The sequence below is a fragment of the Streptomyces sp. CG 926 genome (genome assembly GCF_003148825.1).
Taxonomy (GTDB): domain Bacteria; phylum Actinomycetota; class Actinomycetes; order Streptomycetales; family Streptomycetaceae; genus Streptomyces.
The window spans coordinates 276,693-503,962 of sequence record NZ_QGGZ01000004.1; the positions used below are offsets into that span (position 1 = coordinate 276,693).

Here is a 227,270-nt window from a genome sequence, read left to right on the forward strand (position 1 = left end):
GCCGCTGGGGCTCGCCGGGCTCGTGGCATCGTCGGTCACCGCGCAGACCTTCGCCTTCGCCGAGGGGGACGTCCTGCTGCTCTACACGGACGGCGTCCTGGAGGCACGTGACCGGGCGGGCGCCTTCTACCCGCTGGCGCGGCGCGTGAGCGCGTGGCCGGGGCTACGCCCGCAAGCACTGCTGGACCGTGTCTGCGCGGACCTGCTGGCGCACGCGGCGGGCAACACCTTGGACGACGACGCGGCGATGGTCGCGATCGAACGGGCCGCGGCACCCTAGAGGGGGCCGGGGTTTGCCAGAATCGGATCATGCTGACCCTCGGAACGATCGTCATGGGAGCCGCGGACGTGCGGCGGGCCGCGGATTTCTGGAGCCGGGCGCTGGGGTACGTACCCCGCGACGGCTTGGTGGACGACGACTGGACCGTCCTGGTGCCGGCCGAGGGCGGCGGCCCGGGCCTGGCGCTCGGCCGTAGCGTCACGCCCGTACAGGAACGGCCGCGCGTCCACCTCGACCTGTACGCGGCGGACACGGCGGAGCAGACGGCCGAGGTGGCGCGGCTGGTCTCCCTCGGGGCGCGGCACGTCGACTGGGATTCCTACCCGCAGGACCCGGACTTCGTGGTGCTGGCCGACCCCGAGGGCAACCGCTTCTGCGTCATCGACGCCACGCACGGCTGACGCCACCGACCGGACCGACCGGGCCGACCGGTGCGAGCGGTACGACCGCCGACGGAACGCACCGCACTCAGGCGGGAGCCAGGACCTGACCTGGCGATCACTCGGGTCGGGTGCCTCGCTGCGACCGGGCGGACGCCGATCACAGCCTGGCAGGGTTCGCCGAGATGCCGGAGCCGGCGCGAGCCGAGGGCTCCGATCTCGACGGGATGCGGGGCTTCGGTGGAGAGCGCCCCTGGAGTGACGTATCCACCTCGCCCGAACCGCTCCTGGATCGCCCCGACGACGGTTGAGGCGAGCTCTCGCCCCCCGAATGCGCCGCACTCCTGCCCCGAATCGAGGGGATCGTCGACCGCCGGCAGAACGGCTCTGCGGGAGTAACCGGACAGCCTTGGGGCGAGGCCGCGGCCTGGCTCGTCGCCGGACGGTCTTCGGCATCACTGGATCGACGGGCCACCCCGTAGGGGCACCACGGCTGGCCGGACAGCTGTCGCGAGGTCGTCAGCCGGCTCTGCGGCGTCGCTCATGAGAGCGCCGAACATCGTCCGGAAAGGCAACGATGGCGCGTCGCCCTGCTTTCGACGATCCCCATTCATCGGATCCATGACGTCCGGGAATTGCGGACGGCGGCTGCGCCCTACAATCGGCCGCCGGTCATCCATATACGCGACATCGCATCGGCCAGGGCGGGATATCGGGCGGCCTCGCAGAGCATTTCCGAGAGCACGAGCAATCCGTGAGCGGTGCTCCGGGGATCCCGGTTCTGGTGCAATCGGACGACCGCGTCGCTCAAAGGCCGGCGCCCGAGCAGGATCCCCGAACGCCGGACGGCGGCGGCCGTCTCCAGTTCGGCCCGACCTCCGCCGAACGGCAGGGCTTGGGTTCGGCGCAGCCCCGGCGGCGCGGCCGAGTCCCGCACGTGGCGGACGTACGCTTCCGGCGGGGCCTGGCCGTTCTCGAAGATGTTCCGGAAGCCGACGATCCGAAGACTCGTATTGCGGGGGCGGAGCTCGATGTACAGCTCGACGAACAGACCACGCAGTTGGACGTGGAGGGGGAGGTAGGGCATTTCGCCCTCCTTGCGACCGGCTCCGCCGAAAAATCCCTGCGCGTCCTGCGCCTTGGAACGGATGGTCGACGTCAAGGATCGGTATTCGTCGGCCGAGGCGAGCGCCGGGGAGAACAGCATCGGTATCAGCATGACCGGCCTATCAGGAGAGAGGTCCACCACTCGGAATTCTCTTCAGCGATCCGACCGCGATCGCTCGGATCCAGCTGCGCTCACGCATGCACATCACACCTTCGCCATATTCCGCCGACGGGTTCATCACCCCTGCCGGCGCCGGGTTCGGTTTCCGATGCGCCCCTTTCTAGTCGGCCGGGTGGCGGCCGAGACAATTGTTGACCTCTGATGCTAAGAAATCAGCGCATGGTCCCCCGGAAGCCAGGACGACCCCACGTCGGGTCCAACGGGCCCTGGTGGAGCCCAGGTTGGCAGCGGCGGGCCCGTACGGAGAGGGGCCTGCTCCGCGATACTTCCGGCATGGACAGCTACGACTGCACGGCGACGCTCGAATGGTGGGCCAATCCATCGATGTGCCTGGGCAGCTTCCGCGTGACCCTCACCGTCTCGATGCTCAGCGACGGCCGGAGGCGCATCGCCGCGCCGCGCAGCCCCATGTCGGAGCCCGAGCGAGAACGCCTCGACCTCCTGCTGCGGCTCGACCCGGTCTGCTCGCTGCGCTTCGAGGACGACAGCACCGTCCTGGTCCACGTCAACGCCGAAGACGCGGACGGGCGTCTCGTCCTCAGCCCCTGCGAATCCGCCGCCCCTTAAAGGCGTCGGGGTCCGGCGCCGTCCTCGGCGAGTGCGTCGCCAGGGTTCAGCAGGGCGCAGGCCTTCATGGAGAGGCAGCCGCAGCCGATGCACCCCGTGAGTTCGGCCTCGAGTCGTTCGATGGTCTGCCGGCGCTCCTCCAGACGGCGCTTCCAGCCGCGCGAGGCGCGCTGCCACTCCTGGTGGCTCGGCGGTCGGTCGAGCGGTACGTCGACGAACGCCTCCCGGAGGTCCTGCAGCGGGATGCCGATCCGTTTCGCCACCGAGATCAGGGCGACCCGGCGCAGCATGTGCCGGGGGTAGCGGCGCTGGTTGCGCTCGTCGCGTTCGGACGCGATCAGGCCGAGTTCCTCGTAGAACCGCAGGGCGGACACCGCCGCCCCGGTCCGCGCGCTGACCTCGCCGATGCCCAGCCAGTCGTCGGGGGCGGCCTTGGCGCCGCCGGGCTGATGAGTCGTCATGCACCGCCTCCTGTTGACCTCAAGTCTACTTGAGCACCTACGGTCGGCTACGCCAGAGCGGCAAGCAGCACCGACCCGGAGAGGACGGCAGCCCGATGACGTTTGTGATCGCCCTGCCCTGCGTGGACGTCAAGGACAAGGCATGTGTGGACGACTGCCCCGTCGACTGCATCTACGAGGGGGAGCGGATGCTCTACATCCACCCCGACGAGTGCATCGACTGCGGCGCCTGCGAGCCGGTCTGCCCGGTCGAGGCGATCTACTTCGAGGACGACACCCCAGAGCCGTGGCAGCCGTTCAATGCGGCGAACGCCGAGTTCTTCACCGACCTCGGCACCCCCGGCGGCAGCGCGAAGCTCGGCCTGATCGAGAAGGACCATCCGATGGTGGCGGCGCTGCCGGTCCAGGACACCGTCTGACCCACCGGGGGCGCCAGGCCCTCTCTTGCGGGCCTTGCCGGACAGGCGCGCGTCGTCGGGTGCCCGGCGAGCCGGGTCCGCATACTCTCCGCTCCCCCGCCCGTCGCACGTGGCGCCGCCGGCCGGGCGGGCGGCAGTCCAGGGATGTCGGACGAGACCCGGATCATCGTGCATCCGGGAAGGATCGGGGAGCCGGTCGGGGAGCCACCGGCGGCGACACGAGCGGGATCACCCTGGATCACCATGGACCGTACGGAGCCAGCACCCTTGAGGTTCAAGGGGCCCTGCAATCCCCCTTCCTGATCCCCCGCTTTCCCCTGCCTTAAGTGGAACCTAAGACTCATCACGGCGGCACCGAAACGAACGAATGTCCGTTTCGGTGCGGCTAGCGTGCTGCCGAATCCCCAACTCCCCGGTAACACAGAGGCAGGCACGCGATGGGCAGCACAGTCGGGCACCGGCGCAGGACGAGTCGTACGGCGAAGGTCACGGGCGCGCTCGTGACGGCCGCGGTGATCGGTGGGGTGGCCTTCGCCTTCACCGGGACCGCGCAGGCGAGTTCGGTCGGAGCCGTCTACACGAAGTCCAGCTCCTGGAGCGGCGGTTACACCGGCCAGTACGTCATCACCAACAGCACCGGCGCGGCGCAGTCGGACTGGACCCTCCAGTTCGACCTGCCGGCGGGTACGAAGATCGACTCGCTCTGGAACGGTACCCACACGGTCTCCGGTCGCCGCGTCACCGTGAAGCCGGCTAGCTGGAACGGGCAGTTGGCGGCAGGGGCCTCCGTCACCGTCGGCTTCGTCGCGAGCGGAACCGGCACGCTCGGCGACCCCACCGGGTGTCTGATCAACGGGGTGAAGTGCTCCGTGGACCAAGGCGCCACGGCCCAGCCCAGCGGGCGCCCCACCGCCCGGCCCACGGTGACGGCGAGCCCGGCCCCGACCGCGCCCGCCACGTCCGCCGCGCCCACCGGGACCAGGTCGCCCTCCCCCACGGCGACCGCCCCGACCCCCACCCCCGCCCCCGGGGGCGGCGGCGCGCGCTTCGCCCCGTACGTGGACACCTCCCTCTACCCCGCGTACGACCTGCTCGACACCGCGACGAAGACCGGCGTGAAGGAGTTCCACCTCGCCTTCATCACCTCCGGCGGCGGCTGCGCTCCGCTGTGGGGCGGGGTCACGGATCTCGCGAACGACAAGGTCGCCGCCCAGATCGGCGCGCTGCGCGCCAAGGGCGGCGACGTCCGGGTGTCGTTCGGCGGGGCCGCCGGTCACGAACTGGCCCTGAACTGCGCCACCGTGGACGAGCTGGCCGCCGCGTACGGGAAGGTCGTCGACCAGTACCGGCTCACCAAGGTCGACTTCGACATCGAGGGCGCCGCTCTGCCGGACACCGCGGCGAACGCCCGCCGCGCCCAGGCCATCGCCCGGTTGCAGAAGTCCCACCCGGGCCTGGACGTCGCCTTCACCCTGCCCGTGATGCCCGAGGGCCTGACCCAGCCGGGCGTGGCACTGCTGGCCGACGCCAAGAAGAACGGTGTGCGGGTCGACGCCGTCAACATCATGGCGATGGACTACGGTCCGGCGTACAGCGGGGACATGGGGCAGTACGCGATCCAGGCCGCGACGGCCACGCAGGCGCAGATCAAGGGCGTACTCGGACTGTCCGACGCGGCGGCGTGGAAGGCTGTGGCCGTCACGCCGATGATCGGTGTGAACGATGTCGCGAGCGAGATCTTCACGGTGGAGGACGCGACGCAGCTCGTGCAGTTCGCCGCCTCGAAGGGGATCGGCCGGCTGGCCATGTGGTCCTCCACGCGGGACAAGCAGTGCGCGGCCGGAGCCGTCAACCACGCCGACGCGACGTGCAGCTCGATCCTTCAGCAGCCGCTGGCCTTCACCAAGGCGTTCGCCGGGCTCAAGTAGCGACCCGAGGACGAACCGGGAACGGCCGACGGGCCCGTCGCACGTGACGTGCGGCGGGCCCGTCGGCCGTGTCTCCGAACGGCTTGATCGGCCTGGCCGGCCTGGTCGGCCGGCCGATCGGCCTAGGAGAGGATGCCCCCGCGGGTGGCGAGGTCGAGTGCAGCGTCGAGGCGCGGCGCCGGGTGGCCCTCGGTATGGGCCGCCGCCAGCAGCGCCGCCACGGCGCCCGCGTCGGCCTTGCGTTCCCGTGCCAGTGCCGCGAACCGGGCGACGACATCGATCAGGCTCCGCCGGCGCGCCCAGGGGACGTCGAAGGAGGACACGGTGAGTTCGAGGAACTCCTCCTCGTCCGCGCCGACCCAGGGCGCGGCCCCGTCCAACCCGTCCTCCCGCACCTCGTCCGGGTACGGGATGCGGTGCCACGCGCCGTTCTCCCACCAGTAGACGAAGCCGAAGAGGTTCCCGGCGGCGTCGTCGCGCAGGAGGTCCCAGGGCAGCCAGTCGGGGCCGCCCGCGAGGAAGTCGATCTGCTCGCCGCCGACATGGGTGTGGCTGCCGTCGGGGTCCTGGCCGCAGAAGACCGCGTGTCCCTCGTCCACCACGGTCAGCCGCCACCAGCCGCCCGCGCCGGTGGAGTGGCACCACAGGCCGTCGTCGTCGAGGGCGAACTCGGTGCTGGTGGAACACGCGGTGTCGACCATGGCCATGGTCACCGCCCTGGCCCACAGCAGTTCGGGGTGTTCGAGGTCTTCCGGCCGGCTCGGCGTGTGCATCGTGTGGTCTCCTCCCGGGTGCGGGGCAAGCCTCGCACGTCGGGCCGGGCGGCGCGGCCCGGGGGCGCGGCGGACACCGCGTGACCCCACCGTTCGCCCGGCGCCCGCATGCTGAGAAGATCCCGGCCCCATCAAGCCTGCCCCCGCGCGGATCCCGCCATTGTGGGGGCCCGGCCAACTCCCGTACCAAAAAAGCGAGTTACGGTCCGGCCATGCCTTCGCACATACGTACCACCCTTGCTCCGCACAGCCGCCGCGCCCTGCTGCGCACCGCGGTGGCGGGCACGGCGGCGGCCGCCGGAGCGGGACTGACCCTCAGCGCGGCCTTTCCGGCCTTCGCCGGTTCGGGCGATCCGGAGAGCGCCGATCCCGTGACCACCCCCGCACAGGCCCTGCGTCGACTGGCGGCCGGCAACCAGCGGTGGCGGGCCCAGAACCAGGAGCACCCGCACGAGTCGGCGCCCCTGCGTCGCCGGCTCGCCCAGGGACAGCAGCCCTTCGCGATCGTGCTGGGCTGCGTCGATTCGCGCGTTCCGCCCGAGCTGGTCTTCGACCAAGGGCTGGGTGACCTGCTGACCGTGCGGTCGGCGGGCGAGGTGCTGGACGAGGCGGTTCTGGGAAGCATCGCGTACGGGGTTCTGGAGCTGCGCATACCGCTCGTGCTCGTCCTGGCCCATCAGTCGTGCGGAGCGGTCGCCGCCGCGGTCCGTGCCGACGAGTCGGGCGAGCCGCTCCCCGCTCATATCCAGTATCTGGCCGATCAGATACGGCCGTCCATCGATCGCAGTCAGCTGGGTGAGGCCCGCATCGACGCGACGGTCAATGCGCATGCGCGCAACGTCCGCAGACGGCTCGTGGCCGAACCCGACCTCGCAGGGAAGGTGGCGGCGGGCGAACTCGCCGTGCTCGCGGCCCGCTACGAGCTCCGCGACCAGCACGTACGCACCCTGGCCTGACGGCGGCGGCGCCGTCGCGTGCGGGCCCATCCCGGTCGAGCCTCCGACCGGGATGGGCCACGGTTCACGAGCCTCAGGCGTTGACGCAGACGTTGCCGGCGGCCGGGTTCAACGCGCCGATCACGTTGATGCTGTTGCCGCACAGGTTGATCGGAATGTGGATCGGGATCTGGATCACGTTGCCCGAAAGCACACCGGGCGAACCGATCGCGGCACCGTTCGCGGTGGAGTCCGCCGACGCCGAGGTGGCACCGCCGATGACCGCCAGGCCCAGCACCAGGGCCAGACCCGCACTCTTCAGAACACGCGACACGTGAATCTCCTTGTAACCGCACAGCGGTGCCGGAGCACCGCACGGCCCCGAGCGGGGTCGTCGCCCTCTACTTCGGCAGCTGACGGCCTCCGGGCCTGGGTCCGGGCGCCCGGTTCCCTCGAATAGGTGGACCCGCGCCTCCGTTCGGGGGTACGGGAGCGCCGTCGAGCCCCGGGGATCGAGACGGACGTGGCCGTCCGGCTCCGCCGGCGTTCCCCCGTCGCGCGAGCAGCCGCCCCCGCGCGCGCTTCGGCGGCATCTGCGGTTCGCTCAAGGGGTCCGGCACGGGGCCCACCGGCGGCTCCTTAGCCTGAACCGGTGACCGACTACTCAGACCTCTTGTCCCAGGCTCTGCGCGCTCCTTCCGATCCACCACTGCGTCCCCTTCCGTCACCGGTGGTGGAACTCCTTCGGTCGCTCGACGCACCGCCGCGACTGGCCGCCCACCTCCGTGCCGTCCACGACGTGGCGGTCCAACTGGTCGATTGGCTGGAGCGCCGCCACCCGCGGATCATCGTCGACCGTGCGGCCGTCGCCTTCGGGGCGGCAACCCACGACATCGGTAAGACGGTGCACCCGGCCGAACTGTCCGCGCCCGGCTCCTCGCACGAAGAGGCGGGCCGTAAACTGCTGTTGGCCCGCGGGTTCGGCCCGGACCTGGCCCGCTTCGCCGGAACCCACGCCTCGTGGGCCGCTCCTGGTACGACGCTCGAGGACCTGTTGGTGAGCACGGCCGACAAGGTCTGGAAGAACAAGCGCCTCCAGGAGCTCGAAGACCTCCTGATCGCCCGTCTCGTGCACGAGACCGGCGGGGAGCACTGGGAGGAGTACCTCGCGCTCGACGATCTGCTCACGCGCATCGGCGACGCGGCCGACGGCCGGCTCGCCTTCCAGGCCTCGTACCCGGTGCACGGCTGACGGCATTTCTTAGCATCAGAGGTCAACTATTCGTCCGGTCGCCGCCCGGACGACTAGAAAGGTCGAGACCGAGCCGGACCCGTCGGCGGGGATGATCCCACCCGTCGACGACCGGAATGATTTCTGAGGCGGTGGATGCACGTGAGTGGATGCGGCAGACTCGAATGGACAGCGGTCAGATTACTTCCGGAGAGACCGAGTTCAGACTCCGTCACCTGACGCGGTCGGCCCCACCGAAGCCCCTGTCCATGGGCGGTGCGGGGCTGACTCGGACGCAGGGAGGAGGGATTTCCCCGACCTCCTCCCTGCGTATGCGGCTGCGCGTTTGCACATCGAATTCCCAGCCGCTCGACACAGGCCCCACCGCGGCCTGTTCCAGGCCGCCGACGTGCGGCTTTCGGGGAACCCGCCTCGCGCCACATCCTGGCCGACGCGATGATCCGGCTGCCTCCCGAGCGCGTTTCGAGCCCGATCCGAGCGCGTTCCGACGTGCATCGCACGCGGAAATGCGCCGGTTTCGGAACGACTCTGCCGAACACGGCCGGAACCAGCCACCTGAGATTTTTTAAATGGGCACCCATCCGCAGGCGTTGGGGCAACGAAGGATCAGCGAGAGCCTCACCAGGGCCTCGCTCAAATCCCGTACGATCTGCGATTCCCTTCCTGGGGATCCACGGAACAGGAGCGAATGTGATAGTCAAGCGCGCCGGTCGCCACGTGGTTCTCGCCGCCATACCCGCCGCCGTGGTCCTGACCCTCGGCGTTTCCGGACCAGCTCTCGCCGAGGGCGGAAAGACGTACCAGATCGACCTTGCGCAGCTGAACTCATCAGGCTCCAGCGGTACGGTCATGCTCACCCTCAAGGGCAAGGACCTGACCGTTCAGATCGAGTCCAAGGGCATGGTGCCGGGCCAACCGTCGGCCCAGCATCTGCACGGTTCGACCAAGGGCCACGACTTCCACTGCCCGGACGCGAGCGACGACACCGACGGCGACGGGGTCCTCAGCAACACCGAGGCCACGCATGACTACGGCGACATCAACATCTCGCTCACCACAGGTGGGGACACCAAGGCCACCAGCGGCCTGGACGTGTTGCGCATGCCCGTCGCCGACGCGAAGGGCACGATCCGCTACAAGCGGACGATCCCCGTCGGTCAGGACGTGGTCGACCACATCAAGGACCTGCACGTCGTCCAGCACGGCATCGACCGCAACAAGAACAAGAAGTACGACTTCGAGGGCGCGGGCAAGAGCGAGCTCGACCCGAAGCTGCCCCAGGAGGCGACGGCCCCGACGAACTGCGGTGAGGTCAAGGGCGCTGCCGTGGGATCGGTTCCCGTGGGCGGCATCGAGACCGGTGGCGGTACGGCGGAGCACGCTGCGGCGCCGGTGACGGTGCGCGACGGTGTGGCGATGACCGTACTCGCCGTGGTGGCGGGTGCGGTGATCCTCGGGCGGAAGCGGGCCGGCATCGGCTCCGTCCGCAGGGAGTCCACCGGGGGCGGCGCGTGAAGGCGACCCTCGTGCGGTCCCGCCGCCGGACCCTGGGCCCGCTGGCGGCCGTAGCCCTCACGGGGCTCCTCCTCGCCGGGTGCGGCGGCCAGAACGCGGCGCAGCCCGCCGCCCCGGCGGGGCAGAACCTCCCGGGGGGAGCACCGGCCGCCGCCGATGCCGCTCCCCCCGGGAAGACACCCGCAGCCGGATCGCAGAGCGGTGGGAGCACGGGCGCGGGTGCCGGCTCGGGCGGCGTCCAACAGGCCCTGGCCCGGTCCGAGCCGCAGAAGATCTCGATCCCCTCGCTCAACCTGACCAGTTCCCTGGAGACCCTGCGGCAGAACCCCGACGGCACCATGCAGACCCCGAAGGACCCCGCGCTCGCGGGCTGGTACGAGCCGGGGCCGACCCCCGGCTCCCAAGGGCCGGCCGTGATCGCCGGGCATGTCACGTGGAACGGAGCATCCGCGGTGTTCGAGAAGCTGAAGACGATGAAGGGCGGAGACACCATCAAGGTCACCCGGCAGGACGGCAAGACGGTCACGTTCACGGTGGACCGCGTCGCCGAGTACCCGAAGGCCGAGTTCCCGACGCTCGAGGTCTACAAGAACATCGACCACGCGGGCCTGCGACTGGTCACCTGTGGCGGCACCTTCGACCCCAAGAAGCACTATTACGACAGCAATGTGGTGGTGTTCGCCCGCATGACGGGCGCCGCGTAGCCCGGACGACAGGGCGGGACCACACCCGTCGGCCGCAGGGCCCCACTGCGGCCGACGGCCGTGAGCGGCACCCGACCCGTTGCCGGATCGGGTGCCGCTCACGTCTCACGTCTCGCGTCACTCGGTGGCGTGCGTCCAACTCGTGCACAGGGCCCAGATGATGAACACGTCGATCGCGATGATGATGATCGACCACCACGGCTGGTACGGCAGCCACATGAAGTTGAGGATCAGGCTGATGCCGGCGAGTGCGATACCGGCGCCCCGCGCCAGGTTCGAGCCCGCGAACAGGCCCACCCCGGTGAGGATGACGATGATCCCGACGATCAGATGGATCCAACCCCATGCCGTGAGGTCGAATTCGAAGACGTAGCTTCCGATGCGCGCGTAGACATCGTCGTTGGCGATGGCCGCGATTCCCTGGAACACCGCGAGGCAACCGGTCACCAGGAGGAGGACGGCGGCGAACAACGTGCCCACGTTCCCCGCGCCCTGGCTGTCGCCGCTTGGATACATCGGTGTCGTACCCGGCGCAGGGCCGGTGTTCCAGTTTCCCCCGGTCGGTGTCGGCTGGCCCATGGAATTCACCTCACAGTTGGCTGTACAGCGCAGGACCGTCCTGCTCCGGCTCGTCGGTGACAGGCTTCGGTGCCCACATCGCAGTGTCGTCCGGCGGTCCGGTTCCTGTGATCACCCGAAGCGGGTGGTCTTCACCCGGGCGCACGGAGCGCACCGAGCGCACGGGGCGGCGGCGCACGCTCATGCGGGCAGCCGACGCATTTCGAGCACTCGCAGGCCCAGGGACTGGAAGCGGGTGAGGAGTCCGTACAGGTGGGCCTCGTCCGCCACGCTGCCGAACAGGAGCGTCTGCTCCGGTACGGGCGTCCGGGCGAGCTCGGGAAAGCTCGCGGCGAGCGTGTCCGGTACGACCCCCGAGATACGGAATTCGTAGCGCATGAGAGCACTCACTCCTCTCGGAACGAAGGCTTCGGGGCCCGGGCCGGTGCGAGGGCCCGGACCTCTGCCGGCCTTCACCGCCATCGTGGGCCCCCGGGCCGCGGCTCGGCATCGCCCGGTGCGGGCGAGAAGCGCGTCCCCGGCGCTCCCGGCGCCCCCGGGGACCCCCGTACGGCTCAGAGCATCCCGAGGTCCTGCGCCCGGTGGACCGCCTCGCTGCGCCGGGTGACGCCGAGCTTGCGGTAGACGCTCTTCAGGTGGGTCTTGACCGTGTTGGCCGACACGTACAACTCGGCACCGATCTCCTCGGTGGACAGCAGATCCGCGGCCTTGCGCAGCACCTCGGTCTCCCGCGCGCTCAGCGGCTCCACCACCGGCGGCTGCCCATAGGCCTGCGGCGCGGCCTGCGGCGCGCTCGCCGTACGGGCCCTACGGGCCGGTGCCGGCGGCGTCAGCCAGCCGTGCGACCGTGCCACTCGGGGGTCCTGGCGCAGGGTCCGAAGCACCCAGGGGCCGCAATCGACGAACACCCGGCGCAGTTCCTCGGGGCGGGCGAGGGCCAGCGCCTCATCGAGGCGTCGGTGTGCCTCCCGGGCGTCGCCGGCCGCCTCGGCGATCCGCGCGTGGAGCAGGCACGCGTGGGCCCGTACGGGCGTCGGGACTCGGTCGTCCGCCGGTACGGCCGCCAGTGCCCGCGCCGCGTCCGCGTCCCGGCTGGCGGCCAGCAGGGCCTTGGCCCGGGCGGCCGCGCGCTCCGGTCGGTCGCCGTCCGGGGCCTGCACCGCGTCCAGCACCCGCAGGGCCGCGGCCGCGTCGCCGCGGGCCAGGTGCACGGCCGATTCGGCCACCGCCAGCTCGTCCGCCGCCCAGGCGGGCAGCCCCGCCGGGTCCACCGCGCGCACGGCGGCGAGCGCGGCGTCCCCGTCGCCCTCGGCCGCCGTGATCCGGGCCTCGATGACGGCGGCCCGGACAGCGGTCGCGCGATCCGGGCGCGGCCCGGGCGCCGCGGTGGCCAGGTCCAGGTGGTGCCGGGCGGCCGGCAGGTCGTCCCGCTCGAAGGCCACGCCCGCCAGGACGAGGTGGTCGGTCCCCGCCCGGCGTTCGGCCGGCAGCGCGGACCGCTCGGCGACGGCGAGCGAGGCGCGGGCGTGCTCGGCCGCCTGCCGCAAGCGGCCGCGCAGCAGTTCGGTCAGGGCGAGTGAGCCGAGTGCGCCGCAGAGCGGGGATTCCGTTCCCGGGGGGCCGCATGCGGCGACGGCGGCCGCGAGGGTGGATTCGGCCCGGTCCAGGCGGCCGGCGCCCAGCTCGACGGCGCCCAGGTGCGCCAGCAGCAGGGCGCGGAGCTCGGGGCGCTCGGCGAGCAGGGGCGGCGGCAGCTCCCGCAGCAGCCGGTCGGCCTCGGCGGCCGCCCGTTCGGTGGCCGTCATGTCGTCGGCCGGCCGGCCGACGAGTACGCCGAGGAAGGCGCGGCCGAACCGTGCCGCCGGCCCGCAGGGGTCCGCCGACGGGTCGTCCGTAGGGGACGCGTCCGCGAGAACGTCGTCCGCCCGGCGCAGTCCGGCCTCGCATCCGGGCAGGTCCTGTGCGGCCAGCCGGGCGGCCGCGCCGACCAGTGCGGGCGCGAGTCCGGGTGTCCCGGTCGGCATCCCGGCGAAGGCCTGGCCCAGCTGATCCGCTTCCAGTCCCGTCAGGAGGCGACCGAGCGCCAGGTTGTCGACCAGCTGGGCCGCCGCGAACTGCCAGTCCCCGGCGGCGGCGCCTTGGAGCACCGCCTCGGTGAGCCGCCCGGTCCGGGCGAGCCAACGGGCCGCCCGTCCGTGCAGCCGGGGTTCGAGACCGGGGCGGCGTTGCCGCAGGTGTGCGCGCAGGACCTCGGCGAACAGCGGGTGCAGCCGGTACCAGGCCGAGGCGTCGATCTGTTCCAGGAACGCGTTCTCGCGGGCCAGCCCGGCCAGGGTCCGGGCGCCGTCGTCCCGGCCGGTCAGGGCGTCCGCGAGATCCGGGTGGACGCGGTCGGTGACGCAGACGCGCAGCAGCAGGTCCTGGGTGGAGGGCGGCTGTGCGTCGAGCACCTCGGTGAGGAGGTAGTCGGCGATCGTGGTGCGGTCGGCGGCGAACTGGCGCAGGAATGCCTCCGGGTCGGCGCCGCGCTGCATCGCCAGGGCGCACAGACGTACACCGGCCGCCCATCCCTCGGTTCGCTCCATGAGCAGGCGGATTCCGGCGGGTGAGACGGTCAGGTGGTGCTCGCTCAGCAGGGCTTCGGCGTCCGCGTCGGTGAATCTGAGGTCGGCGTGCCGGATCTCCGTGATCTCGCCGGCCGCCCGGTAGCGGTGCAGGGGCAGCAGGGAGTCCGAGCGGCTGGTGAGCACGATGCGCAGCCCGCCCGCCGCGTGCCGGAGTACGAAGTCCAGCCCCTCGCTCGTCGCGGGCGGCTGGGTGGTGTCGAACTGGTCGAGGACGAGGACCGCGGGCTGTGCGGAGGCGGCCAGCCCGTCCGCCAGCCGCACCAGGAACGACCGGGTCACGCCTTCGGCCCGGGTCGGCCTGCCCACCTCGGCGGGCAGTGCCGCCCCGCCCCGGTGGAGGGCCTCCAGCACGTACGCCCAGAAGGCGCCGGGGGCGTCGTCGGGTTCGACGGTGAGCCATATGGGGGGACGCGGCGCGCGTCCGTCGGCCGCCCAGTGGGCGGTGAGCACCGTCTTTCCCGATCCGGCCGGACCGTTGATGAGGGTGAGCGGCCCCTGCGCCCCGGCGGTCAGCCGTCCCAGCAGCTCGGGCCGGTGGACCAGCAGCTTCGGCACGGCCGGGGGCGCGAACCGGGCCGTGAGCATCGGGTCGCCGGTCGGTGCGCGGTGGCCCGTGGAGGTCACCGGGGGTCCCGCCGGGGTACGGACTGTGATCGGCCCACGCTCCCCACTGAACCGGCGATCGGTCGTGATCACCAGTTGTGTCACCTGGTCCGGGTGATGTCCGGGCGTGCGGCGGCCCGAAGCATGGTCCGGGGTCGTCCTCGCCTCGCGGACGGCCGTCCAGGAGGTCCGATGCATGCTCTCGCGGCGGCCGGATGGGGCGCACTCGCGGCGTTCTCCCTGGTCATCGGCGCTTGGCTGGCGCTGCGCCACGCTCCGTCGCCGAGGGTGACCGGTCTGATCCTGGGCTTCGGCGCGGGGGCGCTGATCGCGGCCGTGGCGTACGAGCTCGTGCCGAGGGAGCGCTTCGAGAGCGCGTGGGACTTCCTGGCCGTCGGCGTCGGCGCCCTGACCTTCTTCCTCCTCGACGGCGTGCTCGCGCAGAAGGCCACGGCGCAGCGTGCGACGGGGAGCGCGCACAACGCGAATCGCTCCATCGTGCTCGGCGCCCTGCTGGACGGCATTCCCGAGTCCCTGGTGCTGGGGATGGGTCTGGCCGCCGGCGGCCAGGTCAGCGTTCCGTTCCTGGCGGCGGTGTTCCTGTCGAACCTCCCCGAGAGCCTCGGCGCCACGGCCGGCATGCGTGAGGAGGGTCGGGAGCCGGGTGGGGTGTACCGCATCTGGTGGGGCATCACCGCGATCTCGGGGGCGTGCGCCGCGCTGGGGTACGGGCTGGTGGGGTTCGTCCCCGGCACGGAGGGTCGGCTGGTGCAGGCCTTCGCGGCGGGGGCGGTCCTGACGATGCTCGCGAACTCGATGATGCCGGAGGCCTTCGAGCTGGGCGGCAGGCTCACGGGCCTGTCGACCGTGCTCGGCTTCGCGGCCGCCGGTGCGCTCTCCCTGCTGGAGTGACACCGCACCGGCGGCCGCCCGCTCAGCCCTCCGGGGACAGACTGATCCGGCGCAGCTCCAGGTCCACGTCGAGCAGGGTGACGCGTACGTCGTCCCCGGTCGCACAGGTCCTGCCGGCGAGCTCGCTCTCGTGGAGGAGACCCTCGATGCCGGGTGCGAGCCGCACGAACACACCGAACGGAACGATCTTCGTGACGGTGCCTGCGAAGGTGTCGCCGACCCGGTGGGCCCCGGCGAAGGTGCGCCAGGGGTCCGGGTGCAGTGCTTTCACGGACAGGCTCACGCGCTCCCACTCCAGGTCGATCTGGAGGATCTCGGCGCGGATCCGACGGCCGATCGGGGCCACCTCGTCCAGGTCCTCGAAGTGCTCCCAGGACATCTCGGGGACGCGCAGGAAGCCCATGGAGCACCCCCGCTCGTGTTCCAGGTCCCGCTCCAGGTCCCGCTCCAGGTCCAGGTCCACGTGCACACCGACGTCGTCCAGGCCGCTCACCACGGTGCCGGTCACCACGTCCTCGGTCCGCAGCGAACGGAGCAGGGTCCGCCGTTCGTCGGCAGGGGTGCGGTTGCTGCGCCAACGGGCCCGTACGACGCCGTCGGCGTCCGGCAGCACTCCGGCGAGCAGCGGGCGGCGATCGGTCGGTGCCAGGGGTACCAGGCCGGCCCGGCGGCCCGGGCCGGTCGTGATCATCGGGTAGGCGTGATCGGTCCGGCCCATCCACGGCTCGGCGATGCGCGCCCGGAGGGTCCCGTCGGAATTCTGCTGGACCAGGAGTTCGAGCCGCTGCGAGCGCAGGACGGCGGCGCGGACGGCCTCGATGTCGTCGGTCAGGTCCGGCCACACGGCCGTCCGGGCCCGCGGGGTCAGCAGGGCCCGTACCCGGGTGACCTCGGCGGCGGTGGTCGGTCGGTGCCACCGGCGGTCGCCGCCGACGTGCTGTTCTTCGACGAGTACCCCGCCGTGCTCGGCGACCAGGCGGCGGACCTCCGTCCAGAAGGCACCGTCCGCGGGCGGGCGGCGGTCGATGTCGTCGAGGGCGGGGTCGTACGGGGAGCGTTCGACCGGTTCGACGGTCAGCCCCGATCGGCGGGCGTGCGCCGCGGCCTCCGCGTGCGGCGTCGCACCCCCGACGTAGAGGTCGTGCCGTTCGCCGACGTGGAGGAAGAACCCGCCCTCGGCGTGCAGCCGACACCAGGGGCCTTCGCGCAGCAGCATGGCCCGCAGGAGTTCCAGACCGACGTCGAGCGATACGCGGGCACCGTCGTGGTAGCCGGACGGTCCGGGCGGGCCGGGCGGGCCGGACGGGTCAGGCCGGTACGCGGGGAACAGCTCCGCCAACTCCGGTGCTCTCGGGGCTGAGCGGACCCGGAAGGAGAAGAATCCGCAGGCCATCGGGTTGTCGATCGTCAGCCGGTCGACGCCGGCCTGCTGAGCGAAGTGGCGCGCCGCGGCGACGAAGGCTTCGGCCACCTGTTCCCGGACGGCGAAGGGGACGGCGGCGGGGGTGAGCCGGTAGGTGAAGGGCGGCATATCAGCGGCCCCGGCGGCTCGAAGTCGCCCGGAGGGCCGGTCGCGGACGGACAGAAGAATGGATCATGAGGCCCAGCGTAAGGTACCGGGATGATCCAGACACCGGAGGCGTTCACGCGCAGCACGGTCGAGCGCGAGGGCGCTGCCGGAACCGCTTGGCTCGCCGAACTGCCGGGGATCGTCGACGAGTTACTGGAGCGCTGGGAGTGCGTACCGGACGGCGCGGTCATGCACGGAGGTGTCGGGATCATCGTTCCGGTGCTGCGGCGGGCCACGGAACCGGCCGTGGTGAAGGTGTCCTTCCCGCACCCCGGCAACGTCCATGAGCCGGACGCGTTCGAAGCGTGGGGCGGGAACGGTGCGGTCCTGTTGCACGAGCGCGACGACGCGCGCTTCGCGATGTTGCTGGAACGGGTTCGGACTTCGACGCTGGAGGAGGTCCAGGACGGCGACGAGGTGGTGACGGTGGCGGGGCGACTCAGCCGCCGACTGGCCGTCCCGGCGCCGGCCGGTCTGCCGCGGCTACGGGACCGGAGCGATTCCTGGGAGGAGCAACTCCGCCTGGACCAGGCAGAATTGATGCACACAATGCCGTCGTACGTGGTGGACGAGGCGGTGGCGACCGTCCACGAGCTGGGGCGCACCCAGCCGGACATCCTGATCCACGGCGACCTCCACGCCAGGAACATCCTGCGCGCGGACCGCGAGCCGTGGCTCGCCGTCGACCCCAAGGGCTATGCGGGAGACCCGGCCTACGACGGGGGCACCCTGCTCAAGACGCGCGCGTTGTCCCTCCTCGGAGCGGAGGACCTGGGCAAGGCGGTCCACCGCACCCTGGACGTCTTCGTCGAGGCCGCGGAGCTCGATCGCGAACGCGTCCGACGCTGGGCTCAACTGCACGCCGTTCAGACGGCGTTCTGGGGGCGTCGGCACGGCTTCCGGGTCGCCCGCAGCGGACCGGCACTCGCCTGGATCACGGAATTCGCCGATGACCTGGCGCAGTTGCTGGCGCGGCCCGCCTGATCTCGACCCACGAGGCCCTGGTCCCGTACGCGGCGCGGATGCGGGGCGGCGCGGATGCGGCGACACCGCTCGCCCCACCCGCGCCGTTCCCGTGCGTCTCCGGCGCACCCTCTGCCAAGTCCAGGCCCAGGCCCGCGCCGGGGTTGCTCGCCCCGAACACCGCGGAGATCCTGGACCGCCACGGCCTCGCCGAACTGGCCACCCGTATGCCCGCGGTCGCCTCGGTCCTGCTGGACCTGGGCCGGCGCGGTCAGTTGCCGGCCGCCGGTCCGGCGCGGTTCCGCGCCGTACCCGGCCTTCGGGCGACTCCGACAAGAGCTAACGGCGGCTGCGGACGAGCAGGTGGAGGAAGTACGGGGTGCCGATCACCGCGGTCATCAGGCCGGCGCCGAGCTGGGCCGGTGCGATCACGGTGCGGCCCACCAGGTCCGCCGTGCAGACGAGGACGGCGCCGAGGAGCACGGCGACCGGAACCACCCGGTCGTGCTGCCGGCCCACGAGTGCGCGGGCGGCGTGCGGTGCGACGAGTCCCACGAAGCCGATCGTGCCGGCGGCGGCCACTGCGGTGGCGCTGAGCAGGACGCCGAGCAGGAGGAAGCCGAAGCGGCTGCTGCCCAGGCTCAGTCCGAGCAGCCTCGGGGTGTCCTCGTCGAGCGACACGAGGTCGAGTTCGGTGCGCCGGGCGACCGAGACGACCAGGCCCACGACGAGGACGATCGCGAGCGGCACCACGTCGGGCAGGGTCCGGCCGTAGGTGGAGCCGGACAACCAGGTGAGCGCCTTCGTGGCGTTGAACGGGTCGGTGAGGATGATGAGGAGGCTGACGAGGGCGGCCGACGCGGTGGCGACGCCGAACCCGACGAGGACCAGCCGGTTCTGCTGGAACCCGCCGCGCGCGGCCAGCCCGAACACGATGACGGAGCTGAGGGCGGCGCCCGCGAACGCAGCGCCGGCCACGCTCCAGGATCCGGCCAGGGGCACGGTCGTCACGAGGAGCACGGCGCCCAGCGCCGCGCCGCCGGAGACGCCGAGGACGCCCGGTTCGGCGAGCGGGTTGCGGGTGACGGCCTGGACCAGGGTTCCGGCCAGGGCGAGCGCGGCGCCGGCGAGGAGGGCGGCGACGACACGGGGCACCCGGGTGTCCAGGACGAAGGTGGTCGTCCGGCCGGCCCGGCCCTGGGCCCAGTTCAGCACGTCGCCGAGCAGCAGTTTGCTGTCTCCCACCAGCACGGCGGTGACGATCACGCCGATGAGGACGGTCACCAAGGCCGCCGTGGTGACGAGGAAGACGGTCCGGCTCCTGATGCGCAACCGGTCGACGGCCCCGGCTCCGGCGGTGTCCTTGACCCGGATGGCCATGACGATCAGGAAGACGGCTCCGACCAGGCTGGTGACGACGCCGGTGGGCACGGCGACGGCCACGTCGGTCCGTACGACGGACCGCAGCAGGACGTCGGAGCCGAGCACCAGAGCCGCACCGGTGAGGCCCGCGACCGGCAGGCCCGCGCGGTTGCGGGTGAACCCGCGGAATCTGCGGGCGAGCGGGCGGACGAGGGCGGGGGCGCACATTCCGACGAAGCCGACGGGGCCGGCGAGCGTGACGGCGGCCGTGGAGAGCAGGGCGGCGAGCACGACGGCGGTGACCCGGGTGGACCGGACGGGGACGCCGAGGCCGCGGGCGGCGTCGTCGCCGAGTGCCAGGGCGTCGACGCGGCGGGCCAGGAGCAGCAGTCCGACGAGGCCGACGAGGCCGATCGGTGCCATCTGCAGGAGCCCGTCGAAGCCGTGTTGGGCGATGCTGCCCTGGTTCCACCGGAAGATGCCCGCGGTCTGCTGGGGGAACAGCAGGAGCAGGCCTTCGGTGACGGCGGACAGGCCGAGGGTGAGGGCGCTGCCCGCGAGGACGAGCCGGACGGTGCCGGCGCCGAGGCCGGACAGTCCGAGGACGACGGCCGACGCGGCGAGGCCGCCGACGAAGGCGACGCCGGAGGAGGCCAGCAGCGGGAGCGAGGCGCCGGAGACGGCGAGGAGGCCGAGGCCGAAGTAGGAGCCTGCGTTGACGGCGAGGGTGTCGGGCGAGGCGAGGACGTTGCGGCTGACCGCCTGGAGGGCGGCGCCCGCCATGCCGAGGACGGCGCCGACGAACAGCCCCGCGGCCATCCTCGGGAGCCGGGAGGCGATGACGACGGACGCGTCGCCCGGGTCGGCCCGGCCGGTGAGCGCCCGCCACACCTCGGACGCGCCGACGGAGGCCGTGCCCTGGGTGATGTCGACGGCCGCGAGGCCGGCGACGAGGAGGACCAGCGCGGCCGTCACCGCGGCCGCTCCCGTCCGGGAGGTGACCGACGACGGACGGGTGGCGGCAGTTGTTGCGGTGACGGCCATGGTGCTACTTCGTCAGTGCGGCGACGACGGAGTCGATGTACTTGTTCATCGACTCGGTACCGCCGAACATCCAGATGCCGTCGGGCAGTCGGTTGACGTTGCCCTTCTGCACGAACGGGAGCGAGGTCCACACCTTGTCCTGTGCGAGGGCACCGGCGAAGGGGTTGCTGTCCTTGTCGCCGTCGTTGCCGATGTAGGCGAACTCCACGTCACCGAGCTTGGTGAGGCCCTCGACGTCGCTGGTGGCCAGACCGTAGGCCTCGTCACCCTGGACCGTCCAGGCGTTCTTCAGGCCGAGCTTCTCGTTGACCCCGCCGATGAGCGAACCGCTGGTGTAGGGCCGGATCGAGACCTGGTTGGAGATGACGTACCCGTCGGCGAAGGCGTACGCGGCGCCGCCCTTGCCGGCGTCGGCGAGCGCCTTCTTGCCCTGGTCCAGCTTGGCCTGGAAGCCCTGCTTGAGCTTGTCGGACTGCGCCGTGGTGCCGGTGGCCTGGGCGATGAGGTCCAGGTTCTTGGTCATCTGGCCGATCGGGTCCTTGGCGTCGCCGGGGCGGACCTCCAGGACCGGGGCGACCTTGCGCAGCTGCTGCATGGCGGCCGGCGGCAGGTCGGAGGTGGCGATGACGAGGTCGGGCTTGAGCGAGGCGATGGTGTCCATGCTCGGCTCACCGCGCGTGCCGATGTCCTTGGGATCGTTCTTGAGCGGGACAGCGGTGTTCCACGTCTTGTAGCCGGTGACGTCGGCGACGCCGACCGGGTCGACACCCAGCGAGATCAGGCTCTCGACGACGTTCCACTCGGTGCCGACGACCTTCTTGGCGGGGCCGGCGAGCTCCACCTTCGCGCCCGAGGCGTCGGTGAGGGTGATCGGCTCGGCGGTCTTCTTCGCGTCGTCGGCGGCGGGCTCGGTGGTCCCGCAAGCGGTCAGGGTGAGGGCCGCGACGGTGGCGGCCGCCACGGTGAGGAGGAGTCGTCTCATGAGGTGGTACTGAGCCTTTCGGTACGCAAGTGGTGGCGGCCTATCGCGCGGGTGCGCAACTGGCCTGTCAGGGGGTCGGTCGCGACGTCGATGCGGATGCCGTAGGTGTCGGTCAGCCGCTCGGGGGTGAGGACGTCTTCGGGCCCGCCGTCGGCGATGACCCGTCCCGCGTGGAGCAGGACGATCCGGTCGGCCACGGCGGCGGCCTGGTCGAGGTCGTGCAGTACGGCGCCCACGGCGATCCCGTGGTCGTCCGCCAGATCGCGCATGAGGTCGAGGAGTTCGACCTGGTAGCGCAGGTCCAGGTAGGTCGTCGGTTCGTCGAGGAGGAGCACGCCCGTCTCCTGGGCGAGGCAGCCGGCCAGCCAGACGCGCTGGAGCTGTCCGCCGGAGAGGTGCTCGGCGCCGCGTTCGGCGAGTTCCCCGACGCCCGTGAGGGCGAGCGCGCGGTCGACCGCGGCCCGGCCGCCCGGATCGTCCCTGCCCCAGCGTCCGCGGTAGGGGTACCGGCCGAATTCGACCAGGTCCCGTACCGTCAGTCCGCTCGGCGTGGGGCGCCCCTGTGTCAGGAGGGCGACGCGGCGCGAGAACTCACGGGGGCTCAGGGCGAAGCCGTCGGCGTCCCCGTCGATGACGAGGGTGCCGGTCCGCGGCCGCTGCAGCCGGGCGATCGTGCGCAGCATCGTGGACTTGCCGCTGCCGTTCGGTCCCACCAGGACGGTCACTTCACCGGGTCGCAGCGTCATGGAGGCGTCGTGTACGACGTCGATGCCGTCGTACGCCACGGTGACGCCCTGGGCGGTGAGTTCATGACCCTGGGGACGCGTGGCGCCGGTGGTCTCTTCAGCTGCTTGCACGACAGTTAGGTTAGCCTAACCTCAGAATATGGCAAGCACTTCCATCCGAGTGACCGCAAGAGCGAGAATCGGCCACGTGTGCACTACGGACATATGCCCCACCAGGGGTGCGGCCGGCGCATTGTTCGGGGAATGTACGGATGACGGCGCGCCCACCGGAAGGGCTGGTCGGCGCGGTTAGCATCGATGCTGCCGACCGCGGTTGAAAGGCAGTGATGACGGAGTCCAGGGGCCTCGTGCTGATCGTCGAGGACGAGCGCCACATCTCCGACGTGCAACGCCTCTACCTGACCCGTGAGGGCTTCGGCGTCCACGTCGAGGCCGACGGGGCCGCCGGTCTCGCGGCCGCGAGGCGCATGCACCCGGTGGCGATCGTCCTGGACATCGGGCTGCCCGGCATGGACGGCATCGCCTTCTGCCGCGCCCTGCGGGACGCCGGCGACTGGACACCGGTCCTGCTGGTCACCGCCCGTGGTGAGGAGGCCGACCGGATCCTCGGCCTCGAACTCGGCGCGGACGACTATCTGACCAAGCCCTTCTCCCCGCGCGAGCTGGTCGCCCGGGTCAAGACCGTACTGCGCCGGGCGGCGGGCCCGCCCGTCCCGCCCGGTCCGCCGGCCGGGAGCACCGACGGCCGGCTCAGCGTGGACCCGGTCAGCCGCACCGTGCGCCGAGACGGCGAGCCCGTCGAGCTCACCGCCACCGAGTTCAACCTGCTCTCCCACCTCCTGCGGCACGCGGGCCAGGTCTTCACCCGTGAGCAACTGCTCGCCCAGGTCTGGGGGTACGCCGGCTACCGCGACACCCGCATGGTCGACGTCTTCGTCTCGCAGGTACGCGCCAAGCTCGGCGACGCGAGCCCGATCCGTACGGTCCGCGGCGTCGGGTACAGCGCGACGGCTCCCGGCCCGTGAACCGCCCCCGTCCGAGTTCCCTCGCCCGCAAGATCGTGGTGCTGACCACCGTCGTGGCGGCGCTCGCGGTGGCCCTCACCGGACTGATCGCCTGGCAGACCGCCGCGCACGGCGCCGAACAGCGCGAACGCGACCAGCTGACCCGCCAGGCGACGGTCCTCAGCCGGCTGCCGGCCGTGTCCGAGGCACTCTTCACCGGCGCCCAGGTACTGGCCGGACCGAACGAGGTCCAGCTCGCGGTCATCGCCCAGGACGGCACCGTGAGCGGAACCGCCGGCCCGGCCGTCGACAGGACGTCCAAATCCGCCCTGCTGAAGGGCGATCCCGTGTCCACCACCGGCATCCTCGGCGGCCAGGAGGTGCTGCTGGTCGGGCGGCCCGGCGTACGCGGCGGCGCGGTCGTGCTGACCGAGCCGTACGCGGTCGTCACCGAGAACACGAACCGGATCCGGCGCAATGTGATCGTGCCGCTGGTCCTCGGCATGCTCGGCGCCGCCCTGGCCGGAGCGCTCCTGGCCCGCCGGATCGCCCGTCCGCTCGTGACGGCCGCGCAGATCGCGCACCGGCTCGCCGACGGCGAACGCGGCGTACCGGCCCCCGTCGACGGCCCCCGGGAGACCGCGGACATCGGGCGCGCGCTCAATGTCCTGGACCGGGCGCTGGCCCACAGCGAGAACCGACAGCGGGAGTTCCTGCTCTCCGTCTCCCACGACCTGCGCACCCCGCTGACCGCGCTCCAAGGGTACGCCGAGGCACTCGCCGACGGTCTGATCGAGCCGGAGCGGGTGCCCGAGGTGGGCGGCATCCTCGCCGACGAGACCCGGCGGCTGGATCGGTTCCTGGGGGACCTGTTGGACCTGGCCCGGTTGGAGGCGGACGATTTCCGCCTGGACGTGGCGCCGGCGGACCTCGGCGCGCTGCTCAGCGAGGCCGCCGCGTTCTGGACCGGCCTGTGCGCGCGTCACGGCGTCGATCTGCGGCTCGAACGGCCGGACCTGCCCGTCGTCGTGGCGACGGACGCCTTCCGGGTCCGGCAACTGCTCGACGGTCTGGTGCAGAACGCGCTGCGCGTCACCCCCGAGGGCGCTCCCCTGGTCCTCGCCGTCCGCCGGGCCGCCACCGGCGGCGGGGCCGAACTGCAGGTCCGCGACGGCGGGCCCGGCCTCACCGACGACGACGTAAGCATCGCCTTCGACCACGGCGCCCTCCACGAGCGCTACCGCGACACCCGCCCGGTCGGCAGCGGCCTCGGGCTCGCCATCGCCCACCGCCTGACCGGCCGGCTCGGCGCCACCATCCGCGTCGAGGGGCACGGCCCGGAAGGCGGCGCCTGCTTCACCGTCACCCTCCCGTCGGAGCCCGCCCCCACCTAGGCCGTTTCCTTCGGATCACGGAGAATCGGCCTGTGCTGCGTGTTGTGAGGGCGTGCGCTGGAGTAGAGGGGCAGGAATGACGCTCGTAGTCGACCTGCGTCGAGGGGGCTGTGTGTCCCGGACCGGGCGAAAGCCCGGACCTCGGCCGTCAGTAGGGGTGCTGGAGCGGTTGGTCGACGACAACGATGAGTTCTGGACGGTCGTCGAACGGCTCGGCCGGCACCGGGTTCCCAGCCTGGCCCGCATCGATCCATACGGGGACACCACCCTGCGCGGTGAGGCGGTGGACCAAATGGTGCGGGAGTTGGGAGGTGTGGATCTCGCACGCCTCGGGAGTGGCGAGCACGAGGTGGTGACGACGCTGCTGGCCTGGGGCCTGCGGTGCCGTACCGACCGAGAGCTGCGGATTGCCTTCTCCGGTGACTAGATCGTCGCCTTTCGATCATCGGATCGTTGGTTGATGTGTGTCGCTGACTGACGCCCAGTGGGCCCGCACAGAGCCGTTGCTGCCGGACCGGACCGCTCGGCGGGGTGGACGGTGGCGGGATCACCGGCAGGTGATCGACGCGATCGCGTTCAAGTACCGCACCGGCGCACCGTGGACGGACCTGCCCGAACACTTCGGCTCGTGGAAGGGAGCCCACAACCGCCTGCGGATGTGGGCCGCCGACGGCACCTGGGAGAAGGTGTTCACCGCCCTGCTCGCTCACGCCGACGCCGAAGGCGACCTCGGCTGGGTCGTCGCCGTCGACTCCACGATCGTCCGCGCTCATCAGCACACCGCCGGGGCCCGTCAGAAGGGGCCCTGCGGCAAGCCGGCCGACCATGCCCTCGGCCGCTCCCGCGGTGGTCTGACCACCAGGATTCACCGCGCCGCGGACGGCCACTGCCGACAGCTGGCGTTCGTCATCACCCCTGGCCAAGCAGGCGACGCACCGGCGTTCCCACAGGTCATGGCCCGATTACGAGCGCCCCGACGAATCGGCCGCCCAAGGATCACGCCGGACGCGGTCCTGGCCGACAAGGCCTGTTCGTCCCGGACGATCCGCCGTCATCTGCAGCGGCGCGGGATCCGAGCGGTGATCCCGCAACCGACTGACCAGGCCGGCGGCCGCCCGCCCGCCTTCGACCGCGAGGCCTACAAACAGCGAAACACCGTCGAAGGCTGCATCAACAAGCTCAAGCAGTGGCGCGGCCTGGCCACTCGCTACGGCAAGACCGCCACCATTTACCTCGCCGGACTCCACCTCGCCGCCATCTTCATCTGGTCAGCAAGGTGATCCGAAGGAAACGGCCCAGGTGCGTTGTCCGGACAGGTTGGTGCCGCGGCTGGCGGGTGTTTGGCCGTGGATGCCGGTGTGGGGTGGGTGGTAGCTGTACCGGTGCAGCCAGTCGGTGAACGCTTTCATGCGTTCGTGGTCTCAGGTGTAGGGCCGGTGCTAGGCCCATTCCTCGAGCAGGGTGCGGTGGAAGCGTTCGACCTCGCCGTTGGTCTGGGGCCGCCAGGGCCGGGTCCAGCGTGGTTGGATGCCCAGGTCACGGCAGGTCTGGCGCCAGGTGTTCTTTCTATAGACCCAGGCGTTGTCGGTCAGGACGCGTTCGACGGTGATGCCCAGACTCGCGAACCAGGCGGTGGCCCGGGTCAGGAAGCCGGCGCAGGTCGGGGCGGTCTCGTCGGGGAGATCTTCGGTGTAGGCCAGGCGGGTGTGGTCGTCCAGGGCGGTGTGGAGGTAGACGTATCCGGCGCCGTTGCGGCGGTCCTTGTTCGGGCTGCCCGCGGCCCGGCCGAGGGTCTTGTGGCCGCCGCCGTCGGGGATCCGTCCGAGTTTCTTGACGTCGATGTGGACGAGTTCGCCGGGCCGTTGCCGTTCGTAGCGGCGGACGGGCTCGCCGGTGGCGCGGTCGAGTGCGGCCAGGGGCGGCCGGCCGTGGCGGATCAGGATGCGGTGGGCGGTGGAGGGTGCGATGCCGCAGCGGGCGGCCAGTCGCAGGGGGCCGATGGGGTGTTCGCGCCGTAGCCGGAGCACCTCCGCCTCGACCGCGGCCGCCGTCCGCAGAAGTTGGCGGTGGGGTCGGCTGGTGCGGTCACTCATTCCGGCGATGCCGAGTTGGCGGTAGCGGCCGGCCCAGCGGGCCGCGGTGGTGTGGCTGACCTGAAAACACTCCACCGCACGTCGGATCGGCCAGCCGTCGTCCACGACGCACCGGGCCAGGCGAAGACGTCCGGTCTCCGTCAGCGGGGCATTACGGTGAGGCACGAGGGCCTCCTGCCTTCGGTGGAGATGTCGCAATCCACACCGAACCCGGAGGCCCTCACCCATTTCAACAACCCAGCACGCATGTCACCAACGTCCCGGGACAACACACCTGGTCCCGGCCGGCACGAAGTGGCCGGCCAAGCCGGGCGGCTTCCAGGCGGTGATCCTGACCGGGCTGGGCCTGCTGGTGCTGGCCTGCGCGGCCCTTCCGCTGACTTTCGGCAACCGGGCAGACATCCTCTCCACTACACCCTGCTGGTCGTGGCATCCGGGGCCGTCGCGATCGCGGGGACCGCGATCGTCCACCGGGTCGGGCCCAGGCTCATCCAGGTCCCCGGCTTCAAGGCCGCGGCACCCGGCATCGCGCCGGACTCTTCGCGATCGTGGTCTGGCAGGGCCAAGGCCCCGTGGCCGATCACTTCTTCGCCGGCCCGCACGAGCGCTACGAACGCGAACTCGGCGACGGATGCCTGTCCGCCAGCCCCTACCGCAGCGGCGCGGTACAGACCCGCGTCGAGTACGGCGTCCTCCTCGTCACCCCCACCAGCCGCGGAACGACCCTGTGTCTGGGATCTGGCGAAGACGACAGCACCCACCCCCTTCGCCCGGTGGATGCCGCGGTGCGCAAGGTCCTCGACGACGTTCGGGGTGCTGACCGGACGCTCGGGGTCGGGCCGGGTATCAGAATCCGCTGCTCGAACTTTGGCGGGCGCCTCGGTCGATCCATTGGATCGGCGTGGTGGGGAGATTACTTGATGGCTCGTGCTGTATCTGTTCAGCATGACAGTCACGCCTGATCATGTCCGCGCTCTGGCCGATGCCTATCGGAAGACGTTGGACGCAGGGGACGCCATCTTCCAGGGTGACCCGCTCAGCCGGAAGACTCTCGTCGCAATCGTGGTGAAGTCGGCTACTACGCAATCTGACTGGCTAGAAACGCGTGTCCCCAATGGGGGAGAGTTGAAGGAAGACCTGGAAGGGCTCGTCTCAACTCTGGCTAAGTACGATGTCGTTGGGGCCAACCTCGCATCGACGAAGCAGTGGCTCAGGAAGCAGACAATCATTCTGATCGGCGCAGTGTGTGCGCTGGTAGCGTGGCCGGCGTGGGTCGGGATCGTCGTTGCCTGGGCAGGTGGCATCTTGCTGGGCGCTTACAGTCTGGGATACCGGCTAGGTCTTCTTCTGGGCAGCACCCTGCTTATGTGGCTCTGTATGGGTGTCTGGAAGGCTGCAACCAGCAAGGACTTTCGTCGATTCCTCGGAATGCCTAAAGCGATCGGCCTGCAGGAAAGCGAGCTGTTCCGCTCTCATGCTCTGCCTGCTCTCGAAGCAATGCGTGCCAGTCATGACGGTGCATCTGTGACAGGCCTTGACACTCCTGTCGTTCGTGAACTACGAGTATGGGCATACCTTCTGCTTGTGTTGTCAGTCGTCATCTTTGTCGTCGTCGCGACGCAGTTCGTTCTGGGGCTCCTCGCCGCCTTCAGCTGTAAAGCAAATGCGCCCGTCATCGACTATCCATGGACGCCCGAAGACGATACGAAGGTCTGCTCCTAAGGGCTGTCCCGTAAGTCAGGGCGCAGAGCTGGCCCCTGGGCCACCGATAGCCCATGCGGATGGCCTTGACGTCCCATGGGCCGGACAGACGACCAGCAGGGTATAGCAAACAGGGGCCGACCGCGCCGCCTCGTCGAGGACGGGCATGTGCCAAAAAAGTGGCGGAAGTAAACCCTCGTGACCGGAGATCTCGACCCCCTTCAGCCCCGAAGCCAGCAGGACCTCGGGCGCAGTGACCGGCAGCCAGCGGCGCGTAAGGCTGCGTCTCTCGACCTACGAGGAGCCCACGTCGGCGCAGTCATCGTGGCCGTCGCTGCGGTTCTCCTTGCCTGGAACGGCAAGCTGGTCGCTCTAGGCATCGTCGGTGGGATCTTCTCGCTCTTGTTCGCCGTAGGTCTAGAAGACTGTCCCGTACTCCAGTGGGTGGCTGGGGCGTCACCGGCGGACCAGTTCCGTCCCAGCTTGCAGCATTCAGCCGAGCGCCTCAACCAGACCCGGCAGCCCACTCCCAACGGCACAGGACCGCCTCAGGGGCTGTGACTTGCCACCCTGCCCTGTGGGGTCAGCCGTTGGCCTTGTCTACAGCGGGATTGACCTTGTTCGCCTGGTCAACCATGTCCTGCGTGATCGTCCCGCCCGGCCCGGCCTTGATGATGCGGTTGACAAGGCTGCCCGAACAGACTGCGGCTCGTTCTCGTCGAAGTTCATCTCATCCCCCCAACCCTGACGCGACCGAGACCACGTCGGCAGAGGAGCACCAGGAGGATACGGATCAGGTACTAATGCGAGTTGCAGCGTCCTGTAGGAGACTAATAAGTGACCTATCAGACCAAGCTCGCAGGCTTGCTCCGAAACCAGCCCGCAATCTCGAACGGCTGGAGAATTGCCATGCGTTCCAAGTGCATCCTCCCCCTTGCTGCCGCATTCACGTTAGCTATAGCAGCGCACGCGACAGCCACCCCGAATCAGGTAATTCGCTCGACTTCGGTTCGCATCACCAACAGCGCCTCGGGCCCCCTAGTAGGAGGGTGGTGGCCGGGCGGCTGTTATGCCGCCGGTCCGCCGAGTTGTGCAGGTTTGACATTGTAGACGGGTGGAAGCATCTATGGCCTCACCGTCGAAGATGGCGCATATCGGATACATTGGTACGGGAAATGCTGGGATCTACTAAATGGCGGCTTGGGAAATGGGACGCACATAACACTCAACGAGTGTACGAATTCCAATACCCGGCATTGGACGCATGGCCCCGGTGTTCAGTTCGGCGACTTTCCCTGGTATCGCGGCAACCTTGAAAATGTCGCAAGCGGAAGATGTCTGGATGCCGAGAACCCAAACTTTCCCCTTCCTCCCAAGATAGGCGCGCGCCTGCAGATATGGGACTGTGCAAAAAATAAGCTGGACCCTAAGCACGTCAATCAGTGGTGGAGCATTCCTGAGGACTCCTGGCCGTTCCCCCAGTAGATGCTAGGTTGCCCAGGTCCCCAGGCTCTCTAATTAGGCATCGAGATCGGAGGGGGTGACGGCCTTGAAGCAGTGGAACTGGCGACCCTGTCTCGACTGTAAGGTCTTATTCCAGACCGGTTCGAATGGCGACTTTGGAAGCATATGCCCACACAACAATGGCGGCGCCCATCGTATAACCGGCAACAACTACATCCTCAGCGATGACAACACCTTGGGGTTCCTTGGCCTTACACAGAGTGGTTGGCACGAGTGCGTTTTCTGCGCTTCCCTATATTTCGCCGGCCACCCCGCGTTGCCCGGTAGGATATATTCGTACGAGAGCGGTAGCTGTATAGCATTTCACCCGAACCATGCCGCACATTCTGCCGACCAGCCCCCGGGTCACGCCTTCAAGGCCCCTCTGGGCCCGCCACCGTTCACTCTGATCCATAGCATAGGTGACGGTGATCACCTGCTCAGCAAGTGGCGCAATTGCTGGAAATGTCAGGTGCTTTTCTATGGTGGACATACAGATAGTCAAGGTAGGTGTGCCGCCGGGGGGGAGCATGAGGGTCATAATTCTGAACCTGGGGTGCTTAATTTCACACTGCGATATCTGTAGCAGCCTAAGGTTCTCTCGCGACTTCAGGACCGCCCACTCGGGGAGGGGCTCGCCCGGACCTCCAGCCGCCCGGCTCCGAGGAGGTCAGCCAGCCTGCCCGTAGCTGGCCGCCGGCCCCACCGTGCCAGAACCGAACCGTGCGTTGAGCAAGTCGATCGCCTTCTCCGCTCGCAGTCTGCGCTCGCGGCCCTGGTGGAAGGACACCTGCCCGGCAACCGCGTCCAGATCGACGTCAAGTTCATCGAGCCCGTCGGTGCCCCGGCCGCGACGGACAAGACCCCGGCCCCGGTCACAGGCGAAGCCCCCAAGACCCGCCGCCGGGCCAAGTACTACCAGTTCACGACGGCCTAGCCGTCTCCCTTACATTCACCGAACAATGTGCCCACGGCCCCCTTACACACACCGAGCACAGTGGCCCCATGAACACTGAATCGGCCCGGCGGCCGGGGCTCCTCCACCGGAGCGGGCGCTGGTGCGCCCGGCACGCCTGGCGCGTCGTCGCCCTGTGGGTACTGGCACTGGTCGGCCTCGGGCTCGCCAACCACGCCTGGGGCGGCACCTACGCGGACAGCTTCTCCCTCCCCGGTACCAGCACCCAGACCGGCGCCGACCTGCTGACGGCCCACACCACCGGGGCCGGCGGCACGGCCTCCGCCATCGTGATCACCTCCGACAAGGGCGCGCTCACCGATCACCGTGCGGCGATCGAGACGGCCGTCGCCGATCTGGGCCGGCTCCCGGACGTCCTGTCGGTGGCCGACCCGCTCACCACCCCCGGGGCCGTCTCCGCGGACGGCGGGACCGCCCAGGTGACCGTCCGCTTCGACGGCAACCCGGCGAGCTTCGACCCCGGCTACCTCGCCGAGGTGGACACCGCCGTCGAGCCGCTGCGCGCCGACGACATCACCGTCGAGTACGGGGCTCCGCTCGGCGAGCTGGCCACCCCCAAGTCCGCCGACCGCGCCTCGGAGGCGATCGGGCTGGCCGTCGCCGTGCTGGTGCTGCTGGTCGGCTTCGGCAGTGTCGCCGCCACCGGCCTGCCCCTGGTGACGGCCGTGCTGGGCCTGTCCGTGAGCCTGGCCGGACTCGGGCTGCTCGCCGGGCACTTCAGCTTCGCCCAGGCCGCCCCGACCCTGGCCGCGATGATGGGCCTCGGTGTCGGCATCGACTACGCCCTCTTCCTCGCCACCCGCTACCGGGCCCTGCTGCACGCCGGGGCCGACCCCGACGAGGCGGTCGGCCGTACGGTCGCCACCAGCGGCCGGGCCGTACTGGTGGCCGCCGCAACGGTGGCCATGGCCCTGTGCGGGTTGTGCGCCTCCGGCGTGGGCTTCATCGGCGCCCTCGGCGTCGCCGCCGGACTCAGTGTCCTGGTGGCCGCCGCCGCGTCGGTGACCTTGACCCCCGCCCTGCTGGGTCTGCTCGGCCACCGGATCGACCGCCTCCATGTCCGCGAGCCGGTCGCCGAACCCACCGGCGAGGCCGACGTCTGGCACCGCTGGGCCGTCAGGGTGAGCCGCCGCCCATGGCTGTTCCTGGCCGGCGGCCTGCTCGTACTCGGCGTACTCGCCGTCCCCCTCGCGTCCATGCAGCTCGGACACGTCGACGCCGGCGCGCAGTCCACCGGCCGGACCGACCGCCGGGCCTACGATCTGATCACCGAGGAGTTCGGCCCCGGCGCCAACGGCCCGCTCACCGTCGTCACCCACCTCGACAGCCGGCACGCCGAGAGCGAGAGCCTGCGCCAAGGCCTCGCGGTCTCGCTCCAGCGCGAGCTGGCGGCCGTACCGGGCGTCGCCTCGGTGACTCCCCCGGTGCCCAGCCCCGACCACGCCCTGCTCATCACCACGGTCGTGCCCACCACCGGCCCGCAGGACGCGGCCACCGCGGACCTGATCCACACCCTGCGGGACGAGACGGTGCCCCGGACCCTGTCGGGCACCGGAGCCACCGGCTACCTCACCGGCACGACCGCCGCCGCCCAGACCTTCACCGACACCCTCAGCGCCAAACTGCCCCTGATCATCGCCGTGGTCGTCGCCGCCGCGTTCCTGCTGCTGCTCACCGTCTTCCGCAGCCCACTGGTGGCGCTCAAGGCCGCCGTGCTCAACCTCTTCTCCATCGCCGCCGCCTACGGCGTGGTCGTCGCGGTCTTCCAATGGGGCTGGGGCGGCGCGCTGTTCGGCATCACGGAGAAGGTGCCCGTCGAGTCCTACGTACCGATGATGATGTTCGCGATCGTCTTCGGGCTCTCCATGGACTACGAGGTGTTCCTGCTCTCCCGGATCCGCGAGACCTGGCTCCACTCCGAGGACAACCACCTGGCCGTCGCCACCGGCCTCGCCGCGACCGCCCGCGTCATCACCTGCGCGGCCCTGATCATGACCAGCGTCTTCCTGGCCTTCCTGCTCTCCACGAACGTCGCCGTCAAAATGCTCGCGCTGGGCCTCGGCGTCAGCGTCATCATCGACGCCACCGTGGTCCGCCTGCTGCTGGTACCCGCGTCCATGTACCTCCTCGGGCGCGCCAACTGGTGGCTCCCGGACTGGCTGGACCGGTTCCTTCCGCACCTCGACCCGGAAGGCCCCGCCGACGCGCCCGAGCCCGTCGACATATCCGATCCCACCTCGGACTCCGGTTCCTCCCCCGATCTCGCACCCGCCCGAGGAGAACGGCGATGAAGCACGCCCTGACGAGGACCCGGGTGGTCCTGCGCCGGCATCTCGTCCTCACAATCACGGCCACCGTGCTGCTGCTCGCCGTCGTCGCCGCCGGCGCGGCCGAATACACGGTCCGCGGGGTCATCCACAGCCGTGTGCTGAAGGCGGCTCCCGGCCTGGGCGACGACGTGGCGGTCGGTGTCGCCGGCGGCTGGGCCCTGTGGGACCTGGCGCACGAGAGCATTCCCCGGCTCGACATCAGCAGCGACGACGCCCAGGTCGGCCGGCTCTCCCAAGTCCGCGTCCGGGCGCGGCTGGACGACGTCCGCCTCGACGGGACGACCACCGTCGCCGGCACCCACGCCGACGTGACGGTCTCCACCCAGTCCCTCGCCGCCGCGATCCGCGCCGCCGTGCCGTCCGTGGCGGTGGCCGCGGTCACCACCGACCCGGCGCGGGGGACGGTACTGGCGGACGTCGGTCCGGGCGGCCTGGGGCGGCTGACGCTGCGTCCGACTCTCGCGGACGGCAAGGTCACGCTCGCCGTCGACGGGCTCACCCTGTTCGGCCGCTCCGTCCCCACCGACCGGCTCGGGATCGCGGCCGGTGGCCTCGGCCCGCAGGCGGGCGCGCCGAAGGAGTACCCGCTCGGACTCGTCGCGACCTCCGCCGAGGTCCGGTCGGACGGCCTGCACGTCGCCCTGACGGGCGGCCGCAGCACCCTGCCGTCCGGCACCTGACGGCCCCTGCTCGACCGCATTCGCCCGGAACGTTCCGTACCCGCCCGGTGGCCGGATCACAGCGCATGACCAGGGCGTTCGAGAGGCCGTTCGGGCGCCCGAAGTTGTCGGCGGGTACGGTTCCGGCATGGATGTTTCCGCAATCGGTCCGAGCGAGGACGACGACATCACCCTGGCGGTGGTGATCAAGGACATCGCACGTCAGCAGCTGGTCGAGCTGGGCGCCCAAGGGCTGTCCCCGGATGCCGTGGCGCGCGCCGGCGGCCTTCCGGTCGCCGATGTCGAGGCCGCCTTCCCGCACCGCGACGATCTGCTGACCGCACTGGTCATCGACGCCTACGACGCGTCCGGCGAGGCGATGGAACAGGCCGACGTCGTCGCCACGAAGGCCGGCGCGTCCGGGGGCGCCCGACTCCTCGCCGTCACCCGGGCGCTGCGGCGGTGGTCCTTCGCCAACCCCGGCGAGTTCACCCTGATCTACGGCTCACCCGTACCCGGCTACCACGCCCCGCAGGACACGGTCCCCTCGGCCTCGCGCACCCCCGCGGTGCTCGCCGGCATCGTGCGCTCCGCACTGGAGGCCGGCGAACTCACCCCGCCCCGGCGGCCGGTGCCCGGCCCCCCACTGCTCCTGCCGGAGGCCCTGCACCTCTTCGGCGGCGCGCCCGAGGCTCCGTTCTCGGACATCGTCGAGCGCGGCATCGTCCTGTGGAGCAATCTGATCGGCCTCCTGGTCTTCCAGGTCTTCAGCCGTACCCACGACAGCGTCCGGGACGAGGCCGCGTTCTTCGACTACGCCATCGCCGTGGCCGCCGAGAGCATCGGCCTCGAGGTCCCTCCGGCCGAGCACACCGACTGACCCGTCCGCCGCCCGTGCGGCACCGGCAGAAAACCAGGACGTGAACACCACCAGAACCCTCTGCTTCGTCATAGCCTCGCTCTCGTCGTACGCGGCGCTCGTCTATCGACTGTGCCAGGCGCGGCGCAGTTGGAAGGACGGCGCGTACCGCACGCTGATCGCCACTCTGCTGCTCCAGTGCCTCACCTTCACCATGGGGGCCTTGGCCATGGGGGGCGCGCCCCTCCTGGGGGTCGGCAACCTCGCCGTGCTCCTCATGCACCTGTCGGCGGTGGCCTTCTGCGTCAGCGCGCAGATCATCCTGCTGCGCTGGGCCGCCGCGGACGAGGAGGCCGTACGCAAGACCCGCTACTGGCTGGTCACCGGAATCGTCCTCGACGTGCTGCTGACGGCCCTGTTCTTCCTCGCCGACGGCACCGGCAGGCCGGCCTCGGACTTCGACGGCACCAGCGAGCCGCTGCTGCTCACCTATCTCCTGGCGTTCATCGTCTCGCAGGCGATTCCGTGCGTCACGATCTACCTGCAGTGCGGTCCGTACGCGCGGATGACGGACAACGCCTCGCTGCGTCAGGCCCTGCGGCTGCTCTCGGTCACCGCCGTGGTCCTGTTCCTCTACTGCACGGCCAGGACGGTCAACATCCTCACGGCGGCGTTCGGGGTCGACATCGGCGCCTGGAAGGTCGCCGCCTCGGTGTTCAGCACCGCGGGCATCGTCATGCTCTCGCTCAGCCTGACCAACTCCTCCTGGGGCCCGGCCGCGACCCGACTCCTGGAGTGGGCCCACACGTACCGGTCGTACCGGGCGCTCTACCCGCTCTGGCGGGACCTGTACGAGTCCTCCCCGGACATCGCCCTGGAGCCGCCGGGTGCCGCGGTGTCCGACCTGGACTACCGCCTGCACCGTCGGGTCGTCGAAATACGGGACGGGTGGCGGGACTTGCGTCCGTACATCGACCGGGCCGCCGGCGAGGGGTGCGATCCGGCCAAGGAGGCGAGCGCGGAATCTCGGCAGGCCTACACCGAAGCCGCACAGATCAAGCGCGCCTTGCAGGCAAAACTGACCGACACGGTCCCTCAGAACAACAAGGACGCGGGCGACTTCGACGACCGCGATACGAACAACTTCGCGGCAGAGCTCGCATGGCTCACCCAAGTGGCAGCCGCCTACAGTAAGCTCGACAAGGCGAGTTGAGAACTCCCGCCCGGTTTGCATCCCCCGTCAAACCGGGCGGGTATCCCGTTTCCCCGCTGTCTTGCGGCCGGACGGGTGGCTCCCGCCCGGACTGGCCCGGCCCATCCCCCGAGGGCCGGGCCAGTCCGATGTCACCGGCGACCAACTGTGCGTCCCCCGTGAGCGCAAGTTAGCTGCCAGCTATCGGCCGGACCCCACGTTCGCCGAGTCCTGGTCAATTGTCAACCAACCGCTAATCTGTGAAACTGACGTATAGCTGAGAGCTATGCCGAGGAGGCGACGGGAGGATGGTTCACCATGACCGGGACCGAGAAGGACACCGAGAACGGCAGTGAGGAACGACCCCTGCTCGCGACGCGCCTCGACGACCTGTTCCGAACGGTCCGCCCCAAGGGCAAGCACTGGACCAACGCCGAGGTCGCGGACGAGCTGAAGCGGGTGAACCCCGAACTCAAGGTCGGCGGTGTGTACCTGTCGCAGCTGCGCACGGGGAAGCGCTCCAACCCCTCACCCGACCTGCTGTCCGCCCTGGCCAAGTTCTTCGGGGTCTCGGTCGCCTACTTCTTCGACGACAAGGTCGCCGAGTCCGTGCTCGGCGAGCTCGCCGCCATCGAGGCCCTGCGGCAGTCCGGCGTACGCGCCGTGGCGATGCGGGCGGCCGGGATGAAGAAGGAGAACCTCCAGGCCATCACGGCCATCATGGACCAGTACCGGCAGTTGCAGGGCCTGCCACCGGTCGCCGACCCCTCCGAGTCGGGATGAGGAGCGCGCGTAAGGAGCGGGCGGCCGATCACGAACGCCGCAGCCGGCTCAAGAAGCTCCGCAAGGCCGGCGCGCAGCGGATCGCCAAACTCGATCTGCCGACGGCGACCGACGTGGCCGAGCTGTGCCGCCACGTCGGCGAGGTGCGCGACCGTCCGATCACGTTGGTCCCGATGCAGATGCCCTCGTCGCATCCGTGCGGCATGTGGGTGGCCGCGCGCGACGAGGACCTCATCTTCTACGACGCCAACACCACCGGCGCGCATCAGGAGCACATCATCTTGCACGAGCTGGGCCACATCATCTGCTGCCATCGCGGGGCCGGTGGGCTGGACGAGGCGGCCGCGCGCCTCCTCTTCCCCAACCTCGACCCCCAACTCGTACGCGACATGCTCCTGCGCGCGACCTACGACGACGTCCAGGAGCAGGAGGCGGAGATCATCGCCTACCTCCTGTCCCAGCGCATCGGCGACCCCGAGCAGCGGCACGCCACGGCGCCGGCCGGGGACGAGGACGAGGACGGCAACCCCGCCAAGAGCGCCACGCTCAGCCGCATCGAACGCACCCTGATCTGAGATGGGTCACTTAGCGTCCGGCGGCCGCCACCTCTTCGGCCAGGATCGACACGGCCCGTCCGATGTCCTCCTCGCGGTGCTCGCTGGTGACGAAGAACCGCAGGCGCGACAGCCCCTCCTCCACGGCGGGGTGGAAGATCGGGTCCGCCACCACGCCCCGGGCGAACAGCCCGTCCGCGACGCGCAGGGTCCTCGTGGAGTCGCCGAGGATGCAGGGCACGATGGGGGTGTCGGCGCTGGAGCCCGTCGCCAGTCCGGCAGCGGTGGCGAGCCCGAGGAAGAGTGCGGAGTTGCGTCTGAGCGCACGTACCCGCTCCGGCTGTGCGGTGAGCAGCTCGGTGGCGGCCAGCGCCGCGGCCGCGTTGGCCGGTGTCAGGCCGACGCTGTAGACGAAGCCGGGGAGCGTGTGGCGCAGCCAGCGCACCATCCGGGCCGAGCCGCCGAGGTAACCGCCGCAGCTGGCGAAGGCCTTGGAGAGGGTGCCCATCCACAGGTCCACGTCGGACCGGTCGACACCGTAGAACTCGCCGACGCCCCGGCCGCGTTCGCCGACGGTACCGATGCTGTGGGCCTCGTCGATCATCAGCAGGGCGCCGTAGCGCTTCTTCAGCTCGATCACGGCGGGCAGGTCGACGAGGTCGCCGTCCATGCTGTAGGCGCCCTCGACGGCGATCAGTACGCGCCGGAACCGGGACCTGTTGAGCCGGAGCATGTGTTCCAGCTGCCCCATGTCGTTGTGGGCGAAGGGGCGTCGCGCCGCGCCGGACAGGGCGCAACCCTGGAGGATGCTGTCGTGGGCGAGCGCGTCGTGCACCACGAGGTCCTCGGGGCCGACGAGGTGCCCGATCGCGGTGACGTTGGTGGCGTGTCCGCTGACCAGTGCCAGGCAGTCGCCGACGCCGAGGAAGTCGGCCAGGGCCCGTTCCAGCCGTACGGTCAGGTCCCGTTCGCCGGAGAGGACGCGGCTGGCGGAGACCGAGGTGCCGTACCGGTCCACCGCCCGGTGCACGGCCTCGTCGACGGCCGGATGGCCGGAGAGTCCGAGGTAGTTGTAACTGCCGAAGGACAGCAGGGTGCGGCCGCCGATGACGGTCGTGTCGCGGATGTTGCCCTCGTGGACCCGGAAGTACGGGTTGTCCGCACCGCTGTCGCCGATCCGCGCGAGGCGCTGCTCGAACTCGCCGACTTCCGGGAACTCCTCGATGGCGGCCGTCCCGGCGTCCCAGGTGGTGCGCTCCTGTCGGCGGGCCGGTCCGGCGGGGGCCGGCATCGGCGCGCTGTCCGGGCCGGTGTCCGGGGGGGTGTCCGGGGTCGTGTGCGGATCGACGAGTTCGATCAGCCGGCCGACGGTGAGTTCGGGCGCGAACAGCTCCTCGGTCCGGAAGCCCGGTATCCGCTTGGCGATGTTGACTTCGAGCTCCTGCAACATCAGGGAGTCGAATCCGAGATCGGTCACCAGGGTCAGGTGTCCGCTCAACTCGGAGAGCGGGAAGACCCCGGTCCGCGAGACCTCTTCGAGCACGACGGACACGGCGGACGCGGAGGGCGCGGAGGGCGCGGAGGGTGCGACCACCTTGGCGGCCGTGGTCCGTACGCCGTCGGCGCGCGGCACGGCGGCTGCCTCGGGTATCGACTCGGCGGGATCCGGGACCTCGCGCGCCGAGTCGTCCACGACCCAGTGGCGGCGCGGGGACAGCGGGCTCGGTGGCAGGGTGCACGGGGGCGTCCGCACGGTCGCGGGCGGCCGGGGCACGGGGGCGGCCTCGGTGCGCTCCGCGTACCGCGCGTACCGCGCGAGCTCGTCCGTACGTCCGGCGGCGACCGCGGCGGCCGCCGCGGTCAGCTTGGCGGTGGCGTCGGCGACATCGCGCGCCACCACGGTGAGGTGGTGGGTGAGGGGCGTGCGGCGGGCCAGGGTGTCCGCCACGGCGGCCGCCGGGGGCCGGTCCTCGGCGATGGTGTCCGCGATGTCCTGTGCGTAGCGGGCCAGTCCGTCCCGGTCCCGGGCGCTGAGGGCCAGTACGTGCGGTCCGTGGTCCGACGTGGCGGGAGCCGCCGGGCCGGCCGGCGGCGTGCTGCACTCCTCCACCACCAGGTGGACACCGGTACCGCCGAAGCCGAAGGCGCTCACCCCTGCCCGGCGCGGTCCGGCGCGGTCCGGCCACGGTGTCGGGGTCGTCGCCACGGTCAGCCGGGCGGCGGCGAGCCCGGAGCGATCGGCCAGGTCGCACTGTGGCTGCGGGGGTATGACGCCCCGCTGCACGGCCAGGACCGATTTGACGAGCCCGGCGATCCCCGCGGAGTTCAGGGAGTGACCGACCACCGCCTTCACGGCGCCGAGGTAGGCGGGTTCGGGGCGCTCTCCCCGCAGTTCACGCAGGACACCGAGCTCGACGGGGTCCCCGACCGTGGTCCCGGTGCCGTGCGCCTCCAGGTAGCCCACCGCGTCCGGGGCCAGTCCCGCGTCCCGGTAAGCGCGGCGCAGCGTGCGGAGCTGACCGGCCGCCTGGGGATGCATACCGCCTTGCACGGTCCCGTCGTTGGCCGTTCCCACGCCGCGGATCACCGCGTAGACCCGGTCGCCCGCCGCCAGCGCGTCGGACAGGGGCCGCAGCACCAGGACCCCCGCGCCCTCGCCCAGGACGAAGCCGTCGGCCTGTGCGCCGAAGGGCAGGCAGCGGCCGCTGCGCGAGATGGCGCCGATCCGGCACAGCCCGACCAGCAGGTCGGGGGTGAGTATCAGTTGCGCGCCGCCCGCGAGGGCGATGCGGGAGCGGCCGGCGCGCAGGGCGTGCACGGCGTTGGCCACAGCCATGAGTCCGCCCGAGCAGGCCGAGTCCAGGGCGTAGCTCTCGCCGTGCAGGTCGAAGACGGAGCTGATGGTGTTGGGCCCCATGTTGAGCAGGAGCCCGGCCACGGAGGTGCCGTTGAGCCCGTCGACGGCCCGGACCGCGTCCTGCGGGCGGGGGTGGGCGAGCCGCGCCCCGAATTCGCCACCCGCGAGCTGACGCATCCGGATCCGCATGGTGCTGAGTTCGCGGTAGCCGCCCTCGGTGAGCGCGGTGATCACCGAGGTCTCCTCGCGGTCGAAGCCGTCGGCCTCCCACCCCGCGTCCTGGATGGCCTCGCGGGCGAGGTCGATCAGCAGCCGGGCCTGGGGGTCCATCGCCCGGGCCCGTCGCGGGGGAATGCCGTAGTGGGCAGCGTCGAAGTGGCCCACGTCCGGCAGCAGCGCCATGGTGTCCGTGTACGCCGCCGAGGTGTCACGGAGGTTGTCGCTCAGGAAGGCCGCGGTGCGCCAGCGCGAGTCCGGGATCGCACCGAACTGCGCCTGTGGGGCCGTCAGGAGCCTCCAGTACTCGTTGACATTGCGCGCTCCCGGGAATCGGCACGCCATCCCCACGACGGCGATCGGCTCTCGCCGTGGCCTGGGGTCCTCCATGTGATCCATCCCTGTCCTGTCACCCGTGTCGGTCGCCGGCCGCGAGTCGCTCGCGCCACCACGCGACGGTCTCCTTGACCTGCTCGTCGACGGGGGTGGACCGTACCGCGAACGCCGCTTCGTAGGCGCTCGAATTTACGACGAACGGACGGTCGAACTGGTACCGGATCTCCTTGAGTTCGCGGATCAGCGGGGAGAAGAGCGAGGCCACGCCGATCACCGCCCCCGGGAGCCCGCGCACGGCCACCGGTCCTGTTCCCGCCTGGGCGCCGAGGCGCCCGACCATCTCCCGTACGGACAGCGCCGGCTGGGTCGGGACGTGCCAGGCGCGCCCCCAGGCGCTCTCTTCGTCCGCGACCTCGACCAGGGTCCGGGCGACATCGGGGAGGTAGGTCCAGCTGTGCGGGGCGTCCGGGTCCCCCAGCGTGGTGACCGGCTTGCCGCGCAGCAGCGGCGGCACGACCCGTGCGGCCAGGTGGCCGCCGTCGGTGACGCCGGGTCCGAAGAAGTCCGAGGCGCGTACCTCGACGGCCTTGATCCGGCCCTGCTCGTGCAGTTCGCGCGCCTGCTCCCAGACCGCGGCGCGGACCCGCCCCTTGGTGGCGGTGGCCGCGAGCGGCAGTTCCTCGGTCATGGGGCCGTCCACCGGGCCGTAGCCGTAGAGGTTGCCCAGCATGACCAGTACGGCCCCGGTCGCCTCGGCCGTGGCGCAGAGCGACGAGGCCAGCGGGGGCCAGTCGCGGGCCCAGTGGTGGTAGGGCGGTGCGGCGCAGCTGTGGATCGCCGTCGCGCCCCGCGCGAGGTCGGTCAGGCTCCGGGTGTCCGTCGCGTCCAGCGCGACGTGTTCGATCCCTGGTTCCGGGCTTCGACCCGATCTGGTGACGACCCTTACGGTACGGCCCTGTTCGGCGAGGAGCCGGGCGGTGGCGGAGCCGGCGGGACCAAAACCTATGACGACATGAAAGCTCACGTGCGCACACTAGCGCGAGGGAACTGCGCTCCCGTCACCGGAGAACGTCTCCCGGCCAGCGCGGGAGCGCGGAGCGCCGGACACTGGGGAGATGAGCGGCAACCCCACCGATGCCCAGGTCGGCGCCCCCGCCAACGGGCCCGCCGTCTCCCGTGCGGAGTTCGACGCGCTGTTCGCGTCGGTCCGTACGTGGGGCCGGTGGGCGGCGGCCGATCGCGGGGCCTGGAACCGGGTGACGGCGGAACACGCGCGCGGGGCCACCGCCGCGGTCCGGGACGGGACGGTCGTCCCGCTGGGGCGGCCCTGGGACACCCGCCCCGGCCCGGACAACGCGAAGCCCGCCCTGCACTACATGTCCGACCTCGGCGACGTGCAGGCTCCGGAACCCTCCGTCCACAAGGACTTCATCGGCGCGGACTATCACGGCAAGAGCGTGACGCACCTCGACGCACTGTCACACGTCGCCTACCGGGGGCGACTGTACGACGGGCACGCGGCGGCTGAGTCCGTCGGCGCGGCGGGGGCCCGCTTCGGTGCGGTGGCGGCGCTCGGCCCCCTGGTCACGCGGGGCGTCCTGGTCGACCTGCCCGCCGCCCTCGGGGTCGAATGGCTCGAACCGGGTCGTGCGGTGCACGCGCGGGAGCTCCTCGCCGCGGAGGAGGCACTCGGGGTGACCGTCGGGGACGGCGACGCGGTGCTGCTGCGCACCGGGGCCTTGCGCCGGCGCCGGGAGCTCGGCCCGTGGAATCCCGACGAGGCGAGCGCGGGCTGGCACGTGCGCGCCGTGCCGCTACTGGCCGAGCGCGCCGTCGCGCTGCTGGGCGCCGACGGGGACAGCGACGTACGGCCTTCGCCGGTCGAGGGGCTGCACTCCCCCGTCCACACGCTCGCCGTGACGGCGATGGGCGTGCCCCTGCTGGACAACCTCGATCTCGAACCGCTCGCGGTCGCGTGCGCCGCGGCGGGCCGATACGCGTTCCTGCTCGTCGTGGCACCGCTGAACGTGCCCGGCGGGACGGGTTCACCCGTCAATCCGGTCGCGGTCCTGTGACGGCCGGGCGCCGGTGACCGTCAGGCCCGCCGGTGACGCCGGGCCCGCTGATCGCTTCGCTCGCACAGCTCATTGCCGAAATGTGAGGAATATACTCAAATCTGGTGACCGAGGGCGCGCCGGTGAGGAAGTGATGCACATGGGGGTCGTCGGAGACCGCATCGGCCCCGTGCGCTTCCGTGACCGATTCCTGCAGGGCGAGTCGGTCGAGGGGAGCGTGAGAAGTCCGATCCTGAGTTCGTGGCAGCGCAGCCGTCTGCTGGGACTGTCACCGGACCAGTCGGAGCTCCCCTTCGAGCAGGACGTCGACCTGGAGGCACCGCTGCTGCGCGCCGCCGAGCCGGTGCTCGACCGACTCCAGGCCATCTTCGCGGGAAGCCGGACGAACATCTGCCTCGCCGACGGTCACGGCATGGTGCTCGCACGCCGCTTCGGTGAGAAATCCATGGTCAGGCATCTCGCCCCGATCCAGATCCTCCCCGGGTTCGTGTTCGCCGAGCGGGTCGCCGGGACGAACGGCATCGGCCTCAGCCTCGCGGAGCGGCGGCTCTGCCAGGTCTACGGCGCCGAGCACTTCGCCGAGCGGTCCCAGGCGAGCGCCTGCACCGCGATCCCGCTGCGCGACCAGCTCAGCGGGCACATCCAGGGCGTCCTGTGCCTCGGCTATCCCTACACCGACGCGGACCCGGCACTGATCCCCGTGGTGCGCAAGGCCGCGGAAGCCATCGAGCGACGGCTGATGGACCAGAGTTCGGCGCGCGAGCACGGTCTGCTGCAGGCCTACCTCGATGCCGCGCACCTGGCCCGGAGCAACGAGCACGGCCTCGACGGGCACCCGGTCGCGATGGCCGACTTCCTCCAGAGCGAGCTGGAACAGAGCGACCAGGCGAGCCTCAAGGAGAAGGCCACCGAGCTGATGTCCGGGGACCGGCGGGCCGCCGCCGAGGTGCCCCTGTCCCGCGGCCGATGGGTCACCCTGGTCAGCCGCCCCGTCACGAGCGCCGCCGGGGTGGAGGGGGTCGTCGTCGAGGCACTGTTGCCCGAGGACACCGAGCGGCACGCGCCCGCCCCCACCCACCCGCACGCCCCCGCCGCGGTACCCCCCGCGTTCCGGCCCCACGTCGCCCCCGGCCCGAGTCCGGCGACGGTCCGCGCACGCGGCGCACCGCCCGCCGACGACCCCGCCCGGGACGGCCGGGTCAGGGGGCTGGTGCTGGTCGGCGAGCCCGAGGTGGGCAAGTACGCCGTCGCGGCCCGCCGGCGCCTGGAGTTGCTGGCCGAGGCCAGCAACCGCATCGGCACCACGCTGGACGTGAGCCGCACCGCCTGGGAGCTCGCCGAGACGGCCGTCCCGAGGTTGGCCGATTTCATCACCATCGACATGCCGGGGGGCGTCCTGCTCGGGGAGGAGTCCCCCCACCCCACCACCGAGATGCACCGCACGGTGGTCCACGGCATTCGCGAGGACTGCCCCTTCTATCCGGTCGGCTCGCAGGTCAGCCTGCGGCCCACCACGCCGCACATGCGCTGCGTGGCCACCGGACAGCCGGTGCTCGAACAGGACCTGAAGGGCGCCTTCGGCTGGATCGCCCAGGATCCCGAGCACGCCGAACTGCTCCTGGCGCACAACATCCACTCCCTCATCACGGTCCCGCTGCTCGCCCGCGGCACCGTCCTCGGCGTCGTGAGCTTCTACCGCTCGCAGGACCCCTCCCCCTACGGGGACGACGACCGCTCGCTGGCCCAGGAACTCGCCGCCCGCGCCGCCCTCTGCATCGACAACGCGCGCCGCTACACCCGCGAGCACACCCTCGCCCTCTCGCTGCAGCGCAGCCTGCTCCCCCGCGGGCTCCCCGAGCAGAGCGCCGTCGAGGTCGCCCACCGCTATCTGCCCGCCGAGTCGGGGGTGGGCGGCGACTGGTTCGACGTCATCCCCCTGTCCGGGGCCCGGGTCGCCCTGCTCGTCGGCGACGTTGTCGGCCACGGACTGCACGCCGCCGCCACCATGGGCCGGCTGCGCACCGCCGCCCGCAACTTCGCCGAGCTGGAGCTGGCCCCGGACGAGCTCCTGACCCACCTGGACAACCTGATGGTGCGCCTGGACCGGGAGGAGGGCGGGGACGGTCCCGACGCCGGCAGCACCGGCATCGTCGGCGCCACCTGCCTGTACGCCATCTACGACCCCACCTCCCAGCAGTGCACGATGGCCCGCGCCGGCCACCCGCCACCCGCGCTGGTCCGGCCCGACGGCGCCGTGTCCCTGCTCGACCTGCCCGCCGGTCCCCCGCTCGGCCTCGGCGGCCTGCCCTTCGAGTCGGTCGAGGTCCGCCTCCCCGAGCACAGCCAGCTCGTCCTCTACACCGACGGGCTCATCGACGACCGCCACCGCGACGTCGACGTGGCCCTCGACGCCCTGAACCGGGCACTGGCCCACCCGGACCGGACCCCCGAGGAAACCTGCCAGGCCGTCCTGGACGCCGTGGCACCCGAGCACCCCGACGACGACATCGCGCTGCTCGTCGCCCGCACCCACGCCGTTCCCACGGACCGGATCGCCGCGTGGGAGCTCGACGCCGATCCGGCCCGCGTCTCGGAGGTCCGCGCCGCCTGTGTGGAGCAGCTGAACCGGTGGGGGCTGGAGGAGTCCACCTTCGCCACGGAACTGCTGCTCAGCGAACTGGTCACGAACGCCGTCCGGTACGGGACCGCACCCATCCGGGTGCGCCTGATCCACGACCGCAACCTGATCTGCGAGGTGCACGACGCCAGCAGCAGCGCCCCGCGTATGCGCCGGTCGGCGACCACCGACGAGGGCGGCCGCGGCCTGTTCCTCGTCGCACAGCTCGCCCAGTCCTGGGGCACCCGCTACACCACCGGCGGCAAGGTGATCTGGGCCGAGTGCAGCCTGGCCGCGGCATGACCCCCGAACCCCCTGCCGTTCGCCCATCGGGGTCAGGCCGCGCGGCGATATGCCGCGAATGCAGCGCTTCGTCCCCGTAGAGTGCCTCGTACCGTCGGGAAGAACTCGGAGGCCGACCCCCGGAGAAGTCTGTGCATGACGCTCCCGACACCTGGGCGGGTCCCCCCTCGCACTCCGGTGCCGCACCGCTCGTCCGCGTGCGCGACCTGAGCAAGTGGTTCGGTGGCACGCTCGCGCTCGACTCGGTCGACCTCGACCTCCACCGCGGCAGCGTCCTGGCCCTGCTCGGCCCCAACGGAGCCGGGAAGTCCACCCTGATCAAGGTGCTCGCCGGGGTCCACCGGGCCGACGCGGGTGCGGTGACCGTGGCCGGCCATCCCCTCGGCAGCCACGCCGCGACCCGGAACATGTCCTTCATCCACCAGGACCTCGGCCTCGTCCCGTGGATGACGGTGGCCGAGAACGTCGCCCTGGGCACCGGCTACCGCCGCCGCCACGGACTGATCTCCTGGCGGCGGACCCGGGAGCGCTGCGACGAGGCCCTGCGGATCGTCGCCGGGCACCTGGACGCCGACGCCCCGATCGCCCGCCTCGGCCCCGCCGAGCGCTCGCTCGTCGCCATCGCCCGCGCCCTCGCCACCCGTGCCGAGCTCATCGTGCTCGACGAGCCGACCGCCACCCTCCCGGCAGCCGACTGCGCGCGGCTCTTCGACGTGCTCCACACCCTGCGCGACCACGGCCACGGCATCCTCTACGTCAGCCACCGGCTCGACGAGGTCTACCAGGTGGCCGACGCCTTCGCCGTGCTGCGGGACGGCCGACTGGTCGACCGGGGCCCGCTCGCCGGTCACAGCCCGGACCGGCTGGTGCGCGCGATCGTGGGCCACGCACCGGCCGGACGGACACCCGGCACGCCCCCGGCCGCCGGCGCACCCCTGCTGAGCCTCGACCGGGTGCGGACCGCGGCCTCCGGAGAGGTCGGCCTGGACCTGCGCGCCGGTGAGATCCTCGGCATGGTGGGCCTGACCGGCGCCGGCCACATGGAGCTGGGCCGCGCCCTCGTCGGTGCCCGGCCGATCCTCGGCGGGCGCATCCTCCTCGACGGCCGGCCGTACCACCCGCGTACGGTCCACTCCGCGCTCGCCTCCGGCGTCGGCTTCGTCGCGGCCAACCGCCAGGAGGAGGGCTGCGCCGCCGACCTGACCGTACGGGAGAACTTCCTGGCCGACCCCCGCGCGGCCGGCGCCCCGGCGGTGCACTGGATCAGCCCCCGGCGCGAGCGCGCCGAGGCCACCGCCCTGATCGACCGGTTCTCGGTGCACCCCCGCGACAGCGAGGTGCCGATCGCCACCCTGTCCGGCGGCAACCAGCAGAAGGTCATGGTCGGCCGGTGGCTCCGGGGACACCTGCGCCTGCTCGTCCTGGAGGAGCCGACCGCCGGGGTGGACGTCGGGGCCAAGGCCACCATCCACCGGCTGCTCGACGAGGCCCTGGCCTCGGGCCTGGCGGTCCTGCTCATCTCCACCGATTTCGAAGAGGTCGCCGACGTGTGCCATCGCGCCCTGGTGTTCGTCCGCGGCGAGGTGAGCGCCGAGCTGAGCGGTGCGGCGCTCACGGTCGCCGAACTGACCCGGACCGCCTCGGCCATGTCCGCGATCACCGGACCCACGGCGGACCGATGACCATGCCCCCTTCGCCCTCGCCCTCGTCGCCCCCGGCGCCTTCGTCGCCGCCGTCGCCCCCGTCTCCGCGCCGATCGCTGTCGGACCACCTTCGGGGACACCACATCGGCACCTACGGCCTGCTGGGCCTGGCCGTCCTGCTCTTCCTGGTCTTCTCCCTCGTCCTGCCGGACACCTTCCCCACCCGGGACAACGTCTCCTCGATCCTGTCCAACCAGTCGATCCCGGCCATCCTGGCCCTCGGCGCGACCATCCCCATCGCCACCGGCAAGTTCGACCTGTCCATGGGCTACGGCCTCGGTCTGGCCCATGTGATGGTGTTGCGGCTCATCATCGACACGGGCTGGCCCTGGCCGCTCGCCTGCCTCACCGTGATCCTCGGCGGGGCGCTGGTCGGCGTCCTCAACGGCGTCATCGTCGAGTACGTGCGGATCGACTCCTTCATCGCCACGCTCGGCACCGGCAGCATGATGTACGCCGTCACCGGCTGGATCACCGACGGCTCCCGCATCGTCCCCGGCCCGGAGGGCCTGCCCGCCGCCTTCACCGGCCTCTACGACTCCCGCTTCCTCGGGCTGCCGCTGCCCGCCTACTACGTCCTGGCCCTCGCGGCCGCGCTCTGGGTGGTCCTGGAACGGCTGCCGCTCGGCCGGTACATGTACGTCATCGGCTCCAGCCGGCGCACCGCCGACATCATCGGCATCCCCAGCCACCGGTACTCCGTCTACGCCTTCGCCGGATCGGGCCTGGTCACCGGCCTCGCCGGGGTCCTCCTCGCCGCCCAGCAGCAGACCGGCAACCCGAGTGTCGGGCTGGACTACCTGCTGCCCGCCTTCGTCGGCGCCCTGCTCGGGTCCACCACGATCAGACCCGGCCGCGTCAACGCCCTCGGCACCGTCGTCGCCGTCGCCGTCCTCGCCATCGGCCTCGCCGGCATCGGCCAGCTCGGCGCCGACTTCTGGGCCACCCCGCTGTTCAACGGCGCCACCCTGCTCATCGCCGTCGGCCTGGCCGGCTACTCCGCCCGCCGCCGACTGCGCACCCCGTAGAAGAAGTTCGTACGCGCACCGCGTCAGGAGCACCGTGTACCCGAAGGACTCGCACCCCCGCCCGCACCGCAGGACCCCGCTCACGACCGCGGCCCTCCTGGCAGCGGGCGCCGCCCTCCTCGCCGGCTGCGGGAGCGACGGCCCCTCCACCGGCGCGGCGCCGCCCAAGGCCGGTTGCCCCGCCGCCCTCGCGCGTGCCGGGGCGGCCGTAGCACGGGCCGAGCACCCCGACCCCGCGTGGCACGGCCCCACCACCGGCCCCGCGGCCGTCCCCGGCAAGTCGATCGTCTATGTCGCGCAGACCATGACCAACCCCGGTGTCGCGGGCGTCGCGCAGGGCCTGGAGGAGGGCGCGAAGGCCATCGGCTGGCAGCTCCGTGTCATCGACGGGGACGGCACCCCGGCCGGGATCCAGGCGGCGCTCAGCCAGGCCATCACGCTGCGGCCCTCGGGCATCGTCATCGGCGGCTTCGATCCCCAGCTGACCTCGCAGCAGATGGCGCGGGCCGAAGCGGCCCACATCCCGGTGATCGGCTGGCACGCGGTGGGCACCCCGGGCCCGAGCGAGAGACCCAAGCTGTTCACCAACGTCACCACCAAGGTGGAGGACGTGGCGAGGATCAGCGCGGACTGGATCATCGCCCGGTCCGCGGGCGATGCCGGGGTCGTCCTCTTCACCGACGACTCGATCCCGTTCGCGAAGAACAAGGCCGAGCTGATCCGCGAGCGGCTCGCCACCTGTTCCGGTGTACGGCTGCTGAGTTACGAGAACATCCCCATCCCCGACGCCGCGAGCCGTACCGCACAGGCGGTCTCCTCGTTGCTCGCGCGCTTCCAGGGCGAGTGGACGTACTCCGCCGCCATCAACGACCTGTACTTCGCGGACGCGGCCCCGGCCCTGCGGGCGGCGGGCAAGCCGGGCTCCGGGCCACCCATGAACATCGGCGCGGGCGACGGCGACCCCTCCGCCTTCCAGCGGATCAACAGCAAGCAGTTCCAGGCCGCCACCGTGCCCGAGCCGCTGAACCAGCAGGGCTGGCAGATCGTCGACGAGTTCAACCGTGCCTTCGCCGGCCGGCCGGCCAGCGGCTACGTGGCTCCGGTGCACATCGCCACGGCCGACAACAGCGACGGCGCCACGTCCTGGGACCCGTCCGGATATCGCGAGGGGTACCGCAGGATCTGGGCGGGCTGACGGCAGGGGGCGCCACGGGTACCGGTCCCGCCGAATGCGGGGCCGGTGTCCGTGGCCGTGCCGGGTGCCCGGCGCCGGGCGCTACTGGTACGGGTCGAAGGGGATGCCGGCCGGTTTCGCCTCCGCCAGGTGGGAGGCGAAGGAGTCGTCCCTCAGGCCGAAGTGCGCGCTGCCGAAATCGGCCTGGGTGAGCTTGTCGCGCACGGTCGCCGGGTAGCCCGACCACCCCACGAGCGTGGGGAACTGCCAGGTGCCGCGGTGGTTCTCGGGCGGCTCGTCGTTGGTGTTCGCGGCGCGGAAGCAGTGCGTGCCGATGCCGTCCTTGTGGTAGACGATCTTGGGGTGGGTGCCGTCCCAGCGGATCTGGTCGCGAGCGTGGATGTTGAAGTCCCCGTGGGCCGAGGTCGCGACGTACTTGGCCTCGTTGCCCTGGATCCACACGACCACGTGCTCCCAGTCGTGACGGTGGCCGCCGAGCTCGATGCCGGGCAGGGCCTGGTCCTTCTCGAAGTACAGCGCGTAGATGACGGCGCACCAGCCGTTGTTGCACTTCCAGCGGGAGTAGCCGTTGGTGTTGGCGAGGTCCGAGGCGTCCCGGCAGCTGCCGTTGAGAGCGCCGGTGGGCTTCAGCCCGCCGTTCAGGACTCCGCTCGCGCTGATGGCGGGTGTCGGGTAACAGCCGTCGGTGTCGTAGTCGTAGGCGGGCTGGTAGGTCGACTCGATCGCTTCGGCCTTACCGGGGAGCGCCGGGGGCGGCGCCGCGAAGGCCACCTGGGGAACGGCGACGACCACCGCGAGGGCGGCACCGACGACCACCATCGATCGCCGGATATGACGGTTCGTCCGCAAAACGGGCCTCCTGGCCGACCGGGTGCGAGGGTGGCGGACGCATCGCGACGGAACACCGTCGACCGACACGCCGCGAGCATCATTCGCGAACCGGGGCGGCACGGCAAGAGGCCGGGCAGACTCCGTGCCTTGCGTACCGAAGGACCGGAAAGCCCTTGTACACAACAGAAATTGATGGAATGTCAGGGCGGGGCGGGACGTCTTCCTCGACCGACGCGGGCCCTGACGACGGAACACCGCGCAGGACGAGCCCGCCCTGGGGGCGAGCTCTCGGGGGGCGGTGGGGGCCGGATACCGCGTCCCGCCGCGGCGACGGACACCGAAGTGATCGCGGAGCTGCGGGCCACGGTCATGCGTACGGACGGACGCGCAAGGAGTGGCGGTGGGTTTGCACGTCTTGCAGGGCAGTGCGGCCCGTCGGCTCTACGAGCGCCACGGATTCGCGGTGGAAGCACAGGGCCCGATCGACATCGTCATGGTGCGCCCGCCCGGGCGCACCGATGCGCGTACCTGATCCTGCCGTAGCGCGTCGGTCGCGGCCGGCCGGCCTTCAGGCGGGGATCACCCGAGGACGTTCATCAGGATGATGGCCAGGAGGTCCAGGAGGATGACGGCGATGACGGTGCCGATCATGAACCAGGCCTTGCGTGATTCGTCCATGCCCGCAGGTCACCTCCCGACCGGGGCGGCCGCCGCGCGGCCCGGGGGCCGCGCGAGGGACTCGTCCGCCTCAGGCCATCATGACCCGATTCCGGGCGGGCCGCTCGCGGCGGATCAGGCGACCCAGGCTCCGGTCATGCCGACGACCGCCGAGCCGTCCTGGTCGACCAGCTTGTTCCCCGTGAAGTCACGGGCCCACTGGGAGGTCTGGATACGGAAGGCGGGGCGATCGACCGTGAGCGCCTCCATGACGGACTCGGCCGCTCCGGCCGGGGTCTGCGCGCCGTTCAGGAACTGGCCGACGGTGCGCTCGACGTAGTGGCGCAGGGCGTCGGAGTACGGGCCGGCGGCGGCGATCCGGGCTTCGAGGTCGAGGCCGATGTTGTTCACGAACTCCGTCGCGACGGCGCCGGGCTCGATGACGGAGACGCTCACACCGACGGCGCCCGCGACGGGGGCCAGGCTCTCCATGTATCCCTCCACGGCGAACTTCGCGGCGCAGTAGGCCTCGTTGAAGGGCTGACCGATGACGCCGCCGACACTGGTGACCGTGATCAGCCGGCCGCCGGTGGCGCGCAGGTGCGGCAGCGCGGCCTTGGAGACGTTCAGTACACCGAAGAAGTTGACTTCCATGACCTCGCGGACGTCCGCGACGGATTCGAGCTCCAGGGTGCCCACGTGGCCGGCGCCGGCGTTGTTGACGACGGCGTCCAGTCGGCCGTAGTCGGCGATGACGCCTTCCACGGCGGCGGCGACGGAGGCCTCGTCGACGACGTCGAGCTGTCGGATGTCGATCTCGACGCCCGCCTCGACGGCGGCCTTGCGCAGGGCGTCGGCGCGGCCGGTGTCGCGCAGGGTGGCGACCGTACGCCAGCCCGCCCCGGCGGCGGCGATCGCGGCGGCGAGGCCGATACCGGAGGAAGTGCCGGTGATCAGAACGGTGCGGGTGGAGGCGGTGGAGGCGGAGGTGGTCGACATGGCGGGGCCTTTCATGGGGGGATTTATGTGCGTGCACACACACTATAAAATTATGTGCGTGCGCACGCAAGCTCTAGACTGCCGACATGCCGAAGAAGCTCACCGAAGCCGAGATGCCGGCGGCCGACTACGCCTTCTACGGGCTGGTGTGGGCCGGAACGGTCATGACCGATCGCGTCGACCGGGCCCTGGTCAAGTCCCACGACCTCCCCGTGTCCTGGTTCGAGGTCATGCTGTGGCTGGCCTCCAGCCCCGAGCCGGTGCCCGCTTCCGTACTCGGCAACAGCACCCTGCTCAGCCGCAGCCAGGTCTCCCGCGTCGTGGACGCCCTGCAGGCCAGGGGCCTGGTGACCCGCACGCCCTCGGCGCGCGACGCCCGGTCGGTCGAGGTCTCCCTCACGGAGGCGGGACGCACCGTGTTCGCCGAGGCCGACACCACCCGGCGCGAAGCCCTGGCCCCCGTCTTCACCGAGCTCCTCGACGAGCGGGACCTGGAGGCGTTGGGCACCGTGTGGCGCAAGCTCAAGGCCGCGAAGGCGGCGCAGGCCGAGCAGGAGCGCACCAGGTAGTCCGGCATGCGCTCCGGCGTCGCCGCGCGCCACGCTCAGCCGAGCTGGTAGTCGAACCAGATCCGATGGGTGCCGTCGGCATCGACCGCCATGCCCCCGGCACCCGAGATTCCCGCCAGTGCGCCGATCCCGCTGGACGGCACGATGGTGAAGAACTCCGCGGTGCGATCGCTGCCGGACGTGGTCGCCGAGTGCACGAAGTTGAAGGCCCCGTCCAGGCCGTGCAGTGAGCCTTCGAAGGACTCCATGGCGACATAGGTGCCGACGCCGGTCCCTTGGTCGAACGCGGCGGTGAACAGGGTCGCCGCGCGGCCGACGATCTCACCCTCGAACGACTTCTCCATGGTCGCGACGCCCACGGGGAGCCCGGTGGGGACGGCGGGTTCCGGCTTCAGCTCGGTCGGGACGAACGCTTTGACGGTGAACGTTCCAGTAGCCCTCATGGACCGACCGTAGCGGTGCGCTCCGACAACGCACTCCGACAAGGCACCGGCAGCGCTGCCGGCTCCGGGCCGTCAGCCGAGGTGCCCGTCGGTGCCGAGGGTGGCGGCGGCCGCGAAGAGCCGGGCACAGCGACGCGTCATGGCCTGCGGGGTCTGCTCCGGGTGCTTGACCCACCAGCGGACGAGGGTGGCGACCAGGTCCCGCCAGACGTACTTGAGCGCGTCGGCGTCCAGCGGGTCGGTGGATCCGGCCGCGCGCAGCAGGTCCGCGGTGCCTCCGGCGGCGAGCCGGTCGATGGCCGACCAGTACTCCGAGGCCCGGCGCTCGGCCTCACCGCCGGACGGCAGGGTGGTGTCGTAGAGCACGAACCACGCCTCCCGCTGCCCCTCCAGGGCGGTGAAGATGCTGTGGAGCACGCGCAGCGGCGTGTGCGGCGCCGCCCCGCCCTCACCCATCGCCGCGCGGATGGTGTCCAGCAGCCGGTCCCCGACCGGGACCAGACAGGCCACGTACAGCTCTTCCTTGGTGCCGAAGTACTGGTGCAGCAGCGTCTTGGTGACGCCCACGCGGGCGGCGATGGCGGGGAGCGACGCCGCCGCGTAGCCGTGCGTACCGAACTCCTCCGTGGCCGCCTCCAGCATCTGCCGGCGGCGATGCTGACGCGGGACTCCCTTGGTACCGGCCTTGGCGGAATGCGAGGAGGGGGTTGCCATGCGCCGATATTATCAGTAGGTAATTTACCTCAAGGTAAGTTCCATCGATCCCAGGAGCGCCGCCATGGCCGGCACCACCCCGCAGCCGATGCAGCCCACCTCCCGAACCCGCTCATGGTGGGGGTGGGGCTGGGCGGACGCGCATCCCGACGACGCGGAATGCACCGCGATGGGCGCCCTGCTCCCCGGCACCCTGAGCCGTCCGCTCCCCGTGCCCCGCGTCCGCGACCTCGCGATCCCCCACCCCGCCGTCGAACCCCCGCGCAGCCTCGCCCATCTGGTCGGCGTGGATCCCGCGGACCGTGCCGCGCACTCCATGGGCAAGGCCTACCGCGACGTGGTGCGCGCCCTGCGCGGAAACCCGGGCCGCATCCCCGACCTCGTCGCCCGCCCCACCGACGACCAGGGCGTGGCCGATCTGTTGGACTGGGCCGGCGAGCGGCAGGTCGCCGTCGTCCCGTACGGCGGGGGCTCCTCGGTCACCGGCGGCGTGGAGTACCGCGGCGACGCCCACCGGGCCGTCATGTCCCTGGACCTGACGGCAATGGGCCGCGTGCTGGAGGTCGACAACGAGGGCCGGGCGGCACGCATCCAGGCCGGCACGCTCGGGCCGAGCCTGGAGGACCAGCTGCGGCCCCACGGCCTCACCCTGCGGCACTTCCCGCAGAGCTTCGAGTTCTCCACGCTGGGCGGCTGGCTCGCCACCCGGGCCGGCGGCCACTACGCCACGGGCCGCACGCACATCGACGACTTCGTCCAGTCGCTGCGCGTCGTGACCCCGGCCGGCATCAGCAGCTCCTGGCGGTTGCCCGCCTCCGGGGCGGGCCCCTCCCCCGACCGCCTGTTCCTGGGCTCCGAAGGAGCCCTAGGCGTCATCACCGAGGCATGGGTGCGCCTACAGGAACGCCCGCGCCACAAGGCGTCGGCCGCGGTCGCGTTCACGGATTTCCGCAGCGCCCTGCGGGCGGTGCGCGCCCTCGCGCAGTCCGACCTCTCCCCCGCCAACTGCCGCCTGCTGGACTCCGGTGAGGCCGCGCTGTCGGGCGCGGCGCACGACGGCAGCTCCGTACTGGTCCTCGGGTTCGAGTCGGCGGACGAACCGGTCACCGCCCGGCTCGATCGGGCCCTCGCGCTGGCCCGCTCGCACGGCGGCCGGTACGAGGGAACGGGCGGGGCAGGCGGCCGGGAGGACGGGCCGGACGGCGACGCGGCGGTGAGCGCCTGGCGCTCGGCGTTCCTACGGATGCCCTACCTCCGCGACGGCCTGGCCAGGATGGGCGCGGTCGCGGAGACCTTCGAGACGGCGGCCACCTGGGACCGGATCCCCGACCTGATCGACGAGGTACGCAGGGAGGTCGGCGAGGCGGCGGTCAAGGCCACCGGCTTCCCCGCGACCGTCAACTGCCGTCTGACACACGTGTATCCGGACGGCGCGGCGCCCTACTTCACCGTACTGGCCGCCGGCCGGGCCGGTGACGAAGTCGCCGTCTGGGACGACCTCAAGGCCGTCGCGAGCGAGGTCCTGCACCGCCACCGGGCCACCATCACCCACCACCACGCCGTCGGTCGGGACCACCGCCCGGGCTACGACCGTCAGCGTCCCGAGCCCTTCGCCCTGGCCCTGCGGGCCGCGAAGGGAGCCCTCGATCCGCGGGGCATCCTCAACCCCGGTGTGCTCGTGGACTGACCTTCGCCCCGTACGCACGCCGCCGCGTCGGAGCACCGGTGTGTGCGCCCCGGCGTGACGCGAAGGGGCCGGGTCCGTCGGACGACGGTCCCGGCCCCTCGCGCGGCACTCGGTCAGACGCGGTCGGCCGCGATCAGCACGTACTGGAAGGAGCCGTCCTTGTAGGACTCGATGAACGCCTCCTCGATGCCCGTGACCAGGGAGGACGTGGCCCGCAGCTCCCAGTAGGGCAGGGTGTCGGGGGTCAGGTCGATGACGGCCTGCGGGACCAGCCGGTTGTCGGCCATCGCCCGCAGGTACTCGCGGCGCGAGTGGATGTTGCACTCGAAGTGCGCGTTGATCTGGGAGACCCACTTCGAGGGCTGGCCGTAACGCGGGTTCCAGCAGCCGGTGATGGTCACGTACCGGCCGCCGACCTGGAGCACGCGCGAGTGCTCCGCGAAGAGGTCGTGCAGGTCGACGTACATGCTCGACTCGTTGTTCCACGAGCCGGCGGCCTGCCCGGTCTCGAACGGCGTGCCGAGCATGTTGCAGACACGGGCCCGGACGTGGTCCTCGATGCCGAGTTCCTGGGCCCGCTGGTTGGCGAAGTCGGCCTGCTTGGCCGACAGGGTGACGCCCTCGACCTTGCATCCGAAGCGCTGGTGGGCCATGACCATCGAACCGCCGCGGCCGCAGCCCGCGTCGACGAGGGTGTCGTCGCGCCCGATGGAGCCGAGGTGCTCGAGGAGGAGTTCGGCCTGGGCCGACTCCAGCCGGTGGAGCTCGGCGATCAGCTTCTTCTCGTATGCGCTGTCCTCGGTGTCGCCGAGGGCGGCGTGGTCGATGGCGCCGATGCCGTAGTGGTGGTGGTAAAGGCCGTCGACATCGCCGAGTCGAAGGTTCACGGGCCTGGCCTCGTGGTCCCAGTAACGGGCGATGTCCCCCTGGTAGGGAGTCGCCGGGCCCGGGATGAACACGGAGGAGGTGCCGGCGGTGGTGAGATCGATGCTAGTCATGAACAATTCCCATCTTTACCAGAAATCGGGCAAGCTGTAGCGATAGGTGTTGGTCTGATGCCAGTAGTGGTTGCCGTCGACCCACACGGCCACCCCGCGCAGGAAGCGCTGCACGCTCGGAACGGGGCAGGTGACGGCCAGTTCGGCGGCCGCGGCCTCGAAGTCGCGCATCAGGTCGTTGTGGACCTCGACGGCCTTCAGGTAGGCCTCCCGCTCGGAGTGGCCCTCGCGTTCGGCGATCACCACCGGCAGGTTCAAGTGCCGTCCCGGACTGGCCAGTTCCTTGGTGTAGGAGTACAGATCGTTGACGATCGTGGTGGCATTGCCGGCCAGCGCGATCACCCGTTGCATGGCGGGCTGCGCGTGGAGGTCCGCCGGTAGCTCGTAGCCGCCGACGGAGTCGGTGATGGTGGGGCAGGGGCGGAAGTTGTTGAACTGACGCATCGCCAGGTACTCCCACACCTCGGGCACGTACTCCGTCTGCGCCCAGGCCCCTTCGGCGAGATAGCCCATGTGCAGCCGGGCCATGTCGTGCCGGTACCGGTCGGCCTGTGAGGGGGTGGTCGCCTGGAGGAAGTACTCCATGGCGGACCGGTACGCGCGCCGGGGGGCGTCCGAGAGGAGTGACTCCTCCCAGTCCGGCGCGTACTCCTTCGTCGTGTGGAGGGGGTCCAGAGCGGTGTGCGCCAGCAGCAGACGGCCGCCGAGGCCGACGGGCGAGCCGCCGTGGTCCTCGCAGTAGCAGTCGTCGACCGCGTTCTCGGCGACCATCAGCCGGGTGGCCAGCATCAGGTGGTCGACGCTGGGGGCGTCCGGGTGGCAGGCGACCATGTAGCGCCCGACGGAGAAGCCGTCGAACTGGTCCTCCCAGTCCTCCGGGTAGAGCGATACCTCGTCCAGGGCCCAGGCCTTGATCCGGCGACCGAGCTCCTCCACCCGCACCGGATCGGGCTCCGGCACCGGGTGGTGGTACAGGCCCGGGATCGGACGGCCCCCGGTCGGGGCGGGGGCGTCGGGGGCCGCGGCGACCGCGGGGGCGTCGCTCCGCCCCCAGTGCAGGCTCGTCGTACCCAGACCGCTGGGCCCGCGCAGGATCCGTTCGAGGGCGGCACTCGCCTGCGGCGCGGCGGCCACGGCCGCACCCTCGTCGGGTACGGGGACGGATACGACTGCGGGTGTCGGTACGGGGTGCCCCGTCGGCAGGACCGGCAGGGCCGGTGGAGAGGGCTCCACGGGCGCGACGCCCGCGACGGGTTCGGCGCCGGCGGCGAGGGTACTTGCGAGAACGTGCGCCCCGAAGGACGCCACGGCTGCGGGCAGGCTCGACTGCAGAGGGGAAGGCCCAGGATCGGGCATCCGTAACTCCTTGGAGAGGTCAGTGGGTCGTCCCGGATCCCGGGCGTGTTCGGCGGGCCAGGACAGGCGGGTGTCCTGGCCGTCACGGCCGTCGGGCAGGTCCTCTTAGTCCCGCCTGCGGGCGATCTGCACGTTCTCCAGCACGCCGAGCGCGTCGGGCACCAGGATGGCGGCGGAGAAGTAGGTGGTGACCAGGTAGGAGATGATCGCCTGCTCGCTGATGCCCATGAAGCGCACCGAGAGGCCCGGCTCGTACTCCTCCGGCAGGCCGGTCTGGCGCAGACCGATGACGCCCTGGTTGTCCTCGCCGGTTCGCATGACGAGAACGGAGCTGGTGTTCTCCTTGCTGATCGGGATCTTGTTGCACGGCAGGATCGGGACGCCGCGCCAGGCCGGGACCGACTGCCCGCCGACGTCGACGTGGTCCGGGTAGAGGCCGCGGGCGTTGAACTCGCGCCCGATCGCGGCGATCGTCCGGGGGTGGGCGAGGAAGAACTTGGACCCGCGGCGGCGGCAGAGCAGCTCGTCGAGGTCGTCCGGGGTCGGCGGGCCGGAGTGGGTCTGGATCCGCTGCTTGAAGGCGGCGTTGTGGAGCAGCCCGAAGTCCCGGTTGTTGATCAGCTCGTGCTCCTGGCGCTCGCGCAGCGCCTCGATGGTGAGCCTGAGCTGTTCCTCGGTCTGGTTGTGCGGGCCGTTGTAGAGGTCGGCGACCCTGGTGTGGATCCGCAGCACGGTCTGCGCGATGGAGAGTTCGTACTCGCGGGGCTTGAGCTCGTAGTCGACGAAGGCGCCGGGCAGGTCCGCCTCACCGGTGTGGCCGGCGGACATCGCGATCTCGGCCTCGCCGTGCCGGTTCTGTCGCTGCTGCGGGAGCGAGCTGAACCGGGCGATGTGGTCCTGGAGTTGCGGCGCCGCGGCGAGCACGGAGGCGAAGTCGCCACGGGAGAGGGTGAGCAGGATGCCGGGGGTCTCGGCGGTGGCCGTGTAGTCCCAGGTGGCGTCGGCGTCCAGCAGGGCGTTCTCGCCGAACCGGTCGCCGTCGGCGAGTACAGCGACGGCGACGTCGTCGCCGTACTTGCCGACGGAGGTCTGGCTGATCCGGCCGTGGGCGATGAGGTGGATCTGGTCGGCGGGGGTACCGCGCTCGACGATCACCTCGCCGGCCCGGAAGTCGCGCTGGACGCACCGGCCGGCGATCGCGGTCAGCACGTCGTCGTCGTCGAAGCCGCGCAGCAGGGCCAGTTCGCCGAGCTCGCGCGGGATCACCCGGACGTTCGCTCCGTCCTGGACGAACTCGATGGTGCCGTCGCCCACGGTGTACGTCAGCCGGCGGTTGACCCGGTAGGTGCCGCCCTTGGTCTCGACCCAGGGGAGCATCCGCAGCAGCCAGCGGGAGGTGATCTCCTGCATCTGCGGGGCGGACTTGGTCGTGCTGGCAAGGTTGCGGGCAGCCGCCGTGCTCAGGCTGGACTGCCGCGGCGGCTCCAGCTGGGCTTCCGGGCTGGTGTCAACGGTCATCGGGCGAGCTCTCCTTCGTAAGGGTGGTGGACCGCGGATGCGCGCGTCACCGAGGAACGAGGAAAAAGGGGGGCGAATATCCGGGAATCCGTACAGATCCGGGGGAACAGTAACGCTCGGTACACCCAGTTGAGCCTGAAAACCGTTGGCATTACTTCGATGCGGTGATCTTGCAGCGCAGGTGGTTTGCCGGGGTTATGAACGATATTCGGCCTTATTCACGAACGCGGCCGAAAAGCGATGCGACGGTCGGTCCCCGCGGTCACCCCGACGTGTCGGGGCGTGTCCGCTCGGACGCGTCCGGCCGCCACATCGCGGTCACCTCCAGCGGACCTGTCGTCAGGCGCCGCAGGGTGGTGAAGCCGAAGCGGTGATAGAGCCGTACGTTCGCCTCGTCGGCGGTGGTGAGGAAGACGCCACCGGGCGCGGGAGTCGTGGCGAGCAGGCGGTCGAGGAGCCGCCCTCCGACGCCCCGTCCCGCCGCCGCGGGCTCCACGCCGATGAACTCCAGGGTCCAGGCAGGGGGCGGGGTTTCGGCCTCGGCGGCGTGCAGGTAGCGCATCGTTCGCAGCAGGGCGCGCGGGCCGCAACCGGCCAGGGTGCGGGCCGCCCAGGCCGCCCGGGCCGCACCCGAGGGGGTGGCGGCCGGCGGGGTGAGGACGGCGGCGGCGACGGGCCGGCCGTGCCGGTCGGCGAGCAGGACGCGGCGGGCTCCCGGGAGCGTGGCGTGCGTCCGCAGTGTGGTGGTGAACCACGCCTGCCGCACCCGGTCCGATCCGCCCGAGATCCACGTCATGGCGGGTTCCCGGGCGAAGGCGGCGGCGAGCACGGTCGCGCACGGGCCGGGCGGCGGGGCCGCGTCGTAGCGGCCCTCGGCGGGCTCAGACATCACGCCGCCGTTCGAGCGGCGCCTCCGGTACGAGGTGGCACACGAGGAGCTTCAGGAAGAAGAGCGGAGCGAACCAGGCGAGGGCGGTGGGCACGGGCAGCCAGAACAGGTTGACCACGACGGCGGCGGAGTAACCGGTCATGGCGGCCGGGCGCTTGAGATGCACGGCGGTGAACTCCACTACCACGGCGGCAGTGAGCAGCAGTGCGGCGTTCCCCAGGATCCAGGTGCGGTCCCCGCCGAGCACCAGCAGGCCCATGGCGGCGAGGTGCAGCACGTGCGCGCCGACGAAGAACAGGCGGGCTCGCCGGGCCCCGGGGTCCTGACGGTGGTACCAACGCTTGGCGGAGTTCGTCGCGTTGGTGAGGATCCCCCCGAGCAGATCGAGGCCGATCAGCACCACCACGGCCAACTGGAGCCCGTTCCACTCGCGGTGGATCCCCGAGGACCACACGCCGGCGGCGAGCAGCGCCGCGCATCCGCCCGCGCCGAGCAGCTCCGTCGCCGACTCGGAGCGGGACTTGCCCGGCCCCATGAACCGCTCCAGGCGGCCCAGGGGTCCCGGCGAGGTGGGCGGTATCTCCCAGCGGATCTCCAGATCAGTGCGCACGTCCGCCCCCTCCGTCCGTTCCGCCGCTCCACAGCCCGCGCAGCAGGCTCCAGACCTGCTCGCTCCCGGGCACCGCCTGCGTCGCCGACCCCTCCGGGGGCGCCGTGCGCAGCGCGGTCAGCGCCCATGCGTCGGCCGCCCGCATCACGGCCGCGGTCGCGGCCGCCAGCAGGGCCGGGGCCACGTCCGTCCGGATGAGACCGAGCCGCTGCCCGTCCTCCACCACGGCTCCGAACCAGCCGAGCCAGACACCGCCCTGGGCCCGCCCGACGGCGGCGTCGGCGAGGGCCAGATCGTCCGGGTGGGTGCTCAGGTGCGCGACCAGGGCGTGTGATCCGGCTTCCAGCCGCGCCCAGAAGTCGACCTCGTCGCGGGCCGGGGTCCATGACCCGAGCACCCCGAGGAGGCGGTCGAGGACATCGTCGAGAACCGCGCCGAGGAGGTCCTCGCGGCCGTCGAAGTACTGGTAGGCGGCGGTCTTGGAGAAGCCCGCCGCTTCGATGATCTTGTTGTACGAGGCGGACGCGGGGCCGTGCTCGGCGAAGTGCGCGCGGGCGACGGTGAGGATCGCCTCCTGACGCTCGGCCGGCAGTCGACGGAATCGAGGGAGTGGAGTCATGCACTCACGGTACAGACCAGTGGGGTGCACCGCTAGTACACCCCATCGGTACACCATTCGCTCGGGAACCGAATTGATCACGTATGACGTCTTCGAGGGCACATGACCGGCCAGGAAGAGGAGGACCTGACGTGAGGACCCCGGACGCATCAACGTCCCGACGCGCATTACTGACCGTGGGAGCGGGGGCGGCACTCGCCGTCGCGCTGCCGGTGGGCACGGCGAGTGCCGCGTCCCCGGTGGCCGGGCTGCGCGCGCTGGAGCGCGAGTACGGGGCACGGTTGGGGGTGTACGCGCTGGACACCGCCACCGGCCGGACGGTGGTCCACCGGGCCGACGAACTGTTCCCCATGTGCTCGGTGTTCAAGACGCTCGCGGCGGCGGCCGTGCTGCGGGACCTCGACCACGACGGCGCGCATCTCGCCAAGCGCATCCACTACACGCCGCAGGACGTCACGGACGCGGGCGGCGGGTCGATCACCGAGAAGCCCGAGAACATCGCGAACGGCCTGACGGTGGCGGAACTCTGCTCCGCCGCCATCGCCCAGAGCGACAACACGGCCGGAAACCTGCTGCTGCGCGAGCTCGACGGCCCCACCGCGATCACCCGCTTCTGCCGCTCGCTGGGCGACCGCACGACCCGGCTCGACCGATGGGAGCCCGCGCTGAATTCGGCGGAGCCCTCGCGGGTGACCGACACGACGAGCCCCCGCGCGATCGGGCGGACCTACGCCCGCCTGACGATCGGCGACGCGCTGGACTCCGGGGACCGGGAGCGGCTGAACCGGTGGCTGCTGTCCAACACCACCAGCGGCGACCGTCTGCGGGCCGGCCTGCCGAAGGACTGGGCGGTGGCGGACAAGACGGGCGCCGGTTCGTACGGGACGAACAACAACGTGGGCATCGCCTGGCCGCCGGGACGCCCGCCGATGGTCCTGGCCATCCTGTCGACGATGCCGGAGGCGACGGCGCCGCGCGACAACACCCTGATCGCCAGAACCGCGAAGCTGCTGGCGGACACACTGGCCTGAGCGGTCGCCGCCCTCCCGAGCCCCCGACCCCCGGGGGCTCGGGGCCCCTCGGGGCTACTCGACGATTTCCCCCGCGCCCCGCCGCACCAGCGGGAGGCGCAGTCCGTCCAGGCTGAGGTCGAGAAGGCGTTCGGCCTGGTCCCGTCGGTCCGGGCCGGCCGAGGTGAGGGCGATGCCGGCGAGAGCGGCGAACATGTCGGTGGAGCTGATGTCGGTCCGGATCGCGCCCGCGGCGGTGCAGGCGTCCATGAGGGACGTGAGGGCGTCCTGGATCAGCCGGCGGCTCTCGGCGTACGGGTCGCTCCCCGCGGCGAGGACGGCTCGCATCGCGTCGGCCATGCCCATCTTGGCGGTGGCGTAGTCGATGAAGCGGCGCGTCCAGGCGCGCAGGGCCTCGTACGGCGGCAGGGTCTCCAGCAGGGTGGGGACGGAGTCGCACAGTCGGGCGACCTCGTTCCGATAGGCCGCCTCGATGAGGGCTTCCTTGGTGGGGAAGTTGCGGTAGAGGGTGCCGGTACCCACGCCGGCTTCCTTGGCGATGCGCTCGAAGTGCGCCTCCAACCCCTGCTCGGTGAACACGCGCACCGCGGCGGCCAGGATCTTGTCCCGGTTGCGCTGCGCGTCGGCTCTCAACGGGCGTCCTGCGTCTGCCGCCATCAGTGGCTCCCTCGCTCCTCACTTGCTAAGTGGAGGCTCCTCCACTTACTGTCGGTTGAAGTGGCGGCGCCTCCACTTTCACTCTAGGGCATGGCTTCGGCCTGCCCGTTCCTCTTCCGAAGGGATCCCGGTATGTCGGGAATCGAAGGCAAGGTCGTCGCCGTCACCGGAGCCGGCAGCGGCATCGGCGAGGCGACCGCCCTCCTGCTCGCCGAGCGCGGCGCCAAGGTGGTCCTCGGGGCACGCCGCACCGAACGACTGGAGGCGCTGGCCGCCCGGATCGAGCGGGCCGGCGGTCACGCCGCCTGGATCCGTACGGACGTGACGCGGCGCGCCGACCTGTCCGGCCTCGTCGGCCTGGCACGGGAGCGGTACGGCAGGCTCGACGTCCTCGTCAGCAATGCCGGGGTCGGACTCATCTCCCCGCTCGACGAACTGCGTGTCGAGGACTGGGAGGAGATGATCGACGTCAACCTCAAGGGCGTCCTCTACGGGATCGCCGCGGCGCTGCCCGTCTTCCGCGAGCAGGGCTCCGGACACTTCGTCAACACCGTGTCCACCGCCGGACTGCGCGTCGTGCCGCTCCAGTCGGTGTACGCGGGCACCAAGAACGCCGTGCGCACGATCTCCGAGGGTCTGCGCCAGGAGGCCGGGGACGGTCTGCGCGTGACCGTGGTGTCGCCGGGGGCCGTCCGTACGGACTTCACGGACCGCATGGACCCGCAGGCCCGGGCCCGGATCGACCGCATGATGGAGACCGCGCTGTCCCCGGACGCGGTGGCCCGCGCCATCGCCTTCGCCGTCGAGCAGCCGGACGGTGTCGACGTGGGCGACATCGTCGTACGCCCGACCGCGCAGGCCTGAGCCCCCGGAAGGGACCGGCCCCGGCCACGGCGACGCCGTGCCGGGCCGGTCCCACCTCGGGGCCGTGGTCCTACGGGGCCATCTCGTACGTGCCGGACAGCGCCTCGACCCGCGCCCAGACACGCGCCGCCCGCTCCTCGTCGACGACCGGACGCCGGACCGCGCCCAGCGCCCACTCCTGCTGGGCCGCCGTCGCGGAGTCCTTGCCGTACAGCTCGACCGCGTGGCCCGAGAAGTCGCGCACCAGGACGGAGAACAGCTCGTCGAGCACCGACCCGTCCAGGTCCGTCAGACGGGCCTGCTCCAGGATCAGCTGTCCGTACACGACGAGCGCGAACAGCTGGCCCACGGAGAGGAGGAAGTCGAGGTCGCGGCTCTGCGCCTCGTCCGGGGCGACGGTGGCCACGAAGGTGCACAGGGCGTCGGCCTGCTCGCGGAACCGGGCCACGTTCGCCACGTCGGCGTACGCGTCGTAGGCGGTCCGCCAGTCGTGGAACTGCACCGAGCCGAGGCCGCGGGCCGGGCCCTGCTGGAACAGGAAGGCGTCGTCGGCCGCGTCGAGGCGGGTCGGAACGGCCGGGTACTCGGCCGGGTTCAGCAGGTGGTTGCGCATGAACTTGAGGATCAGCGCGAGGTTGACGTGGACCGTGCCCTCCAGCTTGGGCAGTCCGCGGATCTCGATCGCCGCCTGCGCGAAGTAGTTGTCCTTCTCGAAGCCCTTGGCGGCGATGACGTCCCACATCAGGTCGATGACCTTCTCGCCCTCCGTGGTCACCTTCATCTTCGTCATCGGGTTGAACAGCAGGTAGCGGCGGTCGTCCGGGCCGGCGGAGCGGAAGTAGTCGACGGCGCGGTCGCTGAAGAGCTTCATGCCGACCAGGCGGACGTAGGCGTCGGCCAGCTCCCGGCGCACGTGCGGGAAGGCGGTGACGGGGCGACCGTAGAGGACCCGGTTGTGCGCGTGGGTGACGGCCTCGTACATCGCGTGCTCGCAGATGCCGATGGAGGCGGTGCAGAGGTTGAACTTGCCGACGTTGACGGTGTTCAGGGCGGCGTCGAAGGCGGCCTTGCCGGTGTGCAGGACGTCCTCGGCGCGGACCGGGTACTCGTCGAGACGGAACTCGCTGACGTACTTGGAGGAGTCGACGACGTTCTTCACCAGGTTGTACGCCGGGTGGCGACTGTCGGCGGCGAAGAAGACGTAGCCCTCGGGGCCCTCGATGTCGGTGCGACGACCGAAGACGGAGACGAGGCCGGCGGCGTTGCCGTTGCCGATGTAGTACTTGGAGCCGCTCGCGCGGAATCCGCCGGGGCCGGCGCCCTCGTCGTCCGGCCGCAGCAGCATGTCGGTGGAGTAGATGTCGGCGCCGTGGGTCTTCTCCGACAGGCCGAAGGCGAACACCTCGCCCTCGGCGAGCAGCTGCGCGGCGCGGGCTCGTGCGTCGGCGTTGTCGCTCTGCCAGACCGGGCCGAGGCCGAGGATGGTGACCTGCCAGGCGTACCAGTAGTCGAGGCCGTAGAAGCCGAAGATCTCGTTCAGGGCGGCGATCCGCGCGGTGTCCCAGCGCTTGTCCGACTCCCCCTCCCCGGCGGCGGTGTCCGGGGTCAGGAAGGTCGCGAAGAGGCCCTCCTTCGCGGAGAAGGCGAGGAAGTCGGCGAGCCAGGCACGGGAGCGGTAGTCCTCGATCAGCCGGCGCTTGCCGCGGCTCTCGAACCAGTCGACGGTGGCGCGCAGCAGCCTGCGGGTCTCGGCGTCGAAGTGCGCCGGGTCGTACGTGTTCGGGTTGAAGAGCAGGGCGTCTGCCATGGAGGTTCACCTTCCGAGGGGTTGGAGGAGGGGCGGGGAGGGGCGGGCACATGCGTGGGGGTGCGGCGGGGTACGACGAGGTGCGGTGGGCCGGCCGTGGCGCGAGGGGCTCCGGGCGAGGCCCGGGCGACGTTCAGGCGGTGGCGGTCGGTGGGGTGGCGCCGAGCCGGTGGAGGGTGGCGAGTACGTCGTCGAGCCAGGCGATCGTCATCCGCTCGAACGCGATGCCACCGCGCAGGACGACGTGCTGGAGCTCCTGGCCGGGGTCGAGCGGTGCGGGGGCGTCGGGCCCGGTGAAGTCGCGCCGTTCACCGGCGAGATAGCGGGCCAGTCGGTCGCTGTGCGCCCGGTGGTGCCGCTCGACCTCGTGGATCAACGCGGCCGGATCGTCGAAGGCCGCGCCGCGAATCTTGACGGCGAGGTCGTGGCGCAGGCTCTCGGGTTCGATCGGCTCGTGCAGCCACTCGGCGAGGGCGGCGCGGCCGGGGCCGGCGACGGAGTACTCCTTCTTGTCCGGTCGACCCTGCTGCGGGACCTCTCGGGAGGCGAGCAGCCCGTTGCCCTCCATGCGCCCCAGGACGCGGTAGATCTGCTGGTGGGTGGCGGTCCAGAAGTAGCCGATGGACCGGTCGAACCGGCGGGCCAGCTCATAGCCGGAGCCCGGCTTCTCCAGCAGGGAGACGAGGATCGCGTGGTCGAGCGCCATGCCCCGATCTTTCTATGCAACTCGTTGCATAGACAAGCGGCGGGGGTCAGGTGAGACGCGGCTCACCCGGACCGGAGCCCGCCGCCCCGTCCACCGCTCCCGCCTCCACCCGCCGCCCCGTCCCCCTACCCGGCTGTCATCGCCTTCACTCGACGCCGAGCCGCGCGCTCGCCCAGACGAGCGCCGGCGGGATCTCCCGGAGCCAGGTGTTGAAGCTGTGGCCGCCGCTGTCGAGGATGATCGAGGACACGTGCGCGGGCGCCTTCACCTTGCGGACGAACTCCAGCGTCTCCGCGTAGTTCGGCTCTCCCCGCAGCGAAGAGGTCACCAGGAACGAGGAGTTGCCCTGCGGTCGGTGGTCCAGGTGCCACAGCAGGTCGGATCGTTTCTCCTCGTCCTTGTTCCCCTTGAACAGATCACCCGAGTCCTTGTCGATCTCGGGCCTGTACTCCGCCGAGAGGCCCACGCCGACCGTGTACGCCTCCGGGTGCTGCACCGCCATCTTCAAGGCGCAGTAGCCCCCGGTGGAGTCGCCGATGATGCCCCAACTCCGCGGCGAGGTGCCCACGCGATAGGCGCCGGAGATCGCCTTGACGACATCGGCGCCGAAGAAGGCCTCGCTCTGCGGGCCCCCGGGGACGTCGACGCACTGGGTGTTGGGCGCGGCGATCGTGGGCCGCGTCATCACCAGGATCATCGGCTGCATGCGCTTCTGCTTCGCCAGGCCCCAGGCCAGCCGCGGGTAGTGCAGCTTCTTGATGAGGTTCTCGGCCATCCCCGGATAGCCCGTGAGGACGACGGCCGCCGGGAACCTGCGCTGCTCGTCGCGCTTGTCGAAGTACTCCGGCGGCAGGTACACGTACGCCTCGGCGGCGGCCCGGGACCGCTCGCCGTGGATCGTCACCTTCTCGATCACTCCGCCCACCTGCGGGTTCCGACCACCGGGCACCTCCGGGGCCTGCCGGCCCAGCACCTCCACGGCGGCGCCGCCCGGGGCGGCCGGGGCGTGCTTCTTCGTCCCGGCGAGGTCGGCCCAGGAGTCGTAGAGGAGGAAGGTCCGGTTGGCCGCGGCACCGACCGAGGCGAGCACCAGCAACTGCACGAGCGCGAGCAGCCCGACCCGCCCCAGTACCCACCGGACGCCGGGCCGCCCCAGCCGGGGCCACAGCCCTACCGTCAGGGCGAACAGCAGCGCCGTGCACACCACGACGCCCGCCATGAGCGTGCCACTCGTCAGACCCATGAATCAGCGAACCTTCTCCGTCGTCCCGGTCCGGACACCCGGTCCGGGCGCTACCGGCGGGTAGCGCATCAGACAAGAGGGGCGCATCGGGCCCCTCGTTCCCTCACCGAGTGACACGGCCCCTGGTGCGATGCCACATGAGGCCGGACGGCGGTACGGATGCCCGAACAGAATCCCTTTCCCACGCTGTTGGCGTTTGACAGTTCTCAGGTATGTTTCACGCGGCAAATTTCCTTCCGTACGCCGATTCCCCTTGCAGATGCGCCGAACGATCTGGCCTCGGCGGACGGCAGTCGCTGATCAGGAGTTCCGCATGACGCAGAACGACGACCGCCGGATGTACGCAGGCCGGGCGCGGACCCGCGTGGCACAGGTGTGCGCCGCCGCCGTCACCGCCTTACTGATCACCTCCTGCGGCGCGGCCGACGACCCGAAGGTGGCGGCCGCCTCGTCCGCCCCGGCATCGGTGTCCACCTCGGCCTCCCCCAAGGCCTCGTCGGCCCCGATCAAGCCGGGTGAGGTACGGATCGGCGGCGAGGTCGACAAGCCGTACACCATCACCCTGGCCGACCTGCGCACGCTGCCCCGGACCGAGGCCTCGGTGGAGTTCATCAGCGCCAAGGGGAACCAGAAGCACACCTACCAGGGCGTCCTGCTGCACGAGGTGCTGAAGGCGGCCCAGCCGCGCTTCGACCAGAGCAAGAAGAACGGGCAGCTGCGCGGGGTCGTCGCGGCCACGGGCGGCGGTGACTACCGCGCGGTCTTCGCGTGGGCCGAACTCGATCCCGAATTCGCCAAGTCCCCGATCCTGCTGGCCGTTTCCGAGGACGGGACGGCCTTCGAGGACGCGGCCGGCCCGCGTCTGGTCGTCCCGCAGGACACCCGCGGCGGTCGCTACGTCTCCGAACTGAACCAGCTGTGGATCGGCACCGTCGATCCGGTGGTCGACGGTGCCCACTGAAGCGTCCGGAGCAGGAGCGCCCGGCCGCCGGCGGTCCGTGACCCGGCGCGCGCTGCTCGGCGCCACCGGGCTCGGGGCCGTGGCGGGCGGCGGCGCCCTCGTCGCGGCCGCCGTGCGCGAGGCCCCGACCGCGCCGGGCGGCGCCGGGGCCGCCGTCCCCTTCCACGGCCCGCAGCAGGCCGGGATCCTGCACCCCCGTCAGACCCACGCCCACCTGGCCGCCTTCGACTTCGGGGTGCGGACCGACCGGGGCCGGGCCGCCGCGCTCCTGTTGCGCTGGAGCACCGCCGCCGAGCGCCTCACCCGAGGCGAACCGGTCGGTGAGGAGATCGGCCCGCCCGGTTCCCGGGCCGCCGACACCGGCGTCGCGCTGGGCTCCGGGCCCGCCTCACTCACCCTCACCTTCGGTTTCGGCGCGAGCTTCTTCGACCGGGTGGGCCTGGCCACGGCCCGCCCCGAGGCACTCGCGCCGCTGCCCGCCTTCCCCGACGACCGGCTCGACCCGGCCCGCGGCGACGGCGACCTGTTCGTCCAGATCGCCGCCGACGACCCCCTCGTCGGCCTGCACGCCCTGCGTACCGTGCAGCGACTGGCGCACGGCGAGGCGAAGACCCGCTGGGTGATGTCCGGTTTCACCACCGCGCCGGTGCCCGGCCGCACCGCGCCCACGCACCGCAACCTCATGGGCCAGCTCGACGGCACGGCCAACCCGTCCCCCGCCGACGCCGCCGCGCGGGACCGGATCCTGGTGAACGCCCCGGGTACGCCACCCTGGCTCGCCGGAGGTTCGTACGTGGTGGTCCGCCGGATCCGGATGCTCCTCGACCACTGGGACACCCTCCCCCTGGAACACCGGGAACAGGCCGTCGGACGCCGCGCCGCCGACGGCTCCCCGCTCACCGGCGGCGCCGAACACACCGCCCCGGACCTCGCGGCCAACCGCCCCGACGGGGTCCCGGTGATCGCGTACAACGCGCACATCCGGCTGGCCGCACCCACCGGCAACAGCGGCGCGACGATGCTGCGCCGCGGCTGGTCGTACTACGACGGCCTGCGTCCCGACGGCACACCGGACGCCGGAATGCTCTTCGTCGCCTGGCAGTCCGACCCGCGCACCGGCTTCGTCCCGGTCCAGCGACGCCTGGCCCGCGGCGACGCCCTCGGCCGCTACCTGGTCCACGAGGCCTCGTCCCTGTTCGTGGTGCCCGGCAGCGTCCGTCCGGGCGGTTACGTAGGCCAGGCCCTGCTGGAGGACACACCTTCCTAGGCGCCCGTCCGGGCGATGTTCGGGAACCCGAGGGCCGTGGCGGGCGTTGGTGCGACCATAGGAAGGTGATCAGCGGGATCCGACTTCCGATGACATTCGAGGGGAGCCGTTCATGAGCACGGCCAAAGACCTGTTCATCATCGCCATGGATCCGCAGCCGGAACATCCGGTCGGCCAGGGTGACCTGTCGCTCGCCCTCGCCGGCGCCGAGCTGATCGATCTCCTCAACGCACAGGCCGCCGTTCTGGACGGCGACCGCATCGTCCCGGGCGACCGGTCCGAGCTGAACGACGAGCTCCTGACCGAGGCCTCGTCGGCGCTCACACGGCAGGCGCCGTACGAGCGGGTCGAGGACTGGCTGTGGCGCCGCGGCCGTGATCTCTCCGCCTCGTACCAGGCCGCCCTGGAGGAAGCCGGTCAGCTGACCCGGGGGCGGCGCGGTCTGCTTCCCTTCGGCACGGATCGCCTGGAGGTGGCCGACACGCCCGCCCACCGCCGGGCGCTGAGCCGCCGGGAGTCGGAGGAGCCCGTCCTGGCCTCTCTCGCCGCGGCCGTGGGCGTGGGCGAACCGCGGTCCGACGACGAGCCGGGCCCGGACGACGAAGCGGTGACGACCGTACTGGCCGTCGTCGGCGACGCCGTGATGGAACTGGAGGCAGTACGCCAGCGGCGGTCCATCGAGAACGCGGCGTTCGCCAACGTCTGGCGTGTCCCGTAATCCGTGGTCGGCCGGGGTCGGCCGTGATCAGCCGATGTCGAGGACGAGGTCTGCGCGGTGGCGGCCGAGGGCGACGAGGCGCGCGTTGAGCTCGTCCGAGCGGGCCACCCACTCCCGCGCGTAGGCGGGGTCCTTGCCGTGCCGGACGTGACGCTCGATCAGCCGCTCCAGGCGCAGGTCCTCGGACGGGGCGAGGTACCAGGCCTCGTCCAGCAGCGGGCGTACCGAGGCCCACTCCCCCGCGTCGTGCAGCAGGTAGTTCCCCTCGGTGATCACCAGCGGCACGTCCGGGGGTACGGGGATGCTGCCCGCGATCGGCTCCTCCAGGGAGCGGTCGAAGGCGGGCGCGTACACCGTGGGCATGGGCCCGGGCCTGTGCGGCGCGCGCAGCCGGCGCAGCAGGGCGACGTAGCCCGCGGCGTCGAAGGTGTCCGGGGCGCCCTTGCGGTCGGCGCGGCCCAGCCGGTCCAGTTCGGCCTGGGCGAGGTGGAACCCGTCCATGGGGACCACGACGGCCCGCTCCGGCCCGAGCGCGTCCGCGAGCCGGGCCGCCAGGGTCGACTTGCCGGCGCCCGGGGGCCCTGCGATGCCCAGGACGCGCCGCCCGCCCGAGGCGGCCAGTGCCCTCGCCCTCACCAACGGATCCGTCGTGCTCATCCGCACATCCTGCCCGAGGGGTTCGCATCCCGGCGCCCCGGCCGTGGTCGCGGTCGGGGGCACCGGGTGGTGGGCGCCGGGTGGTGGCGCCGGACGATGGGTCAGCAGCGCGGACAGGCGTCGCGGATCACGCGCCAGGTGAAGGTGGCGGAGGCCGTGGCACCGGCGGCGTCCCTCGCGGTGACGGTGACGGTACGGATGCCGGCGCCGCGCAGGACGCCGGAGATCAGGCCGGTCGAGGCGTTGATCGAGGCGCCGGTGGGCAGGTTGGCCGCCGACCAGGTGTAGGGAGAGGTGCCGCCGGTGGCGGTCATCGGTAAGGAGGCGTGGTCGTACTGGTAGTCGACCTGGTTGCCGGGGTTGACCACGGCCGGGGCCGCCGCCGCCGTACGCGACACCGGGGCGGTCGAGGCGGTCGAGGCGTGAGGGGCCGCGACCGACGGGCCGACCGACACGGCGAGGACGGCCGTCAGGCCGAGGGCCAGCGTGACCGGTCCGCGCGAGGCGCGTGCGATGCGTGAGGTGCGCGTGGATCTGCTCAACAGGACCTCCGAACTCGTCGGGAGAGAACGGCGGTTCCGGTACGGGTCCCGGAAGCCGTCATCACCCGGTGTGGGTATGAGTGTTCGAGGTGCGTGGCGCGTCGGCATCATAGGTGGGCGCGGCCGTCCCGTCGATGGCGCCGCCACCCCCGGACTCGGGCCGGGCGGGGCGGGCGGGCCGCGCCCGCCGGAAGCCACGTGGACCGGACTCACAGGCCTACGATGTCCGTCATGCCCGGTTCGGTCGCCGTTCCGCACAACCCCCCGCCCCGTGCCCGACTGCGGTCCGCCACCCGCCTGGCCGTGTGCGCCGCGGTGCCCTGGTTCCTCTGCCTCTGGTGGGGCACGAGCACGGTCCCGGTGCCGGCCGCCCTCCCGGCCGTGCTGATCCTCCGCGAGGACGTGTACGCCGCCCCGCGCCTGGCCTGGGACCGGCTCGTCGGCGTCGTCGTGGGCGTGGCGCTGACCACGCTCGTCCTGCACTGGCTGCCGCCGCCCTCGACCGCCTCGGTGACCTCGACGTCGGTGGCCGCCTCGGCGTCCTTCCTCGCCGTACTGGCCTGCGGTTGCGCGGGCATGTACCTGATGTACCGGGGCGGCGCCCCCAACCAGCAGGTCCTGATCACCGCACTGGTGATCTACGCGACCGCTCTTCCCGGCTACGCCTGGGCCCGCCTGGTGGAGAGCGCGGTCGGCATCGCCGCCGTCGTACTGCTGGGACCCCTGCTGTGGCCGCCGGACCCCTACCGGCAGGCCGCCGCCGGCCTCGACGCGTACCGGGGCGAGCTCGACGGGTTCCTGGACACGGTCGCCTCCCGGCTCGCCGGCGGCGGGCCGCCCACCGTCACCGTGCCCGTGGTGGAGGCGGAGCTGTGGCGGCGCCCGCAGACCGCCCTCGCGTCCTAAGACCGGGCCGTCCGGCGCGCCCGACCCCCGGGACCCTCAGGGCTCCAGCGGCTCCAGCGGCTCCACCTGCGCTCCCCGAGCCGCCCGCCCGACGGGCTCGGGGAGCGGCTGCGGCTCGCCGCCCGGAGCTCCCTCACCCTCCAGTACTTCGGCCAAGAGCTCGAGGAGCGTGCCAGGACCACCGTCCCGGGCGGGCGTCCCGACCCCGGCGGGCCCCGCGATCCCGCCCTGCGTGACCTCGCCCCGCTGGTACGCGCCACCGCTCGCGCGCTGGACGCCGCCCTGCGCGGCGAGGACTGCGCCGCGGACCTCGACCGGGCCCGCGGCCTGGACCTGGCCCACCGCGCGGCCCATCCCACCCGGCACGACGCCGTCCTGCGGGCGGGTCTGCACCTGACCCACGAGGCCGTCGCCGCCCACCTGTCGACCCGCCCCTGACGACCGGCCGACGGCGTTTCTCCTACCGAGCGGTACCGGTCGGGGCGGGCGCGCCGGCCACCGATAGGCTCGGGCACCGACCGGGGAGATGAAGGATCGATGACGTTGAACGAAGGCCTCCGGGTGAGATTGGCCGAGGACCTCACGCTGACCGGTTCGGTCACCGCGGCGGGGGAACCCGTCGCCGGGTACCTGGCGCTCGCCTCGGGCGCCGAGGGCACGATCGAGCGGGTGGACGAGCACCAGCCGCGCAGCGGCGCGGACGTCCGCGAGTACGAGCGCCTGAAGTCGCTCCTCGACTCCTTCGGCCATCAGATGCCCGAGGGGAGCAGGAAGCAACTCGCGGAGCAGGTCGCCTCCCTGGAACCCGCGTGGATCGCGTTCCAGGAGCAGAAGGTCCGTGTGACGCTCCGCGTCCGCTTCGACAACGGCTTCGTCCTCGACGGCGCGCAGGAGGAACTCTTCACCTCGGCCTGAGGCGGGCCGTGACGCCGGTCCGAGGCCGCCGGGGCCGGTCCGGAGCCGCGCCGGCGCCGGCCCAGGGCCCGCGAGGCCGTCTGGCACCCGCACCCGACCCGCGTTTCACTGGAAGGTGCTGTACCAGCGCGCCCACGGAGGACCGCGTACCCGGGAGGCCCCGTGAACACCTACGTGTCACCCCGCTTCGACCCCACCCGCGTCCCCCATCTGCTGGGGGCCTTCGCACCCGTGTCCGAGGAGGTCGACGTCGCGGACCTGGAGGTGACCGGCGAGCTGCCCGACTCCCTGGACGGCCTGTACCTCCGCAACGGCCCCAATCCCCGGTTCACGCCGATCGGCTCGTACCTGTATCCCATCGACGGCGACGGGATGCTGCACGGCGTACGGGTCTCCGGTGGCCGGGCCCGCTACCGCAACCGATTCGTCCGTACCCCCGCGCTGCTGGCCGAGGAACGGGCCGGCCGGGCCCTGTGGGGCGGCCTCGAATCGATGGTCGTGCCCGACGCCGACCAGGTGGGACCGGAACTCGCCGGCACCTTCCGGGACCTTCCCGACATCAACGTCGTCCGGCACGCCGGCCGCCTGCTGGCCCTCGCCGAATCGTCCTGCCCCTTCCGGGTCGACGCCGAACTGGCGACGCTCGGCCGCGAGGACTTCGACGGTGCCCTGCCCGCCGGCATCACCGCCCACCCGAAGATCGACCCGGTCACGGGCGAGATGGTCGTCTTCTGCTACGGGCTGGAGCCGCCCTACCTGACCTGGTCCGTCATCGATCGCGACGGAACGGTCGGCCGCGGGCCCACCCCGGTCGACGGGGTGGACGAGCCGATGATGATCCACGACATGGCCCTGACCGGCCGCTACGCCGTCCTCGTCCTCGCCCCGGCCTTCTTCGATCTCGGCGCGGCCATGGCCGGCGGCTCCTTCCTGGCCTGGCGCCCCGAACGCGGCACCCGGGTGGCGCTGATCCCGCGCGACGGCGGCCCGGTGCGCTGGGCGTCCGACGAGGCCTTCTGGTCCTGGCACACCGTGAACGCGTACGACGACGGCCCGGGCGCTGACGCGCCGGTGGTCCTCGACTACGTGCAGTGGAGCAGGCTGACCGTCGGTGGCCCCGAGGAGGACGCCGAACCGATCAGCGGCGGCCTGGTACGGGCGCGCCTCGACCCGGCCGCCGGCAGCATGACCCGTACCCCGCTCGACGACTCCCGGGTGGAGTTCCCGCGGGTCGACGACCGCCGTATCGGCAGGCGCCACCGGTACACGGCGCTGGCCACCGATACCGGGCGGACGGACCTGCTGCCCGGTGAGTACGACGCCGTGCGCTGGTACGACGGCGAGACCGGCACCTCGCGCGTCTGGCCGGCCGGGAACCTCTCCGTGGGCGAGCCGGTCTTCGCCCCCGAGCCCGGCTCCGAGGAGGGTGGCCATTGGCTGACCTTCGCCACGGACCGCACCGACGGGTCGAGCTGGTTCCTGGTCATCCCCGCCGAGGATCCCGCCTCCGGCCCGGTGGCCCGCGCCCGTATCCCCGTACGCGTCCCGCTCGGCCTGCACGGCTGCTGGCTGCCGACCGAGGAGTGAATCCGTCCGGCGCGCCCGCGCGGCGCGGCCGTGCCACGCTGTTGCTTGGCCTCGGGAGGAGACAGCCGCGACGAACGGAGCGCGCTGTGAGCAGAGTGTTGCGTCCCGCACCGATACGGCGCGGCCTGGCCGCCGCCTGCACCGCCCTGCTGTTCGTGGCCCTCGCCTCGGGGACCGCGACCGGCGCGGACCCGACCCCGGCGCCGTCCTCGTCTCCGTCCACGGCAACGCCGTCGGCGGACACGGGCCTCGGGGGCCTCGACCCGCGCATCACGGCGATCATGCGCAAGCCGGACTACCGCAATGCCCAGTGGGGCCTGCTGCAGACCGACCCGGACGACGGCCGCGTGGTGCACAGCCTCTTCCCCGAGCAGTTCTTCATCCCCGGATCCACCGCCAAACTGCTCAGCGTCTCGGGCCCGTGGCACACCCTCGGCGCCGACCACCGCTTCGTGACCCCGCTGTACGCGGTCGGCGAGCGCGACGGCGCGACGCTGACCGGCGATCTCGACCTCGTCGCCCAGGGCGACCTCACCATGGGCGGTCGGACGCGCCCCGACGGTACGGTCGCGTACACCGACCTCGACCACACCTACGCCAACGACTTCCCCGGCGCGACCCTGACCCCCCAGAACCCGCTCGCCGGGATCGACCAGCTCGCCCGGCAGGTGCGGAACTCCGGTATCACCCGCGTCGACGGCGACGTGATCGTCGACAGCCGGCTGTTCCTCCCCGACCCGGAGCTCGTCCCCACCCCGACACCGCTGATCATCAACGACAACCTGATCGACCTCATGACCACCCCCGGGGACCGGCCCGGCGCGGCCGCCCGGTTGGACTGGCGGCCCAAGGTCGCGCCCTACGAGGTCACCTCGGACGTGCAGACCGTGGCGGCCGGGAAGCCGACGGCGATCACGGTGACGGCCACGGACGGCGGCACCCGGATCCGACTGACCGGAACGATCGCGACGGGCTCCGAACCGCTGCTGCGCACCTCCCCGATCGGCGACCCGGCCGGGTTCGGACGCGTCGCGCTGATCGAGGCCCTGGAACGCGCCGGGGTGCACGTCACCGCCGACCCCTCGGGCGCCAACCCGGTGGCGCGGCTGCCGCGCGACTACGACGGACGGCCGCGGGTGGCGGCGTACACCTCCCCGCCCTACTCCCAGTACGCCAAGCTGATCCTCAAGGTCAGCCACAATCTCGGCGCGAACCTCGGCATCTGTCTCCTCGCCGTCACGGCGAAGAGCGATCAGTGTCCGGCCGGCTTCCCGGTGCTCGCCGACTTCCTCGACCAGGCCGGCGTGGACCGTGAGCAGGCGCAGCTCATGGACGGCCGGGGCGGCAACCCGGCGGACCGGGCCACTCCCCAGGTACTGGTGCAGATGCTGGCGTACTGGCAGCGGACCCCGGACGCACGGCTGTTCCGGGAGGCCTTGCCGATCCTCGGGGTCGACGGTCTGCTGGCCGAGAACTGCCGCGGCTGTCCGGCCCGGGGGAAGGTGTTCGCCAAGACCGGCGCGGCCGTCGGCGGTGACGCCCTCAACGACCGGCTGGCCGTCGGCGCGATCACCATCGCGGGCTACCTGGACAAGGGAGGCGGCCGCTATGACACCTTCTACGCGGGCGTCAACGGCGCCTCCACACCGGGCGCCGACCCCACCGAGGTACTGACCATCGCCAACGACCTCGCGATGATCGCCGCCTACCTCCAGGAGTCGTCCGCACCCTGACCGTTCGCGTCCGGCGGCCCCAACCGGCCTTCGGACAACGGATGTTCCCGAACCAGGACCCCGCTCTATGCTGGGCCGATGGCGATCAAGCAGGTACAGGTCACCTTCGACTGCGCGGAACCCGAGCGTGTCGCCCGTTTCTGGCGCGCGGTGCTCGGGTACGACGTGCCACCGCCACCGGCGGGTTTCGCCACGTGGGACGATTTCGATCGCGCGCGGCCGCCCGGGTACCAAGGGCCGGCCTTCGCGTCCGTCGACCCCTCGGGGGGTGGCCCACGCCTGTTCTTCCAACGCGTTCCCGAAGGCAAGGTCGTCAAGAACCGGGTGCACCTGGACGTGCGGGTCGGCACGGGCCTCGTGGGCGCGGAGCGCCTGGCCGCGCTGGAGGCCGAATGCGCACGGCTGGTCCCGCTCGGCGCGGTCCGCGGGCTCCTGCAGCTCGCCGACGGGGTCAACGAGTCGTGCCTCGGGATGCGGGACGTCGAGGGCAACGAGTTCTGCCTCGACTGAGCGGGGTTCAGCCCTGCTGTGCCCAGGTGTGCAGCAGGGCCTCTCGCGCACGTGGCTCGGGGGTGCCCTCCGCGGCGTGCTCCCGGCCCCATGCCGCAAGGGTCAGCGGGCTTCCGCTTCCTGCCACGAACCGGTCGAGCAGGTCCCGGGAGAGCCGTGCCTCCTCGGCGGTGTAGCCTCCGGCCGCGGCGGCGTGGACGGTCACCTCCTGCGTGTCCTCCTCCGTCTCCAGCCGCAGCCTCATCTCGGGCGGCCCCTCGCCGAGGTTCTCCGCGCCGATCGCGGCCGAGACCATCGACCCGAGGATCTTCGCCGCACGCCCCACCGGATTGTGCTTGGGCGCGTCCTCGACCACCGCGGAACGCAGCTCCGCCCAGGTCCACGTCCGGGGGCTGTCGGGGTCCATGGCTTCCACGCCGTCGGCGGTCAGCCGGACGCCGATCCCGACGGGGTTCGGCGGCGAGCCCACGTACACCGCGTCCGAGGTGACCCAGAACAGTCCGACCATGGCTGCCACGCGCCGCTCCCTCGCTCTCGCCCCCCGACACACCCATCCATACCGCCCGCCGGGAACGGGCGACCGCCGACACACCGCATGTCCGGCGTGCCGGGCGCGGGCGTAATTCGATGGGATCCCGCGGCACCGTCTGCGAGCATCCTCGGATGGGTGCATTGGACGCGGTGGCCGGCAGGGTCGCCGGCGGGGCCACCGTGGAGTTCCGGCCGACCGGTTCCTCGATGGTGCCGTTGATACGTAGTCGGCAGCGGGTGGTGGTCGCTCCGGTCGACCCGGCGAGGCTGAAGCCGGGGGACATCGTCCTGGCCCGAGTCGCCGGGACCGTGTACCTGCATCTCGTGTCGGCCGTGGACTCCGCGAGGAAGCGGGTGCAGATCAGCAACAACCGGGGCCGGGTGAACGGCTGGACCGGCCACGACCGGGTCTTCGGCATCTGCACGGCGGTCGACGATGTGCCCCGGGCGGGCGCCGCGGACAAGACGCGTGCGTCGTAGGGACTCGTGGGGCCGCACCGCATGAAACATCCGGCCGGGTGGGCCCGGTTCGCCCCCTTGGTGCGGGCGGTCTTCCGGACGGCGGCGGCCACCTCGATCGGTGTGAGGCCCGGGGCCGCGGAAATCAGGGCCCGGCCCCGGGCCTCGAACGACAGTCAAGCAGCCGCCACGTGACCTGGTCACCTGGACGCGGACACGGAAACACCAGCGCCGTCAGCGGGCGTTGTCATGGGATGCACCAGGTTTCGGCGCAGCCGGGCCGGGCAGTCTCCGGCGCCCGTGCCGCCGGTCCGGACAGCGACGAGAGCCGGCAGGAACCTCGGACGGCATCGCACTCGGCCCTCAGTTGTCCGCCGTTAGGGTGAAAGCTGACCCTCCGTGAAGAAAGGCCCTGCGGCTCACTGTGACCGAATCACGCACGCACACCCTGTTCTCCTTCGGCACGCTGAGGGACGAGCGGGTCCAGACCGCTCTCTTCGGCAGAGCCGTGCCCACCTCCCCTGCGTCGCTGGCCGGTTACACCACCCGGCCCCTGAAGATCACCGATCCGGCTGTGATCGCCGCCAGCGGGCTCGACGTGCACCTGATCCTGGAGCGCAGGCTCGGCGCCTTTGTCGAGGGCGCCGTCCTGCACCTCACCGACGAGGAGCTCGCCGCGGCCGACGCCTACGAGGTCGACGACTACACCCGCCGGCGGGTGGTCCTGTCCTCCGGGGCGAGCACCTGGGCCTACCTGGACGCGAAGCCGCTGCGCCCGGCCGAGCGCATCGTCGTCGTGGGCGACAGCATCGCCTACGGACGCTGCGACCCGCGCGGCGGCTGGGCGGGCCACCTGGCGGCCGCCCACATCGCCCCGAACGAGGCCGAACGCCGTCTCTTCAACCTGGCGGTCCCCGGCAGTACCCTCGCCGACGTCGCCGAGCAGACGCCCGCGCTGCTGGCGGCCCGCCGGCCCGACACCCTCCTGGTCGCCGCCGGCATCAACGACTCGGCCGTACCGGCCGCCGGCGCGCAGGCCGACGGGACCGCCGATCTCGCGCGGCTCGCCGACAGCCTCGACGCGCTGGCCGCCACCGCGCTCGGCCGGGGCGCCCGGCTCGTCGTCACCGGGCCGTCCTGGCTCGACGAGAGCCGCACCCGCGACTACGAGGGCCTGTGCTTCACCCGGGCCCGCGCACTGGCCCTCCGCGCCTTCGTCCGGGCCTGGTGCGAGGCGAACCACATCGACTTCCTCGACCTGTGGGAGCCGCTGCGGGAGCGGACCGAACTGCTCGTCGACGGTCTGCACCCCACGGCCGAAGGGCACCGCGCGCTCTACGAGCACCTCGACGCGCTCACCCGCTGACCTCCTCACCGCCGCTGATGATCTTGGCGAAGCCGCTTGTAACGCCTGGGGGGCGCCGCCCGTCACTTGCGCGCAACAGGGACTTCCTACGTTGGACCGCAACGGGACCGACCCGCACACGGCCGCGGCGGCCCGCGGCGGTGCGGGTGGGCCGAAGGCGCGAGGAGGTCTGCTGTGGCGGAGGCGGAGGCGGGGACGGGGACGAAGGCCGCGACCGGGCAGCAGGTGCGTACGGTCTGCTCGTACTGCGGTGTCGGGTGCGGGATCGTCCTGGACATCGCCACGGGCGGCGACGGCCGCCGTACGGTGGCCAAGGTCGCCGGGGACAAGCGGCACCCGGCGAACGCCGGGCGCCTGTGCACCAAGGGCGCCACGCACGCCGACATGCTGGCCTCGCCCGGCCGGCTGACCACCGCGCTGGTCCGTGCCGAGCGGGGCGCCGCGCCCGCGCCCGCCCCGGTGGAAGCGGCCGTCACCGAGGCGGCCGTGCGCCTGCGGGAGATCCTCGACGCGCACGGCCCCGACGCGCTCGCGCTCTACGTCTCCGGTCAGATGTCCCTGGAGGCCCAGTACCTCGCGAACAAGCTGGCCAAGGGCTTCCTGCGGACGAACCGGATCGAATCCAATTCCCGGCTGTGCATGGCGAGCGCCGGCACCGGCTACAAACTCTCCCTCGGTGCCGACGGACCGCCCGGCTCGTACGAGGACTTCGAGCGGGCGGACGCCTTCTTCGTCATCGGCGCCAACATGGCCGACTGCCACCCCATCCTCTTCCTGCGGATGATGGACCGGATCAAGACCTCCGGCGCCAAACTCATCGTGGTCGATCCCCGGCGCAACGCCACCGCCGACAAGGCCGACCTCTTCCTGCAGATCCGGCCGGGCACCGATCTGGCCCTCCTCAACGGCCTGCTGCACCTCCTGGTCGAGGAGGGTCGGACCGACCCCGCCTTCATCGCGGAGCACACCGAGGGCTGGTCGGACATGCCCGCCTTCCTGGCGGACTGCACGCCCGACCGGGTCGCCCGGATCACCGGCATACCGGAGGCCGACATCCGGCTGGCCGCCCGCTGGATCGGCGAGGCGGGCGAGTGGATGAGCTGCTGGACCATGGGCCTCAACCAGTCCACCCACGGCACCTGGAACACCAACGCCCTGGTCAACCTGCACCTCGCCACGGGCGCCATCTGCCGCCCGGGCAGCGGCCCCTTCTCCCTCACCGGGCAACCCAACGCGATGGGCGGCCGGGAGATGGGGTACATGGGGCCGGGGCTGCCCGGCCAGCGCTCGGTCCTGGTGGCGGAGGACCGCCGCTACGTCGAGGAGCTGTGGGGCGTGCCGGAGGGCAGCCTGCGCACCGACGTCGGTCGCGGCACCGTCGAGATGTTCGAGAAGATGGCCGCCGGTGAGATCAAGGCCTGCTGGATCATCTGCACCAACCCGGTCGCCTCGGTCGCCAACCGCAGCACCGTGATCAAGGCCCTGGAGACGGCCGAACTCGTCATCACGCAGGACGTGTTCGCCGAGACCGAGACCAACGCCTACGCCGACATCGCCCTCCCCGCGGCCCTGTGGGCCGAGGCGGACGGAGTGATGATCAATTCGGAGCGCAACCTCACCCTGGTACAGGGCGCCGCCGATCCGCCCGGTGAGGCGCTGCCCGACTGGCAGCTGATCGCCCGGGTCGCCTGCGCGATGGGATTCGCCGAGGCGTTCACGTACACGTGCGCCGAGGAGGTGTTCGAGGAGCTCCGACAGGCCTGGAACCCGAAGACGGGCTGGGACCTGCGCGGGGTCACCTACGAGCGGCTGCGCTCGGGCCCCGTGCAGTGGCCCGCCGCCCCGGGCGGACCGGACCGCAACCCGGTCCGCTACCTCAACGACGGGGTCAGCCAGACCCTGGCCGAACGTCCGGACGGCGACCGCCCCCGCCTCGTCTTCCCGACGGCGACGGGACGGGCCGTCTTCTTCGCCCGCCCGCACCTACCGGACGGTGAACTCCCCGACGACGACTATCCGTTCGTGCTCAACACCGGCCGGCTGCAGCACCAGTGGCACACCCTGACCAAGACCGGGAAGGTCGCCAAGCTCAACAAGCTGAACCCAGGGCCGTTCGTGGAGATCCACCCGCAGGACGCGGCCGCGCTCGGCATCGAGGAGGGCGACGGGGTGGAGGTGGCCTCCCGGCGCGGGCGGGCCGTACTGCCCGCCGTCGTCACCGACCGGGTCCGGCCCGGGAACTGCTTCGCCCCCTTCCACTGGAACGACCTGTTCGGCGAGTACCTCAGCGTCAACGCCGTCACCGACGACGCCGTCGACCCGATCTCCTTCCAGCCCGGATTCAAGATGTGCGCGGTGACCTTGACCAAGACCCGGGCCCCGATCCCCGTCGTGGCCCGGGCCGCGGGCGTCGGCGGCGACCCCGGCGACGCCACCACCGGCGCGACCCCGCCCGGCCCGACCCCGCCCGGCGCGGCCACCACCCCCACCACCACCGCCACGCTGACCCGTCCCGTGGCGGCCCCCGCGACGGACGCCCTGGCCTCCCTGTTCGGGGTGGCCGACCACACCCCGCCGTCCCTCTCCGACCGGGAGCGCCGGTACCTCGCCGGCTACCTTGCCGGGCTCGCCGCCGCCCCGCCCGGTACGGGCGTCCCCTCGCTTCCCGCCGGCGCGCCGTTCGAGGCCGAGCACGCGCTCTGGGTCGACGGTGTACTCGCCGGCACGTACGCGCGTACGGCGGCCGCCCTGGGGGCCGCTCCCCCGGCCGCGCCGGCCGCCGCGCCCACCGCCCCGGACCGGCCGACCCGGCAGACCGTGATCCTCTGGGCCTCGCAGACGGGCAACGCCGAGGATCTCGCGGCCACCGTGGGAGCGGCTCTGGCCGGGAGCGGCTTCCCGGCGGGCGTGCACAGCATGGCGGACCGCACCGCCGCCGCCCTGACGCCCGGCACCGATCTGCTGGTCGTCACCAGCACCTTCGGCGACGGCGACGCACCGGACAACGGAGCCGCGTTCTGGGAGTCCCTCACCGCCGCCGACGCGCCCCGCCTCCAGGACGTCCGGTACGCGGTGCTCGCCCTCGGAGACTCCACCTACGACGCCTTCTGCGGCCACGGCCGACGGCTCGACCAGCGTCTCGAAGAGCTCGGCGGACGACGCCTGCTGCCCCGTGTGGACTGCGAGCCCGACTACGAGGAGCCCGCGGGACGGTGGCTGGAGCGGGTGCGCGAGGCGCTCGCGGCCACCCCCGCCCCGGAGCGCGCCGAGCGGCCCCGGCCCGTCGCCGACCGCAACTCCCCCTACACCGCCCGCCTGTCCGGCAACCGACTGCTCAGCCTGCCGGGGGCCACCAAGGAGGTCCGCCGGTTCACCTTCGACCTGGGCGAGGACGGCCCGGCGTACGAGGCCGGCGACGCGCTCGGCATCCAGCCGGTCAACTGCCCGGACCTGGTCACGCAATGGCTGGCCGTCACCGGTCTCGCCCCGGACGCGGAGGTGGCCGTACCCGGCCGCGACCCGATGCCGTTCGCCGAGGCGCTCCACCGGCACCTGGACATCACCCGGCTCACGCCCGACCTGCTGCGCTTCGTCACCGAGCACACCGGCGACCGTACGCTCAAGCGGCTGACCCGCCCCGACAACAAGGACGGCCTCGCCCGGTGGACCTGGGGGCGTCAACCCGTGGACGTACTGGCCGAGTTCCCGATCCGGATCGGTGCCCAGGAATGGGCCGAGCGTCTACGGCGCCTCGGACCGCGCCTCTACTCGATCTCCTCCAGCCCGCTCGTCGACCCGCGCGAGGTCAGTCTGACCGTCTCGGTCCTGCGCTACGAGGGGCCGGGCGGCCACCAGCGCAAGGGCGTCGCCTCCACCTTCCTCGCGGACTGCGAACCGGATACGCCCGTACCGCTGTTCGTCCAGAGCTCGGCGCACTTCCGGCCGCCCGCGGATGCGGACACCCCGGCGATCATGGTCGGTCCGGGGACGGGCGTGGCACCGTTCATGGCCTTCCTGGAGCACCGTCGGGCGCTCGGGCACCAGGGCGGGAACTGGCTGTTCTTCGGGGAGCAGCGCCGCGCCACCGACTTCTATTACCGCGAGGAGCTGGAGGAACTCCACCGGCACGGCACGCTCACACGGCTCGACCTGGCGTTCTCCCGGGACCAGCGGACCAAGGTCTACGTCCAGGACCGGATGCGCGAGCACGGCGCCCAGCTGTGGTCGTGGCTGCAGGACGGCGCCCACTTCTACGTGTGCGGCGACGCGAGCCGGATGGCCAAGGACGTGGATCGGGCGCTGCGCGATGTCGCCATGACGCACGGCGGACTCGACGAGGACGAGGCCGCCGCGTACCTGAAGCAGCTGTCCGCCGCCAAGCGGTACGGCCGCGACGTGTACTGAGCGCGTGCCGAGCCGGCCTGGGAGCGTCAGGCCAGGTCGAGGAGCTGCTCGTAGAAGCCGCCGAAGCCCCGCTCCCGGTCCACGAGGTGGAGTTCCAGGATCCAGTGGCAGGTCCGGCCGGCACGGTCGGTGCCGCGCAGCGGGTGGTCGTTCTCGGGGGTGATGTAGGAGTCGGCCTTGGCGCCGTCGTTGGTCTCGTGGGGGAACTCGCCGACGAGGTGACCCGCGTGCCAGATGCCGATGGTCCAGCCGGCCGCGGCGGCCAGCCGCTCGACCTCGGCGTACAACTGCCGGCCGGTGATGTCGGGGTGGGCGGCGAAGTGGGCCCGTCCGGCGTCGAAGATGCGCGGCAGGTCCGCGAGCATGCGGCGCTTGTGCGGGTCGTCGCCGAAGACGTAGGTGCGGCCGAAGTCGGCCTCGTACTCCTCGAAGATCGGGCCGAAGTCGGCGAAGGCGATGTCGTCCGCGGCGATGATCCGATCGGGCGGGGTCTCCCGGTACGGCAGCAGGGTGTTGGGGCCGGAGCGGATGATCCGCTTGTGCCAGTGCTTGGTGGTGCCGAACATCTCGTTGGCCAGGTCCCGGATCAGGTCACTGACCTCACGCTCCCCGCGCCCGGGCACCACGAGCCCGCGCGCCTCGACCTCGGCGAACAGCGCGATGGCCTTCTCCTGCGCCGACACCAGCCCGTGGACGCGTCGGTCCTCCGGCGCGTCCGTCGTTCCGACCGTCACGAGGGCCCCTCCGTCGTCGTGGGCGCTCCGGCCCGGTTCTGCTCGGCTCGGCGCACCCCGTCGGGCGCCTGCGCGTGCCTACGAGTATGCGGTGGCCCGCACGCGGACGCATGCGCATTGTCGACACCTCCAATATCGCCTGCTCAGGCGCAGTGCACTTTGGGAGTTCAGACAAGCATTTGCCAGGTGATTGTCGAATTTCCGCCGCAGATGCAGGGTGATGGCTGAAGATTGCAGGCGAAGGAGGCCATCTGATGGGCGAGGGAGAACGCGGCAGCGCCGTCCGCGGCCGGCCGCGGGCCGTGGAGGTGTTCGCGGGACCCCTTCCGGAGTTCGAGCCGGAGCGGGCTCCGGCCGATCCCGTGCCGCTCTTCCTGTCCTGGCTGTCGGACGCCGTGGCGGACGGCGTGCGCGATCCGCACGCGATGACCCTGTCCACCGTCGACGAGTCGGGCGACCCCGACGCCCGGGTGCTGATCCTCAAGGGGGTGGACGGCGTCGGATGGCAGTTCGCCGGACACGGCTTCAGCCCCGAAGGACAGCAGCTCGCCGTCCACCCGCGGGCCGCGCTCACCTTCTACTGGCCCGAGCACGGCCGTCAGGTCCGCCTGCGCGGACCGGTGACGCCCGGATCCGCACAGGACAACGCCACCGATTTCCTGGGGCGGTCGGACACGGCGCGCGCCGAATCGCTGCCGGCCCGCCAGAGCCAGTACCTGGTGGACCCGGCGGAACGCGACCGGGCCCTGGAGAGGTCCCTGTCGCTGATCCGGCGGGAGCCCTCGCTCGTCGACTCCGGCTGGACCCTCTACACCCTCGCCCCGGCCGAGGTCGAGTTCTGCCAGGCCGCCCGCGGCCGCGTGCACACCCGGCTGCGCTACGAGCGGGCCGGCGAGGCCTGGGAACGCTTCCGGCTCTGGCCGTAGCCCCCCGAGAACACCCGCACCCGACCGGCACGACCACCGGTGTGCGGGCCCCTCCCCCGTTCCTGCTCACAAGGCGAGGCAACACCGGATGACCACACCCACACGGACCCCGTACGGCGGCGGAGCCATCGGCTCCCTCTCCGCAGGCCACTCCCCCCACCGCCGACCGGACGAGCGGATCGCCCGGTTCGTCGCCGAGGCTCTCGACGGCGCCCGGACCGTCCTCGACGTCGGCGCCGTCGCCGCCCAGCTGCCCTTCGCCGACGGCGAGTTCGACGCGTCGATGACCCTGTTCGGCGTCCACCGGTGGTCCGACGTACGGGTCGGCCTGCGCGAGATGCGGCGCGTGACGCGGGGGCCGGTGGTCATCCTGACCTGCGACCCGGCCGTGGTACGGGACTTCTGGCTGTACCGGTACGCGCCCGAGGTCCTCGACACCGAGGCCTTGCGCCACCCGACCGTCGAGGAACTGGCCTCGGCCCTCGGCGGCTCCGGCACGGTCCGGACCGTGCCGATCCCCCTGGACTGCACGGGCGGGTTCAACGAGGCCTACTACGGGCGCCCGGAGACGCTGCTCGACCCGGCCGCCCGCCAAGCGGGCTCGGCCTGGAGCTTCGTTGACGACGGGGCCCGCGAGCACTTCGACAGGACCCTTCGCTCGGACCTGGTGTCCGGGGCCTGGGACGAGGAATTCGGCCACCTGCGCAGTCGGCCGACCTACGAGGGATCGCTCGTGATCGTGCGCGCGACCCCGTAGGAAGAAGCGGAAGAAGAGGAAGAACGCGATGTCAGTACCCGACCGGATGGACGAACGGCTGAGCGCCCTGGGGCTGGTGGAGGCCCAGCGCATGGCCGAGGCCCTCTTCGCCGGAACCGCGACCCGCGGCCTGGTGGCGCCGGGCCGCAGCGAACGCGAGGCGAGCGACCGGATCGGGGACCTGGCGAGGGACCTGTTCGGGACGGCGGCGGGCCTGCCCGGGCCGATCGTGCGCTCCGGCCCGCACACCCTGCTTCCGTACGGCCCCGCGGCCCCGGACCGGGTGATCGGCGAGGACGACGTCGTCGTCGCCGAACTCGGTTCGGTGCTCGCGGTGTCCGAGGTCGCATTCGCCTCGACCCTCGTCTTCGGCCAGGACCCGGCCAAGCATCGGCTCGCCATGGACCTGCCGAGGATGTTCACCGCCTGCCGCGAGGCCCTGCTCGCCGACTCCCGCCTCACGGGCGGGCGGCTGCACACCCTGCTCCTGGCGCTCGCGGCCGAGTCGGGGTGGACGGTGGGCGGATGGCACAGCGGTCACCTGGTCGGGGCGGACCCCTCGGCGGACGTCCGGGGCGCGCGGCCGGCCGCGTACATCTGCGCGGAGAACGACCGGCCGCTGCGGCGGGCCGTCGAGGGAGGGTGGCAGGCCCATTGGATCCTGGAGATCCATCTGGTCGACGGATCCCGCGGCTTCGGCGGCTCGTACAAGCGGCTGCTGGACCTCGTCTGACGGCCAGCTGACGGCCGGCTGACGATCCGGCCGGCCATCGGTCGCCGACGGTATGTCGTCGACGGTCGGTCGGTCGCCGTGCGCGTGGTCGGCGGATCGTCAGCCGGCCGTCAGGACCAGGGGCGCCGGATCGCCGTCGGTCCAGTCCGGGGGGATCGCGGCGAGCGCGTCGCCCATGGCGGCCCCTTGGAGGAAGGCGGCGCGGTGCCCGTCGGCGATCCGGGCCCGTGCGCCGTCCCAACTGACGGGCACCATCCGGGTGAGTCCGGCGGCGGGCCGCGCCCGCCCGTGCACCGGAACGTGCGGCAGGGGATCGAGGGCGCGCCCGGACAGGCCCGCGATCAGGGGGCCGAGCAGGGTACGGGCGGCGACCAGGGCGGCGTACGGATTGCCGGGCAGCCCCACCACCCAGCGGTCCGGAGCCAGTTCGGCGAGCAGCATGGGATGCCCGGGCCGGCAGGCGACGGTGTCGACGACCATCCGTGCCCCGGCGTCCGCCAGGAGCCGGCGCAACTGGTCGGTGGCGCCGACGGAGGTGGAGCCGGTGACCACGACGACGTCGGCGCCCCGCAGCGCCCGCACGGCCCCGGACAGCCGTCCGGTCGGCCGGTCGGGTACGTACTCCACCTCCGCCGTCTCGCCGCCGAGTTCGGCGACCAGGGCCGGGAGCAAGGGCCCGAGGGCATCGCGTACCCGGCCGGGGCCCGGGACTCCCGCGTGGTCCAGCTCGTCCCCGGTGACCAGTACGCCGACCCGGGGGCGCGGTCGCACCGACAGGGTGTCGTGTCCGCAAGAGGCGGCGAGGCCGAGCAGCGCGGGGCCGATCCTGGTGCCGGCCGGGGCGAGCCGGCGGCCCGCGGGGGCGTCCTCGCCGGTGTGGCGGATGTGTCGGCCCGGCGGCGGCACGGGACCGGACACCCGGCCGTCGTCCGTGGTGCGCGCCGATTCCAGCGGCAGCACCGCGCGGGCCCCGGCCGGCACCTCGGCCCCGGTGGAGATCTCCACGCACTCCGCCGGGCCCAGTACGCCCGCCCAGGGCGCGCCGGCGCGGACGGCGGCCCGTACCCGCCAGGGGCCGGTGCCGGACACCGCATATCCGTCCATCGCGGCCGTGTCGAAGCCCGGGAGCGGCCTCAGGGTGGGCAGGCCGTCGGCCAGGGTGAGTCCGGCGGCATCGCGCAGGGGCACCGTACGGGCGGGCAGCGGGCCCGCCGCGCCGTGGGCCAGTACCCGGGCCCGCGCCCACGACACCACCGGGTGCCGGTCCGGGCCCCGGGACGCGGAGGCGAGGGCGGAGCCGGCGGCGTCGGGCGCGAGGGCGGGCGCGGTCGCGGGTGCGGTCGTCGGGGGCATGGCTCCGACTGTCGGCCCGGGGCGTTTCCGGCTTCTCCCGCGAGGATTGCGGTTGCGCGCCGATCCGCTCACCTCCCGCGTCCCACGGGTGTGAACCTCGCGTCGGCCCGCGCGGGCACGCGCCGAGGGCCGCGCACCGGAGCGGTGCGCGGCCCTCGGGGCGGTACGGGAAGGGTGATCAGGCGGCGGCGAGGGAGATCTCGGTCGACTTGATCAGGGCGACGACGGAGGTGCCGGAGGCCAGGCCGAGGGCCTCGACGGCGTCCTTGGTGATCGCGGCGGTGAGCTCGCCGCCCTCGACGGAGAGCTTCACCGAGCCCATGGCGCCACCGGTCGCGACGTCCGTGACGGTGCCCGCGAGCTGGTTGCGGATGGAGATGCCCTCGACCGGACCGGTCGCGAGGGCCACCTCGGTGGCCTTCACCAGCGCCTTGACGGAGGAGCCCTCGGCGAGGCCGAGGTCCTGGACGGCGTCGGTGGTGATGGCGGCGGTGATGTCCTGACCGCCGACCAGGCGCACCTTCACCGAGGCCATGGCCTCGCCGGCGGTGACAGCGGTGACGGTGCCGGCGATCTGGTTACGGATGGACAGGCTCATGGAACAACACGCCTCGCATGGTGGGAAACGAATCCGCAAGCACTTCTGTGACCTGCGTCATGACCGACGTTATCCGATGAATCATGGGGGCCGGAGTGCCCCCATCTCATTCGCCAACCGAATGGCCGCAAGCTCCTGGCGTATTCCGGAAAGGCCTGAAGCCGCTCTTTTTCCGGGCTCTTCGCCTGCCTGAACCGGGACCTTTGACCCGGTTGGCCGAATCTTCACCTCCGCGGACCCGGGGATACGAATTGCAGATGCGGGCCTGTCGATGCTCCATTGGCAGCAAATGCAGCATCGTTTCGGTATCCCGTGCCGTGCGTGCGTAGGATATGGAGAACCGGACCGGAGGACCTATCCCGCCATGCGCTTCCTTCAGCACGTCCGACAGCGTCGGGCGGCCGCCGGCCTCCTCGGCGGCGCGCTCCTCGTTCCCGTCCTGGCCGCCTGCGGCGGTGGCAGCACCGGCACCACCGCGGCCGCCGCGCCGACCGTCTCCGCGTCGAACACCGCATCCGCGTCCGCGTCGAGCTCCGTACCGGCCGCGAACCTGACGGTGCTCGCCGCCGCCTCCCTCACCGACGTGTTCAAGACCATGGGCGCGCAGTACGCGAAGGCGCACCCCGGTACGAAGGTCACGTTCTCCTTCGCCGGCTCGCAGGAGTTGGCCGCGCAGGTCAGACAGGGGGCTCCGGCCGATGCCCTGGTCACCGCCGACACCAAGACGATGGACGGCCTCAAGGTCGAAACCGGAACGCCGACCGTGATCGCGACGAACGAGCTCGTGATCGCCACCGCGCCGGGGAATCCGCACAAGATCGACTCTCTGAAGGACCTGTCCGACCCGAATCTGAAGGTCGTCCTGGCCGCTCCGGAGGTCCCCGCCGGGCGCTACAGCCAGGAGATCCTCGACAAGCAGAACATCACCGTCGAGCCGGTCTCGCTGGAGCCGAACGTACGGGCCGTGCTGTCCAAGGTGGAACTGGGTGAGGCGGACGCCGGCCTCGTCTACAAGACGGACACGACCGCCGCCAAGGGGAAGGTCGGCTCGGTCGCGATCCCGCCCGACCAGAACGCCATCGCCTCCTACCCGGCCGCCACGCTGAAGGCCACCAAGAACCCCGCCACCGCGGACGCCTTCGTCCAGTGGCTGTCGTCGCCGGAGGCTCGGAAGACCCTCCAGGAAGCCGGCTTCCAGCAGCCGTGACCGCACGCCGCGCCGCCGGGCCCCGCCCGCCGATCCTGCTGGCCCGGCCCGCGTTCCTGGCGATCGCGTTCCTGATGCTCCCGCTGGTCGGGATCCTGGTCCGCACCCGGTGGGGCGAGCTCCGCGAGCACCTGACCACGCCCGGCTCCCTGGAGGCCCTGCGGCTCTCCCTCGTCGTCTCCTTCTGGGCGCTGGGCCTCAGCCTGGTCCTCGGGGTACCCCTGGCCTGGCTGCTGGCCCGGATCGACTTCCGCGGGAAGACCGTCGTCCGGTCCCTGGTTCTGCTGCCGATGGTGCTGCCTCCGACGGTGGGAGGCGTCGCGCTGCTGCTCGGCTTCGGCCGGCGCGGTCTGCTGGGCCCCTTCCTGGACGACACCTTCGGGATCACCCTGCCCTTCCACACCTCGGGCGCCGTCGTGGCGGCCACCTTCGTGGCGATGCCGTTCCTCGTCATCAGCCTCGAAGGGGCCCTGGGCGGGCTACGACCCGGCTACGAGGAGACCGCGGCCTCCCTCGGCGCCACCCCGCTGCGGGTCTTCTTCACCGTCACCCTGCCGATGGTGGCCCCCGGCCTGATCGCCGGAGCCGCCCTCACCTGGGCCCGGGCGCTCGGCGAGTTCGGGGCCACGATCACCTTCGCCGGCAACCTGCCCGGCGTCACCCAGACGCTCCCGCTCCAGGTCTACCTGCTGCTCCAGGACGACCCCGAGGCCGCGACCTCGCTCTCCCTCCTCCTGCTCGTCGTGGCGATGGCGGTCCTGGTCGCCCTGCGCGGCCGCTGGACCTCCGGCCACGCCGTACGCGACACCCGTCACGCCACCCCCACCGAGGACCCGGTCGCCCGGGCCCCGGAGCCGGACCCGGTCGCCGGGTCCGCGCCCGCCGGCCGCTGGTCCCTGCACGCCGAGGTCACCGGCTTCAACGAGCTCACCCTCGACGCCGAACCCGGCACCACCATCGCCGTGGTCGGCGAGAACGGCGCCGGCAAGACCACCCTGCTGCGCGCCCTCCTCGGCCTCACCCCGCGCGCCCACGCCGCACTGCGACTCGGCGGCGACGATGTGACACGTCTGCCGCCGCACCGGCGGGGTGTGGCCTGGGTACCGCAGGACGGCGCCCTGTTCCCGCACCTGACCGCGCTCGGCAACACCGCCTACGGCCTGCGCGCGCAGGGCACGAGCCGCGCCGAGGCCCGCTCCCGGGCGCGCCTGTGGCTCGACCGGCTCGGGGTCGGCCACCTCGCGGAGCGGAAACCCGCGCAGCTGTCGGGGGGTCAGGCCCAACGGGTGGCGCTGGCCCGGGCGCTGGCCGCACAACCCCGGCTGCTGCTCCTGGACGAGCCCCTGGCCGCGCTCGACCAGACCACCCGGGCCCGGGTACGACACACCCTGCGCACCCACCTGGCCGGCTTCGGCGGGGTCTGCCTCATCGTCACCCACGATCCCGTCGAGGCGGTGTCCCTGGCCGACCGGGTCCTCGTACTGGCCCACGGCCGCGCCCTGCAGGACGCACCGCCCTCGGAGGTCGCGCGCAATCCCCGCTCCCCGTGGGTCGCCCGCATGCTCGGCCGCAACGCGTGGCCGGGAACGACCACGGTGGACGGGCTCAAGCTGGTCGCCGGCGGGTCCGTCGTGGTGGCGGAACCCGTGGCGGAGGGCTCCGAGGCGCTGGCCATCGTCGCGCCCGAGGCCGTCTCGCTCCATCGCGAGCAGCCGTCCGGCAGTCCCCGCAACGTATGGCCGGGCACGGTCCGCGAGATCACCGCGGCCGGCAGCCGACTCCGGGTCCTCGTCACCTCGCAGGCCGCCGCCGATGTCGTCTCCGAGATCACCCCTCAGGCGGCCGCCGAGCTGGCGATCGCCGACGGCGCCGCGGTGTGGTGCAGCGTCAAGGCCACCGAGATCACCCTCGTACCCCTGTGATCAACCCGATGAGCACACGCCATGAGAACGTGGCACAGAATCCCGCATCTGCCACCCACTATGGCGCATTCGCCTGGCGGATGATTAACTGACGCCAGGCAGGCCGTTTCGACCTGCCTCCGTGTCCACGCCAGTCGCCCTGCCGGGTCGACATCGGCCGACCGACACGTACACCGGCCCCGTGACGGTCGAGCGGCTCTCGCCGCCATGGGGAGCACCGGCAAAAGAGGCCCCTGCATGCCGATCGCGGTGTTCGGCACGTGGGGGCCTCTTTGCGCTCGGGGCCACTCCGTCTCACGGAACGGAGCGCATCTGGCATATACAACCTCCCTGTGGGCATGCTTGCGCAGATACAGCGGGATAAAGCCACACCGGCTCGAATGTAAGGACTGAGGTATGGCGGTCGTCGTCATGCAGCACGCGGCCGGGCAGGCTCCTCCCGCCGTGAGCAGGGTGCTCGCCGCGGCGGGTCTGACCTCCCGGACCGTCCCGCTCGCAGGCGATGCCGACCGTCCGCCGACCTCGCCGGGGTGGAGGGCCTGATCGTCCTGGGCGCCGCCGATCCGACCCTCCTACGGGAAGCCCTCGCCGCGGAGGTGCCCGTACTGGCCCTGGAGCCCGGTACCCGGCTGCTGGTACGGGCGGCGGGCGCCGCCCCGGGAGCCCGGCTCGACACCGCCCCCGAGCGCCCACCGGTGGAGCTCACCCGGGCCGCCGGCTCCGACCCCCTGTTCGCCGGGGCCACCCGACCCTCCCCCGAGCTCCGACCGGCCCGCGAGCCCCTGGAACTACCCGCCGACGCCGTGGTCCTGGCCTCCTGCGACGGGTACCCGGAGCAGGCGTTCCGGATCGGTGCCAGCGCGTGGGGCGTCCGCTTCCTGCCGCAGGAGTTCCCCCTGGACCCCTGGGGCGAGCAGCTCCTGGGCCGGTTCGCCACCCTCGTCGCGGCCCGCGCCGAACACACCGCGACCCGGGCCTTCTTCACCCGCCGGGCCGACGCCTGGGAGGAGCGGTTCGCCTACCAGACCCCCGCGTACGAGGCCGCGATCGCCCGGCTGCGGCTGGCACCCGGCGGGCGCGCGATGGACCTCGGCTGCGGCACCGGACGGGCCATGCCCGCGCTCCGGGCCCAGGTCGGGCCCGACGGCCACGTGCTCGGCGTCGACCTCACCCCGGCCATGCTGAGCGCCGCCGCCCGGCACGGCCGAACCCGCCACGGGCACCTCCTCGCCGCCGACTGCGCCCGGCTTCCGCTGGCCGCCGCGTCCGTGGACGGCATCTTCTCGGCGGGGCTGCTCGACCACCTCCCGGATCCGGCCGCCGCCCTGCGCGAATGGGCCCGCGTCACCGCGGCCGACGGTGTCCTGCTGCTCTTCCACCCCTCGGGCCGCGCGGAACGCGCCGCTCGGCACGGCCGCCCCCTCGACCCCGACGACCTCCTCGCCGAGGGCAACCTGCGCCGAGCGCTCAGGACCACCGGCTGGCACCTGGACGAGTACGAGGACGGGGCCGATCACTTCGTGGCGCGTGCGGTGCCGCGCCGCTGAACCGTCGGGCCCGCGCTCAGAGGCGGTGGATCCGCTCGATGCCGTACCAACTGGAGACACAGGCCGCGACCCAGTCACGCCGGTAGTCGGAGGTGAAGAAGGGTTCGGCCAGGCTCCCGATGTAGATCGGCTGGTACCCGAGGTCGGTGGCACCCCTCGCGGCCTCGGTCCGGATGCGGGAGTTCTGGGCGTCCCAGGCCACCGAGCGGGTGACCGTGGCGGTGGTGAGTTCCTTGACGCTCGGGACGAGCACGGCCAGCGAGGCCAGCGTCAGTCCGGCCGCGACCACGATGCCGGCGGGCAGGGCCACGGCGACCCCGCGGCGCGCCAGGAACCGGCGGGCCCACACCCCCAGCAGGGCTCCGTAGGCACAGAGCGCCAGTTCCATCGGTACGAGGTAGTTCGTCCAGGTGCGGGCGTACGTCCATCCGGTCGGTCCGTAGCCGCTGCGCAGCCCCAGCACCACCGCGAACGATCCCAGCACCACCACGAGCACCGGCAGCAGCAGGAGGGCGACCAGCATCGGGCGCGGGACCGCCCGGCCGGACTCCCGCTTCCCGGGCGCGGGCACGCGCGCCGCGAGCCCGGCGCCCAGGCCCAGCAGGAGACCGACGGCGGCGGCCCCGAGGTAGGCCCACTGGCCGGTGACGGTGTCCCACATGCGCAGCCAGTCCTCGAAGGTGCCCCGGAGTTCGCCCGCGGAGAGCATGGACTCCTTGGCCGGCTGTTGGGCACGGCGCCACCGCGCGCCGGGGGACGTGGTGAGCACGATCAGTCCGCAGGCGACCCCGGCGCACCAGAGCAGGCACCAGGTGAACGGATGCCAGGTCCGCGCCAACCCCAGGCGGGGCACGGCCAGCAGTCCCACACAGGCCGCGAGGAGGCCGCTGACGAGGGAGAACGACTCGCTCAGCGTGCCGATCGCGAACCCGATCAGGAAGGCCGCGGCGAAGCCGCCCGCGCGGACGCCGGCCCGGGGCTGCCGGACGGTCCAGATGCCCAGCAGGAGCGCCCACACCCCGATGACGCTCGGAATGGTGTGGGAGATGGTGGCCGGTGCCCACAACAGGACCTGGTAGCTGCGTGTACCGGCGAAGTAGATCAGGGCCTGGACGGCCAGGGCGGCGGCGAGCAGGAGCAGCACCGGGGGTTTCACGCCGAGGCACCGCAGGAACTGGACCCCGAGCAGCACCAGGCCGACGGTGAGGGCGACGGCGATGACGGTCGGCAGGATCTTCACCCCGGCGAGTCCGTCGCCGTAGACGATGCCGCTCAGGAAGGCGTTGGTGATCCGGCCGTTCTGGGTGGAGTAGAAGTCGTGCGTGATGCCGAGGACGCCCATGTCGCGGGACTTCCAGGCGGCGCACCAGTCGTCCGAGGTGGGTCGCACGTAGAGGCCGAGGAAGCAGCCGACGGCGATCAGGGCGCCGGCCGCCGCCACGAGGGTGCCGCCCGCGACCGGCAGGAGTCTGCGGACGAACCGGCGATTCCCCTCGGTCGAAGCAGTGGTCATCCACCTGTCCTTCGTAGTGAAGTGCGGCCGGTCCGACGTCCGACGCCCGTGGGTGACGACGGTGCGGCGGCCGGTTCCGGTCCCACCAATCTGCACGGTCCGCCGCCCACCGGCATCCGAGGAGGCGCCGCCCGGACCGGGCCGGCGGCCCTCCTGCCGTGTGCCACGGGCGCGTTCGCCCCTGCCACGGGCGGCCGGTCGTTGCTCCGTCCGTTGCTCCGGCCGTTGCTCCGCGCGCCGTTCCGCCCGCTGTTCCGTGGGGGAACGCGGGGCCGGTCGCCGACCGTCCGCTCGGGTCACCCGGGCGGCGGGCATGTCGTGGCGGGCTCCGCACCGCAGGCACACGATGGAAGCTCCGGGGGGCACACACGGAAGCCCGACAGAAGGAGTGGCGATGCCTGCTGCCCCGCTCGTCCGCTGGGCGGCCGTCGCGGCGGCCCTCGCGAGCGTCGCCCTCCCGGTGTGTGTCGCGGGGAGCTCCGCCGGCCGGCGCTCCGAGGGCGAGCTGCCGGTGTTCTTCGTCCGGCCTCTCGGACACCAGAGCCACGGCGATGCCGAGGGCCGCTACGCGCCCCTGTCGATGCTCGTCGCCCCCACCGTCGGGCTCCTCTCCAACACCACCGCCGCCGAGGGCGTCCCACCCGCCCTCGCCGGGGGCGCGCGGTACGTCGAGCGGAGCCACGTACTGCGGATGCTGTCGGGCCGGTGGCGGTACCTCCCCGCCGGGCGGACCGCGTCGGTCGTGGTGGCCCCGGAGGATCCGACGGCCCGACTGCAGATCGCCGAGAGCCGTGCCTGGCTGGCGGCCGGCCGGGTGCCCGGCGGCTCGGCGGCCCGGCGCGCGGCGGCCGAGCGGGCCCTGCTGGCCATGCGCGCCCTGCTGCGGCCGAACGGAGCCATGGCCGCCGGCTGGTCCCCGGGCTGGATGTACTCCTGGCCGCGTGACTCCAGCTTCGCCTCCGCCGCTTTCGCGCACACCGGCCACGATGCCGAGGCCTACCGGATCCTGCGCTACAGCGCCGCGACGCAGCGCGCGGACGGCACCTGGGAGGCACGGACGGAACTCGACGGGTCCGGGCCGCCCGACGGCAGGCGGTGGCAGCTCGACGCCAACGGCTGGGTCCCCTGGGCCACCTGGCAGTGGTACCGCACGGCGCCTCCCGCCACCCGCGTAGCCCGGCTGACCGCGCTCTACCCGATGATCCGCAAGGCGGCCGACCACGCGGCGGCCTCGCTCGGGGCGGACGGCCTGCCCCCGGCCTCCCCGGACTACTGGGAGGTGATGACGACCACCACCAACATCGGGACGGCGGCCCCGCTGCTCGCCGGGCTCAACGCCGCCGCGGACCTCGCCGACGAGCTGGACCGGCCGCAGGACACGGCCCGCTGGTCCGGCGCCGCCCGGCGGCTCTCCACCGGGATCACCCGGAGGTTCGCCGCGCTCGGCTATCAGCGCACCGTCGACGGGCAGCACGGACGGGACAGCGCGGTGGCCTTCATGGCGCCCCCGTTCAACACGGCCCCGGCCGACCTGCCCCGGGCGCTGGACACCACGTACAAGGCGCTGCTCCTGCCCAACGGGGGGCTCACCCCGGGAAACGATCCGACGGCGCCCTGGGGTGCGAACGCCTGGACCCCCAGCACCTCGTTCTTCGCCCTCGCCTGGGCGGCCACGGGGAGGGGGCCGAAGGCCGGGCCGGTCCTGGACTGGGTCCTCGCCAAGCGGAACCCGCTCGGGGAACTGCCCGAGAAGGTGGACCGGGCGGGCCGGCCCTCTTCGGTCGCGCCCCTGGCCTGGACGGGCTCGATCGTCGTCCTGACCCTGGTGGCCCTCGACGGCGGGGCGCTCGCCGCACCACCCCCGAGGTCGTAGCCCCGCAGCCGTCAGACCGGATCCGTTCCGTCACCGGGCGGCGGGGCGGTGCGCAGGCGCTCCAGTTCGGCCAGGAGGCGCTGGTACGCGAGCTTCTCGGCCGCCACCGCACGCGCGAGGCGGAGATCGCCGGGGTCCTGCCGCGACCGGGCCTCCCGCGCGGCGGCGACTCGCAGTTCCCTCGCCCGGTCCAGTTCGTCCATCGCCGCGACGGCTGCGCCGTCGAGCAGCTTGTGGTCCAGGACCTGCGCGAACGCCCGCTCGGCCGGTGCCATGAGCTGGTCGAGGTCCTGAGCGCAGCTCTCCGGGGTCTCCGCCGGGCCACAGGCCTCGTCGAGATCGCGGGAGAGCGATCTGAGGGTCTTTGCGAGTTCCGGGTACCCCCGGTCGGGCGCGGTGTCGTTGCCGCATCCGGCCAACAGGGCCGTGCAGGCGGCGACGGCGGCCACGGCGCGCGTCGTCGCGGCGCGCGCGCACACGCGTCGGCACAAGTGGAGAGGAGGGGTCATGGAAGCCCCGATCGCCCGTCGGTCCGCGTGCGGCCGCTCCGGCTGCGCGAGGTGCTCGGCTGCCATCCTCACCCGCCCCGCTCCCCGCTGCCACTCGGCGGACCGGGGCCGAGGCCCAGGTCAGCGCGGGGGTTGTGCCCCGGCGACGGCCGAGCCCGGGCGGCCGGCCTGCGCGAGTGTCCACGGCTGGACCGCCCGGTGCCACGGGGCGGGGGTCCGGCTGCCGGCCGGTTCGGCGCCGCTCGCGGGGACCGTCGTGATGACGTGCAGATCGGCGTCCAGACCGAGCGCCGCCGCGACGGCCGTGCCGGCCGCTTCGGCCACTGCGGCCGGGGCGCCCGTGTACAGCATCTGGGACTCCTGCCAGGGCTGCGGACCGTCGGTGGCCGCGACGCCGATCGTGCCCGCGCCCGCCCGGCCGGCGAGGAGGTCGCCCGCTATGCCCACGGCGCCGTAGCCGCCGAGACCGCCGGCCTCGGCGACCGGGGAGAACTCCGGCGCGGGCCCGCCCGCGCGGGCCAGGCTGGTGGCGACGGTGCCGATGCCGGGCCGGCGGAAGAACAGCCGGACGCCGTCGCCCTCCGGGCGCACGGAGAGGGCTCCGGTCGTCTGGGGCAGGGCGGTCGGTACGGGGCCGCCGAACGGCGCGTCCGGCGCCGGCTGGACCCAGGCCAGTACGGACCCGGCCGTGGCCGCGTACACGTGGCGGCGCCCCGACGCGTCGGTCGCGGTGACCGGATCGCCCTGGAGGCCGGAGCCGCCCAGCGTCCGCCAGTCGCCGAAGTCGCCGCCCGGGGTCTCCTGCGCCCTGGCGCGCAGCGTCCGCCGGGAGTCGCGGACGTACACGGTCATCCGGCCCTCGTCGTCGACGGCGACGGAGGGGCCGCTGATCGCCGAGGTGCCGGACCTGTCGACGGTGTCCGGGGTGCCCAGCGACCGCCACGGGCCGAACCCGCCGTCGACCGCGCCCTGGACGGCGTAGACGATCTCCCTGCCGTACTCCTGGGGCGTCGCGCCCAGGGTGGTGCGGGTGGCGAACACGCCGATCCTGCCGTCCCAGAGGCGGACGGCCGCCACCCCGGAGTCGATGCCCTCGCCGGGCAGGAACTCGGGGCCCTGCCAGAGGGCCTGCGGGCCGCTGCGCGACCAGTACGCCATCCGGCCGTCCAGCGCGGCGAAGGCCCACAGCCGTCCGGACACGCCCTCGGTCATCCAGGAGGTGCCGTCGCCACGGCTGTAGCGGATGGTCTGGTTCCAGCCGGCGCCGGTGGGGCGGGTCGCGGTCTTGCGGTCGCCGCAGCCGGCGGTGCTGCCGCACCAGTCCTGGTGGTCGGTCCAGGCGTAGGTCTTGAGGTAGCCGAGCTTCTCCTCGGCCGTCTGCGGGTCGAGGGTCGGGGGCAGTGAGCTGTTCGGGTAGCTCACGTAGTTCTGGACCGAGAAGTGCGGACGGTCGGTGGTCCTGGCGTAGCGCTCGGCGGCGGCCTGCACGAAGCGGGCGCCGTACACGTGGTCCTGGTGGTCGAGGAACGCGCCGCCGCCGTCCGCCCGGCCGGGGGTCGGGTCCTGCGTCCGTATCGTCGTCGGCCGGTACTGCTCGAACACGCCCGCTATGGCGGCCACGGCCTGGTCCTTGGTGTAGGAGAACCAGTCCTTGACCGGCGTCCCGGAGGTCAGCTGGGCTCCCAGGGTGGGGGTCCGGCCGTCCCACAGGCCACGCAGGCTCTCCGGGTTGTCCCCGGAGATGCTGCGGGCCTCGCGCAGCTCCATCCACACAAGGTTGACCTCGGGGCGGGCGACCAGGACGTCCACCTCGGCGCTGCCGCCGCCGGCGGTGGGTACGGCCTTGCGCTGCCAGGCGCTCGCACGGTCCCCGGTGGCCATCTGCGCGTAGGCGGCGCGTATGCCGTTCTGCCGGGCCTCCGCGTAGGCGGCGCGGTCGGCGGGACCGGCGGCGTCCTGGAGGTGCGGGCTGTGGGCCTCGTTCCTGCCGTCGGACTCGCCGGACGTCAGGTAGACGGTGGTGACCTTGATGCCGGTCGATATGGAGCGGCTGAGGTCGGGGTTCATGAAGAAGAGGTCGTCGTCGGGGTGCGCGACGACCTGGAGGGCGGAGCCCTCGGTCACGCTCGCGGCGATCACCGCCGCGGGGGCCGGCTGCGGGCGCTCGGTGTCGTGTTCGTAGGCCCAGGCCGTCACGCCGGCGGTGCCGACGGAGAACGCGGCGAGCAGGGCCGCGAGTCGGGTGCGGCGGGCCAGGGACATGTACAGCGCCTTGAGGGTCGGTCCGGTGCGGCGATCCGCCTGGGAGGTCGAGCGGTGTCCCGATGGCTCCAGTGCTTCCGGAGACGACCGGGGCCGATTATGTCCCGCACGTGGGGGGCTGACACACCATCAAGTCACTTATGACCGCAAAGGGAGTTGTGAGAGAAACGCTGCTTTTTGTCCTATTTGTTGATACTTGCGCGGTTGACGCGGAAAACAGGCCGGAACCGGCGTATGTGCTGGCCACGTGCGGGTTGCGTGGGATCGGCACGACCGCCGAGCGGATCGACCTCTTCGCCACCGACCCCCACAAGTGGCGCATTCCACACCCCTGGCCGACCACCGGCAGCAGTGACGCAGCTCTCACCGGCGGGCGGCCGACGAGGCGACCCCCCAGGGGCCGGGCACCCGGTCCACCCCGGCATTAACCTGGACACAAGCGACCGAAAAGGCAGAAACCGATGCCAATGAAGCGCGTCATGGGCTTGCGCCCGCACAGGTCGATCCCCACCATCGCCACCGTCGTCACCGTGACCGCCGTGTGCCTGCTGTCCGGAGCCGCCGATCCCGGCGCGAAAGCCACCGCATGCCCCACCGCGCCGTCGGACAGTTTCTGGCACGCTCCCGTGGACGCACTACCCGTACACCCGAAGTCCGACCGATACATCGCCTCGATCGGTGCCACCGAGCCCCTTCATCCGGATTTCGGATCGGGTCTCGTGGAGGGCCGGCCTTTCGGTATCCCCATCACCGTCTCGCAGACCACGGTGCCGGAATCGAAGGTGTCCCTGGACTACGCCGACGAGAGCGACCGGTCCGGCTACCGGATCCCGCCGGACGCCAGGGTCGAGAACGGTCCGGCGAGCGAGGGGGACCGGCACGTCGTCGTCTGGGACAAGGCCCTGTGCAAGTCCTACGAGCTCTTCGACGCCGAACGGCAGGGCGGTAACGCCTGGCACGCCGGCTCGGGAGCGATCTTCGACCTGCGGTCCAACGCCTTGCGACCCGACGGGTGGACCTCCGCCGATGCCGCCGGCCTCGCCATCCTCCCCGGCCTGGCGCGCTACGAGGAGGCGGCCGGCGGGCGGATCGACCACGCGATCCGTATCACCGTGCCGCGCTCCGACCGGAGCTATGTCTGGCCCGCGAGGCACCAGGCCGGCTCGGCGGCCGACAGCTCGCTGCCGCCGATGGGGCTGCGGCTGCGCCTCAAGAGCTCGGTGGACACCTCGGGGCTGGCCCCGCAGGCCAAGGCCGTGGCCGACGCGCTGAAGAAGTACGGCGCCATCGTCGCGGACAACGGCTCGCCCTGGTACATCACCGGCGAGGAGAACGCCGGTTGGGACAACGCCCAGCTCGACGGGCTCAAGGCCTTCAAGGGATCCGACTTCGAGGCGGTCGACGCGTCCGGACTCCAGCAGACACCGGACTCCGGAGCCGTCGCCCCGCAGTGACCCCCTCCCCCTCCTCGCTCTCCCCTTCCCCTCTCTCCCCTTCCCCGCTCCCTCTTCCCCACTCCCCCCTGCTGCCGCCTCGGCCTGGTGCGGACCGCAGGCGCGGCTGGGGTCAGACGGTCGGGCCGGTGACGGCGACCGCGCGGGGCTGCAGCGCGTCCCCTCCGTACAGATCTTGCACCCAGTTGGTCTGGTAGACGGTTTCGAGGTATCGCTCACCCAGGTCAGGGGCGATGGCGACGGCGGTCACCGGCTCTTCCCGTTGCGCCAGCCATTGGGTCGCGCCGCTGACCACCGTGCCGGTCGAGCCGCCGAAGACGAAGCCGTGCCGGGCGAGCCGGTGGCACGTGCGGATGGTGTCGAGTTCATTGACGTGCACCACCTCGTCGACGTACGAGGTGTCGAGCAGCGGGGGGCGGATGCTGGTGCCGAGGCCGGGGATCATGCGGCGGCTGGGCGTGTGTCCGAACGTGGTGGAACCTTCGGTATCGATCGCGACGATCCTGACCCGGCGGTGCCGGGCGCGGAAGTAGCGAGCGCACCCCATGAGGGTTCCTGTGGTGCCGGCTCCGACGAAGAGGACGTCGAGGTCGGGGAAGGCACGGGCGATGGCCGGCGCGGTGGTGCGGTAGTGGGCCATGTGGTTGTTGGGGTTGGCGTACTGGTTGAGCCATACGTAACGGTCGTCGGAGGCACACAACGCCCGGACGTGGTCGATCCGTGCGCCGAGCAGGCCGCCGACGGGGGCGGGGTCGGTGACGATGTGGATCTGGCTTCCGAGGGCTTCCATGAGCAACCGGGCCGACAAGTTGCAGCGGGAATCGGTCACGCACACGAACCGGTAGCCCTTGCTGGCCGCGATCACGCTCAGGGCCACGCCGAGGTTGCCGGAAGAGGATTCGACCAGGATCGAATCAGGGGTGAGCAGGCCATCGCGTTCGGCCGCCTCGACCATTGCCGTCGCGGCTTTGAGTTTGACGGACCCGGCGAAGTTGAATCCCTCGCATTTGAGGAACAGCTGGTGCCCGGTGATCGCCTCGAGGTCGATGTAGAGGTCTTCCTGATTGTATTCCTGAGGGGTTGATATGACCGTCACGGTCGCCTCCTTGAATGCGCTCACGGCGACGTTCACTGCCACTGGCCCGTGCGGGAGCGACTCGGGAAAGGCCTCGCACATGGTGAGCCTTTCGGGACTCCTCCAGTACGCGGGCTGCCCCCTTTTCTGTCACGCCACTGAATTTCGGGGCTTGACATTCGACGGGGTCGCCAGGCCGACCGCTTTCGCCGCACCCCGAGGGTCGGCTTAACGCGATGAGTGCGTGGCGTCAAGCTACGAGATTCAGTGGCGTGACGGGTCCGTGCCGATGCCCCGTACTGGAGGGGATGCACCACGAAATTCACCCGCAGGCTCATGGCCTTTCGCGGACGCAGGACGACGACTCACCCACCCGCACCAGCGACGGTCGAAACCGAAGCGTTTCCGCCCCGCGGGAGCGGCAGTGAAAACGATCGATGCCGAGAGGCATCCCGACCGCGGAGCTCACATGCTGAGGAATTCCATCGATGCCCGGACAGCCGGTCCGCCCGACAATCCGGCACCACCCGCCGGTGGTCCCGCCAGTGGTCCCGCCGGCGGGCCGGACGCCGAGGCCGCACGGCTCCTGGCAGAGGTGCTGGCAGAAGTGCTGGCCGATGTCGTGGGCGTGGAACACGTGTCGGGCGACAGCAACTTCTTCGACGATCTGGGCGCCGATTCGATGGTGATGGCGCGGTTCTGCGCCCGGGCCAGGAAGCGCGCGCAATTGCCGCCGGTGTCGATGAAGGACGTCTATCGGCATCCCACGGTCGACGGCCTGGCCGCCGCCCTCACCGCTGCCGTGCCCGCCACTGCCCCCACGGCCGCGCCGGCGGCCGGCCAGGTATCCGTTTCCCCGCCCGTGCCGGCGTCGACGCCGGTAGCCGCTTCCGCGCGCCGGACCGTGAAGCGCGCGGGCACCGGGCAGTACCTGCTCTGCGCAGTGCTGCAGTTCTCGCTGTTCCTCGGCTACTCGTACCTCGCCGCCCTGGCCGTCGTCCGAGGCCTCCAGTGGGTCGGCGCCGGCACGGGTGTGCTCGACGTCTACCTCCGCTCCGTGACGGCGGGCGGCGCGGGCTTCGCCGGACTGTGCCTGGTGCCGGTCGCGGCGAAGTGGACCCTCATAGGCCGTTTCACGCCCCGCGAGTTCCCCGTCTGGAGCCTCGGCTACGTGCGCTGGTGGCTGGTCAAGACCTTGATCCGGACGAGCCCCGCCCGGCTGTTCGTCGCGTCGCCCCTGTACGTGGTGTACCTCAGGGCGCTGGGCGCGCGCATCGGCCGCAACGTCGCGATCTTCTCCACGCACCTACCCGCCTGCCCTGATCTGCTCACGATCGGTGACGGAACGGTGATCCGTAAGGATGCGCTCCTCTCCTGCTACCGGGCACACGACGGTCTCATCCAGACCGGCCCCGTCACCCTCGGCAGGGACGTCCTCGTCAGCGAACAGACCGTGCTCGACATCCACACCTCGATGGGCGATCGGTCCCAGCTCGGGCACGCCTCCAGCCTGCACGCCGGCCAGACCGTCCCCGCCGGTGAGCGCCGCCACGGGTCGCCCGCCGAACCCACCGGCACGGATTTCCGTACGACCGCCGCCGCCGAGTGCTCCACCACCCGGAAGATCCACTACAGCATCGGGCAGCTGCTCGCCCTGCTGCTGGTGTACCTGCCGCTGACCACCGGAGGCGTCACCCTGCTGCTGGCCGCCCTGCCGGAGCTGAACACACCGCGTGGGGGCGTGACGTCCGCGTTCACCAGCGGGACGTTCTACCGGGATGCGCTGGCCGCGTCGTTCGTCCTGTTCTTCGGCGCGGCCGTCGCCGGGCTCCTCGTCCAGGGCACGGTGCCGCGCCTGCTCGGTCCGGCGGTCAAGCCGGACACGGACTATCCGCTCTACGGCTTCCACTACGGTCTGCAGCGGGCGATCACGTTCCTGACCAACAGGAAGTTCTTCACGGCGCTGTTCGGAGACAGCTCCGCGATCGTCCACTACCTGCGCTATCTCGGCTACGACCTGTCCCGTGTCGCACAGACCGGTTCGAACTTCGGTACCGAGGTGAAGCACGACAGCCCGTTCTTGAGCTCGGTGGGCACCAGGACGATGGTCGCCGACGGCCTGTCACTCATCAACGCGGAATTCTCCAACACGTCATTCCGGCTGTCCCGGGTCACGCTCGGAGCCCACAGCTTCCTCGGCAACCGCATCGCCTATCCCGCGCGGGCCAGGACGGGTGACAACTGTCTGCTGGCGACCAAGGTGATGGTCCCCATCGACGGAGAGGTACGCGAGAACACGGGTCTGCTGGGATCGCCTCCCTTCGCCATTCCGCGCACGGTGATGAGGGACACCCGGTTCCAGGACCTGGAGAGCGAAGGCGAGTTGCACCGTCACCTGGCGGCCAAGAACCGGCACAACGCCGTCACGGCAGGGCTGTACCTGGCGGCGCGCTGGATCCATGTCTTCGCCATGACCCTTCTCGCACTGGGTGCCAAAGCCCTGTACCCCACGCTGGGCGCTTCGGCGATCGCGCTGGACGCCGTCCTCTCACTGCTGTTCACCGTCGTCTACTTCGCGCTGATCGAACGGGCGACCACGGGATTCAAGGCCCAGGAACCGGTGTACTGCTCGATCTACGAGTCGTCCTTCTGGCGGCACGAACGCTTCTGGAAGATCGCGTCGATCGACTACGCACAGGTCTTCGACGGAACCCCGTTCAAGAACGTCGTCTGGCGGTTGCTGGGTGCGCGGATCGGCAAGCGGCTCTTCGACGACGGCTGCTCCCTGCCGGAGCGCACGCTCGTCGCCATCGGGGACGACTGCACGTTGAACGCGGGCACCGTCGTCCAGTGCCACTCGCAGGAGGACGGCGCCTTCAAGTCCGACCGCACGGTCATCGGTGACGGCTGCACCCTCGGGGTCGGCGCGTTCGTCCACTACGGCGTGACGTTGGCAGACCGCGTCCAACTCGCCTGCGACTCCTTCCTCATGAAGGGCGAGGAGGTCCCGCGCGGGGCCGTCTGGGGCGGAAACCCGGCCCGGCCACTCGGCGAGGTCTGACCACGGTCCGACACCCATCTCATCTCATCCCATCCCATCCCATCCGACCACCATCCCGCCCTCATCCCCATCGGTACGAACACGGAGAGATCCTCATGGCACTCGACGCATCCCCCGGTAGAGAGTTCTGGCACGGCGTCCTCGCCGCCGGCAGCGGCTTCACCCCCCTCCCGCGCTGGACCCGGGTACCGGTCGCCGGCGTGGCCGAGTACGAGGCAGCGATCCCGTCGGCCCGAGCGGTGGCACTGCGCCGACTGGCGGACGACCTGATGGTGCCGCTGGACCGCGTGCTGCTGACCGCGCACGCGAAGGTACTGGCCGCGCTGAGTGGCGAGCAGGAGGTCACCACCGGCTATGTCGCCGTTGCCGGAGACCGGCCGCTGCCGTGCACGCTGACGATCGGCCCCGGCTCGTGGCGGACCCTGTTGGGGCGCACCCACCGCACCGTCACGCAACTGCTGGCGCACCAGGACTTCCCGCTTGACGACCTCAGGCGCGAACTCGGCCTGGTCGAACCGCCTTTCGAGACCGTGCTGGACCCGACCGGCGCGGACGTCCGCACGGCCGCCGACAGCGCGTTGTGGGTGGGCATCACCCCTCACGAGGACGGACGGCTGATGCTGCGGCTGCGCCACCGTACCGACGTCCTCGACGCGGACTGCGCCGCCCGGATCGCTGGATATCACCTCGCCGCGCTCACGTCGATGGTCGCCGACCCCGATGCCGACCATGCGGTGCGAAGCCTGCTGTCGGAGGAGGAGGTCCGTTTCCAGGTCCACGGGCTTGCCGGACCGCGCCGCGAACTGCCCGAGCGCCGTGTGCACAAGCTGTTCGAGCAACGGGTACGGCGGCACCCGGACGACGTCGCCGCCCAGTACGGCGACCGTGAGTGGACCTACCAGGAGCTCAACACCCGGGCCAACCAGCTGGCCCGCGCTCTGCGGGCCCAGGGGCTGCACCGTGAAGGGGTGGTGGCGGTGGCCATGGAGCGGAACCTGGACTGGTTGGCCGCAGTCCTGGCCGTCTTCAAGGCCGGCGGTGTCTACCTGCCCATCGAGCCGCACCTGCCGGCCGAACGGATCAAGGCCATGCTGGCCCGTGCCGGATGCGATCTCGTCGTCACACAGCCGGCCACCGTCGCCGCCGGCGCCTCCCTCCGGGAGGCCCTCGCCTCCCGGCCCACGGTCCGGACGCTGTTCGTCGACACCGCTGACGACCAGGAGCGTTCCGGCGCCGACCTCGGGATCGACGTCGCGCCCGACCAACTGGCCTACATCTACTTCACCTCCGGTTCGACGGGCGAACCCAAGGGCGCGATGTGCGAACACCAGGGCATGCTCAACCACCTCTACGCCAAGATCGACGACCTCGAGATCGGCGAAGGGCAGGTGGTCGCCCAGACCGCGCCCCAGTGCTTCGACATTTCACTGTGGCAACTGCTCGCCGCGCTGCTGGTCGGCGGGCGGACCCTGCTGATCGAGCAGGAAACCATCCTCGACGCCGCCCGGTTCGTCGACACCGTCTCCCGCGGCCGGGTCACCGTGCTGCAGGTCGTCCCCTCCTACCTCGACGTCGTCGTGTCCCATCTCGAACAGCACCCCCGGGCGTTGCCCGACCTGCGGTTCGTGTCGGTCACGGGCGAACCGCTGAAGCGGGAACTCGCGCAGCGCTGGTTCGCCGCCCAGCCCCACATCAGGCTCGTCAACGCCTACGGGCTGACCGAGACCAGCGACGACACCAACCACGAGGTCATGGACCGCGCACCGCAGGGCGACCGGGTCCCGCTGGGCCCGCCCGTCAACAACGTGCACCTCTACGTCGTCGACGAGCACCTCCGCCCGGTGCCGCTCGGCGCGCCCGGGGTGATCGCCTTCTCCGGGGTGTGCGTGGGCCGTGGCTACGTCAACGCCCCCGAACTCACCCTGCCCACCTACCTCGCCGACCCGCACCGTGCGGGCAGCCGCCTGTACCGCAGCGGCGATGTCGGCCGCTGGCTGCCCGACGGCAAGCTGGAATTCCTCGGCCGCCGCGACAACCAGGTCAAGATCCGCGGATTCCGCATCGAGATCGGCGAGATCGAAAGCACCCTCCTCCGGGCGCCCGGGGTGCGCGACAGCGCTGTGGTGGTCTACGAACGGCCCGACCGCAGCAGCCATCTGGTGGCCTTCTACACCGCTTCGCAGCCGCTCGGAACCGACGTCCTGCTGGACCGGCTGGGCGCGTCGCTACCGGCGTACATGATCCCCTCGGCCGTCCACTGGCGGGAAAGCCTCCCGCTGACCGCCAACAGCAAGGTCGACCGGAAGGCCCTGACCGCTCTGGCCGCGCAACTGGACACCGTCGAGGACGGGGTCCAAGGTCCGCGTACGGCCGCCGAACTGCGGCTGGCGGCGGCGTGGGCGACGGTGCTCGGCATTGCGCAGGACCGGATCGACCGGCGTGACAACTTCTTCGACCGGGGCGGCACCTCGCTGTCGGCCGTGAGGCTCGCCGTCGCCCTGGACCGTGCCGTGTCCCCGGCGGACGTCAACCGTCACCCGGTCCTCACCGATCTGGCCCGCTTCCTGGACTCCGCGTCCCACCGATCCCCCACCGCACAACCGGCCTCGACCTGACCGCCGCACTCCCCCTCCCCCGACACCACCGAATGGACAACGACCATGTCTTTCACCACTCCCGCCCCGACCGCCCCGACGAGCTTCGTCCCCACGACGGGTATGACGGCCGGACCCGTGTCCGGGATCATGCCTGGGCCCATGCCCGGGTCCCGAATGGACCTGCAGCCCGGCAAAACCCCGGTGCTGCACGCCCCGGCCCCCGCGCCCGCGGATCCGGCGGCCTGGGCGGCCGAACACCGGCACACCCTGCGCGACCTCGTCACCGCGTACGGCGCCGTCCTCGTACGTGGGCTGGAGCTGTCCGACAGCGCGCAGGTCGGTGCGGTCTTCGCCGACCTGGCCCCCACCCTGATGCCCGACACGGAAGCCTTCGCCCCCCGCGAGGCGTACGGCCCCGGCGTGTACTCCTCGACCGCGTGGCCGGCCAACCAGCCCATGTGCATGCACCACGAGCTCAGCTACACCCACAGCCCACCCGGTCTCCTGCTCCTGGCCTGCCTGACGGCACCCGTCACGGGCGGAGCCACGGCCCTCGCGGACTCGGCCGCCGTCCTGGACGCGCTGCCGCCGGAACTCGTCCAGCGGTTCGAAGAGGAGGGCTGGCTGCTCACCCGTACTTATGGTGAGGACATCGGCGCCTCCTGGGCCGAGGCGTTCGGCACCGAGGACCGTGCCGCCGTCGAGGAGTACTGCCGCGCCCACGCGATCGAGTCCGCCTGGCAGGACGACGGCAGTCTGCGCACCCGCCAGCGTCGCCCCGCCGTGGTGCGTCATCCGGTCACCGGCCGACGCTGCTGGTTCAACCAGATCGCGTTCCTCAACGAATGGACCCTGGAGCCCGAGGTGCGGGAGTACCTCATCGATGTGTACGGCGCCGACGCCCTGCCGTTCAACACCCGCTTCGGAGGCGGCGACCCGATCGGCGAGGACGTCGTCGAGCTGATCAACACGGTCTACACCGAGCTCACCATCCGCGAGCCGTGGCAGTCCGGCGATCTGATGCTCATCGACAACATCCGCACCGCCCACAGCAGGGAACCGTTCGAGCCGCCGCGCGAGATTCTCGTCGCCATGGCCGCCCCCGAAGCGAGCACGCGATGAACGTGTCCCGTTCCACGACCGAGGAGTCCGCCATGACCGACCCGACCACCATCGCCACGGCCACGGCCACGGCGACGACGCCGTCGCCGTCGCCGTCGCCGTCGCCGATCACCGTGCCCCCGTTCGCAGTGATCCCCGGCGCCCAGGTCCAGCACATCCTTCAGGGCCGGGAACGGCAGATCGTGGAGCTGGTCGAGGACACCTACCGTCTGCACGCCGCGGGGCAGTCGGTGAACCCGCCGTCGTACTTCCTGCGCTTCCCCGACCGCCCGACCGCCCGCATCATCGCGCTGCCCGCGTCGATCGGCGGACAGGCGCGGGTCGACGGCATCAAGTGGATCTCCAGCTTCCCCGACAACGTGCAGGCAGGCCTCCCGCGGGCGTCGGCGGTGCTGATCCTCAACGACCACGACACCGGCTACCCGTTCGCCTGCCTGGAGAGCTCCATCATCAGCGCCACCCGCACGGCCGCGATGGCCGCATCTGCGGCCCACACGCTCATCCGGGCCCGTGGGACCCGTCCGAGACGCATCGGATTCTTCGGAACAGGTCTGATCGCCCGGTACGTCCACACGTTCCTGACCGCGACCGGTTGGTCCTTCGACGAGATCGGTGTGCACGACACCAGTGCCGACAGCGCGGCCGGCTTCGAAAGCTACCTGCGCTCCACCCACGACGCCACCACCCGCATCACCGTGCACGACAGCCCCGAGCAGCTGATCCGTTCGGGCGACCTGGTCGTCTTCGCCACCATCGCCGGTCGGCCGCACGTCCCGGACCCGGCATGGTTCGACCACAACCCCTTGGTCCTGCACGTGTCACTGCGTGACCTCGCGCCCGAGATCATCCTCGCCTCGACCAACATCGTGGACGACGTCGAGCACTGCCTCAAGGCCGACACCTCTCCCCACCTGGCCGAACAGCTCACCGGAAACCGGGACTTCCTCGCCGGCACGCTGCACGACGTCATGGCCGGCCGCGCGGCACTCCCGGCGGACCGACCGGTCGTGTTCTCGCCCTTCGGCCTGGGCGTGCTCGACCTCGCCATCGGCAAACACGTCTACGACGCGGTGACCGACGCCGGGCAACTGCACGTCATCGACGACTTCTTCCACGAACTGCGCCGATACGGATGAGCGGTCCGACGGACGGGGGCGGGTGGCTCTCAGGTATGAGTTCCGGGACCGCTCCGAGGAGTGATGACGGTGAGTCACGGTCGGTGGGATGTTGGAAGGGTCCCTGATGACGAACGAAGAGGAGCGCCCGATGTACCACTCGATCCGACGAACCGTCCCTACCGCCGGCCGGGCGGGGACTGACGGCCGTCCTCCACGGGGACGGACCCGGTGGGCGAAGTCCGGTCCAGGCGGCGCGCGTACGTGGCCGGGTGGGCGCGGGGATCCCCCGGATCCCCCACAGCCGTTCGCAATCCCGCCCGATCGGCGCGCGACGCTTCGCCGCGCCGCTTCAGTGGGCGCCGTCCGGGCGCAGTTCGATGTGGTCCGGGGCGAGGTCGACGGCCACGCGGTGTTCCATGCCCAGGGCCTCCAGGAACTTCGGGGGGAGCTGGACGCGCCCGGAGCGGTCGAGGACGACGTACTCGCGTTCGCTGATGGATTCCTCGCCGTGCTCGTCGGTGACCAGGCGGCGCAGCACCTCGCTGCTGGTGCGGCCGTCACGGATCGCCACGGTTCGGCGGACCTCGCCCGCCACCATCGGGTCGTGCGTCACGATGACCACCGTCACGCCGAGTTCCTTGTTCACCGTCCGGAAGGTCTCGAAGACCGCTGCGGCCGTCTCCGAGTCCAGTTCGCCCGTGGGTTCGTCGGCGAGGAGCACCCTGGGGTCGTTCGCCATCGCCACGGCGATCGCGACGCGCTGTTGTTGGCCGCCGGACAGTTCCGCCGGGCGCCGGTGCGCCAGTTCGCCGATCCCGAGGGCCTCCAGGATCTCCCCGACCTTGGCCGCTCGGCGGGCGCTCGCGCCACGGCGGGGACTGTCGCCCTTCAGCTGCATCGGCAGGGCGACGTTCTGGGCGGCCGTCAGGAAGGGCAGGAGATTACGGGCCGTCTGTTGGAAGACGAAGCCGACCGCTTCGCGCCGGTAGCGCAGCCGGTCCCGCGCCGACAGGTCCAGCAGGTCGTAGCCCGCGACCGTCGCGCTGCCGGCCGTGGGGACGTCCAGGCCCGCCAGGATGTTCAAGAGGGTGGACTTGCCGCTGCCGGAGGCGCCGACCAAGGCCATCAGGTCACCTTGGTCGACCGTGAGCTCCAGCCCCTGGAGGGCCTGTACCTCGATGCCGTCCTGGCTGAAGATCCGGACCAGGCGGTCGCAGGCGATCGCGGCGTCCGCCGCCGGGGTGCGCGGGTCCGCGGCGGCCGTCGCCCGGCGGCGCAGCTCCTCGTACGTCGGCTGGTCGGTTTTCAACGCTGGTCTCCCGCTCTCAACTCGTTGGTGATCTGCCGTCGCCCGGATGTCGCCGCTTCCACGAACACGGCCGCGGCGACCAGGGCGGCCAGGCCCAGGGCCTGGGTCAGTACGGGCCCGGCCGTGAGCCGCACGCCGTTCGGCACGTGGACGCCGACCAGCGTGGACAGGTCGATCGCCGGGCCCAGCAGGGCCACCGCGCCGGCCGCCACCAACGCCCCGCCCAGCGCCGCGGCGAGGGTCTGCGGCAGGGTCTCGGCGAGGATCAGCGCCACGCCCTGCCTGCGGCGCAGACCCATGGTGCGCAGCCGGGCGAGCAGCGCCGCGCGTTCGGGGACGGCCCGCATCAGCGTGAGCAGTACGGCCAGCAGGGCGAAGCCCGCCGCTGCGGCCATGGAGGCCCAGAAAAGGCGCCCGGCCGAGCGCTGCAGCGGATCGGAGCCGAGTACGTCGACGGCCTCGGCGCTGGTGCTCACGGGGTACAACTCGTCGAGCGGGGCCGGGCCCGCGGCGGAACCGGAACCGGGGATCGGAGCCGGCGCCGGGGCGGGCTTCCCGGACGGCGCCGGGAGCTTGGAGCGGACCAGCGCGCGCAGCCGGTCCCCGTCGATGTCACCGAGGCCGAGCCAACGGTTCGGGTGGTCGGCGCCGCCCATGAGGCCCGTGGCGGCTCCCGTCGGCAGGACGACGGTCGCGGCGTCCCGTGCCGGGTGGGCCGGGGTGCAGTCGATCGTGCCCGCGACCCGTACCTTCAGCTCGCTGCCGTCGCCGGGCTGCACCGAGTACGTACCGCCCTGTACGGCTTGTCCGGCGAGGCTCGCACTGAACAGCGCGGGCACCGGGGCGTCGGCGGCCCCGGCTCCGGTGGCCAGCAGGGCGGGGTCGAAGCTTCCGCAGCCGAGGACCCGGGACAGCTCCGCGTACGTACCCGGATCGGCGACGACCACGGTGACCTGGCTGGATCTCACGGTGGTGCCGTGCAGGGAGGAGTCGTGGTCGATCCACAGCGGCACGGACGTCCGTACGCCCGGCAGCTCGCCCGCGGCCTGCGCGAGCCCGGCCGGGAGCGGGGACTTACCGAACGCGGAGATCGCCGCGTCGCCCCCGACGGTCAGCCGGGCCACCCCGAGTCGGGACGAGTCCACCGACTGCAGCACGGCGGCGCCGAACCCCCCGGTGGTGATGGCCAGGAGCAGCGCGATCATCGGCAGAACGGAGGGGCCGGTGCGTCCGGTGGCCCCCGAGCCGCGGGCGGCTCGCGCGAGCCCGAGGAAGCCGACCAGTCCGGAGCTGCGGCCGGCTGCCCGGGCGAGCCATCCGGTGACCACCGGCTGGAGGCGGGCCAACAACAGTCCCCCGCACAGGGCGAGCAGCAGCGGGGCCGCGATCAGCAGCGGGTCGAGGTCGCTGCCGGGCGGGGCGACCCCGCGTCGGCGGACCTCCACCACGGCTGCGGCGGTGGCGATGAGGACGAGCAGTTCGGCCACGGGCCTGCGCCACCGCCCGGCCGGGCGGGCGGGGGTCAGCAGTACGGCCGCCCGTACGGGGAAGGCCAGCAGGGCGAGCAGGGCCACGGCCGCGGCCGAGAGCAGTGCGGGCGCGAGCCGGGGGGTGGGCAGCAGCAGGACGGCGAGAGCGGTGGCGACGGCGGCCGCCGGGAGTACGGTGACGGCGCCCTCGCCGAGGAGCCGGCCGACGATGGCGGCGCGCGATCCGCCGCGCGCGAGCAGCAGCCGCAGTTCGGCGTCGCGGCGGTCGGCCGCGAGAGCGCCGGCCAGGCACAGGACGACGAAGGCGACGCCGCCGACCCCGGCGGGTCCGATCGCGGCGAGCGGCGCGGCGGCCTGGGTGCGGGCGCGGGCCTCTTCGAGCCGCTCGGGCAGCCAGGAGGTGGTGTGCAGCCGCGGGCGGCCCGTCTCCCGGGCGAGGGTGGCGGCGGTGGGCCCGGCGATGTAGGAGGCGATGTCCTGCCTCGTGGCGTCGAGCCGGTCGGCCCGCAGCCGGCCGATGTCCACCGGCAGCCGCCAGAAGTCCTCGGCGGTGCGGCTCCAGGCGCTCATCCGGTCGAGGTCGCCGGTGCCGACGAGGGCGTCGACGTCCCAGGCGAGGCTCTCGTTGAAGTAGTGCTCGCAGGCGCGGGCGAGACAGCCCAGGTTGTCCGTCCAGAAGTCGTCGGTCTCGTCGAGGACCGCGTAGAGACCGACGACCTCGACGGACGGTGTGGCGTCCACCCGGGACTCGGCGATCAGGACGGATCCGACCCGTGCGCCGAGGGTCGCGGCGGCCTTCTGCGAGAGGACGACCTGCAGGGGCGCCGTTCCACCGGTGGTGGACTGCGCGGGGGCGGTGGGTGTGCTGCTCGGCCACTTCCCCTCCGCGAGCTTCACATGGGTCTCCGCCTCGCGGACGTGCAGGAGGTTCATGCTGGGCGGTATGCCGGAGGGGCGGGAGAGTTCCGGATTCATCAGCGGCTGCCGCTTGGTGGTGCGCGCGCCGTGGACCGTCTCCTCCAGGTCCACGGGGAAGGTGGATTCGGTCGGTCCGAGCAGTTTCTCCAGCGTGGCGTCGAGGGCCTGGGCGCTCTGCCCGCTGTCCGGGGAGGGCGCGGTCACCTGCAGGCTGGTGTCGGCGGCTCCGCGGCGCTCCAGGAAGGACCGCAGGGCCTGGTCGGCGCCCCGGTCCTGGGCGCGCGGCAGCGCGGCGGCCAGCAGCACGGCGACGAAGGCCAGCGCGGCGCCGAGCAGGGTGGCCAACGGCGCCGCCCGCAGCCGGGTCCTGACCCACGGCGCCGGCCGGCGGTCTGTGGACGAGGGCGGGGCGGACGACGGCGCGGTGGCAGTCGGTCGGGGCGCGGTCGGCGGGGTGGTCACATCTCCTCCACGGGACGCAGCCGGGCGGCGATGTCGCGGCCGCGGGGGCCGCTGACCGCGGCCGACAGCAGGGGAACGGCTGCGATGGCGGCGACCGTCAGTACGGTCTGCCAGAACGGCATGTCCACTCGCACGGGTGGGAAGGGACGCCCGGCGGCGGGCGTCAGCACGACCAGGGGCGCCATCAGATGGACGAGGGCGACGCCCAGCCCGGCTCCGACCGCGGACCCGATGGCGATCAGCACCCCGCCTTCGGCGGCGGACGCGAGGGCCAGCGAGCGGCGCGGGGTACCGAGCGCGAGCAGCACCGAGAACTCCCGCCCTCGGACCCTTCGTTCGGCGGCGGTGGAGGTCGCGAAGCCGATGGCGGCGAGGACCGCGCACGCGGCGGCGAGGGCGGCCAAGGCGCTCTGCGGGCCGGCGCTCAGCGGGTCGTCGAGCAGCCGCTCGGTGATCTCCTCGCGCAGTTGGACGCGCTCGATCCGGGCGCCGTCGCGCAGTTGGGCCGCTGCTCGGGCCGGAACCGGGTCGGCGGCCGAGTCGGCGGGCAGCCACCACTCGGTGGGCGAGGCAGGCTGCTGGCCCACGGACTCCAGCAGGTACCGGCCGAGCACGTGGAGGTCTACGGCGAGCGCCGAGCGGCCGACCACCGGGAGGGAGTCCACGGAGGCGGTGATCCGCATCTGGACGGCGGCGCCGTCCAGGGTGACGGGGACCGTATCGCCCACGGAGGCGCCGAGGGACTTCAGGTAGCGGGTGGTGGCGATCGCGGGGACGGCGACGGGGGCCGGCGCGGCGGGAGCCGGGAACACCACGGTGGTGACGCCCTGCAGGGTGGCGAATCCGCCCCAGTAGCGCAGCCGCAGCAGGTCCGTGGAGCCGGCCGGGACCGGGACGGGCTCAGGGGTCCTGGAGGGGCCCTTCCCCTGCGGGAGGGAGGTCTGCCAGCCCGCGCCGGCCGAGGGTGCGGGGACGGCGGTGGCGGCGCCGTCCGCGGTGTCGGAGACGGCGATCCGGTGCACGGCCAGTTCGCTGCCGTCGCCCGGGTTGTCGCCGTCACCGGCGTACGAGAGGCGGATCCCCGCCAGGGTCAGCGGGGTGGCCGCCGAGCCGACCGGGGCGCCGGTCAGCGCGTCGAGGGAGTAGGTGAGGGTGGCGTCACCGGAGACGGGCAGGGTCACCGAGGCCGTCCCGTACGTCGCCCCGAACCGGTCGCGGAGCAGCAGGCTCACGGCGGCCCAGCTCGTACCCGAGGTCCGGGCCGATACGTCGAGGTCGATCCGGCGCGGGGAGCCGGGCAGGGCGACGCCGGGGCTCGCGGGGCCGGCCGTGGCATCGGGGCCGCCGGCGGCGAGCGGGGTGAACAGCTCGCCCATGCCGTGGCCGCCGCGCAGGTCCGCGCGCAGCGGAACGCGTTCCGCGGTCTTGACGGCGTCCAGCGCGACGATGTCGGCGGGGTTGCCGTCCGGCAGCTTCTGCTCGCGGCGGACCACGGGTACGAGGCGGTCGCCGCCCGGCAGGGCCGCGTAGCGTCCGCCCTGCCCCATCGGGGACATGCTGCTGCCGGAGATCCGCAGGCCACCGGCGGACGCGAAGTCGGCCTGGTCGCGCTGGGACGCGGACCAGCCGATGTGCTGGCCGAGCGCCAGGATCCCACTGGCGACGGCGAGGACGAGCAGCAGCACGGGCCCGGTGGCCCGGCCGGGCCGTCGGGCGAGCTGCCAGCCGAAGAGGGCGGGGCCCAGACTCCGGCCGCGCGCCGCCAGCCGTCCGCCGGCCCGCGCCGCGAACGGCAGCAGGCGCAGGACCAGCAGGGTGCCCCCGCACAGGGCCAGGGCGGGAGCGGCGACCAGGACGGGGTCGACCCCGAGCGCGCCGCCGACGGAGGCGCCGGATGCGGGGGCGTCCATACCGCCGTACTGCGCGAGCTGCTGGTAGCCGAGGACGGCGAGGGCCAGGACGGCGAGGTCGACGCCGGAGCGGGCGGCGCCCGTCACCAGGGCCTGGCGGCTGCCCACGCGGCGCAGTACGGCGGCCGAGGCCCCCCGCAGGAAGGAGGGCAGGGTCGTCAGCAGGACGCAGGCCAGGGCGCAGCCGCCCGCGACCGGCCAGACCAGCCAGGTCTGCGGGATCTCCAGGTGGACGCGCCCGAGGGGGCCGAAATGGCCGAACAGCCGCAGCAGGGGTGGCGTGAGCAGGGGTGCCAGGACGGCCGCGGGCAGGGCGAGGAGCAGCGACTCGGTCGCGGTGAGCGCGCCGAGCCGGCGGCGGGAGGCGCCGCGCGCGGTGAGCAGGACCCGTTCCGGTTCCTGCCGGACGGTCAGGATGTGCGCGACGAGCAGCAGGGCGGCGGTCGACAGGACGGTGAGCTGGAGGGCGCCCATCAGCAGGGTGGAGCGGGCGACGACCGTGCCGGCGCTGAGCTCGGCCAGCAGTTTCGGCAGTTCGGTGGCGGCCCGCAGCGAGCCGACGCGTTCGAGGGTGGCGCTCGCGGGCTCGGTGGCGGTCCGTACGGCTTCTGCCTCGGTGGCGCGGACCGTACGCAGGTCCGGGGTGAGCAGCGTGAGGCGGTGGTCCTGCGGGAGGCCTCCGGTGGTGAAGGCGCTGTCGTCCACCAGCAGCGGGCCGTAGATGGCGAAGGTGTCGGCCTGGACCTCGCGGCCGCCGAGCGGGTCGAGGCGCCAGTACGCGGCGTCCGGATCGGCGGCCCGGTACACGCCGGTGACCAGCACGGTCAACGGCGGCCCGCCGAACCGGTCGTCCAGCCGGACCGGTGCGGGCAGCGCGGACTCTGCCAGGCCCAGCCGGACGAGCGCCGCGCGCGGCACTGCCACCTGGGTCGCGGCGGCCTGGGCGCCGGCGCCGCGGGGTGCGGCGACGGGTGCGGGCCACGCGCCGGCGAGCAGTTGTACGCGGTCCTTGCCGAGCGCGGCGAGCACGGTCAGGTCGGCGTCGCGGCCGGAGGCGGCGACACCGGGCAGGCCGTACGACCGGCTGCGGGCCACGCTCTCGGAGGCCACCGGGAGCCGCCCGAACACCTCGTCCGCGAAGGCCCGTACGGACGCGTCGTCCTTGGCGCGGGAGTCGGCGGGATGGCCACTGGTGACCAGGACTGTGGTCCGGGACTGTTCCGCCCCGGTCAGGGCCCGCCGGAGCCCTTCCTCGCCCACGCCACGGGTGAATGCCGTCAGCGCGGTCAGTGTGGTCGCGGTGATCAGTACGGTGAGCAGCACGGCGACGGCGAGCGGCCATCGCCCGCGCAGTCGGCGCACGACGAAGCCGAGCACGTGTTGAATTCCTCCCCCGTCCGGACCCTCGGTACCGGATAGCGGACGATGTTGTCAGATGTGAGCAAGAGAGGGAAGGGGCTTGCGTGATTGGTGCGACAGATGCGCAAATGCGATCAGAAAGCTGCAGCGGCAGCGTGTACGGGACGTGGGGCCGGGCGCCTCGCGCGGACAAACGCGACGGGGGAACAGACACGATGAGGCATCACCAGGAGCAGGGACCGGCGACGGTCGCGACGAAGGCACCGCGGGACGGCGAGGGCTCCCCGATCGTGGTCGTCGACGACGTGCACCACAGCTTCGGCAGCGGTCCGCAGGCCGTCCACGCCCTGCGCGGGGTGTCCTTCGAGGTCCGACGCGGCGAACTCACCGCCCTCAGGGGCCGGTCGGGCTCCGGCAAGACCACCCTGCTCAACCTCGTCGGCGGTCTCGACACCCCGACCGGCGGCCGGATCACCCTCGACGGCACCGACCTGGCGACCCTCGACGAGTCGGGCCTGCTCGCCCTGCGCCGCGACCGCATCGGCTTCGTCTTCCAGTCCTTCGGCCTGATACCCGTCCTGACGGCCGCCGAGAACGTCGGTGTGCCGATGCGGCTGCGGCGCGTCCCCGCCAAGGTGCGCGAGGAGCGGGCCCGTACCCTGCTGGCCCTGGTCGGGCTCGCGGACCACGCCGAGCAGCGCCCGGGCGAGCTCTCCGGTGGCCAGCAGCAGCGCGTGGCGGTGGCCCGCGCCCTGGCCAATGACCCCGAACTGATCATCGCGGACGAACCCACGGGCCAGCTCGACTCGGAGACCGGCCGCTCCGTGATGGAGCTGCTGCGCGCGGTGGTGCGCAGCGAGTCCGTCACCATCCTCGTCGCCACCCACGACCCGAACCTGATCGAACTCGCCGACCGGGTCGTGGAACTGCGCGACGGCCGCATCGTCGACGTCGACTCCGTCGACTCATGATGCGAGCGCGTCCGCGCTGCTGCGCTGCCAGTAGGTGACCGTGAGCGAGCTGTCGTAGACGACGCCGGCGGCCGGGAGGTCCGGGGTCGCGGACGCGCCGCCGTCGCTGAGGGGCGTGCGGCCCTGGAAGGCGATCATGAGCCGGTGTCCGGTCGTGGCGCCCTCGCCGCTCCCGTCGGCCGCCGACAGCAGGACCCCCGCGTAGCCCGACTCGCCCGGTGCGAGGGACACCACGGCCTGGGGCTTGGTCTCGGGCCGGGCGGCCGGCACCCACTGCATCTCGTCGAAGCGGAGGACGGGGTGGTAGGTCAGATCGCAGGTCTTCGACCCGGTGTTCTTCACCGTGATCAGCATGTGGTTGAGCGGCCGCGAGACGGGCTGCACGGTGACCCGCGTGGTCGAGCCGTTGCACAGGACACGCTCCCCCGCGCCCGACGCGGCCGACGGGGCGGGAGAGGTCTTGGGGGCCGGCGCGGCGCCCGGGGCACTCGAAGCGTCGGTCGAGGGCGCGGTCGAGGGGGCAGCGGTGGCAGGCCCCGCGGTGGCGACCCCGGCGGAGCCCGAAGCGCTCGCCTCTCCCCCGTCCTTGAAGCCCTTGCCGTCCTGGCACGCGGTGAGGGAGAGGGCGACGAGGGAAGCCATGACCGCTCCCGCCAGGCGTCGCCGGGCGTGCGGACGGGCGGTACGGGCGGAAGGGGCGAGCGGGGCGGCGTGGAACGTGCGCATGACTGACGACCTTTCAAGGGGCGTGACCGCAGGGCCGGTCGGGGTCCGTGCGGACCGACCGCCGGGAGCGGTGTGCTTGGATGACCTCAGCCTGTGCGGTGATCCGTCCCAGCCGCTACAACCGCCGGCCAATCCGGCATGCTGGGATACCGGAACAGGCTCTGAGCTGCGGAAACAACCTGTTCCTGGGATGCGGGACAGGCCATGGGGTGGGAGGAACGGTGCCGGAGAACACGGCTGGACCCGAGTTCGCCGGGCTGCTGCGGGAGTTGAAGGACCGGTCCGGACTCAGCTACGGAACGCTCGCCGGGCGGCTCCACATGAGTACGTCGACATTGCACCGCTACTGCAGCGGCGAGGTCGTCCCGGCGGACTACGCACCGGTCGAACGGCTCGCCCGCCTGTGCAAGGCCACCCCCGAGGAACTCCTGGCCCTGCACCGGGGTTGGGTGGAGGCGGACGCGAACCGACCGCGCAGGGGCACGGACACGAGCGGCGCGGCGGCGACCGAAGTGGCGGCCGATGCACCCGCGGAGGCCGCGACCGAAGCACCCGCGGCGCCCGTCGAGGCGACCCGGATCCCGGAGCCGCCCGCGCCGGGCCGGTGGCGCCGCCCCCGTAGGTCCGTGCTCGCCGCGCTGGCCGTGCCGCTCGTGGCCGCCGTCTCCGCCCTGACCTGGGTGCTGACACCCGACGGGAACCGGCCGGGACCGGGCACCGACGTCCGGGACATCCCCGTCGCCGCCGACCGCACCCCCGGTGCGGAGAAGTCCCCGCAGGACCCCGACGGATCCGCGGTACCACCGTCCTCCTCGCCGTCGCCGTCGGTGGCCGCGCCCTCCGACCCCGCGTCGGCCGCCCCCGAGCCGGCAGGCGGCGGCGAAAGCGGAGGAGGAACCGGAGGAGGAACCGGAGGAGGAACCGGAGGCACGAGCGGAAGCGGCGGCGGCGCCGACGAGGCTGCCGGCGCGCCGGTGAAGGTCACCGTCCGCCCGCACACCTGGGAAGCCCCCTGCGGCCAGCACTACCTGATCGACAAGCCCCCCGCCCAGGTGGGACCACCTCCCGTGGAACGCGACGCGCCCGCCTGGGTCGCGGCGGCCGGGGCGGTACCCGCCGGCGAGCAGTACGTCACCCTCACCCTGCAGGGCTCCGGCAAGGACACGGTGGTCCTGGACGGCCTGGCCGTCCGCACGGTCGCCAAGCGTGCGCCGCTCCCCTGGAACGACTACGCCATGGGCTACCCGGGGGTCGGCTGCGGTGCGGGCGTCCCGACCCGCTCGTTCGACGTGTCCCTCGACTCCGCGCGCCCGGCCGTCGTGCCCATGGAGGGTCAGCGCGGCTTCCCGTTCTCGGTGAGCGAGTCGCAGCCTGAGGTGTTCCACATCCTGGCCGCCGTCTCGGCCCACGACGTGAGCTGGTACCTGGAGCTGTCCTGGTCCAGCGGCTCCCGCCACGGCACCCTCGCGATCGACCACAACGGCCGGCCCTTCCGTACCAGCGGACGTGCCGGCAGGCCCCGCTACGAGTTCCCCCTCGGCGGCGAAGGCTGGGTCGTGGCGGGCAAGGCCTCCTGACCCCCTACCCGCCCGGCCGGCCGGGCCGGAACCGGCCCGCAGGCCGTTGACCAGGAGCGACCGGGCGGGTACCCGCAGCGCACGACCCGCCTCGTCCCGGAGCGGTCCCGAAGGATCGCCCCTACGATGGGCGGGAACCGGCGCGGGCGGCTCGCCGGGCCGCCTGCCCAGAGCACTCGGGGTGGAGACGACGTATGGCACAGGCCGCCGACACAGCGCGGACCGTCATCCTGACCGTGGACGACGACCCGGGGGTCTCCCGGGCCATCGCCCGTGACCTGCGACGGCGCTACGGCGCCGAGTACCGGATCGTGCGCGCCGAGTCCGGCGAGTCCGCGCTGGACGCGCTCCGCGAGCTGAAGCTGCGCGGCGACCTGGTGGCCGTGATCCTCGCCGACTACCGGATGCCGCAGATGAACGGCATCGAGTTCCTCGAACAGGCCCTGGCGGTGTACCCCGGCGCCCGGCGGGTGCTGCTGACCGCGTACGCCGACACCAACGCGGCGATCGACGCGATCAACGTCGTCGACCTCGACCACTACCTGCTCAAGCCCTGGGACCCGCCGGAGGAGAAGCTCTACCCGGTCGTGGACGATCTGCTCACGGCCTGGCGGACCAGCGACTACCGTCCGGTACCCGCCACCAAGGTGGTGGGGCACCGCTGGTCGGCGCGCTCCTCGGACGTACGGGAGTTCCTGGCCCGCAACCAGGTGCCGTACCGCTGGTACTCCTCCGACGAACCGGAGGGTCGACGGCTGCTGGAGGCTGCCGGGGCCGACGGCCGGCGGCTCCCGCTGGTGATCACCCCCGAGGGCACCGCGCTGATCGAACCGGAGGCCCCCGAACTGGCCGCCCACGTGGGGCTCGCGACGACGCCGGCCGCCGACTTCTACGACCTCGTCGTCATCGGCGGCGGCCCGGCCGGGCTCGGCTCGGCGGTGTACGGGGCCTCCGAGGGTCTGCGTACGGTACTGGTCGAGCGGTCGGCGACCGGCGGACAGGCCGGCCAGAGCTCCCGCATCGAGAACTACCTCGGCTTCCCGGACGGCGTGTCCGGTGCCCAGCTCACGGAGCGGGCCCGCCGCCAGGCCGGCCGGTTCGGCGCCGAGATCCTGACGGCGCGCGAGGTCACGGGACTGGAGGTGAACGGCGCGGCGCGTGTCGTCCGCTTCTCGGACGGCTCGGCGATCGCCGCCCACAGCGTCATCCTGGCGACCGGCGTGTCGTACCGGCAGCTCCGCGCGCCGGGCTGCGACCAACTGACCGGCTGCGGGGTGTACTACGGCTCCTCGCTCACCGAGGCGGCCTCCTGCCAGGGGCAGGACGTCTACATCGTGGGCGGTGCCAACTCGGCCGGGCAGGCGGCGATGTACCTGGCGCGGGGCGCCAAGTCGGTGACGCTGCTGGTGCGCGGGGACTCGCTGACGGCGTCGATGTCGTACTACCTGATCCAGCAGATCGAGGAGACGCCGAACATCACCGTGCGCACCCGGACGGTCGTCGAGGCGGCGCACGGCGAGGGGCACCTGGAGCAGCTGACACTGCGGGACGTGGACGGCGGTGCGAGCGAACTCGTCGACGCCCAGTGGATGTTCGTGTTCATCGGCGCGGCCCCGCTGACGGACTGGCTGGACGGTACGGTGCTGCGCGACGAGCACGGTTTCATCCTGGCCGGGCCGGATCTGACGGCGGACGGGCGCCCGCCGGCCGAGTGGGGACTGGACCGGCCGCCCTACCACCTGGAGACCAACATTCCGGGCGTGTTCGTGGCGGGTGACGCGCGCGCCCAGTCCGCGAAACGCGTCGCGTCCGCCGTCGGAGAGGGAGCCATGGCCGTGATGCTCGTCCACCGGTACCTGGAGCAGTCATGAGCGGACAGGTCATGCCCTGCAGCCCGCAGGAGATCGCCTCGTTGTTCCTCTTCGAGAAGCTCACCCCCGAGCAGCTCGGGCGGCTGTGCGCCGAGGGGCGGGTGGAGCGGTTCGAAGCCGGTCCGGTGTACACCGAGGGCGGCGACGCCACCTGCTTCTACGTGATGATCGAGGGCACGGTCGTGCTGTCCCGCCGGGTCGGTGGCGACGACGTCGAGGTGAGCCGCACCTCGCAGCGCGGCGTGTACGCGGGGGCGATGCAGGCGTACCTGGGCGAGCAGGTGCCGCAGGCGTACACCAACTCGATGCGGGTGACCGAGCCGACGCGGTTCTTCGTGCTGCCCGCGCAGTCGTTCGCGGACATCATGCGCGAGTGGTTCCCGATGGCGGCGCACCTGCTGGAGGGACTGTTCTTCGGCTCCAAGAACACCCAGCGGGCCATCGGGCAGCGCGAGCGGCTGCTGGCGCTCGGGTCGTTGTCCGCCGGCCTCACCCACGAACTCAACAACCCGGCGGCGGCGGCCGTCCGGGCCACGGCGACCCTGCGGGAGCGGGTCGGCAAGATGCGGCACAAGCTGGCCCACATCTCGCAGGGCCAGTACTCGCGCGAAACGATCGCCGACCTCATCGAGATCCAGGAACGGACCGTCGAGCGCGTCGCGAAGGCGACGGCGCTGAGTCCGCTGGAGGCCTCCGACCGGGAGGACGAGCTCGCCGACTGGCTGGACGACCACGACATCGCCGAGGGCTGGCGACTCGCGCCGACCTTCGTGCAGGCCGGGCTGGACACGGACTGGCTGGAGCAGGTCGCGGCGACCGTGGCCGAGGAGATCCTGCCGTCGGCGATCGGCTGGCTCAACTACACCGTCGAGACCGAGCTGTTGATGGACGAGATCGACGACTCGACCACCCGTATCTCCCACCTCGTGGACGCGGCCAAGCAGTACTCGCAGCTCGACCGCGCCCCGTACCGGGTCGTGGACGTCCACGAGCTCCTCGACAGCACGCTGCTGATGCTGTCCGGCAAGATCGGCTCCCGGGTGCGGGTGGTCAAGGAGTACGACCGCTCCGTACCGGAGGTGCCCGCCTACCCGGCGGAGCTCAACCAGGTGTGGACCAACCTCATCGACAACGCCGTGTTCGCCATCGGGAGCACCGGCGCGGAGGGCACGCTGACGGTCCGGACGGCGCGCGAGGGAGACCGCCTGCTGGTGGAGTTCCGTGACACCGGGCCCGGCATCCCGGAGGACATCCGCAGCCGCATCTTCGACCCCTTCTTCACCACCAAGCCGGTCGGCGAGGGCACCGGTCTGGGCCTCGACATCTCCTGGCGGATCGTGGTCAACAAGCACCACGGCAGCCTCCAGGTCGAGTCCGCCCCCGGTGACACCCGGTTCCAGGTGCTGCTGCCGCTGACCGCCCCGGCCCCCGAAGCCGATACGGAAACCGAAGCCGAAACCGGAGCCGGGACCGGACCCGATACCGCGACCACGACCACGACCACAACCACGACGGAAACCGCGACCGCTGAGGAGCCCGCATGAGCGACATCCAGGGAATCGACCCGGGCGCCGCGCCCACCGGCACCGGCTGCGTCGAGTGCGACGAGCTGGGCGGCTGGTGGTTCCACCTGCGGCGCTGCGCCCAGTGCGGCCACATCGGGTGCTGCGATTCCTCCCCGGCGCAGCACGCCACCGCCCACTGGAAGTCCACCGGCCACCCGCTGGTGCAGAGCTTCGAGCCGGGCGAGGAGTGGTTCTGGAACTACGACACGGACGCCCTCTACGACTCCGGCCCCGAACTGACCGCCCCGCGCGACCACCCGGCCGACCAGCCGACCCCGGGTCCGGCCGGCCGGGTACCCGAGGACTGGACCCGGCGGCTGCACCGCTGACCCGCGACTACCGCTGTACGGCGGCGGGCGGCGTCCATACCGTGCCCCGGGCCTCGTATTCGAGCATGGCCTCCACGCTCGTCGCCGCGTCGGCGCCGAGTTCGCGGTGGACGAGCCGGAGGGCGAGGTCCAGCCCGGAGGTGATGCCGCCGGCGGTGACCAGGTCGCCGTCGTCCACCACACGGGCGTTCTTCAGGAGGCCACCCTGCTTCTCGAGGTCGGGCCGCGCCTTGTGGTGGGTGGTGCAGGGGCGGTTCGTGGTCAGTCCGGCGGCGGCCAGCAGCATGGTGCCCGTGCAGACGGCGCTGACGGTGAGGCCGGGGCGGACCGCCGCGGCCAGTTGCCGCGGGAGGACGCCGCCGCGGATCTCGGCCCATACACCGGGGCTGTCGCGGCGTGCGTATCCGCCGCCGGGAACGAGAAGGACGTCCGCGGCGCGCGGGTCCCAGCCGTGCTCGACGCTCACGCGTGTGCCGTAGGCGGCCCGCACGACCCCCGGCCCGGAAGCGGAGACGTAACGGACGTCCACCTCCCGATCCGTGAAGAACCGGGCCGCGCAGAAGACCTCGTAGGGTGCGGCGAAGTCGAGTTCCTCCACGCCGTCGTACATGACCACGTGCACACGTAACGGCCCCGTCGACTTTCCGGCGGGTCGCGGTCGAGCCGCCGCGGCCACCCCGGCGGCACCCCCGAACGCGGCCGTGGCGCCGACGGCGACCTGGGCCCGGAGCAGGTTCCTGCGGTTCATCCGACGGTTCCTTCCGATCGCTGCGGCCGACCCCGGTGACCGGCCCGCCGCTGTACGACAGGAGTCGAGACGGCCACCGCCCGGGTTCCCGCGCCGCGTTGTGGCAGGCGCCACAGCAGGGACCCTCTCCCTCGCGCGGATCGACGTCCGCGCGCGGGTTGTCACATCCGGCGGGCCTGTCCGGTCCCTGCTACGGAAGACGCCGAACGAATGCGCCGAACGAAGGAGACGCTCATGAGGACCTTGCTCGTCTGCACGTCCGTGTCCCACGGCAACACCCGCCGCGTGGCCCAGGCCATGGGAGAGGTGCTCGGCGCCCGGGTGGTCACGCCGGAGGAGGTGTCGGCCGCGGAGCCGGCGGGCTACGACCTGGTGGGTTTCGGCTCCGGCGTGTTCGCCCAGCGGATGCACCCGGACCTGCTCGGCTTCGTCCGCGCGCTGCCGGCGTCCTCGGGGCGGGCCTTCGTCTTCGCCACGAGCGGTCTGCCGCAATGGTCGATCGCGCCGTTCACCCGGCCGTCGGTACGGCTCCTCGAAGGCAAGGGCTACCAGGTCGAAGGCACGTTCACCTGCCGCGGGCTCGACACGTGGGCTCCGTTCCGGCTGATCGGTGGCATCAACAAGCGGCGTCCGGACGGGGACGACCTGGCCGCCGCCCGCGCGTTCGCCGAGGGCCTGCGCCTCGGCCGATGACCCGGTCCGGGGTCGGTCGGGAGGACGCTGCGACCGGGCACGCCGCTCCTCCCCCGCCCCGGACCGCTACTGCCCGAAGGCACCGTGCCGGCCCGCCCCGCGGGCGAATCGGCCCGCGCCGGCCTGCGTTTCACCCGCGGTCAGTGGCACCAGGCCGTGCCGGTGCTCCCCCGCCAACGCCTCCTCCTCGGAGAGGCCGTGCTGTTCCAGGACGGACAACCGGTCGTGGCGCAGGCAGATCTGAGGGAATCCGGCGATCTCGCGAGCCAGCTCCTCGGCGGCCGCCCTCGATCGGCCCGTCGGGACCACGCGGTTGGCCAGCCCGATCCCGTGCGCTTCGGTCGCCGATACCGGACGCCCCGTCAGGATCAGGTCCATGGCCCGACTCTCGCCGATCAGGCGGGGCAGCCGCACCGTACCGCCGTCGATCAGAGGGACGCCCCAGCGGCGGCAGAACACACCGAACACCGCGTCCTCCTCCACCACACGCAGGTCGCACCAGAGCGCCAGCTCCAGACCGCCTGCCACCGCGTGCCCCGCGACGGCCGCGATCACGGGCTTGGTCAGCCGCATCCGGGTCGGCCCCATGGGTCCGTCGCCGGTGGCGAGCACCTGGTTGCCGCGCTCGGTGCCGATGGCCTTGAGGTCGGCGCCCGCGCAGAACGTGCCGCCCTCGCCCCAGAGCACGGCGACGGCCGCGTCCTCGTCCGATTCGAACTCCCGGAACGCGTCGGCCAGTCGGGCCGCTGTCGGCCCGTCCACGGCGTTACGTACTCCTGGCCGGCTCAGGATCACCGTGTAGACGGGGCCGTCCCGCTCCACGCGCACCGTGGCCGTGGCCTGCTCGTCCGCCATGCCTGTTCCCCTCCTGTTCGTCGGTCTCCGTCGTGGGGTGGGGCGGCCGCTGTGCGCGGGACCCCGGATGCTCAGCCCGGCCGGCCCTCTTCAGGCGGGGAGCCCGGGAGGTTGGTGGGGCCTCCGGGCGTCACGAGCGCCGTCTCGTAGGCGAAGACGACGACCTGGGCGCGGCTGGAGAGCCCGAGCTTGGCCATCGCGCGGTTGAGGTGGGTCTTCACGGTGGCCTCGCTGATGAAGAGTTGCCGCGCGACCTCCGTGTTCGTCGCGCCCGTGGCCACGAGCCGCAGCACATCGCGCTCCCGGCCGGTCACCGTGTGCCATTCCGGAGCCATCACCCCCGGTGGCGTCGGCCCCGGGTGGTAGGCCTCGATCAGGCGTCTGGTGACGGTGGGCGCGAGGAGCATGTCACCCGAGGCGACGGTGTGGATGGCGGCGACCAGGCGCTCGGGAGGCGTTTCCTTGAGCAGGAACCCCGAGGCGCCGGCACGCAGGGCGTTGTAGACGTATTCGTCGAGGTCGAAGGTGGTCAGCACGAGGATCTTCGGCGGTGTCCCGCCCGTGTCACCCGCCCGGCGAAGGATGCGTTCCGTCGCGGTGATGCCGTCGGTACCCGGCATCCGGAGGTCCATGAGGATGACATCAGGGGCGGTGGCCTCGGCCAGTCGGAGGGCTTCCTCCCCGTCGCAGGCCTCGCCGATCACGGACAGTCCCGGGGCTGCGTTCAGCAGGGACACCAGTCCGGCACGGATGAGCAGTTGATCGTCGACCACCAGTACCGTGGGCATCGGGGAATTCGGTCCTCATCGGATAGGGACGTCCCCGGTGCCCGGGGCCGGGAGACCACCCGGCCGGTCACTGGTGGTGGGCGCCGGAAGGGTGAGCCGTACCTCGAATCCGCCGAGGGCTCGGGGGCCGGCGGTGACCGACCCGCCGTAGATCTTCGCGCGCTCCCTCATACCGATCAAGCCGTGACCAGGTGACATCTCGTGGTTTGGCCGGAACGCGTCGTCCCCGTCATTCGCCACGCACACCACGATGGTGCGGCTTTCGTAGCGGATGGTGACAGCCGCCCTGGTCGGGCCCGCGTGCTTGAGCACATTCGTCAGCGCCTCCTGGACCACTCGGTAGACGCACAGGGCCATCCCCTGCGGAAGCCGGGGCGGGGAGCCCGCGACCTCCAGGGTGACCTCGACCCCCGCACCGCGCACCCGCTCCAGCAGCGGCTCCAGCAGGTCCAGTCCGGGGGCCGGCGCGTAGTCGGCGCCGTCCTGTCGCCCGTCCCCCGCTCCTTCCCGCCGTTCCTCCTGGCCCACGCGCAGGAGTACGAGCATCCGGCGCATCTCCTCCAGCGCCTCACGGCTGGTGTCGGCGATGGTGTCCAGGGCGCGGCGGCTCGCCGCCGGGTCCGTGGGGAACACGTACGAGGCCATGCCCGCCTGGAGCGAGATCACCGACATGTGGTGCGCGACCACGTCGTGGAGTTCCCGCGCGATACGGACCCGCTCCTCCGTGAGTGCCTGGAGCGCCTTCTCCTCCTGCTGTCGGCGCAGTTGGAGGGTCAGCTCGGCGAACTGTCTGTTCCGTTCGGCGAGCGCTCCGGAGCCGCGTCCGACCACGAACACGACGGCCGGGAACAGGACCGCCTGGGCGAGAACGGTCGGCATGGAGCTGTGCTCGATGTTGCCGATCCCGGCGTACACCCACACTCCCCCCACGACGGCCGCGCAGCCGAGCGCGGTCGGGAGGCGACGGGTCGCCGCCACCGTGTACAGGCCCAGGAGCGCCGGCATCGAATTGACCACCGGCCAGTAGCCGCAGGCGATGAACAGGATCCACAACGCGCTGCCGGTGGCGAACACCGCGACGGGCGCGAACCGGCGGGCCACCATGACCAGACCGACCAGAGCGGTCAGGACCGCCCCCAGCACGTCCACCGACCGCCATCCCGCCGGCGGCTGCTCCCGCCCCAGCAACAGCCCGGCTCCGACGTAGCCCAGGGCGAGCAACAAGTCGGTGACCAGCGGGCGGTACCTTCCGCCGAGCCTGTCGAGAACACCCGATCCAGCGCGCATCGGCGCAGCCTACGGGCCATCAGGCGGCGGGGCCATGGGCCTGTCGCGGGACCGGCCCTACCGCGCCCGCAGGGTCCCGCTACCGCCGTGGTTGCAGGCGGGCCGCCCGCCACCCGTCCGGGGTGGAGAGCGGAATCATCCCGACGCGTGCCGCCGGGCGGTCCCCGGCTCGCATAGTTTCTGTCCGGCCGGCCGCCGGAGCACGACGGGGTGGCGGCGGCTCACCGACCTCGATTCCCTGCGAAAGGGAGACACCGCCATGACCACAGCCGAGACCTCTGCCATGACCTCTGCCGTGACCGCTCCGGTGCGGCGCGCGCTCGTCGGAGCCGCCGCCGTCGCCTCGGCCCTCGTCATCGGGTCGGCGGGTACCGCGAGCGCGGCCACCATGGGCTTCCACCAGACCTCCACCAGCGGCAAGGCCGAGATCAGCGGAACCTACGAGTACCACGTGTCGGGGACCGTCCCGCAGACCGGCGAGAAGCTCTACTCGGGGTCGTTCGCGGGCGCCACGGCCAAGGACAAGGTGGCGGGCGACGGTTACGAGGCCGTGCTGGCCCTGGCCTACCAGGACTGGAAGGACGGCGCCTGGCACCGTGTGACGAACTACGTCGCGGTGGTCAACGGCTCGAAGAGCTGGTCGTTCAAGAACAAGAAGGATGTGAAGGCGTATGCCTGCGACCGTAAGGTCGGCACCACCAAGCTGCTGAACTGCCGCGCCGCCTGGTAGACCGGTCCCGCCGTCGGCCGAAGGGCGGGTCGTCACCCCTGTGACGGCCCGCCCTTCGGTGCTTCAGGATCCGGTCACGCCTTGAGGGCGCGCCCTGCCACGGTCAGCGCGAGGCGGCGGGGGACCAGGGCGGACGCCATGGCGTTGATCCGGTTGGTGAGGCCGACGACGATGCTGGCGGGGGTCCGACCACGTTCCAGCGCCCGTCGCGTCGCGGTGACGACCTGCTCCGGGGTGGCCATCCGCCCCACGGCGGCGTCCCGGCTGCCGACGACGTCGAAGAACTCGGTGCGCACCGGCCCCGGCGAGACGGCGAGCACCCGCAGGGAGGAGGCGCGCGTCTCGTAGGCGACGGCCTCGGTGAAGTTCAGGACGAAGGCCTTCGTCGCGCCGTAGACCGCCATCGCCGGGGTCGGCTGGTAGGCGGCCGCGCTGGCCACGGTGACGAGGGCGCCCCGGCCGTCGGCCGTCAGGGCCGGCAGGAACTCTCTGGTCAGTTCCGTGACCGCGAGCACGTTGAGCTGGATCATCTCGCTGATCCGGGTGGGGTCCTCGTCGGCGAAGGGGCCGTGGGCGCCGAAGCCCGCGTTGTTGACCAGGGTGTGGACCGGTACGCCGAGTGCGTCGAGCTCGGCGCGCAGCGCTGCCGCGGCACCGGGCCGGGCGAGGTCCGCGGCGATCGCGCGGGCCGTGACCCCGTGGCTGCGCTCCAGCTCCACCGCCAGCTCCTCCAGCCGGTCGACGCGTCGGGCGACGAGGACGACGTCCGCTCCGCGCTGCGCCCACTGCCGGGCGAACTCGACACCGAGGCCTGCACTCGCCCCGGTGATCAGGGCTGTGGTTCCGCGGTATGTCATAGACATGGGTCGGCGCTCCGTTCCGGGACTCCGGTTGATGGTCGATACTTGAATGTAGGCAGAGTAAACATTGTTGTCAATGACAACATCGGAGGAGGAGATCGCCTTGGCCGACGCCGAAGCGCCCTATCACCACGGCAATCTCAGGGAAGCCCTGCTGGCGCGCGCCGAGGACGTGCTGACCACCTCGGGGGCGGACAGCCTCTCGCTGCGCGCCCTCGCGCGGGACCTCGGCGTCAGCCACGCGGCGCCGGGCCGCCACTTCCGCGACCGCCAGGCGCTGCTGGACGCGCTCGCGGTGGGCGGCTTCACCCGGCTCAACGCGAGCCTGCGAGCCGCGGTGGGCGACGTCGGCCCGGTCGCCGCCCGGCTCGCCGGCATGGGTCGCGCGTACATCGATTTCGCCGTCGCGCACGCCCCGCTGCTGAGCCTGATGTTCACCGCCAAGCACGCCGACCGCTCCAGCGTCGAATTGCGCGAGCTCGGCCACCAGAGCCTGGAGATCGCCGCCGAACTGATCGCCCTCGCCCAGCGGGAGGGCGTCGTACGGGCGGGCGACCCGGCCCGGCTGGCCCAGGTCGCCTTCTCCGTGGTGCACGGCCTCGCAGCCTTGGCCGTCGGCTCGCTCCTCGACGACACACCGCTGGAGGAGGCGACCGATCTGGCCCTCGACGTGCTGCTCACCGGCCTCGGCGCGGCCGGTCGGACCCCTTAGCGCTCCATCGGTAGATCGTGATCACGCCGGGGCACCCGCGTGAACCGGCCCGCGATCCGGTCATGGCCGGGCACGGGGCCGAGGAAGGGGCGGCTTAGCGCATTTCCGCCCCCGGCGCCACCGGCGGACCAAGGGGTGCGGCCGGAACCGATCGGAATGTGCCCGTGCGTTTCCGCGTGGAAATCGGGGCCGGCAGGCCGCCCACCTCCCGTTACGTCGGCCCGGCCCGGGCGCGGGCCCCTTTTCTCGGCGAAATCCGGCGTCATCGATGGCGCATATCGGTTCCTCCGGTCCGATGAACTCCAACGAAAGCTCGCATGAGGGAAGTTGGGCGTAGTTATGCTCCCGCCCACCGGTCAGAAGGCCCCCCTTTTCGATAGTTCGAGGACGCCGATGGAGCAAAGAGGTACTCCCCCCGAAAGTCCCCACCTGGAGGGAAGAGCAAGCCGAATGCTGCCCGCGATCACGGTCGTGGCCGCCGCCTGCCTGGTGGGGGCGCTCGCTTCCTCCGCGGCACCGCTCGGCACCGTCCTGATCGCCGTCGGCGCCGTGTGCACCGCCGCGGTCTTCGGCGAAGCGAGACGGCGCGGCCGCGCGCTCTCCGCCGGGCGCGCCCAGGTCGCCGCGCTCCAACACGCCCTGGCACGGCAGGAGGTCGAGGCGGCCCGGCTGTCCGAGTCGGTGTTGCCCGAGGCCATAGAGCGACTACGCAAGGGCGAGCCGGCCGAGGACGTGCTGACCGCTCTGGGCGGGCGCGGCGGCCGCGGCACCCGCTGGGGCGACGACGAGGCCCTGACTCCGCGCTTCAGGGCCGCCCTCCAGGCCGTGCTGGCCCATGTCATCGACGCGGTCGACAACGAGGAGAGCCTTCGCGACTCGGCGCAGCGCGCCTTCGTGAACGTCGCCCGCCGCGTCCAGGCGATCGTCCATCAGCAGGCCCACGAGATGCGCGAGATGGAGGACCGGCACGGCAGCAACCCGGACGTGTTCGGCGACCTGCTGCGGCTCGACCACGGCACCGCCCTGATCGGCCGGCTCGCCGATTCCATCTCCGTCCTCGGCGGCGCGCGCCCCGGCCGCCAGTGGAGCAGGGCCGTCACGCTGTACAGCGTGATGCGCGGCGCGATGTCGAGGATCATCGACTACCAGCGCGTGGAGCTCCACTCCGTCTCCGAGGTCGCCGTCGTCGGTCCGATCGTGGAACCGCTGATCCACACCCTGGCGGAGCTGCTGGACAACGCCACCCGGTACTCGCCGCCGCACACCCGGGTCCACCTCACCGCCGTCGAGGTGCAGTCGGGCATCGCCGTCGAGATCGAGGACGGCGGCCTGAGCATGAGCGAGGAGGCCCGCAGCCGGGCCGAGAAGATGCTCGCGCAGGCACAGTCCGGGATCGACCTCAACGACCTGGGCGAGACGCCGCGGCTGGGACTGGCCGTGGTCGGCCGGCTGGCGCAGGCGTACGGGTTCCAGGTGTCCCTGCGCTCGTCCGCGTACGGCGGCGTCCGCGCCGTGGTGATCGTGCCGCAGCACCTGATCACCACGGCCTCCTCCGCGACCGGTCTCGCCCATGGCATCGGCTCCTCCTCTGGTCCCAGGGCCGTGGCCGCCACCCCGCGCGAGCACCCGTTCGACCGCTCGTCGGCGGGCGTGGGCGTGCCCCGTCCGGCTCCGGCTCCGGCTCCCAGGCCGGCGCCCGTGAGCACCGGGCAGCCGGAGACCGCCGCGCGTACGGCGACCGGCCTGCCGCAGCGACGCCGGAAGGACCGCATGGCCGTCTCCGAAGCCCGGCCGGCCCCGGAGCCCCGGTCCGCCGACGACGGCGGCCCCGGAATGTGGCTGGAGGCGTTCCACAGCGGATTGTCCGGCACGCCCGGCCACGATGCGCCGGGTACCGAAGGCACGTCGGGTTCACCGACCGAGGGGGCGTAAGCAGTGATGACTCAGCGAATCAGCAGCATGGACTGGATGCTCAAGGACCTGGCCGCCGGAGTGCCGCAGACGCGGCACGTGATCGTGCTGTCCGCGGACGGATTGTGCGTGGCGCAGTACGGCGCCGAGACCGACACGGCCGACCGCCTGGCGGCGGCCTGCGCGGGCCTGCAGAGCCTGGCCGGAGCGGTGGCCGCGGAGCTGCCCCGCTCGGAGGGCCGGATGCGCCTGGTCGTGATCGAGATGGACGGCGGGTTCTTCTACCTGATGGCCGCCGGCGACGGCTCCTACCTCGCGGTCCTCGCCGACGAGGGCGTGGACGCGGGTCTGATGGGCGCACAGATGCGGAACCTGGTGACCCGAATGGGGGACCACCTGAGCAGCCCGCCCCGACATGACGGGCAGCCCGCGTGAATGAGCCACCCACAAGCTGGGAGGACGCCAGCCCCGAACGGCTGTACGTCATCACCGGCGGACGCAGTGGACCCTCCACCGCCGTCCATCTGGACCTCGTGACCTTAGTCGTGGCCAAAGGGTCCGCCCGCCCCGAGATGCAGCCCGAGCAGGCGGCCATCCTGCGGATGTGCCAGTCACCGCTGTCGGTGGCCGAGCTCGCCGCGTACGCGGGGCTGCCCGTGAGCGTCGTCACCGTGCTCGTCGGGGACCTGATGGCCGCTCAGCGTGTGTACGTCCGCCCGCCCGTCCCCGCCGCGCAGCTACCCGACCTTGCTCTGATCGAGGCAGTGATCGATGGACTTCAGAAGCTCTGACCCGCCCGCCGGGCCACGCCCGGCGGACATACTCCCGCAGACGGCCGCTGCCGCCGTGAAGATCGTCATCGTCGGCGGATTCGGCGTGGGCAAGACGACGATGGTCGGTGCGGTCAGCGAGATCAAGCCGCTGACGACCGAGGAGACGATGACCAGGGCCGGCGTCGGCGTCGACGACACCTGGGGCGTGGACCGCAAGATCACCACCACCGTCGCCATGGACTTCGGCCGCATCAGCATCAACGACGAGCTCGTCCTCTACCTGTTCGGCACACCGGGCCAGGAGCGGTTCTGGTTCCTGTGGCGCGGGCTCTTCGAGGGCGCGCTCGGAGCGGTCGTCCTGCTCGACACCCGCCGACTGGAGATCAGTTTCGATGTCATCGGGCGGCTGGAGGAGCGGGGCGTCCCGTTCGTCGTGGCCGTCAACTCCTTCCCCGGCGCACCCGAGCACCCGCTGGAGGAACTGCGCCAGGCCCTCGATCTGCCCGCCGCCGTCCCGATCCTCGTCTGCGACGCCAGACGGCGGGACTCGGCCCGCGATGTCCTGCTGACCCTCATGCGCTACCTGCACTCCCAGGCAGCCACCCAGGAGGCAATGTGAGCACCAGCCCCACCCCACCGCCCGAGTGCCCCGCCCACGCGGCGGCGGCGACCTCGGGGGGTCTCTACCGGCTCCACGGCGCGGAGGCCCAGGCCGATCCCCTCGCGCTGTACGAGAAGCTGCGGGCCGAACACGGGCCGGTGGCCCCCGTACTGGTGAGCGGCGACCTCCCCGCCTGGCTGGTCCTCGGCCACCGGGAGAACCTGGACGTCGCGCGCACGTCATCGCGCTTCGCCCGCGACCCCCGGGGCTGGCGCGACATGCGGGAGGGCCGGGTGCCGGCGGACACCCCGCTCGGCCCGATGGTCTCCTGGGTGCCGGTGTGCAACTTCACCGACGGTCCCGTGCACGAGCGGCTGCGCTCGGCCGTGGTGGAGTCCCTGGAGCGCTTCGACAAGCGCGGCATCCGCCGCTACGTGACCCGCTTCGCCAATCAGCTCGTCGACCAGATCGCGGGCGAGGGGTACGCCGACCTGGTGTCGGCGTTCTCCGACCAGCTCCCAATGCTGGTCATGACCCAGCTGATCGGAGCGCCCGACGAGCACGGCCCCCTGCTGGTCAACGCGGCGCGCGACATGCTCCAGGGGACCGAGACGGCCCTCCAGAGCGACCGTTACGTCACCGCCACGCTGGAACACCTGGTCGTGGAGCGCAAGGCCAGGCCCGTGCGCGACCTCGCCTCCTGGCTGATCGAGCACCCCGCGAACCTGAGCGACACCGAGGTGCTGATGCACCTGCGCGTCGTACTGATCGCGGCCTACGAGACCACCGCCAACCTGATCGCCAACACGCTGCGGACCGTACTGACCGACCCGCGCTTCCGGGCCAGCCTCTCCGGGGGCCACATGACGCTGCCCGACGCCCTGGAGCAGGTTCTGTGGGACGACCCGCCGATCAACACGATCATCGGGCGCTGGGCCACCGGTGACACCCTGCTCGGCGGCCAGCAGGTGAAGGCCGGCGACATGATCCTGCTCGGGCTGGCCGCGGGCAACGCCGACCCGCAGATCCGGCCGGATCCCGAAGCCTCCGTCCACGGCAACCGTTCCCACCTGGCGTTCAGCAGCGGCCCGCACGAGTGCCCGGGCCAGGACATCGGCCGCGCCATCGCGGACACCGGCATCGAGGTCCTGCTGGACCGACTGCCCGACCTCCAGCTGGCCGTCGACCCGAGCGAACTGCAGTGGCGCGGCACCCTGATGTCACGCCACCTGCTGTCCCTGCCCGTACGGTTCGCCCCGCGCTCCGTACCGGAGGCGCAGCCCCAGGCCGAGCAGCCGGCCGGGCACCCCGAGCACGTGTTCGTCCCGCCGCAGCCGACGGCGGCGCCCGCGGCCCCCGGTCGGCGGCGCCGCGGGGTGAGCTGGTGGCGTCGGCTCCTCGGCATCGGCTGACGGCCCTCCGCCCCGAGGCCCCGAAACCCCGAGGCCCCGACCGCATGGGTCGGAGCCTCGGGGTTCCGTCAGCGCTCAGTCGCGTACGTGCTGCCACCAGGAGGCGAGGGCCGGTACGTCCGGCGGCTCGGTTCCGGCGACACCAGGAGCATCGGTGAAGGCCGGAACATCGGTGAACCGGATCGCGAACCTGGCTTCCGCGAGGGGCAGTTCGTGCCGGTTGCGCGGGCTGGCGTACCGGGGCGCCCGGCTCTGCCAGGTGATGGAGCCGGCCACGTAGTGGCCCAACGCATCCAGATGGCGGCGCAGTTCCGCGTCCGCGCCGACCTCCAGCCGCGCCCGCAGCGTCAGGAAGAGGACCATCACCCGGTCACGCAGGGCCACCGCGAGCGGCACGGCCTCGGCGGGCGAGCAGTTCTCCTGGTGGGCGAGGACGTTGACGAGGTTCACCTCCCGCGGCTCCAGGTCGTCGTCCTTGTCGTAGGAGAACAGGTCGTTGTCCGCGCTGACGACGAATCCCGCCGCATCGGTCAGCGCGGTCAGGGCGCGGGAGCAGAGCACCTCCGCCGGCAGTCGGTCCCCGCGCGCGGCGTCGGACCAGGTCAGCGAGAAGCGGGTGCCGTTCGCCAACGGCCCCATGGCGACGAAGTCGTTCAGCCCCGGCATGATGCCCGCCTCGGCCTGGGCGGCCCGCCAGGCCGCTCCGAGCAGCCAGTCGCGCGTCCCCTCGACGAACCTGCGCAGCTCGTACGGGGTGAGCAGGGCATGGGTGCGGCGGACCAGGTCCAGCAGCGCGCGGGTCATCGGCCCGTCGGGCAACACCGATGCTCCCGGGTCCTCGACGGTGCGCAACAGGCGTACCCCGTGGTCGACGACGGCGCCCGTCCCCACCTCCTCCGCGCCCGAGTCCTGCCAGTCGTCGACGGCGTTGGCCCAGTAGTTCCACTCGGTGAAGAGCAGGAGGGCGTCGACACACCCGTCGGGGACGATGCGGCACGAGAAGTCGGCGCTGTGGGTGGCGAGACCCCAGGCGCGCTCGACCGGATCGGGGTAGACGCCGAAGGCGTCCAGCCACTCGACCGCCTGGGCCTCCACCCACTTCGCCCGGGGGTGGACGAGGTCGCGCTCCAAGGGGCAGTAGAAGGACGGCAGGCGCGCGCCGAGGCGCGAGGGACGCGGCGCCGGGGACCGGGCCGGGGGTGGTGCGGGCGCGGGCGTGAACGCGGGCATGGGTACGGGAGCGGGTCCGCGTACGGGTGGCACCGTCATCGGCGGCCCCCGATCCGGAACTGCAGCAACCGCGTCTGCACCGCGTGGTCCCGCCAGAGCCGGAAGAACCTGCTGTGCGCGATCGTCGACTGTTCGAGCCGCTCGCCGGTCCAGGCCCCGGGCTCGGCGCCGCCCCCCGCGCGAAGCCGGTCCAGTTCGGCCGTGTTCCACGCCATGGACTGCACCCAGAACTCCGCCACCGAGTCCGTCACGTCCTCCTCGTGCACGAGCTCGAACCCGGCCGCCTCGGCCGCGGCCAGGTATTCCGCTCTGAGTCCGAGTCGCGTTCTGTAGTAGCCGTCGATGAACTCGCGCCAGGTGGAACGGCCCACGAAGTGTTCCTGGATCCCGAACCATCCGCCGGGCACCAGCGCCTTGGCGACGACCTCGAAGAGCCGGGTCCGATCGGTGTAGCCGCTGCTCTCGTTGGCGTAGACGGCGTCGTACGCCCGGGTCTCGTCCAGGTCGTGCACATCCGCCAGTACGGGAGCCACCCGTTCCCCGACCTCGGCCTGCAGGGCGAAGTGCCGCACGATCGGGATGTGTTCGGCCGCGACGGTGAGGCTGGTGACCGATGCCCCGTGTTCCTGCGCCCAGTAGAGCGAGGTCCCGCCCAGGCCGCAGCCGATGTCCAGCAGCCGCCGGGGCGGCGCCTCGTACGCACCCCACGCTCGGGCCGAGTGCTCGACGATCCGCTCCTGGGCGTCGAGCATGCGCTGCTGCAACACGCTCTGGGGGACGGTGCTGTCCGGCGGACCGTCCGGGTACAGCCCCACGTGGAAGTGGACACGGGGGCCCGGGCCGTACTTGTGCAGGATCTCCTGGGTCTTGTGGCTGTAATACAGCTGTATGGGATCGTCCGCGGCCGAACCCTGGTCTCCGGCTAAGGACGCTACGAGGGGGGTGACGTGCATGGGTGTCCGCCCTTTCGTGGGGTAGGGCTGCCGCCGGGACACGTTGTCACCGCGCTCACCGCGTCCCGTCCGGCGCTCTGTCGAAGCACGGATCATCGTGGCACTTCGCAGGCCCTACGTCAGCCCACTGGAGCAACACGGAACGGCGTCCGAATATCGCCGGTGACGAGCGGACCGCCGCCGACCGTCGGGCCGGGCCGAGACCGATCGGGTCGGGGTGACGGCCACATCAGGTCCGGAAAGCCGCATCTGCGACGTCCGGCGCACCCGCTCGGCGCGGGCCGGCGACGGTGGCGAGATACCGACCGTGCGGAGAGGCCGCCGGCGGGTGCCGGTCGCCGTGCCCTCCCGTTGCGGACAGAATCGGTCCGCAACGAGGTAACGCCACCGGGACAATGCCGACCGCGACGCTTCCGGTGGGGCGGATGCCCGGCGTTCCACCTGGTCGGACCGGCTGTGGGGATCGCCGGGACGGCCGACGGACGCCCGATCCCGAAGGTCCCCGTCGACGCGACCCCATGATCCGCGGCAGGCGGCCGACTGCGATCGCCAGAGCGCTATGCCCCCATTACGTAGATATCCTGTGAAGTGTGATCGAGTCTGGACGGCCGCGGCTCCGCCGGCGCCCCGGCCCGGGAAGACTTGTGCGGCTGTCGCCGGTCATCCTGACCGTCGTCATCGCCAGCCTGGCCTACGCCACTCCCCCGGAGATGGCCTTCAGCCGCCTCCTGCCCGCGGCGCCGGCCCTTGCCGCCGCCATGTGGCCGGTGCTTCCCACCGTCCTGCTCGGGACCGTCTGCCTCCTTCTGATGATCGGTCTGGGCATGGTCTTCCCCGACCTGGGGACGTGGTGGACGGCCGCGGGGATCATCGCGGTCACCGTGGCCGCCGCGTACGGAAGCCACGCCCGGCTCCAGCGGGAGCGCACCCTCTTCCAGGTACGGCTCGTCGCCGACGCCGCGCAGCAGGTGGTGCTCAGCCCCATGCCGCGCCGCTTCGGCCGTGTCGAGATCGAATCGCTGTATCTGGCGGCCGCGGCGGAGGCCCGGATCGGCGGGGACTTCTACGAGGTGGTCGACACCCCGTTCGGGATCAGGCTGCTCATCGGTGACGTACGGGGCAAGGGCCTGCCCGCGGTGGGGGCGGCCGCGGCGATCGTCAACGCCTTCCGGGAGGCCGCCTACGACGAGACCGACATGGTCGACATCGCACGCCGCATGGACGCCAGCAGCATGCGCTACAACGGCGCCTTTCCCCCCGAGGGGCCGTTGGAGCGCTTCGCCACCGCCCTGCTCGTCGAGATCCCGCACGGGGGCAGCCGTATCGACATCCTCAACTGCGGACACCCCCCACCTCTGCTCCTGAACGCCGGAAAGGTCAGCGCCCTCGAACCCAGCACCCCCTCACCCCTACTCAGCCTCGCGGAGCTGATCGGCGACCACTACAGCGTCGACACGTTCGATTTCGCCCCCGACGACCTGCTGCTTCTCTACACCGACGGGATCGCCGAGACCCGCGCACGCGACGGTGAGTTCTTCCCGTTGGCGGCGTGGATGGGCCGACAGCCCCAGACGCCGCCCGACGAGCTCCTCGCGGCCCTGCACCGCGACCTGCTCCACTACAGCAGGGGACGGCTCGACGACGACATCGCAGCCCTGGCCGTACGTCTGTGCGAGTCCTGAGCGGGCGGGGCCGGGCCCGCCCATGGCCGCACCGCAGGTCAGATCTTCAGCTCGATACCGAACCCGCCCGCCGGCGCCGGACCGGGCTTCGCGGTGTCGGGCTTCGCGGTGTCGGGCTTCGCCGGGTCGGGCTTCGCGGCCTCGGGCTTGTGCTCGCAGTAGACCTTGCCCTGGTAGAACTTGCAGCCCGGCATGTTCTGCACGTCGCGGGGCTTGCTGTTCTTCTTCCCCTTGGACCGGTCCTTCGACCTTTCCTTGTCGCCCCGCCCATGCTTGCCGTCCGCATTCCCGTGACCACTCTTCGCGTGGTCCCCATGACCGGCCGCGAACGCGGTCGCCTCGGCGGTGTGCGGCGCGGCCTCGGCAGCGAACGCGCTGGTGGGCACCAGAGCGCCTCCCGTGACGAATGCGGCCGAAACGGCGAACATCGCGAAACGCTGCTTGCGGGAAGTGCGGGCCATGAGAATTCTCCGACGAAGAGGCGACAAGGGGGAGGTTCCAGAGGAGAGAAGAAGGCGAAATGTCTGATTTGTTCTCTCACTAAGAGCCTGGCCCCGGTACTTCATGAAGCCGTCCGCCGCCTGTCACAGGCGCGTGACAGGCGCGACCTCGATCACCGCCGGAGCGCCCCGGGCGGCGAACCCAGCCGTCGACCGTATGCGGTGGGAGCGAGCTTGCCGGTGCCTCGGACCGGTGCGGCCGCATCGACGGAGAGGGGATCGAGGACGCCGTGAGCGTCGGTCCCGCACTCGGGCTGCGTCACGGGCCGTGGAGTTCGGTCTCCCACGCTTCGAAGGGGGGCTCCACCTGATAGTCGGGGTCGCAGAGTGCGCGGACCCACTGGGCGGCACGGTACCGCGCATCGCCGTCGTTGAGTGTCTGCCCGCCCTCGTCGACCTCCAGGACGTTCGCGAAGATCGCGAAGACCATTTCGAGGTCGGAGCCGAACGTGCACGGGGCCGGAGACGCCTTCATGGCCATGGGACGGGCTCGACCGCGGTGTCCGCGAGGACCCTCAGGAAGGCTTCGACCGGGGCCGCGAGAGGCGGGGCACCGTAGGCCACGGCGTCCACGAAGCGGTGGTCGTCCGGCAGGCGGTCGATCCTCACGTCGGGGTGGCGGTGCGCGTGCAGGGCGAGGCCGGGCAGCGTCGTGACACCGAGGCCGGCGGCGACGAGCGCTTGGGCCGCGACGTAGTCGTCGGTCTCGAAGGCGATCGCGGGAGTGAAGCCGTGCTTCCCGCACGCCGACAGGAGGTGCGTGCGGCACCGCTCGCAGCCGGCGATCCAGCGTTGTCCGCGGTAGGTGTCGAGGTCGGTGCGCGGTCCGGGCCAGGACGCGCCGGCCCGGCTGACGATGTAGACCGGCTCGTGCAGGATCGAGGTCACGGTGTGGCCCTCGCGGTCAGCGGCCGGGCCGTCTCCGTGGTGGAAGGTGAGGGCCACATCGACCTCGCCACGCCGCAACGCCGCCAGGGCTTCGGGGGGTTCCGCCTCGGTCAGCGCCAGTTCGATGTCCGGATGGGCGACGCCGAAGGCGGCGGCCACCGTCGGTACGACCGTGGCGAGCGCGGAGGGGAATGCCGCGAGGCGCACCCGTCCGGCACTGAGTGCCTGTTTTCGATCTGGCGGAGGGGTTGGGCACCCTGAGTAGCCAAGAATTCTCATCTTGTTCAGTGCCTGCGACGGGTATTTACGGGTAGGCGGGAGGGGCTGGCGAGGCACTCGGGCAGGGACGGCTCTATGAATCACGTTGCGAAGGAAGATGGCCGGCAGCTGCTGGCCGGCCGTTCGCCGATGGTGTCCGCGGTGTTCGAGGGTGATCAGAGGGTTGCTGAGGCCCGGGGATTGGCTCTGTCGTTTCTGGCAGATCTGCAGGCGGTGCATGGGATGCCGGTGTCCGAGCGGGTGACGGGCACGGTGGAACTGGTGGTGAGTGAGCTGGTGACCAACGCTCGCAAATATGCTCCCGGCCCGTACTTGCTGGTCTTGGAGGCCTGCCACGGTGCTGTCGAGGTGACGGTCTGGGACAGTGAGCCGACCTTGCCTACAGTTCAGAGCACCGACCCGCACCGGATAGGCCAGCATGGTCTGGAGATCGTCGTGTCCGTCTGCCGGAGCTTCGAGATGCACCGTGAACCGGTAGGCAAGCGCATCAAAGTCGCGGTCGCGCTGGCCGACGATTGGGGCGCGGGCGTGGCCCGCCAGGCGGAGTGATCAAAGAGCCCGTCCGGGCTTCATGGGAAGCTGGGTTCGGGTTGCCGACCAGGTCGGTCCGGATGGCGTTCGCCATGGTGACCGCCGTGGTATCGACGATGATCTCGTCGGATCGGTCAGTCCCGTTGGGCTTCGCGGGAGGTCTGTTGCCCGGTCCGTCGGGACTGTCGGCGGGTGATGCGCCTGGTCATGAGGGTGATCGCGGCCCAGGTGATCAGCGATTCGGAGTGCTGGACCAGGCGTTCGTAGTCGCGTGCGTGCCGGCGGGCGTGCATGACCCAGGCGATCGACCTCTCGACCACCCAGCGTCGGGGCAGGATGACGAATCCCGTGGCGTCCTTGGGCCTGCTGACGGTCTTCAGGGTGAGATTCAGGTACTTCTTGGCCCAGGTCACGAGCTGTCCGGCGTATCCGGAGTCGGCCCAGACGATCGTGATCTCCGGGTGCATCAGCCGCAGTCGGAACAGGACTTCCTTGGCGGCCTCCCGGTCGGTCATGTCAGCCGGGGTGACCATCACGAACAACGGCAGGCCCTTGGTGTCCACGACCATGTGGCGCTTGCGGCCATTGATCTTCTTCGCCCCGTCGTAGCCGCGTGAGTCACGGCCGACGGTCTCCGCGGCCTTGACGGACTGCGAGTCGATGACGGTGGCGACCGCGCCGGGAGCTCGTCCCATGTCGCGGCGGACCCGTTTGCGCAAGTGGTCGCGGATCTGGCCGATAACGCCGGCCGCGGCCCAGCGGGCCATGAATCCGTAGCAGGTCCGCCACGGCGGGAAGTCCTTGGGCAGGGCCCTCCACTTGCATCCGGTGTCCACGACGTAGCGGATCGCGTCCACGATCTCGCGACGGGGATGCTTCTCGGGCCGCCCGCCGGTCCTCGTCTCGCAGGCCGGGGTGGGCAGCAGGGGTTCGATCAAGGCCCACTCGTCGTCCCAGGTGTCCGAGGGATAGCAGCGCCGCCGGCCCATGCCGCCTCCTCCCTTCGCGAGGTTCTTGATCTTGGGCGGGGGTGCGGGCCTGCTCGGCTTTCCCTCTTTCGGGGAGATGACCTCTGGCCGCCGGGGTCGTTGAATGTGGGGATGTCTTCTGAGCGGACAGATCCGGAAGTGCCGGGCGGCCGAGACGACCATGGTTGGGCCTCGTCTCGGCCGCCGGCCGCTGCGGAGGACAGTGAAGTGCTCATCGACCAGATTGTCGCGGCGGTCAGGGCCGGTGACGATCCGGCGATCCGGCGCCTGCTGGCCCTCCTCGCCCGGGTTGCCGACGTCGCGGTACTTCTGCGACTGCGCCGGCGCCTCTATGCCGACGTCCCCGGCTGACCCGCGTTCAGCGCCGGGGTCGGCCGCCTTCGGCGGCCGACCCCGGCGATCAGGCCTCCATGTAGTCGGCGATCACGTCGAGCGTGGACTCGACAGAACTGAGCTGGGTGTTCAGGTGCTTGATCCACCTGCCCTTCGGCTGGAGGGCGGCGTGCGGGGCGACCACGCCGGTGATGAACCGGCGGATCTCGGTGAGCTTCTCGCGGATCACCGAGACCTCATACGCCTGGAGCTCGGCCGCGTCCGAACAGAACTTGTAACCGTCCGCCCTGGTCCAGATCAGGGGCGGCCAGCCGTGTTCGGTGATCGTGTCCCGCAGGCAGGCCAGCCCGGAGCGGGCCTGGCTCGCGCTGAGTTCGCTGGATCTGACCAGCTGGTCGAAGGTCAGCCCGGCTGGTCTGGCTTCGAAGAGGATGAAGCGGACGGTGTCGGCGTGTCTGCTGGCCGCGGGCGACTGCCGCTGGGAAGCGCGGGGCATCGCTTACTCGCCCTGGAGAAGGCGGGCCAGCTCGCCGTCGACGTCGACTTTCCCGGTGTCGACCGCGGTCTCGATCCAGTCCAGCGTCGCGCGGACCCTCGCGCAGTTCTCCCGGATGACCGTCTGCTCGTCATCGCCGAGCTGACGGTCCCGCATGCCGGGGACGACTCGGCCCGCGGCGGCGACGAACGCGTGGCAGGCGGTGACCAGGTCCAGGAACTCCACCGACCGGTCGATCTGGCGGATCGCCGGAGCGACGGGGCTGGTCTGCTCGAAGTGCTCGCGGGCCTGCCGGCCGCGTTCGACCTGTGCGTGGTTGACCTGGTGGCGGGCGGTGTCGTCCGACATCGCGCGGAAAGCGACGTCTGGGCGCCGCAGCAGGCCGGTGGTCACCTCGGCGGCGACGCCTTCGTCGCGGGTCAGCTCCTCGACGACCCTGACTCTGTCCGCCGCGGTGACCTGGGCGACGACCGCCGGTCGCCGCAGGAACTCCGGGGCGACCGCGGCGGCGACCTTGTCGTCACGGGTCAGCTCCTCGACCACCCGGACCCGATCCTCCTGCCTGACCTGCGCGATCACGGCCGGGCGCCGCAGTAGATCACCGGTCACCGTCGCCGCGACGTCCTCGTCCTTGGCGAGCGTGTGGATCGCGCTGACCTTCTCCTGCGGGGTGACGGGCTTCTGGACCTGCCGGCCCACCCGCCGGTTCGCCTCGTCCGGCGTCCACCTCGCCTTGCCCTCCGGAGGCGTGAGGATCGCGGCGAAACGCGCCTGCTCGTCGGCTATGCCCGCCAGGATCCGGTGAACGGTATGGGAGACGTGGGCCTGCCGGTGCTCCTTCGGCCACCTCGAAGCGACCCAGCGGGCGCCCTTCACCGACGAATACGTCAGGCCGATGTCCTCGGCCAGGCGGAACAGCGAGTCCTTGACGCTGAACAGCTCGTCCGACTTCTCCTGGCCACCGGCCTCGCGTATCGGCTCGACCTCCAGCGCGTAGTCACCGATCGTGAACTGCGCTCGGCTGGTCGTCTCGACCAGCTTCCGTAGCTCGGCGACGATCTGCGCGTACCGGTCCGAACTGACACTGCCGACCTGCTCGGCGATCTCGGGCATGGTTCACCACCAACCCGCGGACCGGGCACGGGATCTGCCCGTGCGGGATGCGGTCCGCTTCCGCGCAGCAGAGTCGACCCACAAATGTGATGATCACAACAACAAGGCTTCGGATGAACGGAGTTGACCGCTTCCAGGCGACATAGACGTTCGCGATGCAGTCACTGTGACCGTTCGCCGAACGATTCCTTCCGGACTCTCCAGGCCCTCATCAAGCACCGCCGCGAGCAGTAGACGGCATTCGAACGCCGGTCCACCCCGGCCACCCACCGCTCGCCGCACTCCGGGCACTCGACCCGGCCGGCACCGCTGATCTCGGCCGCCACCCGCTTGCGCAACCGACGGTCCACCCGCCACTGCCTGGCACGACACCCCGTCGAGCAGTACACCGCATCCGGCCGCGCTGTCAGCCTCAGCCGATCACCGCAACCCCTGCACACCCGCTTCCCGGACCGCCCGGCGCCCTCGGACACCACGCCAGCGTAGAACGCCACGCTACCCAAATCAGGGGTTCAGACACAGCCACTGAGCCCGGCATGGGCGGCGAGCTCGGTCCGGGCGGAATCGATACGGCCGAGGATCTCCTCCGCGCGATCGGCGAGCAGCCGGCCGGCCTCGGTCAGCCGGATGCCACGGCCCGCCCGCTGTACGAGCGGCACGCCGGCCTCGGCTTCGAGCTTGGCGAGGTGGTGGCTGACCGACGGCTGCGCGTAGTGGAGCGCGGCCGCAGCAGCGGTCACCGAACCCTCGCGGGCGATGGCGGCGAACACCCGGAGTCGGTTCTCGTCGAACATCCATCGATGATATCGATGGATTCATCAGAAACTGACATTTGTCCTATGGGTCGCCCGCTGCGCAGCATGAACGCATGCACACTCCGACGATCTCCGACGTCCTCCGTGCGCGCCGCTCGCTGAGCGCGCACCTGTCGCCGACCCCCTTGCTCTCCTATCCGGCCCTCGACGCCTCCGTCGGCGCCGGTGTCCGCGTGCTGGTCAAGCACGAGAACCTGCAGCCGACCGGCGCCTTCAAGGTGCGCGGCGGCATCGCCCTGTTGGCCGCCATGGACCCGGACGAGCGCGCACGCGGTGTCCTGTCGTACTCCACGGGCAACCACGCACAGTCCCTCGCCCATGCCGCCGCGCTCTTCCGTGTCCCGTGCACCATCGTCATGCCGGAGAAGCCGAACCCCCTGAAGGCCGCGGCCGTGCGCCGGCTCGGCGCCGAACTGGTCGAACACGGCGCGGACTTCGACGAGGCCCGCCGCCACGCCGAGCAGCTCGCGCCCCGGCGGGGCATGCGCCTGGTCGGCGCGGCGAACGAACCGGGTCTGATCGCCGGCGTGGCCACCGCCTACCTGGAGGTCCTCGAACAGGAACCGGACCTCGACGCGATCGTCGTGCCGGTCGGCGGTGGCAGCGGGGCCGCCGCCGCCTGCCTGGTGGCGGCGGCGATCAGCCCGCGCTGCCGGGTCATCGCGGTGCAGTCCCGCCACTCGCCGGCCGCGCACGACTCGTGGCGCTCGGGCCGCTGTGTCGAGCGTACGAACACCACGACCGCGGAGGGGCTGGCCACCGGGGCGGGCTTCGAACTGACCCAGCGTCTGCTCCGTGCGCATCTGGCGGACTTCCTGCTGGTCGACGACGACGAGATCCGGCGGGCCCAGTGGTTGCTCATGCGTGATGCCCGCACGGTGGCCGAGGGGGCCGCGGCCGCCCCGCTGGCCGGGCTCCTCTCGGCACGTGACGGCCTCGCGGGGCAGCGCGTGGCCATCATGTGTACAGGTGGGAACGCCGGCGAGAGCGACCTGCGGGCCTGTCTCTCCGCGGCGACCTCAGGGTGATGAGCGGTCGGCGTCCGCGTCGGCGCCCGGCGTCGGCGGCCGGCCCACGGGGGTGGCCGGTCGTCGATACTGATCTTCATGCATGCCAACGTCACCGCCGCCACCCTGGAACGCGTCGCCGGTCACCGGATCCGCTTCGACGCCCGGTTCGAGCAGTACTTCGACAGCCTCGGCGAGCGTTTCGACGTCCCGGTGCCCAGCCGGTACGTCCCCCGCTGTCTGGACCTCCTGCGGGAGTTCTCGATGCGCGGTGGCAAGCGACTGCGGGTCGTCCTGCTGTACGAGGCGGCCCGGCTGGTCACCACCGACGAGATACCGGGGCTCGCCGAGGCCGCGCTGAGCATCGAACTGCTCCAGACGCACGGCCTCGTCCATGACGACATCATCGACGACGCGCCCCTGCGCCGCGGCGGTCCCTCGACGTACTACGCCTACCGAGGGGAGTTCCCGGGCCAGGACGCCACCGCTCTCGGGCTCGCGATACTCGCCGGGGACCTCGCCGCGTTCCTGTCCACCCAGGTACTCCTGGAGGCCGAGGTTCCCGCCGAGCTCCGTCAGGCTCTGCTCGGCGTGCACACGCGCACCGCGGCGGAGACCGTGGCCGGGCAGATCGCCGACCTGGAGCGGGACTCGCACACCGTGCCCGACGAGGAATTCCTGCACACGGTCACGGACTTCAAGAGCGCGCGGTACTCGATCCTCGCGCCGCTGACGATGGGTCTGCTGGCCGCGGGGGAGGATCCGGCGCCGCACCGTGAGCGCCTGCACCGCTACTCCCGGCTGGTGGGCATCTGCGAGCAGATGCGCGACGACTTCCTCGACCTCTTCGGACCGTCCGGCGCCGACCCCGCGGCCGAGGTGAAGTCCACCGGGGCGGACATCCGCTCGGGCCGCCGCACCTACGCCGTCCGCGCCGTGCTGGCCGCGGCGAGCGGAGCCGACGCCGCCCTCGTCGAAGCCGCGCTCGGCGATCCCGGCTGCCCGGACGAAACCCTGGACCGGATCAGGGAGATCGCCCGCGCGACCGGCGTGGACCGGCTGCTCAAGGCGGAGATCAGGCGGCACGCGGAGGCGGCCGCCGCCGAGGCCGCGTCCTGGGAACCGTACTGGCGCGCGGAGGCCGTGGAGTTCTTCCGGGGCCTGCCGATGTGGAACGTGGACCGGATGTCCTGAGAGACCGCGGGAGCCGACGGAGACCGTCGCCGTCCGAGGACACGGCGGGGAGTCCGCACCGCAGGATGAGGGGCGCAGGCGGGCGCGGGCGAGGTGATGGCCCGCGCCGCGCACCACCGGGCCCGGTCGAACGCCCGGGTCAACACCGGGCGCACGTGATCATCCCCCCGGGCAGGTCGAATCGCGCCGGGCGAATCGGCCGGTCGCGGGTGGGCGGCGCCCCTGTGGATCCGGGCCCCGCAGGGGTCCGGCAGCCGATCGGCGTCGCTTCACGAGAAATGCAGCTGCTCCGGACGGCCGCCGAAGCGCGCGGAAACGATCACTTTCGGTGCCACCATGCCACCGCACACAGCGGGTACGGGCGGGCTCGGCCGTGAGGCCGGTGCGCAGGGATGAGAGGTACGGAAAGTGGCACCTCGCGTGGTCGAGCAAGCGGATGGGCGTCTCCCCACGCGGGAGGGCCCGGACACCGTCGGCGAGGGACCGGCCGCCACGGCCTCCACGGGCGCCCCGGCGACCGGACGGACCGACGCCGAGCTCCTCATCGCCGCGTCGGTCCTGCTCGCGGACGCGGCCCTGACGGCCAAGCAGTCCGGGGCCGAGCTCACGGGAGCCCTGTTCAACTGGCGGTTCGGTCTGGAGGCGCTCCGCCGTCCCGGCTGGGCGCTGGGCACGGCGGTGGCCTGCGCCCAGGCGCTCACCAGCCCGTCCGGGCTCGGGTTCGGCGCCAACGGCGGCCTGATCGGCGAACTGGCCCGGATGGTCGGGAACATCGCCTACCGGCGCCCCGCCAAGATCGCCATGGCCGTGGACGCCTTCGCCCTGCGCATCAAGGCCGCCGCGGTCGAGCACCCCAACCTGGACTCGCCGCCCGCCCGCCGCGTCACCGACGCGATGGTGGCCGGGAACCGCCTGGAGGCGCTGCGGGCCATGGGTGCGCTGATCGAGCTGCTCGGCGTGACCCGCGCCCTCACCACGATCAGCCCCGTGATCATGGAGCTGCTGGCCCTGCTCGGGATGCTCGACGAGAACCCGGTCAACGACGACTTCTCCTGGGTGACGCTGGCCGGCGGGGTGCCGACCACCGACCCCTTCCTCGGACTGCCCAGTTCCGTGATCAGGTTCCTGAACCCCGGGCCGGGCCGCGCCGAACGCGCCGAGCCGGACCCGATCCTGGCGAAGGTCCTCGCCACCTCGCGCAACGACGTCGTCAGCTACGTGAACGACATCGGGGCCCTCGGCAATCACGGCCTGGTGCTGCTGCGCCGCGTGGCCTGCGCCGACGGCGCCGTCCGCCACGTCCTGCTGCTGCCCGGCACGAGTTTCGGGCTGCTGAGCAACAGCACCCCGCAGGACCTGGTCGGCGCCTTCGACGGGCTGCTGCGCACGGACACCACGTACACGCGCGCCGCGAAGAAGTTGCTGCTGCGCGCCGGGGTCCCGGCCGGTTCGGAACTCATGGTCGTCGGGCACAGTCTGGGCGGGCTCACCGCGATGAACCTCGCGAACGACGTGGAGGTGTCGTCCACCTACCGGGTCACCCACGTGGTCACGCTGGGCTCCCCCATCGACGGCAAGCGACCCGCCGACCACACCACACGGGTGATCAGCCTCGTCAACAAGCACGACGTGATCCCGATGCTGGACGGGCGCGGACCGGCCTCGCCCAACGACATCCCCGAGAGCTGGGTCGAACTGTCCTGGCTGGACGAGTCGTACGACTACCCGCTGTCGCACGCCCCGCAGGCGTACTCCGACACCCTGCGCGGGGAGCTGACGCACCACCGGGACCGGGTCAACGAGCTGATCAGCGCCTACGACGGTGAAGTCGTCGGCAACCAGCCGTACATGCTCCGCGACAAGTGACCCACGAGGGAGACCGACCGATGACCATTGCCGACAGCCCGGCCACGGCGGCGCGACGTCCCGCGACGGCCTGGCCCTTGGAGAACGCCCTGTTCAGCGCGGCCATGATCGCCCAGCGACTGCCGTGGACGGACGCCCCGGCCCGGGCCCTGGGTCTGGACGCGCTGACCCGGGGCGGGGTGACGCGGCTGCTGCTCGCGCACCTGCGCCGTACCCGCTCCGGCCGCCCGGTCGCGCTGAGTACCCCCTACGGTTCGTTCCTGGTGCCGCTGACCCCCGGCGACACCGAGGGACTGCTCACCCGGGCCGACGAGGCAGGGGCCCTGGGCCCGGCGTCCGGTCTCACGGCGGGCGGACAGCGGTACGGGCTGTCGCCCCACGCGCCGCTGGACCGGGAGGCGGCGGTCGCACCGGCCGCCGACGCGCCCGCGTCGGCGGCCATGGACGCCCTGCTGGCCGAGGACGTGGACCGGGCGATCGCGGCCCGTCGCGGGGACGGCACGCTGGAGTGGCACGCGTGGTACCGCGACATGCTGCGGCTGAGCCGCCGGGTGGTGGCGGGCGCCGGGGCCGCCCCGGACACCCTGCTGAGCGAGGTGATCGCGGTCACGACGGCGGCCGCGGGCGACCGGTCGTACGGGGCCGGGTCCGCCGCCCTGCGCCGTCGCCTGGAGCTGCACCTGGCCGACCCGGATCCCGAATCGCTGGCCGGGCGGGTGATGGCGCGGGGCGCCGATGCGGACGCGGCGGCCCCGGCCCTCGCGCACGCCCTCGCGCTGGTCTCCGAGGCCGCCGCCGGGACCGCGCTGCAGGCACTGGCCCTGCTCGCCGCGGGCGCCGCCGTCTCCCCGGGGGACGCCGTGGGCGAGGCGCTGCGCCGGTACCCGCCGTTGGCGGCCGCCGTGTATCCGGTGCGGGCGCCGTTCGTCTGGGAGGACCTGGCGATCGCAGCGGGTACCGAGATCCTGCGGGCGCCCGGATGGTTGCGCCGGCCGGGTGACTCGGACGGCACGGTCCCGGATCCGATCCCCTCGGCCCTGTGCGGGGACCCGGCGGGTTGCGCCGCGGCGCGGTTCGCGGCCGTCGTCGCCGAAGCGGTCGTACGGGTCGTCACGGCGCGGGTCCGCCCCGTACTGATCGCACCGGCGTGCGCCGCCGCCCGGCTGCCCGACACGCTCGACCCGCGGACGCTGCTCGTGGCGCTGCAGGACCTCGCGGACCCCGGGGTCCACGAGGACCATCGCGGCCGGGCGGGCGACGGGCGGGTGACGGTCGGCACGCCGACCGCCGTACCGGTGTCGGCGTACGGGTACGCGCCGGCGTCGTACGGCGCGCTGGCCCACGCCAGTGCCGACCGGCTGGAGCGGCACGCGGAGAGCCTCGCGGCCTGTGCCGGCAACAGCGGATGGAACGGGGACGAGACGGGCGAACGCTTCCGGATGGCCCTGCTCGGGCACGCCGAACGGTGCGCCGAGGCCGCCGACGACGTCCGGCGCGCCGCGAAGCGTCTGTCGGACTGAAGGAGACCGTCACATGCGTACATCGATCCTGGCCGGGCTGGGCGCCTACGTACCGCCGCGCACCGTGACCAACGCCGAGCTGTGCGGGGGGCGGGCGCTGGGCGACCAGTGGATCCGCGAGCGCATCGGGGTGGCCGGTCGGCGGATCGCCGACGGCGAGGCCACCGTCGACCTGGCCGTACGGGCGGGCCGGCACGCGCTGACGGCGGCCGGGGCGTCCCGGGCCGACGCGGTCGTCCTGGCGACGATCTCTCCGGACCGGCTGCTCCCGGCCGGGGCCCCGGAGGTCGCGGCCCGGCTGGGGCTGGGTACCGTACCGGCCTTCGACCTGGCGGCGGGCTGCAGCGGGTTCCTGTACGGCCTGGGCGTGGCTTCCTCGATGATCACCGGCGGGGCCTTCGACAGCGTGCTGGTGGTGGCCTCGGACGTGTTCAGCACCTTCCTCGATCCCCAGGACTGGTTGATGTCGGCGATCTTCGGCGACGGGGCGGGCGCGGTGCTGCTCCGGGCCGGCGTGGCGGAGGCACCGGGCACCCCGGGCGTGTTCGGGCCGTTCGACCTGGGCAGCGACGGGACGCAGGCCGACCTCCTGGAGGTCCCCGGTGGTGGTGCGCGGGCACGCAAGCGGATGGCGGCGGAGCCCGACGCCGAGGAGCCTTCCGCCTACTTCCGGATGGACGGACCGGCCGTGCGCAAGCAGGCGGTCGTCGGGATGTGCGATTCGCTGACGCGTGCCCTGGAGCGGGCGGGGTGGTCCCTCGGCGAGCTGGACCGGGTGGTCGCCCACCAGGCGAACCAGCGCATCCTGGACGGCATCAGCGACGAGTTGGGGCTGGCCCCCGGCCAGGTGTTGTCGCACATCAAGTCGTACGGGAACACGGCGGCCGCCTCCGTTCCCGTCCTGCTGGCCCAGGCGGCGGCCGCCGGGACGCTGGTGCCCGGGCAGCGGGTGGCGCTCACCGCGTACGGCGCAGGGCTGGCCTGGGGCTCGACCACCCTGGTCTGGCCCGAGGTGCGGGCGGTGACCGAAGGCGGGTGAACCGCCCGCCGCCCCGGTCACCGCCGGCGCGCTACCAGAAGGGGGTGTCCCGCCTGCCCCGTTCCCGGTCCACCAGGTCCTGTACCGCGGCCTGGGTATCGGCGCACAACCGTCGTGCAGCGGCGGACCGTTCGGCGTAGGAGGTCGGCCGGGGCGGCGCGGGGATCGGCTCGCCGACGGTGACGAGCCACTTCGAGGGCAGTGGGAAGACCGGGGTGATCGGGAAGTAGGGGAGGTCCAGCAGGCGGGCCAGGGCCGGGACCTCCCCCATCCGGGGGCAGGCCTCCTCGGCCCCGATGACGGACACCGGGACGACCGGGGCGCCCGCCCGGACCGCGGTGACCGCGAATCCGGGGCTGAAGGGGCGGAGTCGGTATCGCTGACCGAACGGCTTCTCCAGCCCGGAGATTCCTTCCGGAAACACTCCGACGAGTTCACCGGCGTTCAGGTGTTCCAGTCCGAGAAGCGGATCGAGGGGAATCGCGCCTTTCTTGCGTGCGTAGGAACCGATCACCGGAATACGGAATACCAGGGGCGCCGCGGGGACGTGCAGAGGGCGATGGATGGTGCGGGTGAAGACCTTCTGGAGAACGAACGCGTCCAGGCCCCAGGCTCCCGAATGATTGGCGACGACGACCGCCGGCCCGTCGGCGGGAATGTTCTCCAACCCCAGGACGTCCAGCCGGAACCAGTCGTCGACGAGCCAGTCGAGGAGTAGGTCCCAGGCGCTCTCCCCGGCGTCCCCGAGCAGCCTCTTCATGTTCCTGAGTTCGACGCCGGCCGCGCCGAGCACCTCGATCACATCAGTCATGCTTTCCGACACAAATGATCCTCACCCTCATGTTTTGAATCATCAGGAAGCCGATCGGGGGCGGGTTTTGAGTAAATACCTTGTCGTGGTAGTTATTTGAGCGCGAGAACGCCCCCGTCGGGGAATCGCTTCCGCGCCCCACGCTCCACCGCCGGCCGTTGCGCCACCATGCTGCAATGGCCTCGATACCGCAAATGAGAGCCCTTGTGACCACTTCCGCGCCGGAATCCGTCCTCGACGTGATCAGTGAACTGCTCGTCGAGAGGTTCGAAATCCCCGCCGACGAGGTACGGCCGGACGCGCCCATGCGTGGCCTGCTGACCGACTCCCTCATGGTCGTGGAGATGGCCATCACCGTTCACGAGGTGCTGGGCGTCAAGGTCGAGGAGGACGAGCTGCGCGACGCGACCCTCGCCGAGTTCGCCGGGGCCGTCGAGGCTCGACGGACGGACCGTTGAGCCCTCGCGCCGAGGTCGCCGTGACCGGGCTCGGCCTGGTCACCGCCGCCGGGTGCGACCGGGACAGTACCTGGTCGGCCGTGCTGGCCGGCCGCTCCACCGCCGCCCCCGACGCCGCTCTGGCCGGTCTCCCCGTCTCGCTCAGCTGCCGCGTCCCGGAGCTGGACCACCCGGTCCTGCGCCGGCGCGGCGCGGCCCGACTGGATCCGGTCGCCCGCTTCGGTCTGGCCGCCGTGGCGCAGGCGCTCGACCAGGCCGGGCTCGATCCGCGGGAATGGGACGGCAGCCGGGTGGCCGTGGTCACCGGCGGCGGCGTCGGCGGGGCGCGGACGCAGGAGACCGCACAGGCCCGACTGGCCAAGCTGGGTCCGCAGTTCGTCTCGCCGTACTTCCTCACCGGCTACCTGGTCAACATGGTGTCCGCGAACATCGCCCTGCACTTCGGGGTGACCGGCCCGGCCCTGTCCACGTCCACCGCCTGCGCCTCCGGCACCACGGCCCTCGGCCTCGCCCGGGACCTGCTCTCCACCGGACAGTGCGACATCGCGCTCGTCTGCGGGTCCGACGCGGGTGTGACCCGGTTGAACGTGGCCGGATTCGCCCAGCTGGGCACCCTGTCCGGAACCGGATCGCGGCCCTTCGACCGGGCGCGGGACGGCTTCGTCATCGCCGAGGGCGCGGGCGCGCTGGTCCTGGAGCGCCCCGACCACGCCACGGCCCGGGCGGCCCGGCCCCTCGCCCGTCTGATCGGCTACGCGGCCTCCACCGACGCCCACCACCTGGTGGCGCCCCACCCGCAGGGGCGCGGCGCCGAACAGGCCGTCCGGGGCGCCCTCCTGGACGCCGGCCTGGCCCCCGGGGACGTCGGGCACGTCAACGCGCACGGCACCGCGACCCGGCAGAACGACGACATCGAGGCCGCCGTCCTGCGGCGCGTGCTGCCGCACCGGCCGCCCGTCACCTCCGCCAAGGGGGCCCTCGGGCACACGCTCGGCGCGGCGGGCGTGATCGAGGCGGCGCTGACCGTCCTGGCCCTGGCCGAGGGCACCGTGCCGCCGACCGCGGGGCTGCGCGAGACCGACACCGGTATGGACATCGACGTGGTGGGCGGGACGGCGAGGAAGCACCCGTCGGCGGTCGCCATCAGCAATTCCTTCGGCTTCGGCGGCCACAACGCCGTGGCGGTCCTCGCCCGCGCCTGAGGAAGCGGGACGGGCGTGCCCGTGCGCCGGACGGCACGGTGCCCGCCGTGCCCGGCATTCGGGTGGCGGACCGCCGTGTCGGGCGGCCCGCTCCGGCCCGGTTCGCCATCCTGGGCCAGGCACGGCATCGGCGTCGCCGGTGGCCTCCCCCACGGCGAGAAGGAGTACGGCATGCCGACGGACGCGGTCGGGCGTTTCCTCACGGCTCTCGGACCGGAGCAGCGGGAGGCCGTCACCAGCAGGCCGCAGGAGGATCAGGAGCGGCTCGCGACCGCCTGGGAGCGGGAGCTGGCCTCGGACGACGAGCTCGACACGCTCGACGAGTTGTCACCGCCCGCGGCCGAGGCCGAGGCGGCCCGTCGGGTCCTGGACCGCGAGGGGTGAGGTGACCTCACGGCTCGGTCCGGATCGGCGCCCGCGCGCCGTCGTGGGCGGGCGCCGGTCCGGACGGGTCAGCTGCCGGGGGTGTCGAGCGGCCGCAGGAAGCGGCGCTCGTACCGCTTGATGCAGCGGGTTTCGCGGGCCAGCTCGAAGGCGGCCTGGCACTCCGGATCGGACATGCTGTCGGTGCGGTACTGCTCGTAGGCGGCGAAGCCGGGGAAGGAGAAGAGGGCGTAGGCGATGTCGCTGTCGCCCTCGCTGGGCAGGAAGTAGCCGTGGTGGGTGCCGCCGAACCGGTTGACCAGCCGGACCCAACGGCGCCCGTACTCCTCGAAGTCCGCGAGCTTGTCCACGTCGATCTCGTACTTCAGATGAATGGTGATCACCGCCCCATCATGCCGGGAGCCCACGACCTCCCCCGCTACGGAGGCAATCGCCGCCTTCGGGGAGGGGAACGGGCCACATCCTCGTACGCTGCGGAGGAGCAGAGAAGCAGCGGAAGGGGGAACCGCATGTCCATGCGGAAAGGCGCCAACGTACCGGTGCCGAGTGCGACGGTCCGGGTGGAGCTGGGTTGGCGAGGGGGTCCCGGAACGCCCGATGTGGACGTGTCGGCCCTGCTGTTGACGGCGGCCGGCAAGGTGCGGTCGGACGACGACTTCGTGTTCTACAACCAGCCCGTGCACCCCAGTGGTGCCGTGCGTCACGAGGGACGGCGCCAGGACGGCTCGGGGGTGCTCGAAACGATCGGCGTGGACCTGTCCGGGGTGGAGGAGGAGATAGGGACGGTGGTGGTCGCCGCTTCCACCGACGGCACGTTCGGTCAGGTGGCCGGCCTCTTCGTACGTGTGCTGGACGCGCGCAGTGGCGTGGAGACGGCACGGTTCGACGCCACGGACGCCACGTCGGAGACCGCGTTCGTGCTCGGGGAGCTGTACCGGCGGGCCGGTGCGTGGAAGTTCCGGGCGGTGGGTCAGGGGTACGCCTCCGGGCTGGCCGGGCTGGCCACCGACTTCGGGATCACGGTGGACGATCCCGCCCCGGCCCCCGCGCCGGTGTCCGTGCGGCGGGAGGTGGATCCGCCCTCGCCCGCCCGGCCGGTACGGCTGTCGAAGATCACCTTGACGAAGGCGGCTCCCTCGGTGTCGCTGACCAAACAGGGGGCCACCTCCGGTGGGATGCGGGTCAATCTCACCTGGAGCGTCGCCGCGCCGCCGCGCGGGTGGATGCGTAAAGGCAACGATGCCGTCCGGCTGGAGGACGTCGACCTCGACCTCTCCTGCCTGTGGGAGCTACGCAACGGGACGAAGGGAATCGTCCACCCCATCGACAACCAGTTCGGCTCCTTCCACCAGCCTCCGTACATCCAGCTCGACCACGACGACCGGACCGGAGCGAGCGAGGCCGGCGAGAACCTCATGATCAACCTCGATCACGCGGCCGAGATCGAGCGCGTCCTGGTCTTCGTGGTCATCTACTCCGGCGCCACCAGCTTCGCCGGGCTGCAAGGGGTCGCCACCCTGCATCCGCCCGTCGGTCCGCCGATCGAGGTGCGCCTGGACGAGTGCACCGTCCCCTCGCCGGTGGCCGCGATCGCCCTGATCGAGAACGTGGGCGGGGAGCTGATCGTCCGGCGCGAGGCGAAGTACCTCCTGCCGGCGCCCGGCGTCTTCAAGCAGCAGGCGGCGGACATCGAGTACGGCTGGGACATGAGCTGGCAGTCGGCGAGCAAGGACTGAACCTCCGAGCCCCTGCAGCCCCTTGGTGACTCGTGCGTACTGCACACCTCATCGGTGACAGCCGCGACTGTCGCGGCCCTCGGACCGCGTGACAGCGTTGGCACGTCACCGACCGAGGGAGCAGGAGTGAACAAGGGGTACGCCGCCTTCTGCGACGCCGACCGCTGGTTCTACGACGCGCCGTACCGGCGCGCCGAGGAGAACTACCCGGCCGCGCTCGCCCCCGTACCGGCGGGGTGGCAGACGCACCGCAGCGGGGACTGGCTGGCGCTGCGGCCCGTCGACGCCCGGCTTCCCTCCCAGGGCTGGAAGATCCATGTCTCGGCCTGCCTGGACAACGCCGAGTCCGTCCTCGAACGGGTCCGCCTCTACTGCGTGGAGCGCCGGATCGCATTCAAGTTCGTGCCGAGCCGGTACCTGCTGCACCTGCGCAACGCGAAGTACGCCGACCGGGCGGCGAGCGGGAAGTTCCTCACCGTGTACCCGGCGGACGAGGAGCAGTGCCGGAGCGTCGCCGAGGACCTCGACGCGCTGCTGGCCGGGGAGCCGGGCCCGTACATCCTCAGCGACCTGCGCTGGAACGACGGCCCCGTGCACCTGCGGTACGGGAGTTTCACGCTGCGGCACTGCTACGACGACCGCGGTGAACTCGTCCCGGCGATCGAGACCCCGGACGGCCGGCTCGTTCCGGACCCGCGGGGTCCGGTGTTCCAGCCGCCCGAGTGGGTCGAGATGCCCGCCTTCCTGGCGCCCCATCTGGCCCGGCGGGCCGCCGTCACCCTCGAAGGTCTTCCGTACACGGTCGAACGGGCCCTGCACTTCTCCAACGGCGGCGGTGTCTACGCCGGCCGTGACGTGCGTACCGGCGAGCCGGTCGTCCTCAAGGAAGCGCGTCCCTTCGCGGGACTCGCGGCCGACGGAGCGGACGCCGTCACCCGGCTGCACCGTGAACGCAGGGCTCTGGAGCAGCTGGCCGGGCTGGACTGCGTACCCGCGGTGCACGGCGCCTTCACCGTGGGCGACCACCACTTCCTGGTGATGCAGTACCTGGAGGGCAAGCCCCTCAACACCTACTTCGCCCGCCGGCACCCGTTGATCGAGGCGGACCCCGATCCGGCGGAGCTCGCGGAATACACCCGGTGGGCACTGGAGGTCCATCGGCGGGTGACGGCGGCCGTGGAGGCGGTGCACGCCCGCGGCATCGTCTTCAACGACCTGCACCTGTTCAACATCATGGTCGCGGAGGACGAGGCGACCGGCGGGATGTCGGTGGCGCTGCTCGACTTCGAGGCGGCCGCCCAGGTGGACGAGGGGCTCCGGCAGACCGTCGCCAACCCGGCGTTCGTCGCCCCGGCCGGCCGACGCGGTGTCGCCGTCGACCGGTACGCCCTGGCCTGCCTGCGGCTCGCCCTGTTCCTTCCGCTGACCAGCCTGCTGGTGCTGGACCGGGCCAAGGCGGCGCACCTGGCCGACATCGCCGCCGAGCAGTTCCCGGTGCCCCGTGCGTTCCTCGACGAGGCTGTACGGGAGATCCTCGCGGACCCCGGCTCCGTCGAGGGCTCCCGCCCCGAGGACGGCTCCGGCTCGTACGCCGCCTCCCGCGCGGGTTCCGCCAGGCGCGCGGCCGTACCCCGCGCCCTTGCCTATCTGCCCGTCGAACCGGGCGACCGGGAGGCCGCCTGTGCTTCGATGACGGCGGCCATCCGGGCGAGCGCCACCTTCGACCGTGAGGACCGCCTCTTCCCGGGGGACCCGGCCCAGTTCGCCACCGCCGGCGGCGGAACCGGCTTCGGTCACGGAGCGGCCGGTGTGCTGTACGCGCTCTCCGAGACGGGCGCCGACCCGTGGCCCGAGGCCGAGGAATGGCTGCTGGCCCGGACCAAGGAACCGGCCTCCGGCATGCCGCTGGGTTTCTACGACGGCCTCGCCGGTCTCGCGTGGACCCTGGAGCGGCTCGGCCATCGCGACCGGGCGTTGGCCCTGGCCGAACAACTGCTGGGCCAGCCCTGGCAGTCGGCCGGACCCGACCTGCACGGCGGACTCGCCGGCATCGGCCTGGCCCTGGATTCCCTGGCCTCGACCACCGGCGAGGGCGCACTGCACGCCGCGGCGCTGCGCTGCGCCGAGCTCCTCGCCGATCCCGCGACCACGTCCGGATCGAAACGGGCCGGTCTGCTGTACGGGCACAGCGGTCCCGCGTTGCTCCATCTACGGCTCTACGAACGCACCCGCGACCAGGAGTGGCTGCTCCGGGCCGGCCGGGCCCTGCACCGCGATCTCGACCGCTGCGTGACCAGCGTCTTCGGCACGCTGCAGGTCGACGAGGGCTGGCGCACGATGCCCTACCTCGGCGCCGGCAGCGTGGGGATCGGCATGGTGCTGGACGACTGGCAGGAGCACGCCCGGGACGACCGCTTCGAACGCGCCCGGCCGGAGATCGTCCGCGCCGCCCAGGCGACCTTCTACGCCCAGCCCGGCCTGTTCCGCGGCGCGGCCGGCATGATCCTCCACCTGGCGCGGACCACGACGCCGGGTCCGGGATCCGGGCCCGCGGACATCGCCCGGCAGGTGGAGGCCCTGGCCCGGCACGCGGTCCCGTACCACGGCTTCCTGGCCTTCCCCGGCGAGCAGATGATGCGCCTGTCCATGGACCTGTCCACGGGCACGGCCGGCGCGCTCCTCGCCCTCGGCAGCACCGCGCCCGGTGGGCGCGCGCACCTGCCGTTCCTCCCTCCGCCGCGGTCGGCCGCGGCGGTCCCAGAGCCGGTCCCCCTCGCGGGGGCCGTGTCCCATCGGAACACCACAGTGAAGAGGAAACGGACATGACGCTTCTCGACCTGCAGTCGATGGAAACCCCCAAGGAAGAGACCACCGAGGTCGCGCACGGCGGTGGTGGCGGCAGCCGCGCCAGCCTGCTGCTCTGCGGCGACAGCAGCTTGAGCATCACGACCTGTAACTGATCAGGGATCAGGTCCTCCCGGGCCCGGGCGGTTCGCCGCCCGGGCCCGCACCACACCCCTGGAGGCCGCGCCCCATGACCGTGCCCGATCCCCCCGGCGAGGCGTCGGCCGACCGCACGGCCGACCGGGCCCTGCGGGCGGCCGCACGGCACAGCGCCGGCCGCCTCGCCGCCGCCGCCGCCTGCTCGGTGGCCGCCGCCGGCGCGGCCCTGGCCGAACCGGCGGTCCTCGGCCACACCCTCGACCTGCTGCTGCGACAGGACCCCGCGGGCCCCCGGTGGACCGTCTGGTGCGCGGCGGTGATCGCCGCCGAGGTGCTGCTCGACGCGGCGACGGTCCGACTGACCGGCGGTGTCGACGCCCGCTCCACCGCCTGGCTGCGGCGGCTCGGGCTCGGGCGACTGCTGCGCACCGCGCCGCACCGGGCCGCCCGCCACTCCCCCGGCGAACTCTCCGCCCGGCTGACGGCGCAGGCCACCACCGCCGGGGCCGTTCCGGCCGCCGTCGTGACCGCGTCCGTGGCCCTGCTCCCCCCGCTCGGCGGGCTCGTGGCGCTGGTCCTCGTCGATGTGTGGACCGCGCTGGCCTTCCTCGCCGGACTCCCCGTGCTCGCACTGCTGTTGAGGGCGTTCGCCCGTGACTCGGGCGCCAGCGTCAGCCGCTACCAAGAGGTGCAGCTCGACCTGGCCGGCCGGCTCGTGGAGGCCCTCGGGGGCGCCCGTACCATCGCCGCCGCCGGCACCGCGGAGCGCGAGCAGGCACGCGTACTGGCGCGGTTGCCGGAACTCGGCGTCGAGGGGCGGCGGACGTGGCGGATCTACGGGGCGACCATGGCGCGCACCGCCGCCCTCATGCCCCTGCTGCTCTACGTGGTCCTCGGCGTCGGCGGAGTCCGCCTCGCGGAGGGCGCCCTCGGCGTGGGCGGGCTCCTCGCCGCCGTCCGCTACGCCGGCCTCGCGGCCGGGGTCGGCGCCGTGACGGGCCGGCTGGCGGCCGTGGTACGCGGCCGGGCCGCCGCCCGCCGCACCGCGGCGCTCTTCGAGCTGCCCGAGCTCCCACAGGGGGAGCGGCGGTTGCCCGCATCGGGTTCGGGCACGCTGGAGTTGTGCGCAGTACGGGTCGTCCGCGCGGGCACCGTACTGCTGCACGACGTCGACCTGCGGATCCCCGGCGGGACGACCGCCGTCGTGGTCGGCCGATCGGGCTCCGGCAAGACGACGCTGGCCGCCGTGGCGGGGCGGCTCACCGGGTGCGACGCGGGCCGGGTCCTGCTCGACGGTGTGCCGTTGGACGAGCTGTCCACCGAGGAGTTGCGCCGCGAGGTCGGCCACGCCTTCGAACGACCGGCCCTCTTCGGAGGGAGCGTCGCGGCCGCCATCGCCTTCGGTGGCGGTCCGGATCCGGGTCCGGACCCGGGGGCCGTGCGCGCCGCCGCGCGGGCGGCCGGTGCAGACGCCTTCGTGCGCCGGCTGCCCGAGGGGTACGACACGGCGCTCGCGGACGCGCCGCTGTCCGGTGGGGAGTTGCAACGCCTGGGCCTGGCACGGGCGTTCTGCCGTGCGGGGCGGCTGCTCGTCCTGGACGACGCGACGTCGAGCCTGGACACCCTCACCGCCCGCGAGGTGGAACGGGCGCTGGCCCGCGAGGTCCGGCCCGGGACCCGTCTGGTCGTCGCCCACCGCGTCTCCACGGCCGCCCGCGCCGACCTCGTCGTATGGCTGGACGCGGGGCGGGTCCGGGCGACCGGTACGCACGCGGCGCTGTGGCGGGACCCCGACTACCGGGCGGTGTTCGGTGCAGGGGCCGAGCCGGAACCGGAACCGGAGCGGGAATCGGAACCGGCCGCGGAGCCGCCGGAGCGGGAGGCGGTCCGATGAGCGAGTACGGCACGTGGCGCCGGGTGTCCCGTGAGGGGCGCCGCTTCCTGCGCGGCCGGGCCCGAACCCTGCGCCGGCTCGCGCTGTGGTCCCTGCTGGAGTCCGCGCACACCTTCCTCGGCGGGTACGCGGTGGCCCGCGCCCTCGACGACGGCTTCCTCGCCGGTCGGACCGGTACCGGCATCGGCTGGCTGGCCGTGGCCGGCGGGGGCGCCCTGCTCGGCGCCCTGGCCCTGCGCGGGGTGTTCGGCGGGCTCGCGGACCTGGTCGAGCCGTTGCGCGACGGCCTGGTGCGGCGATCCGTGCGCCAGGCGATCGGGCGGGCCGTCGCCGATCCTGCGAGGGAGTCCCGGGCCGGGGACTCGGGTGCGGTCTCCCGGCTGACCCAGCAGACCGAGATGGCCCGGGACTCCTTCGCCGGACTGGTGCTGATCGCCCGGTCGTTCGTCTTCACCGCCTTGGGGGCGCTGCTCGGGCTGGCCGCGCTGGCGCCCGTCCTGCTGATCCTCGTCCTGCCCGCGCTGCTCCTGGGGACGGCCGGTTTCCTCACCACGCTGCGCCCGATGGCGCGCGTGCAGCGCGCGGCGCTCGACGCCGACGAGGCGCTGTCCGCGCGCACCGGCGAGCTGGCGGCGGGGTTGCGTGACGTGGTCGCGTGCGGGGGCGGGGCGGGCGCCGGGGCCGGGGTCGAGCTGCTCATCGCCGAGCAGGAACGGCTGACCGGGCGGCTCGCGCGGTGGACCGCCCTGCGCACGCTGGCCCTGGGTGTCGCGGGCCGGTTGCCGGTCGTGGTGCTGCTGGCCGGCACGCCCTGGCTGCTCGGGCGGGGGGTGAGCGCGGGGGCGGTGGCCGGGGCGCTCACCTACCTCGTGCAGTCCCTCTTGCCCGCCCTGGACGCGCTGATGACGGCGGTGGGCGCGGCGGGTACCCGACTGCTGGTGGTGCTGGACCGGTTCTGCGATCCGGAATCAGAACCGGAACCGGACTCGGGGCCGGCATCCGGCACCCCGACGAGGGGGCCGGGGCCGGTCGTCGCACCGCCCGCGCGGCCCGCACCGCCCGCACTGCCCTCGCTGCCCGATCCGCCCGCCCCCGCCGTCGAGCTGCGGCGGGTCCGCTTCGCCTACGGTCCCCGCGCGCACCCGGTGCTCGACGGGCTCGACCTGGTGGTCCGGCCGGGCGAGCACCTGGCCGTGGTGGGGCCGAGCGGCATCGGCAAGTCCACCCTCACCGCGCTGATCGCCGGCCTGCTGCCGGCCGACCGGGGAACCGTACGGGTGGCGGGCGCCCCGGCGCGCGGCGCGCCGGGGCAGGCCGCTCCCGGGTACGGTCCCGACGCCCGCCGGACGCTGCTTCCGCAGCAGGCGTACGTCTTCACGGGCACGGTCCACGAGAACCTGACCCACCTGTGCCCCGGCCCGGTGTCCCGGGGCGAGCTGGAGCGGGCCACGGCCGTCCTCGGCGCGGACGCGCTCGTGGCCCGGCTCGGCGGACCGGACGCCCTCGTCGACCCGGGCCGGCTCACTCCGGGCGAGCGGCAGCACCTCGCCCTCACCGCCGCCTATCTCTCCCCCGCCCCCTTGCTGCTGCTGGACGAGGCCACCTGCCACCTCGATCCGAGGACGGAGGAGCGTGCCGAGTGGGCGCTCGCGGAGCGTCCCGGCACGCTGGTGGTGGTCGCCCACCGCATCTCCTCCGCCGTCAGGGCCGACCGGGTCCTCGTACTCGACGGGACCCGGGCGGTGTGCGGCACGCATGCGGAGCTCCCGGACAGGTCACCCCTGTACCGGGATCTGGTGGGTCTGTGGAACGCGCACGGGTGAGGAGGGGTCCGGGGTCCGGGGGCCTCGGGTCGTCGACTCAGACCCAGCCGGCCCGCCGGGATATCCGGATGGCGTCGATCCGGTTGCGGGCGCCGGTCTTCCTGGTCACGGCGGCCATGTAGTTGCGTACGGTTCCGCTGGCGAGGTGCAGGGCGCGGGCTATCTCCGCGATCGAGTCGCCCTCGGCGGCGCGGGCGAGCACGCTCAGCTCGCGTGGGCTGAGCGGCATGGGGTCCGCTTCCATGAAGGCCGAGGCGAGCGTGGCGTCGATGAAGCGTTCTCCCGCCGCGACCTTGACGATGGCCCTGACCAGCCGGGCGGGCGAGCCGTCCTTGTCCACGTAGCCCAGCGCCTGGGTCCTGAGGGCGCGGCGCAGCGTGCCGGGCAGGTCGGCCCGGGCGAGCACCAGCAGGGGGGTGGGCGAGGGGGGCAGCAGGCGGGCGACTCCCGCGTCCGCGCCGAGGGCGTCCGAGACCCCCGGACAGTCGAGGTCCACGACCACCACGTCGGGTCGTAAGAACTCGGCCTGGCGCGCCGCGGCCCGCCAGCCGGCGGTGGTGACTTCGAAATCGCCTTCGCATCTCAGCAGCGCGGCCAGGGCCGACCTCACGAGGCACACGCTGTGCAGCACCAGGACCTTGGTCATCGGGGTTCCCCTCACGAGACGATCGATCAGCATCAAGCGGCTGCCCAGCTACCACCGTGAGGGAACGTCACGCCGGGAGGCGCGCGGGGGCGCGTGGCCTGAGGCAGGCTCTCCGCCCGTTCCACGCCTGCGCCGCCGATGGCCCTCCCACCTCGGCGGGCATCCCGAAAACGCCGCGGAACCGCTCGGCGGGCCGAAATCCGGATGGGCTGATTCCGCGTGCATGCGGCGGGATCCAGGTCGGTCCGCCGCCCCACGGTGCGCCGGTGCACACGGTCCGGATCGGCCCGGAAGAAAAACTTCGGACGGGGATGTCGAGAACCCGTGGCCGGCTCCGTCCTCGGGGTGAAGGCGGCCACAATGGGTCGCACCAGCACCGAGGAGAAGCGTCATGGCCAAGTACCTGCTGCTCAAGCACTACCGCGGCGCCCCGGCAGCCGTCAACGACGTGCCCATGGACCGGTGGACGCCCGAGGAGATCTCGGCGCACATCCAGTACATGAACGACTTCGCGGCACGCCTCGAAGGGACCGGTGAGTTCGTCGACGGTCAGGCCCTCGCCCCCGAGGGGACCTTCGTCCGCTACGACGGCGAAGGGCGCCCGCCGGTCACGGACGGCCCGTTCCCCGAGACCAAGGACCTGATCGCCGGCTGGATGGTGATCGATGTCGACAGCTACGAACGCGCCGTCGAACTGGCGGGAGAGCTGTCGGCCGCCCCCGGGGCGGGCGGGAAGCCCATCCACGAGTGGCTCGAACTGCGTCCGTTCCTGACCGCGCACCCCACCACCACGGAGTGACCTCACCGATGGACGAGGCCCTGCTCAGGAGCCTCACGCCGGCCGTCCTCGGGATCCTCGTCCGCCGCGGAGCAGACTTCGCGGCGGCCGAGGACGCCGTCCAGGAAGCCCTGATCGAAGCGATCCGCACCTGGGCCGCCGATCCGCCGCGGGACCCGAAGGGCTGGCTGGTCACCGTGGCCTGGCGCAGGTTCCTCGACGCGACCCGGGCGGACGGGGCCCGCCGCCGGCGTGAGGACCTGGTGGACGAGGAGCCGCCGCCCGGACCCGCGACCGCCGTGGACGACACCCTCCAGCTGTACTTCCTGTGCGCCCACCCGTCCCTGACGCCGTCGTCCGCGGTGGCGCTCACCTTGCGCGCCGTCGGTGGGCTCACCACCCGGCAGATCGCCCAGGCCTACCTGGTGCCCGAGGCGACCATGGCGCAGCGCATCAGCCGGGCCAAGCGCACCCTCTCCGACCAGGGGGTCTCCCCTGCTCGAAGAGCTCGGGGAAGGTTCGACCGTCCCGGCGACGTCGCCACCGTGCTGCGCGTGCTCTACCTGGTGTTCAACGAGGGCTACTCCGGCGATGTCGACCTCGCCGCCGAGGCCGTCCGGCTCACGCGGCAGCTCGCGGCCCGCGTCGAGCACCCCGAGGTGGCCGGGCTGCTCGCCCTCATGCTGATCCATCATGCCCGGCGCGACTCCCGGACCGCGCCCGACGGCAGCCTGGTGCCGCTGGCCGAGCAGGACCGGGGCAAGTGGGACACCTCGGCGATCGCCGAGGGCGTACGGATCCTGCAGGCGGCCCTCGCCCGCGACCGGCTGGGCGAGTTCCAGGCTCAGGCCGCCATCGCCGCGCTGCACGCGGACGCGCCCACCGCCGAGCGGACGGACTGGGTGCAGATCGTCGAGTGGTACGACGAGCTCGCGCTGCTGACCGACAGCCCGGTCGTACGGCTCAACCGCGCGGTGGCCGTCGGTGAGGCCGACGGGCCGCGCGCCGGGCTGGCGGCGCTCGCGGCGTTGGACGACGGACTGCCACGCCACACCGCGGTGGCCGCGTACCTCCACGAACGCGACGGCGACGTGGTGACGGCGGCCCGGCTGTACGCCGAGGCCGCCCGGAAGGCACCCAACCTCGCCGAGCGCGACCACCTGACGCGCCAAGCGGCCCGGCTGAACACCGCCCACCGGTCCCCCTGACCCGCCGTGCCCGTATGGAGTGCGTCAAGGGCGGCGGCATTGCGGTACCGCGGGGCGCGGCACGGGCAGGGTGGAGGTGTACGGGGTGTGCCGCTCCCCTCGTGGCCCCGAACGGCCCGGGACCCTCTGCCCCGGGTGCGGCCCGCGTCGCGTTCATCCCTCTCCGGACGGAGGCTTGCCATGTCCGGGTACCGGCTCCACCGGCTCGTCGTCCTGCTCGCGGCCCTCGCGATCCCCTTCCTCGCCGCGCTCGCGCTCGTGCCGTTCCGTACGGATCTCTCCACGGCGAACGCCGCCCTGGTGCTCGTGGTGGCGGTGGTGGCGGTCTCGGCCGTCGGCACGCGGGCGGTGGGGGTCCTGGCCGCGCTGTCGGCGGCCGTCTGGTTCGGTGTCCTCCTGACCTGGCCCTACGGGCACTTCGCGATCACCGACGCGCAGGACATCCGAACGGCGACCCTGCTCCTGATCGTGGGCCTGATCGTCTCGCAGCTCGCGGTGCGTGTACGCCGCCTCGAAGGCGCGGTGGTCACCGGCAGCTCCTACCTGTCCCGGCTGGCGGCGACCGGCCGCCTCGCCGAGGACGGCGGATCTCCCGAGGCCGTGGTCGAACACGTACGCCGGGACCTGATCGGCCTGCTGGACCTGCGTGGCTGCCGCTTCGCGTACGGGTCGCTCGTCGGGCGCCTGCCGCGGCTGGAGCACGACGGCGACCTGTGGCTCGGCCTGGAGCCGGGCGAGAGCGAAGCCGTCCATTGGCCGGATCGGTGGCCGGACGGCGAGACGGAGCTCCGTGCCGTCGGCGGCGGACACTACTACGGCCGCTTCCTCCTCGACCCGTTCCCGGGCCGCCGCCTGCCGTCCCCGCAGGCCCGGCTGGTGGCGGTCGCCCTCGCCGGCCAGGCGGGCGCGGCACTGGACACCTCCGGCCTGGCCCACCACGGTTGAACGCCCGAACGCCTCCCAGGTGGCGACCGCACCCCGCCGGTCCCGCCCTCAGGGCGCCGTGGGGGCGACGGTCGGTGGGTTGCCTCCCGTAGGCGTGTGCTCCGGTGCGAACGGCCCGGCCCGGTGGGTCATCAGGATCAGCATCGTCACGACGAAGACCAGACTGATGACGATCAGCGCCAGTCCGACCGGGTTCGCGGGGTTGTAGTAGTAGCGGTTCGTCCCCCACTTGCTCCGCTTGAAGACCGGCTCGTCATCACCCTGCGGCATGTCCGACCTCCCTGACGGGTCCGCCGGTCGAGGCGAGCGCGGTGTGGAGGAGGCAGCCCGCCGCCGCGCCGACCACGTACCAGAACAGGTCGGGTGCGTTGAAGGTGGAACCGAGGATCAGGCGGGCCACGGTGCTGTGCCGGGAGAGTTCCGCGGGTACGCCGGTCAGTTGGAGGAACTCGACGGCCCAACTGACGGCCAGCGCGGTCCCGGCCGCCCGCAGGGGCGTCAGCCGGGGCGCGACGAGCACGACAAGGGTCAGCAGCAGGACGGTGTACAGGGCGTCTCCCCCGTACTTCGCCGTGCTCCCCGTCCCGACGGCCCGCAGCCCCAGCCCCGCGCCCACGGTCACCACCGCGGCCGCGGCGGCCGTCAGCCGGATCCGTCGAAGGTCGAGGGCGGCGGCACGCTCACGGCGTCGGGGTATGTGATCCACGGGGTCATCATGCCGGAGTCAACCTGGCCGATCGGCAGGACGCCCGGCCAGGTCGCCCCTTCAGGATCTTGCCGGGTCCGCCCGAATCCGGACAACACACCTAGGCCGTCTCTTCCGGATCTTGCCGGGCCCGCGACGCCCGGCACCGCACCTCGCCGTGTTGTCGGGGCGCCCGAGTACGTCCAGTACACGGGCGCCCCTCCGCCTTGCGAGGCACGGCACCGGACGCCGCGGGCCTGACCGGCAAGATCCGAAAGAGACGGCCTAGCGCGTCGGGTAGTCCGTGTAGCCGCGGGCGTCGCCACCGAAGAAGGTGGTGGGGTCAGGGGTGTTGTACGGGCCTTCGGTGCGCAGGCGCTCGGGCAGGTCCGGGTTGGCCAGGAAGAGCGCCCCGAAGGCGAGGAGGTCGGCGACGCCGTCCTCGATCAGCGGGAGCGCGCGGTGGTCGGTGGGGCCCTCGGTCGCCGGGTTCAGCACGAACGGTCCGGAGAACTGCTTGCGCAGGGCGAGGGTGGTCTCCCGTGCCTCCGGGCCGGCCTCCAGGACATGGAGGTAGGCCAGGCCGAGTCCGTCGATCTCCTTGATCAGGGCCTCGTAGACGGGCTGCGGGTCGGGCTCGGAGATGTCGTTGTAGGTGTTGCCGGGCGAGACGCGCAGCGCGGTGCGCTCGGCGCCGATCGCGGCGGCCACCGCCTTGACCACCTCGACCGCGAAGCGGATCCGGTTCTCCGTGGGGCCGCCCCACTCGTCGGTGCGCAGGTTCGAGCCCGGGGCCAGGAACTGGTGGATCAGGTATCCGTTGGCCCCGTGCAGCTCCACGCCGTCGAAACCGGCCTCGATCGCGTTGCGGGCGGCCTGCGCGTAGTCGGCGACGGTCTGCCGCACCTCGGCCGCGGTCAGCTCGTGCGGGGTGACGAAGTCCTTCATGCCGTCGCCGGTGAAGAGCTGTCCCTGGGCGGCCACCGCCGACGGCGCCACGGGGACGAGGCCGTCGGGCAGCAGGCTCGGGTGGCCGATGCGGCCGGAGTGCATCAGCTGGGCGAAGATCCGGCCGCCCGCCGCGTGCACGGAGTCGGTGACCTCGCGCCAGGCGGCGACCTGCTCGGCGCTGTGCAGGCCGGGGGTGAAGGGGTAGCCCTGTCCGACGACGGAGGGCTGGATCCCCTCGCTGATGATCAGGCCGGCGGATGCGCGCTGGGTGTAGTACTCGGCGACGAGGCCGGTGGCGATGCCCCCCTGACCTGCGCGGCTGCGGGTCATCGGGGCCAGGGCGATCCGGTTGGGGAGGGTGGCGCCGGCGACGTGGACCGGTTCGAAGGCGGTGGTCATTGCTACCTCACAGGTTAATTGGTCGGCCAACGATTGGCTGCGAGATGCAGCGTACCCCATTACTTGGCCGACCAACATAAAGCGGGGACGGAAGGTAGAATCCCTCTCGGAGACATGCCCGGACCGACCAGGAGGAGCCCAGCCATGACCGCGGAATCCGTACAGGAGCCGCGCTCCGCCACGCAGTGCGCGGCGGTGCCGAGTGCGGTACTGGACGGGCCGGTGAGTCATGCGATCAGCCGGGTCGCCCGGCTCCACCGGATCACCGCGGGCCGGGCCCTGCGGAACCTGGGGCTGCACCCGGGGCAGGAGTTCCTGATGATGCACCTCTGGGACTGCGGGGCCGTGCGCCAGTCCGAGCTGATCAAGGCGGTCGGCCTCGACCCCTCCACGGTGACCAAGATGCTCCAGCGCCTGGAGCAGTCCGGCCACGTGCGGCGCCGCCCGGATCCCGCGGACCGGCGGGCCTCCCTGGTCGAGGCGACGGACGCCAGCCGTGAACTGCTCGTCGAGGTCCGCACGGCATGGGGTGAACTGGAACGTCAGACCCTCGACGGCCTGGACGCCACCGAGCGCGCCGAACTGACCCGCCTGCTGGGCAAGGTCGAAGCCACCTTGTGCACGGAGGTCGCCCGCGGCGGCGCCGCGGAGTGCGATGCCATCTACCGGGGCCCCGGCGCCTGCTAGGCCGGCCGGGCCACGAACCGCCGCGGCCCGGCCACTCGCCACGGAGGTCCCGCGATCTTGATTCACCTCACCACGGAACCGGTACGCCCCACACCCGCTGTGCACCCGAACAGGTTCCCGCGGCCGGTGGCGGATCGAGCGGCTTCCGTCCGCACGGTGGGCGATCTTGTCCGGTTTGGCAGAGAATCGCCATGAGGACGTCCTCACCCGATGTCGGCATGTGCGGATCGACGGTCCGAAGGTCGTGGGAAATGGCAGCGGCAACACTCCAGGGCGCGGAACGGACCGAAGCCGCCCCCAGCCCCGCCCCCGCGGATCCCGGGGCGCCGGTGGCGGACGCCTGGTCACCCACCCCGGAGGAACTCGCGTCCGTCCGGACCACCGTGGCGCGCCTGCGGGCGGCCTACCCGTCGGTCGACGCGGCCACCGTCGAGGCGACGGTGGCGGCCGCGTACGACTCGTTCCGGCAGGCCAAGGTCAGGAAGTACGTCCCGATCCTGGCCGAGCGCCGGTCCCGCGAGGCGCTCGCCGCCGCCGGCAGCACCGCGGACCCGGCGAGGGAGGGGCCGTGACCGCCGGGGGCCGGAGAAGGGGCGAGCGCTGATGTCCGACAAGAGGGCCGATCGCATCGCGGACTTCATCGAGCCGCTCCGGGTGCCACCGGGATCGAAGGTGCGTCTGGAACGGGACTTCGACCCCCGCTACAAGGCCGGGATGAAGAAGCGCGACGGCGCCGAGCTGCTGCGGACCGGGGTGGCGCTGCTCGCCGAGTACCAGGAGCGGCTGGCCGCCCAGGACACGTACGGCGTGGTGCTCGCCCTCCAGGCGCTCGACGCCGGGGGCAAGGACGGGACGATCCGCCACGTGATGAGCGGCGTCAATCCCCAGGGCGTGCGGGTCAGCAGCTTCAAGGTGCCCTCCTCCGAGGAACTCGACCACGACTACCTGTGGCGCTACGCCCGGCGGCTCCCCGCGCGCGGGGAGATCGCCATCTTCAACCGCTCGCACTACGAGGAGGTCCTCGTCGTACGGGTCCACCCCGAGGTCCTGCTCCGGCAGAAGCTGCCGGAACACGTGCTCCGTCCGGACATCTGGGACCGGCGCTACCGGGAGATCAACCGCTGGGAGCACTACCTCACGGACAACGGGTTCAAGGTGGTGAAGATCTTCCTGAACCTGTCCAAGGAGGAGCAGCGCACCCGCTTCCTCAAGCGGATCGACCTGCCGGAGAAGAACTGGAAGTTCTCCGCCGCCGACGTCCGGGAGCGGCGCCGGTGGGACGAGTACCAGCACGCGTTCTCCGAGATGTTGTCGGCCACGAGCACGAAATGGGCGCCGTGGTACGTGGTGCCGGCGGACCGGAAGTGGTTCGCGCGGATCTGCGCGGCGGCGATCCTCGCGCACACCCTGATGGACATCGATCCGCAGTTCCCCGATGTCGGCGAGGAGGCCCGCAAGGATCTCCTCGTCACAAAGCGGAGCCTGGAGCGGGAGGCGCCGGCCGGCGCCCCGGCCGATCCGTACGCCGCCCGGCGGGACAGGCCGAAGAAGAAGCGTGGCTAGCGCCCCTCGGACGGCGCGCGGCCGGCCCGGACGCGTCCGCGGCCCCGGATCGGAGGCACAACCATGACGGTGCGGTCGGATTCCGTGGCGCAGCAGCCCCCGCCCGCCGGGGACGGCTGGTACGCGCGCTCCCCCGAGGAGGTCGTGGCGGCGTTCGATGTCGATCCCGCGGTCGGCCTGTCCGCGGCGCGGGCGGCCGAACTCCTGGCGGCGAACGGCCCGAACGCACTGCCCGAGGAGCGACGGACGCCGGCCTGGCGCCGGTTCCTCGCCCAGTACCGCAGTTACATGCAGCTCGTGCTGGTGGCCGCGGCGATCGTCTCGCTGGTCATCCAGGAATGGACCACCGCGATCCTGCTGATCGCGCTGACGCTGCTGAACGCGATCGTGGGCCTGCGCCAGGAGGGCAAGGCCGAGAGCGCCATGAACGCGCTGAAGTCGATGATGAAGGCGACGGCGCGGGTGCGCAGGGACGGCAGGGAGGCCGAACTCCCCGCCGAACAGCTCGTCGACGGCGATGTCGTACTGATCTCCGCCGGGGACCAGGTGCCGGCGGACGGACGGCTCGTCGAGGCCAGCGCCCTGCAGATCGACGAATCGGCGCTGACCGGTGAGAGCGTTCCCGCGGCGAAGGAGACCGGTGCGCTGCCGGGCAGCCGGCTGTCGCCCGGCGACCAGGTCAACACGGCGTTCATGAACACGCCGGTGACCCACGGCAGCGGCGTCATGATCGTCACCGCGACCGGGGCGGCCACGGAGCTCGGCAAGATCTCCGGGATGCTGTCGTCCACCGAGAAGGAGGTCCCGCCGCTCACCAAGGAGCTCGACCGGCTGACCCTGTGGATCACGGGCGCGGCGGGCCTCACCATGATCGTGATGTTCGCCCTGGGCCGCCAGCGGGACCAGGCCTGGGACGTCCTGTTCGTCAGCGCCGTCTCGCTGGCCATCGCGGCCATCCCCGAGGCCCTGCCGACCGTGACCCAGGCGATCCTGTCGGTGGGCAGCCTGAACCTGGCGAAGCGCAGCGCCATCGTCAAGGAACTGCCGTCGGTGGAGACGCTGGCGTTCACCTCGGCGATCAACTCGGACAAGACCGGCACCCTGACAATGAACCAGATGACCGCCGTCGAGGTGCTGAGCCCCACCGACCGGTACAGCGTGTCGGGCACGGGCTACGGACTCGAAGGGAAGGTCCACCACGCCGCCGGGTCCGCCGCCGGGATCGAGGACGCGATCCTGCCCTATGTGGTGGCCAGCGACGCCAAGCTCGTGGACGGAGCTGTGGTGGGCGATCCCACCGAGGGGGCGCTGCTGGTGCTCGCGCACAAGGCCGGTCTGGACACCGACGCCACCCGGGACGCCCTCCCCCGGATCGCCACCTTGCCGTTCGACCCCGAGTACAAGCTGATGGCCACCTTCCACTCGGCGGTCGACGCCTCCGGACGGCAGGTCGTGCGCTGCTTCGTGAAGGGCGCGGCCCCCGCGGTGATGGCGCGGGCCACCACCGCGCTCGCGGCGGGCGAGAGCGTCCCGTGGGACGCCGGTCTGCTCCGCCGGGCCGAGGAGGAGAGCGAGCGGATGGGCGGCGAGGGGCGGCGGGTGATGGCCGCGGCCATGCGTGACCTGGATCCGGACGCGTTCGATCCGGACGGCGACCTGCTGGCGTACGTCGTCGAGCTGCGGATGACCAGCCTCGTCGGCATGGTCGATCCGCCCCGCGAGGAGGCCAAGGCCGCGGTGGCCGACGCGCAGGCCGCGCACATCCGGGTCCGTCTGGTGACCGGGGACGACGTCACCACCGGGGCGGCGATCGCCCGGCAGATCGGGATCCCCGGCGAGGCCGTTCTCGGCTCCGACTTCGCCGCCATGAGCGAGGAGGAGCAGCTCGCCCGCATCGAGGGGATCGGTGTGGTGGGGCGGGTCGCCCCGGAGCACAAGGTGCTGCTCGCGAACACGCTGAAGAAGAAGGGCGAGGTCGTGGCGATGACCGGGGACGGGGTCAACGACGCTCCCGCCATCAAGGCCGCCGACATCGGTATCGCCATGGGCAGCGGCACGGACGTGGCCAAGAACGCCGGACGCATGATCCTCTCCGACGACAACTTCGCCACCATCGTCTACGCCGTCGAGCAGGGTCGGACGATCTACGACAACCTCACCAAGTACATCCGGTTCGTGCTGCTCCTGCTGGTCACCTTCGTGTTGACGTTCCTCGGTGCCACGGTCTTCAACATCGCCGCCGGTGAGCCGTTCACCCCGCCGCAGGTGCTGTGGATCCACTTCGTCGTCAACGCGTCCTTCGGCTTCGCGCTCGGCTTCGACCGGGAGAGCGCCGGCCTCATGCGGCGCCGGCCGCGTCCGCGCGGGGAGTCGGTGCTCACCCGGCCCGTGCTGATCACGGTCGGGCTCGGCGGGCTGGCGGTCACCGTCCTGCTGCTCGGCCTGATCACGCTCGGCGAGAGGCACTTCGACGACATCGAGATCGGCCGTTCGATCGCGTTCACGGCGTTCTCCCTCTGTCTGATCGTGGCGGCGTTCGAATGCCGCAGCGAGACGGACTCCGTGCTGACCACGTCCACGTTCGACAGCAAGCAGATGAACTGGGTCGCCCTGGCCCAGTTGGTGCTCGCCGTGCTGGTGACCCAGATGGACGGCTTCCAGCGGGTCCTCGGGACGACCGACATCGACGCGCGGCAGTTCGGCTGGGCGCTGCTGGCCGCTGTCGCGCTGCTGCTCGTCTGGGAACTGGGCAAGCTCGTGGCCCGCCGGTCGAGGCCCGCGTGAGCAAGGCCGGCCCGTGACCACCCGGCAGGCCGGCCATGGAGTGCTCACCCGATTCCGGACGGTTCCCGGAATCCGAGCGGTGGCGTCCTACCGGCGCGAGTGGCTGCCCAAGGACCTGGTCGCGGGCGTCGTCCTGACCACGCTGCTGGTGCCGCAAGGCATGGCGTACGCGGAGTTGGCAGGGTTGCCGGCCATCACCGGCCTGTACACGACGATCCTCTGTCTGCTCGGGTACGCGGTGTTCGGGCCGTCCCGGATCCTGGTGCTGGGTCCGGACTCCTCGCTGGGTCCGATGATCGCCGCCACCGTGCTGCCGCTCGTGGCGGCCGACGGGGATCCCGACCGGGCCGTGGCACTGGCGTCGATGCTCGCGGTCATGGTGGCGGCCATCATGATCCTGGCATCGGTGGCGAGGCTCGGCTTCATCGCCGACCTGATCTCCAAGCCGACGATGATCGGCTACATGAACGGCCTGGCGTTGACCATCCTCATCGGTCAGCTCCCCAAGCTGCTCGGCTTCAAGGTCGAGGCGGACAACCTGATCGGCGAGTGCGCCGGCGTCGTGCGGAAGATCGCCGAGGGGGCGGTGGTACCGGCCGCCGCCGCCGTGGGCCTCGGCGGGATCGCCCTGATCCTGGTCCTGCAGCGCTTCCTGCCGAAGGTTCCGGCCGTGCTCGTGATGGTGGTCCTGGCGATCGCCGCGGTCGCCGTCTTCGACCTGGACGGGCACGGCGTCGGCCTGGTCGGGGTACTGCCCGAGGGCTTCCCGCCGTTCACGATCCCCGAGGTGCGGCTCTCCGATCTCGCGCCGCTGCTCGCCGGTGCGCTGGGCATCGCCCTGGTGTCGCTGGCGGACACGATCTCCAACGCCTCGGCCTTCGCCGCCCGTACCGGGCAGGAGGTGCGCGGGAACCAGGAGATGGCGGGTGTCGGTGCGGCCAACCTGGCGGCCGCCCTCTTCCAGGGCTTCCCGGTCAGCACCAGCGGGTCCCGGACGGCGGTGGCGGAGCGCGCGGGGGCCCGGAGCCAGCTGACGGGGGTGGTCGGAGCGGCACTCATCGTCCTGATGCTCGTGCTGGCTCCGGGCCTCTTCCGTGATCTCCCCCAACCGGCCCTCGCGGCCGTGGTCATCACCGCGTCGCTGTCCCTGGCCGACGTACCGGGAGTCGTACGGCTGTGGCGCCAACGTCGGGCGGAGTTCCTGCTCTGCTGCGCGGCCTTCGCCGGCGTGGCCCTGCTCGGCGTGCTGCCCGGCATCGCGATCGCGGTGGCCCTGTCCGTACTCAACGTCTTCCGGCGGGCCTGGTGGCCGTACAACACCGTGCTGGGGCGGGTCCGGGGTCTGGAGGGATACCACGACATCCGTTCCTACCCGAGTGCCGAGCACCTGCCCGGCCTGGTGATCTACCGGTTCGACGCCCCGCTCTTCTTCGCCAACGCCAAGACCTTCCGGGACGCGGTGCGGCGGCTGGCCCGCGCGGATCCGCGGCCGAGCTGGATCGTGGTCGCGGCGGAGCCCATGACCGATGTGGACACCACCGCCGCCGACATCCTGGAGGAGCTCGACGAGGTGCTCAACGCGGACGACGTGCACCTGGTGTTCGCCGAGCTCAAGGACCCGGTGCGACGCAAGATCGAGCGGTACGAGCTCACCCGGACCATCGACCCCCGGCACTTCTTCCCGACCGTGGAGGCCGCGGTCGCCGCCTTCCGGCTGAGCACCGGAGCGCGGTGGACCTCGCCCGGCGCCGAGGGGACGGCCGGTGCCCCTCCCGACGGCCCGAAGTGACGGCCCGAAGTGACGGCCCGCCGTCCGGATGGCACGACCAGCAGCGCCTTGGGACCATGTCCGTGGAGGACGCCATGAGCCATGACCCGCCCGTCCCTCCCGCGGAGGAGAAGCCGGCACGCGCACACCGCCGGTTGCCCCGTCTGACGCTCCCCGGCTGCTGGGGCGCGCTCCTGCTGGCCTGTCTGTCCTTCACCCCCTCACTGCTCCCGCGCGGCGGCGTGCTCCAGGGAGTGGTCTGCGGCATCAGCGCCGCCATCGGCTACGGGCTGGGCGTGGTCGCGGCCGTCGTGTGGCGCGCCTTCGCCGACCGGGACGCGCGCGTCCCCTCCCGACGGTCGTGGCTCGTCCTGATCGTCTGCGCGGTGGTGCTCCTCGGAGTCGCGTTCGGGCTGGGCCAGTACTGGCAGCACGAGATCCGCCGACTCATGGGGGTCACCGAGTACAACGTCCTCACCACCGTCGCCTGCCCCTTCGTCGCCGCCCTCGTCTTCCTGCTGCTGCTCTTCGCCGGACGGGGGCTTCGGGCCCTGTACCACCGGGCCGCCGATCTGCTCGGGCGCTGGATCGGCCGCCGGGCGGCGCGGGTGGTCGGCTGGGTCCTGGTGGTGGGCCTGGCGTGGGCCGCGTTCTCCGGACTGCTGCTGAGCGGCTTCGTGAACGCCACCAACGAGGCCTTCTCGCTGCGTGACACGGAGACACCCGAAGGCGTGCACCAGCCCACATCGGCCCTGCGCTCGGGCGGGCCCGGCTCGCTGGTGCCGTGGGACTCACTGGGCAGGGAGGGCCGGGCCTTCGCCGGCACCGGACCGACGGCGAAGGAGATCGGCGCGTTCACGCACCGCACGGCGCAGGAGCCCGTCCGCGCCTACGCCGGTCTGGCGACCTCCGACGACACGGAGACCCGGGCCGCCCGGGCCGTCGCGGACCTCGAACGGGCGGGCGGTTTCCAGCGCGAGAACCTGCTCGTGATGACCACCACGGGCAGCGGCTGGATCGACCCCGCCGCCGTGGACTCGTTCGAGTACCTGGGCAACGGCGACGCGGCCACCGTGGCGATCCAGTACTCGTACCTGCCGTCGTGGATGTCGTACCTGGTGGACCAGTCCAAGGCGCGCGAGGCCGGTCGGGACCTCTTCGACGCCGTCTACGACAAGTGGTCCAAGCTTCCGCAGGACACGCGCCCACGGCTGTTCGTGGCGGGCGAGAGCCTGGGGTCGTTCGGTGGTGAGACGGCCTTCAGCGGGGAGGCCGACCTGCGCAACCGCACCGCCGGCACGGTGTTCGCCGGTCCGCCCAACTTCAACACGCTCTTCCGCGAGTTCAGCGACCACCGGGACGCGGGCAGCCCCGAGATCGAACCCGTCTACCGGGACGGGCGGACCGTCCGGTTCACCGACGAGCCGACCGGCGGGATCCCTCCGGCGGACCGGCCGTGGGACGGCCCGAGGGTGCTCTACCTGATGCACCCGTCCGACCCGATCGTCTGGTGGAGCCCCAGGCTGGCCCTCACCGAGCCCGACTGGATCGGGGAGCGGCCCGGCTCGGACGTGCTCGAAGCCATGGTCTGGATCCCGTTCGTGACCTTCTGGCAGGTCACCGCCGACCTGCCGTTCTCGACCGGCGTGCCGGACGGCCACGGCCACACGTACAAGGCCGCGTACGTCGACGCGTGGAACGACATCATGCGACCCGAGGGATTCACCGCCCAGGACCTGAACCAGCTCAAGGACATCGTCTCGCCGCGGAACTGAGCCACCCCACCGCCGGGTCAGCGCAGCAGGTACCCGACGAGATAGCCGAAGGCGTTGACCGCCCAGTGCAGGCCCATCGGAGCCAGCAGGCTGCCGCTGCGGCGGCGCAGCTCGCAGAACAGGACGCCCGCGGCCGCCGTGAACAGCACGGCACCCAGCACCGCGAGGACGGCCCCGAGCCCGGAGTCGCCGACGACCGTGTTGACGGCCGGTTTCGCGGTCGCCAGGTGCAGAGACGGCAGCACGTGCCACAGCCCGAACAGCACGCTCGACACCGCGGTCGCCCAGGCCGCCCCCCGGACGCGGTCCACCAGGCCGTACAACACACCGCGGAAGGCGACCTCCTCCACCAGGACCGTGCCGACGGGGACCAGCACGAAGGCGCGCAGCAGCACCTCGCCGCCGTCCATCGCCGCGTACCGCCGGTCCTCGAACAGTGCCCTGGTGGCCGGCAGCAGGGCCCCGACCAGGTAGACGACGCCGACCAGGCCGATCAGGGCGAGCGCCCAGCGGGCACCGCGGGCCAGCGTGCCCGGAGCCAGGCCCGCGTCCGCGAGGGTGCCGCCGGCCCAGCGCAGGACGGCCAGCAGCAGGACGCTGACCACCACGGCCGCCGCCAGGCCCCACAGACCCGTCAGGCGGTGCAGGGTCAGGTTGGCGACGACGAGGACGGCCACCGTCACCCCCACGGCCGGCCAGGTACCGATGCCTCGCGGGCGTCGGCGGGGCCGCCACCCGGCGTCGTCGTCGGCGGTGCTGCGGGGCACGGGAACCCACCTCCGTCGTCACGACAGGTCAGTCGGCCTCATCTTGCCCCCTCGTGCGTCGGCGACAGGGCGACGTCGCCGCCGACCGGTTCCGCAACGCATCGCGACCGCACACAGCAATCGTCCGCCCGTTCACTGGTCACGCGCGACTCTCCCGGGCCCGCCGGCAACAGGAGGCACAGCGGATCCGCCCTCCGCTTGGCCTGTTCCCATAGGTTCCGAGGGCCCCGCTCGGCACCTGCCGGACGCCTCCCGCTCTGTCGGTCCGGACCGCCTGCAGGCCTCAACTCCCTTGCCGACCAGGAAGGTTGCATTCCGGTGGGATCGACTGGAGTATCGGCCAGGGAGCACTGCAGGAACCCGGATCGGTTCTTGTAGATCTCTACGAAGTGTGGGTTTCGGCCGGCGGACGTTTTCATGTCTTCCGTCCCTGCCCGACTTCGCTCGATTGCCTGTGTACTCCTTCACACACGACGCGAAGAAACAGGGGGAGCGGGCTCGCCGTGCCTCCTGACATCGTGCCGAACGAAGGAGTGAGCCTTGACCGAGACGTTATCCGGGCCGACGCGGACGTCAGCCGGCCGCCTGCTCGACATCGCCTGGCCCGACCTGGGCATCACCGTCACCGCGGAGCTCGACGGCCGTAACCCCGAGCTCGCCGACGCACTGTGGGAGTCGCTGCCCTACCGAAGCCTCCAGGGACACGCCCTGGTGGCCGGAGCCCACCTCTACCACGTGGCCCCCATACCATCGCTGCTCCACCTGCCCGCGTCCACCCGGATCCCCGACCGGCGCGAGGCACCCGACGGGACGGTGTTCTGCTCCGCCCTCCAACACCTCGGCATCAAGTACGGCCCCCTCACCGAACCGATGCCCGCCTCCCCGGTCGGCCGGATCCGTCCCGAGGACATGCCCGCCCTCCTCGAAGCCGGCCGGGCGACCTGGGACGCCGTCCACTCTACGAAGAAGGAGATCCTGGTCGAGGTGAGGGCGGCAGGCACCGCGGGCGGCCACAGCATCCCCCGTCTGCACGCCGCCCAGCCCGACGCGAAGAGTCTGATCCACGACCTCCACACCGAGACCGAACGGATCTGGCTGGAAGCGCCGCCCGAACTCGCCGACATGCACCGGGGCTGGATCCCCTCCGGTGCCGGCACCTTCGACACCGTCCTGCCCACCCTCCTCTTCGTGAACGGCGAGACCCGCCCCCTGGGGTACGCCACCTACGGCGGCCTCGTCCGCGCGGCCGTCGCCGACATGCCCATCGAGTCCCTGCGCCAGATGACGCGCCTCCTCGTCGGCATCCCCGCCGAGTTCCTCGGCTACTGCGGCCTGGACAAACTCTGGAGCTACACCCAGCGCTTCCTCGCCTGCCTCGACCACCTCGATCGCGAGGACTTCCTCGCCGTCACCGGCCAGATGGCCCTCTACATCAACTGCCTCGGCGGCTGGAACCTCCACCTGTACCCCTGGAACACCGCGGACCACCTGCGCCGGCACGGCCCCGCCCACGCGGGACAGCCCGCATGAGCGCACACCCCACCCGCACCGACACCCTCGTCATCGGTGGAGGAGTGATCGGCACGTCGATCGCCTGCCACCTCGCCGAGGCCGGTGTGGGCACCGTTCTGCTGGAGCGCGGCACGCTCGGATCGGGATCGTCCGCGGCCACCGCGGGGGTGGTCCGTACCTACTTTCCCGGCAGCCCCCTCACCGGCAGCCTCGCCGTCCGGAGCCTGGAGGCGTACCACTCCTTCGCCGAACGGACGGGAATACCCGTCGGCCTCGAGCGGGTCGGGTTCCTGGTGCTGTTCACCGAGGAGCGGCAGCTGGCCGACTTCCGGCGCGAGCACGCCGCCCAGCGCGCCGCGGGGGTGCAGGTCGAGCTGGTGAGCGCCGCCGAGGCGGCGCGGCTCAACCCGCTGCTGGACGAGCGTTCCGTCCTGGCCGCGGCCTGGTCGCCGGAGGCCTACGCCTGCGATCCGGCCGCGATCGTGCGCGGCTACGCCGCAGCCGCCCAGGAGGCGGGCGCGGTCCTGCTCACCGATTCACCGGTCACCGGGATCGACCCGGACGGGCGCGTACGCACTCCCGCGGGCAGCATCCTCGCCACCAGCGTGGTCTGCGCGGCCGGCCCGTGGTCGGCGGCGGTGGCCGCCCTGGGCGACGTACCCCTTCCGGTGAGCGCGGATCCGATCGAGCTGCTCCTCACCGACCCGCCCGACAACCCGCCCGTCACCCTCCCGATGACCCTGCACGCCACCAGCGGTCTGCGGATCCGGGCCTGGCGGGACCGCGTCCTCGTCGGGATGGGCCGGCCGGGCCCGGACGAGTCGAGGCAGGCCTGGCTCGGCCGGCTGTCCCACCTGCTCGGCACCGTCTACCCGGCCCTCGACGGCGTCCGCGTCCGTCGTGGGTGGAGCGGAGCGCTGGAGGCCAGCCCGGACGGAGGCGCCCTCATCGGGCGGCATCCCTCCCGGCCCTTCTTCTACGCGGCGGGGTTCTCCGGCCAAGGGCTGTGCCAGGCACCCGCCGCCGGGGAGATCGTCCGCGATCTCCTGGCGGGCAAGCAGCCCTGGACGGACCCGGCCGGGCTGTCCGCCGACCGCTTCCCCACGGTCGCCGCGTCACTCACGTAGTCATTCCCGAACTCCCTCGCACGCACGGCCGGTGATGCGGTTGCTCTCGCCGCATCACCGGCCGTCCTGCGGCACCGGTCCGCTCGGGGCCGGCGCCGCACGACAGAGAAGGAAATCGTCATGATCGTCTTGGGTTGCAACGGTTTCAGCCGCGTCTCGGAGGTCTTCGCCGAGCACTTCGGTTCCGTCGGCGCCGAGAAGCACTACCTCCTCGGCCACGACGCCGGCGCATCGCTGCTGGTGGACGGCGAGCTGGTCGCCGCCGTGGAGGAGGAGCGGCTCAACCGGGAGAAGAAGACCACCGACTTCCCGTTCCACTCGGTGGCGTGGTGCCTCGAACAGGCGGGGCTGCGGTTCACGGACATCGATCTGATCGCCGTCCCTTGGAACTTCTCCCCCGAGGTCTTCGACGAGATGCTGGCCGGCATCACGTCCGCGCCGATGGCACCCGCGGCGAAGCTCGACCTCGTCAGTGGCATAGGCACGCTGTTCACCGAGGTCGTCAGCCACGAAGCGATCCTCGCCGACTTCGCCGAACGCACCGGTTTCACGCCGGACCCCGACCAGGTCGTGTTCGTACCGCACCACCTCGCCCATGCGATGACCGGCTACTACCTGGCGGGAATGAAGGACGCGGCGTTCCTCGTCAGCGACGGCCGCGCGGAGGTCTTCTCGTCGGTGACCGGCGAAATCCGCGACGGCCGGATCCGCGTCTTCGACGAGTCGGCCGTGGGCGCCCACCATTCGATCGGCCTGCTGTTCGCCGCGATCACCCGGTACCTGGGCTTCGTACCCAACAACGACGAGTACAAGGTCATGGGCCTGTCCGGCTTCGCCCGGCCGCCGGCGCCGAACCCGTTCCTGGAACACCTCGTCGAACTGCGGGAGGACGGGCGGTACACCTTCAGCAGGCCCCTGGAGACGGACGACCCCCGCGGTCTCGACCCGCTCTTCGAGCAGTACTTCGGTCCCGCGCAGGACACCCTCGCCTACCGGGCACGGGTGGCCGCGGCGGCGCAGCAGATGCTGACCGTCGTCACGAACCACCAGCTGCGCGCACTCGAGGCCAGGACCGATCTGAACCGTCTGCTCTTCGAAGGCGGTGTGGCGCTGAACTGCCTGAACAACACCCCGCTGTTCGAGGGGTCGCGGTTCGACGACATGGACGTGAGCTTCGGCGCGAGCGATACCGGTATCGTCATCGGCGCCGCCGTCCACGCGTGGCTCGGCCACCTCGAACACGCCGACCGGGAGCGGCCCGCGCCGGCGCCGGTCACTCCGTACCTCGGACCGGAATACGACGACGAGGCGATCGGGCGGGCCCTTCAGGAGTTCGCCGGTCGGGTGGCATGGACCCGGCTGAGCGACGACGAGGTCGTCGACCAGGTCGCGAAGCTGCTCACCGAGAAGGTGGTCATCGGCTGGTACGAGGGCCGCATCGAGCACGGCCCCCGGGCCCTGGGACACCGCAGTATCCTGGCGAACCCGAACTTCCCGGACATCAAGGACGTCATCAACACCCGGGTCAAGCACCGCGAGCCGTTCCGCCCGTTCGCACCGATCGTGCTCGAACGGGACGCCCCGAAGGTCTTCGAGATGGGCCGCAAGACCCGCTCGCCGTACATGACGTTCGTCTTCCCGGTGCGACCGGAATTCCGTGACGTGATTCCGGGAGCGACCCATGTGGACGGTACGTCCCGGGTCCAGACGATCACCGATCGGGACACCCCGCGGCTGGCGGCCCTGCTCCGCCGGTTCACCGCGCTGACCGATGTCCCCTGCCTGCTCAACACCTCGTTCAACGTGGCCGGCGAGCCGATCGTCTGCACGCCCACCGACGCGCTGGACTGCTTCCTCGGTACGGAGATCGACTACCTCGTACTCGGCAACCACCTGGTCACGAAGGCCGCCGTCCGCACCCCGGGGCGACCGGCGTGAACGCCGCACCCACGACTCTCCTGCTGATGCGGCACGGTGAGACCGCTCTGACGCCGGAGCGGCGGTTCTCCGGCAGTGGCGGCGCCGACCCGTCGCTGTCGGCGGTCGGACGCCGGCAGGCGGATGCGGCCGCGGCGATGTTCGCGGCGCGCGGGGCGGTGGGTGTGGTCGTGTCCTCACCGCTGCGGCGCTGCCGGGAGACCGCCGGGGCGGTGGCCGAACGGCTGGGCCTCGGCGTACGGATCGACGAGGAACTGCGTGAGGCGGATTTCGGGGCCTGGGAGGGGCTGACGTACGCCGAGGTGGAGCAGCGCCGTCCGCGGGAGCTGGCGGCGTGGCTGCACTCACCGGCGGCCGCGCCGTCGGGCGGTGAGCCCTTCACGGAAGTGGCGCGGCGGGTGGCGCTGGCCCGGGACGAGCTGCTGGTCCGGTACGCGGGGAGGACCGTGCTGGTCGTTTCGCACGTGACGCCGGTCCGGCAGCTGATCCGGATGGCGCTCGGCGCGCCGCCGCAGTCGTTGTTCCGCATGGAGACGGCGGCGGCCTCGGTGTCGGCGGTCGCGTACGGCGCGGACGGCGTCGCGTCCGTGCGGTACGTCAACGACACCGCGCACCTGCGCTGACCGTCGGCCCGGGCGGCGGACCACCCTGCCGAAGGCGCCGGGTGGTCCGCCGCCCGGGCCGAGAGTGTTGTGGCCCGCCCGCTCAGGAGGCCGCGAAGTGGTCGCGTACGGAGCCGGTCTGGTTTTCCATCATGGCGATGACCGCCTGTACGACGTCGGGGTCGGCGTCGTCGGCGATCCCGAGCACCCGCGACCACTCGAAGTAGCTGCGGCTCGGGTCGTCGGTGATCGGCCGGACGCGGATCGTGGCGTCGTAGCTGGTGATGCCCATCGTCGGCGCGACGGCCCGGTAGGTGGAGGACCGGTCCACCTCGTTGCGGCCGGCGATCTCCTGCTGGACGAGGCCGTCGTTGAAGACGAGGGTGAAGTCGTACCGCGACGGCACGATGTCGGGCGTGCCACCCTCGGCCCAGCCCACGTCCTTCACCGCGGGACCGGACACGATCTTGACGACGTTCATGGGGTTCCGGACCTCGGCCCAGACGGTGTCCGGATCGGCGTCGAGGATCGTCGAGTGGTGCATGGTGTGCTTCCGCTGGATCGCCACGAGAACTCCTTGCAAGAGCGGGAAAAGGTCCTTTTTGAGCCGTTTGCGCTGCACTTGAGGAAGGATGTGACCACCGGTGACGACCGGGCGGCGGATGACGCTGTCGATCCGGCGCCCGGCTCCCGGGGTGTTCACTGCTGTTCGTGGACGTTCACCTGGCGTTGCGGTGCCGGAAAGGTCCGGCGTCCACAGTGATCCATGTCGGAGCGGTGGACCGCTGCCTCAGTAGTCGATGCGGTCGGTCTTGGCCACCCACGCGTCGAACGGAGCCGTACGGTTCGGCAGGTCCAGCTGCTCGATCGCCAGCGGCCACTTCGACGCGGGCTGCTTCTCGAACAGGTCGTAGAACTTGCGGTCGTCGAAACCGGCCACCGCGGCGTCGTCCCGGTCGGCGGCGAAGACGATCCGGTCGACGCGCGCCCACAGCGCCGAGGAGAGGCACATCGGACAGGGTTCGCACGAGGTCACCAGGACGCAGCCTTCGAGCGAGAAGGTGTCGAGCTCCTTGCAGGCGGCCCGCATCGCGCTCACCTCTGCGTGGGCGGTCGGATCCAGGGTGGAGGTGACCCGATTGTTCCCGAGCGCGACGATCTCGCCGTCTTTGGCGACCAGGGCGCCGAACGGCCCGCCGCCGTTGGCCACGCTGTTCGTGGCCAGTGCGATCGCCTCGTCCAGCCAGGTGCGCTTGAGGTCCTGGATGTTCACTTCTTGGGTGTGCGCAGTCACGGTCACTCCTTAGGAGACGGTGGGGGACATCCCTGGCGTTCTGCCCGTAACGGGACACCAGGGGCGGCAGGTGGGTCTCGCGGGTGCCGTTTCGAGGCCGGCGTCCGGGGATCGACGTGCGATCGGCGGTACCCGCGGGAGGTCGCTACGGCTGATCGCCGGCGATGTGCTCCGGTGCGGCCGGGGTGCGGGTCAGGTCCGCCCCCGGCGCATGGCGGACGGCGAGTTCCGCGGTGACGGTGGCGCCCGGATCGAGCCAGGCCATGGCGAGCAACCTGCCGGCTATCGTCTCGCTCAAGGCTCTCTCCCCCGCTTCATTGCATCGTGTGTGAGGAGTACACAGGCAACCGAGCGCAATCAGGCAGGGACGGAAGACATGAAATCGTCCGCCGGCTGAAACCTACTCTTCGTACAGATCTACAAAAACCCGTTTCGACGCGTGACATGACCTCTGGTCAATCGTCCGGCGGACCGTCCCGGAAGCGAACGTTCCTGGTGAACGGGGTAGTTGTCACAGCGTCCCCTACCGAATCACCTACGGGGACGAAACGGATTTCACGGGCACCCCGTGTCGTGATCGCGCGTTTCTCGGCCACGAGGCACCGGGCGGTCCCGACCTGCTCCTCGCGGCACTTCCGGCGGGAAGCGGAAGGCGCCGACGCCTACTGCGAGGCCCGCAGGGCGGCCCCGGCGGAGGCGACGTCGAGGTCGAGGTCGACAACCACCTCCTCCCCCTCCCACCGGCCGTGGTTCGAGATCTCGAGACCGATGAAGGCCAACTCCGCGGCCCCGGCCCGCCGCGTGTACTCCTCGTGGGTCTCGGGATCGCGCCCGCTCAACTCCTCCCGCTCCCACGCGGCCATCGCGGACTCGGCCAAGGCCTTCGGCAGCCGGACCGTGACCGGGCCGGCCTGCGCGGCGACCTGCTCACCGATCGCCGCGAGCACCTTCACATCGTTCCCATACCGGACGTACTGCTCCCGATCCGTCATGGGTCGAGACTACCGAGGACGATCGCTCCGTCCCGGTCGGTCCGATGCGCCCAGCACGACCGGACCGCCCGACCGGTCGACCCGGTCCGTCCACCCCGGCGCCAGCCGCAACGACCGCGACGGGTTCACCCGGACCGGGAACCTCCGTCGCCACAGCAGCCGGCCGTCCTGGGCGGCCGTCAGCACCGGTGCGGTCAGCAGCTCGCCCGACCGCAGCAGCAACGGCCGCCCCACGAGGTCCGTCAGCCGGTTCGGCGCCACCCACAGCAGCGGGGCCCGGACGAGCAGCGGCGGGCCGACCTCCGGCCACGGCGCACCCGAAAGGCGGGTCAGGACCGGGACCGCGGCGGCGGCGCCCTCGGCGGCAGCCGTGGCGGCGCGCTCGACGCCGTGCAGGGCGTTGCCCACCGCGAAGACCCCGGGCACCGACGTGCGGAAGGAGGCGTCAACGGCGGGGCCCCGGGTTCCCGGGTCCATGGTGATGCCGGCGCGGCGCGCCAGCTCGTGGTCGGGGATCCAGTCGCCGGTGAAGACCACCGTGTCGCACGCGAGGACCCCGGTGCGGCCGTCCGCGTGGCGCACGGCCACGCCCGACAGGCGGCCCCGGCCGCGTAGTTCGACCACCGTCGTGGCCGTGAGCAGCGGGACTCCCGGTACGGCGGCGCCGCGCGGGTGCTCCGTGACCGTGGCCACCACCTCCGCTCCCGCCCGGCGCAACGTGCGTACCGCATGACGGGACACCGGCTCGGCGCCCACGACCACGGCCCGCCGGCCGATGTCCTGGCCGTACAGGTGGACCGACTGCTGCAGTTCCCCGGTGGTCAGCACGCCGGCCGGGCGGGAGCCGGGCACCAGCCGGGCACTGCGCGGGCGTTCGCGGGCGCCCGTGGCGAGGACGACGGCCCGGGCGGTGATGCGCTCCAGCCCCGCCGGGCTCGTGGTCTCCAGGGTCAGCGGCCCGGCCCAGCCGGTGGCGCTGACGCCGGTGCGGACCGTCGCCCCGGCGGCCGTCGCCGCCTGCGCGGCCCGCCGCGCGTACGCCGGTCCGGTGAGCCAGGGGCGTACCGGCCCACCGAACCCGCCGTGGTGGCAGTGGCGCGGCACTCCACCCGCGTCCTGCTCGCGCTCCAGGACCTCGACGTGTCCGGCGCCCGCGCTCGCGAGGCGGGTCGCCAGCGCCAGCCCGGCGGGGCCGGCGCCGATGACCAGGACGTCGACCACGCGGTCGTGGCTCACCGCCGGGCCTCCTCGAACAGCGCGCGGACGGCGGCCCCGCAGTGGAAGCCCTGGCAGCGGCCGCCCCGGGCCCGGGTGCGCCGCCGCAGGCCGTCCGGCGAGCCGGGCGGGACGGTCGAGGCCAGCGCGTCGCGGATCTCCCCGCGGGTGACGCGCTCGCAGTGGCAGACGATCCGGCCGTACTCCGGGTCCCGTGCGATCAACTCGGCGTCGCGGTACGGGCGAAGAAACGCCTCGCCCAGGTTCGGCATGCGCACGGGCGCCGGCTCCCGGGCTCCCGTCACCGGCAGGCCGCCGTCGGCGAGCAGTGCCACGACGTGCGCGGCGATCGCCATCGAGGCGCTCAGGCCCGTCGAGCGGATCCCGCCCACGGTGACGTACCGCTGGGTGGGGTGGGCCCGGATCGCGTAGTCGTCGTCGCCGGTGGCGGCCCGCAGACCGGCGTAGACGGCGGTGACCTCCTCCTCCAGGAGGGCCGGCAGGATCCGTCGGCCCTTCTCCCGCAGCAGTGCGAGCCCTTCGGCGGTCGATCCCGTGTCCGTCTTGTCGTCGAGGTCCTCGGCGGTCGGCCCGAGCATCACGTTCCCGTACACCGTCGGCGACACCAGGACCCCTTTGCCGAGGGCTCCCGGTACGGGCAGCAGGATGTGCCGGACGAGGCCTCGGGCGAGCTCGTCGAAGACGATCAGCTGGCCGCGCCGGGGCGTCACGGCGAAGTCCGCGTGGCCGAGGAGCCGGTCGATCTCGTCGGCGTGCAGCCCGGCCGCGTTGACGAGGTACCGGGTGCGCAGCGGTCCCCGGCTCGTGACCAGGGTGTGCGTCGCGTCGGAGGTGACCTGCAGTACCCGGCAGTTGAGGTGGAGTTCGACGCCCGCGCGGACGGCCTGCGTCGCGTAGGCGAGCGTGGTCGTCCAGGGACAGACGAGGGACTCCCCCGGCACGTCGAGCGCTCCCAGCGCCCCGGGTCCGAGCTCCGGCTCGCGGGCCCTTACCTCTGCGGCCGGGATGATCCGGGCCGAGCGGTAGCCGTTGCGTACGGCCTTGTCCGCGAGCCCCGGCAGCGCGGCCAGCTGCTCCGCGTCCCAGGCGACGAGGAGCGCGCCGAGCGGTTCGACCGGGATGCCGGTCTCGGCGGCGTAGGCGGAGAGCAGCCGGTGGCCCTCGCGGACGAGCCGGGACTCCAGGGAGCCCGGGACCGCGTCGAAACCGGTGTGGAGGATGGCGGTGTTGGCCTTGGAGGTGCCGTCGCCGACGTCGTCGGACGCGTCGACGAGGGCGATCCGTAGCGGGAGCCGGGCCAGTTCGCGGGCGATCGCCGTGCCCACCACGCCGGCGCCGACGACCGTCACGTCGTAGTCCCCGCCGGGCAGGGAGCCGCCCGTGGTGACGGTGGTGGCGATCGCCTCGGTGGTGCCGGTCATGCGGGTGTGTCGCCGAGCAGGGTCGAGACCGCCGCGCGGAACCGGGCGCGGCGTTCCGCCGCCTGCGCCGCACCGGCCCGCGGTTCGTAGACGGCGGACGGCTTCCATTGCGGGACGGCTTCGGCGACGGTGAGCGAGGGATCGAGCCCGAGCCGGGCGACGGCGCCGACGCCGAGCGCGGTGACGTCCGGCAGCGCCGACACCTCCACGGGGATGCCGAGGAGGTCGGCCTGGGCCTGCATGAGCAGCGTGGACCGGGTGAGGCCGCCGTCGACGCGCAGGGTGGTGAGCGGGGCGCCCAGGTCGGCGGCGACCGCGTCGGCGAGCTCCGCGACCTGCGCGGCGACGCCGTCGCACAGGGCGCGCACCAGGTGGCCGGCGGTGGTGTCGAGGCCCAGGCCGGTCACCGAGCCCCGCAGGTCGCCCCGCCACCACGGGGCGGCGAGCCCGGCGAGTGCCGGGACGAAGGTGACACCACCGGCGTCCGGGACGCTCCCGCCCACGGTGTCGAGGTCGGCGGCGCCGGAGATCACCCCGAGATCGGTGAGCCAGCGCACGGCGGAGGCGGCCGTGTACACCTGTCCGTCCAAGCAGTAGCTGGTCCGGCCGGCGAGCCGCCAGGCCACGCAGCCGACCAGTCCGGAGGTGCTGCGCAGGGGGCGCGGGCCGGTCTGCGCAAGCAGGAACGCGCCGGTGCCGTAGGTGCACTTGGCGGTACCGGGCTCGGTGACGCTCTGGGCGAGCAGCGCGGCCTGCTGATCCACGAGCAGCCCGGTCAGCGGCAGTTCGGGACCGAAGGCGGCGGTGGTGCCGATGTGGGTGTCGGCGTCGACGACCTCCGGAAGGCGCTCATCCGTGAGGCCGAAGACGTCCAGTGCGGCGTCCGACCAGCGGGTCGTGTCGAGGTCGAGCAGTTGGGTGCGGCCCGCGGTCGCCGCGTCGGTGACGAACGCACCGGTGAGGCGGTGCACGAGCCAGACGTCGCTGGTCGTCACGACGCCGCGCCGGGTCAGGTGTCGGCGTATCCAGGCCATCTTGGGTGCGGCGAAGTACGGGTCGAGCGGCAGACCGGTCGTCTCCCGCAAGGCCGGCGCGTGTGCGGCCAGTTCGGTGCAGAGCGCTTCGGCTCTCCGGTCCTGCCAGACGATCGCGTCGGTGAGCGGTTCGCCGGTCGCCGGGTCCCAGGCCAGTACGGTCTCGCCCTGGTTGGCGAGGCCCACCGCCACCACGGGCTCGCCGGCCTCCGCCAGCGCGGCGCGTCCCGCGTCGACGACCGAGTCCAGCAGCTCGCCGGGGGTGACCTCGACGCGGCCGCCCGGGAGGTAACGGGGTCGCACGGGGGCGGATCCGGAGCCTATGACCCCGCGCATCGGACAGACGACCAGCGCCTTGGTCCCCGAGGTGCCTTGATCGACAGCGAGCACCGGGCCCGTCATCACCACTCCGTCCCTGGTGTCGCCTTGATCGAACGTCGGTCGGAAGCCTGCACCGGGCGATCTCGCCCGTCAAGATCCGCCCGAGGCCCACCGTGTGTGACTGACGCATCTTCATATGTCGATCCTGGCTTGATACTTACGTTCGAACAAGGATCTGGATGCGTATGCTCCTGATCGCCATATAGTGATCGCCGATCAACGGGCAGCGACATCGACCGTGGGTCAACGGCGGGGGTTCGACGAACAGTTCTCGCATGGTTCACGCATCCCTGGCACCGGGCACGGCTGCGTCGCGGCAGCCGGCGGCCGGATGGACCCACCTTCCATGCGATCCGAGGACTGATGATCACGACCACCGCACGACGCGCCCACCCGGGCCGCCGCCGCCCGTCGACCGGGACGAGGTGATGGCGGGCAGCGATTTCCGGCCCGTCTACCACCCGGCCGGCCACGACAAGGAACTGCGTTCCGCCGCCCAGGACCTGCGCACCGGGCGCTGGGTCTCCATGGCGCGCTTACTCGAACGCACCGACAACTGGGGCCTGTGGACCCAGCGCACCCAGGTGCTCGCCGCGGTCGCCGCCGGCTCCGACGTGGTCCAGGCCTGGCGGGCCGAAGAACCGCACAGCGTGGCCGCGCTCGTGATGCACATGCGTGTCAGCGTGGAACGGGCCGTCCGCGCCCACCGCGCGGGACACCCCCGCACCGGCGAACTGTGGCAGGAGGCGTGGTCGACCTGCCGGGAGGCCGCCCGCATCAGCCCCGCCGACCCCGTGCCCTGGGTCTGCCTGCTCGCCCTGGCCCTCCTCGACGAGCAGCGCCAGATGGCCGAACACCGCGTCGCGCCCCCCGGCCCGATGCTGCCCCCCGGCCCCTGGGGCATCCTCGCGGAGGTCGACAAGCGCGACCCGCACAATCGCGAGGCCTACCACCGCATGCTCCAGTTCGTGTACGCGGGCACCCCCGGACCGCTCTCCGAGGCCGCCAACTTCGTCCACTGGGCCGCCGGTTCCGCACCCCCGGGATCCGCCGTGCACGTCCTGCCGCTCTACGTACGGGTCGAACGCTACCGCCGCGAACGCGGCCAGGAACGGGCCCTGGACCTGCACTGGGTCGCCGAGGACGCCGTGCGCGACGCACTCCACGCCCTGGACACCTGGTTCGACCACGCCGATCTCCCACGCGCCTCCCCGCTCGATCTGAACCAGCTCGCCCACGCCCTGTGGGGAGCCCTCCAGTTCGACGAGGCGGCCCGGGTCTTCGACACGATCGGCCCCTACTGGACCACCCTGCCGTGGGCCCACCGGACCCGCGACCCCGCCGACCGCGCCTTGGCCGAGGAGGTGTTCCTGCAGGCCAGGTCCCGCAGCCTGGCCGGCCGGAACTGACCCCCGCCGCCCTCCCCCACGGCGCCGATCTCTCGCTCCACCCGCACCGCCCAGGCCTCACCCGCACCCCCAGGCTCCACCGTCCCCGTGCTCCACAGACCCCCGGAGGTACCGCCGTGTCCAGAACCGATTGGGCAGCCCGCCAGGACCGCAAGGCCCCACCCCAGCAGGACGAGGAACAGCGCCTCAGGGAGCTCGGCTACCAGCCCGTCCTCGCCCGCCGGATGGGCGGCTTCGGGAACTTCGCCATCAGCTTCTCCGTCATATCCGTCCTCTCCGGGTGCATGACGCTGTACGGCTTCGGCATGGGCTCCGGCGGCCCGGCCGTGATGCTGTGGGGCTGGATCGGCGTAGGCCTCTTCGTCCTCTGCGTGGGGCTCGCCCTGGCCGAGGTGACCAGCGCCTACCCCACCTCCGGCGCGCTCTACTACATGGCCGACCGACTCGGCGGCCGTCGCTGGGGCTGGTACACGGGCTGGCTGAACCTGCTCGGCCTGCTCGGCGCCATCGCCGGCATCGACTACGGCGCGGCCCTGTTCACCGGCGCGTTCCTGAACCTGCGCTTCGGGTTCGTGCCCACCCCCGGCTCGACGTTCCTGATCTTCCTGTGCATCCTGCTGCTGCACGCCGCGCTCAACCTCTTCGGGGTCCGCCTCGTCAGCGTGCTCAACTCCATCAGCGTCTGGTGGCACCTGGGCGGTGTCGCCGTGATCGTCGGCGCCCTGGCCTTCATCCCGGACAACCACCAGTCCGCTTCGTTCGTCTTCACCGAGTTCGTCAACGACACCGGCTGGGCCAACCCGTTCTACGTGGCGGCGGTCGGCCTGCTGCTCGCCCAGTACACCTTCTCCGGCTACGACGCCTCCGCGCACCTCTCGGAGGAGACCAGGGACGCCTCCGTCTCCGCCGCCAAGGGCATCGTGCGGGCCATCTGGGTCTCCTGGATCGCCGGTTTCGCCCTGCTCGCCGGCCTCACCTTCGCCATCCAGGACTACGCGGCGGTCCAGGGCAGCGCCACCGGCGTCCCGCCCGCCCAGATCTTCATCGACGCGCTGGGCTCCGGCGGCGCCACCGCCCTGCTCCTCGTCGTCATCGTGGCGCAGCTCTTCTGCGGCAACGCCGAGGTCGCCGCCGCGAGCCGGATGGTCTTCGCGTTCAGCCGTGACAACGCGCTGCCCGGCTCCGCGCTGTGGCGCAAGGTCAGCGGCCGGACCCAGACTCCGGTGCCGGCCGTCTGGCTCTCCGTCATCGTCGCGGGCGTACTGGCGCTCCCCTCGCTCTACTCGGCCACCGCCTACGGGGCCGTGACCGCCATCAACGTCATCGGGATCACCCCGGCCTACGCCATCCCGATCTACCTGCGCCTGCGCGCCGGCAACCGCTTCGAGCCCGGGCCCTGGAACCTGGGACGTTGGAGCAAGCCGATCGGTTGGATCGCCGTCGTCTGGGTGGCCCTCGTCACCGTCCTCTTCTGCCTGCCCCAGAAGTCCCCGGTCACCATCGACTCGATGAACTACGCCGTGATCGCCCTGGCGGTGGTGCTGATCCTGGCCAGTGTCTGGTGGTACGTCGCGCGCCGCTCGTACGGCACCCCCTCCGCCTACGGCAACGCCCGCGAGCAGGCGGAGATCGCCGAGGACATCGTCTGACCCGGCGGGGCCCCTCCTTTACTTCCCTAGAGGTCCTAGGATAAAACTAGGACCTCTAGGAATGGAGGTCGCATGGCACGCGCGGGACTGACGGCGCAGCGGGTGACGGTCGCGGGCGCCGAGTTGGCGGACGAGGTCGGGCTCGACCGGGTGACCATGTCGCAGGTGGCACGGCGGCTCGGGGTGAAGGACGCGAGCCTCTACGCCCATGTGCGCAACCTGGAGGATCTGCGCGGGCGGATCGCCCTGCTGGCGGCGGACGAGAAGACCCTCCTCATCGCGGAGGCGACGGCCGGCCGGTCGGGCAAGGACGCGCTGGTCGCGTTCGCCGACGCCTGGCGGGCGTACGCCCACGCCCATCCGGGCCGCTACACGGCGACCCAGACCCCGATCCGGATCGACCCCGAACTGGCGGCACAGGCAGCCGGACCGCGCCGCGCGGTCGAGCTGACCTACGGCATGCTGCGTGGCTACGCGCTGGCGGAACCCGATCTGACGGATGCGGTCCGGCTGTTGCGCAGCACGTTCCACGGGTTCGTCGCCCTGGAGGCGGCCGGCGGGTTCGCGCACGAGCGTTCGCCGCAGCGCTCCTGGGTCCGCGCCCTCGACGCCCTGCACTCCCTCCTGGAGCACTGGCCCGCGCCTCGAGAAGGAGACCCCTCATGACCGGCCCGACCATCGGCCACCTGCGAGTGAACGGCGCGACCCTGCGCTACGAGGTACGCGGCCACGGCCCGCTCCTGCTGCTGATCCCCGGAGGGTCGGGCGGCGCGGCGTCCTTCGACGGCATCGCCGACGAGCTGGCCGCCGAGTACACGGTCGCGGCCTACGATCCGCGCGGCCTGTCCCGGAGCCCGCTGGAGGACCCCGAGGCCGAGCAGACCGTGGCCGAGCACGCCGACGACGCCTTGCGGATCATCGACCTGCTGTCGCCCGGTGCGCCTGCCCGGGTGTTCGGCAGCAGCTCGGGCGCGATCGCCGCCCTGCACCTGCTCACCGTCCGTCCCGAACGCCTCGAACGCGTCGTGGCGCACGAGCCGCCGGTGGTGGAGGTTCTCCCGGACGCCCCCGACCACCGGGCGCTCCTCGTGCGGGTGCGGGAGACGCTCGACGGCCAGGGGCTGATGCCGGCGATGGCCGTGTTCGCCGCCGGCCTGCGGAAGGCCGGGGACACCCCGGGGCCGCCCGCCGAGGTCGTTCTTCCGCCCGAGGCGGCGGCGCGAGCCGAACGGACGATGGCCGACCTGCCGTACTTCGTCGGCCGTATCGTCCCCGCCTTCATGTCCTACGTCCCGGACGTCGACCGGCTGGAATCGCTGTCCGAGCGATTGGTGCTCGCCGGCGGGCAGGACTCCCGCGGCGAACTGCCGTACCGTCCGGCGGCTTTCCTGGCCGAGCGCCTGGGCACGGACCTGCGGCACTTCCCCGGCGGACACACCGGCCTGACGACGCACCCCGCCGCGTTCGGGGAGGTCCTGCGGAAGGCCTTTCGCGCGTAGGGCCCACCCCGTGCGCGCATCCGACCTACCGCCGGTCGGCGTACGCCTCGCTGCGCGCGGCCCGATGCATTTCTACGCTTGATGAATGAGCATCAGATCCTCCGGGCGCAGAACCGGCGCGGGCGCGGCAGCTCTGGCCATCGGCGCGTCGGTCCTCCTCGTGCCGACCGCCGCGGGCACCACGCACGCCGAGCCGCTACCGCCGCGACCCGCCTCGTCCGTCGACGCATCCCTGTTGCACCGGTCCGGGACCCATGTCCGGGCGCGGCAGGGGGCGCCCGCACTGCCGGACGACGTGTCCGCCCTGTCCTGGCTGGTGGCGGACGTCGGTACGGGCGCGGTGCTCGCGGCCCACGACGCACACCGCCGGCTGCCACCGGCCAGTACCCTCAAGACCCTCTTCGCCCTCACCGCCCTGCCCCACCTGCCCGGCTCGGGGCGGCACACGGTCACCGAGGCCGAGCTGGACGCGGTACCGGACGGGAGCAGCACGGTCGGGCTCTCCGCGGATCACACCTACCGGGTGGCCGATCTGTGGCGGGGCGTCTTCCTCAGCTCGGGCAACGACGCCGTGCACGTATTGGCCGCGATGAACGGCGGCTGGGATGCCACGTCGGCGCAGATGCAGGCGAAGGCGCGCGCCTTGGGCGCGCGGGACACCACCGTGGTCTCCCCGGACGGCTTCGACGCTGAGGGCCAGGCCTCCTCGGCCTACGATCTTGCCGTCTTCGGCCGTACGGGCCTCGCCGACCCCGCCTTCGCCGAGTACGCGGCGACCGCCGACGCCCAATTCCCCGGCGGCACGCACGCCGACGGCAGTCCCACCTGGACGTACGGGATCGAGAACACCAACCGGCTGGTGACCGGTCAGGACGGGCTGGGCCGCTACCCGGGGATCATCGGGGTCAAGAACGGCTACACCTCCCAGGCGGGTTTCACGCTGATCGCGGCCGCCCGTCGGGACGGCCGTACCCTGCTGGCGACGGTGATGAACCCGCAGTGGGGCGGCGCGAACGCCGTGTACGAGGAGGCGCGGTCCCTGCTGGACTGGGGATTCGCCGCGGCGGGAAGGGTGGACCCGGTCGGGTCGCTGGCTCCCCCGGCGCCGCCCGCCGCCCCGCCCGCGGCACCGCCCGTCGTCGCCGCCGGCGCCGGCACCCCGGACCGGCTCCGCGTGGGTGCCCCGATGCTCTACGGCCTGTCGGCCGCCTTCCTCGCGGCGGTGGCGGCGCTGGCCGGGACAGCCGTCCTGCGAAGGCGCCGAAGCGAGCCCTGACGCGGGGTCGCACGGCGCGTCCGGTCGACGCGCGAGGGGCTGGGTCCGGTGCCAGGCTGAGGCGGTACCGGACCCGCGAAAGGCATCCCATGATCACCACTGACTTCGTCCCCGGCTCCCCCTGTTGGCTCGACCTCGGCGTGCCCGACGTCCGCGCGGCCGCGGCCTTCTACGGCGCCGTGCTCGGGTGGGACTTCGAGTCCATGGGCGAGGGGGAGGACATGGAAGGCGGGATGTTCCGGAAGGACGGAAAGGTCGTCGCCGGGCTCGGCAAGCTCACCGAGGAGGGCGCCCGCCCGGCCTGGATGATCTATCACAGCGTCACCGACGCGGACGCCACCACCCAGGCGGTGGAACGCGCGGGCGGTACGGTCCGGGTGGCCCCCCGGGATCTCGACGAGTGGGGCCGGATGGCGCAGTACAGCGACCCCCTCGGGGGACAGTTCGCCGTCTGGCAGCCGGGCAGGAACAAGGGAGTCGAGCTGGTGGACGCGCCGGGCTCACTGTGCTGGACCGAGCTGTACACGACGGACGCCGCCGCCGCGAAGGAGTTCTACGGCGGCGTCTTCGGCTGGCAGTTCGGCGACATGGCGCTGCCCGGCGGCGGGGGGACGTACGCCCTGATCACGCCCGCCGGACTCCCCGAGGAGCGGATGCACGGCGGCCTCATGGAGCTCCCCGCGGAGCACCTGTCCCTCGCGCACGGGCGACCGTACTGGCATCCGGTCTTCGCCGTCGCCGACTGCGATGCCGCGGTCGCCACCGTCACCGAGAACGGCGGGAGCGTACAGATGGGGCCCGAGGACGCGGAAGGCGTGGGCCGGCTCGCCGTCTGCCTCGATCCGGCGAACGCCGACTTCGTGGTCCTCACGCCGGTCCGTGGCTGAATCCGGACCGCACCGGTCGCGGCCGGCGAGCCTGGGCCGCGGCCCCGGCCCGGCCCTCGGCCGGAGGTGGCCGGGGACGGTGTACCGGAGTGGCGGCCTCGGGCCCGGGCAAGGCAGTCTGTAGTCATGAGAGCGCCCTTGCGCTCGCCTCCTGGACCGCGAGCGGACGGCCACCACCAGGTGCTTTTCGTCTTGGCGGAGTGCGTGCCCTTCGCGATCGCCCTGCTGGTGCTCCTCGTCGAGTTCACACCCCTGCACATCCTCTACACCGGCCCCCTGTTGGTCGCGACCCCCGCTCTGGCCGCCGTGACGATGGGCCCCAAGGGCACCCTCGCCGCGGCGGGGGTGGCCGTCGGTGTCAGCGTGACCACCGCCAGCTACAACGGAGCCTGGGGAACCCAGCAGGTCTACACGAATTTCCTCGCCCTGTTCCTGGTCTCGGTGGCGAGCTTCATGACGAGCCGCTCCGCGCGCACCCGCACGGAGAACGAGCTCAACCAGGTCCGCCGGATCGCCACCGCCGCCCAGGAGGTCGTCCTGCGGCCGGTGCCGGACCGGCTGGGCTCCGTACAGGCGGCCAGCATGTACCTGGCGGCCGAGACCGGCGCGCGGATCGGCGGCGACCTGTACGACGTGGTCCAGACCCGGTACGGGGTCCGGATGATCGTCGGGGACGTCCGGGGCAAGGGGCTGCCCGCCGTGCGGGCCGCCGCGATCGTGCTGGGCGCGTTCCGGGAGGCCGTGCACTACGAGGACGACCTGGTGGAGGTCGTCGACCGCTGCGAGGCGGCCCTGCTGCGGGATGCCGCCGTCTCGGGCGCCGGCGGTGCGGAGGCCGTGCTGGAGGGCTTCGTCACCGCGCTCGTGGCCCAGATCCCGGAAGGCCCGCACATCGAGGTGATCAACCGGGGCCATCCACCACCGCTGCTGCTGCGCGACGGCACGGTCCGGTCCCTGCTGCCCACCGCGCCCCTGCCGCCGCTCGGCCTGAAGGAATTCCTCAGCGGTCCTTCGGTACGGACGGACAGCTTTCCGTTCGCGCCGGGCGACCGGCTGCTCCTGTACACCGACGGTGTCATCGAGGCCCGCGACCGCGACAAGACCTTCTTCGACCTGGCCGAGGCCATGGTGACCATGCGCGACCACACCCGGGAGGCGTTCTTGAAGGGCCTGCACCAGGCGTTGCTCCGCCACACCGAGAACCGCCTGGCCGACGACGCGGCGGTCGTCCTCGTCGACCGGTACCGGGACGAGGAGCCACCATCGGCCGAAGGCCCGACATAGTACCCACGGCCGTGGACTCGCCCCGACGGTACAGAACGGGACAGCATGGAGGGAGGCCGGTCGGCGAGATGCCCTCGGGAGGAGGTGATATGCACAGTGACCAGCCATCGCTTCTCGTTCTGCGGGGCTGAGCTCGCCGCTGTCTACGTGATCGCCGACCAGGGCAGGGAACTGCACCTGGCCGAGCTGACCGGTAACCGCGGCGTCCTCTACGGGCTGCCGGCGATCCTCGCCGTGGCCGGCCATTCGCCCGCCGCCAACGCCTTCCGCTCCGGCCGCCCGCTGTGGCTGGCGCCCAAGGAGCTCGCCACGTTCATCGAGGAGGACCCCCACCACTTCCCCACCCGGGTGCGCAACAGTGCCCCCAACTCGCCGACCCGGATCTCGCTGGGCGCCCTGCCCCTGGGGTACGACGACATGGAGCTCGGGTGCCTGATCGTCGCCGGGCAGGCCGGGGAGCACGGCTTCAGCGCCGACGACCGCAGCCTGCTGGAGCTCTACGCCGACCAGGTGGCCACCGGACTCGAATCGGTCGCCGCCCGCTTCGCCGGCCGCAAGGCCCCGCAGTCCCATCTGGGCCAGTCGCTGGTGCCCGACCAGGGCGGCGCGTTCATCCTGGAACTGAGCACCGGCCGCATGGAGGCCCACGCGCACGTGCTGGAACTGCTCGGCCTGCCTCCCGATGAGTTCGACGGGCAGGTGGAGACCGTGCTGGCCTGCGCCGTCCCAGACGACATGCCCGCGCTGATGGCGATCGTGGAGCCGAACCGGCTGGCCGCCGGGGGCCAGCAGCTGGCCTTCCGGATCCGCCGGCCGAACGGCGAGCTGCGCTGGCTGGGGCTGCGGTGCCGCGTGGAGGCGGACTCCGACGGCACCCCGCGGCGCGTCCTGGGCGTGGTGGCCGACGCCACGTATCTGCGCCCCAGCGCCGACGAGGTCTCCCTCGTGCAGCGGCTGTCGGCGACCCTGGCGGGAGCGGCGACCATCCGGGAGGTCAGCCGGCTGGTGGTCGCCGCCCTGCGCGAGCCGCTCGGCGCCTCCCGGGTGGCCGTCGGCGAACTGGAGCCGGAGCGGCTCATCGTCACCGCCCTCGATCCCCCGGAGCCCGACGCCTGGCCCGAGGTCTGGCGCTCGGAGTGGCGGTCGGAGTGGCCCGACGTGGCGCTCAGCGACCTGCCCACCCTGCAGAGCGCCCTGCGCGGCGGCCATATGAGCCTGTGGCCGCCGGGCGCGGAGCTGGAGACCGGACTGCTGGGCGTCGGACCCGGTGGTCTCGCGGTGCTGCCGCTGCCCGCCGACGGCCGGATGGTCGGGGTGTGCCTGGTGGGGTGGGACACGGAGCACCGGTTCGGTCCGGAGGAGCGCTCGCTGCTGACCGCGACCGCGGGTCTGGTCGGGCAGGCGCTCGTACGCGCCCACGCCCTGGACGCGGGCCACGAACTCGCCACCATGCTCCAGCGCAGTCTGCTGCCCCGTAAGCTCCCGGAGCTGCCGGGCGGGATCGCGGTCGCCCGCTACCTGCCCGCGACGGCCGGGCTCGAGGTCGGCGGCGACTGGTACGACGTCATCCCGCTGCGTGACGGTCATGTGGCCTTCGTCATCGGGGACGTACAGGGGCACAGCGCGGGTGCCGCCACCATCATGGGCCAGATGCGTACGGCGGTCAGGGCCTACGCGGTGGAGGGCCACCCGCCCGATGTGGTCGTCGCTCGGGCCAACCGGCTGCTCGTCGGCATGGAGACCGATCTCTTCGCCACCTGCGGGTATGTGGATCTGGACATGGAGGAGGGCATCGCCAGGGTCGTCCGGGCCGGCCATCTGCCGCCGATCCTGCGCCATCCCGACGGCGTCGCCGAGGAGATGACGGTCGAGGGCGGGCCTCCCCTGGGCGTGCTCGCGGAGGCCGAATTCCCCATGACCGAGGCGGGGTTGCTGCCCGGCACCCTGCTCGTCCTGCTGACGGACGGCATGGTCGAGTCGGCGAGACTGCCGCTGGAGGAGGGCATGCGGCGGGTGTGCGATGTGGTCGCGGGGGCCGACCCGGTCGATGTCGGAGCGGTCGCCGACGAGTTGGTCGGCGGCGTGGGCCGTCGCGACGACGACGTGGCCTTGCTGTTGCTGCGCTACGACGGTCAGGGCGACCGGCCGAGGCGGAGCCACTGGACGGTGTGGCGGCTGCCCAACGCGGTCCTGCACGCGCGCCGCTTCACGGCCCGCACCCTGCGGTCCTGGGGAGTGGTGGATCAGCTCGACGAAGCCCTGCTGGTCGTGTCCGAGCTGGTCACCAATGCCATCGCCCACACGCAGGGCGAGGTGGGCATGGATCTGACCCTGTCGGCGGACCGGCTGCGGATCGCCGTGAACGACGCGTCGCCGCGCAGCCCCGTCAAGCCGATCTGGGTGAGCTGGGAGTCGACCGGCGGCCGCGGGCTGCTCATCGTCGACGCGGTGACGACGGCCTGGGGCTCGGTGCCGCTCAGCGGCGGCAAGCAGGTGTGGGCCGAGATCCCCTGGCGCCGCGACGCCTGACACGGTGGCGTGGACGGCCCAGGAGGCCTTCGACGCGGGTCGATCAGTTGCCGGGCGGGAGGGTGAAGTCGGCGACGGTCGAGTCGAAGGCGGCGTACTCCTCGTAGCCGAGCACCTCGTAGAGCCGGGAGCGGGTGTGCATGCGGGGCAGCAGTGACTCCTGGGTGCCCTCGGCGGCAAGGGTGCGCAGGCCGTCCTCGACCGCGCCCATGGCGAGGCGGAAGAAGGTGACGGGGTAGAGGGCGATGTTGTAGCCGAGGTTCTCCAGGGTGCGTGCGTCGAGGAGGCGGCTCTTGCCGAATTCCGTCATGTTCGCGAGGAGGGGGACGTCGAGGGCCCTGCGGAACGCCTCGAACTCCGCTTCGTCCGCGAGGGCTTCGGGAAACACCGCGTCGGCGCCCGCGTCCACGTAGGCCTTGGCGCGGTCGATCGCGGCGGTGAGGCCTTCGACGGCGCGGGCGTCGGTGCGGGCCATGAGGAGGAAGTCGGGGTCGCGGCGGGCATCGACGGCGGCGCGGAGCCGGCGGCCCATCTCCTCGCGCGGTACGACGCTCTTGCCGTCGAGGTGGCCGCAGCGCTTGGGGTTGACCTGGTCCTCCAGGTGGAGGCCGGCCAGGCCCGCGTCCTCCATGAGCTGGACGGTGCGGGCGGCGTTCATCGGCTCGCCGAAGCCGATGTCGGCGTCCACGAGGGCGGGCAGGTCGGTGACGCGCGTGAACTGCTGGGCGCGGGCGGCGATCTCGGTGGAGGTGGTCAGGCCGATGTCGGGCAGGCCCAGATCGGCGGCGAGCACGGCCCCTGAGAGGTAGACGGCGTCGAAACCCGCCTGCTGGACGAGCTTGGCCGAGTACGGGTTGATCGCGCCCGGGATCCTCAGCAGCCGCCCGGAGGCGAGCTGTTCCCGGAACGAACGGCGGCGGGACGCGGGGGTGGTGCGGGTGTGGAGCATCGGAACAGGCCCTTCGGGAGGCGGGCGTCGGCGGTGGCGAGCAGGTCGGCCGTGCCCGGCTCCGCCGGCCGGCCCGCGACCCGCGTGCGGAACGTACCGCCGCAGCCGGACCGGTCGAACGGGCGGGCTCCGGCGAGGTGCGCGGGGGCGACGCGCTCCGCGCGCGGACGGTCGGCGCGGGGCGGGCGGTCCGCGCGGGGCAGGCGGTCCGCGCGGGGCAGGCGGTCCGCGCGGGGCAGGCGGTCCGCGCGGGGCGGGCAGTCGGCGCGGGGCAGGCGGTCCGCGCGGGGCGGGCAGTCGGCGCGGGGCAGGCGGTCGGCGCGGGGCGGGCGCTCCGGGCCGGGCAGGCGGTCGGCGCCGGGACGGACACGGGCCCGAGGGACGATCACGGGGCTCCTCGCGGCGCGCGGTGGGGGCGTGGTCGAGGACGAGTCTTCCCCGCCGGGAGGGCCGGTGCGAGGACTCCACGCCGGGTGATCCGCCCCGTACACCTTCTCCCGGAGGTCACCGTGGGCCCCGAAGGCCGCCCGCGACGGCGGCCGACAGCGCACGGTGACGGGCGACGGTCCCCGGTGAGGCGGCGCCCGGGCTACGCGGGCGGGCCGTCGGGCCCGCCCCGGCCGGCGCCGGCGACCCGGCGCCTGACCTGGTCCTCCTGCGCGAGACGCCGCAGCAGCTCGAACACCGGGGCGCAGATCGCGAAGACGATGACGGCCCGCTCGGCCAGAGCCACCGGGTCGTCCAGGCCGGCCGCGCGCTCCAGGTCCAGCCGGGCCACGGATTCCGCGAGCTTCGCGTAGGCGGCGAGCTCGCCCGGGGCGTACTGGGCGTCCAGCCGGCGGAGCTCCTCCAGCGCCACCGTCAGCCCCTGCACGTGCGGTGAGGTGGTGGGTGCCTGCCAGTCCAGGTCCGCGAGGAGCTGGGCCACCTCGGCACCGGCGGTCACGTCGGCCGCGTCCTGCGCCTCCTCCTCCGCCTCCCCAGCGGTCTCCGCCTTCTGGCGCGCGGCGCCCTGGGCCGCCACCGGCACCGGGAGCGCGTAGCTGATCGCTCCGAGGGCGCTCTCGGAGCTGTGGGCCTGGTCGACGGCCCCGAGCACCTCACGGGTCGCGGCGATGGACAGGCCGCCGAGCGTGGTCAGCGCCTTGATCAGCCGCAGCCGCTGGGCGTGCTCCTCCCCGTACTCGGCCAGGGTCGCGGCCGTCGCCCGCCCCGCGGGCAGCAGTCCCTGCCGCAGGAAGTACTTGATGCTGGCGACGGGCACGCCGGTCCGCCGGCTGAGCTCCGAGATCTTCATTGGGCTTCCCTGCTGGTCATGCGGTCCGGTATCCGGCATCGGCGATTGGACACCACAGCAAGATACTGCCACTATCCAGTGACTGGATACCATAAGTATCCAACCCTAGGAACGCAGCCGCACCGGAGAATCGATGCCTCACCCCACGCCCCCCTCCGTGCTCCGCCGACCCCAGCTGTGGATCGGGACGGGACTCATCGCCGCAGTGGTCTCCATGCTGTTCGCCCTGCTCTACGTGGGTGGCAACGTCAACCCCAAGGGCAACCTGCGCGACCTGCCCGTGGCCCTGGTCAACACCGACGGCGGAGCGGACGTCAACGGCCGCCACGTCAACCTGGGCGAGCAGATCGTCGCGGGCGTCCAGAAGGCCGCGAAGGGCGACAAGAGCATCGACTGGCAGGTCGTCAGCCGCGCGGAGGCCGACAAGCAGCTGGGCCGGGGCAAGGTCTTCGGCGCCCTCGTCATACCCGCCGACTACTCCGCCACGGTGGCCGCCCTCACCGCCCCGCAGCCCGCGGCCCAGGGCCAGGCCGCCCCGCCGACCCTGACCGTGCTGACCAACCAGGCGGCCGGCAGCATCGGCTCCTCCATGTCCTCCCAGGCCGCCCAGAAGGCCGCGCACGCCGCCTCCGCCCAGCTCGGCCAAGAGCTCCTCAAGCAGGCCGGCGCCCAGAAGACCCCGCTCCCGACGGCCGCGCAGCTGAAGCTGGCCGACCCGGTGACCGTGACCGTCGCCGACGGGCACCCCGTCGGTGCCCGCAGCGCGATGGGGCTGAGCGCCTTCTACTACGCGCTGGTCCTGGTCGTCTGCGGCATGCTCGGCGCCAACGTGGTCAACTCCCAGGTCGACACCGCGCTCGGCTACCTGCACACCGACTTCGGCCCCATCCGCAAGCGCGAACCGGTTCAGCACACCAGCCGCGTGCGCACCCTGGCCATCGGCATCGCGCTCATGCTCGGCCTGTCGCTGGTCATGGGCACCCTGGTCGAGGTCGCCACGGTCGGCATCCTCGACATGGACGCCTCGCACCTGGGTCTGCTGTGGCTCTACTCGGTCGCCACCATCGCGGTGGTGGGCATCGGAAGCCTGGCCCTGTTCGCCGCCTTCGGTACGCCCGGCATGCTGCTGGCCACCATCGTCTTCGTCGCGATGGCCGTACCCTCCTCCGGCGCCACCGTGCCCGTCCAGGCGCTGCCCGGATTCTTCCGCGCCCTCTCCGAGTTCGAGCCGCTGCGCCAGATCACCGAGGGCCTGCGCTCCCTGCTCTACTACGGAGCCCAGGCCGACGCGGGCCTGACCCGGGCCTGGGCCTCGATGGGCGTAGCCCTCGTCGCCGCGCTGGTCTTCGGCTTCGCCGTCACCCGCCTCTACGACCGCAAGGGGCTGCACCGCATCCCCCACCCGGACGCGGAGTCGGGCGCCGTGGCCCCCGCCGAGACCCCCGGGTCGCCGCAGTCCCCGAGCTCCCCGACGTCCTCCGAGACCGGTACCCCCGCCACGGCCTGACCCTCGGCTCGGACAGCCCCGTCCCTCGTATGCGCGAGGGGCGGGGCTTCCTTGTGCGGTCCGCCACCGCGGTGGATCGGGGGAGGTTTTCGGGCACATATCCCGAAGGGTGATGAGCAGCCCGCCGTCGCACATGTGTCAGCAGGGGGCGCCATGAGGTACGACCTGTCCGATCGCCTGGTGGTGGGGATCGCTTCCAGCGCCCTGTTCGACCTGACCGACGGTGACGCGGTGTTCCGGGAGCAGGGTGAGGACGCCTACCGGACCTACCAGGAGACGCATGTCGACGAACTCCTGGCCAAAGGAGTGGCGTTCCCGTTCGTCAGACGTCTGCTGTCGTTGAACGACCTCTCGGATCAGGCCGACCCCCTGGTCGAGGTCATCATCCTCTCGCGCAACGACCCGGACACCGGGATGCGCGTGATGCGTTCGATCAAGGCGTACGGTCTCCCGATCAGTCGGGCGGTCTTCCGGCAGGGCCGCCCCTCGCACCCCTTCATGCCTGCGCTCAACATGTCGCTGTTCCTGTCGGCCGACGGACCTGACATCCGGGAGGCGGTCGCGGCCGGGCTGCCCGCGGGACACGTCCTCAGAACGGGACGCGTGGACGACGAGAGCGATCCCGAACTGCGGATCGCCTTCGACTTCGACGGGGTGTTGGCGGGCGACGCGGCCGAGCGGGTCTACCAGCGGGGTGGGGTCGACGAGTTCCGCGCCTTCGAAGTCCGCAATGCCGCCACCCCGCACGATCCGGGACCGCTGCGAGAGTTCCTGGCCGGCGTCAACCGCATCCAGCGTCTCGAAGAAGCGCGGCGCCGAGCGGATGGTGCGTACCGGCCCCGCCTACGCGTCTGCCTGGTCACCGCTCGGGACGCCCCCTCGCACGAACGCGCCCTGGCGAGCCTCAAGAAGTGGGGACTGCGGGTCAACGACGCCTTCTTCCTCGGCGGCATCGACAAGGCCGCCGTCATGAAGGCCCTCGACCCGCACATCTTCTTCGACGACCAGGTCGCCAATCTCCACGGCACCGCCCAGGGCACCCCGAGCGTCCACATCCCCTTCGGTGCGATCAATTCGCCCCCTCCCCCGACGGCCTGACGTCCGCGTTGTTCTGTTACGGGGCCATGACACTCCAGCGCTTTTGAACACGATCAACAATCACTAGATTATTGAACATGGTCAAAAGTGAGTACGGGGCATGGGTGGGCGAGTTCGAGGCTGAGCGGGAACGCCGAGCGGCTCTGGGCGACCCCGACTGGGGGAAGGGCGCGCAGCTGCCCGCCGCCATCGTCCGTAGCATCCAGAAGTTCCAGGTGGGTGAGGACGGCGACGGCTCCGCGCTCACCGCCAAGGCCGACCTCGCGGGCGATCCGGTCTACTCCCGGGCGGTCCGGCTCTTCATCGCCGAGGAACAGAACCACGCGCGCATGTTGAAGCTGCTGCTGGCCGCCGGCGGGGCCGAGACCCTCGACGGGCACTGGAGCGACGCGGCCTTCGTCCGGGTACGGCGGCTGCTCGGGCTGCGGGTGGAGCTGCTGGTGCTGATGATCGCCGAGGTGGTGGCCCTGGGGTACTACCGAGCCCTGCGCGACGGCGCCACCGACCCGCTGACCACCGAGGTCGCGGGCCGGATCCTGGCGGACGAGGAACGGCACGTCCCCTTCCACTGCCTCCGCCTGCGCGAGGGGCTCGCCGGGCTCCCCCGACCCGCCCGCCGGGCGGTGACGACCGGCTGGCGCGGACTCCTGGCCGGCGCCGCCGCCTTGGTCGCGGTGGACCACGGTCCGGCCTTGCGCACCCTCGGGGTGGACCGCGGCGCCTTCGTCGCGCGGACCGTGCGCTCCTCCGCGTGGATGGCCCGCGCGATGGAGGGCGGGCCGGTGCCCGCGCCGGCGGAGGTGGGCGCGGACGTCTGACCTGCACGGCCGACCGCCCAGACCACCCAGGCCGCCCTCGTCGGTGTCCGCGGCCGGGTGCCCGCCGTCACATCGGGGAGGTGCCGGTGGAGGTCGAGAACGGCATGGCCGCCGGGTCGGTGCGGCGCGGTGACGCCCGCTCACCACCGGTGTCCGCGCCACGGCCCGCGCCGAGGCCGTCGAGCAGGCGCAGACCGTCCTCGGCGGGGCTGCCCGGGGCCGCGGACAACACCAGCAGCTCCATGCCCGATTCCCCCGGCAGGGCGAAGTTCTCCTGGTGCAGTTCCAGAAGTCCCACCAACGGGTGCCGGAATGCCTTGCGTCCATGCGTGCGGGCGCGCACGTCCGCGCGGGCCCAGAGGCGGCGGAACCGCTCACTGCGCATCGCCAGTTCCCCGATGAGCGAGGCCAGGCGGGGGTCGTCGGGGTGCTGTCCGGCGGCCAGACGCAGGTGCCCGACCACGTCGAGGGTGCACTGCTCCCAGTCCGCGTACAGGCCGCGCTCCGCCTCCTCCAGGAAGATGTGCCGCGCGGTGTTCAGGCCCGGCACGGCCCGACCGTAGAGGAGCCCGGCCAGACGGTTCCCGGCGAGCACGTCCAGCCGGTGGTCCATGATCAGCGCGGGCGCGCCGACGACCAGGTCGAGGACGCGCAGCACCTCCGGCCGGACCCTCGCCCGGCCTCCGGCCGGCTGTGCTCCCTTGCCCGGCGCCTTCGCACCGCGGCGGTGCTGCCGCGCGAGCCGGCAGAGGTGCTCGCGTTCGGTCCCGTCGAGGCCGAGGACTTCGGCGAGCGCGTCGAGCACCTGCTCGGACGGCTGGGTCGCGCGGCACTGCTCCAGCCGCACGTAGTAGTCGACGCTGACGCCCGACAGGTGCGCGACCTCCTCGCGGCGCAGCCCTGCCACCCGGCGGCGCCTGTCGGTGGGGATACCGGCGGCCGCCGGGTCGACCCGGGAGCGCCGGGTCCGTAGGAAGCCCGCAAGATCGTCCATGCCCTCCAGTATGGCCTCGGCGAGGACCGCGAGGGTGGCCCTGTCGGTACCAGGAAGTCCGGTCCGACGGAAGCGGCGCCCCTGAACGACGGGGGCCGTGGCGACCAGGATCGGGGCATCCGATCCGAAGGAGTTCCCATGAAGACGCTGATCGTCCACGCCCACCCGGAGCCGAAGTCCCTCAACAGCTCGCTGAAGGACCTCGCGGTGTCCACCTTGGAGGGCGCCGGGCACGAGGTGCGGGTGAGCGATCTGTACGCGATGAACTGGAAGGCGGTCGTGGACGGCGCGGACTACGGCCCCCACGCGTCGAGTCCGCTGAGGGTCGCCGCGGATTCAGGGCGGGCCTTCGAGGCCGGCACGCTCACTCCGGACGTCCTCGCCGAGCAGGAGAAGCTGCTGTGGGCCGACACGATCATCTTCCAGTTCCCGCTGTGGTGGTACACGATGCCCGCGATCCTGAAGGGTTGGGTGGACCGGGTGTTCACCTACCGCTTCGCCTACGGCGTCGGCGAGCACAGCGACACGAAGTACGGCGAGCGCTTCGGCGAAGGCACCCTCGCGGGCCGGAAGGCCCTGCTGTCGGTGACCGTCGGCGGCCCGGAGTCGCACTACTCCGCTCGCGGGATCAACGGTCCCATCGACGACCTGTTGTTCCCGATCCACCACGGCATCCTCTACTACCCGGGCATCGAGCCGCTGCCGCCGTTCGTGCTCCACGGCACCGACCGGATGACCGCCGAGGAGTACGCGGACGCCGCCGAGGCCTGGGAACGGCGTCTCCTCACGCTCGGGTCGACCGAGCCGATCGGATTCCGTCGACAGAACTTCGGTGACTACGAGATCCCCTCCCTGCATCTGAAGGAGGGGCTGGAGCCCGCGGGCCGCACCGGCTTCGGGCTGCATCGGCGCGGCTGAGCCCGCCCCGCGCCCGTCCCGCACCCGCACCCGCACCCGCCGGGCCCGTTGCCGAACGGGCCCGAGGCGGCCTCAAGAAGAGGAAGCCGGTGCGGGCGACCCGAGCAGAGCCCGGGTGACCTCGGGCGCGTGGGCGGCGAAAGGACCGAGGTCGGTGGCGCGGGGATAGGCGGGATGGTCACGGTAGGTGTGGAGCCGGTCCAGCGCCCGCAGGCCGTAGTACGCGGACGGTTCGGCCGCCGCGACGGGTTCGGGGTGGGCCGTCCCTGCCGCGACCACCGGGAGGATCTGCTCGAACAGCGCCTGGCAGGCGCGGATGCCGCGGAGCATGACGTGGTGGTAGCGGTCCTCGGGCCCGATGGGGAAACGGCGCTCGGCCAGGACCGGACCGGTGTCGATGCCCGCGTCGACCTCGTGCGCGGTGGCGCCGTACTCGGTGTCGCCGTTCAGCAGGGCGAACAGGACGGCCACGGAGGGCAGTCCGCGATGCCGCGGCAGCAGCCCGTTGTGGATGTTGACGATGCGCAGACCCTCGGCCCGGAGCAGGGGTTCCCGGAAGATCTGCCGGTTGTTGAGGGACCACACGATGCCGTCGGTAGCGGCCCGGGAGAGCGTGTCGGCGTGGGCGTTGACGTCGGCCGCCGCGAGGTGGGGGGCGTCGGCGGCCGCGGCGTCCAGCGGGTCGGCGGAGCAGACCAGGTCGACCGGGTGGCCGTGGCCGGCCGCGTGGGTGACGGCGCGGCGGAGCAGGGCTCCTTCCCCGACGAAGATCATGCCGATGCCTCCTCGCGGGCGGCGGTCAGGTGCTCGCAGACCTGTCCGAGGGTCAGGTCCCTTACCAGGCAGTCGAGACGGCCGGTGAACTGTCGGGCCTGATCGGGGGTGAGCAGGTCCGAGGAGACGGCGGCGAGCATCTCGACGAGGGCCAAGGAATCTCCGCCGAGGGCGTGGAAGTCCGATTCGGCCGACAGCAGTGCCCCGTCGACGCCGAGGACCTCCGCCCAGTGCTGTCTGACACGTGCGTCCAGGGTGACGGGCGCGGCCGCGGCCGCCGCCGGCGCGGAGTGGGTGAACGGGTCGGGGAAGGCGGCGAGATCGGTCTTGCCGCTGACCGTGCTCGGCAGGGCGTCGATCACCACGACGTGGGCGGGGACGAGGTACGCGGGAAGCGTCCGGGCCAGTTCGGTGCGCAGGGCGCCACCCAGGTCCCCGCGTTCCGCGGGATCGGCGGCGTGCGGCAGTACGTACGCGCAGAGCACGGTCGTCGTGGAGTGCGGGCGGCGGCGGGGTACCACGACGGCGCGGTGCACGGCCGGGTGCGCTTCGAGGGCGGCGACGACCTCCGCGGGATCGACGCGGTGCCCGGCGATCTTCACCTGCTCGTCGATGCGCCCGGCGAACTCGACCGATCCGTCGGCCAGTCGGCGTCCGAGATCACCGGTGCGGTAGGCCCGGACGCCGTCCGGGCCGGTGGTGAAGGGTGAGGGACGGCCGTCGGGCGGACCGAGGTAGCCACGGGCCACCTGGACCCCGCGTACGACGATCTCGCCGGTGCGGCCGGCGTCGCCCGGTCCGGCGCCGATGGTCTCGCCGTTCTCGGTGACGAGGTCGACCTGGGCGTACGGGCCGGGGAGGCCGATCGGGACGGTGGCGCCGCTCTCCGCCCCGTCCACGGTGTGGGCGAGTACGGCGACGGTCGCCTCGGTGGGCCCGTACCCGTTGATCACACGGCAGTCGGCCCCGAAGACGGCGTGCGCGGAGCGTACGGCGGTGGGGGTGAGGGGCTCGCCGCCCAGCAGCAGGGTGCGCAGGCGGTGCTCGGGGCCGCCGCCCGCGGCGCCGAGCAGGGCGAGGTGGGAGGGCGTGAGCGCGAGGGTGTCCGCACGGTGTCCGGCGACGAGTTCGCGCAGCGTGGCGGGCGAGGGCGGACCGGGGGCGAGGACGACCGTGCCGCCGGCCGACAGCGGCAGGAAGAGCGGGAAGCACGAGATGTCGAAGGCGTAGGAGGAGGCGAAGCCGAAGCGCGTACGCCCGGTGACGTGGCAGACCTCGGTCATCCAGCGGACGAATCCCATGAGGCTGCCGTGCTCGATCTGCACGCCCTTGGGGCGCCCGGTGGAACCGGAGGTGTGGATGACGTACGCGAGGTCCGCGGGCCGCACGTCCGCCACCGCGTCCGGCTCGGTGGCCGGGCTGTCGAGCAGTTCCTCGACGGTGAGCAGGGTGCCGGGGACGAACGGGGCGAGATCCTCGGCGAGGTGGCGTCGGGTCAGGCAGACGTCGACGGCGGCGGCCTGGAGGATCTCGCCGATCCGTACGCCGGGATGGCCGGGGTCGAGCGGCACGTAGGCGGCGCCCGCCTTGAGGATGCCCCACAGGGCGGCCACACCGGCGGACGTGCGGTCGACGACCAGTCCCACCAGGTCCTCGCGTCCTACGCCGCGGTGCCGGAGCCCGGCCGCGACGGCATCGGAACGTCGGTCAAGTTCTGCGTACGTGACCACGCCCTCGGGCCCGTCGAGCGCGGGCGCGTCGGGGGTGCGGGCGACCTGGGCACGGAAGGCGTCCACGACGGTGCCCTCGGGTACCGCCGGGACCGCCGGGACCGCGACGGCGGCCGGTGCGGGCACGGCCGGTGCGGGCACGGGCGGAGCGGGGTGCGCGGTGCGTGGTGCGGGGCCCGTGGCCACGGCGGCCGTGGCGGCGAGGCCGGCCAGGACCATGTCCAGCAACTGCCCCGCACGGGCGGCGAGGTCCGGACCCGCGCCACGGACGCCCAGGGTGATCTCGGTCGCCGTCTCGGTCTCGGCGGCGACCAGGGAGAGCGGAACCAGGGGGGCGTGCACCGGCAGGGCGTAGGCCGTGGACGCCGTGAAGCCGCCGCCGGAGAACTCCGCCGGGTCCAGCCGGCCGAGATGGGAGACGACGGCCGAGGCGAGGTGCCGGTCGGTACGTGAGGCCACGGCCTGGGCGGTGCGCAGCAGAGCGGCGGTCACCGGCCGGGGCAGCGGCGCGAGGGCCGTTTCGAAGCCGGCGGCGAGTTCACGGTCCTCGGCCAGGGCGGCCAGCAGGGAGGTGTGCGCGGCCGTCCAGTCGGCCCCGGGGCGCAGGTCCAGGAACAGCGGCAGGCTCAGGTTGCCGGTGGCCGCGATCCCGGGGCGGTGGCGGCGCAGGTCGACGGGGACCATGACACGGGTGTCGAGTCGGGTGGCGTCGGCCAGGGCCTGGGCGAGGCGGGCGGTGAGCGCGGAGTGGCGGCCGGGCAGGGTGCGGCGCAGCCACAGCGTCCGGAGCGGGCGCCCGGCGCCGTCGGCCGAGCCGAGCGGGGAGCGCCGGGGAGGCGTCGGCGTGGGCCGCGCCCGGGTGCTGCCGAGCCGGCGCAGCAGTCCGGCGTCGGTGTCCGCGTCGAGGGCGGGCCGGGCGGGCTCGCCGCGCAGGGCCCGGAAGACCTCCCGTACCCAGGTCAGGGCGCCGTGGCCGTCCATCATGGCGTGCGAGGCGCTGAAGACGAGGGTGGTGGTCCCCGTCCCGCCCGCCCCGCCCGCCCCGCCCGCCCCGCCCGTCCCGGGCACGATCAGCAGTTCGCAGCCCGGCGGCTCCGCCCGCCGCGAGGGTCCGGCGGGCAATTCGACCGTTCCGGGAGCCGAGTCGGTGTACGCACCGGCGCGCGGTACGTCGTACCGCACCTGCGGCGGCGGCCCCCCGACGGTCCACATCGCGCCGGCGCGCACGAGCCGTGATCCCGGGCAGGACTCGGCGGCCCGCGCCACGGCCGCCCGGACGTCCTCGGCATCGGGTACGCCCTCGCCCTCGACGACGATGCGCAGGGCCATGGCCCCGCGGGGGTCCCCGGCGGAAAGGTAGAGGCGTTCGGTGGGCGACACCGGGCGCCGGTAGCGGGTGTCCGCACCGGTGCGGAGATCGACGTCGGTACCGGCACCGACCTGATGGGGCGTCATGACTGCGTGTTCCCTTGTTCGGTGGGGCCGGGGCCGGAGCGGGCCGGTACGGCGGCGTCGGTGGGGGCGGCCGGGCCGGCGGTCCAGGCGGCGACACCGCCCACCTCCGTCACCCACTCCCCCAGTGCTCGCAGCCCGTCGGCCTGGGTGCGCGGAGCCGCGTAGCCGAAGTCCTCGCGGGCGGCGGAGGTGTCGTACGTCGCCGAGCGGGTCAGCAGCGCCATCATGTAGCGGCTCAGGGGCGGACTCGCGTCCGTACCGCCGGCGGCGGAGCGGTGGCGCAGGTGCCAGCCCGTCTCGACGGCCGCGGCCAGAGCGCGGCCGAGGCGGAGCGGGATGCGCGGGGCGGGCGGCGGGCAGTCGAAGAGGGCTCCGACCCGGGCCAGGAAGGGCCACAGGTCGGTCTCCTCGCGGTCCGCGACGAAGTAGGCCTTGCCGCCGACCCGCCCGGCGGGCGCGTGCGCGGCCCGCAGGCAGGCGTCCACCGCGTTGTCGACGTGGCAGAGCGAGACCAGCACCGGTTTGCCGCCCGACAGGTCGGGCAGTCGGCCCGCGCGCATGGCGTCGACCATGCGCGGCAGGAATCCGGCGTGGTCGCGCGGCCCCCAGATGCCGCGCGGACGCAGGGCGCAGGTGGTGAACTCCGGCCCGTCGGCCGCCCGTACGTGTTGCTCGGCGATCGCCTTCGTCTCGCAGTAGTGGTTGAACCACCGTCGCGGGTACGGGGTGCTCTCGTCGATGCCGAGTCGGTCGCCCTCCCGTACCCGCATCAGCGCGCTCGGGCTGGAGACGAAGACGAACCGCCGCGCCCCCGCCGACCGCGCCGCCGCCAACAGCCGCTGTGTGCCGCTGACGTTGGCGGCCTCGAACTGCGCGCGGCTGCCGTGGTCGACGACCCGTGCCGCGCTGTGCAGGACCGCTTCGCAGCCCTGTGCCGCCCGCTGGAGCGACTCCCCGTCGGTGAGGTCCCCGGTGACGACCTCGACGCCGGGCAGGGAGCCCAGGCGTACGGCGGCACGGCCGGGACGGACCAGGGCGCGGACCTGATGGCCTTGGCGCAGGGCACCGTCGACGAGGTGCCCGCCCAGGAATCCGGATGCTCCGGTGACCAGGATCTTCACAGCGTCCGCCACCAGGTCGCGCCGTAGAGCATGGTGTTGCGGACCACCGAGGCGGTCCCGTGGCCGGCCTCCCGGCCGCGCGGCAACGCGAGCGGGATCTGCGCGGCGTGCACCCCGATGCTGAGGAAGGCGTCGGCCCACCACAGCCACCGCAGCACCGGAAGGTCGGGGACTTCCCCGGCGGCGGCCCACACCGACCCGCCGACGAGGTACGCCCATCCGGCGATCGGCACGATCCGGGCCGCCCGCCGACCGGTGGAAGACGCGGGCCGGGCCTGCTGCCGCTCGGCCCAACGGGCGAGCTCCTCGCGGCCGATCTTGGCGTTGTGCCGGATGTCCACGGGGAAGCCGGGGTGGCGCAGGAACTCCTTCAGGCCGGTGGTCGCGGCCTGCGCCGTTGCCATGGTGCGCAGCTCGGCGACCAGCCGCGTCCAGGCGGCTTCGTCGAGTTCCGCCCCGTCCGCCCCGGTCTCGGTCTCCACGCAGACGACGGGCCGTTGCGCGCCGGCCGGTCCGATGCCGACCAGGGCGGTGCGCCGGACCAGCGGATGGGCGTTGAAGACCCCCTCGCAGCGCACGGTGTACAGGTCCCGGTGGCCGGTGCGGACCCGCTGCGCGGCGCGTCCGCAGAACCACAGGCGTCCTTCGGCGTCGAGGTGGCCCAGGTCACCGGTCCGGTGCCAGACCAGGGGCGTCGCGCCGTCGGGGCGCTCCTCGGTCGCCTTGTGCGCGGCGTCGGAGTCGGGTGCGCGGTGGTAGCGCCGGCTGACGGAGTCGCCCTGGACCAGGATCTCGCCGACGCGCCCGGCCGGCAGGCCGGCCGCCGGGTCGAACCGGGCGAGCGGGCCGTCGGTGACGGGGGCGATGGCCACCCGGGTGCCGGGGACGGGCCGGCCGACACAGGTCCCTTCGCCCGCGGCGGCGCCGGCCGCGGTACCGGTCGCCGTGACCGCGCCCTCGCGGGCGGTGTCGACGTCCTCGTCGCCGAGGATCTCGGCCGCCTCGATCGAGGTGATCGGCAGTACCTCCGTGGCCCCGTACGTCACATGGATGCGCGCCTTCTCGTCGAGGACGGAGCGCAGCGCGGCCACGACCGCGTCGGGTACCGGGGCCCCGCCGGAGACGACGCACCGGAGGTCGGGCAGCGGGTGGCGGCCGCGGGCGGCGCCGGTGAGGTGTCCGGCCAGGTTCCGCAGCAGGGCGGGCGAGGCGAACATGGTGGTGACGCGGAATCGTTCCAGCGCGTCCACGAGCAGGGCGGGATCCGCCTGGGCGACCCGGGCGGGCGCCAGCGGCGCGAGGACCAGCGTGGATCCGTAGACCAGGTCGAGCACCCCGTAGAAGGGCAGGGTGACCAGGGAGACGTCGTCGCGGGTGCGCCCGTGGACGGCCTCTATCCGGCGGGCGATGGACAGCGCCATGCGGTGGGTGTACTCGACTCCCTTGGCGGGGCCCGTGCTTCCGGTGGTGAAGCCGATCATCAGCAGGTCGTCCCCACCGGTCGGCGGCGCCGTGTCCACCGGCCCGCCGCTCGCGGGGATGGCGTTCGCGGGGATGGCGCGCAGCGCGGCCAGCGTGTGGCCGCGACCCAGCCGGCGCCGCCCCAGGGTGACGGGTACCCGTACCCCGGCGAAGGTACGGCGGCCCAGGACGCGTACGAGTTGGGCGAGGGGCGGCCCGATGAACGCCTCGGCGCCCACGGCCCGGTAGCAGTGCAGCATGCGCCGGACACCCATACCGGGATCCACGACGACGGGCACGGCCCCGACCCGGAACAGCGCGAAGCAGAGGGCGAACAGCTCGGGCCCAGGAGGGGCCATCAACACGGTTCGCGTGCCCCGGGTGATCCCGGCGTGCCGGAATCCGTGGGCCAGTTCCTCGACCGTGTCCTGCAACTCGCCGTAGGTGAGCGTGCTGTAGCCGCCGGAGCCACGGCCGTCGGGGTGGATGACGGCCGGCTTCTCGGGAAAGGCGCGGGCGTTGCGCTCCAGCCATCCGGCGACGCCGTCCGTGAAGCCGTCCGGTAGCTCGACGGTCGGGTCCGCCGTGGACCTCGTCTGCGGCACGGGGCTCACCGCCCCTCGGGCCGGTAGAGGGCGCACGCCGCGCTGGGGCCGGCGCCGACCGACACGAACAGGAACTGGTCGTAGTCCCGGGCGCGGTCGTGCTCGAACTCGTCGCGCTCGTGCTCGGGCTCGGGTTCGCGCTCGCGCTCGCGCTCGTCGCGGTCCTCGGCGTGGCGTACGCCGTCCGTCGCCCGGAGGTAGCCGAGGACCGGCGCCGCGGTGTGCGGCTCCCCCTGGGCCTCGACGTCGTCGGCGGTCGCGTGCGGGCCGATCACCAGCGTCTCGCCGAGGTCGATGTCGAACTCCCGCGCGTAGTCGGCGACGGCCCGCGCCGCGAACTCGCCGAGGCGCTCGGCGTGGTCCGGCTCGCGCCGGACGGTGATCGTGGACCGCCCGTACCGGCCCATGGTGGCGGTGTCGAGGTAGCCCTCGACGTCGGTGGGCCGATCGGCGGTGTAGTGCCGGACCGGGCCGAACCCGGCCTCGGGGTCGGCGCTGCGCTCCAGCAGGAAGGCGCCGGCCAGGTCCGCGTACGGGTAGTCGGCGTCACGCGTCGCGTCGCCGCCGGGGTGGACGTCGGCGGCCGTGATCAGCAGCCGTTCGGTGCTCCCCGTGTCCAGCAGGGCCTGGCCCACCTGGACGGCGCCCAGCACGCCACAGGCTCCGTTCATCAGGTCGAAGGAGAAGCCCGCGGCCGGTTCGGGGTCGGCGATGTAGTCGAGGTTGATGCCGACCTCCTTCTGGACCAGGGCCGCCATGGCCGGTTCGAAGGTGTTGTGCTCCCGGTAGACACCGACGTTGATGAGGGTGCCGATCGAGGAGGCCGGTACCTGTGCGCGCGCCAGGGCGCCGCGGGCGGCCCGGCCGGCGAGGTCCACGACGGAGGCCGGGGCGGACCTGTCGGGCAGTGCGGTCGCGGCCGCTGTGATGACCATGCCCATGGCTCACACCCCCACGTTCGTGAGCGTCGCGGACAGGGCACCGGTGACCACGCCGGAGGCGGCCGGCACCAGCAGGTACTTGGCCCCGGGACGGGCGCCGCCCGCCCTGAGGTGCTCGCACAGCGTCAGGAAGTGCGAGGTGGTGGCGGTGTTCCCGTACCGCTCCACGACGGAGAGCGAGTCGGGCATCGGGGTGCCGAACTCGGCCTCGGCCGTCTGGTTGACGTAGTCGATGAAACGGGTGCCGACCTGGTGCTGGATGACGTGGTCGAACTCCTCGGCGGCGAACGCCCGCCCCCGCTTGGCCAAGAAGTCCCCGTGGAACCGTGGCCACAGCTTGAGCCGGTCGCGGTTGTGCATCTTCTTGTTGTCCGTGTAGAGCGCGATGCCCGGGGTGCGGTCACTGGGCATGCCCATGCACAGGTGGGAGTACTCGGAGCAGGTCATGAGCTCGATGTAGTGGATGCGGTCGGCGTCGTCGACGGAGACGTCCAGGACGACCGCGGCCGCCGAGTCGCCGACGGAGAGCGAGGCGAACTGCGGGTCGTAGGAGTCGGCCATCTCGCGTGCGGCGGTCTGCGCGACACGGCTCGCCTGCTCGCCGCTGACGACCAGCCCGCGCCGCACGGCACCGGAGCGGATCATCCGGTCGAGCAGCCACACGCCGGTCATCATTCCGGCACAGGCGTTGGAGACGTCGAAGTGGATGGCGGAGCGTGCGCCCAGCTCCCCGGCCAGCGTCGCGGCGAAGGACGGCTCGAAGGTGAAGCGGCTGCCGTCCTTGAAGCGGGTGATCGACGCGGAGATGACGATGTCGAGGTCGGCGGCCTCGTAGCGGGAGGACTCCAGCGCGTTCCGGGCGGCGGCCAGGGCCAGTCCGAACGAGTCCTCGCCGGCGGCCGGTTCGGGGTCGTACACGCGTCGCTCGGTGATCCCGGTGATCTTCTCGATGTCCACGTCCCCCAGCCCCGGGACCAGGGCGGCGAGTTGCGGGGTGGTCTGGACTGCTGCCGGAAGGCGGATGCCTAAGGCTTCTATTCGGCTGTATGCGGTGGCGGTGCTCATGTGTGTCGCTCTCCGTGGCGGTCCGCCGCGAGCATGGGAGTGCCTGGGCGGTGGTTGACAGAGGGATTCAAGGAGTGTCCGGGAATAACGGACAGTCAAGTTACCGTAGCGTACGGAGATGTCGGCGATGTGTCGGGGCTTCGCAAATCCGGAACATACGGTCGAATATCGGCCATCCATCGACGCTCGCCGCCACCGCGACATCAAGCAGAATCTGAGCTTCCGCCCCTCTTCGCAGGACTCCCGGGCTCGAAAACCTGTCCGGAACCACCCGGTCCACCTGGCGGGACGTGACCGGGTTCGACCTCGGCGGTCGCGAGACCGGCCAAACTGGCGATCGATTCCCGGCCACCGCACGGGTATGATCACGCGCAGCAAGGCCGTAGCGCAGAGGTCGTCGCGCCCACGCATCGAGCTGGAGGACGTCGGTTCGAATCCGACCGGTCTTGCGTCTACTTCCGCAATTCTCTCGTCAAGTCGTGATGGACGCCGGGCACCGGCGAATGAAACCGGTGGAGTGGTGATGACACAGCCGACACCCGTACGGTGCCCCGCGATCGAGCACCCCGACCTGCCACAGGCCGATCCGGCGCGCCTCGACCCGCTGCTCGCCCGACTCGCCGCGGACCGGCCCGTCGAGACCGACGAGACCTTCCCGCTCGGCACCCTGCGCACCGACGGTCGCGTCGACCTGTGCAAGCAGGGGCTCGGCCCGGCCGGCGCGGCCCGACTGCTGCCGGTCGCCGCGACCTCGACGCACGCCAGGCACCTGCTCCTCGGCACCAACGCCATCGGCGACACGGGCGCCGGCACGCTTGCCGAGGCGCTCGTGGGCGACCACGGGCTGCACACCCTCTACCTCGGCTGCAACCGGATCGGCCCCGACGGGGTGGGCGCCCTCGCCGGCGCCCTCGGCGACGACACGGACGTCCGCGCCCTCTGGCTCAAGCGCAACCCGCTCTTCGTGGACGGGGCCCGCACCCTGGCCGCGCTGCTGCGCCGCAACACCACCCTGCGCACCCTGGACCTGGTCAACACCGGGATCGGCGCCGAGGGTGTGCGCCTGCTGCTCGACGCCCTGTCGGAGCGCGAGCAGCCCCTGGAACGGCTCTTCCTCGGCGGCAACGGCCTCGGCCCCGACGCCGCCCCGCTCCTGGCCGCCCTGATCCGGGAGGCCGGCGTACGCGAGCTGTACGCCCCCGCCAACCACCTCGGCGACGAGGGCGCCGCGACCCTCGCGGCGGCCGCGGCCGACTCGCCGCACCCGGTCCGCCTCGGGCTCGGCGGCAACGGGATCGGCGCCGCCGGAGCCCGTGCGCTGGCCGCCTCCCTCGGCGGGATCGAGGCGCTCGACCTCGGCCGGACCCTGTCGGAGCGCAGCCTCGGCTCCCCCGGCAACCACCCCGGCGACGAAGGGGCGTACGCCTTGGCCGCGGCCCTGCCCGGCAGCCCGCTGCGTCGACTGGAGCTGCGCCACACCGGCCTCACCGGGCGCGGTGCGAAGAGCCTGCTCGCGGCGGTGCCCGCGGACAGCGCCCTGGAGTACGTCGGCCTGGGCCCCGGGCTGCCCCGCAGGGTGAAGCGCTCCTTCACCGAACGGCTGCGTCCCGCCCGGGAGGCGCACCCGGACGTGCGCGCCATCGGCAGTGTGTACCGGTGAGCCTGACCGAGGCCGAACTGCGCGGCGGTTTCCGGCAGGAGGACGGCCCGGCATGGCAGCGGATCCGCCGTTACGCGGTGCCCGGCTGGATGATCGAGCGGGCCACGGCGCACCGGCTGGCCGGTGACTGGCGGGCGGCCTGCGCGGCCGCCGCCGTGGACGTGTCCTTCGAGCTGCCCGAGCTCGAAGCGCGGTACGGCGCCGAGGTGGCCGAGGCCGTGGCGCAGGACCTGCTCCACCTCGCCCCGGACCTGCTGCGCTGGCACCTGCCGCGGTTCCTGGGCGGCCGTACCACCATCGCCCCCGATCTGCGGATCGTGCTCGCCTCGTACGGCGGGCCCGGTGGGCCGGCCCTGTCGGTGACCACGCCTGTCATGACCGAGGGTTCGCAGCGGTTGCGCCTGCACTGCGCGCCCGTCGTCGTCGAGCGGAACAAGTACACAGGACGCGGTTTCGTCCCGGAGCACTGGACGGCCATGCGGCCGTTCTGGGACGTCCGCCACGCCGACGAGCTCGGTGCGCGCTTCGCCGAACCGGACGGACTCGCCGAGCGGATCGCGCAACTACGGTTGGCCGGAGACACGGTCGGCGCCTACGAGGCCGCCGGCATCTCGTGCGACCTGACGGTCCCCCCGGTGCAGCAGTACCAGCGCCCGGTGCACCCGGAGGCCGTCCTCGCGCACCTGCCCGCCGACCTCACGCGGATCGCGCCGGAGGTGACGCGGCTCGTGGCGGCCGGTGCGGGCGACCGGTACCGGCTCACGGCCGCCTGGCCCACTTCGCTCGTCCTGGAGCACGTCGGTCCCGGCCGGCTCCGGGCCCGCGTCGTCCAGCAGGCCGAGGCGACCTCCCTGCCCGCCCTGCCCCGGTACGCCTGGCAGCGGCTGCCCGACCTCGAACTGGTGCGGACCGGCCGGATCTCGCCCCGCGAGCTCCACCCGCTGGTGGCCACCGCGCTGTTCCCCGGCGCCGGCCCGGCGGTGGGCCCGCCCGGCCCCGCCACGGACAGTGGGCCGGTACGGGTGCGCTGCCGCGGCGGGTGGCACGAGGTGCGCTCGCGAAGCGGCGTACTCGAGGTGCCGCACACCGCCGAGGAACAGCAACGGGAGCGCGCCATGCGGGCGTTCGGCGGTGCGGTCTCGGGGTGCTTCGCGGCGCAGCAGTCCTGGACCACGGGCGAGGGGCGGCTGCCGCGCGGCCTCCGGGCGCAGCGGCACGCGTTCTTCCTGCGCGTCCAGCACGGCGACGCCCCCGGTGTCGTGGCGATGCTGGACTCGGGGGTGGACCCCCGGATCCGGGACGGCCGCCATCGCGGGCTGCTGCACGCGCTCCACCTGCTCGACCACGAGGTGCTGCTGCCCCGACTGTTGGCGGCCGGGCTCGACCTGGAGGCGCGGGACAAGGCGTACCGCACCCCGCTCCTGTCGGCCGTTCACTGGGGTGGCTCGGTGGACCTGGTCAAGGCCCTGCTGGCGGCCGGCTCCCGGATCGACGTCATGGACGAGATGGACCTGTCCGTCTCCCAGGAGATCCTCCGCTACAAGCGCACCGACCTCACCTTCCTGCGGGAACGCGTCGACGAGGAGTTCCCGGACGTCGGCGCGGACTGGTTCGACGAGTACATGGAGTACTGGGAGGACGAGGAAGACGGCGACGAGGACGGCGGGGACGAAGGCGGAGAGGACGACGACGCATGAGTGCCACCCGGCCGCTGCCCGCCCGGGCCCTGGCCGCCGCCGACGCCCTCGGTGCCCGGCTGAGCGCCACCCGTACCGAGCCCGCCACCAACCCCCAACTGGAAGCGCTGGCACTGGCCGTGACGGCCAACCAGCCCGTCCTGCTGTGGGGTGAGCCGGGCATCGGCAAGTCCGCCGGTATGGAGCAGCTCGCCACCGCGCTCGGCGTACCGCTGGAGACCGTGATCGCCAGCGTGCACGAGCCGTCCGACTTCGCGGGGCTGCCCATCGTCGGCGACGACCCCGCCACCACGGGTGTCCCGATGGCCCCGCCGGACTGGGCGGTGCGCCTGGCCCGCACCGGCCACGGGCTGCTGTTCTTCGACGAGCTGTCCTCCGCCCCGCCGGCCGTGCAGGCGGCCCTGCTGCGCGTGGTCCTGGAACGCCGGGTCGGCAGCCTCGAACTGCCGGCGGCGGTACGGATCGTGGCCGCGGCCAATCCGCCGGCCAGTGCCGCGGACGGCTGGCACCTCAGCCCGCCGCTCGCGAACCGCTTCGTCCACCTCGACTGGACGCACAACCCGCGTACCGTGGCCCGCGGCATGGCCGGTACCTGGCCCGAGGTGGCGATCCCGACCGTCGACCCGGCGAGGGCCTCCGGTGCGGTCGCCCGGGCCCGCGGTGCCGTCTCCGGCTTCCTCACCGCCCGGCCGGGCCTGGTCCACCACATGCCGGCCGAGGCCGCCGGGCGGGGCCGCGGCTGGCCGTCCCCGCGCACCTGGGAGATGGCCCTGCGGTTGCTGGCCACGGGGTACGCGGCCTCGTCGGGCCGGGAGGCGCTGGCCGCCGCCCTCATCGGGGCCGTGGGCGAGGCCGCCGGGATCGAACTGCTCTCGTACCTCGAACACCTCGACCTGCCCGACCCGGACCGGGTGCTGGCCGACCCCGACGCCTTCGCCCTGCCCGAGCGTGGCGACCGGCAACTGGCCTTCCTGATCGCCGTGGTCGCGGCCGTGCAGAGCGAGCTCACCCATCCTCGCTGGGAGGCGGGCTGGGCGGTCCTGGCCAAGGCGGTGGACGCGGGTGTGCCCGACGTCGCCGCCCGGGCCGCCGCCGACCTCGCCGCGATGCGCGACCTCGACTGGCCGGTGCCCGCCGGCATCGACGCCTTCGTGGAACTGCTCCAGCTGTCCGGCTCGCTGCCGGGCGGCGACTGAGCCCGGTCCGCCGTGCGTCCGGAGCTGGACCGCGCGAAGCTGCTGGCGGCCCGCTACAAGGCCGCCGAGACCCGCCCGTACCTGGCTTCCGCGCTCTACGCCCTGACCGTGGTGCCCTCGGCCGAGGTACGCACCATGGGCGTCGACCGGCACTGGCGCTGCTACGTCTCGCCGGCCTTCGTGGAGGCGACCCCGGTCGTCGAGTTGGCCGGGGTGTGGATCCACGAGGTGGCGCACCTGCTGCGCGACCACCACGGCCGGGCCGAACGGTTGCCCGCCGCGGACCAGCGCGATCCGGTCCGGGTCAACATCGCCCAGGACTGCGAGATCAACGACGACCTGCTGGCCGACGGGCTGGTCCTGCCCGAGGGCCGGATGGAACCCCGGCTCTACGGCCTGCCCACGGGCGGCCTGTTCGAGTCCTACCTGTCGGCGATTCCTCCGACGCCGCACGGCCCCGACTGCGGTTCCGGCGCGCACGGCGCCCCCACACCGTGGGAGCTGGGCGAGGACGGCGGCCCCGCCCTGGTCGGCCCGGTGGAGGCCGAAGCCTTGCGCCGGCAGACCGCCGAGGCCGTACGGGCCCATCGGCGCACCCGGGGCCGGATCCCCGAGGGCTGGGCCCGATGGGCCGAGGAGCTCCTGGAGCCGTCCGTCGACTGGCGCCAGGCTCTGGCGGGAGCGGTCCGTGAGGCGGCCGCCTGGGCGGCCGGCGCGGTGGACTACACCTACCGTCGCCCCTCGCGCCGCACGCCCGCGCTCGGTGGCCGGGTGGTGCTGCCCAGTCTGCGCAGGTCGCTGCCGCGGGTGGCCGTCGTCATCGACACCTCGGGATCGATGGGCCCGGACGACCTCGCGGCCGCCCTCGCCGAAGTCACCGGCGTCCTACGGGAGGTCGGCCTCGGCGGCAACCGGGTCGCCGTCCTCGCGTGCGACGCCGACGTGCACGCCGTGACCCGGGTGCGCAGTGCCGGCGAGGTGACCCTGGCCGGTGGCGGTGGCACGGACATGCGGGTCGGCATCGACGCGGCGCTGGCCCTGCCCGACCGTCCGAACATCGTGGTCGTGCTGACCGACGGGTGCACGCCGTGGCCGCAGGAGACCCCGTCCTGTCGGCTGATCGCCGCGCTGGTGGGCGACGCCCCACCGGCGCCCCCGTCCTGGGTGGAGACCGTACGCGTCACCCCGACCCCGTGAGCCCGACGCGCCCCCACGGACACGCCCGACGCCTTGCCCCGACGGGCGACGACGGTGACGTGACCCTGCCGTCTCCCGCTCCGCGTGAATGCCCTTACGCACGGCTGATGTTGAGAGATCGGGGTCATTGGTACGGTCCTTGACGGCAGGCCAGGTGACCCTCTGTGTTTAACTCCCCGGGATTCGGTAACAAGATGTAGTGACAGGAAGTCAACACTCGACGAAAGGAAGGACCATGAACCTCGCCACCGTGCTCATCCTCGTCGCGGTCCTCGCGCTTGTCGGCCTTCTGATCGCGGCTCCCAGCGCCGGTGTGCGGCGCAACCCTTTCCCGGGCCGCCGACAGCGAGTCGACCACCGGCGCTCGGGCGCGCCCCGGTCGACCCGGGTACCCGGGCAGCGGGGCATCCAGCACCACGCGCCCTGAACCGGGATCGACCAGGGCCGCCCCGCCCCCGCCGTCAGGCCGACGGCGGGGGCGGTCCCTGCGTGAGGAGCCGGGCCGCGGCGAACTCCTCCCGATAGGCCTGCTCGGCCAGCTCCAGGTAGCCGTACGCGTCGTCGCCGACCGGGATCCGTAGCGGTGTGGGGTTTCGGGCCGCGACGATGTCGAGGACCCGCGCGGCGAAGTCCTCGGGGCGCCCGGTCTCGGGGTTCTCCGCGAGGCCGCGGGCTCCTTCGAGCATCTCGCGGTTGGTCATGTCGTAGGCCGGGATCCGGTCGCGCGCCTCCGTCATGGACGTGCCGTAGCGCGTGGCGAACATGCCCGGCTCCACCACCGTGACGCGGATGTTGTGCGGGGCGGCCTCGACGGCCAGCGCTTGACTCATGCCCTCCAGGGCGTGTTTGCCGGCGACGTACGCGGCCAGGCCCGGGAAGGCGATCCGGCCCACCACGGAGGAGATGTTGACGATGTGGCCGTGGCCCTGGGCCCGCATCAGCGGCAGGACGAGCCGGGTGAGCCGCCAGGGGCCCACGACCAAGGTCTCCAACTGGTCGCGCAGCTCGTCGTCCGAGACCTCCTCGACGGCGCCGAAGAGTCCGATGCCCGCGTTGTTGACGAGGACGTCGATGCCGCCGAGACGCTCCACGGCGCCGCGGACGGCCTCCTCGCAGGAGGCGGCGTCCCGCAGTTCGAGCGGGATCGGGACGATGCGGCCGGGCCAGGCGGCGGCAAGGTCTTCCAGGTCGGCGGTCTTGCGGGCGGTGACCGCCAGTACGTCCCCGGCCCGGGCGGCGGCCGTGGCCAGCGCGTTCCCGAGGCCGGAGGAGCATCCCGTGACCAGCCAGCGTCGTCCCATCGTTCCCCCGCGGCGAGTGAGTCGTTCCCGGACTGTGGTGGTGTGACGGCCATGGTCAGGGGACGGCGGCCCGCGGTCATCCCCTCTCGCGGGGGCGTGCGGAGGCGCGCGGGCGCACGTACGGGCGCGCGCGACACGTCCTGCTCGGGCGGCACGGGGACCGCCACGGCCGGCGGCCGGACGGCGCCCGGCTTGTGCCCGGCCGTCAGACGGATTCGGTGGCGAAGAGCTCCAGGTGGCCGCAGTGCGGGCAGCGGTACGCCTCGATGCGCCGCCGGGGCTTGCCCAGACGTTTGGCTCCGCCGAACAACCCGCGTTCCAGCGGTCCGGCGATCCAGCGGGCGTACCCCCGGGCCCCCTCCCCCGAGTCCTCGACGAAACCCGGCTCCAGGCCGACACCACCGCAGTACGTACATCTCATCGGGTCCACGGAGCGAGTGTAGGAACCGGGTGAGGAAGTTCACCGAGGGGGGACACCCCGGACCACGGTCGGCGTTGCTAGATTGTCCGGCGGCCGGTCCAAGGCCCCGGACGAGATGCGCCGTACCCGGTTACGCACGACGACGCGCGAGGTACTGCACGAGCAGTGCCTTCCGCTGTCCGCACCCGGGCAGCGTCCTCGTCGAGCAAGATGGGCCGAACAGCATGACCGTGCCACTCACCCGCAGCCTGTACCGGACGACCGCGCACGCCGCCGGGGGACGTACCGGATCCGTCCGTACGGACGACGGACGCCTGGACGTCCGTCTCGCCCCGCCGCGCAAGAAGGTGCCCGGCACCACCAACCCCGAGCAGCTCTTCGCGGCCGGTTTCGCCGCCTGCTTCACCTCCGCGCTCGCGGAGGTCGCCGCCGAGTTCGGGGCGGACGCCTCCGCCGCCCGCGTGGCCTGCGAGGTCGAGCTCGGCACCACGGACACGCCCGCGGGCTACGGCCTCGCGGTGACGCTCACCGTCGGGCTGCCCGGGTGGCGGGCGGCGGACCTCCAGCCCCTGCTGCACCGGGCGGACGCGGTCTGCCCGTACTCGCAGGCCGTGCGCGGCAACGTACCGCTGACGCTGCTGGCCGTGGACGGTCCCGCCGCCGATGACCGTGCCTGATCCGGGGCACCCCGGTCACGTCCCGGACGGCCCCGGCGTCCCCGTGCCCGAGCACGGCGCCTGGCTGCGGCGCGGCATCAGCCGCGACGGCGGACCCCTCGTCGAGGACCGCGAGGTGGTGTGGCTGCAGGTCGGGTCCTCCTACGCCGACAGCCGGGGCTTCGCCGGTACGACCACCTTCGACGGCTCCCAGGTGCACTTCCACCACCTCACCGGCGAGCCCGGCGAGGACGCGGGCACCTTCCGGTGGGACGGTGCGAACCTCGTGGAGCGGGGCACCAACACGGACGGCAGCACCTTCCTGGAGATCTGGACCCCGCTGCCCGACGCCGACGGCGTCTGCGGCTCCTGGTCGGGCCCGGACCACCACGTGGTGCGCGTCGGCCGCCACGTGGTGCACGTCGATTCCCACGCCGGTACGTACCGGCGGCTGTAGCCCCGTCACGAGGCCCGCGACAGCGGTCGGTCGGCTGGCCGGCCGTCAGGGCAGCAGGCCCGCCGGGAGGTATTCCTCGTACGACGAGGTAGGCCGCCCGGTGACCTGGCGGACCAGGTCCTCGAGGGGATCGGCGGCCTCCTCCGGCGCGGGCGCGCCGAGGCGGGCGGCGACGTCCTTGCGGAGGGTCGGGAGCAGGGCGTAGAGGCGGTCGCCGGGGCAGGAGGTGGCGTTGAAGTCGCGGTGGCCGTAGATCTCCGAGGCGGGCAGGCCGTACTGGTCGCAGATGTGGGCACACAGGTCGGCCAGCGCCGCGTACTGCGCCGCCGGCGGGGTCTGCGAGGTGTATGTGCCCTCGTTCTCGATGCCGATGGACACCGTGTTCTGGCCTACGCAATGCGCCGCCCGCACCTGGCGGGTGCCGGCGCGCAGCTCCGCCAGACTGCTGTGGCGCCCCTCCAACACGAAGGCCCCACGGCTGACGGTGAAGTGCTGACCCGTGTCGATCCAGCCCTGGGCGTCCATGTGGTACGTCTGGATCGCGCGGGCGAGGGCGAAGGCGCGCTGCTTCGAGTAGTCCGTCACGTTCGCCGTCGCCGTGTGGTGGACGATGATCCGCTCCGGGCGGTTGTCCAGGACGACGACGGGTTCGGTCGCCGCCCGCGCACCCCAGGCGGTGCAGCCGATGATGTCCGGGGTGGCGGCGGAGTACGCCCTCCCCGCCGCGGCGAGCGGCAGTGCCGCGGCGGTGGCCAGGGCGAAGGCTCCTGTGAGGACGGAACGGCGGGTGTACGGCGCCGTGGCGCGCGCCGACGGCTGGTGCAGTGCGGAGAAGGTCATGCGGCGCCATTGAAGGGGACGCCACCCACGCCGGCGGCGCAGACACACCGCGAGACCCCCCGCACTGTCCCCGACCGGCCGCGCCCGGGAGACCCGCCGGACGGCCTAGCCCAGGCCGGGCGGGGTCTCCTCCCCGTCGGTCCACCAGACGCCCAGCTTC

At 72.3% G+C, this 227,270-nt stretch carries 200 protein-coding genes, 4 pseudogenes and 1 riboswitch (2 of these 205 cut by a window edge); of the genes and pseudogenes, 119 read left to right on the forward strand and 85 right to left on the reverse strand.

What is annotated here, in order from left to right; translation table 11 throughout:
• Together BCL76_RS13415 and BCL76_RS13420 are read left to right on the forward strand one after the other, a co-directional pair.
• Positions 1 to 280: the final stretch of a PP2C family protein-serine/threonine phosphatase gene (locus BCL76_RS13415; protein WP_109779698.1), read on the forward strand. The gene continues 830 nt to the left of window position 1, outside the view; only the last 280 of its 1,110 coding nucleotides appear in the window; the start codon falls outside the window, past its left edge; its stop codon occupies positions 278 to 280.
• A gap of 29 nt (positions 281 to 309) precedes the next feature.
• The gene (locus BCL76_RS13420; protein WP_109779699.1) at positions 310 to 681 is read left to right on the forward strand and encodes a VOC family protein; all 372 of its coding nucleotides are present in this window, start codon (positions 310 to 312) and stop codon (positions 679 to 681) included.
• A 634-nt stretch (positions 682 to 1,315) separates the two neighbouring features.
• Here the strand turns inward: BCL76_RS13420 and BCL76_RS13430 are convergent.
• The gene (locus BCL76_RS13430) at positions 1,316 to 1,867 is read right to left on the reverse strand and encodes a ribosome-inactivating family protein (protein ID WP_258309614.1); all 552 of its coding nucleotides are present in this window, start codon (positions 1,865 to 1,867) and stop codon (positions 1,316 to 1,318) included.
• A gap of 354 nt (positions 1,868 to 2,221) precedes the next feature.
• Between BCL76_RS13430 and BCL76_RS13435 the strand changes: the two genes are divergently transcribed.
• A complete protein-coding gene (locus BCL76_RS13435) occupies positions 2,222 to 2,515 on the forward strand; it encodes a hypothetical protein (protein WP_109779701.1) in 294 nt (97 codons plus the stop codon).
• On the opposite strand, the gene soxR is transcribed toward BCL76_RS13435, so the two are convergent.
• On the reverse strand, positions 2,512 to 2,976 hold the full coding sequence (soxR, locus tag BCL76_RS13440; RefSeq protein WP_109779702.1) for a redox-sensitive transcriptional activator SoxR: 465 nt from the start codon (positions 2,974 to 2,976) through the stop codon (positions 2,512 to 2,514). The genes BCL76_RS13435 and soxR overlap by 4 nt on opposite strands.
• 95 nt (positions 2,977 to 3,071) lie before the next feature.
• Here soxR and fdxA point away from each other — a divergent pair, with 95 nt between their 5' ends.
• Complete coding sequence (gene fdxA / locus BCL76_RS13445; protein ID WP_109779703.1) at positions 3,072 to 3,395, forward strand: ferredoxin; 324 nt, start codon at positions 3,072 to 3,074, stop codon at positions 3,393 to 3,395.
• Positions 3,396 to 3,832: 437 nt separating this feature from the next.
• Positions 3,833 to 5,323: a cellulose binding domain-containing protein gene (locus BCL76_RS13450; RefSeq protein WP_109779704.1), complete on the forward strand. Its 1,491-nt coding sequence runs from the start codon at positions 3,833 to 3,835 to the stop codon at positions 5,321 to 5,323.
• A 122-nt stretch (positions 5,324 to 5,445) separates the two neighbouring features.
• On the opposite strand, the gene BCL76_RS13455 is transcribed toward BCL76_RS13450, so the two are convergent.
• Complete coding sequence (locus BCL76_RS13455) at positions 5,446 to 6,096, reverse strand: hypothetical protein (RefSeq protein WP_109779705.1); 651 nt, start codon at positions 6,094 to 6,096, stop codon at positions 5,446 to 5,448.
• Between the two features lie 212 nt (positions 6,097 to 6,308).
• On the opposite strand from BCL76_RS13455, the gene BCL76_RS13460 reads away from it, so the two are divergent.
• A complete protein-coding gene (locus BCL76_RS13460) occupies positions 6,309 to 7,052 on the forward strand; it encodes a carbonic anhydrase (protein ID WP_109779706.1) in 744 nt (247 codons plus the stop codon).
• Positions 7,053 to 7,125: 73 nt separating this feature from the next.
• On the opposite strand, the gene BCL76_RS13465 is transcribed toward BCL76_RS13460, so the two are convergent.
• The gene (locus BCL76_RS13465) at positions 7,126 to 7,365 is read right to left on the reverse strand and encodes a chaplin (RefSeq protein ID WP_109779707.1); all 240 of its coding nucleotides are present in this window, start codon (positions 7,363 to 7,365) and stop codon (positions 7,126 to 7,128) included.
• A 318-nt stretch (positions 7,366 to 7,683) separates the two neighbouring features.
• Here BCL76_RS13465 and BCL76_RS13470 point away from each other — a divergent pair, with 318 nt between their 5' ends.
• From BCL76_RS13470 to BCL76_RS13480, 3 genes are all read left to right on the forward strand, one after another.
• Positions 7,684 to 8,283 (forward strand): HD domain-containing protein, encoded by a 600-nt coding sequence (locus BCL76_RS13470; RefSeq protein ID WP_258309615.1) that lies wholly within the window; start codon positions 7,684 to 7,686, stop codon positions 8,281 to 8,283.
• A 690-nt stretch (positions 8,284 to 8,973) separates the two neighbouring features.
• Entirely contained in the window at positions 8,974 to 9,798 is an 825-nt protein-coding gene (locus tag BCL76_RS13475; protein ID WP_109779708.1) for a hypothetical protein, read from the forward strand.
• Positions 9,795 to 10,502, forward strand: coding sequence for a class F sortase (locus tag BCL76_RS13480; RefSeq protein WP_258309616.1), 708 nt, complete (start codon positions 9,795 to 9,797; stop codon positions 10,500 to 10,502). The genes BCL76_RS13475 and BCL76_RS13480 overlap by 4 nt, the downstream gene beginning before the upstream one ends.
• A gap of 117 nt (positions 10,503 to 10,619) precedes the next feature.
• Here BCL76_RS13480 and BCL76_RS13485 read toward each other — a convergent pair whose 3' ends face one another.
• The 3 genes from BCL76_RS13485 to BCL76_RS13495 all read right to left on the reverse strand — a co-directional run bounded on the left by BCL76_RS13485 (position 10,620) and on the right by BCL76_RS13495 (position 14,332).
• Positions 10,620 to 11,081, reverse strand: coding sequence for a DUF7144 family membrane protein (locus BCL76_RS13485; RefSeq protein ID WP_375137911.1), 462 nt, complete (start codon positions 11,079 to 11,081; stop codon positions 10,620 to 10,622).
• 180 nt (positions 11,082 to 11,261) lie between these two features.
• Complete coding sequence (locus BCL76_RS13490) at positions 11,262 to 11,459, reverse strand: hypothetical protein (RefSeq protein WP_109779710.1); 198 nt, start codon at positions 11,457 to 11,459, stop codon at positions 11,262 to 11,264.
• Positions 11,460 to 11,635: 176 nt separating this feature from the next.
• Positions 11,636 to 14,332: a LuxR C-terminal-related transcriptional regulator gene (locus BCL76_RS13495; RefSeq protein ID WP_258309617.1), complete on the reverse strand. Its 2,697-nt coding sequence runs from the start codon at positions 14,330 to 14,332 to the stop codon at positions 11,636 to 11,638.
• A gap of 171 nt (positions 14,333 to 14,503) precedes the next feature.
• On the opposite strand from BCL76_RS13495, the gene BCL76_RS13500 reads away from it, so the two are divergent.
• The gene (locus BCL76_RS13500; RefSeq protein ID WP_109779711.1) at positions 14,504 to 15,223 is read left to right on the forward strand and encodes a ZIP family metal transporter; all 720 of its coding nucleotides are present in this window, start codon (positions 14,504 to 14,506) and stop codon (positions 15,221 to 15,223) included.
• Positions 15,224 to 15,245: 22 nt separating this feature from the next.
• Here BCL76_RS13500 and BCL76_RS13505 read toward each other — a convergent pair whose 3' ends face one another.
• Positions 15,246 to 16,754 carry a S1 RNA-binding domain-containing protein gene (locus BCL76_RS13505; protein WP_109779712.1) on the reverse strand — a complete coding sequence of 503 codons (1,509 nt, stop codon included), beginning with the start codon at positions 16,752 to 16,754 and terminating at the stop codon, positions 15,246 to 15,248.
• 90 nt (positions 16,755 to 16,844) lie between these two features.
• Between BCL76_RS13505 and BCL76_RS13510 the strand changes: the two genes are divergently transcribed.
• Complete coding sequence (locus BCL76_RS13510) at positions 16,845 to 17,777, forward strand: aminoglycoside phosphotransferase family protein (RefSeq protein ID WP_109779713.1); 933 nt, start codon at positions 16,845 to 16,847, stop codon at positions 17,775 to 17,777.
• Between the two features lie 318 nt (positions 17,778 to 18,095).
• Here the strand turns inward: BCL76_RS13510 and BCL76_RS13515 are convergent, their stop codons facing one another.
• From BCL76_RS13515 to BCL76_RS13525, 3 genes are read right to left on the reverse strand one after another with little or no spacing between them, the layout of a single operon-like run.
• Positions 18,096 to 20,162 (reverse strand): iron ABC transporter permease, encoded by a 2,067-nt coding sequence (locus BCL76_RS13515; protein ID WP_109779714.1) that lies wholly within the window; start codon positions 20,160 to 20,162, stop codon positions 18,096 to 18,098.
• 4 nt (positions 20,163 to 20,166) lie between these two features.
• Positions 20,167 to 21,144: an iron-siderophore ABC transporter substrate-binding protein gene (locus BCL76_RS13520; protein WP_109779715.1), complete on the reverse strand. Its 978-nt coding sequence runs from the start codon at positions 21,142 to 21,144 to the stop codon at positions 20,167 to 20,169.
• Positions 21,141 to 22,001 (reverse strand): ABC transporter ATP-binding protein, encoded by an 861-nt coding sequence (locus BCL76_RS13525; protein WP_109779716.1) that lies wholly within the window; start codon positions 21,999 to 22,001, stop codon positions 21,141 to 21,143. Before BCL76_RS13525 ends, BCL76_RS13520 begins: the two co-directional genes overlap by 4 nt.
• 215 nt (positions 22,002 to 22,216) lie before the next feature.
• On the opposite strand from BCL76_RS13525, the gene BCL76_RS13530 reads away from it, so the two are divergent.
• The 4 genes from BCL76_RS13530 to BCL76_RS13545 all read left to right on the forward strand — a co-directional run bounded on the left by BCL76_RS13530 (position 22,217) and on the right by BCL76_RS13545 (position 25,568).
• A complete protein-coding gene (locus tag BCL76_RS13530) occupies positions 22,217 to 22,915 on the forward strand; it encodes a response regulator transcription factor (RefSeq protein WP_109779717.1) in 699 nt (232 codons plus the stop codon).
• Positions 22,912 to 24,288 carry a HAMP domain-containing sensor histidine kinase gene (locus BCL76_RS13535; RefSeq protein ID WP_109779718.1) on the forward strand — a complete coding sequence of 459 codons (1,377 nt, stop codon included), beginning with the start codon at positions 22,912 to 22,914 and terminating at the stop codon, positions 24,286 to 24,288. The genes BCL76_RS13530 and BCL76_RS13535 overlap by 4 nt, the downstream gene beginning before the upstream one ends.
• Positions 24,289 to 24,457: 169 nt before the next feature.
• Positions 24,458 to 24,715: a hypothetical protein gene (locus BCL76_RS13540; RefSeq protein ID WP_146228370.1), complete on the forward strand. Its 258-nt coding sequence runs from the start codon at positions 24,458 to 24,460 to the stop codon at positions 24,713 to 24,715.
• Between the two features lie 37 nt (positions 24,716 to 24,752).
• Positions 24,753 to 25,568 carry an IS5 family transposase gene (locus BCL76_RS13545; protein ID WP_109779720.1) on the forward strand — a complete coding sequence of 272 codons (816 nt, stop codon included), beginning with the start codon at positions 24,753 to 24,755 and terminating at the stop codon, positions 25,566 to 25,568.
• Here BCL76_RS13545 and BCL76_RS13550 read toward each other — a convergent pair.
• A pseudogene (locus tag BCL76_RS13550) lies at positions 25,557 to 26,546 on the reverse strand (IS481 family transposase). The gene BCL76_RS13545 and the pseudogene BCL76_RS13550 overlap by 12 nt on opposite strands.
• Before the next feature lie 407 nt (positions 26,547 to 26,953).
• Here BCL76_RS13550 and BCL76_RS38530 point away from each other — a divergent pair.
• From BCL76_RS38530 to BCL76_RS13595, 9 genes are all read left to right on the forward strand, one after another.
• Entirely contained in the window at positions 26,954 to 27,343 is a 390-nt protein-coding gene (locus tag BCL76_RS38530) for a hypothetical protein (RefSeq protein WP_146228371.1), read from the forward strand.
• Complete coding sequence (locus tag BCL76_RS13560) at positions 27,309 to 28,103, forward strand: hypothetical protein (protein ID WP_109779722.1); 795 nt, start codon at positions 27,309 to 27,311, stop codon at positions 28,101 to 28,103. Before BCL76_RS38530 ends, BCL76_RS13560 begins: the two co-directional genes overlap by 35 nt.
• A gap of 2,260 nt (positions 28,104 to 30,363) precedes the next feature.
• Positions 30,364 to 30,522, forward strand: coding sequence for a hypothetical protein (locus tag BCL76_RS38935; protein WP_181382539.1), 159 nt, complete (start codon positions 30,364 to 30,366; stop codon positions 30,520 to 30,522).
• 68 nt (positions 30,523 to 30,590) lie between these two features.
• Complete coding sequence (locus BCL76_RS13570) at positions 30,591 to 32,852, forward strand: MMPL family transporter (protein WP_109779724.1); 2,262 nt, start codon at positions 30,591 to 30,593, stop codon at positions 32,850 to 32,852.
• Positions 32,849 to 33,571: an LmeA family phospholipid-binding protein gene (locus BCL76_RS13575; RefSeq protein ID WP_109779725.1), complete on the forward strand. Its 723-nt coding sequence runs from the start codon at positions 32,849 to 32,851 to the stop codon at positions 33,569 to 33,571. The genes BCL76_RS13570 and BCL76_RS13575 overlap by 4 nt, the downstream gene beginning before the upstream one ends.
• 127 nt (positions 33,572 to 33,698) lie before the next feature.
• Entirely contained in the window at positions 33,699 to 34,430 is a 732-nt protein-coding gene (locus tag BCL76_RS13580) for a TetR-like C-terminal domain-containing protein (protein WP_109779726.1), read from the forward strand.
• Between the two features lie 40 nt (positions 34,431 to 34,470).
• Positions 34,471 to 35,622, forward strand: a complete 1,152-nt coding sequence (locus BCL76_RS13585; protein WP_109779727.1) for an MAB_1171c family putative transporter — start codon at positions 34,471 to 34,473, stop codon at positions 35,620 to 35,622.
• Positions 35,623 to 35,919: 297 nt separating this feature from the next.
• Entirely contained in the window at positions 35,920 to 36,384 is a 465-nt protein-coding gene (locus BCL76_RS13590) for a helix-turn-helix domain-containing protein (protein ID WP_109779728.1), read from the forward strand.
• Positions 36,381 to 36,959, forward strand: a complete 579-nt coding sequence (locus BCL76_RS13595; protein ID WP_109779729.1) for a toxin — start codon at positions 36,381 to 36,383, stop codon at positions 36,957 to 36,959. Before BCL76_RS13590 ends, BCL76_RS13595 begins: the two co-directional genes overlap by 4 nt.
• 10 nt (positions 36,960 to 36,969) lie before the next feature.
• Here the strand turns inward: BCL76_RS13595 and BCL76_RS13600 are convergent, their stop codons facing one another.
• Together BCL76_RS13600 and BCL76_RS13605 are read right to left on the reverse strand one after the other, a co-directional pair.
• On the reverse strand, positions 36,970 to 40,401 hold the full coding sequence (locus BCL76_RS13600) for an aminotransferase class I/II-fold pyridoxal phosphate-dependent enzyme (RefSeq protein ID WP_258309618.1): 3,432 nt from the start codon (positions 40,399 to 40,401) through the stop codon (positions 36,970 to 36,972).
• Positions 40,402 to 40,420: 19 nt separating this feature from the next.
• A complete protein-coding gene (locus BCL76_RS13605) occupies positions 40,421 to 41,371 on the reverse strand; it encodes an NAD-dependent epimerase/dehydratase family protein (RefSeq protein WP_109779731.1) in 951 nt (316 codons plus the stop codon).
• A gap of 91 nt (positions 41,372 to 41,462) precedes the next feature.
• Here BCL76_RS13605 and BCL76_RS13610 point away from each other — a divergent pair, with 91 nt between their 5' ends.
• From BCL76_RS13610 to BCL76_RS13630, 5 genes are all read left to right on the forward strand, one after another.
• Positions 41,463 to 42,422 (forward strand): cyclase family protein, encoded by a 960-nt coding sequence (locus BCL76_RS13610; protein ID WP_109779732.1) that lies wholly within the window; start codon positions 41,463 to 41,465, stop codon positions 42,420 to 42,422.
• Positions 42,423 to 42,561: 139 nt separating this feature from the next.
• Positions 42,562 to 45,342 (forward strand): SpoIIE family protein phosphatase, encoded by a 2,781-nt coding sequence (locus BCL76_RS13615; protein WP_109779733.1) that lies wholly within the window; start codon positions 42,562 to 42,564, stop codon positions 45,340 to 45,342.
• A 131-nt stretch (positions 45,343 to 45,473) separates the two neighbouring features.
• The gene (locus tag BCL76_RS13620; protein ID WP_109779734.1) at positions 45,474 to 47,024 is read left to right on the forward strand and encodes a sugar ABC transporter ATP-binding protein; all 1,551 of its coding nucleotides are present in this window, start codon (positions 45,474 to 45,476) and stop codon (positions 47,022 to 47,024) included.
• Entirely contained in the window at positions 47,021 to 48,073 is a 1,053-nt protein-coding gene (locus tag BCL76_RS13625) for an ABC transporter permease (protein ID WP_258309619.1), read from the forward strand. Before BCL76_RS13620 ends, BCL76_RS13625 begins: the two co-directional genes overlap by 4 nt.
• 34 nt (positions 48,074 to 48,107) lie before the next feature.
• Positions 48,108 to 49,268 (forward strand): substrate-binding domain-containing protein, encoded by a 1,161-nt coding sequence (locus BCL76_RS13630; protein ID WP_109779736.1) that lies wholly within the window; start codon positions 48,108 to 48,110, stop codon positions 49,266 to 49,268.
• An 81-nt stretch (positions 49,269 to 49,349) separates the two neighbouring features.
• On the opposite strand, the gene BCL76_RS13635 is transcribed toward BCL76_RS13630, so the two are convergent.
• Positions 49,350 to 50,087, reverse strand: a complete 738-nt coding sequence (locus BCL76_RS13635) for an NPP1 family protein (protein ID WP_109779737.1) — start codon at positions 50,085 to 50,087, stop codon at positions 49,350 to 49,352.
• Positions 50,088 to 50,475: 388 nt separating this feature from the next.
• Between BCL76_RS13635 and BCL76_RS13640 the strand changes: the two are divergent.
• Positions 50,476 to 50,631, forward strand: a pseudogene (locus BCL76_RS13640) (GNAT family N-acetyltransferase); the annotation flags it as partial.
• A 260-nt stretch (positions 50,632 to 50,891) separates the two neighbouring features.
• Here BCL76_RS13640 and BCL76_RS13645 read toward each other — a convergent pair.
• A complete protein-coding gene (locus tag BCL76_RS13645; RefSeq protein ID WP_109779738.1) occupies positions 50,892 to 51,755 on the reverse strand; it encodes an SDR family NAD(P)-dependent oxidoreductase in 864 nt (287 codons plus the stop codon).
• An 86-nt stretch (positions 51,756 to 51,841) separates the two neighbouring features.
• Here BCL76_RS13645 and BCL76_RS13650 point away from each other — a divergent pair, with 86 nt between their 5' ends.
• Complete coding sequence (locus BCL76_RS13650; protein ID WP_109779739.1) at positions 51,842 to 52,324, forward strand: MarR family winged helix-turn-helix transcriptional regulator; 483 nt, start codon at positions 51,842 to 51,844, stop codon at positions 52,322 to 52,324.
• 35 nt (positions 52,325 to 52,359) lie between these two features.
• On the opposite strand, the gene BCL76_RS13655 is transcribed toward BCL76_RS13650, so the two are convergent.
• Positions 52,360 to 52,767, reverse strand: a complete 408-nt coding sequence (locus BCL76_RS13655; protein ID WP_109779740.1) for a DUF3224 domain-containing protein — start codon at positions 52,765 to 52,767, stop codon at positions 52,360 to 52,362.
• A 72-nt stretch (positions 52,768 to 52,839) separates the two neighbouring features.
• On the reverse strand, positions 52,840 to 53,481 hold the full coding sequence (locus BCL76_RS13660; protein WP_109779741.1) for a TetR/AcrR family transcriptional regulator: 642 nt from the start codon (positions 53,479 to 53,481) through the stop codon (positions 52,840 to 52,842).
• Positions 53,482 to 53,545: 64 nt separating this feature from the next.
• On the opposite strand from BCL76_RS13660, the gene BCL76_RS13665 reads away from it, so the two are divergent.
• The gene (locus tag BCL76_RS13665) at positions 53,546 to 55,168 is read left to right on the forward strand and encodes an FAD-binding oxidoreductase (protein ID WP_109779742.1); all 1,623 of its coding nucleotides are present in this window, start codon (positions 53,546 to 53,548) and stop codon (positions 55,166 to 55,168) included.
• 113 nt (positions 55,169 to 55,281) lie between these two features.
• On the opposite strand, the gene BCL76_RS13670 is transcribed toward BCL76_RS13665, so the two are convergent.
• From BCL76_RS13670 to BCL76_RS13695, 6 genes are all read right to left on the reverse strand, one after another.
• A complete protein-coding gene (locus BCL76_RS13670) occupies positions 55,282 to 56,166 on the reverse strand; it encodes a geranyl diphosphate 2-C-methyltransferase (RefSeq protein WP_109779743.1) in 885 nt (294 codons plus the stop codon).
• A 15-nt stretch (positions 56,167 to 56,181) separates the two neighbouring features.
• A complete protein-coding gene (locus BCL76_RS13675) occupies positions 56,182 to 57,522 on the reverse strand; it encodes a family 2 encapsulin nanocompartment cargo protein terpene cyclase (protein WP_109779744.1) in 1,341 nt (446 codons plus the stop codon).
• 105 nt (positions 57,523 to 57,627) lie between these two features.
• Entirely contained in the window at positions 57,628 to 59,040 is a 1,413-nt protein-coding gene (locus BCL76_RS13680) for a family 2B encapsulin nanocompartment shell protein (RefSeq protein ID WP_109779745.1), read from the reverse strand.
• Positions 59,041 to 59,302: 262 nt separating this feature from the next.
• Positions 59,303 to 59,929 (reverse strand): GNAT family N-acetyltransferase, encoded by a 627-nt coding sequence (locus BCL76_RS13685; protein WP_109779746.1) that lies wholly within the window; start codon positions 59,927 to 59,929, stop codon positions 59,303 to 59,305.
• Entirely contained in the window at positions 59,922 to 60,539 is a 618-nt protein-coding gene (locus BCL76_RS13690) for a hypothetical protein (protein ID WP_109779747.1), read from the reverse strand. The genes BCL76_RS13685 and BCL76_RS13690 overlap by 8 nt, the downstream gene beginning before the upstream one ends.
• Complete coding sequence (locus tag BCL76_RS13695) at positions 60,529 to 61,158, reverse strand: TetR/AcrR family transcriptional regulator (protein ID WP_219933944.1); 630 nt, start codon at positions 61,156 to 61,158, stop codon at positions 60,529 to 60,531. Before BCL76_RS13695 ends, BCL76_RS13690 begins: the two co-directional genes overlap by 11 nt.
• Before the next feature lie 131 nt (positions 61,159 to 61,289).
• Here BCL76_RS13695 and bla point away from each other — a divergent pair, with 131 nt between their 5' ends.
• Complete coding sequence (gene bla / locus BCL76_RS13700) at positions 61,290 to 62,189, forward strand: class A beta-lactamase (RefSeq protein ID WP_258309621.1); 900 nt, start codon at positions 61,290 to 61,292, stop codon at positions 62,187 to 62,189.
• Positions 62,190 to 62,243: 54 nt separating this feature from the next.
• On the opposite strand, the gene BCL76_RS13705 is transcribed toward bla, so the two are convergent.
• The gene (locus BCL76_RS13705) at positions 62,244 to 62,846 is read right to left on the reverse strand and encodes a TetR/AcrR family transcriptional regulator (RefSeq protein ID WP_109779749.1); all 603 of its coding nucleotides are present in this window, start codon (positions 62,844 to 62,846) and stop codon (positions 62,244 to 62,246) included.
• Positions 62,847 to 62,978: 132 nt separating this feature from the next.
• On the opposite strand from BCL76_RS13705, the gene BCL76_RS13710 reads away from it, so the two are divergent.
• Positions 62,979 to 63,710: an SDR family oxidoreductase gene (locus BCL76_RS13710; RefSeq protein ID WP_109779750.1), complete on the forward strand. Its 732-nt coding sequence runs from the start codon at positions 62,979 to 62,981 to the stop codon at positions 63,708 to 63,710.
• Between the two features lie 70 nt (positions 63,711 to 63,780).
• On the opposite strand, the gene BCL76_RS13715 is transcribed toward BCL76_RS13710, so the two are convergent.
• The 3 genes from BCL76_RS13715 to BCL76_RS13725 form a co-directional block, all read right to left on the reverse strand.
• Positions 63,781 to 65,517 (reverse strand): acyl-CoA dehydrogenase family protein, encoded by a 1,737-nt coding sequence (locus tag BCL76_RS13715; RefSeq protein ID WP_109779751.1) that lies wholly within the window; start codon positions 65,515 to 65,517, stop codon positions 63,781 to 63,783.
• 133 nt (positions 65,518 to 65,650) lie between these two features.
• A complete protein-coding gene (locus tag BCL76_RS13720; protein ID WP_109779752.1) occupies positions 65,651 to 66,223 on the reverse strand; it encodes a PadR family transcriptional regulator in 573 nt (190 codons plus the stop codon).
• A 145-nt stretch (positions 66,224 to 66,368) separates the two neighbouring features.
• Complete coding sequence (locus BCL76_RS13725) at positions 66,369 to 67,466, reverse strand: alpha/beta hydrolase (RefSeq protein WP_109779753.1); 1,098 nt, start codon at positions 67,464 to 67,466, stop codon at positions 66,369 to 66,371.
• A gap of 313 nt (positions 67,467 to 67,779) precedes the next feature.
• Between BCL76_RS13725 and BCL76_RS13730 the strand changes: the two genes are divergently transcribed.
• From BCL76_RS13730 to BCL76_RS13740, 3 genes are all read left to right on the forward strand, one after another.
• Positions 67,780 to 68,427 carry a molybdopterin-dependent oxidoreductase gene (locus BCL76_RS13730; RefSeq protein ID WP_181382540.1) on the forward strand — a complete coding sequence of 216 codons (648 nt, stop codon included), beginning with the start codon at positions 67,780 to 67,782 and terminating at the stop codon, positions 68,425 to 68,427.
• Positions 68,417 to 69,694 (forward strand): Dyp-type peroxidase, encoded by a 1,278-nt coding sequence (locus BCL76_RS13735; protein ID WP_258309622.1) that lies wholly within the window; start codon positions 68,417 to 68,419, stop codon positions 69,692 to 69,694. Before BCL76_RS13730 ends, BCL76_RS13735 begins: the two co-directional genes overlap by 11 nt.
• Positions 69,695 to 69,806: 112 nt before the next feature.
• Positions 69,807 to 70,412: a GOLPH3/VPS74 family protein gene (locus tag BCL76_RS13740; RefSeq protein WP_109779756.1), complete on the forward strand. Its 606-nt coding sequence runs from the start codon at positions 69,807 to 69,809 to the stop codon at positions 70,410 to 70,412.
• A gap of 27 nt (positions 70,413 to 70,439) precedes the next feature.
• On the opposite strand, the gene BCL76_RS13745 is transcribed toward BCL76_RS13740, so the two are convergent.
• Both BCL76_RS13745 and BCL76_RS13750 read right to left on the reverse strand, forming a co-directional pair.
• Complete coding sequence (locus BCL76_RS13745) at positions 70,440 to 71,069, reverse strand: nucleoside/nucleotide kinase family protein (protein WP_109779757.1); 630 nt, start codon at positions 71,067 to 71,069, stop codon at positions 70,440 to 70,442.
• A 101-nt stretch (positions 71,070 to 71,170) separates the two neighbouring features.
• The gene (locus tag BCL76_RS13750; RefSeq protein WP_258309623.1) at positions 71,171 to 71,611 is read right to left on the reverse strand and encodes an Ig domain-containing protein; all 441 of its coding nucleotides are present in this window, start codon (positions 71,609 to 71,611) and stop codon (positions 71,171 to 71,173) included.
• Positions 71,612 to 71,842: 231 nt separating this feature from the next.
• On the opposite strand from BCL76_RS13750, the gene BCL76_RS13755 reads away from it, so the two are divergent.
• Positions 71,843 to 72,517: a hypothetical protein gene (locus BCL76_RS13755; protein WP_146228372.1), complete on the forward strand. Its 675-nt coding sequence runs from the start codon at positions 71,843 to 71,845 to the stop codon at positions 72,515 to 72,517.
• A gap of 36 nt (positions 72,518 to 72,553) precedes the next feature.
• Here the strand turns inward: BCL76_RS13755 and BCL76_RS13760 are convergent, their stop codons facing one another.
• A complete protein-coding gene (locus BCL76_RS13760) occupies positions 72,554 to 72,937 on the reverse strand; it encodes a hypothetical protein (RefSeq protein ID WP_109779760.1) in 384 nt (127 codons plus the stop codon).
• Positions 72,938 to 73,054: 117 nt separating this feature from the next.
• On the opposite strand from BCL76_RS13760, the gene BCL76_RS13765 reads away from it, so the two are divergent.
• The 4 genes from BCL76_RS13765 (at position 73,055) to BCL76_RS13780 (ending at position 77,262) form a co-directional block, all read left to right on the forward strand.
• Positions 73,055 to 73,432, forward strand: a complete 378-nt coding sequence (locus BCL76_RS13765; RefSeq protein WP_109779761.1) for a hypothetical protein — start codon at positions 73,055 to 73,057, stop codon at positions 73,430 to 73,432.
• Positions 73,433 to 73,594: 162 nt separating this feature from the next.
• Positions 73,595 to 75,019 carry a carotenoid oxygenase family protein gene (locus BCL76_RS13770; protein ID WP_375137912.1) on the forward strand — a complete coding sequence of 475 codons (1,425 nt, stop codon included), beginning with the start codon at positions 73,595 to 73,597 and terminating at the stop codon, positions 75,017 to 75,019.
• 86 nt (positions 75,020 to 75,105) lie between these two features.
• Entirely contained in the window at positions 75,106 to 76,752 is a 1,647-nt protein-coding gene (gene dacB, locus BCL76_RS13775) for a D-alanyl-D-alanine carboxypeptidase/D-alanyl-D-alanine endopeptidase (RefSeq protein ID WP_258309625.1), read from the forward strand.
• A 78-nt stretch (positions 76,753 to 76,830) separates the two neighbouring features.
• Complete coding sequence (locus tag BCL76_RS13780; RefSeq protein ID WP_109779763.1) at positions 76,831 to 77,262, forward strand: VOC family protein; 432 nt, start codon at positions 76,831 to 76,833, stop codon at positions 77,260 to 77,262.
• Positions 77,263 to 77,269: 7 nt separating this feature from the next.
• Here BCL76_RS13780 and BCL76_RS13785 read toward each other — a convergent pair whose 3' ends face one another.
• On the reverse strand, positions 77,270 to 77,779 hold the full coding sequence (locus tag BCL76_RS13785; RefSeq protein WP_146228373.1) for a hypothetical protein: 510 nt from the start codon (positions 77,777 to 77,779) through the stop codon (positions 77,270 to 77,272).
• 146 nt (positions 77,780 to 77,925) lie between these two features.
• Here BCL76_RS13785 and BCL76_RS13790 point away from each other — a divergent pair, with 146 nt between their 5' ends.
• From BCL76_RS13790 to BCL76_RS13800, 3 genes are all read left to right on the forward strand, one after another.
• Positions 77,926 to 78,273, forward strand: coding sequence for a S26 family signal peptidase (locus BCL76_RS13790; RefSeq protein WP_109779765.1), 348 nt, complete (start codon positions 77,926 to 77,928; stop codon positions 78,271 to 78,273).
• Between the two features lie 403 nt (positions 78,274 to 78,676).
• A complete protein-coding gene (locus tag BCL76_RS13795) occupies positions 78,677 to 79,618 on the forward strand; it encodes a GDSL-type esterase/lipase family protein (RefSeq protein ID WP_109779766.1) in 942 nt (313 codons plus the stop codon).
• Between the two features lie 174 nt (positions 79,619 to 79,792).
• Positions 79,793 to 84,022 (forward strand): bifunctional nitrate reductase/sulfite reductase flavoprotein subunit alpha, encoded by a 4,230-nt coding sequence (locus BCL76_RS13800; protein WP_258309626.1) that lies wholly within the window; start codon positions 79,793 to 79,795, stop codon positions 84,020 to 84,022.
• 26 nt (positions 84,023 to 84,048) lie between these two features.
• Here the strand turns inward: BCL76_RS13800 and BCL76_RS13805 are convergent, their stop codons facing one another.
• Positions 84,049 to 84,756, reverse strand: coding sequence for a M24 family metallopeptidase (locus tag BCL76_RS13805; RefSeq protein ID WP_258309627.1), 708 nt, complete (start codon positions 84,754 to 84,756; stop codon positions 84,049 to 84,051).
• Positions 84,757 to 85,010: 254 nt separating this feature from the next.
• Here BCL76_RS13805 and BCL76_RS13810 point away from each other — a divergent pair, with 254 nt between their 5' ends.
• The 3 genes from BCL76_RS13810 (at position 85,011) to BCL76_RS13820 (ending at position 87,172) form a co-directional block, all read left to right on the forward strand.
• A complete protein-coding gene (locus BCL76_RS13810; RefSeq protein ID WP_109779767.1) occupies positions 85,011 to 85,682 on the forward strand; it encodes a pyridoxine/pyridoxamine 5'-phosphate oxidase in 672 nt (223 codons plus the stop codon).
• Between the two features lie 88 nt (positions 85,683 to 85,770).
• Positions 85,771 to 86,439: a methyltransferase domain-containing protein gene (locus BCL76_RS13815; RefSeq protein ID WP_109779768.1), complete on the forward strand. Its 669-nt coding sequence runs from the start codon at positions 85,771 to 85,773 to the stop codon at positions 86,437 to 86,439.
• Positions 86,440 to 86,467: 28 nt separating this feature from the next.
• Positions 86,468 to 87,172: an aminopeptidase P family protein gene (locus BCL76_RS13820; RefSeq protein WP_258309628.1), complete on the forward strand. Its 705-nt coding sequence runs from the start codon at positions 86,468 to 86,470 to the stop codon at positions 87,170 to 87,172.
• A gap of 99 nt (positions 87,173 to 87,271) precedes the next feature.
• Here BCL76_RS13820 and BCL76_RS13825 read toward each other — a convergent pair whose 3' ends face one another.
• Complete coding sequence (locus tag BCL76_RS13825; RefSeq protein WP_109779770.1) at positions 87,272 to 88,525, reverse strand: molybdopterin molybdotransferase MoeA; 1,254 nt, start codon at positions 88,523 to 88,525, stop codon at positions 87,272 to 87,274.
• 178 nt (positions 88,526 to 88,703) lie between these two features.
• A complete protein-coding gene (locus tag BCL76_RS13830; protein WP_109779771.1) occupies positions 88,704 to 89,123 on the reverse strand; it encodes a TOBE domain-containing protein in 420 nt (139 codons plus the stop codon).
• Between the two features lie 364 nt (positions 89,124 to 89,487).
• On the opposite strand from BCL76_RS13830, the gene modA reads away from it, so the two are divergent.
• The 3 genes from modA to BCL76_RS13845 all read left to right on the forward strand — a co-directional run bounded on the left by modA (position 89,488) and on the right by BCL76_RS13845 (position 93,799).
• Entirely contained in the window at positions 89,488 to 90,330 is an 843-nt protein-coding gene (modA, locus tag BCL76_RS13835; protein WP_109779772.1) for a molybdate ABC transporter substrate-binding protein, read from the forward strand.
• The gene (locus BCL76_RS13840) at positions 90,327 to 92,252 is read left to right on the forward strand and encodes an ABC transporter permease (RefSeq protein ID WP_109779773.1); all 1,926 of its coding nucleotides are present in this window, start codon (positions 90,327 to 90,329) and stop codon (positions 92,250 to 92,252) included. Before modA ends, BCL76_RS13840 begins: the two co-directional genes overlap by 4 nt.
• 530 nt (positions 92,253 to 92,782) lie before the next feature.
• Positions 92,783 to 93,799, forward strand: coding sequence for a methyltransferase domain-containing protein (locus tag BCL76_RS13845; RefSeq protein WP_258309630.1), 1,017 nt, complete (start codon positions 92,783 to 92,785; stop codon positions 93,797 to 93,799).
• Positions 93,800 to 93,815: 16 nt separating this feature from the next.
• Here the strand turns inward: BCL76_RS13845 and BCL76_RS38940 are convergent, their stop codons facing one another.
• Positions 93,816 to 95,312: a DUF6056 family protein gene (locus tag BCL76_RS38940; protein ID WP_181382541.1), complete on the reverse strand. Its 1,497-nt coding sequence runs from the start codon at positions 95,310 to 95,312 to the stop codon at positions 93,816 to 93,818.
• A gap of 394 nt (positions 95,313 to 95,706) precedes the next feature.
• Between BCL76_RS38940 and BCL76_RS13855 the strand changes: the two genes are divergently transcribed.
• Positions 95,707 to 97,185 carry a glycoside hydrolase family 15 gene (locus BCL76_RS13855; protein WP_109779774.1) on the forward strand — a complete coding sequence of 493 codons (1,479 nt, stop codon included), beginning with the start codon at positions 95,707 to 95,709 and terminating at the stop codon, positions 97,183 to 97,185.
• 11 nt (positions 97,186 to 97,196) lie between these two features.
• Here the strand turns inward: BCL76_RS13855 and BCL76_RS13860 are convergent, their stop codons facing one another.
• The gene (locus tag BCL76_RS13860) at positions 97,197 to 97,694 is read right to left on the reverse strand and encodes a hypothetical protein (protein WP_146228374.1); all 498 of its coding nucleotides are present in this window, start codon (positions 97,692 to 97,694) and stop codon (positions 97,197 to 97,199) included.
• A 120-nt stretch (positions 97,695 to 97,814) separates the two neighbouring features.
• Complete coding sequence (locus BCL76_RS13865) at positions 97,815 to 99,956, reverse strand: PIG-L family deacetylase (RefSeq protein WP_109779776.1); 2,142 nt, start codon at positions 99,954 to 99,956, stop codon at positions 97,815 to 97,817.
• A gap of 479 nt (positions 99,957 to 100,435) precedes the next feature.
• On the opposite strand from BCL76_RS13865, the gene BCL76_RS13870 reads away from it, so the two are divergent.
• Positions 100,436 to 101,410, forward strand: coding sequence for a hypothetical protein (locus BCL76_RS13870; protein ID WP_109779777.1), 975 nt, complete (start codon positions 100,436 to 100,438; stop codon positions 101,408 to 101,410).
• Positions 101,411 to 101,522: 112 nt separating this feature from the next.
• On the opposite strand, the gene sbnA is transcribed toward BCL76_RS13870, so the two are convergent.
• On the reverse strand, positions 101,523 to 102,506 hold the full coding sequence (gene sbnA / locus BCL76_RS13875) for a 2,3-diaminopropionate biosynthesis protein SbnA (protein WP_109779938.1): 984 nt from the start codon (positions 102,504 to 102,506) through the stop codon (positions 101,523 to 101,525).
• Between the two features lie 448 nt (positions 102,507 to 102,954).
• Here sbnA and BCL76_RS13880 point away from each other — a divergent pair, with 448 nt between their 5' ends.
• The 4 genes from BCL76_RS13880 (at position 102,955) to sbnB (ending at position 110,401) form a co-directional block, all read left to right on the forward strand.
• The gene (locus tag BCL76_RS13880; protein ID WP_181382542.1) at positions 102,955 to 105,546 is read left to right on the forward strand and encodes a Pls/PosA family non-ribosomal peptide synthetase; all 2,592 of its coding nucleotides are present in this window, start codon (positions 102,955 to 102,957) and stop codon (positions 105,544 to 105,546) included.
• 95 nt (positions 105,547 to 105,641) lie between these two features.
• Positions 105,642 to 108,161 carry a non-ribosomal peptide synthetase gene (locus BCL76_RS13885; protein ID WP_109779779.1) on the forward strand — a complete coding sequence of 840 codons (2,520 nt, stop codon included), beginning with the start codon at positions 105,642 to 105,644 and terminating at the stop codon, positions 108,159 to 108,161.
• A gap of 141 nt (positions 108,162 to 108,302) precedes the next feature.
• Positions 108,303 to 109,265: a TauD/TfdA family dioxygenase gene (locus BCL76_RS13890; protein WP_375137913.1), complete on the forward strand. Its 963-nt coding sequence runs from the start codon at positions 108,303 to 108,305 to the stop codon at positions 109,263 to 109,265.
• Between the two features lie 32 nt (positions 109,266 to 109,297).
• Complete coding sequence (sbnB, locus tag BCL76_RS13895) at positions 109,298 to 110,401, forward strand: 2,3-diaminopropionate biosynthesis protein SbnB (RefSeq protein WP_258309632.1); 1,104 nt, start codon at positions 109,298 to 109,300, stop codon at positions 110,399 to 110,401.
• A 331-nt stretch (positions 110,402 to 110,732) separates the two neighbouring features.
• Here sbnB and BCL76_RS13900 read toward each other — a convergent pair whose 3' ends face one another.
• Genes BCL76_RS13900 through BCL76_RS13910 form a run of 3 tightly spaced genes read right to left on the reverse strand, consistent with a single transcriptional unit; the run spans position 110,733 to position 117,849 of the window.
• Positions 110,733 to 111,692, reverse strand: coding sequence for an ABC transporter ATP-binding protein (locus BCL76_RS13900; protein WP_109779782.1), 960 nt, complete (start codon positions 111,690 to 111,692; stop codon positions 110,733 to 110,735).
• Positions 111,689 to 114,562 carry a hypothetical protein gene (locus BCL76_RS13905; protein ID WP_146228375.1) on the reverse strand — a complete coding sequence of 958 codons (2,874 nt, stop codon included), beginning with the start codon at positions 114,560 to 114,562 and terminating at the stop codon, positions 111,689 to 111,691. Before BCL76_RS13905 ends, BCL76_RS13900 begins: the two co-directional genes overlap by 4 nt.
• Positions 114,559 to 117,849 carry an ABC transporter permease gene (locus BCL76_RS13910; RefSeq protein WP_109779784.1) on the reverse strand — a complete coding sequence of 1,097 codons (3,291 nt, stop codon included), beginning with the start codon at positions 117,847 to 117,849 and terminating at the stop codon, positions 114,559 to 114,561. Before BCL76_RS13910 ends, BCL76_RS13905 begins: the two co-directional genes overlap by 4 nt.
• Before the next feature lie 197 nt (positions 117,850 to 118,046).
• Here BCL76_RS13910 and BCL76_RS13915 point away from each other — a divergent pair, with 197 nt between their 5' ends.
• Positions 118,047 to 118,802, forward strand: coding sequence for an ABC transporter ATP-binding protein (locus tag BCL76_RS13915; protein WP_109779785.1), 756 nt, complete (start codon positions 118,047 to 118,049; stop codon positions 118,800 to 118,802).
• Here the strand turns inward: BCL76_RS13915 and BCL76_RS13920 are convergent.
• The gene (locus BCL76_RS13920; RefSeq protein WP_375137914.1) at positions 118,797 to 119,528 is read right to left on the reverse strand and encodes a DUF4232 domain-containing protein; all 732 of its coding nucleotides are present in this window, start codon (positions 119,526 to 119,528) and stop codon (positions 118,797 to 118,799) included. The two genes, BCL76_RS13915 and BCL76_RS13920, sit on opposite strands and share 6 nt — an antisense overlap.
• A 221-nt stretch (positions 119,529 to 119,749) precedes the next feature.
• On the opposite strand from BCL76_RS13920, the gene BCL76_RS13925 reads away from it, so the two are divergent.
• From BCL76_RS13925 to BCL76_RS13940, 4 genes are all read left to right on the forward strand, one after another.
• Positions 119,750 to 121,105 (forward strand): helix-turn-helix domain-containing protein, encoded by a 1,356-nt coding sequence (locus BCL76_RS13925; protein WP_258309633.1) that lies wholly within the window; start codon positions 119,750 to 119,752, stop codon positions 121,103 to 121,105.
• A gap of 194 nt (positions 121,106 to 121,299) precedes the next feature.
• The gene (locus BCL76_RS13930; protein WP_109779787.1) at positions 121,300 to 122,976 is read left to right on the forward strand and encodes an FAD-dependent oxidoreductase; all 1,677 of its coding nucleotides are present in this window, start codon (positions 121,300 to 121,302) and stop codon (positions 122,974 to 122,976) included.
• Positions 122,973 to 124,520 carry an ATP-binding protein gene (locus tag BCL76_RS13935; protein ID WP_258309634.1) on the forward strand — a complete coding sequence of 516 codons (1,548 nt, stop codon included), beginning with the start codon at positions 122,973 to 122,975 and terminating at the stop codon, positions 124,518 to 124,520. Before BCL76_RS13930 ends, BCL76_RS13935 begins: the two co-directional genes overlap by 4 nt.
• Positions 124,517 to 124,870: a UBP-type zinc finger domain-containing protein gene (locus BCL76_RS13940; protein WP_109779788.1), complete on the forward strand. Its 354-nt coding sequence runs from the start codon at positions 124,517 to 124,519 to the stop codon at positions 124,868 to 124,870. Before BCL76_RS13935 ends, BCL76_RS13940 begins: the two co-directional genes overlap by 4 nt.
• A 7-nt stretch (positions 124,871 to 124,877) precedes the next feature.
• Here BCL76_RS13940 and BCL76_RS13945 read toward each other — a convergent pair whose 3' ends face one another.
• The gene (locus tag BCL76_RS13945) at positions 124,878 to 125,618 is read right to left on the reverse strand and encodes a DJ-1/PfpI family protein (RefSeq protein ID WP_109779789.1); all 741 of its coding nucleotides are present in this window, start codon (positions 125,616 to 125,618) and stop codon (positions 124,878 to 124,880) included.
• 234 nt (positions 125,619 to 125,852) lie between these two features.
• Between BCL76_RS13945 and BCL76_RS13950 the strand changes: the two genes are divergently transcribed.
• Positions 125,853 to 126,311 (forward strand): flavodoxin family protein, encoded by a 459-nt coding sequence (locus BCL76_RS13950; RefSeq protein ID WP_109779790.1) that lies wholly within the window; start codon positions 125,853 to 125,855, stop codon positions 126,309 to 126,311.
• Between the two features lie 66 nt (positions 126,312 to 126,377).
• Here the strand turns inward: BCL76_RS13950 and BCL76_RS13955 are convergent, their stop codons facing one another.
• The 3 genes from BCL76_RS13955 to BCL76_RS13965 all read right to left on the reverse strand — a co-directional run bounded on the left by BCL76_RS13955 (position 126,378) and on the right by BCL76_RS13965 (position 129,241).
• The gene (locus BCL76_RS13955) at positions 126,378 to 127,166 is read right to left on the reverse strand and encodes a crotonase/enoyl-CoA hydratase family protein (protein ID WP_109779791.1); all 789 of its coding nucleotides are present in this window, start codon (positions 127,164 to 127,166) and stop codon (positions 126,378 to 126,380) included.
• Positions 127,167 to 127,237: 71 nt separating this feature from the next.
• The gene (locus BCL76_RS13960) at positions 127,238 to 127,954 is read right to left on the reverse strand and encodes a response regulator (RefSeq protein WP_109779792.1); all 717 of its coding nucleotides are present in this window, start codon (positions 127,952 to 127,954) and stop codon (positions 127,238 to 127,240) included.
• Positions 127,955 to 127,969: 15 nt separating this feature from the next.
• Entirely contained in the window at positions 127,970 to 129,241 is a 1,272-nt protein-coding gene (locus BCL76_RS13965) for a sensor histidine kinase (RefSeq protein WP_109779793.1), read from the reverse strand.
• 259 nt (positions 129,242 to 129,500) lie between these two features.
• On the opposite strand from BCL76_RS13965, the gene BCL76_RS13970 reads away from it, so the two are divergent.
• Entirely contained in the window at positions 129,501 to 129,971 is a 471-nt protein-coding gene (locus tag BCL76_RS13970; RefSeq protein WP_258309635.1) for a hypothetical protein, read from the forward strand.
• A gap of 74 nt (positions 129,972 to 130,045) precedes the next feature.
• Here BCL76_RS13970 and BCL76_RS13975 read toward each other — a convergent pair whose 3' ends face one another.
• A complete protein-coding gene (locus BCL76_RS13975; RefSeq protein ID WP_109779795.1) occupies positions 130,046 to 130,834 on the reverse strand; it encodes an SDR family NAD(P)-dependent oxidoreductase in 789 nt (262 codons plus the stop codon).
• Positions 130,835 to 130,907: 73 nt separating this feature from the next.
• Here BCL76_RS13975 and BCL76_RS13980 point away from each other — a divergent pair, with 73 nt between their 5' ends.
• The 6 genes from BCL76_RS13980 (at position 130,908) to BCL76_RS14005 (ending at position 136,240) form a co-directional block, all read left to right on the forward strand.
• On the forward strand, positions 130,908 to 131,543 hold the full coding sequence (locus BCL76_RS13980) for a TetR/AcrR family transcriptional regulator (RefSeq protein ID WP_219933945.1): 636 nt from the start codon (positions 130,908 to 130,910) through the stop codon (positions 131,541 to 131,543).
• Between the two features lie 393 nt (positions 131,544 to 131,936).
• Entirely contained in the window at positions 131,937 to 133,475 is a 1,539-nt protein-coding gene (locus BCL76_RS13985; protein WP_109779797.1) for a sensor histidine kinase, read from the forward strand.
• A 6-nt stretch (positions 133,476 to 133,481) separates the two neighbouring features.
• On the forward strand, positions 133,482 to 133,889 hold the full coding sequence (locus tag BCL76_RS13990; RefSeq protein ID WP_030713382.1) for a roadblock/LC7 domain-containing protein: 408 nt from the start codon (positions 133,482 to 133,484) through the stop codon (positions 133,887 to 133,889).
• Positions 133,886 to 134,245, forward strand: a complete 360-nt coding sequence (locus BCL76_RS13995; protein WP_109779798.1) for a DUF742 domain-containing protein — start codon at positions 133,886 to 133,888, stop codon at positions 134,243 to 134,245. The genes BCL76_RS13990 and BCL76_RS13995 overlap by 4 nt, the downstream gene beginning before the upstream one ends.
• Positions 134,226 to 134,846, forward strand: coding sequence for a GTP-binding protein (locus BCL76_RS14000; protein ID WP_109779799.1), 621 nt, complete (start codon positions 134,226 to 134,228; stop codon positions 134,844 to 134,846). The genes BCL76_RS13995 and BCL76_RS14000 overlap by 20 nt, the downstream gene beginning before the upstream one ends.
• The gene (locus BCL76_RS14005) at positions 134,843 to 136,240 is read left to right on the forward strand and encodes a cytochrome P450 (RefSeq protein ID WP_258309638.1); all 1,398 of its coding nucleotides are present in this window, start codon (positions 134,843 to 134,845) and stop codon (positions 136,238 to 136,240) included. Before BCL76_RS14000 ends, BCL76_RS14005 begins: the two co-directional genes overlap by 4 nt.
• Positions 136,241 to 136,315: 75 nt before the next feature.
• Here BCL76_RS14005 and BCL76_RS14010 read toward each other — a convergent pair whose 3' ends face one another.
• Both BCL76_RS14010 and BCL76_RS14015 read right to left on the reverse strand, forming a co-directional pair.
• On the reverse strand, positions 136,316 to 137,509 hold the full coding sequence (locus BCL76_RS14010; RefSeq protein WP_258309639.1) for a terpene synthase family protein: 1,194 nt from the start codon (positions 137,507 to 137,509) through the stop codon (positions 136,316 to 136,318).
• The gene (locus BCL76_RS14015; protein ID WP_109779800.1) at positions 137,506 to 138,423 is read right to left on the reverse strand and encodes an SAM-dependent methyltransferase; all 918 of its coding nucleotides are present in this window, start codon (positions 138,421 to 138,423) and stop codon (positions 137,506 to 137,508) included. The genes BCL76_RS14010 and BCL76_RS14015 overlap by 4 nt, the downstream gene beginning before the upstream one ends.
• Before the next feature lie 644 nt (positions 138,424 to 139,067).
• On the opposite strand from BCL76_RS14015, the gene BCL76_RS14020 reads away from it, so the two are divergent.
• On the forward strand, positions 139,068 to 140,105 hold the full coding sequence (locus BCL76_RS14020; RefSeq protein WP_258309640.1) for a PP2C family protein-serine/threonine phosphatase: 1,038 nt from the start codon (positions 139,068 to 139,070) through the stop codon (positions 140,103 to 140,105).
• A 38-nt stretch (positions 140,106 to 140,143) separates the two neighbouring features.
• Here the strand turns inward: BCL76_RS14020 and BCL76_RS14025 are convergent, their stop codons facing one another.
• From BCL76_RS14025 to BCL76_RS14035, 3 genes are all read right to left on the reverse strand, one after another.
• The gene (locus BCL76_RS14025) at positions 140,144 to 140,566 is read right to left on the reverse strand and encodes a hypothetical protein (protein WP_109779802.1); all 423 of its coding nucleotides are present in this window, start codon (positions 140,564 to 140,566) and stop codon (positions 140,144 to 140,146) included.
• A 298-nt stretch (positions 140,567 to 140,864) separates the two neighbouring features.
• Positions 140,865 to 141,080, reverse strand: a complete 216-nt coding sequence (locus BCL76_RS14030; RefSeq protein WP_109779942.1) for a DUF7677 family protein — start codon at positions 141,078 to 141,080, stop codon at positions 140,865 to 140,867.
• The gene (locus BCL76_RS14035) at positions 141,077 to 141,772 is read right to left on the reverse strand and encodes a LysR substrate-binding domain-containing protein (protein ID WP_109779803.1); all 696 of its coding nucleotides are present in this window, start codon (positions 141,770 to 141,772) and stop codon (positions 141,077 to 141,079) included. Before BCL76_RS14035 ends, BCL76_RS14030 begins: the two co-directional genes overlap by 4 nt.
• A gap of 75 nt (positions 141,773 to 141,847) precedes the next feature.
• Here BCL76_RS14035 and BCL76_RS14040 point away from each other — a divergent pair, with 75 nt between their 5' ends.
• A complete protein-coding gene (locus BCL76_RS14040; RefSeq protein WP_258309642.1) occupies positions 141,848 to 142,321 on the forward strand; it encodes an ATP-binding protein in 474 nt (157 codons plus the stop codon).
• 116 nt (positions 142,322 to 142,437) lie between these two features.
• Here BCL76_RS14040 and BCL76_RS14045 read toward each other — a convergent pair whose 3' ends face one another.
• A complete protein-coding gene (locus tag BCL76_RS14045; RefSeq protein ID WP_109779805.1) occupies positions 142,438 to 143,292 on the reverse strand; it encodes an IS5 family transposase in 855 nt (284 codons plus the stop codon).
• Positions 143,293 to 143,499: 207 nt separating this feature from the next.
• Here BCL76_RS14045 and BCL76_RS38945 point away from each other — a divergent pair, with 207 nt between their 5' ends.
• Positions 143,500 to 143,643, forward strand: a complete 144-nt coding sequence (locus BCL76_RS38945; RefSeq protein ID WP_181382543.1) for a hypothetical protein — start codon at positions 143,500 to 143,502, stop codon at positions 143,641 to 143,643.
• A 49-nt stretch (positions 143,644 to 143,692) separates the two neighbouring features.
• Here BCL76_RS38945 and BCL76_RS14050 read toward each other — a convergent pair whose 3' ends face one another.
• The 3 genes from BCL76_RS14050 to BCL76_RS14065 form a co-directional block, all read right to left on the reverse strand.
• Positions 143,693 to 144,121, reverse strand: coding sequence for a RacP protein (locus BCL76_RS14050; protein ID WP_109779806.1), 429 nt, complete (start codon positions 144,119 to 144,121; stop codon positions 143,693 to 143,695).
• Between the two features lie 3 nt (positions 144,122 to 144,124).
• Complete coding sequence (locus tag BCL76_RS14055; protein WP_109779807.1) at positions 144,125 to 145,234, reverse strand: DUF6192 family protein; 1,110 nt, start codon at positions 145,232 to 145,234, stop codon at positions 144,125 to 144,127.
• Between the two features lie 512 nt (positions 145,235 to 145,746).
• Complete coding sequence (locus BCL76_RS14065; RefSeq protein ID WP_219933946.1) at positions 145,747 to 146,028, reverse strand: LysR family transcriptional regulator; 282 nt, start codon at positions 146,026 to 146,028, stop codon at positions 145,747 to 145,749.
• A gap of 74 nt (positions 146,029 to 146,102) precedes the next feature.
• Here BCL76_RS14065 and BCL76_RS14070 point away from each other — a divergent pair, with 74 nt between their 5' ends.
• The 5 genes from BCL76_RS14070 (at position 146,103) to BCL76_RS14090 (ending at position 152,675) form a co-directional block, all read left to right on the forward strand.
• The gene (locus tag BCL76_RS14070; protein WP_109779808.1) at positions 146,103 to 147,077 is read left to right on the forward strand and encodes a threonine ammonia-lyase; all 975 of its coding nucleotides are present in this window, start codon (positions 146,103 to 146,105) and stop codon (positions 147,075 to 147,077) included.
• Between the two features lie 78 nt (positions 147,078 to 147,155).
• Positions 147,156 to 148,250: a polyprenyl synthetase family protein gene (locus BCL76_RS14075; RefSeq protein ID WP_109779809.1), complete on the forward strand. Its 1,095-nt coding sequence runs from the start codon at positions 147,156 to 147,158 to the stop codon at positions 148,248 to 148,250.
• A gap of 420 nt (positions 148,251 to 148,670) precedes the next feature.
• Entirely contained in the window at positions 148,671 to 150,116 is a 1,446-nt protein-coding gene (locus BCL76_RS14080) for a lipase family protein (protein ID WP_109779810.1), read from the forward strand.
• A 20-nt stretch (positions 150,117 to 150,136) separates the two neighbouring features.
• Entirely contained in the window at positions 150,137 to 151,636 is a 1,500-nt protein-coding gene (locus BCL76_RS14085; RefSeq protein WP_109779811.1) for a hypothetical protein, read from the forward strand.
• 13 nt (positions 151,637 to 151,649) lie between these two features.
• Positions 151,650 to 152,675 (forward strand): beta-ketoacyl-ACP synthase 3, encoded by a 1,026-nt coding sequence (locus tag BCL76_RS14090; RefSeq protein WP_109779812.1) that lies wholly within the window; start codon positions 151,650 to 151,652, stop codon positions 152,673 to 152,675.
• A gap of 31 nt (positions 152,676 to 152,706) precedes the next feature.
• Here BCL76_RS14090 and BCL76_RS14095 read toward each other — a convergent pair whose 3' ends face one another.
• Positions 152,707 to 153,486 (reverse strand): lysophospholipid acyltransferase family protein, encoded by a 780-nt coding sequence (locus tag BCL76_RS14095; RefSeq protein WP_109779813.1) that lies wholly within the window; start codon positions 153,484 to 153,486, stop codon positions 152,707 to 152,709.
• Between the two features lie 206 nt (positions 153,487 to 153,692).
• Here BCL76_RS14095 and BCL76_RS14100 point away from each other — a divergent pair, with 206 nt between their 5' ends.
• The 3 genes from BCL76_RS14100 (at position 153,693) to BCL76_RS14110 (ending at position 155,530) form a co-directional block, all read left to right on the forward strand.
• Entirely contained in the window at positions 153,693 to 153,944 is a 252-nt protein-coding gene (locus BCL76_RS14100; protein ID WP_181382544.1) for an acyl carrier protein, read from the forward strand.
• Positions 153,941 to 155,146, forward strand: a complete 1,206-nt coding sequence (locus tag BCL76_RS14105) for a beta-ketoacyl-[acyl-carrier-protein] synthase family protein (RefSeq protein WP_109779815.1) — start codon at positions 153,941 to 153,943, stop codon at positions 155,144 to 155,146. Before BCL76_RS14100 ends, BCL76_RS14105 begins: the two co-directional genes overlap by 4 nt.
• A gap of 171 nt (positions 155,147 to 155,317) precedes the next feature.
• Entirely contained in the window at positions 155,318 to 155,530 is a 213-nt protein-coding gene (locus tag BCL76_RS14110) for a hypothetical protein (RefSeq protein ID WP_109779816.1), read from the forward strand.
• A 68-nt stretch (positions 155,531 to 155,598) separates the two neighbouring features.
• Here BCL76_RS14110 and BCL76_RS14115 read toward each other — a convergent pair whose 3' ends face one another.
• A complete protein-coding gene (locus tag BCL76_RS14115; RefSeq protein WP_109779817.1) occupies positions 155,599 to 155,913 on the reverse strand; it encodes an NIPSNAP family protein in 315 nt (104 codons plus the stop codon).
• Between the two features lie 126 nt (positions 155,914 to 156,039).
• On the opposite strand from BCL76_RS14115, the gene BCL76_RS14120 reads away from it, so the two are divergent.
• The 5 genes from BCL76_RS14120 to BCL76_RS14140 all read left to right on the forward strand — a co-directional run bounded on the left by BCL76_RS14120 (position 156,040) and on the right by BCL76_RS14140 (position 163,926).
• Positions 156,040 to 157,266 carry a TerD family protein gene (locus BCL76_RS14120; protein WP_109779818.1) on the forward strand — a complete coding sequence of 409 codons (1,227 nt, stop codon included), beginning with the start codon at positions 156,040 to 156,042 and terminating at the stop codon, positions 157,264 to 157,266.
• 126 nt (positions 157,267 to 157,392) lie between these two features.
• Positions 157,393 to 160,092 carry a class III lanthionine synthetase LanKC gene (lanKC, locus tag BCL76_RS14125; RefSeq protein ID WP_109779819.1) on the forward strand — a complete coding sequence of 900 codons (2,700 nt, stop codon included), beginning with the start codon at positions 157,393 to 157,395 and terminating at the stop codon, positions 160,090 to 160,092.
• Complete coding sequence (locus BCL76_RS14130) at positions 160,089 to 160,226, forward strand: SapB/AmfS family lanthipeptide (RefSeq protein ID WP_109779820.1); 138 nt, start codon at positions 160,089 to 160,091, stop codon at positions 160,224 to 160,226. The genes lanKC and BCL76_RS14130 overlap by 4 nt, the downstream gene beginning before the upstream one ends.
• A gap of 74 nt (positions 160,227 to 160,300) precedes the next feature.
• The gene (locus tag BCL76_RS14135; protein ID WP_109779821.1) at positions 160,301 to 162,103 is read left to right on the forward strand and encodes an ATP-binding cassette domain-containing protein; all 1,803 of its coding nucleotides are present in this window, start codon (positions 160,301 to 160,303) and stop codon (positions 162,101 to 162,103) included.
• The gene (locus tag BCL76_RS14140) at positions 162,100 to 163,926 is read left to right on the forward strand and encodes an ATP-binding cassette domain-containing protein (protein ID WP_109779822.1); all 1,827 of its coding nucleotides are present in this window, start codon (positions 162,100 to 162,102) and stop codon (positions 163,924 to 163,926) included. The genes BCL76_RS14135 and BCL76_RS14140 overlap by 4 nt, the downstream gene beginning before the upstream one ends.
• A 37-nt stretch (positions 163,927 to 163,963) precedes the next feature.
• Here the strand turns inward: BCL76_RS14140 and BCL76_RS14145 are convergent, their stop codons facing one another.
• On the reverse strand, positions 163,964 to 164,572 hold the full coding sequence (locus BCL76_RS14145; RefSeq protein WP_109779823.1) for a response regulator transcription factor: 609 nt from the start codon (positions 164,570 to 164,572) through the stop codon (positions 163,964 to 163,966).
• A 391-nt stretch (positions 164,573 to 164,963) separates the two neighbouring features.
• Here BCL76_RS14145 and BCL76_RS14150 point away from each other — a divergent pair, with 391 nt between their 5' ends.
• From BCL76_RS14150 to BCL76_RS14160, 3 genes are all read left to right on the forward strand, one after another.
• The gene (locus BCL76_RS14150; protein ID WP_109779824.1) at positions 164,964 to 165,371 is read left to right on the forward strand and encodes a YciI family protein; all 408 of its coding nucleotides are present in this window, start codon (positions 164,964 to 164,966) and stop codon (positions 165,369 to 165,371) included.
• An 8-nt stretch (positions 165,372 to 165,379) separates the two neighbouring features.
• On the forward strand, positions 165,380 to 166,558 hold the full coding sequence (locus tag BCL76_RS14155; protein ID WP_109779825.1) for an RNA polymerase sigma factor: 1,179 nt from the start codon (positions 165,380 to 165,382) through the stop codon (positions 166,556 to 166,558).
• A gap of 180 nt (positions 166,559 to 166,738) precedes the next feature.
• Positions 166,739 to 167,503 carry a DUF4118 domain-containing protein gene (locus BCL76_RS14160; protein ID WP_109779826.1) on the forward strand — a complete coding sequence of 255 codons (765 nt, stop codon included), beginning with the start codon at positions 166,739 to 166,741 and terminating at the stop codon, positions 167,501 to 167,503.
• Positions 167,504 to 167,551: 48 nt separating this feature from the next.
• Here the strand turns inward: BCL76_RS14160 and BCL76_RS14165 are convergent, their stop codons facing one another.
• The 3 genes from BCL76_RS14165 to BCL76_RS14175 all read right to left on the reverse strand — a co-directional run bounded on the left by BCL76_RS14165 (position 167,552) and on the right by BCL76_RS14175 (position 169,538).
• Positions 167,552 to 167,773, reverse strand: coding sequence for a hypothetical protein (locus BCL76_RS14165; protein ID WP_109779827.1), 222 nt, complete (start codon positions 167,771 to 167,773; stop codon positions 167,552 to 167,554).
• Positions 167,760 to 168,200 (reverse strand): ribosomal maturation YjgA family protein, encoded by a 441-nt coding sequence (locus BCL76_RS14170; protein WP_109779944.1) that lies wholly within the window; start codon positions 168,198 to 168,200, stop codon positions 167,760 to 167,762. The genes BCL76_RS14165 and BCL76_RS14170 overlap by 14 nt, the downstream gene beginning before the upstream one ends.
• 273 nt (positions 168,201 to 168,473) lie before the next feature.
• Positions 168,474 to 169,538, reverse strand: coding sequence for an alkene reductase (locus BCL76_RS14175; RefSeq protein ID WP_109779828.1), 1,065 nt, complete (start codon positions 169,536 to 169,538; stop codon positions 168,474 to 168,476).
• A 144-nt stretch (positions 169,539 to 169,682) separates the two neighbouring features.
• On the opposite strand from BCL76_RS14175, the gene BCL76_RS14180 reads away from it, so the two are divergent.
• From BCL76_RS14180 to BCL76_RS14205, 6 genes are all read left to right on the forward strand, one after another.
• Positions 169,683 to 170,225 (forward strand): MarR family winged helix-turn-helix transcriptional regulator, encoded by a 543-nt coding sequence (locus tag BCL76_RS14180; RefSeq protein WP_109779829.1) that lies wholly within the window; start codon positions 169,683 to 169,685, stop codon positions 170,223 to 170,225.
• A gap of 251 nt (positions 170,226 to 170,476) precedes the next feature.
• On the forward strand, positions 170,477 to 170,797 hold the full coding sequence (locus BCL76_RS14185) for a three-helix bundle dimerization domain-containing protein (protein ID WP_146228377.1): 321 nt from the start codon (positions 170,477 to 170,479) through the stop codon (positions 170,795 to 170,797).
• 31 nt (positions 170,798 to 170,828) lie between these two features.
• A complete protein-coding gene (locus tag BCL76_RS14190; RefSeq protein WP_109779831.1) occupies positions 170,829 to 171,788 on the forward strand; it encodes a polyphosphate kinase 2 family protein in 960 nt (319 codons plus the stop codon).
• 63 nt (positions 171,789 to 171,851) lie between these two features.
• Positions 171,852 to 174,572 (forward strand): cation-translocating P-type ATPase, encoded by a 2,721-nt coding sequence (locus BCL76_RS14195; protein WP_109779832.1) that lies wholly within the window; start codon positions 171,852 to 171,854, stop codon positions 174,570 to 174,572.
• A 40-nt stretch (positions 174,573 to 174,612) separates the two neighbouring features.
• A complete protein-coding gene (locus tag BCL76_RS14200) occupies positions 174,613 to 176,361 on the forward strand; it encodes a SulP family inorganic anion transporter (RefSeq protein WP_375137917.1) in 1,749 nt (582 codons plus the stop codon).
• Between the two features lie 74 nt (positions 176,362 to 176,435).
• Positions 176,436 to 178,115, forward strand: coding sequence for an alpha/beta hydrolase (locus BCL76_RS14205; RefSeq protein ID WP_109779945.1), 1,680 nt, complete (start codon positions 176,436 to 176,438; stop codon positions 178,113 to 178,115).
• Between the two features lie 17 nt (positions 178,116 to 178,132).
• On the opposite strand, the gene BCL76_RS14210 is transcribed toward BCL76_RS14205, so the two are convergent.
• Positions 178,133 to 178,882 (reverse strand): CPBP family intramembrane glutamic endopeptidase, encoded by a 750-nt coding sequence (locus BCL76_RS14210; RefSeq protein ID WP_258309643.1) that lies wholly within the window; start codon positions 178,880 to 178,882, stop codon positions 178,133 to 178,135.
• Between the two features lie 540 nt (positions 178,883 to 179,422).
• Here BCL76_RS14210 and BCL76_RS14215 point away from each other — a divergent pair.
• The 4 genes and pseudogenes from BCL76_RS14215 to BCL76_RS14230 all read left to right on the forward strand — a co-directional run.
• The gene (locus BCL76_RS14215; protein ID WP_109779834.1) at positions 179,423 to 180,412 is read left to right on the forward strand and encodes a hypothetical protein; all 990 of its coding nucleotides are present in this window, start codon (positions 179,423 to 179,425) and stop codon (positions 180,410 to 180,412) included.
• A complete protein-coding gene (locus tag BCL76_RS14220) occupies positions 180,409 to 181,521 on the forward strand; it encodes an NAD(P)/FAD-dependent oxidoreductase (protein ID WP_109779835.1) in 1,113 nt (370 codons plus the stop codon). Before BCL76_RS14215 ends, BCL76_RS14220 begins: the two co-directional genes overlap by 4 nt.
• A 120-nt stretch (positions 181,522 to 181,641) precedes the next feature.
• Complete coding sequence (locus BCL76_RS14225; protein WP_109779836.1) at positions 181,642 to 183,459, forward strand: carbamoyltransferase family protein; 1,818 nt, start codon at positions 181,642 to 181,644, stop codon at positions 183,457 to 183,459.
• A gap of 5 nt (positions 183,460 to 183,464) precedes the next feature.
• Positions 183,465 to 184,082, forward strand: a pseudogene (locus BCL76_RS14230) (histidine phosphatase family protein); the annotation flags it as partial.
• A gap of 82 nt (positions 184,083 to 184,164) precedes the next feature.
• On the opposite strand, the gene BCL76_RS14235 reads toward BCL76_RS14230, so the two are convergent.
• The 7 genes from BCL76_RS14235 to BCL76_RS14260 form a co-directional block, all read right to left on the reverse strand.
• The gene (locus tag BCL76_RS14235) at positions 184,165 to 184,629 is read right to left on the reverse strand and encodes an SRPBCC family protein (protein ID WP_109779837.1); all 465 of its coding nucleotides are present in this window, start codon (positions 184,627 to 184,629) and stop codon (positions 184,165 to 184,167) included.
• Positions 184,630 to 184,851: 222 nt separating this feature from the next.
• Positions 184,852 to 185,361: a nucleoside deaminase gene (locus BCL76_RS14240; protein ID WP_181382546.1), complete on the reverse strand. Its 510-nt coding sequence runs from the start codon at positions 185,359 to 185,361 to the stop codon at positions 184,852 to 184,854.
• 139 nt (positions 185,362 to 185,500) lie between these two features.
• On the reverse strand, positions 185,501 to 185,653 hold the full coding sequence (locus BCL76_RS38950) for a hypothetical protein (RefSeq protein ID WP_181382547.1): 153 nt from the start codon (positions 185,651 to 185,653) through the stop codon (positions 185,501 to 185,503).
• A gap of 364 nt (positions 185,654 to 186,017) precedes the next feature.
• A complete protein-coding gene (locus tag BCL76_RS14245) occupies positions 186,018 to 186,347 on the reverse strand; it encodes a hypothetical protein (RefSeq protein WP_109779839.1) in 330 nt (109 codons plus the stop codon).
• Between the two features lie 9 nt (positions 186,348 to 186,356).
• Entirely contained in the window at positions 186,357 to 187,583 is a 1,227-nt protein-coding gene (locus BCL76_RS14250) for an NAD(P)/FAD-dependent oxidoreductase (protein ID WP_109779840.1), read from the reverse strand.
• On the reverse strand, positions 187,580 to 189,004 hold the full coding sequence (locus BCL76_RS14255) for an FAD-dependent oxidoreductase (RefSeq protein ID WP_109779841.1): 1,425 nt from the start codon (positions 189,002 to 189,004) through the stop codon (positions 187,580 to 187,582). Before BCL76_RS14255 ends, BCL76_RS14250 begins: the two co-directional genes overlap by 4 nt.
• Complete coding sequence (locus BCL76_RS14260; RefSeq protein WP_109779842.1) at positions 189,001 to 190,440, reverse strand: FGGY family carbohydrate kinase; 1,440 nt, start codon at positions 190,438 to 190,440, stop codon at positions 189,001 to 189,003. The genes BCL76_RS14255 and BCL76_RS14260 overlap by 4 nt, the downstream gene beginning before the upstream one ends.
• 407 nt (positions 190,441 to 190,847) lie before the next feature.
• On the opposite strand from BCL76_RS14260, the gene BCL76_RS14265 reads away from it, so the two are divergent.
• The 8 genes from BCL76_RS14265 (at position 190,848) to BCL76_RS14300 (ending at position 200,952) form a co-directional block, all read left to right on the forward strand.
• Positions 190,848 to 191,828 carry a hypothetical protein gene (locus BCL76_RS14265; RefSeq protein ID WP_109779843.1) on the forward strand — a complete coding sequence of 327 codons (981 nt, stop codon included), beginning with the start codon at positions 190,848 to 190,850 and terminating at the stop codon, positions 191,826 to 191,828.
• 224 nt (positions 191,829 to 192,052) lie between these two features.
• Positions 192,053 to 193,477, forward strand: coding sequence for an amino acid permease (locus tag BCL76_RS14270; protein WP_375137918.1), 1,425 nt, complete (start codon positions 192,053 to 192,055; stop codon positions 193,475 to 193,477).
• 72 nt (positions 193,478 to 193,549) lie between these two features.
• Positions 193,550 to 194,143, forward strand: a complete 594-nt coding sequence (locus tag BCL76_RS14275) for a TetR/AcrR family transcriptional regulator (RefSeq protein ID WP_109779844.1) — start codon at positions 193,550 to 193,552, stop codon at positions 194,141 to 194,143.
• A complete protein-coding gene (locus BCL76_RS14280) occupies positions 194,140 to 194,976 on the forward strand; it encodes an alpha/beta fold hydrolase (RefSeq protein WP_109779845.1) in 837 nt (278 codons plus the stop codon). Before BCL76_RS14275 ends, BCL76_RS14280 begins: the two co-directional genes overlap by 4 nt.
• A gap of 85 nt (positions 194,977 to 195,061) precedes the next feature.
• The gene (locus BCL76_RS14285) at positions 195,062 to 196,252 is read left to right on the forward strand and encodes a D-alanyl-D-alanine carboxypeptidase family protein (protein WP_109779846.1); all 1,191 of its coding nucleotides are present in this window, start codon (positions 195,062 to 195,064) and stop codon (positions 196,250 to 196,252) included.
• An 89-nt stretch (positions 196,253 to 196,341) separates the two neighbouring features.
• Positions 196,342 to 197,139 carry a VOC family protein gene (locus BCL76_RS14290; RefSeq protein ID WP_109779847.1) on the forward strand — a complete coding sequence of 266 codons (798 nt, stop codon included), beginning with the start codon at positions 196,342 to 196,344 and terminating at the stop codon, positions 197,137 to 197,139.
• A 204-nt stretch (positions 197,140 to 197,343) separates the two neighbouring features.
• Positions 197,344 to 198,423 (forward strand): PP2C family protein-serine/threonine phosphatase, encoded by a 1,080-nt coding sequence (locus BCL76_RS14295; protein ID WP_309136835.1) that lies wholly within the window; start codon positions 197,344 to 197,346, stop codon positions 198,421 to 198,423.
• 96 nt (positions 198,424 to 198,519) lie between these two features.
• Positions 198,520 to 200,952 carry a SpoIIE family protein phosphatase gene (locus BCL76_RS14300; protein WP_109779849.1) on the forward strand — a complete coding sequence of 811 codons (2,433 nt, stop codon included), beginning with the start codon at positions 198,520 to 198,522 and terminating at the stop codon, positions 200,950 to 200,952.
• 43 nt (positions 200,953 to 200,995) lie between these two features.
• Here the strand turns inward: BCL76_RS14300 and prpB are convergent, their stop codons facing one another.
• The 3 genes from prpB to BCL76_RS14315 form a co-directional block, all read right to left on the reverse strand.
• Positions 200,996 to 201,901: a methylisocitrate lyase gene (prpB, locus tag BCL76_RS14305; protein WP_109779850.1), complete on the reverse strand. Its 906-nt coding sequence runs from the start codon at positions 201,899 to 201,901 to the stop codon at positions 200,996 to 200,998.
• Positions 201,826 to 202,290 (reverse strand): hypothetical protein, encoded by a 465-nt coding sequence (locus BCL76_RS14310; RefSeq protein ID WP_109779851.1) that lies wholly within the window; start codon positions 202,288 to 202,290, stop codon positions 201,826 to 201,828. The genes prpB and BCL76_RS14310 overlap by 76 nt, the downstream gene beginning before the upstream one ends.
• 200 nt (positions 202,291 to 202,490) lie before the next feature.
• Positions 202,491 to 203,198 carry a MerR family transcriptional regulator gene (locus BCL76_RS14315; protein ID WP_109779852.1) on the reverse strand — a complete coding sequence of 236 codons (708 nt, stop codon included), beginning with the start codon at positions 203,196 to 203,198 and terminating at the stop codon, positions 202,491 to 202,493.
• A 133-nt stretch (positions 203,199 to 203,331) separates the two neighbouring features.
• Between BCL76_RS14315 and BCL76_RS14320 the strand changes: the two genes are divergently transcribed.
• From BCL76_RS14320 to BCL76_RS14330, 3 genes are all read left to right on the forward strand, one after another.
• Positions 203,332 to 204,705: a YhgE/Pip domain-containing protein gene (locus tag BCL76_RS14320; protein ID WP_258309647.1), complete on the forward strand. Its 1,374-nt coding sequence runs from the start codon at positions 203,332 to 203,334 to the stop codon at positions 204,703 to 204,705.
• 153 nt (positions 204,706 to 204,858) lie between these two features.
• Positions 204,859 to 205,803, forward strand: a complete 945-nt coding sequence (locus BCL76_RS14325) for a 5'-nucleotidase (protein WP_109779853.1) — start codon at positions 204,859 to 204,861, stop codon at positions 205,801 to 205,803.
• Between the two features lie 77 nt (positions 205,804 to 205,880).
• The gene (locus tag BCL76_RS14330; protein WP_109779854.1) at positions 205,881 to 206,621 is read left to right on the forward strand and encodes a ferritin-like domain-containing protein; all 741 of its coding nucleotides are present in this window, start codon (positions 205,881 to 205,883) and stop codon (positions 206,619 to 206,621) included.
• A gap of 67 nt (positions 206,622 to 206,688) precedes the next feature.
• On the opposite strand, the gene BCL76_RS14335 is transcribed toward BCL76_RS14330, so the two are convergent.
• The gene (locus BCL76_RS14335; protein ID WP_109779855.1) at positions 206,689 to 207,615 is read right to left on the reverse strand and encodes a helix-turn-helix transcriptional regulator; all 927 of its coding nucleotides are present in this window, start codon (positions 207,613 to 207,615) and stop codon (positions 206,689 to 206,691) included.
• Between the two features lie 138 nt (positions 207,616 to 207,753).
• On the opposite strand from BCL76_RS14335, the gene BCL76_RS14340 reads away from it, so the two are divergent.
• Entirely contained in the window at positions 207,754 to 208,533 is a 780-nt protein-coding gene (locus BCL76_RS14340; RefSeq protein ID WP_109779856.1) for an NAD(P)H-dependent oxidoreductase, read from the forward strand.
• Positions 208,534 to 208,605: 72 nt separating this feature from the next.
• On the opposite strand, the gene BCL76_RS14345 is transcribed toward BCL76_RS14340, so the two are convergent.
• Genes BCL76_RS14345 through BCL76_RS14370 form a run of 6 tightly spaced genes read right to left on the reverse strand, consistent with a single transcriptional unit; the run spans position 208,606 to position 217,685 of the window.
• Entirely contained in the window at positions 208,606 to 209,307 is a 702-nt protein-coding gene (locus BCL76_RS14345) for a formyltransferase family protein (RefSeq protein ID WP_109779857.1), read from the reverse strand.
• Positions 209,304 to 212,492 carry a non-ribosomal peptide synthetase gene (locus tag BCL76_RS40320; protein WP_109779858.1) on the reverse strand — a complete coding sequence of 1,063 codons (3,189 nt, stop codon included), beginning with the start codon at positions 212,490 to 212,492 and terminating at the stop codon, positions 209,304 to 209,306. The genes BCL76_RS14345 and BCL76_RS40320 overlap by 4 nt, the downstream gene beginning before the upstream one ends.
• Positions 212,489 to 213,625 (reverse strand): NAD-dependent epimerase/dehydratase family protein, encoded by a 1,137-nt coding sequence (locus BCL76_RS14355; RefSeq protein WP_258309650.1) that lies wholly within the window; start codon positions 213,623 to 213,625, stop codon positions 212,489 to 212,491. The genes BCL76_RS40320 and BCL76_RS14355 overlap by 4 nt, the downstream gene beginning before the upstream one ends.
• Positions 213,610 to 215,679, reverse strand: coding sequence for a fatty acid CoA ligase family protein (locus BCL76_RS39760; protein WP_258309651.1), 2,070 nt, complete (start codon positions 215,677 to 215,679; stop codon positions 213,610 to 213,612). Before BCL76_RS39760 ends, BCL76_RS14355 begins: the two co-directional genes overlap by 16 nt.
• Before the next feature lie 5 nt (positions 215,680 to 215,684).
• Positions 215,685 to 216,620, reverse strand: a complete 936-nt coding sequence (locus BCL76_RS14365; RefSeq protein ID WP_109779860.1) for a hypothetical protein — start codon at positions 216,618 to 216,620, stop codon at positions 215,685 to 215,687.
• Positions 216,621 to 216,623: 3 nt separating this feature from the next.
• Entirely contained in the window at positions 216,624 to 217,685 is a 1,062-nt protein-coding gene (locus BCL76_RS14370) for a 3-oxoacyl-ACP synthase III family protein (RefSeq protein WP_109779861.1), read from the reverse strand.
• Positions 217,686 to 218,061: 376 nt separating this feature from the next.
• On the opposite strand from BCL76_RS14370, the pseudogene BCL76_RS38955 reads away from it, so the two are divergent.
• The 6 genes and pseudogenes from BCL76_RS38955 to BCL76_RS14395 all read left to right on the forward strand — a co-directional run bounded on the left by BCL76_RS38955 (position 218,062) and on the right by BCL76_RS14395 (position 223,862).
• Positions 218,062 to 218,134, forward strand: a pseudogene (locus tag BCL76_RS38955).
• 74 nt (positions 218,135 to 218,208) lie between these two features.
• Entirely contained in the window at positions 218,209 to 219,345 is a 1,137-nt protein-coding gene (locus BCL76_RS14375; RefSeq protein WP_109779948.1) for a gala protein, read from the forward strand.
• Positions 219,342 to 221,042, forward strand: a complete 1,701-nt coding sequence (locus BCL76_RS14380; RefSeq protein WP_258309652.1) for an ankyrin repeat domain-containing protein — start codon at positions 219,342 to 219,344, stop codon at positions 221,040 to 221,042. The genes BCL76_RS14375 and BCL76_RS14380 overlap by 4 nt, the downstream gene beginning before the upstream one ends.
• On the forward strand, positions 221,039 to 222,238 hold the full coding sequence (locus tag BCL76_RS14385; RefSeq protein WP_109779862.1) for an AAA family ATPase: 1,200 nt from the start codon (positions 221,039 to 221,041) through the stop codon (positions 222,236 to 222,238). Before BCL76_RS14380 ends, BCL76_RS14385 begins: the two co-directional genes overlap by 4 nt.
• Positions 222,239 to 222,250: 12 nt before the next feature.
• Entirely contained in the window at positions 222,251 to 223,435 is a 1,185-nt protein-coding gene (locus BCL76_RS14390) for a vWA domain-containing protein (protein WP_109779863.1), read from the forward strand.
• A 235-nt stretch (positions 223,436 to 223,670) separates the two neighbouring features.
• Positions 223,671 to 223,862 (forward strand): hypothetical protein, encoded by a 192-nt coding sequence (locus tag BCL76_RS14395; RefSeq protein WP_109779864.1) that lies wholly within the window; start codon positions 223,671 to 223,673, stop codon positions 223,860 to 223,862.
• A gap of 34 nt (positions 223,863 to 223,896) precedes the next feature.
• On the opposite strand, the gene BCL76_RS14400 is transcribed toward BCL76_RS14395, so the two are convergent.
• A complete protein-coding gene (locus BCL76_RS14400) occupies positions 223,897 to 224,736 on the reverse strand; it encodes an SDR family oxidoreductase (protein WP_109779865.1) in 840 nt (279 codons plus the stop codon).
• Between the two features lie 205 nt (positions 224,737 to 224,941).
• Positions 224,942 to 225,157, reverse strand: a complete 216-nt coding sequence (locus tag BCL76_RS14405) for a hypothetical protein (RefSeq protein ID WP_109779866.1) — start codon at positions 225,155 to 225,157, stop codon at positions 224,942 to 224,944.
• A gap of 86 nt (positions 225,158 to 225,243) precedes the next feature.
• A riboswitch (guanidine-III (ykkC-III) riboswitch) is annotated at positions 225,244 to 225,306 on the forward strand.
• 75 nt (positions 225,307 to 225,381) lie between these two features.
• Between BCL76_RS14405 and BCL76_RS14410 the strand changes: the two genes are divergently transcribed.
• Both BCL76_RS14410 and BCL76_RS14415 read left to right on the forward strand, forming a co-directional pair.
• Positions 225,382 to 225,834 carry an Ohr family peroxiredoxin gene (locus tag BCL76_RS14410; protein ID WP_109779867.1) on the forward strand — a complete coding sequence of 151 codons (453 nt, stop codon included), beginning with the start codon at positions 225,382 to 225,384 and terminating at the stop codon, positions 225,832 to 225,834.
• Positions 225,821 to 226,270 (forward strand): hypothetical protein, encoded by a 450-nt coding sequence (locus tag BCL76_RS14415; protein WP_109779868.1) that lies wholly within the window; start codon positions 225,821 to 225,823, stop codon positions 226,268 to 226,270. Before BCL76_RS14410 ends, BCL76_RS14415 begins: the two co-directional genes overlap by 14 nt.
• Positions 226,271 to 226,315: 45 nt before the next feature.
• Here the strand turns inward: BCL76_RS14415 and BCL76_RS14420 are convergent, their stop codons facing one another.
• Both BCL76_RS14420 and BCL76_RS14425 read right to left on the reverse strand, forming a co-directional pair.
• Positions 226,316 to 227,110, reverse strand: a complete 795-nt coding sequence (locus tag BCL76_RS14420; protein ID WP_109779869.1) for a peptidoglycan recognition protein family protein — start codon at positions 227,108 to 227,110, stop codon at positions 226,316 to 226,318.
• Between the two features lie 105 nt (positions 227,111 to 227,215).
• On the reverse strand, positions 227,216 to 227,270 hold the 3' portion of the coding sequence (locus tag BCL76_RS14425; protein ID WP_258309653.1) for a nuclear transport factor 2 family protein. It continues 416 nt past the right edge of the window; 55 of the gene's 471 nt are visible here — the last part of the coding sequence; the start codon falls outside the window, past its right edge; its stop codon occupies positions 227,216 to 227,218.

Excerpts from the sequence above, each read along its gene's own strand:
- BCL76_RS13420 (WP_109779699.1), top strand. The coding sequence starts at position 310 with ATGCTGACCCTCGGAACGATCGTCATGGGAGCCGCGGACGTGCGGCGG.
- BCL76_RS13430 (WP_258309614.1), bottom strand. The coding sequence starts at position 1,867 with ATGCTGTTCTCCCCGGCGCTCGCCTCGGCCGACGAATACCGATCCTTG.
- BCL76_RS13435 (WP_109779701.1), top strand. The coding sequence starts at position 2,222 with ATGGACAGCTACGACTGCACGGCGACGCTCGAATGGTGGGCCAATCCA.
- soxR (WP_109779702.1), bottom strand. The coding sequence starts at position 2,976 with ATGACGACTCATCAGCCCGGCGGCGCCAAGGCCGCCCCCGACGACTGG.
- fdxA (WP_109779703.1), top strand. The coding sequence starts at position 3,072 with ATGACGTTTGTGATCGCCCTGCCCTGCGTGGACGTCAAGGACAAGGCA.
- BCL76_RS13450 (WP_109779704.1), top strand. The coding sequence starts at position 3,833 with ATGGGCAGCACAGTCGGGCACCGGCGCAGGACGAGTCGTACGGCGAAG.
- BCL76_RS13455 (WP_109779705.1), bottom strand. The coding sequence starts at position 6,096 with ATGCACACGCCGAGCCGGCCGGAAGACCTCGAACACCCCGAACTGCTG.
- BCL76_RS13460 (WP_109779706.1), top strand. The coding sequence starts at position 6,309 with ATGCCTTCGCACATACGTACCACCCTTGCTCCGCACAGCCGCCGCGCC.
- BCL76_RS13485 (WP_375137911.1), bottom strand. The coding sequence starts at position 11,081 with ATGGGCCAGCCGACACCGACCGGGGGAAACTGGAACACCGGCCCTGCG.
- BCL76_RS13490 (WP_109779710.1), bottom strand. The coding sequence starts at position 11,459 with ATGCGCTACGAATTCCGTATCTCGGGGGTCGTACCGGACACGCTCGCC.
- BCL76_RS13500 (WP_109779711.1), top strand. The coding sequence starts at position 14,504 with ATGCATGCTCTCGCGGCGGCCGGATGGGGCGCACTCGCGGCGTTCTCC.
- BCL76_RS13505 (WP_109779712.1), bottom strand. The coding sequence starts at position 16,754 with ATGCCGCCCTTCACCTACCGGCTCACCCCCGCCGCCGTCCCCTTCGCC.
- BCL76_RS13510 (WP_109779713.1), top strand. The coding sequence starts at position 16,845 with ATGATCCAGACACCGGAGGCGTTCACGCGCAGCACGGTCGAGCGCGAG.
- BCL76_RS13515 (WP_109779714.1), bottom strand. The coding sequence starts at position 20,162 with ATGGCCGTCACCGCAACAACTGCCGCCACCCGTCCGTCGTCGGTCACC.
- BCL76_RS13520 (WP_109779715.1), bottom strand. The coding sequence starts at position 21,144 with ATGAGACGACTCCTCCTCACCGTGGCGGCCGCCACCGTCGCGGCCCTC.
- BCL76_RS13530 (WP_109779717.1), top strand. The coding sequence starts at position 22,217 with ATGACGGAGTCCAGGGGCCTCGTGCTGATCGTCGAGGACGAGCGCCAC.
- BCL76_RS13570 (WP_109779724.1), top strand. The coding sequence starts at position 30,591 with ATGAACACTGAATCGGCCCGGCGGCCGGGGCTCCTCCACCGGAGCGGG.
- BCL76_RS13575 (WP_109779725.1), top strand. The coding sequence starts at position 32,849 with ATGAAGCACGCCCTGACGAGGACCCGGGTGGTCCTGCGCCGGCATCTC.
- BCL76_RS13580 (WP_109779726.1), top strand. The coding sequence starts at position 33,699 with ATGGATGTTTCCGCAATCGGTCCGAGCGAGGACGACGACATCACCCTG.
- BCL76_RS13590 (WP_109779728.1), top strand. The coding sequence starts at position 35,920 with ATGACCGGGACCGAGAAGGACACCGAGAACGGCAGTGAGGAACGACCC.
- BCL76_RS13595 (WP_109779729.1), top strand. The coding sequence starts at position 36,381 with ATGAGGAGCGCGCGTAAGGAGCGGGCGGCCGATCACGAACGCCGCAGC.
- BCL76_RS13600 (WP_258309618.1), bottom strand. The coding sequence starts at position 40,401 with ATGGAGGACCCCAGGCCACGGCGAGAGCCGATCGCCGTCGTGGGGATG.
- BCL76_RS13610 (WP_109779732.1), top strand. The coding sequence starts at position 41,463 with ATGAGCGGCAACCCCACCGATGCCCAGGTCGGCGCCCCCGCCAACGGG.
- BCL76_RS13615 (WP_109779733.1), top strand. The coding sequence starts at position 42,562 with ATGGGGGTCGTCGGAGACCGCATCGGCCCCGTGCGCTTCCGTGACCGA.
- BCL76_RS13625 (WP_258309619.1), top strand. The coding sequence starts at position 47,021 with ATGACCATGCCCCCTTCGCCCTCGCCCTCGTCGCCCCCGGCGCCTTCG.
- BCL76_RS13635 (WP_109779737.1), bottom strand. The coding sequence starts at position 50,087 with ATGGTGGTCGTCGGTGCCGCCCTCGCGGTGGTCGTCGCCGTTCCCCAG.
- BCL76_RS13645 (WP_109779738.1), bottom strand. The coding sequence starts at position 51,755 with ATGTCGACCACCTCCGCCTCCACCGCCTCCACCCGCACCGTTCTGATC.
- BCL76_RS13650 (WP_109779739.1), top strand. The coding sequence starts at position 51,842 with ATGCCGAAGAAGCTCACCGAAGCCGAGATGCCGGCGGCCGACTACGCC.
- BCL76_RS13655 (WP_109779740.1), bottom strand. The coding sequence starts at position 52,767 with ATGAGGGCTACTGGAACGTTCACCGTCAAAGCGTTCGTCCCGACCGAG.
- BCL76_RS13660 (WP_109779741.1), bottom strand. The coding sequence starts at position 53,481 with ATGGCAACCCCCTCCTCGCATTCCGCCAAGGCCGGTACCAAGGGAGTC.
- BCL76_RS13665 (WP_109779742.1), top strand. The coding sequence starts at position 53,546 with ATGGCCGGCACCACCCCGCAGCCGATGCAGCCCACCTCCCGAACCCGC.
- BCL76_RS13670 (WP_109779743.1), bottom strand. The coding sequence starts at position 56,166 with ATGACTAGCATCGATCTCACCACCGCCGGCACCTCCTCCGTGTTCATC.
- BCL76_RS13675 (WP_109779744.1), bottom strand. The coding sequence starts at position 57,522 with ATGCCCGATCCTGGGCCTTCCCCTCTGCAGTCGAGCCTGCCCGCAGCC.
- BCL76_RS13680 (WP_109779745.1), bottom strand. The coding sequence starts at position 59,040 with ATGACCGTTGACACCAGCCCGGAAGCCCAGCTGGAGCCGCCGCGGCAG.
- BCL76_RS13685 (WP_109779746.1), bottom strand. The coding sequence starts at position 59,929 with ATGTCTGAGCCCGCCGAGGGCCGCTACGACGCGGCCCCGCCGCCCGGC.
- BCL76_RS13695 (WP_219933944.1), bottom strand. The coding sequence starts at position 61,158 with ATGACTCCACTCCCTCGATTCCGTCGACTGCCGGCCGAGCGTCAGGAG.
- BCL76_RS13705 (WP_109779749.1), bottom strand. The coding sequence starts at position 62,846 with ATGGCGGCAGACGCAGGACGCCCGTTGAGAGCCGACGCGCAGCGCAAC.
- BCL76_RS13710 (WP_109779750.1), top strand. The coding sequence starts at position 62,979 with ATGTCGGGAATCGAAGGCAAGGTCGTCGCCGTCACCGGAGCCGGCAGC.
- BCL76_RS13715 (WP_109779751.1), bottom strand. The coding sequence starts at position 65,517 with ATGGCAGACGCCCTGCTCTTCAACCCGAACACGTACGACCCGGCGCAC.
- BCL76_RS13720 (WP_109779752.1), bottom strand. The coding sequence starts at position 66,223 with ATGGCGCTCGACCACGCGATCCTCGTCTCCCTGCTGGAGAAGCCGGGC.
- BCL76_RS13725 (WP_109779753.1), bottom strand. The coding sequence starts at position 67,466 with ATGGGTCTGACGAGTGGCACGCTCATGGCGGGCGTCGTGGTGTGCACG.
- BCL76_RS13730 (WP_181382540.1), top strand. The coding sequence starts at position 67,780 with ATGACGCAGAACGACGACCGCCGGATGTACGCAGGCCGGGCGCGGACC.
- BCL76_RS13740 (WP_109779756.1), top strand. The coding sequence starts at position 69,807 with ATGAGCACGGCCAAAGACCTGTTCATCATCGCCATGGATCCGCAGCCG.
- BCL76_RS13745 (WP_109779757.1), bottom strand. The coding sequence starts at position 71,069 with ATGAGCACGACGGATCCGTTGGTGAGGGCGAGGGCACTGGCCGCCTCG.
- BCL76_RS13755 (WP_146228372.1), top strand. The coding sequence starts at position 71,843 with ATGCCCGGTTCGGTCGCCGTTCCGCACAACCCCCCGCCCCGTGCCCGA.
- BCL76_RS13765 (WP_109779761.1), top strand. The coding sequence starts at position 73,055 with ATGACGTTGAACGAAGGCCTCCGGGTGAGATTGGCCGAGGACCTCACG.
- BCL76_RS13780 (WP_109779763.1), top strand. The coding sequence starts at position 76,831 with ATGGCGATCAAGCAGGTACAGGTCACCTTCGACTGCGCGGAACCCGAG.
- BCL76_RS13790 (WP_109779765.1), top strand. The coding sequence starts at position 77,926 with ATGGGTGCATTGGACGCGGTGGCCGGCAGGGTCGCCGGCGGGGCCACC.
- BCL76_RS13810 (WP_109779767.1), top strand. The coding sequence starts at position 85,011 with ATGGGCGAGGGAGAACGCGGCAGCGCCGTCCGCGGCCGGCCGCGGGCC.
- BCL76_RS13815 (WP_109779768.1), top strand. The coding sequence starts at position 85,771 with ATGACCACACCCACACGGACCCCGTACGGCGGCGGAGCCATCGGCTCC.
- BCL76_RS13820 (WP_258309628.1), top strand. The coding sequence starts at position 86,468 with ATGTCAGTACCCGACCGGATGGACGAACGGCTGAGCGCCCTGGGGCTG.
- BCL76_RS13825 (WP_109779770.1), bottom strand. The coding sequence starts at position 88,525 with ATGCCCCCGACGACCGCACCCGCGACCGCGCCCGCCCTCGCGCCCGAC.
- BCL76_RS13830 (WP_109779771.1), bottom strand. The coding sequence starts at position 89,123 with ATGAGCCTGTCCATCCGTAACCAGATCGCCGGCACCGTCACCGCTGTC.
- modA (WP_109779772.1), top strand. The coding sequence starts at position 89,488 with ATGCGCTTCCTTCAGCACGTCCGACAGCGTCGGGCGGCCGCCGGCCTC.
- BCL76_RS38940 (WP_181382541.1), bottom strand. The coding sequence starts at position 95,312 with ATGACCACTGCTTCGACCGAGGGGAATCGCCGGTTCGTCCGCAGACTC.
- BCL76_RS13855 (WP_109779774.1), top strand. The coding sequence starts at position 95,707 with ATGCCTGCTGCCCCGCTCGTCCGCTGGGCGGCCGTCGCGGCGGCCCTC.
- BCL76_RS13860 (WP_146228374.1), bottom strand. The coding sequence starts at position 97,694 with ATGACCCCTCCTCTCCACTTGTGCCGACGCGTGTGCGCGCGCGCCGCG.
- BCL76_RS13865 (WP_109779776.1), bottom strand. The coding sequence starts at position 99,956 with ATGTCCCTGGCCCGCCGCACCCGACTCGCGGCCCTGCTCGCCGCGTTC.
- BCL76_RS13870 (WP_109779777.1), top strand. The coding sequence starts at position 100,436 with ATGGGCTTGCGCCCGCACAGGTCGATCCCCACCATCGCCACCGTCGTC.
- BCL76_RS13880 (WP_181382542.1), top strand. The coding sequence starts at position 102,955 with ATGCTGAGGAATTCCATCGATGCCCGGACAGCCGGTCCGCCCGACAAT.
- BCL76_RS13885 (WP_109779779.1), top strand. The coding sequence starts at position 105,642 with ATGGCACTCGACGCATCCCCCGGTAGAGAGTTCTGGCACGGCGTCCTC.
- BCL76_RS13890 (WP_375137913.1), top strand. The coding sequence starts at position 108,303 with ATGCCCGGGTCCCGAATGGACCTGCAGCCCGGCAAAACCCCGGTGCTG.
- sbnB (WP_258309632.1), top strand. The coding sequence starts at position 109,298 with ATGACCGACCCGACCACCATCGCCACGGCCACGGCCACGGCGACGACG.
- BCL76_RS13915 (WP_109779785.1), top strand. The coding sequence starts at position 118,047 with ATGAGGCATCACCAGGAGCAGGGACCGGCGACGGTCGCGACGAAGGCA.
- BCL76_RS13920 (WP_375137914.1), bottom strand. The coding sequence starts at position 119,528 with ATGCGCACGTTCCACGCCGCCCCGCTCGCCCCTTCCGCCCGTACCGCC.
- BCL76_RS13930 (WP_109779787.1), top strand. The coding sequence starts at position 121,300 with ATGGCACAGGCCGCCGACACAGCGCGGACCGTCATCCTGACCGTGGAC.
- BCL76_RS13935 (WP_258309634.1), top strand. The coding sequence starts at position 122,973 with ATGAGCGGACAGGTCATGCCCTGCAGCCCGCAGGAGATCGCCTCGTTG.
- BCL76_RS13940 (WP_109779788.1), top strand. The coding sequence starts at position 124,517 with ATGAGCGACATCCAGGGAATCGACCCGGGCGCCGCGCCCACCGGCACC.
- BCL76_RS13945 (WP_109779789.1), bottom strand. The coding sequence starts at position 125,618 with ATGAACCGCAGGAACCTGCTCCGGGCCCAGGTCGCCGTCGGCGCCACG.
- BCL76_RS13950 (WP_109779790.1), top strand. The coding sequence starts at position 125,853 with ATGAGGACCTTGCTCGTCTGCACGTCCGTGTCCCACGGCAACACCCGC.
- BCL76_RS13955 (WP_109779791.1), bottom strand. The coding sequence starts at position 127,166 with ATGGCGGACGAGCAGGCCACGGCCACGGTGCGCGTGGAGCGGGACGGC.
- BCL76_RS13960 (WP_109779792.1), bottom strand. The coding sequence starts at position 127,954 with ATGCCCACGGTACTGGTGGTCGACGATCAACTGCTCATCCGTGCCGGA.
- BCL76_RS13965 (WP_109779793.1), bottom strand. The coding sequence starts at position 129,241 with ATGCGCGCTGGATCGGGTGTTCTCGACAGGCTCGGCGGAAGGTACCGC.
- BCL76_RS13970 (WP_258309635.1), top strand. The coding sequence starts at position 129,501 with ATGACCACAGCCGAGACCTCTGCCATGACCTCTGCCGTGACCGCTCCG.
- BCL76_RS13975 (WP_109779795.1), bottom strand. The coding sequence starts at position 130,834 with ATGTCTATGACATACCGCGGAACCACAGCCCTGATCACCGGGGCGAGT.
- BCL76_RS13980 (WP_219933945.1), top strand. The coding sequence starts at position 130,908 with ATGACAACATCGGAGGAGGAGATCGCCTTGGCCGACGCCGAAGCGCCC.
- BCL76_RS13985 (WP_109779797.1), top strand. The coding sequence starts at position 131,937 with ATGGAGCAAAGAGGTACTCCCCCCGAAAGTCCCCACCTGGAGGGAAGA.
- BCL76_RS13990 (WP_030713382.1), top strand. The coding sequence starts at position 133,482 with ATGACTCAGCGAATCAGCAGCATGGACTGGATGCTCAAGGACCTGGCC.
- BCL76_RS14000 (WP_109779799.1), top strand. The coding sequence starts at position 134,226 with ATGGACTTCAGAAGCTCTGACCCGCCCGCCGGGCCACGCCCGGCGGAC.
- BCL76_RS14010 (WP_258309639.1), bottom strand. The coding sequence starts at position 137,509 with ATGACGGTGCCACCCGTACGCGGACCCGCTCCCGTACCCATGCCCGCG.
- BCL76_RS14015 (WP_109779800.1), bottom strand. The coding sequence starts at position 138,423 with ATGCACGTCACCCCCCTCGTAGCGTCCTTAGCCGGAGACCAGGGTTCG.
- BCL76_RS14025 (WP_109779802.1), bottom strand. The coding sequence starts at position 140,566 with ATGGCCCGCACTTCCCGCAAGCAGCGTTTCGCGATGTTCGCCGTTTCG.
- BCL76_RS14030 (WP_109779942.1), bottom strand. The coding sequence starts at position 141,080 with ATGAAGGCGTCTCCGGCCCCGTGCACGTTCGGCTCCGACCTCGAAATG.
- BCL76_RS14035 (WP_109779803.1), bottom strand. The coding sequence starts at position 141,772 with ATGAGAATTCTTGGCTACTCAGGGTGCCCAACCCCTCCGCCAGATCGA.
- BCL76_RS14040 (WP_258309642.1), top strand. The coding sequence starts at position 141,848 with ATGAATCACGTTGCGAAGGAAGATGGCCGGCAGCTGCTGGCCGGCCGT.
- BCL76_RS14045 (WP_109779805.1), bottom strand. The coding sequence starts at position 143,292 with ATGGGCCGGCGGCGCTGCTATCCCTCGGACACCTGGGACGACGAGTGG.
- BCL76_RS14050 (WP_109779806.1), bottom strand. The coding sequence starts at position 144,121 with ATGCCCCGCGCTTCCCAGCGGCAGTCGCCCGCGGCCAGCAGACACGCC.
- BCL76_RS14055 (WP_109779807.1), bottom strand. The coding sequence starts at position 145,234 with ATGCCCGAGATCGCCGAGCAGGTCGGCAGTGTCAGTTCGGACCGGTAC.
- BCL76_RS14065 (WP_219933946.1), bottom strand. The coding sequence starts at position 146,028 with ATGTTCGACGAGAACCGACTCCGGGTGTTCGCCGCCATCGCCCGCGAG.
- BCL76_RS14070 (WP_109779808.1), top strand. The coding sequence starts at position 146,103 with ATGCACACTCCGACGATCTCCGACGTCCTCCGTGCGCGCCGCTCGCTG.
- BCL76_RS14075 (WP_109779809.1), top strand. The coding sequence starts at position 147,156 with ATGCATGCCAACGTCACCGCCGCCACCCTGGAACGCGTCGCCGGTCAC.
- BCL76_RS14085 (WP_109779811.1), top strand. The coding sequence starts at position 150,137 with ATGACCATTGCCGACAGCCCGGCCACGGCGGCGCGACGTCCCGCGACG.
- BCL76_RS14090 (WP_109779812.1), top strand. The coding sequence starts at position 151,650 with ATGCGTACATCGATCCTGGCCGGGCTGGGCGCCTACGTACCGCCGCGC.
- BCL76_RS14095 (WP_109779813.1), bottom strand. The coding sequence starts at position 153,486 with ATGACTGATGTGATCGAGGTGCTCGGCGCGGCCGGCGTCGAACTCAGG.
- BCL76_RS14110 (WP_109779816.1), top strand. The coding sequence starts at position 155,318 with ATGCCGACGGACGCGGTCGGGCGTTTCCTCACGGCTCTCGGACCGGAG.
- BCL76_RS14120 (WP_109779818.1), top strand. The coding sequence starts at position 156,040 with ATGTCCATGCGGAAAGGCGCCAACGTACCGGTGCCGAGTGCGACGGTC.
- BCL76_RS14130 (WP_109779820.1), top strand. The coding sequence starts at position 160,089 with ATGACGCTTCTCGACCTGCAGTCGATGGAAACCCCCAAGGAAGAGACC.
- BCL76_RS14135 (WP_109779821.1), top strand. The coding sequence starts at position 160,301 with ATGACCGTGCCCGATCCCCCCGGCGAGGCGTCGGCCGACCGCACGGCC.
- BCL76_RS14140 (WP_109779822.1), top strand. The coding sequence starts at position 162,100 with ATGAGCGAGTACGGCACGTGGCGCCGGGTGTCCCGTGAGGGGCGCCGC.
- BCL76_RS14145 (WP_109779823.1), bottom strand. The coding sequence starts at position 164,572 with ATGACCAAGGTCCTGGTGCTGCACAGCGTGTGCCTCGTGAGGTCGGCC.
- BCL76_RS14150 (WP_109779824.1), top strand. The coding sequence starts at position 164,964 with ATGGCCAAGTACCTGCTGCTCAAGCACTACCGCGGCGCCCCGGCAGCC.
- BCL76_RS14155 (WP_109779825.1), top strand. The coding sequence starts at position 165,380 with ATGGACGAGGCCCTGCTCAGGAGCCTCACGCCGGCCGTCCTCGGGATC.
- BCL76_RS14160 (WP_109779826.1), top strand. The coding sequence starts at position 166,739 with ATGTCCGGGTACCGGCTCCACCGGCTCGTCGTCCTGCTCGCGGCCCTC.
- BCL76_RS14165 (WP_109779827.1), bottom strand. The coding sequence starts at position 167,773 with ATGCCGCAGGGTGATGACGAGCCGGTCTTCAAGCGGAGCAAGTGGGGG.
- BCL76_RS14175 (WP_109779828.1), bottom strand. The coding sequence starts at position 169,538 with ATGACCACCGCCTTCGAACCGGTCCACGTCGCCGGCGCCACCCTCCCC.
- BCL76_RS14180 (WP_109779829.1), top strand. The coding sequence starts at position 169,683 with ATGACCGCGGAATCCGTACAGGAGCCGCGCTCCGCCACGCAGTGCGCG.
- BCL76_RS14185 (WP_146228377.1), top strand. The coding sequence starts at position 170,477 with ATGGCAGCGGCAACACTCCAGGGCGCGGAACGGACCGAAGCCGCCCCC.
- BCL76_RS14190 (WP_109779831.1), top strand. The coding sequence starts at position 170,829 with ATGTCCGACAAGAGGGCCGATCGCATCGCGGACTTCATCGAGCCGCTC.
- BCL76_RS14195 (WP_109779832.1), top strand. The coding sequence starts at position 171,852 with ATGACGGTGCGGTCGGATTCCGTGGCGCAGCAGCCCCCGCCCGCCGGG.
- BCL76_RS14205 (WP_109779945.1), top strand. The coding sequence starts at position 176,436 with ATGAGCCATGACCCGCCCGTCCCTCCCGCGGAGGAGAAGCCGGCACGC.
- BCL76_RS14220 (WP_109779835.1), top strand. The coding sequence starts at position 180,409 with ATGAGCGCACACCCCACCCGCACCGACACCCTCGTCATCGGTGGAGGA.
- BCL76_RS14225 (WP_109779836.1), top strand. The coding sequence starts at position 181,642 with ATGATCGTCTTGGGTTGCAACGGTTTCAGCCGCGTCTCGGAGGTCTTC.
- BCL76_RS14245 (WP_109779839.1), bottom strand. The coding sequence starts at position 186,347 with ATGACGGATCGGGAGCAGTACGTCCGGTATGGGAACGATGTGAAGGTG.
- BCL76_RS14255 (WP_109779841.1), bottom strand. The coding sequence starts at position 189,004 with ATGACCGGCACCACCGAGGCGATCGCCACCACCGTCACCACGGGCGGC.
- BCL76_RS14260 (WP_109779842.1), bottom strand. The coding sequence starts at position 190,440 with ATGACGGGCCCGGTGCTCGCTGTCGATCAAGGCACCTCGGGGACCAAG.
- BCL76_RS14265 (WP_109779843.1), top strand. The coding sequence starts at position 190,848 with ATGGCGGGCAGCGATTTCCGGCCCGTCTACCACCCGGCCGGCCACGAC.
- BCL76_RS14270 (WP_375137918.1), top strand. The coding sequence starts at position 192,053 with ATGGGCGGCTTCGGGAACTTCGCCATCAGCTTCTCCGTCATATCCGTC.
- BCL76_RS14275 (WP_109779844.1), top strand. The coding sequence starts at position 193,550 with ATGGCACGCGCGGGACTGACGGCGCAGCGGGTGACGGTCGCGGGCGCC.
- BCL76_RS14280 (WP_109779845.1), top strand. The coding sequence starts at position 194,140 with ATGACCGGCCCGACCATCGGCCACCTGCGAGTGAACGGCGCGACCCTG.
- BCL76_RS14285 (WP_109779846.1), top strand. The coding sequence starts at position 195,062 with ATGAGCATCAGATCCTCCGGGCGCAGAACCGGCGCGGGCGCGGCAGCT.
- BCL76_RS14290 (WP_109779847.1), top strand. The coding sequence starts at position 196,342 with ATGATCACCACTGACTTCGTCCCCGGCTCCCCCTGTTGGCTCGACCTC.
- prpB (WP_109779850.1), bottom strand. The coding sequence starts at position 201,901 with ATGCTCCACACCCGCACCACCCCCGCGTCCCGCCGCCGTTCGTTCCGG.
- BCL76_RS14315 (WP_109779852.1), bottom strand. The coding sequence starts at position 203,198 with ATGAAGATCTCGGAGCTCAGCCGGCGGACCGGCGTGCCCGTCGCCAGC.
- BCL76_RS14320 (WP_258309647.1), top strand. The coding sequence starts at position 203,332 with ATGCCTCACCCCACGCCCCCCTCCGTGCTCCGCCGACCCCAGCTGTGG.
- BCL76_RS14325 (WP_109779853.1), top strand. The coding sequence starts at position 204,859 with ATGAGGTACGACCTGTCCGATCGCCTGGTGGTGGGGATCGCTTCCAGC.
- BCL76_RS14330 (WP_109779854.1), top strand. The coding sequence starts at position 205,881 with ATGGTCAAAAGTGAGTACGGGGCATGGGTGGGCGAGTTCGAGGCTGAG.
- BCL76_RS14335 (WP_109779855.1), bottom strand. The coding sequence starts at position 207,615 with ATGGACGATCTTGCGGGCTTCCTACGGACCCGGCGCTCCCGGGTCGAC.
- BCL76_RS14340 (WP_109779856.1), top strand. The coding sequence starts at position 207,754 with ATGAAGACGCTGATCGTCCACGCCCACCCGGAGCCGAAGTCCCTCAAC.
- BCL76_RS14345 (WP_109779857.1), bottom strand. The coding sequence starts at position 209,307 with ATGATCTTCGTCGGGGAAGGAGCCCTGCTCCGCCGCGCCGTCACCCAC.
- BCL76_RS40320 (WP_109779858.1), bottom strand. The coding sequence starts at position 212,492 with ATGACGCCCCATCAGGTCGGTGCCGGTACCGACGTCGATCTCCGCACC.
- BCL76_RS14365 (WP_109779860.1), bottom strand. The coding sequence starts at position 216,620 with ATGGGCATGGTCATCACAGCGGCCGCGACCGCACTGCCCGACAGGTCC.
- BCL76_RS14370 (WP_109779861.1), bottom strand. The coding sequence starts at position 217,685 with ATGAGCACCGCCACCGCATACAGCCGAATAGAAGCCTTAGGCATCCGC.
- BCL76_RS14375 (WP_109779948.1), top strand. The coding sequence starts at position 218,209 with ATGACACAGCCGACACCCGTACGGTGCCCCGCGATCGAGCACCCCGAC.
- BCL76_RS14385 (WP_109779862.1), top strand. The coding sequence starts at position 221,039 with ATGAGTGCCACCCGGCCGCTGCCCGCCCGGGCCCTGGCCGCCGCCGAC.
- BCL76_RS14395 (WP_109779864.1), top strand. The coding sequence starts at position 223,671 with ATGAACCTCGCCACCGTGCTCATCCTCGTCGCGGTCCTCGCGCTTGTC.
- BCL76_RS14400 (WP_109779865.1), bottom strand. The coding sequence starts at position 224,736 with ATGGGACGACGCTGGCTGGTCACGGGATGCTCCTCCGGCCTCGGGAAC.
- BCL76_RS14405 (WP_109779866.1), bottom strand. The coding sequence starts at position 225,157 with ATGAGATGTACGTACTGCGGTGGTGTCGGCCTGGAGCCGGGTTTCGTC.
- BCL76_RS14410 (WP_109779867.1), top strand. The coding sequence starts at position 225,382 with ATGACCGTGCCACTCACCCGCAGCCTGTACCGGACGACCGCGCACGCC.
- BCL76_RS14415 (WP_109779868.1), top strand. The coding sequence starts at position 225,821 with ATGACCGTGCCTGATCCGGGGCACCCCGGTCACGTCCCGGACGGCCCC.
- BCL76_RS14420 (WP_109779869.1), bottom strand. The coding sequence starts at position 227,110 with ATGACCTTCTCCGCACTGCACCAGCCGTCGGCGCGCGCCACGGCGCCG.